The 228656-nt window shown below is 54.6% G+C and carries 207 protein-coding genes, 5 tRNA genes and 2 pseudogenes (1 of these 214 only partly in view); 92 read left to right on the top strand and 122 right to left on the bottom strand.

All coding sequences use genetic code 11. The features are described from left to right. Positions 1-2 precede the first annotated feature (2 nt). The 5 genes from AUP42_RS13785 to AUP42_RS13765 all read right to left on the bottom strand — a co-directional run bounded on the left by AUP42_RS13785 (position 3) and on the right by AUP42_RS13765 (position 5315). A tRNA-Lys gene (locus AUP42_RS13785) sits at positions 3-75 on the bottom strand. Between the two features lie 152 nt (positions 76-227). Then, on the bottom strand, positions 228-758 hold the full coding sequence (locus tag AUP42_RS13780; RefSeq protein WP_062952168.1) for a peptidylprolyl isomerase: 531 nt from the start codon (positions 756-758) through the stop codon (positions 228-230). Positions 759-819: 61 nt separating this feature from the next. Continuing rightward, positions 820-1347, bottom strand: coding sequence for a pantetheine-phosphate adenylyltransferase (gene coaD / locus AUP42_RS13775; protein ID WP_062952167.1), 528 nt, complete (start codon positions 1345-1347; stop codon positions 820-822). A 12-nt stretch (positions 1348-1359) separates the two neighbouring features. Further along, complete coding sequence (gyrA, locus tag AUP42_RS13770; protein ID WP_062952166.1) at positions 1360-4161, bottom strand: DNA gyrase subunit A; 2802 nt, start codon at positions 4159-4161, stop codon at positions 1360-1362. A gap of 191 nt (positions 4162-4352) precedes the next feature. Further along, positions 4353-5315 (bottom strand): DMT family transporter, encoded by a 963-nt coding sequence (locus AUP42_RS13765; protein WP_062952165.1) that lies wholly within the window; start codon positions 5313-5315, stop codon positions 4353-4355. A gap of 311 nt (positions 5316-5626) precedes the next feature. On the opposite strand from AUP42_RS13765, the gene AUP42_RS13760 reads away from it, so the two are divergent. Further along, on the top strand, positions 5627-5845 hold the full coding sequence (locus AUP42_RS13760) for a hypothetical protein (protein WP_156484620.1): 219 nt from the start codon (positions 5627-5629) through the stop codon (positions 5843-5845). An 18-nt stretch (positions 5846-5863) separates the two neighbouring features. Here AUP42_RS13760 and AUP42_RS13755 read toward each other — a convergent pair whose 3' ends face one another. Continuing rightward, a complete protein-coding gene (locus AUP42_RS13755; protein ID WP_062952163.1) occupies positions 5864-6706 on the bottom strand; it encodes a DUF547 domain-containing protein in 843 nt (280 codons plus the stop codon). A 138-nt stretch (positions 6707-6844) separates the two neighbouring features. Here AUP42_RS13755 and AUP42_RS13750 point away from each other — a divergent pair, with 138 nt between their 5' ends. After that, a complete protein-coding gene (locus AUP42_RS13750; protein WP_062952162.1) occupies positions 6845-7639 on the top strand; it encodes a putative metalloprotease CJM1_0395 family protein in 795 nt (264 codons plus the stop codon). 70 nt (positions 7640-7709) lie between these two features. Here the strand turns inward: AUP42_RS13750 and pyrC are convergent, their stop codons facing one another. Together pyrC and AUP42_RS13740 are read right to left on the bottom strand one after the other, a co-directional pair. Then, positions 7710-8765: a dihydroorotase gene (gene pyrC / locus AUP42_RS13745; protein ID WP_062952161.1), complete on the bottom strand. Its 1056-nt coding sequence runs from the start codon at positions 8763-8765 to the stop codon at positions 7710-7712. A 136-nt stretch (positions 8766-8901) separates the two neighbouring features. Beyond that, positions 8902-8978: transfer RNA gene (locus tag AUP42_RS13740), tRNA-His, on the bottom strand. Between the two features lie 318 nt (positions 8979-9296). Here AUP42_RS13740 and AUP42_RS13735 point away from each other — a divergent pair. Next, positions 9297-10298: a Gfo/Idh/MocA family protein gene (locus AUP42_RS13735; protein ID WP_062952160.1), complete on the top strand. Its 1002-nt coding sequence runs from the start codon at positions 9297-9299 to the stop codon at positions 10296-10298. 81 nt (positions 10299-10379) lie between these two features. Here AUP42_RS13735 and AUP42_RS13730 read toward each other — a convergent pair whose 3' ends face one another. After that, positions 10380-10616, bottom strand: a complete 237-nt coding sequence (locus AUP42_RS13730) for a tautomerase family protein (protein WP_062952159.1) — start codon at positions 10614-10616, stop codon at positions 10380-10382. 52 nt (positions 10617-10668) lie between these two features. Next, a complete protein-coding gene (locus AUP42_RS13725; RefSeq protein WP_062952158.1) occupies positions 10669-11382 on the bottom strand; it encodes an SDR family NAD(P)-dependent oxidoreductase in 714 nt (237 codons plus the stop codon). A 170-nt stretch (positions 11383-11552) separates the two neighbouring features. Here AUP42_RS13725 and AUP42_RS13720 point away from each other — a divergent pair, with 170 nt between their 5' ends. Next, a complete protein-coding gene (locus tag AUP42_RS13720) occupies positions 11553-12479 on the top strand; it encodes a LysR family transcriptional regulator (RefSeq protein WP_062952157.1) in 927 nt (308 codons plus the stop codon). 12 nt (positions 12480-12491) lie between these two features. On the opposite strand, the gene AUP42_RS13715 is transcribed toward AUP42_RS13720, so the two are convergent. Next, positions 12492-13358, bottom strand: a complete 867-nt coding sequence (locus AUP42_RS13715) for a LysR family transcriptional regulator (RefSeq protein WP_062952156.1) — start codon at positions 13356-13358, stop codon at positions 12492-12494. 116 nt (positions 13359-13474) lie between these two features. Between AUP42_RS13715 and AUP42_RS13710 the strand changes: the two genes are divergently transcribed. Next, complete coding sequence (locus AUP42_RS13710) at positions 13475-13813, top strand: rhodanese-like domain-containing protein (protein ID WP_062952155.1); 339 nt, start codon at positions 13475-13477, stop codon at positions 13811-13813. A gap of 80 nt (positions 13814-13893) precedes the next feature. On the opposite strand, the gene AUP42_RS13705 is transcribed toward AUP42_RS13710, so the two are convergent. After that, a complete protein-coding gene (locus AUP42_RS13705) occupies positions 13894-15066 on the bottom strand; it encodes an aminotransferase (RefSeq protein ID WP_062952154.1) in 1173 nt (390 codons plus the stop codon). Positions 15067-15491: 425 nt separating this feature from the next. Here AUP42_RS13705 and AUP42_RS13700 point away from each other — a divergent pair, with 425 nt between their 5' ends. The 3 genes from AUP42_RS13700 to AUP42_RS13690 all read left to right on the top strand — a co-directional run bounded on the left by AUP42_RS13700 (position 15492) and on the right by AUP42_RS13690 (position 19228). Continuing rightward, the gene (locus AUP42_RS13700; RefSeq protein WP_007091888.1) at positions 15492-15830 is read left to right on the top strand and encodes a P-II family nitrogen regulator; all 339 of its coding nucleotides are present in this window, start codon (positions 15492-15494) and stop codon (positions 15828-15830) included. Positions 15831-15894: 64 nt separating this feature from the next. Further along, entirely contained in the window at positions 15895-17304 is a 1410-nt protein-coding gene (gene glnA, locus AUP42_RS13695; protein ID WP_062952153.1) for a type I glutamate--ammonia ligase, read from the top strand. A 136-nt stretch (positions 17305-17440) separates the two neighbouring features. Further along, positions 17441-19228, top strand: a complete 1788-nt coding sequence (locus AUP42_RS13690) for a tetratricopeptide repeat-containing sulfotransferase family protein (protein WP_062952152.1) — start codon at positions 17441-17443, stop codon at positions 19226-19228. Between the two features lie 45 nt (positions 19229-19273). Here AUP42_RS13690 and AUP42_RS13685 read toward each other — a convergent pair whose 3' ends face one another. Together AUP42_RS13685 and AUP42_RS13680 are read right to left on the bottom strand one after the other, a co-directional pair. Then, entirely contained in the window at positions 19274-20941 is a 1668-nt protein-coding gene (locus AUP42_RS13685) for a bifunctional diguanylate cyclase/phosphodiesterase (protein WP_062952151.1), read from the bottom strand. Positions 20942-21108: 167 nt separating this feature from the next. Beyond that, positions 21109-21450: a hypothetical protein gene (locus AUP42_RS13680; RefSeq protein WP_062952150.1), complete on the bottom strand. Its 342-nt coding sequence runs from the start codon at positions 21448-21450 to the stop codon at positions 21109-21111. 197 nt (positions 21451-21647) lie between these two features. On the opposite strand from AUP42_RS13680, the gene AUP42_RS13675 reads away from it, so the two are divergent. The 3 genes from AUP42_RS13675 to AUP42_RS13665 all read left to right on the top strand — a co-directional run bounded on the left by AUP42_RS13675 (position 21648) and on the right by AUP42_RS13665 (position 24480). Then, positions 21648-22052, top strand: coding sequence for an OsmC family protein (locus AUP42_RS13675; protein WP_062952149.1), 405 nt, complete (start codon positions 21648-21650; stop codon positions 22050-22052). Between the two features lie 131 nt (positions 22053-22183). Beyond that, positions 22184-23488 (top strand): alpha/beta hydrolase, encoded by a 1305-nt coding sequence (locus AUP42_RS13670; RefSeq protein ID WP_062952148.1) that lies wholly within the window; start codon positions 22184-22186, stop codon positions 23486-23488. Positions 23489-23538: 50 nt separating this feature from the next. Then, positions 23539-24480: an alpha/beta fold hydrolase gene (locus AUP42_RS13665; RefSeq protein ID WP_062952147.1), complete on the top strand. Its 942-nt coding sequence runs from the start codon at positions 23539-23541 to the stop codon at positions 24478-24480. Between the two features lie 16 nt (positions 24481-24496). Here the strand turns inward: AUP42_RS13665 and AUP42_RS13660 are convergent, their stop codons facing one another. Next, entirely contained in the window at positions 24497-25435 is a 939-nt protein-coding gene (locus tag AUP42_RS13660; RefSeq protein WP_062952146.1) for a helix-turn-helix domain-containing protein, read from the bottom strand. Between the two features lie 141 nt (positions 25436-25576). Between AUP42_RS13660 and AUP42_RS13655 the strand changes: the two genes are divergently transcribed. Then, positions 25577-26560 (top strand): phytanoyl-CoA dioxygenase family protein, encoded by a 984-nt coding sequence (locus AUP42_RS13655; protein ID WP_062952145.1) that lies wholly within the window; start codon positions 25577-25579, stop codon positions 26558-26560. Between the two features lie 39 nt (positions 26561-26599). Here AUP42_RS13655 and AUP42_RS13650 read toward each other — a convergent pair whose 3' ends face one another. The 6 genes from AUP42_RS13650 to AUP42_RS13625 all read right to left on the bottom strand — a co-directional run bounded on the left by AUP42_RS13650 (position 26600) and on the right by AUP42_RS13625 (position 33165). Continuing rightward, complete coding sequence (locus AUP42_RS13650) at positions 26600-27583, bottom strand: adenosine deaminase (RefSeq protein ID WP_062952144.1); 984 nt, start codon at positions 27581-27583, stop codon at positions 26600-26602. A 66-nt stretch (positions 27584-27649) separates the two neighbouring features. Further along, positions 27650-28543 (bottom strand): DMT family transporter, encoded by an 894-nt coding sequence (locus AUP42_RS13645; protein ID WP_062952143.1) that lies wholly within the window; start codon positions 28541-28543, stop codon positions 27650-27652. Positions 28544-28652: 109 nt separating this feature from the next. After that, the gene (locus tag AUP42_RS13640) at positions 28653-28958 is read right to left on the bottom strand and encodes a hypothetical protein (RefSeq protein ID WP_309471127.1); all 306 of its coding nucleotides are present in this window, start codon (positions 28956-28958) and stop codon (positions 28653-28655) included. Next, positions 28958-30298: an acyclic terpene utilization AtuA family protein gene (locus AUP42_RS13635; protein ID WP_062952142.1), complete on the bottom strand. Its 1341-nt coding sequence runs from the start codon at positions 30296-30298 to the stop codon at positions 28958-28960. Before AUP42_RS13635 ends, AUP42_RS13640 begins: the two co-directional genes overlap by 1 nt. Then, on the bottom strand, positions 30295-32160 hold the full coding sequence (locus tag AUP42_RS13630) for a TRAP transporter permease (protein WP_062952141.1): 1866 nt from the start codon (positions 32158-32160) through the stop codon (positions 30295-30297). Before AUP42_RS13630 ends, AUP42_RS13635 begins: the two co-directional genes overlap by 4 nt. Before the next feature lie 36 nt (positions 32161-32196). Beyond that, positions 32197-33165, bottom strand: coding sequence for a TAXI family TRAP transporter solute-binding subunit (locus tag AUP42_RS13625; RefSeq protein ID WP_062952140.1), 969 nt, complete (start codon positions 33163-33165; stop codon positions 32197-32199). A gap of 132 nt (positions 33166-33297) precedes the next feature. Between AUP42_RS13625 and AUP42_RS13620 the strand changes: the two genes are divergently transcribed. Further along, a complete protein-coding gene (locus tag AUP42_RS13620; protein WP_082824771.1) occupies positions 33298-34227 on the top strand; it encodes a LysR family transcriptional regulator in 930 nt (309 codons plus the stop codon). Here the strand turns inward: AUP42_RS13620 and AUP42_RS13615 are convergent. The 5 genes from AUP42_RS13615 to AUP42_RS13595 form a co-directional block, all read right to left on the bottom strand. Continuing rightward, positions 34215-35114 carry a helix-turn-helix domain-containing protein gene (locus AUP42_RS13615; protein ID WP_062952138.1) on the bottom strand — a complete coding sequence of 300 codons (900 nt, stop codon included), beginning with the start codon at positions 35112-35114 and terminating at the stop codon, positions 34215-34217. The genes AUP42_RS13620 and AUP42_RS13615 overlap by 13 nt on opposite strands. A gap of 154 nt (positions 35115-35268) precedes the next feature. After that, positions 35269-35985: a GntR family transcriptional regulator gene (locus AUP42_RS13610; RefSeq protein WP_062952137.1), complete on the bottom strand. Its 717-nt coding sequence runs from the start codon at positions 35983-35985 to the stop codon at positions 35269-35271. Between the two features lie 53 nt (positions 35986-36038). Then, positions 36039-37319, bottom strand: coding sequence for a TRAP transporter large permease (locus AUP42_RS13605; RefSeq protein WP_082824770.1), 1281 nt, complete (start codon positions 37317-37319; stop codon positions 36039-36041). Continuing rightward, a complete protein-coding gene (locus AUP42_RS13600; protein ID WP_062952197.1) occupies positions 37319-37771 on the bottom strand; it encodes a TRAP transporter small permease in 453 nt (150 codons plus the stop codon). Before AUP42_RS13600 ends, AUP42_RS13605 begins: the two co-directional genes overlap by 1 nt. Before the next feature lie 89 nt (positions 37772-37860). Beyond that, positions 37861-38841, bottom strand: coding sequence for a C4-dicarboxylate TRAP transporter substrate-binding protein (locus AUP42_RS13595; protein ID WP_062952136.1), 981 nt, complete (start codon positions 38839-38841; stop codon positions 37861-37863). A 363-nt stretch (positions 38842-39204) separates the two neighbouring features. Here AUP42_RS13595 and AUP42_RS13590 point away from each other — a divergent pair, with 363 nt between their 5' ends. Further along, a complete protein-coding gene (locus tag AUP42_RS13590) occupies positions 39205-40803 on the top strand; it encodes an adenylate/guanylate cyclase domain-containing protein (RefSeq protein ID WP_062952135.1) in 1599 nt (532 codons plus the stop codon). A 159-nt stretch (positions 40804-40962) separates the two neighbouring features. Further along, positions 40963-42030, top strand: a complete 1068-nt coding sequence (locus tag AUP42_RS13585) for an EAL domain-containing protein (RefSeq protein ID WP_231858290.1) — start codon at positions 40963-40965, stop codon at positions 42028-42030. A gap of 66 nt (positions 42031-42096) precedes the next feature. Here the strand turns inward: AUP42_RS13585 and AUP42_RS13580 are convergent, their stop codons facing one another. After that, a complete protein-coding gene (locus AUP42_RS13580; RefSeq protein WP_231858289.1) occupies positions 42097-43020 on the bottom strand; it encodes a helix-turn-helix domain-containing protein in 924 nt (307 codons plus the stop codon). Between the two features lie 198 nt (positions 43021-43218). Between AUP42_RS13580 and AUP42_RS13575 the strand changes: the two genes are divergently transcribed. Further along, positions 43219-44139 carry a DMT family transporter gene (locus AUP42_RS13575; protein WP_062952133.1) on the top strand — a complete coding sequence of 307 codons (921 nt, stop codon included), beginning with the start codon at positions 43219-43221 and terminating at the stop codon, positions 44137-44139. 63 nt (positions 44140-44202) lie between these two features. Here the strand turns inward: AUP42_RS13575 and AUP42_RS13570 are convergent, their stop codons facing one another. Together AUP42_RS13570 and AUP42_RS13565 are read right to left on the bottom strand one after the other, a co-directional pair. Then, positions 44203-45198 (bottom strand): D-2-hydroxyacid dehydrogenase family protein, encoded by a 996-nt coding sequence (locus AUP42_RS13570; protein WP_062952132.1) that lies wholly within the window; start codon positions 45196-45198, stop codon positions 44203-44205. 118 nt (positions 45199-45316) lie between these two features. Beyond that, on the bottom strand, positions 45317-45649 hold the full coding sequence (locus AUP42_RS13565) for a hypothetical protein (RefSeq protein WP_062952131.1): 333 nt from the start codon (positions 45647-45649) through the stop codon (positions 45317-45319). Between the two features lie 124 nt (positions 45650-45773). Between AUP42_RS13565 and AUP42_RS13560 the strand changes: the two genes are divergently transcribed. From AUP42_RS13560 to AUP42_RS13550, 3 genes are all read left to right on the top strand, one after another. Further along, complete coding sequence (locus AUP42_RS13560; protein ID WP_062952130.1) at positions 45774-46673, top strand: LysR family transcriptional regulator; 900 nt, start codon at positions 45774-45776, stop codon at positions 46671-46673. A 103-nt stretch (positions 46674-46776) separates the two neighbouring features. Further along, positions 46777-47838 carry a DMT family transporter gene (locus AUP42_RS13555; protein ID WP_156484619.1) on the top strand — a complete coding sequence of 354 codons (1062 nt, stop codon included), beginning with the start codon at positions 46777-46779 and terminating at the stop codon, positions 47836-47838. 1012 nt (positions 47839-48850) lie between these two features. Further along, positions 48851-49324, top strand: coding sequence for a hypothetical protein (locus AUP42_RS13550; RefSeq protein ID WP_062952129.1), 474 nt, complete (start codon positions 48851-48853; stop codon positions 49322-49324). A gap of 60 nt (positions 49325-49384) precedes the next feature. Here AUP42_RS13550 and AUP42_RS13545 read toward each other — a convergent pair whose 3' ends face one another. Beyond that, positions 49385-50281, bottom strand: coding sequence for an SDR family oxidoreductase (locus AUP42_RS13545; protein ID WP_062952128.1), 897 nt, complete (start codon positions 50279-50281; stop codon positions 49385-49387). A gap of 125 nt (positions 50282-50406) precedes the next feature. Here AUP42_RS13545 and AUP42_RS13540 point away from each other — a divergent pair, with 125 nt between their 5' ends. Then, on the top strand, positions 50407-51402 hold the full coding sequence (locus AUP42_RS13540) for an AraC family transcriptional regulator (RefSeq protein WP_062952127.1): 996 nt from the start codon (positions 50407-50409) through the stop codon (positions 51400-51402). Here the strand turns inward: AUP42_RS13540 and AUP42_RS13535 are convergent. Further along, positions 51390-52382, bottom strand: a complete 993-nt coding sequence (locus tag AUP42_RS13535; protein ID WP_156484618.1) for a hypothetical protein — start codon at positions 52380-52382, stop codon at positions 51390-51392. The genes AUP42_RS13540 and AUP42_RS13535 overlap by 13 nt on opposite strands. Positions 52383-52652: 270 nt before the next feature. Between AUP42_RS13535 and AUP42_RS13530 the strand changes: the two genes are divergently transcribed. Beyond that, positions 52653-53546, top strand: a complete 894-nt coding sequence (locus tag AUP42_RS13530) for a hypothetical protein (protein ID WP_062952125.1) — start codon at positions 52653-52655, stop codon at positions 53544-53546. Between the two features lie 585 nt (positions 53547-54131). Here AUP42_RS13530 and AUP42_RS13525 read toward each other — a convergent pair. The 13 genes from AUP42_RS13525 to cysE all read right to left on the bottom strand — a co-directional run bounded on the left by AUP42_RS13525 (position 54132) and on the right by cysE (position 64579). Beyond that, positions 54132-54208, bottom strand: a tRNA-Met gene (locus AUP42_RS13525). A gap of 182 nt (positions 54209-54390) precedes the next feature. After that, entirely contained in the window at positions 54391-55539 is a 1149-nt protein-coding gene (mnmA, locus tag AUP42_RS13520) for a tRNA 2-thiouridine(34) synthase MnmA (protein WP_062952124.1), read from the bottom strand. Positions 55540-55656: 117 nt separating this feature from the next. Further along, positions 55657-56355 (bottom strand): thiaminase II, encoded by a 699-nt coding sequence (tenA, locus tag AUP42_RS13515; protein WP_062952123.1) that lies wholly within the window; start codon positions 56353-56355, stop codon positions 55657-55659. 151 nt (positions 56356-56506) lie between these two features. Further along, positions 56507-56704, bottom strand: a complete 198-nt coding sequence (iscX, locus tag AUP42_RS13510; RefSeq protein ID WP_007091921.1) for a Fe-S cluster assembly protein IscX — start codon at positions 56702-56704, stop codon at positions 56507-56509. Between the two features lie 37 nt (positions 56705-56741). After that, entirely contained in the window at positions 56742-57077 is a 336-nt protein-coding gene (locus tag AUP42_RS13505) for a ferredoxin family 2Fe-2S iron-sulfur cluster binding protein (RefSeq protein ID WP_062952122.1), read from the bottom strand. Positions 57078-57190: 113 nt separating this feature from the next. Beyond that, positions 57191-59092, bottom strand: coding sequence for a Fe-S protein assembly chaperone HscA (gene hscA, locus AUP42_RS13500; protein WP_062952121.1), 1902 nt, complete (start codon positions 59090-59092; stop codon positions 57191-57193). Between the two features lie 26 nt (positions 59093-59118). Then, entirely contained in the window at positions 59119-59763 is a 645-nt protein-coding gene (hscB, locus tag AUP42_RS13495; RefSeq protein WP_062952120.1) for a Fe-S protein assembly co-chaperone HscB, read from the bottom strand. Positions 59764-59942: 179 nt separating this feature from the next. Next, entirely contained in the window at positions 59943-60284 is a 342-nt protein-coding gene (locus AUP42_RS13490) for a HesB/IscA family protein (protein ID WP_062952119.1), read from the bottom strand. Positions 60285-60328: 44 nt separating this feature from the next. Next, positions 60329-60733: a Fe-S cluster assembly scaffold IscU gene (gene iscU, locus AUP42_RS13485; protein ID WP_007091926.1), complete on the bottom strand. Its 405-nt coding sequence runs from the start codon at positions 60731-60733 to the stop codon at positions 60329-60331. A 59-nt stretch (positions 60734-60792) separates the two neighbouring features. Continuing rightward, positions 60793-62016 (bottom strand): IscS subfamily cysteine desulfurase, encoded by a 1224-nt coding sequence (locus tag AUP42_RS13480; protein ID WP_062952118.1) that lies wholly within the window; start codon positions 62014-62016, stop codon positions 60793-60795. Positions 62017-62043: 27 nt separating this feature from the next. Continuing rightward, entirely contained in the window at positions 62044-63174 is a 1131-nt protein-coding gene (locus AUP42_RS13475; protein ID WP_062952117.1) for a cysteine desulfurase family protein, read from the bottom strand. A 58-nt stretch (positions 63175-63232) separates the two neighbouring features. Then, positions 63233-63715 (bottom strand): Rrf2 family transcriptional regulator, encoded by a 483-nt coding sequence (locus AUP42_RS13470; protein ID WP_062952116.1) that lies wholly within the window; start codon positions 63713-63715, stop codon positions 63233-63235. A 135-nt stretch (positions 63716-63850) separates the two neighbouring features. After that, a complete protein-coding gene (cysE, locus tag AUP42_RS13465) occupies positions 63851-64579 on the bottom strand; it encodes a serine O-acetyltransferase (RefSeq protein ID WP_082824769.1) in 729 nt (242 codons plus the stop codon). 245 nt (positions 64580-64824) lie between these two features. Between cysE and AUP42_RS13460 the strand changes: the two genes are divergently transcribed. Beyond that, positions 64825-65463 carry an alpha/beta hydrolase gene (locus AUP42_RS13460; RefSeq protein WP_062952114.1) on the top strand — a complete coding sequence of 213 codons (639 nt, stop codon included), beginning with the start codon at positions 64825-64827 and terminating at the stop codon, positions 65461-65463. Positions 65464-65501: 38 nt separating this feature from the next. On the opposite strand, the gene AUP42_RS13455 is transcribed toward AUP42_RS13460, so the two are convergent. Further along, entirely contained in the window at positions 65502-66626 is a 1125-nt protein-coding gene (locus tag AUP42_RS13455) for an anhydro-N-acetylmuramic acid kinase (RefSeq protein WP_269451395.1), read from the bottom strand. A gap of 115 nt (positions 66627-66741) precedes the next feature. Between AUP42_RS13455 and AUP42_RS21205 the strand changes: the two genes are divergently transcribed. The 3 genes from AUP42_RS21205 to tyrS all read left to right on the top strand — a co-directional run bounded on the left by AUP42_RS21205 (position 66742) and on the right by tyrS (position 68759). Beyond that, positions 66742-67032 carry a BrnT family toxin gene (locus tag AUP42_RS21205; protein WP_082824768.1) on the top strand — a complete coding sequence of 97 codons (291 nt, stop codon included), beginning with the start codon at positions 66742-66744 and terminating at the stop codon, positions 67030-67032. After that, positions 66992-67378 (top strand): helix-turn-helix domain-containing protein, encoded by a 387-nt coding sequence (locus tag AUP42_RS13445; RefSeq protein WP_231858288.1) that lies wholly within the window; start codon positions 66992-66994, stop codon positions 67376-67378. Before AUP42_RS21205 ends, AUP42_RS13445 begins: the two co-directional genes overlap by 41 nt. A 127-nt stretch (positions 67379-67505) precedes the next feature. After that, positions 67506-68759 (top strand): tyrosine--tRNA ligase, encoded by a 1254-nt coding sequence (gene tyrS, locus AUP42_RS13440; protein WP_062952111.1) that lies wholly within the window; start codon positions 67506-67508, stop codon positions 68757-68759. Positions 68760-68846: 87 nt separating this feature from the next. On the opposite strand, the gene AUP42_RS13435 is transcribed toward tyrS, so the two are convergent. Next, complete coding sequence (locus AUP42_RS13435; RefSeq protein ID WP_062952110.1) at positions 68847-72422, bottom strand: AsmA-like C-terminal domain-containing protein; 3576 nt, start codon at positions 72420-72422, stop codon at positions 68847-68849. Between the two features lie 288 nt (positions 72423-72710). On the opposite strand from AUP42_RS13435, the gene AUP42_RS13430 reads away from it, so the two are divergent. From AUP42_RS13430 to adhP, 5 genes are all read left to right on the top strand, one after another. After that, positions 72711-75680 carry a bifunctional [glutamine synthetase] adenylyltransferase/[glutamine synthetase]-adenylyl-L-tyrosine phosphorylase gene (locus tag AUP42_RS13430; RefSeq protein WP_062952109.1) on the top strand — a complete coding sequence of 990 codons (2970 nt, stop codon included), beginning with the start codon at positions 72711-72713 and terminating at the stop codon, positions 75678-75680. A gap of 130 nt (positions 75681-75810) precedes the next feature. Continuing rightward, positions 75811-76275 carry a thioredoxin-dependent thiol peroxidase gene (gene bcp, locus AUP42_RS13425; protein ID WP_062952108.1) on the top strand — a complete coding sequence of 155 codons (465 nt, stop codon included), beginning with the start codon at positions 75811-75813 and terminating at the stop codon, positions 76273-76275. Positions 76276-76515: 240 nt separating this feature from the next. After that, positions 76516-77286: a hypothetical protein gene (locus tag AUP42_RS13420; protein WP_062952107.1), complete on the top strand. Its 771-nt coding sequence runs from the start codon at positions 76516-76518 to the stop codon at positions 77284-77286. A 139-nt stretch (positions 77287-77425) separates the two neighbouring features. Then, positions 77426-78244, top strand: a complete 819-nt coding sequence (locus AUP42_RS13415) for a ferritin-like domain-containing protein (RefSeq protein WP_062952106.1) — start codon at positions 77426-77428, stop codon at positions 78242-78244. 126 nt (positions 78245-78370) lie between these two features. Beyond that, complete coding sequence (gene adhP, locus AUP42_RS13410) at positions 78371-79393, top strand: alcohol dehydrogenase AdhP (RefSeq protein ID WP_062952105.1); 1023 nt, start codon at positions 78371-78373, stop codon at positions 79391-79393. A gap of 84 nt (positions 79394-79477) precedes the next feature. Here the strand turns inward: adhP and AUP42_RS13405 are convergent, their stop codons facing one another. The 10 genes from AUP42_RS13405 to AUP42_RS13360 all read right to left on the bottom strand — a co-directional run bounded on the left by AUP42_RS13405 (position 79478) and on the right by AUP42_RS13360 (position 92113). Then, positions 79478-80131, bottom strand: a complete 654-nt coding sequence (locus tag AUP42_RS13405; RefSeq protein ID WP_156484617.1) for a glutathione S-transferase family protein — start codon at positions 80129-80131, stop codon at positions 79478-79480. Positions 80132-80210: 79 nt separating this feature from the next. Continuing rightward, positions 80211-80732 (bottom strand): methylated-DNA--[protein]-cysteine S-methyltransferase, encoded by a 522-nt coding sequence (locus AUP42_RS13400; RefSeq protein ID WP_231858287.1) that lies wholly within the window; start codon positions 80730-80732, stop codon positions 80211-80213. A gap of 2 nt (positions 80733-80734) precedes the next feature. Then, the gene (locus AUP42_RS13395; RefSeq protein ID WP_062952102.1) at positions 80735-82261 is read right to left on the bottom strand and encodes a DNA-3-methyladenine glycosylase 2 family protein; all 1527 of its coding nucleotides are present in this window, start codon (positions 82259-82261) and stop codon (positions 80735-80737) included. Positions 82262-82343: 82 nt separating this feature from the next. Further along, complete coding sequence (locus tag AUP42_RS13390) at positions 82344-82946, bottom strand: nucleoside deaminase (protein ID WP_062952101.1); 603 nt, start codon at positions 82944-82946, stop codon at positions 82344-82346. Between the two features lie 155 nt (positions 82947-83101). Next, positions 83102-83353, bottom strand: coding sequence for a hypothetical protein (locus AUP42_RS13385; RefSeq protein ID WP_062952100.1), 252 nt, complete (start codon positions 83351-83353; stop codon positions 83102-83104). Between the two features lie 216 nt (positions 83354-83569). After that, the gene (locus tag AUP42_RS13380; RefSeq protein WP_156484616.1) at positions 83570-84910 is read right to left on the bottom strand and encodes a hypothetical protein; all 1341 of its coding nucleotides are present in this window, start codon (positions 84908-84910) and stop codon (positions 83570-83572) included. Positions 84911-85049: 139 nt separating this feature from the next. Further along, positions 85050-86178, bottom strand: a protein-coding gene (gene prfB / locus AUP42_RS13375; protein ID WP_114110669.1) for a peptide chain release factor 2 whose coding sequence is annotated in 2 segments (ribosomal slippage) — positions 85050-86108 and positions 86110-86178 — 1128 coding nt in all. Because the reading frame shifts where the segments join, the coding sequence is not laid out codon by codon here. A gap of 171 nt (positions 86179-86349) precedes the next feature. Then, a complete protein-coding gene (locus tag AUP42_RS13370) occupies positions 86350-87921 on the bottom strand; it encodes an alkaline phosphatase D family protein (protein WP_062952097.1) in 1572 nt (523 codons plus the stop codon). Positions 87922-88134: 213 nt separating this feature from the next. Next, on the bottom strand, positions 88135-90564 hold the full coding sequence (locus AUP42_RS13365) for a penicillin-binding protein 1A (RefSeq protein ID WP_062952193.1): 2430 nt from the start codon (positions 90562-90564) through the stop codon (positions 88135-88137). Positions 90565-90829: 265 nt separating this feature from the next. Beyond that, positions 90830-92113: an N-acetylmuramoyl-L-alanine amidase gene (locus AUP42_RS13360; RefSeq protein WP_062952096.1), complete on the bottom strand. Its 1284-nt coding sequence runs from the start codon at positions 92111-92113 to the stop codon at positions 90830-90832. 645 nt (positions 92114-92758) lie between these two features. Between AUP42_RS13360 and AUP42_RS13350 the strand changes: the two genes are divergently transcribed. Then, positions 92759-95737 (top strand): Rne/Rng family ribonuclease, encoded by a 2979-nt coding sequence (locus AUP42_RS13350; protein ID WP_062952094.1) that lies wholly within the window; start codon positions 92759-92761, stop codon positions 95735-95737. Between the two features lie 85 nt (positions 95738-95822). Here AUP42_RS13350 and AUP42_RS13345 read toward each other — a convergent pair whose 3' ends face one another. Both AUP42_RS13345 and AUP42_RS13340 read right to left on the bottom strand, forming a co-directional pair. Next, positions 95823-96974 carry a pyridoxal phosphate-dependent aminotransferase gene (locus tag AUP42_RS13345; RefSeq protein WP_062952093.1) on the bottom strand — a complete coding sequence of 384 codons (1152 nt, stop codon included), beginning with the start codon at positions 96972-96974 and terminating at the stop codon, positions 95823-95825. 75 nt (positions 96975-97049) lie between these two features. Continuing rightward, on the bottom strand, positions 97050-98339 hold the full coding sequence (locus AUP42_RS13340; protein ID WP_231858286.1) for a gamma-glutamyltransferase: 1290 nt from the start codon (positions 98337-98339) through the stop codon (positions 97050-97052). Between the two features lie 13 nt (positions 98340-98352). Between AUP42_RS13340 and AUP42_RS13335 the strand changes: the two genes are divergently transcribed. From AUP42_RS13335 to AUP42_RS13325, 3 genes are all read left to right on the top strand, one after another. Beyond that, the gene (locus AUP42_RS13335) at positions 98353-99786 is read left to right on the top strand and encodes a M48 family metalloprotease (RefSeq protein ID WP_231858285.1); all 1434 of its coding nucleotides are present in this window, start codon (positions 98353-98355) and stop codon (positions 99784-99786) included. Continuing rightward, positions 99783-100472 carry a hypothetical protein gene (locus AUP42_RS13330; protein WP_231858284.1) on the top strand — a complete coding sequence of 230 codons (690 nt, stop codon included), beginning with the start codon at positions 99783-99785 and terminating at the stop codon, positions 100470-100472. The genes AUP42_RS13335 and AUP42_RS13330 overlap by 4 nt, the downstream gene beginning before the upstream one ends. Before the next feature lie 98 nt (positions 100473-100570). Then, positions 100571-101320, top strand: a complete 750-nt coding sequence (locus AUP42_RS13325; protein ID WP_231858283.1) for a DsbA family protein — start codon at positions 100571-100573, stop codon at positions 101318-101320. A 112-nt stretch (positions 101321-101432) separates the two neighbouring features. On the opposite strand, the gene AUP42_RS13320 is transcribed toward AUP42_RS13325, so the two are convergent. Beyond that, entirely contained in the window at positions 101433-102242 is an 810-nt protein-coding gene (locus AUP42_RS13320; protein ID WP_258547385.1) for a bifunctional sulfur carrier protein/thiazole synthase protein, read from the bottom strand. Further along, positions 102243-102428, bottom strand: a pseudogene (gene thiS / locus AUP42_RS22060) (sulfur carrier protein ThiS); the annotation flags it as partial. A 244-nt stretch (positions 102429-102672) separates the two neighbouring features. Here thiS and aroQ point away from each other — a divergent pair. The 5 genes from aroQ (at position 102673) to AUP42_RS13295 (ending at position 106425) form a co-directional block, all read left to right on the top strand. Beyond that, positions 102673-103119 (top strand): type II 3-dehydroquinate dehydratase, encoded by a 447-nt coding sequence (gene aroQ / locus AUP42_RS13315; RefSeq protein ID WP_062952191.1) that lies wholly within the window; start codon positions 102673-102675, stop codon positions 103117-103119. 11 nt (positions 103120-103130) lie between these two features. Beyond that, positions 103131-103580: an acetyl-CoA carboxylase biotin carboxyl carrier protein gene (gene accB, locus AUP42_RS13310; protein ID WP_062952088.1), complete on the top strand. Its 450-nt coding sequence runs from the start codon at positions 103131-103133 to the stop codon at positions 103578-103580. Between the two features lie 16 nt (positions 103581-103596). Then, positions 103597-104940 carry an acetyl-CoA carboxylase biotin carboxylase subunit gene (gene accC, locus AUP42_RS13305; protein ID WP_062952087.1) on the top strand — a complete coding sequence of 448 codons (1344 nt, stop codon included), beginning with the start codon at positions 103597-103599 and terminating at the stop codon, positions 104938-104940. A 300-nt stretch (positions 104941-105240) separates the two neighbouring features. Beyond that, on the top strand, positions 105241-105888 hold the full coding sequence (aat, locus tag AUP42_RS13300; RefSeq protein WP_062952086.1) for a leucyl/phenylalanyl-tRNA--protein transferase: 648 nt from the start codon (positions 105241-105243) through the stop codon (positions 105886-105888). Positions 105889-105942: 54 nt separating this feature from the next. Next, complete coding sequence (locus AUP42_RS13295; RefSeq protein ID WP_062952085.1) at positions 105943-106425, top strand: GNAT family N-acetyltransferase; 483 nt, start codon at positions 105943-105945, stop codon at positions 106423-106425. 82 nt (positions 106426-106507) lie between these two features. Here AUP42_RS13295 and AUP42_RS13290 read toward each other — a convergent pair whose 3' ends face one another. After that, positions 106508-107569, bottom strand: a complete 1062-nt coding sequence (locus tag AUP42_RS13290; protein ID WP_197468288.1) for an ElyC/SanA/YdcF family protein — start codon at positions 107567-107569, stop codon at positions 106508-106510. A 223-nt stretch (positions 107570-107792) separates the two neighbouring features. Beyond that, a complete protein-coding gene (gene serA, locus AUP42_RS13285) occupies positions 107793-109073 on the bottom strand; it encodes a phosphoglycerate dehydrogenase (RefSeq protein ID WP_197467382.1) in 1281 nt (426 codons plus the stop codon). Positions 109074-109262: 189 nt separating this feature from the next. Here serA and AUP42_RS13280 point away from each other — a divergent pair, with 189 nt between their 5' ends. Next, positions 109263-110411 (top strand): GNAT family N-acetyltransferase, encoded by a 1149-nt coding sequence (locus AUP42_RS13280; protein ID WP_062952083.1) that lies wholly within the window; start codon positions 109263-109265, stop codon positions 110409-110411. A gap of 79 nt (positions 110412-110490) precedes the next feature. Here the strand turns inward: AUP42_RS13280 and AUP42_RS13275 are convergent, their stop codons facing one another. The 6 genes from AUP42_RS13275 to AUP42_RS21790 form a co-directional block, all read right to left on the bottom strand. Continuing rightward, complete coding sequence (locus tag AUP42_RS13275) at positions 110491-112173, bottom strand: methyl-accepting chemotaxis protein (RefSeq protein WP_062952082.1); 1683 nt, start codon at positions 112171-112173, stop codon at positions 110491-110493. 12 nt (positions 112174-112185) lie between these two features. After that, positions 112186-112803: a hypothetical protein gene (locus tag AUP42_RS13270; protein WP_097052370.1), complete on the bottom strand. Its 618-nt coding sequence runs from the start codon at positions 112801-112803 to the stop codon at positions 112186-112188. 498 nt (positions 112804-113301) lie between these two features. Further along, positions 113302-113856, bottom strand: a complete 555-nt coding sequence (locus tag AUP42_RS13265) for a hypothetical protein (protein WP_062952081.1) — start codon at positions 113854-113856, stop codon at positions 113302-113304. Between the two features lie 102 nt (positions 113857-113958). Then, positions 113959-116280 carry an ATP-dependent Clp protease ATP-binding subunit ClpA gene (gene clpA, locus AUP42_RS13260; RefSeq protein ID WP_062952080.1) on the bottom strand — a complete coding sequence of 774 codons (2322 nt, stop codon included), beginning with the start codon at positions 116278-116280 and terminating at the stop codon, positions 113959-113961. A gap of 3 nt (positions 116281-116283) precedes the next feature. Further along, positions 116284-116610: an ATP-dependent Clp protease adapter ClpS gene (clpS, locus tag AUP42_RS13255; RefSeq protein ID WP_062952188.1), complete on the bottom strand. Its 327-nt coding sequence runs from the start codon at positions 116608-116610 to the stop codon at positions 116284-116286. A gap of 264 nt (positions 116611-116874) precedes the next feature. Then, positions 116875-117546, bottom strand: a complete 672-nt coding sequence (locus AUP42_RS21790) for a phasin family protein (RefSeq protein ID WP_197468287.1) — start codon at positions 117544-117546, stop codon at positions 116875-116877. A gap of 55 nt (positions 117547-117601) precedes the next feature. On the opposite strand from AUP42_RS21790, the gene AUP42_RS21785 reads away from it, so the two are divergent. Beyond that, positions 117602-118015, top strand: coding sequence for a hypothetical protein (locus AUP42_RS21785; RefSeq protein ID WP_197468286.1), 414 nt, complete (start codon positions 117602-117604; stop codon positions 118013-118015). Between the two features lie 530 nt (positions 118016-118545). Here AUP42_RS21785 and AUP42_RS13245 read toward each other — a convergent pair. Further along, the gene (locus AUP42_RS13245; protein ID WP_231858282.1) at positions 118546-119211 is read right to left on the bottom strand and encodes a hypothetical protein; all 666 of its coding nucleotides are present in this window, start codon (positions 119209-119211) and stop codon (positions 118546-118548) included. Positions 119212-119470: 259 nt separating this feature from the next. On the opposite strand from AUP42_RS13245, the gene AUP42_RS13240 reads away from it, so the two are divergent. Further along, positions 119471-120781 (top strand): D-alanyl-D-alanine carboxypeptidase, encoded by a 1311-nt coding sequence (locus tag AUP42_RS13240; RefSeq protein WP_231858281.1) that lies wholly within the window; start codon positions 119471-119473, stop codon positions 120779-120781. A gap of 76 nt (positions 120782-120857) precedes the next feature. On the opposite strand, the gene pgmG is transcribed toward AUP42_RS13240, so the two are convergent. From pgmG to AUP42_RS13210, 6 genes are all read right to left on the bottom strand, one after another. Next, the gene (pgmG, locus tag AUP42_RS13235) at positions 120858-122273 is read right to left on the bottom strand and encodes a phosphoglucomutase/phosphomannomutase PgmG (protein WP_062952078.1); all 1416 of its coding nucleotides are present in this window, start codon (positions 122271-122273) and stop codon (positions 120858-120860) included. A gap of 8 nt (positions 122274-122281) precedes the next feature. Beyond that, the gene (locus AUP42_RS13230) at positions 122282-123598 is read right to left on the bottom strand and encodes a UDP-glucose dehydrogenase family protein (RefSeq protein WP_062952077.1); all 1317 of its coding nucleotides are present in this window, start codon (positions 123596-123598) and stop codon (positions 122282-122284) included. 78 nt (positions 123599-123676) lie between these two features. Further along, the gene (gene galU, locus AUP42_RS13225; protein WP_062952076.1) at positions 123677-124564 is read right to left on the bottom strand and encodes a UTP--glucose-1-phosphate uridylyltransferase GalU; all 888 of its coding nucleotides are present in this window, start codon (positions 124562-124564) and stop codon (positions 123677-123679) included. 114 nt (positions 124565-124678) lie between these two features. Next, positions 124679-125494, bottom strand: a complete 816-nt coding sequence (locus tag AUP42_RS13220; protein ID WP_231858280.1) for a molecular chaperone DnaJ — start codon at positions 125492-125494, stop codon at positions 124679-124681. Continuing rightward, positions 125494-126255 (bottom strand): VWA domain-containing protein, encoded by a 762-nt coding sequence (locus AUP42_RS13215; protein ID WP_231858279.1) that lies wholly within the window; start codon positions 126253-126255, stop codon positions 125494-125496. The genes AUP42_RS13220 and AUP42_RS13215 overlap by 1 nt, the downstream gene beginning before the upstream one ends. 62 nt (positions 126256-126317) lie before the next feature. Further along, the gene (locus AUP42_RS13210) at positions 126318-127217 is read right to left on the bottom strand and encodes a division plane positioning ATPase MipZ (protein WP_062952075.1); all 900 of its coding nucleotides are present in this window, start codon (positions 127215-127217) and stop codon (positions 126318-126320) included. Positions 127218-127279: 62 nt separating this feature from the next. Here AUP42_RS13210 and AUP42_RS13205 point away from each other — a divergent pair, with 62 nt between their 5' ends. The 4 genes from AUP42_RS13205 (at position 127280) to AUP42_RS13190 (ending at position 131513) form a co-directional block, all read left to right on the top strand. Beyond that, entirely contained in the window at positions 127280-128464 is a 1185-nt protein-coding gene (locus AUP42_RS13205; protein ID WP_231858278.1) for a hypothetical protein, read from the top strand. 21 nt (positions 128465-128485) lie between these two features. Further along, positions 128486-129619, top strand: a complete 1134-nt coding sequence (locus AUP42_RS13200) for an NAD(P)/FAD-dependent oxidoreductase (protein WP_062952073.1) — start codon at positions 128486-128488, stop codon at positions 129617-129619. Further along, positions 129619-130794, top strand: a complete 1176-nt coding sequence (locus AUP42_RS13195) for a hypothetical protein (RefSeq protein ID WP_062952072.1) — start codon at positions 129619-129621, stop codon at positions 130792-130794. Before AUP42_RS13200 ends, AUP42_RS13195 begins: the two co-directional genes overlap by 1 nt. A gap of 125 nt (positions 130795-130919) precedes the next feature. Further along, the gene (locus AUP42_RS13190; RefSeq protein ID WP_062952071.1) at positions 130920-131513 is read left to right on the top strand and encodes a 2-hydroxychromene-2-carboxylate isomerase; all 594 of its coding nucleotides are present in this window, start codon (positions 130920-130922) and stop codon (positions 131511-131513) included. A gap of 88 nt (positions 131514-131601) precedes the next feature. On the opposite strand, the gene AUP42_RS13185 is transcribed toward AUP42_RS13190, so the two are convergent. Further along, positions 131602-131835, bottom strand: coding sequence for a hypothetical protein (locus AUP42_RS13185; protein ID WP_007090314.1), 234 nt, complete (start codon positions 131833-131835; stop codon positions 131602-131604). A 574-nt stretch (positions 131836-132409) separates the two neighbouring features. Here AUP42_RS13185 and AUP42_RS13175 point away from each other — a divergent pair. Further along, entirely contained in the window at positions 132410-133456 is a 1047-nt protein-coding gene (locus tag AUP42_RS13175) for a Glu/Leu/Phe/Val dehydrogenase dimerization domain-containing protein (RefSeq protein ID WP_062952069.1), read from the top strand. A 57-nt stretch (positions 133457-133513) separates the two neighbouring features. On the opposite strand, the gene AUP42_RS13170 is transcribed toward AUP42_RS13175, so the two are convergent. Both AUP42_RS13170 and AUP42_RS13165 read right to left on the bottom strand, forming a co-directional pair. Beyond that, a complete protein-coding gene (locus AUP42_RS13170; RefSeq protein ID WP_062952068.1) occupies positions 133514-134464 on the bottom strand; it encodes an anti-sigma factor family protein in 951 nt (316 codons plus the stop codon). Continuing rightward, a complete protein-coding gene (locus tag AUP42_RS13165; RefSeq protein WP_062952067.1) occupies positions 134461-134979 on the bottom strand; it encodes an RNA polymerase sigma factor in 519 nt (172 codons plus the stop codon). Before AUP42_RS13165 ends, AUP42_RS13170 begins: the two co-directional genes overlap by 4 nt. Before the next feature lie 146 nt (positions 134980-135125). Here AUP42_RS13165 and AUP42_RS13160 point away from each other — a divergent pair, with 146 nt between their 5' ends. After that, positions 135126-135506: a DUF4168 domain-containing protein gene (locus tag AUP42_RS13160; RefSeq protein WP_062952066.1), complete on the top strand. Its 381-nt coding sequence runs from the start codon at positions 135126-135128 to the stop codon at positions 135504-135506. A 608-nt stretch (positions 135507-136114) separates the two neighbouring features. Here AUP42_RS13160 and AUP42_RS21975 read toward each other — a convergent pair. From AUP42_RS21975 to putA, 3 genes and pseudogenes are all read right to left on the bottom strand, one after another. Beyond that, positions 136115-136240, bottom strand: a pseudogene (locus AUP42_RS21975) ((2Fe-2S)-binding protein); the annotation flags it as partial. Between the two features lie 156 nt (positions 136241-136396). Further along, on the bottom strand, positions 136397-137026 hold the full coding sequence (locus AUP42_RS13150) for a BON domain-containing protein (protein WP_062952064.1): 630 nt from the start codon (positions 137024-137026) through the stop codon (positions 136397-136399). A gap of 313 nt (positions 137027-137339) precedes the next feature. After that, on the bottom strand, positions 137340-141176 hold the full coding sequence (gene putA, locus AUP42_RS13145) for a bifunctional proline dehydrogenase/L-glutamate gamma-semialdehyde dehydrogenase PutA (protein ID WP_231858277.1): 3837 nt from the start codon (positions 141174-141176) through the stop codon (positions 137340-137342). A gap of 159 nt (positions 141177-141335) precedes the next feature. Here putA and AUP42_RS13140 point away from each other — a divergent pair, with 159 nt between their 5' ends. The 7 genes from AUP42_RS13140 to AUP42_RS13110 all read left to right on the top strand — a co-directional run bounded on the left by AUP42_RS13140 (position 141336) and on the right by AUP42_RS13110 (position 148683). After that, on the top strand, positions 141336-141809 hold the full coding sequence (locus AUP42_RS13140) for an Lrp/AsnC ligand binding domain-containing protein (protein WP_007090318.1): 474 nt from the start codon (positions 141336-141338) through the stop codon (positions 141807-141809). Positions 141810-141935: 126 nt separating this feature from the next. After that, positions 141936-142544, top strand: a complete 609-nt coding sequence (locus tag AUP42_RS13135) for a 2-hydroxychromene-2-carboxylate isomerase (RefSeq protein WP_062952063.1) — start codon at positions 141936-141938, stop codon at positions 142542-142544. Positions 142545-142806: 262 nt separating this feature from the next. Next, positions 142807-144417, top strand: a complete 1611-nt coding sequence (locus tag AUP42_RS13130; RefSeq protein WP_062952062.1) for a carboxyl transferase domain-containing protein — start codon at positions 142807-142809, stop codon at positions 144415-144417. Positions 144418-144424: 7 nt separating this feature from the next. Then, on the top strand, positions 144425-145246 hold the full coding sequence (locus AUP42_RS13125) for an enoyl-CoA hydratase/isomerase family protein (RefSeq protein ID WP_062952061.1): 822 nt from the start codon (positions 144425-144427) through the stop codon (positions 145244-145246). Positions 145247-145248: 2 nt separating this feature from the next. Beyond that, complete coding sequence (locus AUP42_RS13120; protein WP_062952060.1) at positions 145249-147252, top strand: acetyl/propionyl/methylcrotonyl-CoA carboxylase subunit alpha; 2004 nt, start codon at positions 145249-145251, stop codon at positions 147250-147252. Position 147253: 1 nt separating this feature from the next. Next, positions 147254-148183 (top strand): hydroxymethylglutaryl-CoA lyase, encoded by a 930-nt coding sequence (locus tag AUP42_RS13115; protein ID WP_062952059.1) that lies wholly within the window; start codon positions 147254-147256, stop codon positions 148181-148183. A gap of 5 nt (positions 148184-148188) precedes the next feature. Continuing rightward, positions 148189-148683, top strand: a complete 495-nt coding sequence (locus tag AUP42_RS13110; RefSeq protein ID WP_062952058.1) for a GNAT family N-acetyltransferase — start codon at positions 148189-148191, stop codon at positions 148681-148683. A 5-nt stretch (positions 148684-148688) separates the two neighbouring features. Here AUP42_RS13110 and AUP42_RS13105 read toward each other — a convergent pair whose 3' ends face one another. The 6 genes from AUP42_RS13105 to AUP42_RS13080 all read right to left on the bottom strand — a co-directional run bounded on the left by AUP42_RS13105 (position 148689) and on the right by AUP42_RS13080 (position 156170). Then, the gene (locus AUP42_RS13105; protein WP_062952057.1) at positions 148689-150359 is read right to left on the bottom strand and encodes a methyl-accepting chemotaxis protein; all 1671 of its coding nucleotides are present in this window, start codon (positions 150357-150359) and stop codon (positions 148689-148691) included. A 140-nt stretch (positions 150360-150499) separates the two neighbouring features. Beyond that, positions 150500-151801 (bottom strand): MATE family efflux transporter, encoded by a 1302-nt coding sequence (locus tag AUP42_RS13100; protein WP_231858275.1) that lies wholly within the window; start codon positions 151799-151801, stop codon positions 150500-150502. Between the two features lie 91 nt (positions 151802-151892). Beyond that, on the bottom strand, positions 151893-153242 hold the full coding sequence (locus AUP42_RS13095) for a hypothetical protein (RefSeq protein WP_062952055.1): 1350 nt from the start codon (positions 153240-153242) through the stop codon (positions 151893-151895). Between the two features lie 455 nt (positions 153243-153697). Further along, positions 153698-154222 (bottom strand): DUF934 domain-containing protein, encoded by a 525-nt coding sequence (locus AUP42_RS13090; protein WP_062952054.1) that lies wholly within the window; start codon positions 154220-154222, stop codon positions 153698-153700. Then, positions 154209-155864, bottom strand: coding sequence for a nitrite/sulfite reductase (locus tag AUP42_RS13085; protein WP_062952053.1), 1656 nt, complete (start codon positions 155862-155864; stop codon positions 154209-154211). Before AUP42_RS13085 ends, AUP42_RS13090 begins: the two co-directional genes overlap by 14 nt. Positions 155865-155876: 12 nt before the next feature. Continuing rightward, positions 155877-156170, bottom strand: a complete 294-nt coding sequence (locus AUP42_RS13080) for a DUF2849 domain-containing protein (protein ID WP_062952052.1) — start codon at positions 156168-156170, stop codon at positions 155877-155879. 218 nt (positions 156171-156388) lie between these two features. Here AUP42_RS13080 and AUP42_RS13075 point away from each other — a divergent pair, with 218 nt between their 5' ends. Beyond that, complete coding sequence (locus AUP42_RS13075) at positions 156389-156805, top strand: DUF1489 family protein (protein ID WP_062952051.1); 417 nt, start codon at positions 156389-156391, stop codon at positions 156803-156805. Positions 156806-156807: 2 nt separating this feature from the next. Here AUP42_RS13075 and AUP42_RS13070 read toward each other — a convergent pair whose 3' ends face one another. Beyond that, the gene (locus AUP42_RS13070) at positions 156808-157770 is read right to left on the bottom strand and encodes a transcriptional regulator GcvA (protein WP_062952050.1); all 963 of its coding nucleotides are present in this window, start codon (positions 157768-157770) and stop codon (positions 156808-156810) included. 143 nt (positions 157771-157913) lie between these two features. On the opposite strand from AUP42_RS13070, the gene AUP42_RS13065 reads away from it, so the two are divergent. From AUP42_RS13065 to AUP42_RS13055, 3 genes are all read left to right on the top strand, one after another. After that, positions 157914-158162, top strand: a complete 249-nt coding sequence (locus AUP42_RS13065) for a DUF1127 domain-containing protein (RefSeq protein WP_062952049.1) — start codon at positions 157914-157916, stop codon at positions 158160-158162. Between the two features lie 141 nt (positions 158163-158303). Further along, a complete protein-coding gene (gene ppk2, locus AUP42_RS13060) occupies positions 158304-159341 on the top strand; it encodes a polyphosphate kinase 2 (RefSeq protein WP_062952048.1) in 1038 nt (345 codons plus the stop codon). Positions 159342-159402: 61 nt separating this feature from the next. Further along, positions 159403-160329: an NAD(P)-dependent oxidoreductase gene (locus AUP42_RS13055; RefSeq protein WP_269451393.1), complete on the top strand. Its 927-nt coding sequence runs from the start codon at positions 159403-159405 to the stop codon at positions 160327-160329. A 108-nt stretch (positions 160330-160437) separates the two neighbouring features. Here AUP42_RS13055 and AUP42_RS13050 read toward each other — a convergent pair whose 3' ends face one another. The 5 genes from AUP42_RS13050 to fliN all read right to left on the bottom strand — a co-directional run bounded on the left by AUP42_RS13050 (position 160438) and on the right by fliN (position 166695). Further along, a complete protein-coding gene (locus AUP42_RS13050) occupies positions 160438-161466 on the bottom strand; it encodes a ribonucleotide-diphosphate reductase subunit beta (protein ID WP_170954151.1) in 1029 nt (342 codons plus the stop codon). A gap of 41 nt (positions 161467-161507) precedes the next feature. Next, positions 161508-163382 carry a ribonucleoside-diphosphate reductase subunit alpha gene (locus tag AUP42_RS13045; RefSeq protein ID WP_062952182.1) on the bottom strand — a complete coding sequence of 625 codons (1875 nt, stop codon included), beginning with the start codon at positions 163380-163382 and terminating at the stop codon, positions 161508-161510. A gap of 72 nt (positions 163383-163454) precedes the next feature. Next, complete coding sequence (locus AUP42_RS13040) at positions 163455-163748, bottom strand: hypothetical protein (RefSeq protein WP_062952045.1); 294 nt, start codon at positions 163746-163748, stop codon at positions 163455-163457. A 103-nt stretch (positions 163749-163851) separates the two neighbouring features. After that, a complete protein-coding gene (locus tag AUP42_RS13035) occupies positions 163852-166188 on the bottom strand; it encodes a glucose/quinate/shikimate family membrane-bound PQQ-dependent dehydrogenase (RefSeq protein WP_062952181.1) in 2337 nt (778 codons plus the stop codon). Between the two features lie 204 nt (positions 166189-166392). Next, the gene (gene fliN / locus AUP42_RS13030) at positions 166393-166695 is read right to left on the bottom strand and encodes a flagellar motor switch protein FliN (RefSeq protein WP_062952044.1); all 303 of its coding nucleotides are present in this window, start codon (positions 166693-166695) and stop codon (positions 166393-166395) included. A gap of 184 nt (positions 166696-166879) precedes the next feature. Between fliN and AUP42_RS13025 the strand changes: the two genes are divergently transcribed. Further along, complete coding sequence (locus tag AUP42_RS13025) at positions 166880-167983, top strand: PLP-dependent cysteine synthase family protein (RefSeq protein ID WP_062952043.1); 1104 nt, start codon at positions 166880-166882, stop codon at positions 167981-167983. 81 nt (positions 167984-168064) lie between these two features. Here the strand turns inward: AUP42_RS13025 and AUP42_RS13020 are convergent, their stop codons facing one another. After that, positions 168065-168568 (bottom strand): Hsp20/alpha crystallin family protein, encoded by a 504-nt coding sequence (locus AUP42_RS13020; RefSeq protein ID WP_062952042.1) that lies wholly within the window; start codon positions 168566-168568, stop codon positions 168065-168067. 309 nt (positions 168569-168877) lie between these two features. Between AUP42_RS13020 and AUP42_RS13015 the strand changes: the two genes are divergently transcribed. Next, a complete protein-coding gene (locus tag AUP42_RS13015) occupies positions 168878-169972 on the top strand; it encodes an NADH:flavin oxidoreductase/NADH oxidase (protein ID WP_062952041.1) in 1095 nt (364 codons plus the stop codon). A gap of 121 nt (positions 169973-170093) precedes the next feature. Here AUP42_RS13015 and groL read toward each other — a convergent pair whose 3' ends face one another. Then, positions 170094-171749, bottom strand: coding sequence for a chaperonin GroEL (gene groL, locus AUP42_RS13010; RefSeq protein WP_062952040.1), 1656 nt, complete (start codon positions 171747-171749; stop codon positions 170094-170096). A gap of 59 nt (positions 171750-171808) precedes the next feature. Then, on the bottom strand, positions 171809-172096 hold the full coding sequence (gene groES / locus AUP42_RS13005; protein ID WP_007090384.1) for a co-chaperone GroES: 288 nt from the start codon (positions 172094-172096) through the stop codon (positions 171809-171811). A gap of 455 nt (positions 172097-172551) precedes the next feature. Between groES and rfbC the strand changes: the two genes are divergently transcribed. Continuing rightward, positions 172552-173103 (top strand): dTDP-4-dehydrorhamnose 3,5-epimerase, encoded by a 552-nt coding sequence (gene rfbC / locus AUP42_RS13000; protein WP_062952038.1) that lies wholly within the window; start codon positions 172552-172554, stop codon positions 173101-173103. Between the two features lie 20 nt (positions 173104-173123). On the opposite strand, the gene rfbA is transcribed toward rfbC, so the two are convergent. The 5 genes from rfbA to glmU form a co-directional block, all read right to left on the bottom strand. Beyond that, entirely contained in the window at positions 173124-174005 is an 882-nt protein-coding gene (gene rfbA, locus AUP42_RS12995) for a glucose-1-phosphate thymidylyltransferase RfbA (RefSeq protein WP_062952037.1), read from the bottom strand. A 3-nt stretch (positions 174006-174008) separates the two neighbouring features. Then, the gene (gene rfbD, locus AUP42_RS12990) at positions 174009-174911 is read right to left on the bottom strand and encodes a dTDP-4-dehydrorhamnose reductase (protein ID WP_062952036.1); all 903 of its coding nucleotides are present in this window, start codon (positions 174909-174911) and stop codon (positions 174009-174011) included. 2 nt (positions 174912-174913) lie between these two features. After that, positions 174914-175969: a dTDP-glucose 4,6-dehydratase gene (gene rfbB / locus AUP42_RS12985; protein WP_062952035.1), complete on the bottom strand. Its 1056-nt coding sequence runs from the start codon at positions 175967-175969 to the stop codon at positions 174914-174916. A 42-nt stretch (positions 175970-176011) separates the two neighbouring features. Next, positions 176012-177835, bottom strand: coding sequence for a glutamine--fructose-6-phosphate transaminase (isomerizing) (gene glmS / locus AUP42_RS12980; RefSeq protein WP_062952034.1), 1824 nt, complete (start codon positions 177833-177835; stop codon positions 176012-176014). Positions 177836-177896: 61 nt separating this feature from the next. Next, positions 177897-179240, bottom strand: coding sequence for a bifunctional UDP-N-acetylglucosamine diphosphorylase/glucosamine-1-phosphate N-acetyltransferase GlmU (gene glmU, locus AUP42_RS12975; protein ID WP_062952033.1), 1344 nt, complete (start codon positions 179238-179240; stop codon positions 177897-177899). 242 nt (positions 179241-179482) lie between these two features. Between glmU and AUP42_RS12970 the strand changes: the two genes are divergently transcribed. Together AUP42_RS12970 and AUP42_RS12965 are read left to right on the top strand one after the other, a co-directional pair. Next, entirely contained in the window at positions 179483-180166 is a 684-nt protein-coding gene (locus AUP42_RS12970; RefSeq protein ID WP_062952032.1) for an HAD hydrolase-like protein, read from the top strand. Positions 180167-180245: 79 nt separating this feature from the next. Then, positions 180246-180322, top strand: a tRNA-Val gene (locus AUP42_RS12965). A 161-nt stretch (positions 180323-180483) separates the two neighbouring features. Here AUP42_RS12965 and araD read toward each other — a convergent pair. The 4 genes from araD to chvE all read right to left on the bottom strand — a co-directional run bounded on the left by araD (position 180484) and on the right by chvE (position 186338). Continuing rightward, positions 180484-182232, bottom strand: coding sequence for an L-arabinonate dehydratase (araD, locus tag AUP42_RS12960; protein WP_062952031.1), 1749 nt, complete (start codon positions 182230-182232; stop codon positions 180484-180486). A gap of 154 nt (positions 182233-182386) precedes the next feature. Beyond that, positions 182387-183574 carry a multiple monosaccharide ABC transporter permease gene (gene mmsB, locus AUP42_RS12955; protein ID WP_062952030.1) on the bottom strand — a complete coding sequence of 396 codons (1188 nt, stop codon included), beginning with the start codon at positions 183572-183574 and terminating at the stop codon, positions 182387-182389. Positions 183575-183585: 11 nt separating this feature from the next. Further along, on the bottom strand, positions 183586-185109 hold the full coding sequence (gene mmsA, locus AUP42_RS12950) for a multiple monosaccharide ABC transporter ATP-binding protein (protein ID WP_062952029.1): 1524 nt from the start codon (positions 185107-185109) through the stop codon (positions 183586-183588). A gap of 149 nt (positions 185110-185258) precedes the next feature. Then, a complete protein-coding gene (gene chvE, locus AUP42_RS12945; RefSeq protein ID WP_062952028.1) occupies positions 185259-186338 on the bottom strand; it encodes a multiple monosaccharide ABC transporter substrate-binding protein in 1080 nt (359 codons plus the stop codon). A gap of 224 nt (positions 186339-186562) precedes the next feature. Between chvE and AUP42_RS12940 the strand changes: the two genes are divergently transcribed. From AUP42_RS12940 to msrB, 5 genes are all read left to right on the top strand, one after another. Next, the gene (locus tag AUP42_RS12940) at positions 186563-187549 is read left to right on the top strand and encodes a LysR family transcriptional regulator (protein WP_062952027.1); all 987 of its coding nucleotides are present in this window, start codon (positions 186563-186565) and stop codon (positions 187547-187549) included. A gap of 101 nt (positions 187550-187650) precedes the next feature. Next, on the top strand, positions 187651-188697 hold the full coding sequence (locus AUP42_RS12935) for a hypothetical protein (RefSeq protein ID WP_062952026.1): 1047 nt from the start codon (positions 187651-187653) through the stop codon (positions 188695-188697). 158 nt (positions 188698-188855) lie between these two features. Continuing rightward, positions 188856-189410 (top strand): AAA family ATPase, encoded by a 555-nt coding sequence (locus AUP42_RS12930; RefSeq protein ID WP_062952025.1) that lies wholly within the window; start codon positions 188856-188858, stop codon positions 189408-189410. A gap of 31 nt (positions 189411-189441) precedes the next feature. Beyond that, the gene (locus AUP42_RS12925) at positions 189442-189897 is read left to right on the top strand and encodes a thermonuclease family protein (RefSeq protein ID WP_082824763.1); all 456 of its coding nucleotides are present in this window, start codon (positions 189442-189444) and stop codon (positions 189895-189897) included. 102 nt (positions 189898-189999) lie between these two features. Continuing rightward, positions 190000-190440, top strand: a complete 441-nt coding sequence (gene msrB, locus AUP42_RS12920; RefSeq protein WP_062952024.1) for a peptide-methionine (R)-S-oxide reductase MsrB — start codon at positions 190000-190002, stop codon at positions 190438-190440. 8 nt (positions 190441-190448) lie between these two features. Here the strand turns inward: msrB and AUP42_RS12915 are convergent, their stop codons facing one another. From AUP42_RS12915 to AUP42_RS12885, 7 genes are all read right to left on the bottom strand, one after another. After that, on the bottom strand, positions 190449-190724 hold the full coding sequence (locus AUP42_RS12915) for a hypothetical protein (RefSeq protein ID WP_156484615.1): 276 nt from the start codon (positions 190722-190724) through the stop codon (positions 190449-190451). Between the two features lie 104 nt (positions 190725-190828). Further along, the gene (locus AUP42_RS12910; protein ID WP_082824762.1) at positions 190829-191323 is read right to left on the bottom strand and encodes an HAD family acid phosphatase; all 495 of its coding nucleotides are present in this window, start codon (positions 191321-191323) and stop codon (positions 190829-190831) included. Next, positions 191320-191910: a histidine phosphatase family protein gene (locus AUP42_RS12905; protein WP_062952022.1), complete on the bottom strand. Its 591-nt coding sequence runs from the start codon at positions 191908-191910 to the stop codon at positions 191320-191322. Before AUP42_RS12905 ends, AUP42_RS12910 begins: the two co-directional genes overlap by 4 nt. 17 nt (positions 191911-191927) lie before the next feature. Then, entirely contained in the window at positions 191928-193016 is a 1089-nt protein-coding gene (locus tag AUP42_RS12900; protein WP_062952021.1) for an MBL fold metallo-hydrolase, read from the bottom strand. Further along, a complete protein-coding gene (locus AUP42_RS12895; protein ID WP_062952020.1) occupies positions 193016-194098 on the bottom strand; it encodes an ABC transporter ATP-binding protein in 1083 nt (360 codons plus the stop codon). The genes AUP42_RS12900 and AUP42_RS12895 overlap by 1 nt, the downstream gene beginning before the upstream one ends. After that, a complete protein-coding gene (locus AUP42_RS12890; protein ID WP_062952019.1) occupies positions 194086-195822 on the bottom strand; it encodes an ABC transporter permease in 1737 nt (578 codons plus the stop codon). Before AUP42_RS12890 ends, AUP42_RS12895 begins: the two co-directional genes overlap by 13 nt. Then, on the bottom strand, positions 195822-196805 hold the full coding sequence (locus tag AUP42_RS12885) for an ABC transporter substrate-binding protein (RefSeq protein ID WP_231858274.1): 984 nt from the start codon (positions 196803-196805) through the stop codon (positions 195822-195824). The genes AUP42_RS12890 and AUP42_RS12885 overlap by 1 nt, the downstream gene beginning before the upstream one ends. A 229-nt stretch (positions 196806-197034) precedes the next feature. Here AUP42_RS12885 and AUP42_RS12880 point away from each other — a divergent pair, with 229 nt between their 5' ends. Beyond that, positions 197035-197808 carry a DeoR/GlpR family DNA-binding transcription regulator gene (locus AUP42_RS12880; RefSeq protein WP_062952018.1) on the top strand — a complete coding sequence of 258 codons (774 nt, stop codon included), beginning with the start codon at positions 197035-197037 and terminating at the stop codon, positions 197806-197808. Between the two features lie 2 nt (positions 197809-197810). Here the strand turns inward: AUP42_RS12880 and AUP42_RS12875 are convergent, their stop codons facing one another. Then, entirely contained in the window at positions 197811-198605 is a 795-nt protein-coding gene (locus AUP42_RS12875; protein ID WP_062952017.1) for a class II glutamine amidotransferase, read from the bottom strand. A 220-nt stretch (positions 198606-198825) separates the two neighbouring features. Here AUP42_RS12875 and AUP42_RS12870 point away from each other — a divergent pair. The 12 genes from AUP42_RS12870 to AUP42_RS21905 all read left to right on the top strand — a co-directional run bounded on the left by AUP42_RS12870 (position 198826) and on the right by AUP42_RS21905 (position 206509). Further along, positions 198826-198901, top strand: a tRNA-Thr gene (locus AUP42_RS12870). 197 nt (positions 198902-199098) lie between these two features. Further along, a complete protein-coding gene (locus AUP42_RS12865; protein WP_062952016.1) occupies positions 199099-200895 on the top strand; it encodes a hypothetical protein in 1797 nt (598 codons plus the stop codon). Then, positions 200895-201461 carry a hypothetical protein gene (locus AUP42_RS12860; RefSeq protein WP_062952015.1) on the top strand — a complete coding sequence of 189 codons (567 nt, stop codon included), beginning with the start codon at positions 200895-200897 and terminating at the stop codon, positions 201459-201461. The genes AUP42_RS12865 and AUP42_RS12860 overlap by 1 nt, the downstream gene beginning before the upstream one ends. Positions 201462-201721: 260 nt before the next feature. Beyond that, the gene (locus AUP42_RS12855) at positions 201722-202870 is read left to right on the top strand and encodes an RNA polymerase sigma factor (protein ID WP_062952014.1); all 1149 of its coding nucleotides are present in this window, start codon (positions 201722-201724) and stop codon (positions 202868-202870) included. A gap of 226 nt (positions 202871-203096) precedes the next feature. After that, positions 203097-203420 (top strand): RebB family R body protein, encoded by a 324-nt coding sequence (locus AUP42_RS12850; RefSeq protein WP_062952013.1) that lies wholly within the window; start codon positions 203097-203099, stop codon positions 203418-203420. 202 nt (positions 203421-203622) lie between these two features. Further along, positions 203623-203958: a RebB family R body protein gene (locus AUP42_RS12845; RefSeq protein ID WP_062952012.1), complete on the top strand. Its 336-nt coding sequence runs from the start codon at positions 203623-203625 to the stop codon at positions 203956-203958. A 126-nt stretch (positions 203959-204084) separates the two neighbouring features. Beyond that, the gene (locus tag AUP42_RS12840) at positions 204085-204384 is read left to right on the top strand and encodes a RebB family R body protein (RefSeq protein ID WP_062952011.1); all 300 of its coding nucleotides are present in this window, start codon (positions 204085-204087) and stop codon (positions 204382-204384) included. 11 nt (positions 204385-204395) lie between these two features. Then, positions 204396-204641: a RebB family R body protein gene (locus tag AUP42_RS12835; protein ID WP_062952010.1), complete on the top strand. Its 246-nt coding sequence runs from the start codon at positions 204396-204398 to the stop codon at positions 204639-204641. Between the two features lie 237 nt (positions 204642-204878). Then, on the top strand, positions 204879-205106 hold the full coding sequence (locus AUP42_RS12825) for a RebB family R body protein (RefSeq protein ID WP_062952008.1): 228 nt from the start codon (positions 204879-204881) through the stop codon (positions 205104-205106). 90 nt (positions 205107-205196) lie between these two features. Then, positions 205197-205520, top strand: a complete 324-nt coding sequence (locus AUP42_RS12820; RefSeq protein ID WP_062952177.1) for a RebB family R body protein — start codon at positions 205197-205199, stop codon at positions 205518-205520. A gap of 59 nt (positions 205521-205579) precedes the next feature. Beyond that, positions 205580-205837 (top strand): RebB family R body protein, encoded by a 258-nt coding sequence (locus tag AUP42_RS12815; protein ID WP_062952007.1) that lies wholly within the window; start codon positions 205580-205582, stop codon positions 205835-205837. An 87-nt stretch (positions 205838-205924) separates the two neighbouring features. Continuing rightward, positions 205925-206509, top strand: a complete 585-nt coding sequence (locus tag AUP42_RS21905) for a hypothetical protein (RefSeq protein WP_231858273.1) — start codon at positions 205925-205927, stop codon at positions 206507-206509. A gap of 24 nt (positions 206510-206533) precedes the next feature. Here the strand turns inward: AUP42_RS21905 and AUP42_RS12805 are convergent, their stop codons facing one another. The 3 genes from AUP42_RS12805 to AUP42_RS12795 form a co-directional block, all read right to left on the bottom strand. Then, complete coding sequence (locus AUP42_RS12805; protein ID WP_062952006.1) at positions 206534-207838, bottom strand: adenylate/guanylate cyclase domain-containing protein; 1305 nt, start codon at positions 207836-207838, stop codon at positions 206534-206536. A gap of 156 nt (positions 207839-207994) precedes the next feature. Then, positions 207995-209569, bottom strand: a complete 1575-nt coding sequence (locus tag AUP42_RS12800) for an ATP-binding protein (RefSeq protein WP_062952005.1) — start codon at positions 209567-209569, stop codon at positions 207995-207997. After that, entirely contained in the window at positions 209566-210291 is a 726-nt protein-coding gene (locus AUP42_RS12795) for a response regulator (protein ID WP_062952004.1), read from the bottom strand. The genes AUP42_RS12800 and AUP42_RS12795 overlap by 4 nt, the downstream gene beginning before the upstream one ends. Positions 210292-210501: 210 nt before the next feature. Between AUP42_RS12795 and AUP42_RS12790 the strand changes: the two genes are divergently transcribed. Beyond that, positions 210502-211152, top strand: coding sequence for a hypothetical protein (locus tag AUP42_RS12790; protein WP_062952003.1), 651 nt, complete (start codon positions 210502-210504; stop codon positions 211150-211152). A 325-nt stretch (positions 211153-211477) separates the two neighbouring features. Further along, entirely contained in the window at positions 211478-211930 is a 453-nt protein-coding gene (locus AUP42_RS12785) for a GNAT family acetyltransferase (RefSeq protein ID WP_062952002.1), read from the top strand. A gap of 16 nt (positions 211931-211946) precedes the next feature. Here AUP42_RS12785 and AUP42_RS12780 read toward each other — a convergent pair whose 3' ends face one another. The 3 genes from AUP42_RS12780 to asnB form a co-directional block, all read right to left on the bottom strand. Beyond that, the gene (locus AUP42_RS12780; protein WP_231858272.1) at positions 211947-213758 is read right to left on the bottom strand and encodes a Na/Pi cotransporter family protein; all 1812 of its coding nucleotides are present in this window, start codon (positions 213756-213758) and stop codon (positions 211947-211949) included. 212 nt (positions 213759-213970) lie between these two features. Continuing rightward, positions 213971-215509 (bottom strand): glycerol-3-phosphate dehydrogenase, encoded by a 1539-nt coding sequence (gene glpD / locus AUP42_RS12775; protein WP_062952000.1) that lies wholly within the window; start codon positions 215507-215509, stop codon positions 213971-213973. 256 nt (positions 215510-215765) lie between these two features. Continuing rightward, on the bottom strand, positions 215766-217706 hold the full coding sequence (asnB, locus tag AUP42_RS12770) for an asparagine synthase (glutamine-hydrolyzing) (RefSeq protein WP_062951999.1): 1941 nt from the start codon (positions 217704-217706) through the stop codon (positions 215766-215768). A gap of 169 nt (positions 217707-217875) precedes the next feature. On the opposite strand from asnB, the gene AUP42_RS12765 reads away from it, so the two are divergent. Next, a complete protein-coding gene (locus tag AUP42_RS12765; RefSeq protein WP_062951998.1) occupies positions 217876-218382 on the top strand; it encodes an Lrp/AsnC family transcriptional regulator in 507 nt (168 codons plus the stop codon). Here AUP42_RS12765 and AUP42_RS12760 read toward each other — a convergent pair. Continuing rightward, positions 218379-220301 (bottom strand): sigma-54-dependent Fis family transcriptional regulator, encoded by a 1923-nt coding sequence (locus AUP42_RS12760; RefSeq protein ID WP_062951997.1) that lies wholly within the window; start codon positions 220299-220301, stop codon positions 218379-218381. The genes AUP42_RS12765 and AUP42_RS12760 overlap by 4 nt on opposite strands. A 385-nt stretch (positions 220302-220686) precedes the next feature. Here AUP42_RS12760 and adh point away from each other — a divergent pair, with 385 nt between their 5' ends. From adh to AUP42_RS12745, 3 genes are all read left to right on the top strand, one after another. Further along, positions 220687-222207 carry an aldehyde dehydrogenase gene (gene adh, locus AUP42_RS12755; protein WP_062951996.1) on the top strand — a complete coding sequence of 507 codons (1521 nt, stop codon included), beginning with the start codon at positions 220687-220689 and terminating at the stop codon, positions 222205-222207. Between the two features lie 62 nt (positions 222208-222269). Beyond that, the gene (locus tag AUP42_RS12750) at positions 222270-222683 is read left to right on the top strand and encodes a DUF779 domain-containing protein (RefSeq protein ID WP_062951995.1); all 414 of its coding nucleotides are present in this window, start codon (positions 222270-222272) and stop codon (positions 222681-222683) included. Positions 222684-222962: 279 nt separating this feature from the next. Further along, positions 222963-223661: a NirD/YgiW/YdeI family stress tolerance protein gene (locus AUP42_RS12745; protein WP_147253491.1), complete on the top strand. Its 699-nt coding sequence runs from the start codon at positions 222963-222965 to the stop codon at positions 223659-223661. Positions 223662-223739: 78 nt separating this feature from the next. On the opposite strand, the gene AUP42_RS12740 is transcribed toward AUP42_RS12745, so the two are convergent. Further along, entirely contained in the window at positions 223740-224744 is a 1005-nt protein-coding gene (locus AUP42_RS12740) for a YeiH family protein (protein WP_062951993.1), read from the bottom strand. Positions 224745-224856: 112 nt separating this feature from the next. Here AUP42_RS12740 and AUP42_RS12735 point away from each other — a divergent pair, with 112 nt between their 5' ends. The 4 genes from AUP42_RS12735 (at position 224857) to AUP42_RS21395 (ending at position 228448) form a co-directional block, all read left to right on the top strand. Further along, on the top strand, positions 224857-225750 hold the full coding sequence (locus tag AUP42_RS12735; protein ID WP_156484614.1) for a LysR substrate-binding domain-containing protein: 894 nt from the start codon (positions 224857-224859) through the stop codon (positions 225748-225750). 192 nt (positions 225751-225942) lie between these two features. Next, positions 225943-227328 (top strand): cytochrome ubiquinol oxidase subunit I, encoded by a 1386-nt coding sequence (locus tag AUP42_RS12730; RefSeq protein WP_062951992.1) that lies wholly within the window; start codon positions 225943-225945, stop codon positions 227326-227328. Continuing rightward, positions 227325-228323, top strand: a complete 999-nt coding sequence (gene cydB / locus AUP42_RS12725) for a cytochrome d ubiquinol oxidase subunit II (RefSeq protein ID WP_062951991.1) — start codon at positions 227325-227327, stop codon at positions 228321-228323. Before AUP42_RS12730 ends, cydB begins: the two co-directional genes overlap by 4 nt. Continuing rightward, positions 228323-228448, top strand: coding sequence for a DUF2474 family protein (locus AUP42_RS21395; protein ID WP_156484613.1), 126 nt, complete (start codon positions 228323-228325; stop codon positions 228446-228448). Before cydB ends, AUP42_RS21395 begins: the two co-directional genes overlap by 1 nt. A gap of 115 nt (positions 228449-228563) precedes the next feature. On the opposite strand, the gene AUP42_RS12720 is transcribed toward AUP42_RS21395, so the two are convergent. Continuing rightward, a protein-coding gene (locus tag AUP42_RS12720; protein WP_062951990.1) for a cupin domain-containing protein crosses the window boundary here: on the bottom strand, positions 228564-228656 show its 3' portion. The gene runs 306 nt beyond the window's last position; 93 of the gene's 399 nt are visible here — the last part of the coding sequence; its start codon lies off the right edge, out of view; its stop codon occupies positions 228564-228566.

Raw genomic sequence — 228656 nt, 5'->3', positions numbered from 1 at the left:
GGTGAGCCCGACAGGATTCGAACCTGTGGCCAACTGATTAAAAGTCAGTTGCTCTACCAACTGAGCTACGGGCCCTCAACGTTGGTGAAGCGCGTTTTAATGGGACTGGCGGCTGCGGTCAACACCTGTTTTCCATATTTTCCGGGTTTTTATGCTTTCTGGCCCCAAAACGCGAAAGCCGCCCTGATCAAGGACGGCTTTCGGTTGCATTATGAGGACCAAAACGCTTATTGCGCGTCAGCCGCGACCTGCATTTTTACAATATGGTCCGGATCGGCAACCCGGCCATTGGCCCACGGTGCGCCGCGCTTCAGACCATCAACATATTCCATGCCCGATACGACCTGCCCCCAGATGGTATATTGTCCATCAAGATGCGGCGCGTCGGCAAAGACGATGAAGAATTGCGAGTCAGCACTGTTCGGATTGGTAGAACGCGCCATCGAAACAGTGCCGCGCACGTGATGTTCGTTTGAAAACTCCGCCGGAAGCTTCTGGCCAGATCCGCCGGTACCGTCCCCTTTGGGATCACCGCCCTGCGCCATGAAACCTTCGATCACACGATGGAAGGTCAGGCCATCATAGAAACCATCTCGGGTCAGTTCCTTGATACGCTCGACATGCTTGGGCGCCAGATCCGGGCGCAGCTTGATCACAACGCGACCTGCTTCAAGATCCAGATACAGGGTATTTTCCAGATCCTGCGATGCATCGGCCGACTGGGCCTGAGCACCGCCGCCGATTCCACCGTTCGACATGGTCACTATTCCTAATACGAGTATAAAAAGAGATGCGAGACGAATAAGACGCATGGGTGCGCTATTCCTTTTCTTCGGCCAGCTTTTCGTGCAGTCGCTTCAGCACGTTTGCCGGCACAAATTCGGTAACATTACCGCCTAGACGGGCGATTTCCTTCACAAAGCGTGAGGACACGAATTGCTGTTTATCCGACGCCATCAAAAAGACCGTCTCGACCTTGGGGGCAAGACGGGCATTCATTCCGGCCATCTGGAATTCATATTCGAAATCCGAAACGGCCCTCAGACCACGAATGATGATGCTTGACCCATTTTCCTGAGCAAACTGCATGAGAAGCGATCCGAACGGCTTCACGATGGTACGGGCAGCAACTTCGCCACCCGCAGCCTTAAGAGCCTCTTCGACCAGTGCGCAACGTTCTTCGACCCCAAACATAGGGCCCTTTCCCGCATTAACCGCAACGCCGACAATAAGCTTGTCAACGATGCGGGTCGCGCGACGAATAATGTCCATATGCCCCTGGGTTACCGGGTCAAACGTGCCCGGATAAATCCCGATACGTGAGGCTTTTGAAGACTGTTCGTTCATTGATCTTCCGTTTTATTCGTCGATGTCGTCAGAACCGGTTTCCACTGCCTCGCTGCTATCATCAGCAACGATCGGTGCATCTTCGCCTGCTGCGATTTCGATGCCTTCTGCACCTTCTTCGCCTTCAAGCTCCTCATCACCATTATCGCCCAGATTTGACAGACGTTCGACAGCAACAACCTGTTCATCTTCGGCCGTACGGAACAGGGTAACCCCCTGTGTCTTGCGACCGGCGATGCGGATATCGTGTGTCGGCATACGGATGACCTTGCCACCATTGGTGACCATCATCAGCTCGTCGCCTTCTTCAATTACGAAGGACGCCGCGACATTGCCGTTACGTTCCGACATCTCGATATTGGCAAAGCCCTGACCACCACGGCCCGTAACACGGTATTCATAGGCAGACGTACGTTTGCCATAACCGTTTTCGGTAACCGAAAGGATCAGCTGATCGCCCGCCAGAAGTTCGTCGTAACGTTCCTGCGAAAGGATTTCCAAAGGCAAAGCATCATCAGCCGAGATTTCCTCGCGACGCAGCTTGCTTGCAATCGAAAGATACTCGTCACGTTCTTCCATAGAGGCATGGTTACCAAACAGGACGGACATCGCGATGACCGCGTCCTCGTCGGCCAGACGAATACCGCGGACACCGACCGAGTTACGGCCGGTAAAGACACGAACGTCCCCAACACGGAAACGAATGCATTTACCCAGACGGGTCGTCAGCAGAATATCGTCATCATCGGTACAGGTCTGAACCGCAATCAGTTTGTCACCACGATCTTCTTCAAGTTTCATGGCGATCTTGCCGTTTGATTTCACATTCACGAAATCGGCAAGGCTGTTACGGCGGACGTTACCGGTCGAAGTCGCAAACATCACATGCAGGTTTGGCCATTCTTCCTCGTCGGGAAGCGGCAGAACCGTTGTGATATATTCGCCTTCGGACAGCGGCAGCAGGTTCACAAGCGCCTTGCCGCGCGATTGCGGCGTGCCCAGCGGCAGACGCCAGACTTTCATCTTGTAAACCATCCCCTCGGAACTGAAGAACAGAACCGGGGTGTGGGTGTTAGCCACGAACAGTTTGGATACGAAATCCTCTTCGCGCGTTGCCATACCCGAACGGCCTTTGCCACCGCGACGCTGTGCGCGATAGGTCGACAGCGGAACACGCTGGATATAACCGCTGTGCGAAACGGTCACGACCATTTCTTCGCGGGCAATCAGGTCTTCGATGTCGTGTTCGAATTCGGCTTCCTGAATTTCACTGCGACGTTCATTGGCAAACTCGTTGCGCATTTCCGTCAGTTCATCCTTCAGGATGATCATCTTGCGTTCGCGCGAACCAAGAATATCAAGGAAGTCTTTGATCTTCTCACCCAATTCGGTCAATTCGGACGCGATTTTATCACGCTCCAGACCGGTCAGGCGATGCAGACGCAGCTCAAGGATTGCGCGCGCCTGCGCTTCGGACAGGCGATAATTGCCATCGTCCGAACCAACCTGGTTCGGATCGGCGATCAGCTCGATCAACGGAACAATATCGCCCGCCGGCCAACTGCGTTCCATCAGCTGTTCACGTGCAATCTGCGGGTCTGCTGCGGCACGAATCAAACGAATGACTTCGTCGATATTGGCAACAGCAATGCCAAGCCCCACAACCAAGTGGGCACGTTCACGCGCCTTTTTCAGCAGGTGAATGGTCCGGCGTGTAATGACCTCTTCGCGGAACTCGACGAATGCCTGAATGATGTCTTTCAGGTTCATCAATTCCGGCTTGCCACGGTTCAGCGCCAGCATATTGACGCCAAACGAGGTCTGAAGCGCAGTAAAGCGGAACAGCTGGTTCAGAACCACATCGGCAACCGCATCACGCTTGATCTCGATAACCATGCGAACGCCCGAACGGTCAGACTCGTCACGTAGATCGGAAATGCCTTCGATCTTTTTGTCGCGAACCAGTTCCGCGATTTTTTCCATCAGCGTCGCCTTGTTCACCTGATAGGGAACTTCGGTGACGATAATGGCCTCGCGATTGGCGCGGATTTCCTCGACATGGGTACGTGCCCGCATAACGACAGAACCACGACCGGTCTTAAAGGCCGAATGAATACCCGAACGGCCAAGGATCAGCGCACCAGTCGGAAAATCCGGACCATGCACGAATTCCATCAGGCCTTCGACGGTAATGGCCGGATTATCGACATAGGCCATGCAACCATCAATAACTTCGCCAAGGTTGTGCGGCGGAATATTGGTGGCCATACCAACTGCGATACCGCCCGCACCATTGACCAGCATGTTCGGAAAGCGTGCCGGCAGAACCGATGGTTCCTTGGTGGTTTCGTCGTAGTTATCGCGGAAATCGATGGTTTCCTTATCGATATCGTCGAGCAGAAAGTGGGCTGATTTGGCCATGCGGGCTTCGGTGTAACGCATGGCGGCGGCCTTGTCGCCGTCCATCGAACCGAAGTTCCCCTGCCCGTCAATCAGCGGCAAGCGCATGGAGAACCCCTGCGCCATACGAACCATTGCGTCGTAAATCGCGCTATCGCCGTGCGGGTGATATTTACCCATAACGTCCCCGACCACACGGGCCGACTTGCGGAACGGTTTGTTCCATTCAAAGCCGTTCTCATGCATCGCATACAGAATGCGGCGGTGAACCGGTTTCAAACCGTCACGGACGTCTGGAAGCGCACGGCTGACGATCACGCTCATCGCGTAATCGAGGTAGCTGCGGCGCATTTCTTGTTCGATGGATACCGGGAAAATATCGCGGCTATCTGGGTTGGTCTCTTTGGTGGACAAAAGCCGTGACCTCTTAAACGCTTGATCAGAAATGCTTCAATCGGCGTGACATATGGACATATGCCTGACCAGTGAGCCGGAAAGTATCAGGTTTGTCCTGCACAAACAATATTGACAAATCTGCCTGTCCCGGCATTAGGCACAAACGACCGAAATAATCGTATTTTAAGCAAAATTGCCCGGCCTGAAGGCTACTTTTTACCATCGGGTGCGGTCATGATCGGTGCTACCGGGTCACATTCAATCTCGGCAACATCCTTATCCCTGACAGTCTTTCGCCCGAAACGTATCTGCGAAACGGCAATCCCGGCCAGAATAACGCCAAGCGCGATCACGCTGGTGGGCTGAGGCAGTTCCTGAAGCACAAGAAAACCGACCATCACACCGACAGCTGGCACGAGGTAATTGTTAAACACCACAAAGCTCGCCCCGGCACGCGCAATCAGATACAGAATCAGGAACATGGCAATGCCGGTCGGGAAAATCCCCAGATACAGGATCGATAGCGCCCCATCAACGTCCCATCCCATATTCCAGGGCTGATCAACAAACAGCGCAAAGGGTGCGAGCATCAATGCGGCAAAAGTCAGAATCACCGCCGCAGATCCGACGCGGGGCTGATCGCGCAGATTGCGCGCAACCAGCGATGAAATCGCGTAACACACCGCCGCGATCAAAACAGCCAGCTGAAAAACAAGCTGTCCGCCAAGCCCGGTCAGGGTTTCCGGCCCGACCAGAACAATCACGCCAATGGTGCCAAGAGCCACGCCAAGCGCCTTGCCCGTCGAAAGTTTTTCATCATGCGTCACGAAATGCGCCAGCGCCACCGTTGTCAGCGGCACGACAGACATCAGGATTGCCGCCAGTCCTGCATCGATTTCCGTTTCGCCATAACTGATTAGGAAAAAGGGAATAGCATTTCCCAGCAGCGCGACAAAGAAGGTAGACCACCACGCACGCCGCCCCTTTGGGAGGTCACTTTTCCGGATAAAAGCAAAGGCCCAAAGCACGAGTGCGGCAACGCTAAGCCGCCCCGCTGCGACCACCAACGGCGAATAGGCATGCACACCGATCTTGATGAAGGTGAACGAACTACCCCACATCAGCGCCAGCAAAAACAGCAACGCAAATTCACGAATTCCCGGACGTGTCATCTTCCCAGCCTATTCTTGCCACAGTTTTTGGGCTTTATCGAACATCGAAAGCCAACTGACAGCGTTAGAGCCAGAAAACACGAGAATCAAGCGAATAGCTGAAAATCAGCCGCCCCATAATGCGGCCTGCAATCGGCACCACCTAAGAAAAAGCCCCATCTTGTCTAGCGTGAAATCTCCTGTCGGGCTTTGACGCAGCACAACGCTTTTGCAGCGAAAAGATGAAAAAAGACAATGGACACAACTTAATTGTTGCGAATGATTTTCAATCGCTTTATCGTAAGCGCAATAATATGAATGGGATGCGAGTAATGAAATATGTGGATCAGGAACTGACCATTGAGGAAATGCTGGCCGATCCGATCGTCCAGACATTAATGCGCTACGATGGTATTTCTGCCAGTGACGTTCGTCACACGATTGATCAGGTTCTGCAAAATCGCCTGCCACTGCGCCCTGTCCGGGTTCGCAGCAGCGGTGCAGTCCCCCATGACTGGCGTATGACCGGCCTGCGTCCGGATGCGGCCTGAGGCCTGAATGACCGCGACTCACGGACCGCTATCGTTCAATGACCAGTCATAATGATAGCCGCTGATTGGCAAGTCATCCCCGTGGACGCTCAGCCATGTTGCGAATTCCAATCCGGCATAGCGCGCCAGATGATCGGAAAATGCGGCATCGCTTTTGCCAAAATCGGATCGATACCAGTCAAAAAGCGATGAAAACTCCACCTCTGATCCATCTTCTGCCACTCGCACCGCGCGCTCATCCCGAATGAACGCCAAAGCAGCCTTATCAAGTTGCTCTTCTATACGGCTGCCGTCATAGGCCGTTGCCATCAGTGCCGGACAGCCAATCGACGCACAGTTAAGCGCATAATGAATGCGGGGATCCTGCCAGATCGGACGCAGGATGCGATGTTCAACATCATTCAGACTCAGTGACCGTCCCTCGACCAGCAGAAGTTTTTTGTCCCACGGCCCCACCGAGAACCAGCCAGGCGAAATATTGATGTCGCGAATACTGTCGACCGGATAATGATCCAAGACCACCGCAACTGTTTGCGCATTATAAAGATTGATCCAGAATGCCATTTGCTGTTCGCGGCTGTATCCATCGATTTCAACGGATTGCATTGCAGCAAGGTAGCCTGAAATTTGTGTACGGCTTGACGATTTGGCCCCGGCATAATCGAACTTGGTGACACCCGACGAAACCACAATCAGGTGATGATCAAGAATCGTTTGCCAGGGAGAATGATCAATTTCTGCTTCGTTTGAATCGTCATGGGTCTGCCGGTCCGGCCAAAGATCAGCATCCGGTGCGGCGAATGCAACCACCGGCAACATTGCCCAAAGCACGGTCACGACCGACATCCATAAACGTTTCAAAATGTCATTTCCCCGGCACCACCCATCCGCGATCCTGCATTCTATGGTCGACGGGCCGTTCAAGGTCACATCAAACTGCCGTGATGGCAGCACCGCCAATTATATACACCTAACCACAAGTTGATATATAATGATCCCATGACACAGGCCGGTGCAATTCAGCTTATCCCCGGCAGTGGCGGGCAATTGGGACAAGTCATTGCAACCCGAGCCCTCCTCGGTGCCGGACACCAATCGGCAGATTCTGGTTCTGCCGGTAATGGTTCTGCTGGGCCACAATTAAGGTCTGCCGCCGTTTCGATCCGTCCGATCAACGAAGCCATCTCTGTCACACCGCCACCCGATATAACGGCAAACGCGCCTTCCGCGCCGGTCAACAGCACAGCATCAATTGTAACCATCATTCAGCAGCTTGATCCTCGCACCCTGCCGGGGGCAGCAGCACCCGACACCCAAAGTCCTGCCAAGCAACAACGCGAAGCGCGCGAGGAAACACCTGAAAGTGCGCGCCCACCAACAAGCAACCCGGCCCTTCTGACCGACCGCGAACGCGAGATTGTACGTGAATTGCAGGCACGGGACGCCAATGTCCGGACCGAAGAAGAAAGCCATCAGACCCTTGCCGGTGCGAATGCCGGAATGATCAGTTACAGCTACACCGCCGGTCCCGACGGGCGGCTTTATGCCACGGGCGGCAAGGTTAGCATTCACCCGCTTCAGGGCCTTGACGGGATTGCGGCGATTGCCAATCAGGCCGCCATATCGCGCGCCGCCTCCATGCCCGGAACATCATCGGCCGACTTCAATGTTGCGCAGGGTGCCTCACGTAATATCAGTGCGATGATCGCAACACAGGCGATTGCGGCCGCAGAAAGCTATCGCATGACCCTGGGGCTGCACGCGGCCCCGGCCAATATTGACATCACGGGTTGACCTTCCATCGTAGAAGCCAAAGAAAAGGGGCCTGCTTGGCAAGCCCCTTTTGAACATGATTTGCGCAAGCCTAATCGGCATAGTGCCAGTAAATCGGGAAGCCCGGATCAAACACCGTGACGGGCCCCTCACCGGTTTCAATTCTGGCCGGGAAAGTTGCCGCCGCATCGCGTTTTTCCAGCGTGATCTTGTCGCCATTCAGCGGCAGACCATAGAATTGCGGACCATTGACCGAGGCAAAGCCCTCAAGCTTGTCCAAGGCTCCTTCTTGCTCGAACACATGCGCCAGAAGCTGGACCGTGTTATTGGCGGTAAAGATACCGGCACAACCGCATGCGCTTTCCTTGCGATCATCGGTATGCGGCGCTGAGTCAGTCCCCAGAAAGAATCGTACATCGCCACTTGTCGCCGCCTTGCGTAGCGCCAGACGATGTTTTTCACGCTTGGCCACCGGCAGGCAATAGAAATGCGGATGAATACCCCCGACCAGAATGGCATTGCGGTTGATGATCAGGTGATGGGTGGTGATCGTCGCAACAAGGTTCTTGTCATTGGCTTTGACGTATTCAACGCCGTCTTCGGTGGTGATATGTTCCATGATCACGCGAAGTTCCGGCAAACGCTTGCGCAGCGGATCAAGAACGCGGTCGATAAACACCGCCTCGCGGTCGAAAATATCAATCTCGGGATCGGTGACTTCGCCGTGCACGCAAAGCGGAATGCCAAGACTTGCCATACGTTCCAGCACAGGCATCGCCTTGTCGAAATCGCGTACACCACTTGCCGAATTCGTCGTCGCCCCGGCCGGATACAGCTTCAACGCCGTAATCACGCCATTTCGATATCCTTCTTCGACATCGTCGGGATTGGTGCCTTCGGTCAGGTAAAGCGTCATCAGCGGCGTAAAATCATGCCCCTGCGGGATGACCGCGTTAATCCGGTCGCGATAAGCAATCGCATCCTCGGTCTTGACCACCGGCGGCACAAGGTTTGGCATAATGATCGCACGCGCGAAATGTTCGCTGGTTTCACCAATGATCCCTTCAAGCATCGCGCCATCGCGCAGATGCAAATGCCAGTCATCGGGACGGCGAAGGATAATGCGATTTACTGAATTTGCGGACATGGGGGCGACCTCCTCGGAACCGGAACAAAAGAATGGGCGCGAGCGCAAAGGCTAACTAGCAGATCAGTCCCGGTTTTGGAATTGGAAAGCGGCCAGAAAGACAAAAGGCCAGGCATTTCTGCCTGACCTTTTCACATGGGGCGAGTGATGGGACTTGAACCCACGGCCCCCAGAGCCACAATCTGGTGCTCTAACCACCTGAGCTACACCCGCCGTCGTGTGGCGCGGTTTTTATCGCCGGGAGCCCCGGACGTCAAGCGCATATTTTTACTTTTTTGCCCTGTTTTCCCCGGAACTTCGCAAAGTCGCACAATCCGGGGGACTGCGGGTTTTAACATCGGGTATATCATTGCATCCAATCCAACCGAACAGGCATCCCATCCGTTTGAACATCTTGCGTGATCGCGCAAGTGGCCTAATTAAATCAATTCAATATCTTGAACACGCCCGCCATTCCGGGCGAAATTAACACGGCGCACCGGCCTGAACCGTCATGTGCGCCACAAAGAGAAAACAATACGGAGTATCGGAATGAAGTGGGGCGTCATCAGCACGGCAAAGATCGGTACGGAAAAGGTCATTCCGGCCATGCAGGAAAGCGACAAACTTGAAATTCTTGCCATTGCCGGACGTGATCTTGAAAAAACGCGCGAAACCGCCCAAAGCCTGCGCATTCCGCGCGCCTATGGTTCCTACGAAGAACTGTTGGCCGATCCGTCAATCGAGGCAATCTATAATCCCCTGCCCAACCATCTTCATGTGGAATGGACGATCAAGGCGCTGGAAGCAGGAAAACACGTACTGTGCGAAAAACCGATCGGACTGGACACCGAAGATGCCAAGCGCCTGATCGCGGCGCGCGACAAAAGCGGCAAGCATGTACTTGAGGCCTTCATGGTCCGTCATCATCCGCAATGGCAGGAAGCACGTCGGCTCGTTGAAAGCGGTCAGATCGGCACAATCACCACGGTGCAAAGCATCTTTACCTATTTCAATGCTGATCCGAACAATGTGCGTAACAAAAAGGATATCGGCGGCGGCGGTTTGCTTGATATCGGCTGTTACTGCATCGTCGGTCCGCGCTACATCACGGGCAAGGAACCGGTGCGTGTGGTTTCCCTGATGGACAAGGATCCGAAATTCGGCACCGACCGGCTTGTTTCGGGCATGCTCGATTTCGGAAGCGGCATTCAGGCAAGCTTTGTTTGCGGCACACAGTCGGCAGCCGTGCAACGCGTTCATATCCTTGGCACCGAAGGCCGCGTCGAAATCATTATGCCGTTCAACCCGATCCCTGAAAATCCGGCACTGATACGTGTCGGCACGCAAAAACAGCCCGGTTTTGACGAAGCACGCGAAATCAAATTCCCGATCTGCAACCACTATACCCTGCAGGGAGAGAATGCGACGGCGATCTTTAATGGCGAAAGCCCGGTCGATTATCCAATCGAGGACGCCATCGCCAATATGCAGATCCTCGATGCTCTGAGCCGCTCTGCACGTACCGGAAGCTGGGAAATGGTCAGCTCCTGATACCTACCGAAAATAAGACGAAGAAAAGGGCGCAGCTATTCGGCTGCGCCCTTTGTACTTGTATTTGGCTTGAAACCGATTTCAACCGGCCTTTGCCGCAGCCTGTTTTCGATGCTCGGTAACCGGAATACCGCCGACGCCCCAGTTATCTGTCTCGACTTCGTCGATGACAACGAAGGTGCTGTTATGCGGTTTGCCCAGAACCTCGAACAAAAGGTCGCTAACCCCCTTTATCAGGGCCTGCTTTTCCTTGACCGTGGTGCTGGTTTCTCCCTTGGTGGTTCCCTCACGGGTGATCTTGATATTTACATAAGGCATCTTGTTCTCCTTGGGCATTGGCCCGGCTTGACAATTAGGATTAACATCGGAATTACCAGCGACCGGCGTGCTGACCACCATCGACATTCAGGGTTTCACCGGTAACGAAGTTGGCCAGTTCAAGATAGCGAACAGCATCAGCAATGTTTTCAACCTCGCCCATTCGTCCCATCGGATGAAGGCCGTCGAAGAATTCGAAATGTTCGGGTGCATGCATCGGTGTTTTGATGATGCCCGGCGCAATGGCGTTCACACGAATACCCTGCTTGGCATACTCAATCGCAAGCCCACGGGTTACCGAGTCCAACCCGCCCTTTGTAAGGGTTGCCAAACCGGATGGAACACCGGCCAGAGCCTGATGAACCAAACCAGTTGTAATCTGGACGATATGACCGCGCCCCTGCCGCAGCATCAGGGGAATGACACGCTGCGTGATATGGAAGAACCCGGCAACATTCACCCGCAGAACATTCTCGAAATCTTCGGCAGAATATTCATGAAACGGCTTGCTGATAAAAATGCCCGCGTTATTGATCAGGGTATCAATCCGCCCAAAACGGTCTTCCGCAGTTTCAACAATCTTTGTCGCAATCACCGGGTCGCTGATATCACCGGCAACAGTCACGACTTCGTTATCTTCGCTAGCCGCGATATTGCGTGAGTTGGCAACCACCGCATATCCCAGTTCACGATAGGTTTTGACAACACCGGCGCCAATGCCCTGGGAAGCACCGGTTATAATGGCAACTTTCCGTTCGTTACTCATGACTTCATTCCCTAAAAAACTGAACGATGCAGGCATCACGACCATACTTTCCGTTCAGGAAATTTGAATTCGCCCATTGGGCAACAGCGTTACCAATGGTTTAATTAATTGCGCCATTCGAAGGAATTAGCGAAAAATGCAATTCAGTCTTTCGATTTGAGGAACGAACAATGGACCGCATTGATGCAATGAAGGTTTTCATCACCGCCCTGGATGAAGGCAGTCTTGCCGCGGCGGCACGAAAGCTTGGCCGGTCCCCGGCTGCAGTCACGCGGGCTTTGACATTTCTGGAAAATCATATCGGTGTGCAATTACTGCACCGTTCCACACGTGCACTTCGTCTTAGCGAGGCGGGTGAACGCTATGCCTCTGCATGCCGTCGCATCCTCATTGATATCGAAGAAGCCGACCTTCTGGCAGAAAGCGAGACAAAGGCACCACGCGGTCTGTTGACCGTAACCGCCCCTATCACCAGCGGGGCTGGCATCCTGCGCCCGATACTTGATGATTATCTTGACCTGCATCCGACGGTACGGGCGAAGCTTCTGTTGCTTGACCGGATTGTCAGTCTTGTTGACGAAGGCATTGATGTGGCATTGCGTATCGCCCATCTGAATGACTCCAGCATGATAGCCATCCGCGTCGGCGAGGTCCGGCGCCTGCTGTGTGCTTCGCCGTTCTATCTGGATAACAATCCACCGATCCGCGAGATCGTGGATTTGGCTGGCCATCAATGCATTGCCAATTCCCAGTTAGGCGAAACCGGATGGTCCTTTCCCTCCAGAACAGCCGACCGTGCTCCTCGGGTCGTGCGTTTTACACCCCGCCTGATCACCAACGGCATTGCTGGCACCCTGCCCTCTGCCGTGGAAGGCAAAGGGGTTACGCGGGCATATTCCTATCAGATTGCCGAACATGTCGAACGGGGCGAATTGCGAATATTACTGCCAGATGACGAAGAACCGCCCATCCCGGTTCATCTTGTCATTCCCGAGGGACGGCTATCCACGCCGCGTGTGCGCACCTTTGTCGATTATGTGGTTCCCCGCCTGAAGGCAGAATTCAGCCGCAGGAATGCTATTTGCGCCAGAAGATAACGAGCTGTTTGTTCATGCCCCACCGGCAAACAGTGCTGATTTGGCCTTTAATCTTGCAAACATGAATTCATTGAATACCCGAATACGCGGCACGGCCTGCAAATCATGATGGATCAAAACCCACAGATCATTATCCAGTCCGTTGATCGGTTTACCTAGTGCCCGGATATTGGCGAAAGCATGCGCCAGAAAATACGGTAAAACAGCCACGCCCGCGCCGCTATCAACAAGACGCGCAACGTTCAAAAGTGAATTGCTGCGCAAAGCCACCCGGCCATCAGCGAAGTTTTTATCACGCCATCGGGCGGCAGCGATATGCGCGAGGCTTTCATCGCAGGTGATCCAGGGTGCGTTTTCGCAATCATCAAAAACATCCGATCCACAAACCACCGATGTGATCGCACCGATTCTGCGTCCGACAAGGCTGCCGTCCGGTGCGTTCGCCGGGCGGATGGCAATATCGGCGTCATGCCGGTTCAAATCATAAAAACGGTTATCGGTGACAACCTGCAACGTGATTTCAGGAAAAGCCACCCCAAACGCCGCAAGATCGGGGGCCAGAACCGCATGAAGCAGTGTATCGGTTGTGGTCAGCCTGACTGTACCGCTCGGGCGGATATCTGTCCCGGCCAGCTTGCGCGACAAAATTGACAATTCACCTTCCAGCTTTTCGGCGGCCTCGATCGCCACCTGCCCGGCATTGGTTGGCTGATAGTCGCCCTGATTACGCTCGAACAGTTTATTGCCCAATCGCCCTTCGATATCTGCAAGACGCCGAAACAGGGTTGAATGATGAAGTCCGGTTTGACGCGCAGCCTGCGTCACACTGCGTGCCCGCGCCACAGACAGAACCAGTCGCAGATCATCCCATTCCAGCATCCAAATCACCGTTCGCTTTTGTGCACACAATATGTGGTTTATCACAAATTTACTTCGCAAAACAGCGCATCAATAATCAAGGTATCAAACACTACGTCACATAAAGGAGACGGCAGATGGCTGTTAAAATCACCCGCGACGAACTGAAAACCGCCCTTACCGGGCCAAACGCCCCGACTCTGATCGAAGCACTTCCGGCAAAATATTATGTCGATGCCCATTTACCGGGTGCGATCAACATCCCCCATGACCTGATCGCCGAAAAAGTCACGCAGGTCCTGCCCGACAAAACAGCCCCCATCGTGGTCTATTGCGCGAATGGGCCGTGCCGAAATTCCGGGCTTGCAGCCGATACCCTGTCCGATCTTGGTTACAGCAATGTCCGCGATTACCACGAAGGCAAACAGGATTGGCGGGATGCAGGTCTTCCTCTGCAAGGTCAGGGCACGCTGTAGCAGATCCCTGTTCACCCCCTCCTAAAACGCAAACAGGCCGACAATGGTCGGCCTGTTTCATAATGTGCCAAGGCATTTCGCTACTTCGCAAAAGCCTTTTTTATCCGCTCGATGGCTTCGGTCATTTTTTCTTCGTGCTTGCAGAAGCAGAACCGCACAAAGTTCCGCACCCCGCCATCTTTACCCTGATAGAAGGCTGAAACCGGGATCGCGACAACACCGGCTTCCTTGATCATTATCTGGCAAAACTCGACATCGTCGCAATCATATCCGAGCGGACGGAAATCGCAGGTAATGAAATAAGTACCCTGAGAGTCCAGAACACCAAAACCGACTTCCTTCAAACCTTTCATCAGGAAATCGCGCTTTGCCTGCATTTCGGCCGTAAAGCCCTCAAAATAATCATCACCCTTGTTAAGCCCGTAGGCAACACCATGCTGCAGCCCCGGCGGGACAGTGAAAACAAGGAACTGATGTGCCTTTTTGATCGGCTCCATCAGTTTGGCACATGCCGTGATGTACCCGATCTTCCATCCTGTCAGCGAGAATGTCTTTCCTGCCGACCCGATCCGCACAGTGCGGTCGCGCATACCGGGGAAAGTCATCAGCGGTTTGTGTTTGCGCCCATCAAAAACCAGATGTTCATACACCTCGTCACAGAGCGCGATGACGTCATGCTTGATGCAAAGATCGGCAATGAACTGCAATTCATCATCGCCATAGACCTTTGAACACGGGTTCTGTGGCGAGTTGATCAGGATCAGCTTGGTTTTCTCGGAAAATGCTGCGGCAAGCTCTTCGCGCGGCAATTCCCAATGCGGCGGGGTAACACGCACCAGCTTGGGAATACCCCCTGCCAGCTTCACCATAGGAAGGTAGCTGTCATAAAGCGGTTCGATCAGGATCACCTCATCGCCAGGTGCGACCAGACCAAGGATCACATCTGCCAGCCCCTCGGTCGCGCCCACAGCAACAAGGACTTCTTTTTTCGGATCAACCTCTATGCCATAAAAACGCTTGTTATGGCCGGCAACCGCCTGAAGCAGTTCTGGCACCCCGGCAAGTGGCGGATACTGGTTTGACATTTCCATCGTTGCACGCGCGGCAGCTTGACGGATATCTGCCGGGCCGTCGGTATCTGGTGCACCCTGCCCCAGATTGATGGCATTATGTTTATGGGCCAGTTCATTCATCACTTCAAAAATCGTGATGCCGCCCGAAGCGAAAAGAGGATTGCCGACAAATTCAGTCATGAGGCGTCCTTATCTGTGTATCGATACCGGTCGGTGGCAACCGGCCTTTTATTTAAGATGTCTGATGGCAGAGATCATATTTCTGGCAGACAGATTATATGATCGATCCCCAACCGTCATAGTCCGTGTTTTCTGTATTTTCTGTCGCATGATGCAGGCTGATCAAGCAAGCACGGATAGATGGAAACCACATTGAACACGACGCACGCAGACCATTTGCATAAATTTTGAACATTATGCCTAAAAGTCGACCAGATGCATTCAAGAAAATCTTAAAAATTTCATGGGTTTTGCTGGGTTTTCGCGCAGAGACTCCTTAGAATGATCGTGCGGGCCAAAACTGGCACGGCCCGTGCAATTGACGCGGCAAAGCAATTGAGCTTTCCGAGTTCTACGCAACTCTCGCAAAAAGCAGAGGGCGCTTAATGAAAAAGATTGAAGCCATCATCAAGCCATTCAAGCTTGACGAGGTCAAAGAGGCCCTTCAGGAGATTGGCCTCAAAGGGATTACCGTTACCGAAGCCAAAGGCTTCGGCCGACAGAAAGGCCATACGGAGCTGTATCGCGGCGCCGAATATGTTGTGGACTTCCTGCCGAAGGTAAAGTTGGAAATCGTCGTTGAGGACACGCTTGTCGAGCGTGCGATTGAGGCAATCCAGCAAGCCGCTCATACCGGTCGTATCGGTGACGGTAAAATCTTCGTTTCCTCGCTTGAGGACGCGATCCGCATTCGTACCGGTGAACGGGGCAACGACGCGATCTAATCGGTCTGTTACCTGACATTGAACATCGTACGGTCACTAATTTTGAGTTTTAAAGGGTTGCATCATGTCTGACGCTGCTTCTGTACTTAAGCTTATCAAAGAAAAAGGCATCCAGTTTGTCGATCTGCGCTTTACCGATACCAAAGGTAAATGGCAGCACACCGCGCAGGACATCTGCACGATCGACGAAGACGTTTTTGTTGACGGCATCATGTTCGACGGTTCGTCGATCGCCGGCTGGAAAGAAATCAACGAATCCGACATGATCCTGATGCCGGATCCGTCAACCGCAGTTGTTGATCCGTTCACCGCACAGCCGACCCTGATCATCGTTTGTGACGTTATCGAACCGGCCACTGGCCAGGGTTACGAGCGTTGCCCGCGTTCGACCGCGAAACGCGCACTCGCATACATGAAATCCGCTGGTATCGGAGACACTGCATATTTCGGCGCAGAGCCGGAATTCTTCATGTTTGACGACGTTCGCTGGACCACCGCTGGCGAAGGCATGGGCTATCAGCTGGACTCCGAAGAAGGCCCCTACAACACCGGCACCGAATTCGAAGGCGGCAACCGTGGCCACCGTCCGGGTCCGAAGGGCGGCTACTTCCCGGTACAGCCTGTTGACTCGGCCAACGACATCCGTGCCGAAATGGTCAACTATATCAACGAAATGGGCGTGCGTTGCGAAAAGCACCACCACGAGGTTGCACCGTCGCAGCACGAACTGGGTATCGCATTCGGCACCCTGATCGAACATGCCGACGCCGTTCAGATCTACAAATACTGCATCCACATGGTTGCACACCAGTATGGCAAAACCGCAACCTTCATGCCGAAGCCGGTCTTCGGTGACAACGGTTCGGGCATGCATACCCACCAGTCGATCTGGCACGAAGGCAAGCCGCTGTTCGCAGGTAACGGTTATGCTGACCTGTCTGACACCGCCCTGTACTATATCGGCGGCATCATCAAGCACGCCAAAGCACTGAATGCTTTCACCAACCCGACGACCAACTCCTACAAGCGTCTGGTCCCGGGCTTCGAAGCACCGGTTCTTCTGGCTTACTCGGCTCGTAACCGTTCGGCTTCCTGCCGTATCCCGTACACCGCTTCGCCGAAGGGCAAGCGCGTCGAGATTCGCTTCCCTGATCCGCTTGCCAACCCGTATCTCGCATTCACCGCAATGCTGATGGCTGGCCTTGACGGTATCGAGAACAAGATCCACCCGGGCGATGCAATGGACAAAAACCTCTATGACCTTCCGCCGGAAGAGCTCAAAGAAGTCCCGACCGTTTGCCGTTCGCTCCATGAAGCACTTGACAGCCTCGACGCAGACCGCGACTTCCTGAAAAAAGGCGATGTGATGAGCGACGACCTGATCGACGCATACATCGCTCTGAAAATGGAAGAAGTTATCCGCTTCGAACAGTCGCCGCACCCGGTCGAATTCGACATGTACTACAGCGGCTGATCCTTTCACCAGAAAGGACCATCGAACACGAAACGCCCGGCCATGTGCCGGGCGTTTTTCTTTTATCCCGGCCGCCAGTTTTTCTGCCAGCAAGCGTGTTTACATACAGCACCAGCCCAAAAGCCCGGAAGAACTGATGTCAAATCAGATAGCAGAACGTCACCAAACGAAAACAACGATCAAGGCCATCGCCGAAATCAGAAACCAGTGGACCAATGGACATCGCCGGAAGGCCCGCAAACTGTGTTATCGTTTGCTGAAAGAGAAGCCTGACCTGCCCGACGCCCTGCATATCAGAGCCCTGATGCATCATCAGGATGGCAATGCCCTTGATGCGATTCGTGATCTTGAAATGGCATGCAACAGTTTTGATCCACAAACGGTTTACTTTACCGATCTATCCGCCATTCTAAGCGCATCTGGCTATCCGGCGCAGGCAAAAACCGTTCTGACCCAGGCTCTAAAACGCAAACCGCTTGATCCGAAGCTGTTGCTGCAAATGGGCATTTTCCTCACCGGGAATAACGAGGCACGACAGGCAGTGCCATTTCTGAAACGTGCGATTGCACTTGCGCCGTCCGAATGGCTTGCATGGAATGCAATGGGGGCGGTCAGCCTCGCCCATGATGATCTTGATGCCGCTATCGGTCATTTCCGCACCGCGGGGAAATATGCCCGGGAATCCGGTCATATGGACGGTTATATCGACACCCTCATTAGCGAAGGCGAATGCCTTAAAGAACTGGGACAGATCGATACGGCCCGCGCGATATTCAAAGATGTCCTTGCACGGCATTCCGGCCATATCCGCGCATGGCATTGCCTGACCCTGATCGATAAGGTTTCGGCAGACCATCCGTCCCAGCAGGTAATGATCAACAAGACCAGATCACGATCCTTTGAAAGCATTCCCGACGGACAAAAGGAACTATTGCTGTTTGGTCTGGCCAAAAATCATATGGAACACGGCGAAATTGATGCCGCAATGAAAGCATTGAATGACGGCAACCGCATCAAGCGTCGCAACATTCAATATTCCCCGCAAACCATCGAAAACGTCCTTGGCATTACTAAGGCGGCCTTTCCGGCAGAACGATTTTCCGATCTGCAAACCCCGGATGAAAAGGGTGATCAGCCACAACATGTTTTCATCGTCGGCATGCCGCGATCCGGAACGACACTGGTCGAACAAATTCTGGCATCTCACCCGGAAATGTACGGAGCAGGTGAACTTGACACACTTGGTTATCATCAGGATGCCCTGATCGAGCATCAGGTTAAACAAGGTCAGCCTCGTGACGAGGTTCTTAAATTCAGCGACGCGTTTATTCAGACACTCGGCACCATCTATTGCAAAGAAGCGCGGGCAAGGGTCAAAGCTGATTCTGGCAGCATGAAAAGCATGCCCGTCAAACGCATTATCGACAAGATGCCTGCCAATTTCACTCGGGCGGGTCTGATTGCGCTGATGCATCCGGACACCCGGATTATCCATTGCCGCCGTGATGCGATGGACACCTGTTTTTCCTGTTACAGTCGACGCTTCGGAAGTGCCCAGAATTTCAGCTACGACCAAATGGAACTCGGCGCATTTTACAACAACTACCTGAAATTCATGGACCACTGGCGAAACATTTTACCTGCTCATCGCTTTATCGAGGTCGATTACGAAGACATCGTCAATAACCTTGAAGGACAAGCCCGCCGCCTTATCTCTTTCACGGGATTACCGTGGGATGAAGCCTGCCTGACATTCTATGAAAACAGACGCCAAGTTCGTACACACAGCACCTTGCAGGTCAGGCAACCGATCTATCTCAGCAGCATCGGTGCTTGGCACCCCTACGCCCGATATCTTGGTCCGCTTATGGATACGCTGGGCGTTGATCCGGCGACCGGGCAACAAAGGAAAGAGGCGGGATGAATAAGTCACCCCACCCCAAACAGAAGTTTATCACCTACATCCGCGTTAGGTGGTCTCATCCCTATGCAGGTCAGGTTCAAGTTCCGGTCGATAAAAGCATGCCTGTCCCTTGCCCGCGGCCTTGGCCTCGTACATGGCCTTGTCCGCACGGCGCAATTGTTCGCTCATGTCGCAATAACCGGCATCAAAAACGGTAAAACCGATGGATGCACCGATATCGCACGCATTTCCTTCCCATACATAGGGCTTGGAAATCTCGGTAATGATCTCATCAGCCAGAGTGGCCATTTCATTTTCATCACCCTTGTTAATAAAGAACAGGGTGAACTCGTCCCCGCCCAAGCGGGCCACTTCTTCGGCGCGACGTGCAACCCGTTTAAGACGCTTCGCTGTCTCGACAAGAACCCAGTCACCTGCCGCATGCCCCAAAGTATCGTTGACCGCCTTAAAGCCATCCAGATCAAGCAGAAAGATCGACGCCGCAGTATTTGTACCTCGCAGAACCGTCTCGCACTGCGAAAGTTTCTGCATATAGCGCGCACGGTTGGCCAGACCTGTCAGTTCGTCGTTATTCGCCTTGTTCTGTAATTCACGCGCGGCGAGTTTCTGCTTGGTGATGTCACTTAGCCACCAAAGAACGGATTCCTGTCCTTCGAATGTGAGCGGCTCCATGGATGTTTTAAGCCATCTTGCGTCGGAATCCGCCGGGCGACGAATACGAAGCTCGACATCCTGCAATTCGCCGAGCATATCCATATCCTGCAGGCTTTTTTCGCGGTAACGTTCCGAAAGAAGGACCGTATCGGTTGGCATCGTCTCGTCACTGTTCAGTGCCAGAAGATTGCCGAACATTTTGTTGAAGAACCGGAATTCACCACCATCCCGGCTGGATATGCCAACACCAATAGGGGCTTTTTCAAGCAATCCGGTCAAACGTTGCGCCGCCGCAGCAACTTCGGCCTGTGCACGTTTCAACGATGTGACATCAATCAGCGAACCGATGGTCCCGGCAATCGAACCACTTGGACCTTTCAGACTTGCAACAGCAAACAATGCTGATTTTTCAACACCACCCATTTCGAAATCGATTTCGTGCCGCACATGCCCTTCGGATATCAGTAGTGGTGCTTCATAATCGGTAATCTGCGTGACCAATGGCTTAGAGGCGACATCGGCAAGTTTGCTACCGATCACCTTTTTGGGTTCATGGCCGATCAACTCTGCAAACGCGTCATTGCAACGGTTAATCACACCATCCAGATTTTTAAGGTAAACCGGGATCGGCAGAACATCGATTAAATGCTGGATGAAAATCTTGTGATCGGACAAAGCCTTGGCAAGTTCCTCGGCCTTGCCCGCTTCGCGAAAGACCAGCGCAGTCAGACCTTCGGGACCTTCGGCCTTGCGCCAGGTGACTTTTTTACCGCCCGTCTGAAACGCGGGCAAGTCCGCCTTGGCTGTTTCACCGGAAATCAGGCCAAGCGTCTCGCGCACGGCTCCAACACCATCACCCGAGGCGAATTCAGCATTTTTCGCCAGAAATGCAAGAAACTGTTTGATTTCGCTGCCGTCACGCAAAGCCGATTTCGATGCGTTAAAAAGATTAACCGCAACCGGGTTGGCATGAACGATTTTAAGATCGGACGAACCGATAAATATAATGCCGTCACGCGCCAGTGCTGCTGTGGCGACGACGTCCGGAGCAATTGACAATACACGTACGCGCCGCTTTGCGACGCACTCCCTTTCCCGTGTTATCTATAATGCCCCAAAACCATTGGATCTTTTGTAAATCCAGACCCCTTGAAAGGCCTTTTACAAGGCTCATATTGCATACGTAAGTATATGGCAAGACTGCTCTTGCGGCCAGCGCCAATCCGTCAGGATTTTTTATCTCCAACTGGCAGATCAATATATCCCCGATCGATGCAATGTTCGAGTTCCCGGGCTGCTGCCAGCATCTCCTGATAGCTTTCGCGCAGATGCTTAAGCTTCGCCAGTTCTTCGGCCGTCGGGTGATTATCCTTGCGGTCCGCACTGAGCTTGAAAGCATATTTGAGATAATCGGCACGAAGCTTGGCGACGTTGATAATCAGCGGCAAAGCCGTATCGACGCTCATATCGGGGATCGCAGGACTGATGACTTCATGGTTCACTTCACGCAAAACATGTTCCATGGCCATCATGAAACGGCTTTTGCTGCGTCCGGCATCCTGCGTCATGACTTACCCTCCTTGGCGATAACGGTCTGGAATGACATACATTATCTCCTGTTAAGGTAAAAACTCCTATAACAGTTTTACACCCCTGCATTTGATGTTTTTCAACCTGTAACTGCCTGTTGCGATCACGGCTTGCACGATCCGGTCAGGCAGGCTAGACGATGAAGCATGGAATTCTCGAGACAAGGAACCCGATCATGGAAGCACGCGTAAAGTGGCTTGAAAATCTGACCTTCACCGGCACCAGTGGATCTGGCCACGGAGTGGTCATGGATGGCAACAGGGACACCGGCTTTGGCCCGAGCCCGATGGAAATGCTGCTTCTGGGGCTGGCAGGATGTTCATCGATTGACGTCGTGCATATCCTCCAGAAAGGCCGCGAGAAGGTTATTGACGTTCAGACAGATGTCAAAGCCGAACGTGCTGAAACCGATCCCAAGGTGTTCACGAAAATCCATCTGCATTTCAAGGCAAAGGGTGAAAACCTCAACGAAGCCAAACTGGCCCGTGCGGTTGAACTGTCAGCCGAAAAATATTGTTCGGCCTCGATCATGCTTTCAAAGGCTGCCGAAATCACACATAGCTGGGAAATCATGGAATAAGTGCCTGATTTGCCAGCCTGCTTTAAAGCGGTCCGTTTCGGGCCGCTTTTTTGTTAGTCGCGTCATAATCCAGCCTGAGTTAGAGTTTATCGGACACGCCTGCAAACAGAAATGATGGAAGGAAGCATCCCATGTCCGTAAACGGCTTTGTGCGTTCGACACTTGTCGCGGTTACGCTTCCGGCGACCCTCGCACTTTCGGGATGCTTTTTTGAAGATCCGCAACATGATCCATCCGGTCTTGCCATCGCCGCACCAGCGACGAACGAACCGTTTGACGATTACGTCAAAAAAACCAGCGAACAGCTTCGCTCGGCCCTGAAATCCAAACGCTTTGATCAGGAAGCCGCCCCATTTGGTCAATACAACCTCGATCAGGTGGTCGCAATGCGAGCCCCCTTTGCCACCGGTCCGGATAAGGCTGCCTGCGATGCCGCCGGAAACGATACGGCACACGGCAGGGATGTTGGGTTCCTGATGGTGCACGGCCTGACAGACAGTCCGTTTCTAATGACCGATATCCGCGATACGCTAAAATCCAAATTCCCCTGCGCAACCTTCCATGGCGTCCTGCTTCCGGGGCATGGCACCGTGCCGGGTGATCTTTTGGACGTAACCTACGAGGAATGGATCGAAACGGTTCGCTACGGCATGGATGGCTTCACCGATGGTACCGATCACATCATCACCATCGGCTATTCGATGGGGGCAGCCTTGGTCGGACGGGAATTTGATGCTCGCCGCCGCGATCCGCGCATGACGGCAATGGTTTTGCTATCTCCCGGTTTTTCGGCCAAAAGCGATCAGGCTTGGCTGACACCCTATGCCCGTTATGTCCAAAGCTGGGTTGGACAGGGTGAAAATAGCGATGCCGCCAAATACGGCTCGATGGCAATGAATGCAGCCGCCGAATTCCACCTCCTGACAGAACCCTATCGCAATGGCACCATGGATGCGTTCGATATTCCCGTCTTCATGGTCGTCAGTTCAGATGACCGAACAGTTGATCCCTTGCTGGCCGCAAATTTCTTCTGCAGCAAGGTGACAAACAACAACAAACGCCTGATCTGGTATCAGGGTGAAGAACACCTGATTGACGAACATCCGCTGTGCGACGGTGTCGACATTGTCAAATCTGCCGATCCGGACTGGCGTACCCTGAACCACGCCCATACCGCGATTACCATGCGCCCTGAAAATCCACATTACGGCATGGATGGCGTCATCCGTCGTTGCGATCATTACGACGAGCAAAGCCCCAACAGCAAATGCCAGACCAGCAGCGATGCCGTTTACGGCGAACTCAATCTGGCGGAATCCGCATCACCGGGCAGCCTGCGACGCGGCACCTTCAACCCGGACTTCGTTAGCATGCTTGATAAGATGACCCATTTCATTGAAGTGTCACTGGAAGTCCCCGGAAAGACCGCAAATTGATGAATAGTGCTGATCGCCCTCCGACCACCGGATAAGAAGCTCGCGAAGACATGACATTTGCCATTGATCGTTTTACCGGACAAAGCGGCCTGACATTGCGTTATGCCCTTTACTCGCCCGAAAATGCCCTTGGTCATGTCCTGATCCTTCAGGGACGCGGTGAATTTATCGAACGATATGATGAAACTGCGCGCGAACTTGCCGAACGTGGGCTTGGATGCGTCACATTTGATTTTCGCGGTCAGGGCGGATCGACCCGCGAAGTGACGGAAAGCCATATGGGTTATGTTGGCGATGTCGGACATTATGTCGAAGACACCCATGATGTGCTCCGGCATCTGGCCAATCAGCACAATACCAGCTGTGATCTGCTTCTAACTCATTCGACCGGTGGGTTGGTCGGTATGCATATGTTGCTTGAAAACCCGGACCTGTTTGGCAGTGCCGTCATGATTGCCCCGTTCTTCGGGCTTGGCGGTCCGGACTGGATTGCGCTTGCTGCACAGTTTTTGTCAGCCGGCCTTTGCCGATACGGGTTCAATAAACAGTTCCTGCCGGGGCAAAAGCTGCTTTCGCCATTACAACCCTTTGCCGATGACAATCTGCTGACATCGGATCGTGCGCGCTATGAACGCAACGTCACCTGTTTGCAGGACAATCCCGATCTGGTGGTTGGCGGGGTATCAGCAGGTTGGCTTGATGCCTGCTTCCGGGCTCAGGCGGAATTGTCACGTCGCGTGGTGCCTGACAATGATTTTGCGGCTGCCCCCCTGCCCCCGATTACAATGGTCCTATCAGGAAACGATCAGGTGGTCAGCAACCGCGCCACACAGGAACTGTTTGGTGATCATCCATCCGTCACCATGGTCGAAATCCCTGAATCCCGCCACGAAATCCTTCAGGAAAGCGATCATTTCCGCGCCCTTTTCTGGCAGGCGTTCGACCAGCATCTGGCAAATCACCACCACAACTGGATCCTGCCCGGTTTCTGATGGGTAATGTTCGTCCTCATACCGCCTGCAATATCCCCTTTTCAAACCGGTCCCGCCGAAACCGGCTCGGCGGCATGCCACGATGACGGGAAAATTGCCGATTAAAATGCGACAGGTTCTGGAATCCGGCTTCCTCCGCCACCCGATAGATCGGAAGGTCCGAAGACAGCAGCAGCGATACCGCCCGCCCGAGCCGCAATCCCATCAGATAATCCTGAACGCTTGATCCCGTATGGCGTTTGAAAAACCGACGCAGTGTCCGTTCGCTCATGCCGGTCTGATGGGCTATTTCGGCGCTGCCAATCTGCTCGACATAGTGCGAATGCAAAATATCCAGAACCCGGCCAAGCCGGGTTGCCTCGTGATAATCGGGCACCGTTGCATCAAACCGCTCGGACGCCAGCGGTATCCGTTCCCGTGCATCCAGCAAAACCCGTAATACCTCTATCAGCAACAATAAGCGGTCGGCCGGATCGCCGGCATCAAACCGGGGCGTAAAGGCTGCAACCTTTCGCGCGGTCAGGGCATCGAACTTCACCCCCCGCCTCGCATCTGTCAGGGCAGGTCGCAAACGCGCAAATTCCGGCATGGTTGCACAAACATTATTGATCCAATCGGCCGTAAACCAGAACACAAAGGCCTGATGTGGCCGTTCGCCCGGCTTTGCCTGCAAATCAAGATCATAGGCCCCCATGTCGATTTTCCCGGCTGCGGGCGGGACGGCATTGTCCGAATGCCATGTATGGGGCAGGTTCGGGCCCAACAACACCAGATCATCGTTACCATAATAGCCGATATGATCTCCGACATACCGTTGCCCCTCACTTCCGAGCGTCAGGGTCAGTTCATATTCCGGATGAAAATGCCACTCGAACGGGATCGCACGCAGGTTCCGGTGCAGGCCGCGCCATGACCGGTCCGGTGCAATTTTCACATGTTCGAACAGAAGCTTCATTCAAATGCCCGCTTATACGGCTATTATAGTCGATTAAATTGGCTGAATAGTATCATATTATGTCCGCCCTGTCAGTGGGCTTAATCATTGCCGGCCCCTAGAATGGTTCCAACATCATGAACCATGCGGGAGGAAACAATCATGAGCATGCTGGCAAACGCGACCATGGCGACAATGGCCCCAACCGGCCCGAATGCGAACAGACCTGGCAATGCCTCGGTCAAGGAAGTCACCGGTACGCAATTGCGCGACCTGGAAAAAACGCTACCGCTGCGTGTGCTGTCGGATGCAGATTTCAAACACTGGCAGACCTATGGCTATGTTGTCGTGAAAAATGCCGTCCCGCAGGAACAGGTCAAGGCCACCGTCGATTTCCTTTGGGAATTTCAGGAAATGAACCCGAATGATCCAGCAAGCTGGTCCCGCCCGCAAATGCGCGACCATGCCATGACCGAATTGAACAATTCCGGCATGGTCGAAGCCTATCACCATCAATCAATGTGGGATAACCGCCAGACCCCGCGGGTTTATGATGCCTTTGTCGATATCTGGGATCGCACTGATCTTTGGGTATCGATCGATCGCGCCAACCTTAATACCCCCAATGTTGGCGCGCGTGCCTTTGACGGCTTCATTCACTGGGACGCAGACACCAGTCAAGACCCGTTGCCAATCAATGTGCAGGGGGTTTTATCGCTGGTCGATACCAATGATGATATGGGCGGTTTCCAGTGCGTGCCCGACCTGTTTGCCAATTTTGCCGACTGGCTTGTCACCGCGCCAAAGGATCGCGATCCGTTCCGTCCGGACATTGCCAATATTCCGTATGAACCCAAACGCATCCCGATGCAGGCCGGTGATCTTTTGATTTTCAACAGTCTGCTTGCACATGGCATCCGTGCCAACCGGTCTAACCAGACACGCATTGCGCAGTATATTTCGATGGCTCCGGCAACCCCCGAAGAACAGGAACTTGTCGATTGGCGCACCCAAAGCTGGTCCGAACGCCTGCCAGCCGGCGGCCACGCCTTCCCCGGCGACCCGCGCAATTGGGAACAGACGCGCTATGATCGCGCAAAACTGACCCCGCTTGGGGAAAAGCTTCTTGGCAAAACGCCTTGGTAACAGAACAAAAAACGCCCCGGATATCCGGGGCGTTTTGCATCAGTTGGCGTCAAGTTTCGCGATCAGTTTGGCTTTTGTTTCCGCATCGACAAACGCGGCTTCAAGGGCCGTACGTGTCAGCCCGCGAAGCTCTTCCGCGCTGAAGCCGAACACGTCTTTGGCCCGCTGATATTCTTCGGCCAGTGTTGTATCGAAAAATGGCGGATCGTCGGAACCCAACGTCACCTTGACCCCGGCATCGTAAAGCCTGCGCAACGGATGGGACGCGTAATCGGGATAAACCGACAGGGAAATGTTCGAACCCGGGCACACTTCCAAAACGATGCCGCGCTTCACCAGTTGTTCGACCAGTTTTGGATCTTCAATGGATCGCACGCCATGTCCTATACGGGTAACCGGCAATTTGTCGATCGCGTCCCAGACACTTTGCGGACCTTCGACCTCGCCTGCGTGGGTCGTACAGCCAAGCCCGGCGTCGGCGGCAATTTTAAAGGCCGGATAAAACGCTTCCTGCGAAAACATGCTTTCATTCCCGCCCATGCCAAACCCGACAATATAGGGATGACCGCAGGCAACGCTCTCAGTCGCCACACCGACTGCCTTTTCAGGGCCGATATGGCGCACGCAGGTCATGATGATCCGGCCAATAATCCCGGTTTCCTTCTCGGCTCTGTCGATGCCCTCGGCAACGCCGTTCAAATGATCTTCAAATGAAATCCCGCATTCCAGCGCATGCGACGGCGAACAGAAAATCTCGACATAGAGTGCACCGGCTTTGGCCTGTTCTGTAAGGTACCAGTGGGTCAGATCGGCGTAATCCTTGCCAGTGCGAATGGCCGCACTCGCCTTGTCAAAACTCATCAGGAATTCAGGAAAATTCGACCAGATATATCGATCCTGATCGTCATAAATCCCGTCCGGGAGGGTGATTGCATTCCTGGTGGCAAATTTCCGCACCAGTGCCGGCGTCAACGCGCCTTCCATATGCAGATGCAATTCGGCTTTGGGGATATGCTGTGTCATTTATGGGCGCTCCGGATCTTTTTATTTTCTTTGCTAATCCAGTTCTAGCGCCAACAAGGCCCTGGGTCACGCAACAACCGTTTTCCGTCGCAGCATTTTTATCGAAGCCAAAAGCGCGCCACCAACAATCAAAAGGCACCCCGCGATCACGGTCGGGCTTGCTTCGGCTTTGCCAAAACCGATCAGCAGGATCGTGCTGAGTAACGGTGCACCATAAGACGCGACACCCAGAACCTGAATATCGCCATGCTTGGTGCCATAATCCCAGACAAAGAAAGCAACCCCGACCGGGCCAAGCCCAAGTACGACAATCGCAAGCCACTGCCCGGTATCAGGCATGACCCAGATTTCAGTCACGCCATGCGTTATGAACCCCAGCACCGCCGCCCCGGCGCAAAAACCGCAAACGGCTTCGACCGGAACATTGCGATAACGCCGGTTAAGCACCGAATAGCCCGACCACAGGATGGAACAAATCATCGCCGCACCATAGCCAACGCCATAGGCCGGATCAAAATCAAAGCCCTGCCCTCTGGTTACCAGAACCGCAGCCCCGCAAAGTCCCAGAACAGCACCGGCAGTGTGATACCAGCGCAATCGTTCGCCGGGCAGAAGTGCTGAAAACAGGACAATAAAAAGTGGCCACAGATAGGCAATCAGACTGGCATCAACCGCGGGCGCATTGGCCAAGGCTACGAAATAGAAAAAGTGATAGCCAAACAATCCGCCAACCCCAAGCACCCAGGCACCAACCGGTTGCCTCCATGCCTGAAATGCCGCCAACCCGCCGCGCGCGATCCAGATAAAGCTGAAAATGGCCGCAACGGAAAAACAAAGACTGACCAGTTGAAAAGGAGGGATGGAGCCGGCTTCTGTTGTGAACAAAGCCAGCAATGACCAAAGCACAATCGCAATGCCCCCAATCATGGTGGCCTTCGTACGTTGATCAAGCAAAGTCATGGACGCCATCCCGGAGTTCAACTAATTGCGGGGGAATGAAAGCACCCCATTGGGAAAACGTCTTTGCTCAAACTCCGGATTTATTGGTCACAGGAAGGGAATGCTACCCTTATTCAACGGACAAGGTCAGCATCAGGGAACTAAGGCATTTGCCATGCGGATCAAGTGACAGGGACCTTGTAACGCCACCGCCAAGGGCATCATGCATGACAAAGTTCAGCGCCTGAATAGCGGGCAACTCATAGCGGATCACCTCGCCCGCAACCAGCCCGGCAAAGTGCTGTTTGACGCGATCTGCGGTGACTTTTTCCAATATCCGGTCCCAATGTGCCGGGTCATAGGCAATAACGGAAATGTTGGAAATATTGCCTTTGTCACCTGTTCGGGAATGGGCGATATCGCGTAACAACATCATCAGGCCTCCAATATCTCGACAGTGGTTTTGACCGCTTTTTCGGGCAGAAGACCGGAAACGATTGCAATGATTTCACGCGCCGATTTAGTCACCCCACCGCCCGCAGCCGGACCGTTCAGATAAAGACTCTCGACTTCTTCACCAATACGCGCGGCATCGGAAATATTGTTGGTACGCCCGACAAAACGTACGCGCACTTCGGGCACACAACCAGACTGGTCGACAGCACCACTGCCCAGCACCGCATCAACGCCAATAAGTTCCCCTCGCAATTCCTGGCAGTCGATACCCGCAAGACCAATGCGTTCTTTCAGGATATCAAGCGCCAAATGTCCGCGTTCATGCGCACCTGGTCCAGCATATGAAATCTGCCCTTCACCGATACAGGAATCGACATACCCGATTGAAACCTTAAGCTTCCCGGTTCTTGGCTTGCCGTCACCGCCCGCAATCGCGACACGATCCGGACCTATTTCCGAAACTGTCACACCGGAAAAATCGGCAATGACATCAGGCTGAAGATAGGCGGCGGGATCGTGAACCTCGTACAGCAGCTGCTCCTTACAGGTTGCAGCAGTAACGAATCCACCGGTTCCTTTAACCTTGGTAATGACCGCCTGACCGTTTGCATCAATTTCCGCTAACGGAAAACCAAGCCGAGCCAGATCCGGAACATCCTTGAAGCCCGGATCGGCAAAGTATCCGCCGGTAATCTGCCCCCCGCATTCCAGTAAATGTCCAACCAGCGTCCCGCGTCCAAGCCTCGTCCAGTCATCCATTTCCCAGCCGAACTCGTAAATCTGGGGTGCCAGAAACATCGCAGGATCGGCCGCACGCCCGGTCAGGATAACATCCGCCCCGCTTGCCAGTGCCTCCACAATAGGTCCGGCACCAAGATAGGCATTGGCAGAAACCAGTTTCCGATCAAACGCCCCCAACAAGCAGCCTGCATCGTCGATATGGAATGTTTCCGGATCAAGTACGGACAAAACATCATCCCCGGTCACGGCCGCCACACGCAGCCCCGAAAGACCAAGTTCGCGCGCCACCACCAAGGTCTTTTGTGCCGCGGCATACGGGTTTGCCGCCCCCATGTTGGAAATGATGCGAACACCCTTTTCCCGGCAAATCGGCAATACCGCCCTCATGCGCCGTTCCAGCAACGGGTCATATCCGGCATCCGGATTACCCATTCTTGCCTGCTGTGCAAGGGCGATGGTGCGTTCTGCCAGGCATTCAAATACGAGGTAATCGAGATCCCCGTCCCTGACCAGTTCGACCGCAGGTTCTATCCTGTCCCCGGCAAAACCGGCACCTGTTCCGATCCGCAAGGTTTTCATTGCGGTGCCTCCGGAACAGAAGGCTGTTTTTTGCCAAAATAAAACCCGGTGGCAAGCACACCTGCAGCAATAAATGGGGCTAGGGCAAAGGGCCAAAGGGCGAGAACGATGACCACAACCAGCATACCGCGATCAAGCCATAGCTGCCCCCAAAAACGCTGCCCACCCAACAAAGCCGGGATCGCAAACACAAGAACCAGTCCGGACAAAAGGGCATTAAGCACCGATAATGCACCACCACCGCCGGTCATGCCCGGATACATCAGCAACATGAAGGGCACGACATAGGTCATCGCGCCAAGTCGCACGGCCTCCATCGCCGCGGGCAGCCAGTTTGTCCCGGCAATTCCCGCCCCGACAAATACCGCAACGCAAACCGGCGGCGTAATTACTGAAGTCGTCGCAAAATAGAACACAAACAAATGTGCGGTCAGCGGCTCAACCCCGACAGCAGTCATCGCAGGTGCAAGAACCGCCGCCACCAGCACGTAGGCTGCTGTCGTCGGCAATCCCATCCCCATCACCATGCAGACAAGACCGACGACAATCGCCACCAGAACGGTCGAATCCCCCGCAAAAGAGACAATTAGCGAGCTTAGCGTCACTCCGATACCGGTCAGATTGATCATGGAAACAAGAATTTGCGCCCCCGCAAGCAACACGCCAATGATCACCATCCCTTTTCCCGCGTCAGCAATCCCGGCCAGAACGCGATGAGCCATGGTTTTCACCGAAAGGGCTCCATAGGATGTGGCAACAAATGCCACAAGCAATCCGCCAATTCCGTAAAAGGCAGACGTCGCAACCGACCGGCCCATGAATATCCCGATCCCAAGGCCCAAAAGGGCGGCAACAATCGGCAAAACACGGCGCAATTGCAAAATTTCGGACCATGACGGTAATTCATCTTCCGGCACGAGGCGCAGGTTGCGCCGAACCGAAACAATATGCACGGTGACAAAAACAGAAAGATAAAACAGCAAAGCCGGAATGACCGCAGCAACCATCACATCGACATACGAAATGCCAAGAATTTCCGCCATCACAAAGGCCGCCGCCCCCATGATCGGCGGTGCAATCTGTCCGCCCGTCGACGCCACGGCTTCGACGGCTGCTGCAAACGGTGCCGGATAACCAAGGCGACGCATCATCGGAATGGTAAAGTTGCCAGTCGTGGCAACATTGGCAACAGCCGATCCGGAAATCATCCCGAACAGACCGCTGGCAATGGTTGCGATTTTCGCAGCACCGCCCGCCTGTCGACCGCCCAACCGCATAGCTAGGTCCATAAAACTTTGGCCGCCGCCGGTATGCAACAAAAGCGCCCCGAACAGCACAAAGGCAGCAATAACAGTTGCCGCAACCCCAGTCAGCATGCCCCATACACCAAGATCGCCAAGGAAAATGGTTTCGGTGACAAAGGCCATGTCAAAGCCGCGATGACCAAGGCTGCCTGGAAGGTTATCGCCCAATAGTGCATAAGCCAGGCCGATCACGACCAGTGCCGGGAAAATGATACCCACGGCACGGCGACCGACTTCCAGAACCGCGAGAACAAGTCCTGCTGTCAAAACCATGTCCAGCGTCGTCGCCCACGGCAAGGAAGTCATGATTTCATCGTAATTCACAACGATATAGCTGCATGCGCAAAGGGTAATCGCGGCAATCAGCACATCGATGCAAATGCCCAGTTTGCGCCAGGGCCGTTCGTGCCCCAACGGATAGATGGCAAGTCCCAGACAAACCACCAGCGCAAGAAAAATCGCCCGCTGGATAAGACTTTCAAATGGTCCTGTCGCTGCCGTATAGAAAACAAAGGCACCAACCAGCAGTGCAAGCCCGCTTTGAACGCGATCCAACATGACGATTTTCCCTGATATTCTTTTTATATAGGCGACTTATTGCTTCGCCGGATCAAGCCGTGCCGGGATTTCGATCCCCTGTTCACGGAACCATTTCGCAGCACCCGGATGCAACGGAATTGTCGCGTATTGCAAGGTCAGTTTTGCAAGATCAACGCCCTTGACACTGGCCATCGCGGCCCCCTGTACTTCCTTGTCTTCCATCGCCGCCTTAACGATCTGATAAGCGGTTTCTTCGGACAGATTGGGACCGGCACCGACACCTACGCCAAAGCTCCAGGTCGTGTAGGCAGGAACACCATCCGCCGCACCAGCCGGAACATCAACCACGGAAACATCCGGCATCTTTTCAATCAGGGTTGCCTTCTGATCATCCGTCAGGCCAAGCACGCGAATGGGGGTAAAGGTCGCGATATCAATCGTTGAACTGTCAAGCTTTTCACCGGCACCGGATTTTACGTAACCCGCCACACGGTTGTCCTTGATCATGTCGACAACATCCGTTGTCGACCCACGCACGTAATCCGCGCTCAGACCAAGAGCATTGAAAACCGCCTCGGTTGTGCTTTCTGTTGCCGATCCCTTGATCCCCGGATTGAAGCGGACATCGGCAAGACCCGCAAGATTTTCGACACCAGCATCATCGCGCACGATCACGTTTTGTGGTGCACCGGTATAAACCCACAAAAGCCCCAGATCCATTGCATGGCCGTCAAACTTGTTGGTTCCGGCAACGGCATGCTGGGCAACGTTTGTCGTCACAAGCCCAAGGTCAATCTGTTTGCGTTCGATACGACGCAAATTATCCATTGTGGCACCGGTCTCAACAACCGATGCCTCGATATCGGCAACATTGTCATTGATCAGTTTTGCCACAGCAACGAAGTAGCCATAGTGGCTTGACGATGCCGAGGTCGAACCAATCAGCAGCTTTTGCTGGGCGAAAGCCGGAAACGAAAGGCCAATAGCCATCGCTCCGGCAAGAACGATCTTCATCATTTTCATAGGATATTCCTCCCTAAGCCCCGTGGGGCATTTTGTACTGCGGATATTTTTCAGTTTGTTTTCCGTCAGCCAGACCAAAGCTTGCCCTATAACTTTTGTTGCCTGAAGTGATTAAAATGACATAATTAATGCATGAAACGCATTAATATTGACATGGATGAAATCCGGGCCTTCATTCTTTTGTCCGAAAGCGGAAGTTTTCGGGCAACGGCAGACAAACTTGGCCTTTCGGGATCAGCACTAAGCCGGCAAATCAGCCGACTTGAACAACGCACCGGCACGCGCCTGTTTGACCGCGATACGCGCAATGTCGCCCTGACCCAACAGGGCAGCGTTTTTCGTCATCTCGCCGAACGGATGCTTGGTACAGCCGAAAATGCGCTGTCTGAATTTGATTCCTATCTTGCCGCACGACGCGGACGCCTGACAATTGCCGGTCTTCCATCCGTTACGGCCGGCTTGCTCCCGCCACTGATTTCCAGTTTCATGGACGCTCATCCCGATATTGATGTGCAGATCAACGATGTTCTTTCGGACGGTGTGATCCGCGAAGTCGAAATGGGTCAGGCCGATCTTGGTTTTACCGCAGGGGTGGTTCAGGCAACCGATAATCTGTCCTTTCAAAAACTGCTGACGGACCGGTTCATTGCGGTTGGTGCGCCCGGCGGCATCCTTGATGAAAAACGTCCCTACACATGGGAAGAACTGATTGCCGAGCCGATTGTCGCCATGGCATCGGGCACAAGTGTCCGCACATTGATTGATGCAGCCTGCGCACAAAACAACATTCCCTTCCGCCCCCGGTTCGAGGTGTCCCATCTTGCCACGGCCGGGGCCTTCGTTTCACAAGGTTTGGGCGTGACAGCCCTGCCCGCGCTGACCCTTCCGGTTTTGGGGCGGGAACCGTTGATATTCCGGCCATTGGAAAAGCCGGAATTACTGCGACATATTGGATTGATCTGGCGATCCGGGCGCACCCTTTCCCCGGCGGCGATGGCCTTCCTTGAGCTGGTGCGACGAAGCGATCTGAAATCGAATATTCCCGATGATTACGACTGGTAGGATGAACCATCACTTGCCGTGGCCGACCCGCGCCGAAGCGCAATCGGTGCATGTCCGAACCGCCGAGAAAAGGCACGTGAAAAGGCGCTTTGATCGGTGAAGCCGACCTCTCGTGCGATATTGCCAAGTGTCATGGTATTTTTCGGATCGCCAAGCATCGCATGGGCGCGCTGCAATCTTTGTTCACCAAGCCATCGCATCGGCGTTGTCCCCAGATGGCGCTGGAAGGTGGCAAATAGCGCGCTTTCCGATTGCGCTGTAATCATTGCCATTTCAGAAATCCCAATCGGTGCGGACAGGCGCAGTTCAATCCAGGCAAGCAACCGTTGCAACCGCATCGGAATGCCCTGACCGGAATCAGTATCGCGGCCCTGCGCGGCTGCCGAATGGCCAAGCACCTCACGCAAGGTTTGGCAAATGAAGGCATCATCGGCAAAGGCACTTTCGCAGGTCGCAATCCCCGCCATATGCAGCAATGACAGATTTTCCGGCTGAAGGTTTCCCTGCCCGTCAGGGGCGATGCGCCGTATCCGCGATATCACCCGCTTTTGTTCAAGCCCCTGCAAAAGACCGGTCAAATGTCCCGCATATCCCGCCACGACTTCAAGATAGGGCGATGCCCCCGCCTGATGCCAAAGCCTTTCAAGGCCAGTCTGCGCCGCGACTTCGGTATCGACATCAAGCACAAGGAACCGGTTCATCCCCACCGCCCGATAGGCATGGGTATCGCCCGCCGGAACAAAGGCCAGTCTGCGACCGGAAACACATCCGCCACGCCCCTCTATCTCAAGCTCAAGCATGCCAAGGTCGGCAATGATGATCTGGTGAAAATCATCATGGCTGTGACTGGCAGCTTCAGACCGGTACTGGCGAAAACTTGTTTGCATTTCTGTTCCTTTTCAGGAGCCACACGATATGCGATTGCAGCAGTTCCGCAAAGCCCCTCGGCCCCCGAAATCCGGACAAACAAAAATCCGGCGAGGCGTTTACCACGAACGCCTCGCCGGATTGCACCGGTCGCCCGGGAGGAAGGCCAAAACCTTATGAAAACAGTTCCCTGTTTTCTTCGACGATCTGCGGCAAACGTTCCATCGTCCCTGAAAGGTGCTTGCGCATTTCAGAACTGGCCAGATTTCCGTCACCAGACTGGATCGCTGCAATAACCGCCTTGTGCCCCTCAAGCACCGAAAGCATTTTGCCTGCACGCGGCAGATCAAGCATGCGAACGCGTGCCAGGTGGCCGCTTCGCGCCGTTACCTGCACATGTAGGTTGGACTGGTTCACACCGGTAAACAGGGCGGCATGAAACGTCTCGTCAAGCTGCTTGAACAGATCGATCTGTTCGATATCGCCTGCAAGTGCTTCCTGCATTTTGATAATGCCCTTGGCTTTGACAACCGCGCCGGTTTCGCCCATTTCCGCCAATTGCCGAACAACTTCGCATTCCGCAGCAACGCGCAAAAAATGTTCTTCGCGAATGCGGGCAACATCTATCTTGGTCACAATGGTGCGCGACTGGGGATAGGATGCAACCAGCCCGTCCTGTTCCAGACGCATGATGGCTTCACGCACCGGGGATTGACTGACTTTGAAGCTTTCGGCCAGTTCCGCCCGAACCAGTGTTGTTTCAGGCGGAAGTGCCAGCGAAATGATCCGGCTTCTGATTTCCTCATACACAAGTGCCGAGGCCGGAACATGCGCATTGGCTTTTATCCCGCCATCCTGAACAGGCATGAAACCGCCCATAAATGTGTTCATCTTCACTCAACTCCCCGGCAATTGCGCAATGCCTGCATCCTTTGGGTCCCTAATTACATCAAGGCGTTGGGCAATAACAACGTCAAGCTTGGCACTGCCGCCATCAGAATGAAAAATACCGCCATCGCAATGAAGAACGGGATCGATGCCCGGGTATAAGCACCGGTTTTGACATCAAGAATGCCGCAAACCGTAAACATGATGACCCCGACCGGCGGCGTCAGACCGCCAAAGTTGATCAGCGTCACGATCAAAATCCCCATATGGACCGAGTCATATCCGGCATTGACGAGAACCGGCATGACAATCGGCGTAACCAGAAGGATATTTGCCGCCCCTTCAAGGAACATGCCACTGATGACAAGGACCGCAACAACAAGGGTCAGGATCAGAACCGGGTTTTCGGTAAGCGTTGTGACAAATTCGGTAATCTGCTGGGGTGCACGTTCGATGGTCATGGCATAGCCAAGAACGGCAGCCATAATGATCAGCAACATCACCATTCCAAGATCGGAAACAGAACCGGTCACTGCCTCGTAAAGCTTTTTCCAGTCCAGTTCCCGATAAACGAAAAACCCGACACAAAGCGCATAGAAAACCAGGAAAGCCCCTGCCTCGGTCGCAGTAAACAGGCCGAACCGGAAACCGACGATCAGAATGACCGGAAATGCCAGTGCCCAGATACTTTCCGAAAAGCTCGACCAAAGTTCTTTTGCACTCGGCACCGTTGGCAGATCGGGTTTGTAGCCGTTTTTATGCGCCACAAACCAGGACGTGATCATCAGAACAATCGTCAGGAAAATGCCGGGCAAAATACCCGCGAGGAACAGACGACCGATCGAAACCTCATTCACAAACCCGAACAGGATCAAACCAATGCTTGGCGGAATGGTCGCGGTGATAACCGACCCGAAGGCCAGAACAGCAGCGGTCGATGCCTTGGAATAGCCCTGCTTGATCATGCTGGGCCCCAGAAGGCGCGCCTCCATCGAGGCATCGGCAACAGCCGAGCCTGAAATCCCGCCCATCATGAAGCTTAAAACGATGGAAACCTGCGCCAGCCCCCCGGCCATCCAGCCGGTCAGCAGACGGGCAAATTTGACCAGGCGGAATGTAATCCCCGTCACATTCATCAGGTTGCCGGCAAGGATAAAGAACGGTACGGCCAAAAGCGGGAAGCTTTGTGTTGCCGTTACCATTTTCTGGATCACCACGGTTGGCGGCATGGCCCCGGTCAGAATGAAGACCGGCACCGAAGCAAGTGCCAGGGCAAAGGCGACAGGCATTCCGATGACCAGAAAAACCGTAAACAGTACCGCAATCAGTATCAGCATCAGAACAGCCCCCTGCTTCGAATTCGTTCGACAAGTTTAAACACCATGGTCCGCATCAAAAGGATCAGACCGACTACCATCGAAGCATGGATGTAAGAGGCATGAATCTGCGTTGCGCCGACAAGACGAGGATGCATCAAAATCATGTTGCCCCACGCGTAATACAGCAGAAACGCAAGGAAGCTGATGATCACGACGATGTTGAACAGCTCGACCAGATCGCGTGCTTTGGGGGATATGTTGTCTTGCAGGATCTGAAGACCGAAATGCCGGTTTTCCTGCATGCCAATGTCAGCAGCCAGCATGCAAAGCCAGACAAAAATCAGCTGGGCCATTTCAATCGACCAGATAATCGGTGATCCCATGGCCCTGGCAATTGACGCAACACCGACAAGAATGACGACCGCAACCAGCAGAATCCCGGCGCAGGCAAACTCAATTTGCTTGAGCATGTATTCCATTCCATCTTGAAGTTTGAAGTGCGTTGCCCCGCATCCGGAACAACGCACATTCGAAAGGCACGTTAACTGTCACCGGGAAATCAGCGGCCAAGAACTTTATTAACGATGGCGGCTTCCGCTTCGAGATCAAGCTGCTTGTAAACCGGCTTTACAGCTTCCTTGAACGGTGCAAGATCGACTTCGCTGACCTCAACCCCGCTTGCGGCAACATCTTCAAGGGCCTTTTCGCCAAGTTCTATGGTCAGTTGCGATGCATAGCGGCCATCCTCGACCGCAAGATCACGGACGATTTTCTGGTTTTCAGGGGAAATATCGTCCCATGCATCGGCACCGACGACCAATGCGGTAACAAGCTGAATATGGCCGGTCTTGGTCACATTCTTGATCACTTCATACAGTTTGGCATTCCAGATTGCGGTCGGCTGGGCTTCGGCACCGTCAATCGTGCCAAGCTGCAAGGCAGTGTAAACTTCGCCCCAGGCAATCGGGGTCGGCTCGGCCCCCATCGCGCGGATGGTTTCGATCCAGACTGGCGCACCGATTGTCCGCATCCGGACACCGGCAAGATCAGCAGGGCTTGAAACCGGGTGCTGCGTCAAGGCATGGCGCGCGCCCTGATACCAGTTCGATGCAATCATCACGAGGCCGGACTTCTCGCGGAGCTCGTCACCCCAGGCGATATATTCATCCGAAAGGGCAAATTTGTCGGCCTGCTCGTAATTATCAAACAGGAACGGTGCCGACATGATCGCCAGCGACGGAACGAAACTTGAAAGACGGGCAACATCGGTGACCGTTCCAATTGCGGCACCGGCACGGGCCTGATCGATCATCTCGGTGGTGTCGCCAAGCTGCGAATTGTGGAAAACCTCGATAACCACTTCACCATTGGTGGCTTTTTCCACATCAAGCTTGAACTTCTCAAGCCCCTGCCCCATCGGGTCATTCGGTGCGAGAACAGTCCCGATGCGAAGCGTCGTTGCAGCCGTCGCAGGCATGCCTGCGGCAAGCGCCCCAGCAAGCACGGCACAGATTCCAAGTGTTTTCACAGTAAAGTTCATTATGGAAGTCCTCCCGTTGGATTGGCGTTTTTGCCATTAATTGATATTTTAGTTTGTTTGAAATTTTAGATATGCGAGATCAATCTTGTCAACTGATTTCTCAACTTGTTAAAATTCATTAAAATCAATTACTTAAATAGACTTATCAATTCTTCAGGCCGAGACTTGTAATAAACTTGGAAATGATTAGCCCCCCGCTCCAAACACGAAAACGGCGATCCGGAGCTGCCATATTCTGTACAAAGCCCCATCACATTTACCGGTCATCTTCGACAGACACGAAATAATCCGCATCACACGGAACCGTGACTGAACCCTGCGGCAACGCGACGCGTAAAACGTGCAAAACAACAGGATCACACCGTGACAACGGATACCGGGCACGCGCACACCTCCTCGCCCATTGTCGGGCACCCCGTATCGGACAGCACCATTGCGCCCGGTCACGCCATGCTTGTCCGTTACATTCTGTCGATGGCGGGCATGGCTTTCATCGATGTGTGTTTTTCCGGCGCTTATGTTCTCATCTCGGGCAACTTTTCGGTCATCTGGCGGGCGGCCATCATTAATGCCGTTATTCTGGTTGCCCTCAATACCGCCGGGGCAATTTTGATTTTCCAACCGATTTTGCGGATGATCAATGCACTAGCGCACCAGCAGCCCATCAAACGCAGTACCGGCCTACGGCGCCTGCGCAAGCTTCATGTTCTTTCCGCAATATGGGCCTTCATGGTCGGGCTTGCCTATTGCCTCGCCGCATTCGGTCTTGGCACCTTCAACGTCAATCAGGCCGACCTGCCAGAGGTTGATCTGGCAACCAAAATCTACGCCGCGTCATGGTTCAGCTTTGCTTATGCCGCACATTTTGCGATCTATGCGTTTTTCGCCTCGGCCGACTGTGCTGAAATCATTCGCAAACAGACACATGATCTTTGGGGAATTGAATATCATCCCGGACGCGGGCGCATCGGATTACGCTTGGCTATTGTGATCCTGGCCCTGACCATGATTTCATCGGTAGCCATTCTGCTTGATATTACGCTGTTTCGCGATATCCGTGCAGCACAGGGACTAAGCGTTGAGCAAGCCGTGATCCTTGATGTGATTGCAACGGAAACTGCTGCCGTTTTGTGTCTGTTTTTCATCAGCCGCACCCTTACCCGTCCGATCGGACAATTGACCGAAGCCGTGCGTGAAATCGGCGCAGGACAAACCACAACCCGTATCGCCGTCACCAGCGACGATGAAGTCAGCCGACTGGCATTCGAATTTAATCGAATGGCTGCGGGGCTGGAGGAAAAAGACCGAATGCGCCGTGCGTTCGAACGCTATGTCAGTCAGGATGTTGTCGAACTGGCTATGAAACGTGAACAAAGCGGCGATCCCCGCGCGGCCGGCGAGCTTCGCTTTGCCACGGTAATGTTTACTGATATCAGCGGCTTTACGCGCCTGTCGGAGGATATGGAACCGGCTGATGTCATTGCCCTGCTGAACGAATATTTCGATCTGGTCAATGCACCGATCCGCAATCACCGCGGTGTGGTTCTGAACTATGTCGGCGATGCGCTTCATGCCGTGTTCAATGTCCTGCACGAAGATCCTGATCACGCTGCCAACGCAGTACGGGCGGCCATCACCATGCAAAACATTACCCGCCATCATAAATTCGCGGGCACCATGAATGTCCAAACACGGATCGGTATTCATTCCGGGCCGGTGGTTGCCGGCCCTGTCGGATCGGGAGACCGGATCGATTTCACCATTCAGGGCGATACGGCCAATCTTGCATCGCGCCTTGAAGCCATGAACAAGGAAACCGGCACCGAAATTCTGATCAGTGCCGCAACCCGAGAACTGGTCGATGCCGCCACCGGCGGAACAATTGCCTTTAAAGCCTTGGGTTCCTTTGCCATTCGCGGTCGCCAGCAACCGGTTGACCTGTTCACCATCTCCGATGAGTAAAGCGGTTTTTCCGATATGCCAGTCCGCAGCTAAATGCGCCGCTCGAAATTTAGCCTTTTTTGCCAAACCCCAATCCCATATGTTTTAATGAAAGAATTCATCATCTTGCAAGATGACGGGCCTTCGGGTAAGCGGGCAAACCTAAAAGCGGAGACGATTTTGACCTTCTGCGAAAAGTGCGATCAGATACCGGAAATTGCGCCAAGCGAAGGCCGCCTTTACCTTTGGCCACCCGTTGCACATACAACCGGTAAAATTCTCGCCAATATCAAAAAGCTTGGGCATTCGGCAGAAAAAAGCGCATCGGTTGCAACGCTTTATCTTGATTATGTTCGTCCGGGTCTGCGCCCGCTGATTGATGCAATTTCCGAAAACCTGCTGCCCGAGGAAATCGCCGATACCAAGGCGTTGATTATGGCTGGCAGCATGGAACCGCAACTTGACGACATTGCGCGCGTCACATCGCTTGATGCCATTCGCGCACAGATCGGCGCCGAATGGTTGGGCGACATGCTGCGGGACAATCGCCTGAAATCCGTTTTTCAACCGATTTTTGCGGCTGAGAACATCACCAAGCCCTATGCGCACGAATGCCTGATCCGCGGGACCGATAAAACCGGCAATGTCATCACTCCGGATAAGTTGTTTGGCGCGGCTCAATCAGCCGATTTATTGTTCCAGCTTGACCGGGCGGCCCGTGCGGCAAATGTTCGCAACGCGCACGAAGCTGGCATTTCGGGCAATCTGTTTATCAACTTTACGCCAAGCTCGATCTACGATCCGGATTCCTGCCTGCGTACAACGATTGACGTCGTTTCGGAATGCGGGTTGGATCGCAACAAGGTTATCTTTGAAGTGATCGAAACCGAAAAAGTGCGGAGTATCGAGCATCTTGGCGCGATTTTGAAATCCTATCGCGATTCAGGTTTTCGGGTTGCACTGGACGATGTCGGATCGGGCTATTCGACCCTGAACATGCTGCCGCAATTGCAACCCGACATCATTAAAATCGACCGGGATCTGATCGACCATGTTGATCAGGATAAATATAAACAGGCCATCGTCAGCAAGCTGATCGACCTAGCCAAACAGCTCGACATCGATGTCGTTGCCGAAGGAATTGAACGCCAGGGCGAACTTGATTTCCTGACCGGTTATGGCGTGGACTATGTGCAAGGGTATCTGCTTGGAAGGCCAAATGCCGTGCCCTTTGCGGGCGGTGCATAAAGCCCAATCCAATTATTCTGTGACGCCATCTCTTGTCTACAGGCACAAGACATGTACGCCCCGCAGTTACCGGGCGACGCTTCGGAATTTTGCCGGGGTCAGTCCGGTAAAGCCACTGAACCTTGTGGTCAGATGGGCCTGGCTTGAAAAGCCGGTGGCATGCGCGATATCGGCAACCGACCGTGCCGGATCACGCAACATCTGCTTTGCGGCCTCGATCCGGCGGCGCAGAACATATTTATGCGGTGCCTCGCCCACCGACTGGCGGAACATGCGCGCAAAGTGATAGGGCGAAAGCCCCGCCTCGGCCGAAATCTGTTCGAGTGACAACGGCTGATCCAAATTGGCCTCGATAAAATCAAACACCCGGCGTCTGATTTGCGGCGACAGGCCGCCGCGCACCCGGAATTCCAGATCGCGTTTCGACGAATAGCTGCGCAACATATGCCCCATCAGCATCTGCCCCGCACTCGACATTGCCATACGATCAGCCGGAGCATCCCAGTCCAGCGGCAACATGGCATGGCGGATTGTCTGCTCGATCAGGGGATCAAGGAAAAAGGTCTTTTCGGGGACTTCGACGGCGTTGGGTTCGATGTCGAACGCCTCGACCACCGCGCGTTCCCATGCAGAATGCGGGATATAAAGGTGGAAAAGCTCCACCTCGCCATTCACCACCCAATCCGACGTCAGATGTGCCGGCATCAGACAACAGCGCCCCGGCCCGCCACCGGTTAGCGGATCAGGTCCGATCTGGCGTTTAATGCCGGTGCCACCGTTGACATAGAGGCTGATGGTGTGATGGTCGGGATCGGTATAGCGGGTCATGACATCCGCGTTGCGCCGCCAGTGTGCCGCCGAAATGCTGTCGCCAAAATCGCCCGCATTCAGCAGTTCGGCATCACCGATCAGCTGATTATAGACTTCAAAATTCTGGTATCGACCATTGGGCACAAACATCGGCACGTCCTGTTTCTGAGGTCTGATCATCGCATTGCGGCACCATATTGCAAAGCCCGTCGTGCGAATGGCTGCATTGATTTGCGCAAGATTGTGAAAAACACCGCAAGTTCGTGAAAGCCTGATCACCCCCAAACGGTCTATAAACAGCCAAATGATATGCCCCACATATCGACCTTATCCTGCTTTTCGCCCTGCCCCTCTCGTCACCGGAGTTGCCCCGTTATCATGACCGCCCTGCTTTTTCTGATCGTCACGGCCTGCTGGGGATTTACCTGGTATGCGATCAAGCTTCAGATCGGGCCGATCCCGATTGAAATGTCGATCTTCTACCGCTTCCTGCTAGCCGCCGTGGTGCTGTGCGGCTTTCTGATCCTGTCACGCAAATGGCGACCGGTTCCGTGGCGGGCTCATCCTTGGATCGTGCTTTTGGGCTGCGGGCTGTTTGGCATCAACTTTATCCTGATGTATTCGGCAACCGGTTATATCGCATCGGGGATTGTTGCGGTGATCTTTACCACCTCGACCATTTTCAATGCGCTTGGCAACTGGGCCTTTTATGGACAGCGGCCGGGTCTTCGCTTTGTCTTTGGGGCGGCATTCGGCCTTGGCGGTATTGCCTGTCTGTTTGCCAATCAGATTTATGCCCTGTCGCATAATCCGCATGCCATCACCGGCCTTTTGTTCGCCCTTGGCGGAACGGCGGTGTTTAGCATGGGTAACATGGTGTCGGTCAAACTGAACGCCATGGGTATTCCCAACCGCGATGCGGTGGCGCGTGGCATGGCCTATGGTGCGGTATTGCTGTTCATCTTTGCCCTGTTGCGCGGTCAGACGCCGGTCATGCCGACCGATCCGGTCTATATCGGCGGTCTTCTGTATCTGGCCATTCCGGGCTCGGTCGTTGCCTTCATTGCCTATCTGGCGCTGGTCCATCGTGTGGGTGCTGGACGTGCGGCCTATGTCACCGTGCTCTTCCCGGTTGTGGCCCTTACGGTTTCCACCTTCCTTGAAGGCTACGTCTGGACCCCGATTGGGGCGACGGGGCTTGTCATGATCTTCCTTGGCAATATCACGATATTTGCCCGCCTGCCCGGCGCAAAAGCCAGAGCGGCCAAATCGGCAGCAGCCAAATCAGCAAAGGCATAAATGAAAACGGCCGCCGGGGACCTTCCGGCGGCCGTTTTCATTGCGAGCTTACTGTTGCCGCCCCTATGCCGGTTTGGCTTTGCGACCATGCCAGACTTCGGGGTTGATCATATGGATCGGATCGCCATTGGCATAGGCGACCACCTGATCGAAAATATCGCCAAACTGCATATCCAGTTCATCCTCGGTCACGAAGCCGACATGCGGGGTTGCCAGAACATTGGGATGGTTGGCAAACCGGTCATGCGGGTCGGTCAGGGGTTCGGTATCGAGCACATCCACCGCCGCCTTCCCCGGACGCCCGGCATCAAGGGCCGCCAGAAGCGCCCCCGGCACCACCAACCCGGCCCGCGATGTGTTGACAAACAGGCTTGCGGGTCGCATCCGTGCGAGATCATCGGCCGTAATCGTGCCACGGGTTTCCGGGGTCAGGCGCATATGCACCGTGATGATATCGGGTGCTGCAAAGAACGCCTCGCGTGACGCGGCAACATCAAGGCCATCATCCGTAGCAGCCTTGCGCGATGCCTCGGACGCCCAGACCAGCACATTCATCCCGAACGCCTTGGCATAGCCCGCGACCACGCGCGAAATCTTGCCATATCCGAGGATACCGATTGTTCGCCCGCGCAGTGTTTTGCCAACCCCCATCTGCCACTGTCCGGCTTTAAGCGACGCGTTCTGTTCCACGATCTGGCGGGCGGATGCCATGATCAGCGCCCATGTCATTTCCGCCGCCGCATAGGATGGTGCCTTGCCCGCCCCCTGTTTCGAACACAGCAACACGCCGCGTTTCGTGCAGGCATCGACATCAATATGGGGATAAGCACTGCGCTGGCTGATCAGTTTTACATTTGGCAAATGTGCCAGCAATTCATCAGTGATCCTGGTGCGTTCGCGAAAAAGAACGACCGCCTCGGCATCGCCAATCGCGCGCGCCAGTTCTGCCGGATCATCATATTTCTGTCGAAGGATCGTTACGTCATGCCCGGCCAGCTTTTCATAACAGGGCAAATGAAAAATGCTGTCGAGATAGTCGTCAAGAATTGCGATCTTCATTCCAAATCCCGCCATGTTTTACCGTATGTAACGGCATTTATTCGCCGTGATCACGACACTTTGGGCGATACTCGCACCGAGAGAATGGTGGTGCAATACAGATCGTTCATGTCCAATTTTATCGCCCTTTCCACCTTTGCTTTTCCTTCCGGTTTGCCTCTATGCGATCCTGTAAAAACAGTGAAAGCCGCCAACCGGGATTGTGCCGATTGGCCATAAGGCTGCGCTTGGCTGCGATCACATCACCATGCCCTACACCATAGACGTCTTGCAGCATCCAGTCTTCCATCGCCAGCATAGCGTCAACCTCGCGCAGGTTCCGCCGATACGCTTCGCGACGCACGCGCCATTTGGCCCAAAAACCCGTCATTCTGGCCCACACCCCATCGGACCTGCTGGTCACGTCGGTTTTGGCGGCTACCGTCGGCTCGCATGAAATTTGCGCTGCCATGGCCATCATCCTTTTCAAGTTTTCCCAATCACTGATAGCGAGATGATGAGGATTTCTTATTGATGAGACAAACGAGAAGATTTAACATCTTTGATTGGAAAAACTCATAAATTGGCAATCACACATGTCCTCTTTGCCCGGAAACCTGCCAAATCTTGACCTTGATCTGGCGCGGACCTTTGTCACGATTTGTGAAACCGGCAACTTTTCGCGCGCGGCAGAACGGGTCAATCGCAGTGCCTCTGCCATCAGTCTTCAGGTCAAGAAGCTTGAGGAAATTGTCGGATGCAGCCTGTTTGAACGCGAACCCCGCCGGGTGCGACTGACCCCGGATGGCGAGGTTTTATTGGGTTTTGCACGACGTCTTTTGCAGCTCAATGATGAGGTCATGTCACGCTTCCGCACTCCGGATTTTGCAGGGAAAGTGCAGCTTGGCGTGCCCAACGACAATGGGATCATCGCCATTCCCGAAATCATGCGCCGTTTTGCCATCAGCCACCCGCATGTCGAGGTCGATGTCTTTCTTGGTCCGACCGCAAGGCTGCGCCAGCGCATTGCCGACGGCACCACCGATATCGCCGTTTTCAGCTATGACCCCGAACTTGATCCGCAACCGCCAATCCATAGTGAACCGCTTGTCTGGCTTGGTGCTCGCAACGGAATGGCGATTGAAAAACGCCCGCTTCCGGTCGCACTGGCCGAACCGGGATGTTATTGGCGGGCGATGGCATTGCGGGCGCTTGACGAAGCGGGGATCAATTACCGCGTTGCCTATACCAGCGAGTTTTGTCAGGCCCAGATTGCCGCGACCGAGGCTGACCTTGCGATCTGTCCGGTCCCGATCAGCGTGATTTCCGATCGACTGATCCATCTTGATGCCCGCCACGGCCTGCCCGAGCTTGGCGAATACCGCATAACCCTGGCCAAGCGGCCCGGCACCGGCCCGGCAGAGGATGCCCTGGCGGAGCATGTCGTGAGCAGTTTTAAAATGGCGGCAGAGCGCGGCATGCGGCTTTTTGCCTGAGCATTTTGATAGCTGGCGTTGATGTCCGAATCTGGCCAGCCAGCAACGCCAGCACGCTTTAATATCCATTCCGTCACCACCACATTTCAGACGGATCATGGATATGAGCACGGATACATGGATTGCCCTTTACCCGGAACAGGAGCGCAACCGCACACTTGCAAGGCGTATTCCGGCAGGCCCGAAAGCACCCCGGCCAGAACCGGAAAAAATCAGCCAGAGCAATGATCCGTCCCCGCGCATGGATGGGCGGAGCTGGTTAATGCTGATTGTGCTTTCGGTGCTGTGGGGCGGGTCGTTTTTCTTTACCGAAATCGCGCTTGTCGATTTGCCGCCCTTTACCCTTGTTCTGGGGCGGGTGGCGATTGCCGCGATGATCCTGTGGTGGGTGGTCCTGTTGCGCCATATCGCGATCCCGCATGACCCGAAAATATGGCTGGGTTTTCTTGTCATGGGGGCGCTTAACAATCTGATCCCCTTTTGCCTTATCGTCTGGGGACAGACCCATATCGCAAGCGGTCTGGCGGCAATCCTGAATGCGACGACACCGCTTTTCACCCTGATCATCGCCCATCTGGCGACCAAAAATGAAAAGCTGTCACGCCGCAAGGTGATTGGCGTTCTGACCGGTTTTGTTGGCGTTATCATCGTCATCGGCCTGCCCGGTGCCGTGGAAGCCAGCATAAGCAATGTGACAAACATCGCCGCACTTGCGCCATTTGCGGTGCTTCTGGCCGCAGTCTCTTATGGGTGTGCGGGCGTGTTTGGCCGGCGCTTCAAAAACAGCCCGCCGATCCTCACGGCCGCAGGCCAAACCAGCGCATCAAGCCTGATGCTGATCCCGCTTTGTATCCTTATCGATACACCCTGGAACTTACCGTTTCCCAAAACCGAAACCATCCTTGCCGTTCTGGGTATCGCGGCGTTTAGCACGGCACTGGCCTATATCCTGTATTTCCAGCTTCTGAACCGTGCGGGGGCCAGCAACCTTCTGCTCGTCACCTTCCTGATCCCGGTCAGTGCGATCCTGCTGGGTGTTATGTTCCTTGGCGAAACACTGGCACTGCGCCAGATTGGCGGGATGGTGGTGATCGGATTGGGGCTTGCCGTGATTGACGGGCGGTTGATCGGGCGCAAAGGGAACCCGCGAAAGTTTTCGGCTTAGCCTAGCCGCCTATAAAGCTTCCCGAAAAAAGTTCTTGATTTGTTCTTTTAACTATGGCATAAAATAAAAGTCAACGGGAGAAATGCACCCGGACCGAAACCCGCAAGGCCTTGTGCCTCGCGGGTTTTTGCGTTTGGGGCGGATGAAAGAGGGAATCGGGATGCAGGGACAAAGACGCAGAGCGGGTGGCGGGGCGACCCGCAGGATGTTGATTGGCGGATGGCGGAGCCATTACGGCGGCGTTCTGCCCTAGGATGAAGGGGGCTAACCCGGTCATTTGTCATGACGGGAGAGGTGCGTCTTTTTGGCAAGGGAGCGTTAAATCCGCCGGGAGCGGCGGCAATGACAGCATGAGCAGCAGCGAGCAGCAGTGAGTTGCGGCCCGCCGACGATGGACAGGTGGGGGCCATGCGCCCGAAGTCCGTCTGCGGGCCAAACTGACGGAGGCCCGAGATGTGTCCGGGCTTCACCGGTTACAGGAAGTGTCGCCGGGGGCAGCAGCAGCAAGCCATGGCCCATCGAAGATGGACGAGGCTGACAAGTGTGAGGACCATGTGCCCGAAAACCGTTTGTGGGTGAGTTTGGCGCGAGCCTGAGGTTTGTCTGAACGCCGGAGAGGCAGGTTGCCGCCACCGCCCGAAAGTGAGCGACGTAGCCGAGAACCCGATAGCCGTCCGTCGGCGAGGTTGGCAATGGCCCAAGGTCTGTTCGGGCGTCGGTGGTTGCGGCAAGTCGGGTTGGGGGCCGGTTTTGCGCGGCGCGCCCTACCCCTTCGGGGTCGCTGGCCGATCTGGGATGGTGACCCTGCCGACGAATGGGCGCATCGAAAATGATCAGCACGAAGCCAGCCTGTGCGGGCCGTCGAACCGATGATGCCGGAAGCAGGCAACCCCGGCCGGGTGGCTTTCTGGTACTGTTCGGCAACCTCCTGCCCCACCCGACCTTAATCACAAGCCAGTTTCAACACCGTCTTTGCAGATCAGCATAAATACCATCGGCAAAGAGGTAACCAATGAAATTCAGAACAGATGACGACAAACATAGCTTTGTCATTACTCAGAGCAACGGGTTGATTGGAATATACGATAACGACGACAAACAGCAATCGACGCTTGAATTCACCAATACCCTGCCAACAAGCGACGGTGAATTCAGCAAAGTTCCCAGCGGATGGATTGCACAGGACGGCTATATGACAACCAACCCCAAACAACAGGGACTTGGTTATATGATGTCATTTGCCGGCGCGACCATGGCCGCACAAGGCGGTATCGAAAATGTGTTTGTGTCTTCCGGTAGTGTGGACGGCGGAGGACAGGCCGTTATCGCAGCACTGGGCGGTGCAAAATACGACCTTTCCGTCACCATGCAGGACGGCAAGACTGAAATCTTTGGCGGTTATGCGATCCCGGTTGCCAGCATGCTGGAAAAATCCACAGCAGGCTGGAAGGCAAAGGGCTGGGTGATTACGGACGACACACTTTAATCGACCGATCCCAGATATTTCAGCCCCGGGCAGCTCAAGCTGACCGGGGCGACATCATTCTTACTGGTCGAAATAACACTCCTGATCGATATCGGCGAGCAATCCGGCCTCTGTCGGAGACCAGTCCAACTGCCGACGCGTGATGTCGCTTGCCGCCGGGCAATCGAGTTTGGCGAAATGGGTGAACCAGCCGAAATGATCGGCGGCCTCGGCGGGGGTTTTGGATACGGTCGGCACACCCAGCCGTTTGCCGATCACCCCGGCAATCTCGCGAAAGGCGATGCCGGTTTCGGCGACCGGGTGATAGACGGCACCCGGCATGGCGACCTCGACCGCGCGAACATAGGCGCGTGCGGCGTCAAAGCGATGCACGGCGGGCCAGGCATTGTTGCCATCGCCGATATAGGCCGAAACACCGGTTTCACGGGCCTTGGCAATCAGGATCGGCACAAAGCCATGATCGCCCTTTCCATGCACCGACGGCGGCAGGCGCATGAGCGAAACGTTAAGCCCCTGCCCGACAAGATCGGCAACGGCGCGTTCGGTCGCGACACGCGGCATGGCGTTTGGTCCGAAATCGGGTACGTCCTGCTCCGTCACATGCATCCCACCGGCCAGAAGCCCGAGGCCCGAGGTCACGACAAGCGGCTTTTGCGTGCCCGCAATCGCATCGCCAAGGGCGGCAATGACCTCCGCATCCTCGGCACAGCTTTGGCCGTAGCGTGAAAAGTCGTGATTGAACGCGGTGTGGATGATCCCGTCGGTCGCACGCGCCCCGGCGCGCAGGCTTTGGCGATCATCAAGATCACCGCGATGCACCGCCGCCCCGGCCGCCAGAAGCGCATTTGCCGACGCATCCGACCGCGCCAGCCCCAAAACCTCATGCCCGGCCGCAATCAGCTTTTCCACCACAGCCGATCCGACAAAGCCACTCGCCCCGGTTACAAAAATACGCAATTCCGTTCTCCACTTCACATTGCACATGATCAATGGCCGGAACGATATGCGATGGTGATTGGACGATCCATGCGCTATGATCCATATTACTTTCGCAATCGTCCAGAAGAAGGCATCCCCACCCCATGGATCCGCTTTCCGATATCCTGTCGCTGCTTAAGCCGCGCAATTACATGTCGGCCGGGTTTGATGCCGCCGGTCCCTGGGCGATCCGCTTTGCCGATCAGGCCAATACCATCAAATGCGGCACCATCGTTTCCGGGCAATGTTATGTCAGCGTCGAAGACCTTGCAGGGCCCGTGCTGTTGACGTCGGGAAGTTCCTTTGTCCTGCCGCGCGGGCGGACCTTCTTTCTGGCAAGCGATCCTGATTGCCCGCCGGTTGATGCGCCACTGGTCTTTGCCAAGGCCCAAAGCGGCGGGATCGTTCAGCATAATGGCGGCGGCGAATGCTTTATCGTCAGCAGCCGCTTTGCCCTTTCGGGGCCACATGCCGACATGCTGATGGCTTCCCTGCCCCCGATTGTGCGGATTGAAAATGATCAGGATGAGTCCAGCCTGCGCTGGTCGGTCGAACGGATGATGCAGGAATTAAGCAACCCCCAGCCGGGCGGTTTTCTGGTGCTGCAACATCTGGCGCATACAGTGCTGGTGCAGGCCCTTCGGCTACATCTGAGCAATGCGCGTACCAACGGTCAAAGTGATCGGACCGCCCCAACCAGCCCAACCAGCCCAAATACCCCCAATGGCCCCGACATCCCCGACTGGTTCGCGGCGCTATCGGATAAACAGATCGCAACCGCGATTGCCTGCATTCATGGGGACCCCGCCCATCCCTGGACGCTCAAGGAACTGGCCCGCCATGCGGGCATGTCGCGCTCGGCCTTTGCCGCCCGGTTCCGCGATGTCGTTGCCGTCCCGCCGATGGCCTATCTGACCCGCTGGCGGATGCTGCTTGCGGGGGATCGCCTGACCCATTCAGGATTGCCGGTTTCGGAAATTGCCCTGTCGGTGGGGTATGAGTCTGAAAGTGCGTTCAGTACGGCTTTCAAGCGGGTGATGGGGTGTGCGCCGAGGCGATATTCGAACATATCAGCCACTCTTGAGGATCAATCTTTATAGACTTCCCTATAGTCAATAAAGGTATTTTGTCTCGCTTGTTCATCGACTTTGTCAGAGTATTTATCCCATAAATTACTCAGCTCTTTAATACCGCCTTTGTCAGCCCACGGCGTATTAAAAAATTCAAAAACATCAAACTGGGGTGTAGGAAACGTTCCAAAATGTGCAATTTGCAGAATTTCGTTTCCGAGAGCATTTGCTACTCGGATAAGGATTTCGTGACAGTCTTCAATCTCATTGATTGCGAAATATTGAGGCTCTTCATCAGAAGATGACCTTGAAAATTCATCGGCGGCATGAGCAATGAGTTTATTTGTACTTTCCCTTAATTTTACAAGAACGTCAGAACTCATCAGGTTCGTCAGCTTGCTGAAAACATCAGCACTTATCAAATCTGTGCGACAACGGTTTGCTGCCTCTACGCCAGACATTTGATCAAATAAAATATGTTTAGCACGGGCAGTTTCCCATGCATCCGGCCCAGTTGCGCTAACCCAAGTCGCTATTCCGTCTGAATGCCGTAACTGCTCATAATGTTTATCACGCACAGGCTCCCAGTCGTAAGGGAGGCCTTCCAATGCGAGATAATTTTCACGTGTGATCAGTTCTCGTTTTTTTTCAACATCTTCTAACAAACGTTGAAGACTAATCACTTGATGCTTTGGAGTGCGAGCGCCTCTTTCTATCTGGCGACGAACAGCAGTTGCCTGAAAGGAGACATAAGACTGATCAATAAATTCAGCCAAAAATCGATTTTGAGACAAGAAATCTTTTTGAAAATTTACTCGCCTAGATTCATTTACAATCCGAAACACAGCATGATTCCAGATCATTGAATGTAGATGAGGAATAATAGCGTGCGTATCATCGCCCGAAAGCCATTCGGACCATTCATCAACTTTAGAACGGAATTTTATGTGTGTTTCCGTGTCTGAAACATCGGTTTCTTCAATTGGAAACATAAATTTCGATGACGACATAACCACCCCGAAGAAACTCTCAACAAATAACATCTATTCGTACTTTTAGATGGCTGGAAGATGCGTTGGCTTTGTTGGGGCGGAGGATTTCGGTGGTGGTGAAGGCGGCTTAGTGGTGGGTGATGTTTAGAGAAATAAATCAGTCCCCTTTTTTACAAAATTTTGGATAGGATCAATCAGCACAACCAATAATAGCAAATAAATTCTCGACACCCATGTCAATAAGCAGCAAATTATATAAGATAGCGGTTTGATCGGAAGTTACTTCGAATGGTAAAATCTAGCACATCAACAGCAAGCTTGCACGAACTGGTAAGAGGCCAACTTCCTGATGGTTCAGTTATTGTCAGAGAAGTCGACCATCCTTACCTGATTCTAACTCCCGACATGTTAGTTGGGAATTCAGGCGATTTGGTTGCAATATTTTTCATCAGAGCAAGCGAAGCTAGAGATAAGTCCAATCTACTGGCCCGACTGTCAGCCTGCCGCCTTGGTTTACCCAATCATACTAGGTGCTTACTTCTCGTAGAGGATTCACTCGAGAATAGTTTACATGGCTCTGAACACCACTTCCATGAAGTACTAAGTGAAAAAGATCACAAATCGATTATTCATTTCCTAAAAGATAAAAATGCGCGCGGAATAATAAAAGAAATCCCAACAGGTATTCGACGCCAAACCCACAACGCATACGGAGTATCTCTCTCCTACTTTAAAATACAAGAAAAAGAGTCAAAAATAACAAATGAAGAAAAAACAAATAAACAAGATTATCTTGAAACAATAGAAAAAATAAAAACAAAAATAGAAACAAAAAATATTTATAAAAAAACAAAAAAAATACAACAAGAAAATTATAGAGGATTTCCAATACACCTCATAAGCCCCAACATAACCAGCAATGCTATGTTAACCATATACAATTTATGCAATAAATATTTCAAACATCACTTCACCCTTGATACAGGGATCCCGTACCCAAGTGAACGGATGCAACCACAATTTTTCGTTGTTGATCAATTTCCGCTAACAGTCACCGACCCATTTAAACCTATTCGATGCGCTGCATTCTCGAACTGGTGCACAGTTGACGCTAATAACTTAGCCCAACTTGACCAGTTCGTGGAGCGTTTCTCAACAGCATTTTTCAAGAGGGTAAAATGAGTTTTGGTGTCAATCGTGTCGACACAATACGAGCCCTTATAGCGGGGTCTGTTATATCCAATTCGCAAACATATCAGAAAATCGCAAGCGAGTGGGATGAGGTAAAGACCGCATCATCAACCAAACCAAAACCGCGGGCCCGCCTACTCTGTGTTATTCATGCAACACGTGCTTTAGACGGAACCCTAAAGAACTTCGTTAAAGAGTCAGGCATTCAATGCTCAGGACATTCTATGGGCGCCTACCTTCATGCCCTTATGAATCATAACGTGCAAAACTTGAACCAACTTACAACAAGTCAAAGAACTTCATTCCAGAACAATATAGTATCACACCGCAATCGCTATATGCATGAACCCGGTGAATTTCCCGCCAGCGATCATGAAGTACGGACAATCATCTCAAACATCCATACATGCGTTACTGTCGTATTAGCCCTAAGATAAACAATTTGTGCAATACACTTACTCCCCCCATGTATTTCACACGCTGGAGCAGCAGGAAATAGATGCGGGGGCGGGGCAAACCCTCTCCGAGGGTGCCAATTAAAAACCCCGCCAGGCTTTGCCTGACGGGGTTTTTAATTGGTAGCCGAGGAGGGACTTGAACCCCCGACACGCGGATTATGATTCCGCTGCTCTAACCAGCTGAGCTACTCGGCCACAGAGTAGGAATAGCGTATGTATTCCGTGGGTTCCGTAAGCGCCGGAACGGGGCGGTTTTTACGTCAGGGAACCGCCCCCGTCAAGCGCCTTTTTGGTGTTTTGCGGAAAAAAGATATCCGCAAAACCGGCAGGTGAGCAAATGCCCCGCCTGCCCGCCTTATTGATGATCGAGCCGCCGATCAGGCCGCCGTTGGTGCGTGTGCCGCCAGAAGTTCCTGACGGGTGATCCAGCCGCCGCCCATTACCCGGTCGCCGGCATAGAAAACGCCCGCCTGCCCCGGTGCGATGCCAAACTGCGGGTCGTGCAGTTCGATGCGGGCAGCACCCGGCCCTTCGGGGTAGATGGTGGCCGGGGCCGGTGCCATGGCAGAACGCAGTTTGACTTCGACCTCGACCCCGTTCGGGTCAATCGCGTCACCATCAAGCCAGTTCAGTTCCTTGACATAGACCATCTGGATCGCAAGGGCCGATTTCGGGCCGACCACGACCTGCCGGGTTTCGGGCAGGAGTTTGACGACATAAAGCGGTTCGGCCGTGCCACCGATGTTCAGACCGCGCCGCTGGCCGATGGTGTAATGGATCAGGCCGCGATGATCGCCCAGCACATTGCCATCAAGATCAACGATCTGGCCCGGTTCACCGGCTTCGGGGCGAAGCTTTTCGACCAGACGGGCATATTTGCCATCCGGGACAAAGCAGATGTCCTGACTGTCGGGCTTGTCGGCGACTTCAAGGCCGAATTTGGCGGCAAGCGCACGGGTTTCGGCCTTGCTCATCAAATGGCCCAGCGGGAAGCGCAGGAAATCGAGCTGTTCCTGTGTCGTGGTGAACAGGAAATAGCTTTGATCGCGATTGGGATCGGCGGCACGGTGCAGTTCGGCATGGCCGTTGGCACCGAGTTTGCGCTGCACGTAATGGCCGGTCGCCATGCAATCGGCGCCAAGGTCATGTGCGGTTTCGAGCAGATCGCGGAATTTGACCGTCTGATTGCATTTCACGCACGGGATCGGGGTTTCGCCGCGCATATAGCTGTCGGCGAAATCATCGATCACTTCTTCGCGGAAGCGTGATTCGTAATCGAGCACGTAATAGGGAATGTCGATATCCTCGGCCACCTTGCGCGCATCATAGATATCGCGCCCGGCACAGCAGGATTTGGCACGTGACGGCGCATTGGCCCCCATATCGTAAAGCTGAAGGGTAATGCCGACCACGTCATAGCCTTCGGACTTCAGAAGGGCCGCAACGGCGGAGCTATCGACCCCGCCCGACATGGCAACAACCACGCGGGTATCTTTTGGGGCTTTGTCAAAGCCAAGAGAGTTCATTTTTCCCACCCATCCGCGGGTCAAGGCCGCGGCGACAAGAAGTTGATGTAAAATAGCGATGGGTGGCGTTCAAACCACCCGTGAATTCATGTTGGGGCACATATAAGGCATCTGCGCCTATTTTGCCAGATCAAGCCCCATCTGCCAGAAATCGGCTTCAAGGCGGCTTGCCCTGGCGAAGATTTCCGTGAGGCCTGCGATCCTTGCATCCCCCCCGCGGGTTTGCGCGGTATGTTCCAGAAGATCGATTTCGGCCTTTGCCACGTCCTGGAATTCGGTCGAGGCATACATCTCGATCCAGGGGCGGTACGGATTTCCATCCAGCCTTGTATCAGAACTTGCCATCAGGCGGTTTGCGATTTCGGCATAGCCAACCATACAGGGCATCAGGGCGACCTGAAGATCAACCACATCGCCCCGTGCCCCGCAATCGAGCACATAGCGGGTATAGGTGATGCAGGCGCGGGATTCTGGCTCTGCCACGATATCGGCCTCGGACAGGCCCCAGCCTTTGCAGAAATCGAGATGCAAACTCATTTCCATATCAAGGATCGCATGGACGGTGCCGGAAAACTGGCGCATGGCACGGAGATCATCGGCCTTGTAGGTCGCAAGCGCATAGGCACGCGCGAACTGGATCAGGAACAGGTAATCCTGAATGAGGTAGTGCTTAAAGGCGGCTTCGGGCAGGGTTCCGTTGCCAAGCTGTTTGACGAAATCGTGGCAGACATAGCTTTGCCATGCATCGGGGGCGTTGGCGCGCAGTCGGCCAAACAGGCTTTGGGCCGGGATGATATCGGTGAAGGTGTCGGTCATGGTTGTCAAAGCCCCTGCCCGTGGTGATGCCAAAATACGGATAAAACAAAGCCAGCCTGCGGAAGGATCCGGGCTGGCTTTTATCGATGCGGGTTCTGCTGTCTGGATTCCCGCCTTCGCGGGAATGACGTGTTAGCAGATGACCCAGGTCCTAATCGTCGCGTTCATCGATCCATGCCATCTGGATGGCTTCGAGGATCTTCTCGTTCGATTTCGCGGGATCGTCGTCAAAGCCGTCAAGTTCACAGATCCATTTATGCAGATCGGTGTAACGCAGATTGACGTTATCCTTGTCGGGATGGGCTTCTTCGAGCTCGATCGCGATATCCTGAATATCTGTCCAGCGCATGGGTGTCCCCCTTTTGGCTTGGGCGGAAATTTCGGTGTTACTTGTCGACCATCATGTTGCGCGTGGCAGACGGCAGCATGACGCGAAGCCCGTCGAGCTCGTCGCTCATGATGATCTGGCAGCCAAGGCGCGAGGTTTCGGTCAGGCCGAATGCGAGGTCAAGCATGTCTTCCTCGTCTTCGCTTGGCTCGTCAAGTTTGTCAAACCAGCTATCGTCAACAACGACATGGCAGGTCGAGCAAGCGAGTGATCCTTCGCAGGCACCTTCAAGGTCGATGCCATTCTTGTGGGCAGCTTCCAGAACGGACAGACCGTCGGCAACGTCAAATTCCTTTTCGGTGCCATCGGGTTCAACAAAAACGATCTTAGGCATCTGTGCCTTTCTCCTCGGTAATACTTTTTCGTTCGATCTCTGGTCCGACCTGACCTTGGCGGTTGCACGGGACAATCGCCGCAGTTGGCCGGTTTGTCAATTATGTCTGGCCCCTAATTCACCTGATCGACATTGCGACCGGCAAGGGCCTGACGGATACGGGCGTCCATACGGGCCTCGGCAAAGGGCCGCGATGCGTCTTCAAGCGCCTCGGCCTGTTCGTTGATAAGGTCGCGATCCTCGCCCGACATGGCGGCTTCGAGTTTGGCAATCGCGCCTGCGATATTGTCTTCGTCCTCCGGCGTCAGAAGCGCACGGTCAGCATTCATCGCGGCCTGCACGGCAAGCACATTGCGGCGTGCCTCCACCCGGGCTTCGGTCAGGAGGCGCATTTCCATATCCTCGCGGGCATGGACCATGCTTTCGCGCAGCATGTTGGCCATATCAAGCTCGTTAATCCCATAGGTCGGCTTGACGGCGACTTCCTGTTCGGTGCCGGTGGTTTCTTCACGTGCCGATACGGTCAGAAGGCCGTCGGCATCGACATTGAAGGTTACCTTGATGCGTGCAGCACCAGCCGCCATTGACGGAATGCCGGTCAGGGCAAAGCGCGCAAGCGAGCGGCATTGATCAACCATTTCGCGTTCACCCTGCACCACATGGATCATCATGGCCGACTGGCCATCCTGATAGGTGGTGAATTCCTGTGCCTTGGCCACCGGGATCGGGGTATTGCGGTCAATGACCTTTTCGACAATCCCGCCCATGGTTTCAAGACCGAGCGACAGCGGGGTGACATCAAGCAGAAGGTTGTCGGAGCCACCTGTCAAAGCCTCTGCCTGAAGGGCAGCGCCAAGGGCGACGACTTCGTCCGGGTCGATATCGGAAAGCGGGTCCTGTTCGAACAGATCGGCCACGGCCTTGCGTACGGCGGGCACACGGGTCGAACCACCGACCAGCACCACGCCCTTGACGTCATCGGCCAGAATATCGGCGTCATCAAGGACCTGTTCGGTGATCGCAATCGTGCGTGATACCAGCTTGGCGATCATGGCATCGAATGCGGCACGGGTGACCGTATGGGTCGTGTCCGAACCGCCAAGCGAGACGGTGACGCTGGTTTCATCGGCATCGGTGAGCGCCTCTTTGACCTTGCGCGCGGTTTTAAGCAGGCGTTTGGCATCCGACGCATCAAGATCATCGGTGGTGCCGCCGCTTTTACGTTCGGCCAGAAGATGTTCGGCAATGGCGTGATCGAAATCATCACCGCCAAGGGCGGCATCACCGCCGGTTGCCTTCACCTGGAAGACGCCCTTTTGCATTTTAAGCAGGGAAATATCGAACGTGCCGCCGCCAAGGTCATAGACGGCATAAAGGCCCTCTGCGCCGTTATCAAGGCCATAGGCAAGGGCGGCCGCGGTTGGCTCGTTCACCAGACGCAGGACTTCGATCCCGGCCAGACGGGCGGCATCCTTGGTTGCGGTGCGCGCACCATCATCGAAATAGGCCGGAACGGTGATGACCGCCTTTTCAACCGGTTTGCCAAGGCTTTCCTCGGCCCGCGCGCGCAGGGCACGCAGGATATCAGCCGATACTTCCACCGGGGTCAGGACGCGGTCACCGACATTGAGCCGCACCATCATCGGTTCACCCGATTTTGCCGCGTCCTCGGCCGGGACTTCGACATGATAGGGCAGCGTGCCGGCAATCGATTTGACATCGGCAATGCCGCGCCCCATCAGGCGTTTGACCGACGATACGACGCGATCGGCATTATCGTTGATCTGATCACGGGCCGCCTCGCCCACCACCGGATCGGCATCCGCGCCATAATAGACGACGGACGGCACGATGGCATTGCCACCGGATGTATCGCGGAGCACTTCGGGTTTTTCATCGTTCGAGATCGCGACGACGGAATTCGTCGTGCCCAGATCGATACCAACGGCAAGCTGGCGTTCATCTTCGTGGGGCAGCGGCGTCTGGCCCGGTTCGTGGATCTTTAGCAAAGCCATGAATTCTATCCGTTCTTTTTAAATGATCAGGCGGCGGCAAGACGCGATTTCTTCGCGCGCGCTTCCTCGGTCATTTTCATCAGGTATCTAAGCCGGGTTGTCAGTTTTTTGGCCCGGTCATATGCGTTCTGTTCAAGCGCCTCGGCGACGTCCTTTTCACACGCGCGGGCGGCCTTGCGGGTATCCTTGATCATGGCGTCGACCGCATTGCGATCATCGGCATCATGCAGGGCCTCGCGCATTTCCATGGCTTCCATCAGAAGCTCCGGATCGTTGACCGTGTGCCCCTCGCCGCCTTCGGGTTCGTGACCCGCCAGACGCATAAGATATTCCGCACGCGCCACAGGATTTTTGAGGGTTTCGAACGCACCATTCAGCGTTGCGGCCTGCTGTGACGACAGGGCCTGCTCGCGGGCGGATTTCGATGCGAAGCGGTCGGGATGCAGCAGTTGCTGCTGCTTAAGGTACGTTGCCTCGATCGCGTCAACATCGATCAAGAAGGTGCGTTCCAGGCCAAAGCGCGTGAAATGGTCAAGCTGGCCGGGGGGCTGGATGGCATTGCAGGTGTCGCAAAACAGGGCTGATGCCTCGACCGGGCCCTTGCAGGACCAGCAGACTTTATGCTGCGGCTGTTCTGCGGTGCGCGTTTCTGAGGTACCGGTGTTGCTCACGCTATGCACTTTCGAGATTTAAAAACAAACGACAAAACGAATAAAGACGGACGTCAGATGCCGGAAAATAAGGCCAACAATAACGGCGACCGCCCTTTTGTCAGTCGATGGCCCCGACGATATCGGTCGATATCACCGGGGCCATGACAGTCAGAAAGCAGGGAAAACCCGGCGGGCCGTCAGACGTGGAAGGATTCCCCGCAGCCGCAACGCCCCTTTTCATTGGGGTTACGGAACACGAAACCTTCTTCCATCTTGTTGACCTCGTAATCCATCTCGGTGCCAAGCACGAACATGATGGCTTTTGGGTCAATCAGAAGCTTCACGCCATCCTCCAGCTCGACGACTTCTTCGAAGCCCGATGCATCATCTGCATATTCAAGCGTGTAGGACAGACCCGAGCACCCTTTGCTGCGCACGCCAAGGCGGATGCCTTCGGACGGTTTGCCGCGGCTATCAAGCAACGCCTTGATATGAACAAGCGCCTCCGGGGTGACACTGATCGGGGACGGTAATGCCATAGTCTTCTCCTGAATTCCCGAAAACGACGGGGTCGTGAAGCTGCTTATTCAGCAGCTTCGACTTCGCCCTGACCGTTTTTGGTTTTGTAGTCGGCGATCGCTGCCTTGATGGCATCTTCTGCCAGGATCGAGCAGTGAATCTTCACCGGCGGCAAAGCCAGTTCTTCGGCGATCTGCGAGTTCTTGATCGAACCGGCTTCGTCAAGCGACTTGCCCTTGACCCATTCGGTGATCAGCGAGCTTGACGCAATGGCCGAACCGCAACCGAACGTCTTGAACTTTGCATCTTCGATGATCCCGTCTGCGGTCACCTTGATCTGCAATTTCATGACGTCGCCACAGGCCGGTGCACCGACCAGACCGGTACCGACAGACGTTTCGTTCTTGTCCATCGAACCGACATTGCGCGGGTTTTCGTAATGGTCGATCAGCTTTTCACTATAAGCCATGGTAAAAGTCCTCCTAAAAGTCCTGTTTCTCTCTCACGAGAAGGAATAGTTCGTTACGCTTAGTGTTCGGCCCACTCGATCGACTTGATGTCGATGCCTTCCTGGGCCATTTCCCAAAGCGGGCTCATTTCACGCAGGCGTTCGACAGCGACACAGATCGAGTCAATCGCCTGATCAAGCTCTTCGCGGGTGGTATAGCGACCGATGCCGATACGAAGCGAGGTATGGGCGAGTTCTTCGTCAACACCCAGCGCACGCAGAACGTATGACGGCTCCAGCGACGCCGAGGTACATGCCGAACCCGACGAGACCGCAATGTTCTTGATGTCCATCAGAAGGCTTTCGCCTTCGACATAGGCAAAGGAAACATTGAGGTTGCCGGCAACGCGCTGCGTTTCATCACCGTTCAGGTAAATGTCGGCAAGGCGGTCACGGAAACGCTTCATGGTGTAGTCACGCAGTTCCATGATGCGGGCATTTTCTTCGGCCATTTCGTTCATGGCGATGTCGCAGGCCTTGCCCAGACCAACGATCAGCGGGGTCGGCAGCGTACCGGAACGCATGCCGCGTTCCTGACCACCACCGGTGATCTGTGCGATGACGCGAACGCGCGGACGACGACGGACATAAAGCGCACCAATGCCTTTCGGGCCATAAATCTTGTGGCCGGAAATCGACATCAGGTCGATTTTCATCTCGTCAACATCGAGCGGAATCTTGCCAACTGCCTGCGCACAATCGGTATGGAAGAACACACCACGTTCGCGGCAGATTTCGCCGATTTCCTTCAGCGGCTGGATCACGCCGATTTCGTTGTTGACCGCCATGACGGACACAATCGCGGTTTCGTCGGTGATCGCGGCTTTCAGCTGCTCAAGATCGATCAGGCCGTTATCCTTGACGCCAAGATAGGTAACTTTGAAACCTTCCTGTTCAAGGTGACGGGCACTGTCGAGCACGCATTTATGCTCGGTCACGACCGTGATCAGGTGCGGCTTTTTCTTGCCGTAAAACTTCATCACGCCTTTGAGCGCAAGGTTGTTCGACTCAGTCGCACCCGAGGTGAAAATGATCTCTTTGGACGAGGCGCCAATGATCTTGGCGACCTGGTCACGTGCGACCTCGACCGCATCTTCCGCTTCCCAGCCAAAGCTGTGGTTGCGCGAATGCGGGTTACCGAACTTCTCGGTGAAGTACGGCAGCATGGTTTCCACCACGCGCGGATCGGTCGGCGTCGTTGCCTGGTAATCCAGATAGATCGGCTTTGCTTTAAGCTCGTTCATAGTTAAGGCTTCCTCACTCACTCTTTGTCAGGCAGCGTGGCGCGCACTTTTCTTACGCACTGCATTGCCCCGCATCCGGCTCCAAACGCGGATAAATGTATCAATCTCGTCATTGGTGGTTTCCAGTCCCAGACTGACCCTTATGGCCGATCCGGCATCGGTAACCCCCATTTCCTTCAATACGTGGCTTTCACGTACCTTGCCTGATGAACAGGCTGATCCCGAACTGATCGCAATCCCTGCAAGATCCATGGCCATCACCTGGGTTTCCCCCGGCATGCCCGGCAGGATCAGGCAACTGGTATTGACCAGTCGATCCGTTCCTTTTCCGGCAATCAGAAGTTCGGGGGCTTCTGATACCAAAACCGTTTCCAGACGATCACGCAAATCGCGAATATCGTCCATTTTCGACCGGGTGGTTTCGCACCGTTCGGCCGCAGCGCCAAAGCCTGCGATCCCGATGGTATTTTCCGTACCACCCCGTCGGTATTTTTCCTGCCCGCCGCCGCGGATTTGCGGCACCAGCATCACACCGGGCGCAATCGCCAGCGCACCAACCCCTTTGGGGCCGCCGATCTTATGGGCCGAAATCGACACCATATCGACCAGAAGCTGGCCCATATCGACCGGCATGCGGCCCAATGCCTGAACGGCATCGCAATGGACCTTTGCACCATATTCACGCGCCAGAAGGCCGACTTTGGCCACCGGCTGAATGACGCCGGTTTCATTGTTGGCCAACATCACCGAAACCAGAACCTTTTGCCCCGCATCGGATGCGGCGCGCAGCATGGTTTCAAGAGCGGCCAGATCAATGACGCCATTGGCATCAACCGGAATGCGTTTCGCATCAGACCGTGCCTCGATCACCGAGGGATGTTCGACCGCACTGGTAAATACGGTGACATCCTCAAGCCCGTTCAGGGCCAGATTGTTGGCCTCGGTACCGCCGCTTGTGAAAATCACGCGTTCGGCGTCACCACCAACCAGATCGGCGATCCGGCGACGGGCATGATCGACAATCTTGCGCGCCGCACGGCCGGATGCATGGACCGATGACGGGTTACCCGCGACTTCCATCGCCGCATGCATTGCCTGCCGTGCTTCGTGGCACAGCGGCGCGCTTGCGTTGTAATCAAGGTAAACCGGGTTGATCATCAGTTTAAAATCATCCTTATTCGCATTCTCTTATTCTGCCCTCGATATAGAGGACAAGTTACTGGGCTGCAACCTGGCTCGGCTCTTTGATTTTCGTGGTCCGCGGCTCGAACATCCGGGTCGATCCGGAAACACGGCGATCCACAACGTCGGCCAGGCTGACAGAGGCCAGATAAAGATAAATCTGGTTGCCAAGTTCTTCCCATAATTCATGGGTCAGACAACGGCCCTGATTGGATTTGCAGCCCTTTGGCGATCCCGATTTGCACCGGGTTGCGCGGATCGGCTCGTCCACGGCGAGGATCACATCGGCAATCCGGGTATCCTCGGCGGTGCGGGCCAGCAGATAACCGCCACCCGGACCACGCACGGAACGGACAAGCCCGCCTTTGCGCAATTTGCCAAAAAGCTGTTCCAGATAGGACAGGGATATTTCCTGACGGTCCGCAATATCGGCAAGCGCGACCGGTCGGTCCCTGCTGCTATCAGCGAGATCGACCATCGCCATCACGGCATAGCGGCCTTTTGTACTCAGCTTCACGGTTCGTCCTCCTACCTGTCGATCAAGACCCGAACTGTCGGGAAATGATCACAAGCTCTGTATTTCCTTTATGGGCGATCAACATGTCGATTTGATGCCCCTGTCTGTACCCGCCCGATTTCGGCCGGGCCAAAATCATTCGGATGCCGCGACAATCCGCGGCTTTGCCGGTTTATCCGCACCGGCAGCAGCGCCTGCCCTGTCGGCTTCGAGGGCGGCAACCTGATTGCGCAGCGTCTGGACTTCGCGGCCCAATTCTTCAAGAGCGCGGGCAACCGGATCGGGCAGATCGCCCAGCGGCGTGCCATAGGCACAGAAACGATCATCTTTTTCCCGACGCACGATGCGGGCGGGGATACCGACCACGGTCGCACCTTCGGGGACTTCGGACAGCACGACGGCGTTGCCACCAACACGCGCATTCTTGCGGACAATGAACGGACCAAGGATCTGCGCGCCAGAACCGACAATCACACCATCCTCAAGCGTCGGGTGACGTTTCAGCCCACGCTGGCCGTCGCTATTGACACTGGGCGATGTCCCGCCAAGGGTTACCCCCTGATACAGGGTGACATCATCGCCAATCTCGGCGGTTTCACCAATCACGACACCCATGCCGTGGTCGATGAAGAACCGTTTGCCGATGGTCGCACCGGGGTGAATTTCGATCCCGGTCAGCCAGCGCAAAATCTGTGACAGGAAGCGTGCAGTTAAACGAAAACCGCGCTTCCACAGCCAGTTTGTGCCACGATATCCCATGATTGCATGAAACGCCGGATAGCTGATCACGACTTCCCAGCGGGAACGCGCCGCAGGATCACGGGCGATCATCGCGTCTATTTCCTGACGAATTAGCTTGAACATCGGGCTGTCCACTGTGTAATTAGTAGCTTCGATTCCCGGCAGCCGACATCGTTGCCCGCTTGCGCGAACCGCGCAAAACGGACAGCAATGATGCCATCGGGTTAGCCGGAATATAGGATAACCGAGTAACCTGGTCAAGTATTTGCCCAAAGCAATTTATGCACAAAAACGAAAAAACCTACAAAAATACTCGGATATATTCTTCACTCACCCCATTCCATTCGTGGACAGGAGCAGTCTGATCCATGCCTGAGGTCATTTTTAACGGCCCCGAAGGCCGCCTTGAAGGTCGCTATCACCACAATGGCGCAGACGATTCGCCCATTGCGCTTATTCTTCATCCGCACCCCCAGCAAGGCGGAACGATGAACAACAAGCTGTGCTTTAACATGTTCAACATGTTCAAGGATCGCGGCTATTCGGTCATGCGTTTCAATTTCCGCGGTGTCGGACGCTCGCAGGGCGTTTATGACCAGGGGATCGGCGAATTGTCGGATGCGGCATCCGCACTCGACTGGATGCAGACCTATAACGCCAATGCCCGCGCAACCTGGGTTGCCGGTTATTCGTTCGGTTCGTGGATCGGCATGCAGCTTTTGATGCGCCGCCCGGAAATCGACGGCTTTATTTCGGTCGCAGCCCCGGCCAGTGAATATGACTTCACCTTCCTGGCCCCCTGCCCGTCATCCGGGATCATGATCCACGGGTCGCACGATACCAACATTCCACTGTCATCGGTCAACAAGCTTGCCGACAAGCTGAATGCCCAGAAAGGCATCGAAGTTGATATGTGCACCATCGAAGGTGCCGATCATTACTTTGCCAAGCAGCAGGACGAAGTGATCAAGAAAACGGTCGCCTATCTGGACAAGCGCAACGCGTAATCGCGCAACGCCAGCCCAAAAGACCAAAGGCCGCCTGATCAGGCGGCCTTTTTGCTGTGATAAAGCTTTCCACCCCGGCACGGTTCCGGCACACCGGTTGTCCCCGGAAAGCTTAGCGGCAGATCGCACAGGTGGCGCACCGCCAGATAGCCAAAACATTCGGCTTCTACCGCATCGCCATCCCAATCAAGTTCATCGACAGATCGCACCGGCACGCCGAGCCGGTTGTTTAATTGCGCCATCAGATAGTCATTGTGCCGCCCGCCCCCGCAGACAAACCATTGCAAAGGGGCTTCGGGCAGATGATTAACGCCTGCGACGATTGCTGCCACCGTGCATTGCGCCAGTGTTGCCGCCCCATCGGCAACGCCAAGCTTTGCCTCGGCCACCAATCCATCAATGCGAAGTGCCATATCCTCGCGATCAAGCGATTTGGGCGGGATACGGTCGAAATACGGGTCTTCGAGAAATCTGACCTCGATCATCGGGTCCGGCAGGCCGGATGCGGCGGTTGCACCATTCAGGTCAACCGGTGTGCCGGTATGGCGCAGCATCCAGTCATCAATCCGCGCATTGCCGGGGCCGCAATCAAAGGCCAGCAGTTCTTCGTCCGGGCCGATCCATGTCACATTGGATACCCCACCGATATTCAGAACCGCAACCGGCATATCAACACCGGCACTTTTCATCAGTGCCGCATGATAAACCGGCGCCAGCGGCGCGCCTTCACCCCCGGCGGCAACATCGGCCAACCTGAAATCGGCAACAACCGGAATGCCGGTTTTTTCGGCCAGCATATCGGGTGTGCCGATCTGGCGCGTGATCCCCGATGCCGGTTCATGAAACACGGTCTGACCATGAAACCCAATCACACCGATTTCAGATGCGGAAATCGCCGCACGATCCAGCAACATATTAACGGCATCAACATGCACAAGCGTCAGATCGTCGGCCACGACATGTTCGGTATTGGTGGCACTGCGATTGCCAAAGCAGGCGCGCATGCGTTCGCGCAATTCGGGGCTGTAAGGCACGAAAACGGCATGACCGGTGCGCCGGACGTCGACGCCATCGGTTTCAATCAATGCCGCATCCACCCCGTCAAGGGATGTGCCGCTCATCATGCCGATGGCCTTGATCCAGTTCTTTTGCGCGTTTACCACCGCCATCATACTCGCTTTAATTGCAATTCTAAATTATCGTCTATCAGGCAGCATAAAGAATAGCGCGCCCACAGCGTCAAATCCACATCTGTACAAACTACGGAATTCCCGTATAATGAACTTTGAATGGGACACAGAGAAAGACGCCCGCAACCGCCAGAAACATGGCATAGGCTTTGATTATGCCTGCCATATTTTTGCTGATCCCAATCGTCTGGAACACGCGCAGTCCCGCAATGGCGAAGACAGATGGCAAATACTGGGGCAGATCGAAAATGGCGTATTCGTCGTCATTACGCATGACAGAGTGACACGCGAAGGCATTGAAGTCATCCGGATCATCTCGGCACGCAAGGCAACCAGCTATGAACGACAATATTACTTCAAAAACCGTTCTCAATTTTGAAAACCCGCCGAAACTGTCGCGTGATGACAGAGCGCGCCTTGATGCCATGGACGATAACGCCATCGCGCAGGCAGCAAGTGATGATCCCGACAATCCTGTGCTGACATATGACGAGTTACAGGAATTTCGCCCCGTCTCGGACGCCAGAGAAGTAAGGCTGAAGCTAAAACTGACGCAGGAAGCGTTTGCAAAACGTTTTCACATTCCGGTCGGAACGCTGCGTGACTGGGAACAGCATCGAACAGAACCCGACACAACAGCACGCAGTTTGATCAAACTGATAAGCGTTGCACCGGACCTTGTTGAAAGCGTCCTTGCGCAGGATAAATCCCCTCAGAACACATAACCCAACGTCGCCACGGGTTTCATGGATCGAGCGCGTTGCCCTGCCGGGGAAGAATGTGCTAGATCATCGCGTCCGCCCTTTGGGGTGCTCGTATTTTTACACTCACAACCAACATAGCGCAAAAACCATGACTGAACTGAAGTCTGATTTTCTCCGCGTCATGAATGACCGCGGTTACATCCACCAATGTACTGATCTTGAAGGGCTTGATGCCTATGCGTCAGAAAAAAAGGTGGTGTGCTATGTGGGCTATGATTGCACTGCAGACAGCCTGCATGTCGGGTCGCTTGTTTCGATCATGATGCTGCGCTGGTTGCAAAAAACCGGCCATAAGCCGATTGTCCTGATGGGCGGCGGTACGACCCGCGTTGGCGATCCGACCGGCCGCGATGATGCCCGTCCGGTTCTGACCGATGAAATCATTGCCGCCAACATGGCCGGGATCAAAAAGGTCTTTCAGCAGTTCCTGACCTTTGGCGATGGCCCGACCGATGCGGTCATGGTCAACAATGCCGACTGGCTGGACAAGATCAATTACATCGAATTCCTGCGTGATTTCGGGCGTCACTTCTCGGTCAACCGGATGCTGAGCTTTGATTCCGTCAAGCTGCGTCTGGAACGTGAACAGTCGCTGAGCTTCCTTGAATTCAACTACATGATTCTGCAGGCCTATGACTTTGTCGAACTGCAGCGCAAATATGGCTGTGTTCTGCAGATGGGCGGTTCGGACCAGTGGGGCAATATCGTCAATGGCGTCGAGCTTGGCCGTCGCGTTGATGACAGTGCGCTGTTTGGCCTGACCACGCCGCTTATGACCACCGCATCGGGTGCGAAGATGGGCAAGACGGCATCGGGTGCGGTGTGGCTGAACGAGGAACGCCTGTCGGCCTATGACTATTACCAGTTCTGGCGTAACAGCGAAGATGCCGACGTCATCAAGTTCATGCGCCTGTTTACCGAGCTGTCGCTTGAACAGATCGAAGAATACGCAAAGCTTGAAGGTTCGGATATCAACGAAGCCAAGAAGATTCTGGCATTCGAAGCCGTCAAGCTGTGCCGCGGTGAAGAAGCCGCCCTTGCGGCAGCGGAAACCGCGCGCAAGACGTTTGAGGAAGGCGTTCTGGCCGACGATCTGCCGACTGTCGAAGTTCCGAAATCGGAAATCGAGGCCGGTATTCCGGCATTTGATCTGTTCCGTCGGGCCGACCTTGTCAAATCGGGCGGTGAAGCGCGTCGCCTGATCAAGGGTGGCGGGGCCAAGATCAATGACGAGAAAGTCGATGATGAAAACATCACCATTGGCGGTGATGCCATCAATGCCGATGGCGTCATCAAGCTTTCGGCGGGCAAGAAGCGCCACGTTCTGATCAAGCCGGTCTAAGCAGGTCACGTTCAAACACGTGCTAGAATACAAAAGGCCCCGGACATTTCCGGGGCCTTTTTTGATGGGACCAGTTGCTTGCCAACCTTAACCGGGTTCAGCCCCGGTGATCAGATTGCGGAACACGCCGGGCACAAAGGTCGATAGCGGATTGACCGTGACTTCGGGGTCATCAAGCGCACCTTCGATGGTATAGGTCGGGGCGAAAATACCCCCGCCTTCCTCGCCCACCAGCAAATCGCCCAGAAGCGGGATCGCGCCAAGGGCAGAGTTCAGCGAATAGATCGGCACGATTGATCCCGCCAGCCGGATTTCGGATTTGGCCAGATCAATCGACCCATTGCTGGTGACGCCAACCGCCGATCCGTTGGCGGCGAATTTGCTAAGCGAGAGCACATCATTGGCATAGGTGAAATCGCCGTTCAGTTCGGAAAACGCAATCCCATTCCCGCCCAGCACATCGGCAAGCCCGGTAAGCGACGCAGCACCAAGCACGCGGGCGGCAAGCGGTGCGTTCACCGCACGGAAGGCGGTAATATTGACCTTGCCGGTGAAGGGTTGCGACCATGTGCTGTCATCGACCGTGCCCTCGATGGTCAGTGCCCCGCCCAGCAGGTTTTCATAAAGATCGACTGCACGCAGGAACTTGCCCGCATCGTCGCTGGTCAGGCGAACGTTACGCGTTTTCGGGTCCTTGCGTTCGACCTGGGCAAAGACATTCGCCCGATCCCCCATCGTTCCGTTCAGGACCAGACCATCCCATTCGTCACCAACAACGTGAATGGAACCGTCAATTTCATCGATCAATTCACCATTGGCCATGATCAGCTGATCGATGGACAGGAAGATATCGGTCCGCCCGCCGGTCCGGGATGCATTTTGGCCGATGCCACCGCTATTGGGGCTTTCGGCGGGGCCGGGTTCGCGCGGGGCATCGTCATCACCGACAAGCCATGGCTGGGCATCGGCCTGCCGGGCGTTGATTTCAATTTCACGGTTTTCGCCCGTCTGATGCAAAAGGATCGATCCATCGCGCAGAACCGGACGTTCGCCCTTGATCAGGAAGTCGGCTGCTTCGAGGCGGATATCCATCGCCTCGAAATCCCCTGCCGGGTTTGCCGTTTTTTCCGAACCGTCCGTTGGCTTATCTTCGACAAACGGACGCAGATCAAACTGCTTGCCCTTCAGGTCGACCAGAAGTTTGCCGCCCTGATCAACCGTAATGGCGCCTGTAATCGCAAGGTTTTCGCGGAAGCGCGTATCGGTCAGATTAACCGTGAATTTATCCGCAATCGGGCTGTCACCGCGCCAGCGCCCCTTGGCCTTGGCGACCAGTTCGGGTGCCATCAGATCAAAAGACCGGACTTCGCCCGCGCCATTGGCCTTGACGGTCAGATCAAACGCAAGGCTGGCATCCTGCCCCGGCGTTTTATGATAATCGACCATATCAAGCGCAATATCAGCCGCAGACAGGCTGGTCTGCGCCTTGATGGCGACCTCGTTGCTGCGCAGATGTTCGATGGTGACCTTGCCGGTCGCGACACCGCTCAGATAGGGATCGGCGGCAAAACCGACCTGCTCCAGCGCGGCGAGATCAAGATCGCCTTCAAGGTCATAGTGGCTGATGACGGGGGTATCGTCGGCAAAGCTTTCGACCCATTTGATGTTGGTTCGTCCCTTGCCAATCGCGGCCTCGCCCGACAGTTCGAGACCCTTGGTATTGACCTGCAATTCAAAGGTGCCATCGGAAATATCAAGGTCGCGGAACGCATCGGTAATTGCGGCATTTTCGATGCGTGAAGCGGCTGCGACCTCGACATCGTCAAACGACAGATCCTTTAACAACGGGAAATGCAGCTTCACACGGGTTGCCTGCTCCCCTTCGATCTGTGCCGGATCGATACCGAGCTGTGTGGCAAAACCAAGCGGTTCTTCATCGATCATTTCAAGCGCATTGCGCGCACCACCATGGGCGACGATTTCGAAATCGGCCATTTCGCTGTCGGTATCGAGCTGCGAGAAAACAAGCGTTGCCTCGTCAACGACGATCCCGTCGGCTTCGCCCTCATTAACAAAGATGCTGAAGCTTGACTGATCAAACTCCGCCCGGCCGCCTGCGCCCAGAACCGATGGCATATCGCCAAGGTAATGCACGGTAACGCCGGTCATGTTCATTTCGCCGTCCAGATGATCGACGATGATATTTCCGGTTTCGTCCTGATGCAGTCTGGTGCGCAGTTCGGCCTGATGAACGATGCCCTCGGTCAGGTTTTCAACCACCCATGTCCGCGCATTGTCGCCAACGGTTTCGGGCCACAATTGCGGCAGGTCGTTGGTCCGGACGTCGGTTGCCGTTGCGGTAATATCGATGGCCCACTGGCCAAGCGGATTTATTGCCTGCCCTTTGAGCACGGCGGCGGTTTCACCGGCTTCGATCCGGACATCGTCAAAGCTTAGCCGACCGGGCACGAAGCTTAAGCCCACCTTGCCACCTGTGACGTGATAGGCCGCGACCATTGGGGCGGGAAGATCGACCCGGCCCACACCAAAGTCAAGATCGGTGCCAAGCTCGATGACACTGCCATCCGCGCCAAGCTTTGCCGTAAGCCTGCCGGATACCGGGACATCAACCCCGGCCAGATCAATAAACGTATCCGATATGCTGGTCAGGTTTGACGGGATGACTTCGCCAATATCGGCCACCATGTCGATTTCCTCGACCCGGCTGTCATATTCGGCCGTGACATTGACATCGGTTGATACCAGTCCGGCATTGACCTTCATCGTTGCTTCGGCGTGAATGCCCATCGGTTTGCGTGACAGACGGATATCGGCAGATGGTGCCGCCCAGACGAGATCAAGGGCCTCGTCCCATACTTGAAGATCCGCGCCAGATACGCCGAAGCTTTCGAAATAGGCGGCGGCGGGAAAATCGGCCATCTCGCCCGACAGGATCGCGACAATTTCGCGCATCGCCGCACTGCCATCGCGAATACCGCGTTGCGCATCGCTAAGCGATTGATCAGGTTCGGTCCCGGTGCCTTCCGAGGGCGACGGCAGGGGCATATTCACGCCCGGCTGTTCGGCATTGTTGCCGCTGGCATCACCGGATGCCGGGGCACCCGGATTGTTTTGTGCCGGTTCTGGCGCTGTTTCGGGTTCAGGTTCTTTTTTGGGATCTGTTTTGAAATCGGGGACTGGCAGGGATTGCGGCGGGGTTTCGGCTTCGGCCTGCCCTTCGGGGTTATAGCCGATATCGATCTGGCCGTTGGCGTGCCGGACCAGCCGCAATTTCGGTGCGATCAGGTTCAGTTCCCGCAGGGCCAGAACCCCGTCAAAAAGCGCCTTGCTGGAAAACACCACGTCGGCCTCTGGCACATGGAGCATTTCACTTCCTGCCCCGTCGCGCACCGACACATCCTGAAGACGGATATCAAACCGTTCTTCCCATCCGCGCCAGAACAGGACCATGTCGCCGACTTCGAATTTTGTGTCACCGCTGCTTTCATTCAGTTCGGCAACGACATAAGGCACGAGACGATGCAGGGAAACCGGGCCCTGCGCGATGCGCCAGACCAGAACACCGGCGAAAACGCCGACAAACAGGATCACGGCCGCAAGAAACAGCCCACACCAGCCAGTAAAGATTTTGATGCGACGCACCTGCCTAAAGATCCCGAATTTGCGATGCCATGAATGACATTTCCAATCAATGTAACAACGCCGTCAAGCCAATGATGTTTCCCGGCCTGCGAAAAACCCAATAAATGTAAACTGATACTGTTTCCCTGTCCCCTTTTTGGTATCGTCGGGGGCATAAGGAAACCTTTCCGTGTCATGTCGCGTGCGTGGCCGGATGCCGGAGATATCCTGCGTTGCGTCACGAAGCCAAGGGATAGCCCGGTTTTACGTCCAAGAGCAATAACAAGAGCAACACAAGGAAAGCAAAAAGTGTCTCTTTCCTGGATTACGCCAGATTTGCCGAAACCCTTCGATACCGATCGTTGCAATAACGGTTTCGAAAGATGGTCTGCGCTTGCCGATCGCCCCGCTTTCGAGCATCTCGCACAACAGATTGGCGATATTGCGGCCAACAAACCAAAACGCGACGTTTTGGCCGCGATGTTTGGCAACAGCCCCTATCTTGGCAATCTGTGTCTGCGCGATCCCGATATCATCTGTCTGGTGTTTGATCAGGGGCTTGACGTTGCCTTTGACGCGGCCCTTGATCCGGTGCGCAAAAGTTCCGATGCAGCACAGACCGATCAGGCGACAACCATGATGATGGTACGCAAGGCAAAACGCCGGGCGGCCCTTGTGATTGCGATGGCCGATATCTGCAAGGCGTGGTCGCTTGATAAAATCACGAGCGCGATTAGCACCACGGCCGAAGTGACCCTTGAATTTGCATTGGCCCATTGCCTTTCGGCGACGGCAAAGCAGCGCAAATTCGACCTGCCCCATCCCGACGATCCGCTGCGCGATTGCGGGATTTTTGCGATTGGCATGGGCAAGCTTGGCGCCAAGGAGCTTAACTATTCATCCGATATCGACCTGATTTTCCTCTATGACCATGAGGTCGTCACCTATATCGACCATGATCGCCTGCAACAGGACCTTGTGCGCATGGTGCGCGATGTCACCCGCATCATGGAAGAACGCACCGGCGACGGGTATGTTTTCCGAACCGATCTGCGCCTGCGCCCCGATCCGGCATCCACCCCGCCGATCCTGTCGATGCTGGCGGCGGAAACCTATTACGAGACGGTCGGGCAGAACTGGGAACGCGCGGCAATGATCAAATCACGGATCGTTGCAGGCGATAAAAAATCAGGGGATATATTCCTTGAAATATTGCGCCCATATGTCTGGCGCAAGCATCTCGATTTCCTTGCGATCCAGGATATTCATTCAATCAAGCGCCAGATCAACGCCCATAAAGGCGGCAGCAAGGTCGTTATTCCCGGTCATAACATCAAGCTTGGCCGCGGCGGCATTCGCGAGATTGAATTTTTCGCCCAGACCCAGCAACTGATCTGGGGCGGGCGGGCCGTTGCGCTGCGTTGCAAGGCGACCTGTGATGCGTTGCGCGAACTGACCAAATTCGGGCAGGTGTCCGAACAGGTGCGCGATGAAATGCTGGCGGCCTATGAGTTTCTGCGCACGGTCGAACATCGTTTGCAGATGACAAACGACCATCAGACCCAGACCCTGCCTGAAACCGAGGAAGGGTTGCATGCGCTTTCGACCTTCCTTGGCTATGACACGCTTGATGGTTTCAAGGCCGATCTTTTGCATCACCTGCGCAAGGTCGAAAGCAATTATGCCGAATTGTTCGAAGACGATATTCCGCTTGCGGCAGCAGATGGAAACCTTGTCTTTACCGGCACGGAGGATGATCCTGAAACACTTGAAAATTTGCGCCATATGGGGTTCGAGAACCCGACCAATGTTTCGGTCACGGTGCGGGGTTGGCATCACGGGCGGTATCGCGCCACCCGGTCGCGGCGTGCGCGTGAAATCCTGACCGAACTGATGCCGACCCTTTTGAAGGCATTGTCGCAAACCACCAATCCGGACATGGCATTTCGGGCGTTTGACGAATTCCTGAAAGGTCTGCCTGCGGGGGTTCAGCTTTTCTCACTGGTGACGGCAAATCCGGAATTGCTGGAGCTTCTGGCACAGATCGCGGGCACAGCCCCGCGCATGGCCAAATATCTTGGGCGCAATGCCGGGGTGCTTGATTATGTTCTGATGTCGGGTTTCCACGACGAACTGCCCGATGCCGACACGATGCTCGATGAACTTAACACCCGGCTTGCGCGCGAGGATATGGTCGAAGACTGGCTTGATACCGCACGGCGCTGGGCGAATGATCAGAAATTCCGCATCGATGTCCAGACCATCCAGAACCGCCATACCCCGCATCAGGCAGGCCGGGCGCTTGCCGATGTGGCCGATGTGGCCATTCGGGCACTTTTCCCGCGGATTGCCGATGATTTTGCGCAAAAGCATGGCAAATTTGATGACGGCGGGCTTGCCGTCTTTGCGCTTGGCAAGCATGGCGGGCAGGAACTTTCGCCCGGTTCCGATCTTGATATGATCTTTGTCTATGAGGTGCCAGAGGATGCCGAGGAATCAAATGGCGAAAAGCCGCTTAGTCCCGGCCATTATTACATCCGGTTAAGCCAGCGTTACATCAACGCCCTTTCGGCACCGACAGCAGAAGGTGTGCTGTTTGAAACCGACCTTCGCCTGCGCCCCAGCGGCAACAAAGGTCCGCTTGCCACCCATTTCAAAAGTTTCGAGGCCTATCAGCTTAACGAAGCCTGGACGTGGGAGCATATGGCGCTAACGCGCCTTCGTGCGGTTTATGGCCCGCAAGCCCTGTGTGACAGGGTTATGGAAACCACCAATGCGGTCCTGCAAAAAAAGCGCAATCCCGATGATCTGCTGCGCGATGTTTATGACATGCGCAACCGCATGGATGCGGGCAAAGGCGATAGTCATCCCTGGGCGATCAAGATGCGGCGCGGCGGGCTGGTTGATCTGGAATTCATTGCGCAATATCTGCAACTGGCACATGCGCACACCCATCCCGAAATCCTGTCGCCGACCACGCGCGAGGTGTTCAAAAACCTTGGTGCTGCGGGCATTCTGGATGCCGAGGAAGCCACATTCCTTGCCAATGCCGGGTCGTTCTGGCTGGCACTGCAGGCGATCCTGCGCCTGACGACCGAGGGGCCGTTTGAGCCGAAAAATGCCAGCACCGATTTGCGGCGCATGCTGGCGCGCGCCGGGCAGTGCGATGATTTTGAGGCGCTTCAGATCAAACTTGATGAAACGGCAACACGGATCAAGGCCGTCTATGACCGGCTGATCACCGAACCGGCAGAAAAACTTCCGCCGCGTTCGGAATGACCAGAGTGATCCGGATGAATTGGCAATGCTTATAAGGCTTTGTAATTTGGTACGCAGATTTTGGCGAAACTTCCTGACATGGCTTTCCGAAGCCGGTCAGGGACGCGACACTTTGAACAAGGATAAAGAAATGACGCTTGATGTTGGTGACAAGGCCCCCGATTTCGACCTGCCGACCGATGGTGGTGGTTCGGTAAAATTATCGGACCTTAAAGGCAAACCGGTGGTGATCTATTTTTATCCCAAGGACATGACGCCGGGCTGCACCACGGAATCCTGCGAGTTTCGTGATGCAGAACCCGATTTCAGTGCGGTCAATGCACAGATCATCGGCATTTCAAAGGACAGTGCGGATCGCCATGACAAGTTCAAGGCCAAGCATGATCTGAACTTTATCCTCGCATCGGATGAAAACAGCACGACCTGCGAGGATTACGGCACCTGGACCGAAAAAAGCATGTATGGCAAAAAATTCATGGGAATCGAGCGCAGCACCTTTGTCATTGATGGTGATGGCGTGATCCGCAATGTGTGGCGCAAGGTAAAGGTCAAGAACCACGTCGCCGAGGTTCTTGCCGCCGTCAAGGCGTTGTAATTTCCAGCCCTGCCCTTACGAACAGGACCGGTCGGACCAAAATCCGGCCGGTTTTGCATTTTTTGTAACGGTTAAAAGAAGATAGTTTTCAAGCACCTAATAAACCACAGGCTTATTCAATATATTGCCTTGCCTTGTTTGTCGGGCTAAGAATCCGGATATGGGAGTTATGGGTGTAGCGATTTTGCACTTCCTGGCGTATGGCGAATGACCGGGCAACCGGCAAGGCAGGATATAATAATGAGCAAGAATGTTATCGATCTCGACGATCAGATGCTCGCCGATTTCCGTGATGAAGCGAACGACATCGTCAACAGCATTGGCGTGCATCTTCAGAATGCGCGCAGCAAGGCCGATCCGGCGATCTTGACCGCGATCCAGCGCGAGATTTTCAATCTTCGTTACAAGGGCAAGTCGGTCAATGCGCCGCTGGTCAATCTGACAAGCCACCGTCTTGCGGATTACGCCACGACATGCCGCGAACTGACCGAAGAGGCGATTGCCGATATTCAGGCCTTTGTCGACAAGATCGAAGGGCTGCTGGATGGTGACATGTCCGGTGGCGGTGCCGATTCAGCCGAATTCGTGCGTGAACTGCCGTCAAAACGTGCGCCTGACATTGACCCGAACTGGCTAAAAAAAACCAATGTCGAAGCCCTTCTGGTTATTCCGCAGCGTTCCATGTCGGCCATTGTCGAACGCGAACTGGCGGCCTGCGGCTATCGCAGTTCGGTCACGCAAAGCTCGTTCGAGGCGATTGAACTTGCCGTGCGCACCCGCCCGGATTTCATCATTGTTGCCAAAACCATCGATGAACTTGGCGGTGTCGATGTTGCCAATGCGTTGCAGGCCATGCCGAAAACCCGCAACATCCCGACTGCGGTTCTGACATCGGATGCGCCGAACCACCCGTCCCTTCAGGACCTGCCCTGCCGGACCGCCATCATCCGCAAAGGCCCGGCCTTTGGCGAGGATCTGGCCGAGGCACTGGCGCGCTTTAACATTACCTGATCGACAGACCATACCGTTTTGACAGGGCGACCGTGATTTTCCGGTCGCCCTTTTTTGTGTCATCAGTATGCCGGGATTGACCCGCCTTGGCGCACATGGCACAGAAAGCCGGTAATTCTTCATGTTCCGGAAACAGCCCATGTCCCGCCTTACCCTTGCCGAAGCCGCCAAACGTGCCCTTATGACGGCGGACGCCACAGAAAAAGCCGATGTCACCGCCGAAATGGCGGCGATGTGGCGTAATGGTGAGATTACCGAGGTTGGATCAACCGATCTTCCAGACCGCCCGGGCCGCCCGGCAAAGCCCGAACTGCTGCCGCCCAACAAAATGCCCAAGCGTAAAAAGGGCAGCGTTCAGGGGCGCATCGGGCTTTTGCATGCGCTGGCGCATATCGAACTTAATGCCATTGATCTGGCGTGGGACCTTTGCGTGCGCTTTCCCGAAGCCGACATGCCCAAGCATTTTCATGATGCCTGGGTTCAGGTCGCCGATGACGAGGCGCGCCATTTCAAGATGATCAACAAACGTCTGGGCGAAATGGATGCGGCTTATGGTGATTTGCCGGCCCATGATGGCCTGTGGCAGACATCGATGGATACGGCCTATGACATTCTGCCGCGTCTTGCCGTGGTGCCGATGGTGTTCGAGGCGCGCGGTCTTGATGCCACACCGCCGACTATTGAACGGCTGCTGTCGCATGGTGATACCGAGAGTGCGCGCATCCTTAAAATCATCGCCCATGATGAAATCGCCCATGTCGCGGCGGGGCGTAAATATTATGAATATGTCTGTGATCAGCGCGGCCTGCCCTATTACACGACATGGCATGACATGCTGCGCAAACATTTCCGTGGGCCGCTTAAACCGCCGTTTAACGACGAAGCCCGATATGAGGCCGGAATGCCGCCCGACTATTATCAGGACTATGTTCTGGAGCTTCCGGGCGAGGATGACTAGTCGGCTTTTATCGCGTTCCTTGATACAGCGCAAAGTTTAGAACCCCAACAACCTATACCCTTCCTGCGCGTTTAATGCGTGCCCGGATTTTCGGGCACAAAGTCATTCCGCAAGGAGGATACGAGCATGCCTGCTACCATGAAGGCCGCCGTCGTGCGGGAATTCGGCAAGCCATTGTCGATCGAGGAAGTCACCGTTCCCAAAGTCACGCCCGGTAAAATCCTTGTCAAGATCGAGGCATCCGGTGTTTGCCATACCGACCTGCACGCCGCCGAAGGCGATTGGCCGGTCAAGCCGAACCCGCCCTTTATCCCCGGCCATGAAGGTGTCGGCATTGTTGCCGAAGTCGGCGAAGGTGTTACATCGGTCAAGGAAGGCGACCGGGTTGGGGTGCCGTGGCTGCATTCGGCCTGCGGGCATTGCCATCATTGCATTACCGGTTGGGAAACACTTTGCGGCGAACAGCTTAATACCGGCTATTCGGTCAATGGCGGCTTTGCCGAATATGTTCTTGCCGATCCGAACTATGTCGGCCACCTGCCCGATCCGCTTGAATTTGGCAATGCCGCACCGGTGCTTTGCGCCGGGGTTACGGTTTACAAGGGGCTTAAGGAAACCGAATGCAAACCGGGTGAAACCGTTGTCATTTCCGGCGTCGGCGGGCTTGGCCACATGGCCGTGCAATATGCCAAGGCCATGGGTATGAAGGTGATTGCGGTTGATATCAGTCCGGAAAAACTGAAACTTGCCAAGGACCTTGGTGCCGATTGGGTTTTGAATGCCAAGGAAACCGACGTGGTTGCCGAAGTGCAAAACCAGATGGGTGGTGCGAACGGGGTTCTGGTAACGGCCGTTTCCAAATCCGCCTTTGCGCAGGGTGTCGGCATGCTGGGCCGTCATGGTACCATGGCATTGTGCGGCCTGCCGCCCGGCAAGTTCGAGCTTGATATCTTTGATACCGTCCTGTCGCGCAAAACCATTCGCGGATCCATCGTCGGCACGCGTGCCGACCTTCAGGAAGCATTGGAATTTGCGGGCGATGGCAAGGTGCATTCGCACTTCACCACCGAACCGATGGAAAACATCAATTCGATCTTTGACCGCATGCGGGCCGGTACCATTGATGGCCGTATCGTGATGTCGATCTGATCGATCACAATCGCGGCCCATAGCGGCACGAAAAAAGCAAAAGGGTCGCCCGATGGGGCGACCCATTCTGTTTTATGGCGATGATTACAAATCCTGATCGCTGAGCGGGTCTTCGCTGTAATAGCGGACCGGCACCGTGCCCCCGACAATCGCGCCAATCCGTTTGATCCAGCGATTGATCCCGTCATAGGGGGTCATATCCAGATCGGCCTCATGTGCCAGATGGGTGTAGGCATAGACCGCGATATCCGCGACCGAATAGCCGGAATTTGCAAGAAAATCATGATCGCGCAAATGCCGGTCAAGCATGCCTAAAACCTGTGTCGCCTTGGCCCGGCGCAACGGCAGTTGCCCGGCATTCCGGTCATTCTTCCCCGTCAGGTTCCAGTATCGAAGGCAGGCTATGGTTGCCTGTATATAATCGGTTTCAAAAAACAGCCACTGGCAGACCTTGGCGCGTTCATAGGCGTCCGAGGGCAAATAATCCGTTCCGTCCGCCAGATAAAGCAGAATGGCGTTTGATTCAGCAATACAGCGCCCATCATCAAGTTCCAGTACCGGAACCGCCCCCGCCGGGTTCATTTCATAGAACGCATCGGTATGGCTTTCGCCGGTAAAAATCGAAACCCACTGTGTCTGGTATTCACGGCCAAGATGGGCGCAAAGCTGGCGTATCTTCCACGCGTTTTGTGATCCGGCGTAATCATGAAGCTTCATCAGATGAAACCTTTCAGACAAGGAAATAGCGTTCCGGCGCCTAATCCGCCGGTTGGCATACGCTATAATTCGGGATTATCGGGAATCAGAACCTAAAGGATCAGGCGGCTTTCGTGGCCATCGACGCCTCGTGATCGAGCAGCCAGCGTTTGCGATCAAGCCCGCCAGCATAGCCGGTCAGAGTACCGTCCGATCCAATCACCCGATGGCACGGCACGATGATCGATACCGGGTTCAGCGCATTGGCGCGTGCCACCGCCCGCACCGCTTTGGGATTGCCAAGGATATCGGCCTGCCCGGCATAAGACCGGCTTTCACCGCTGGGGATCATGATCAGGGCATCCCACACAGATTTCTGAAAATCGGTGCCGATCATCCGGATATACGCCATCGGCAAGGGCATGAGGCGACCGGCAAAATAACCATCCAGCCAGTCCGTGACCGATTTCGGAGCAGTGCCGCCTTCGTGCCAGTCGATATTCTTGAAACGTCGCGTCTGGATCGTGTGCAGGCGGTCATCGTTGTTTTCGAAATCCAGATGCACCAGTTTGCCATCCACCATCGCAAGGCTGAGTTTGCCAATCGGGCTGTGATAGCGGGCAATGTCGATGCGGGTTGTCATGATCATTTCCCTTTCTTTGTTTTCGGCTGGGGTTTGGGCGCATGTTCCTGTTCAAGTGCCGACCATAGATATTGCGCGGCATAAGCCCGCCACGGGCGCCAGCGTTCTGCATGCTGTTCCAGTGGCTTGGGCTTTGCCGGCCCCCCACCGATTTCAGATGCCTTCAGGATGCCAAGGTCCGCCGCCGGGAACGCATCCGGGTCGCCAAGCCCGCGCAGGCCGAAATAATTCAACGTCCACGGGCCAATCCCCTTGGTCGCGGCCATTTCGGCCAATATGACATCGCCCGATTTGCGGTCACTGTCGGGATCGGCAAACAGATCGATGATATCGGCAAGTGTCTGGGTGCGTCGGGTCGTAAGCCCGATCGAGATCAGATCCTGTTGTTGCAGGGCGTCGGGTTTCGGGAACAGATGGGTGATACCCGTTCCGGCAATCAGGTTTTCAGGCAGAGCTTCGCCAAAGCGTGCCACCAGTCGCCCGGCCAAGGTACGGGCAGCGGCAACCGACACCTGTTGGCCCAATACCGCCCGGATCGCCAGTTCAAACCGGTCCCAGCATCCCGGCACACGCAGGCCGGGGCGTTTATCGACCAAGGGACGCAGCAATTCATCATCAGCAAACAGGGCCGTGATCGAGGGCACATCGGCATCCAGATCAAACAACCGCCTAACCCGGCCCCCGATTTCAAGCACGGCATCGCGCGCCGGACCGCGCAGGATGACTTCCACACCGCCCTGATCGACGGCAAACCGGCATATCATCAGACCGACGGCATCATGGATGCGAAAACCGCGCGCATAGGTGCGATCCCCCACCGCCTCCAGCCCGGGAATGGCGCGTGCCCGGAAGAATGTCAGAAGGTAGTTGGCATCAAAGGGTTGCCGCGCACGCAGGCGCAGGATGAGATCGTCGCTTTTGGGGGCAAAGGGATCATTATCGTTTTTATCTGATACCGGTTCTGGCTTTATGCCGCGCCGGAACGCGGTCGGGGCGTGGCCGTAGGCCGTTTTCATCGCATCGTTAAACCGGCGCAAGCTGCCGAACCCGGCAATATCGGCGATTTCCGTCATCGACAGGTTGCTGTCGACAATAAGCTGGCGCGCGCGCAGCAGTCGGCGTGCCTTGGCATGGTCCTGCGGGGTGACGCCGGTATGTTCCTTGAAAATACGGCGCAGATGCCGATCCCCGATGCCAAGCCGCCCGGCAAGCTGTTCGACCGATCCGGTTTCAAGTGCGCCTTCCTCGATCAGCCTTACCGCACGGGCAACGGTGGCGTGAACCCCGGCACTGGCCGGGGATCCGGGGGCGGCTTCGGGGCGGCAGCGCAGGCATGGGCGGAACCCGTGGGCAATTGCCGCCTCCGCACTGGGATAAAATTGCACATTCACGCGCTTTGGCGTGACGGCGGGGCATATCGGACGGCAGAAAATCCCGGTGGTCAGAACGGCGGTGTAAAACCGGCCGTCAAACCGGCGATCCCGGGCCTTTAATGCGTGATAGCAGATATCATCATTGAGCTGTTCCATGCCCGGCAGTCTAGCAGATCACGCAGATAAAACTCGCCAGATTCGGACTCAAACGTGAAAGTACCAGATCGCGCCCGCAATCCTAGTTCAGCGGAATATCGTTTGCGCCCTTGCCGTCCTGATACTGATCGGAAAGCGCGTCATATTGCGCGGCAATCGATTTTGCCTTTTCAAGCCATGGCGCGCGGTCGGCTTCGGGCAGGTCGGCAATCATGGCCATCATGGAATGGCTTTGCCAGAATGCGTTGGATTTGTTGTATTCCCCGGCATCAAGGGTGAAGACCTCTTTGAGGATTTTAAGGTCATGGGGGATTTCAAACGCATCGCGGGAATCCTCATGGCTGAAGAAATAATAGAAATTATCAAACCCCGCCCAGGTGATCGCCGACAGGCACATCGAACAGGGTTCATGTGTTGACAGAAAAATCAGATCCGACGTTGCGGGGCGCGCATCAGAAGGCATTTCGTAAAACCGTTTCAGGCAATGGACTTCGCCATGCCAAAGCGGGTTTTCCGTTTCGTTGTTGGTTTCGGCCAGCACCAGCGAATGATCTGATTTGCGCAACAGGGCCGCCCCGAAAATCTTGTTTCCAGCCGCGACGCCCACACGGGTTTTGGGCAGGATGTCGTTTTCAAGTGTGGCAAACAGGCTGGCAAGAAGGGCGTTTCTGTCTTCGCGTGGCATATAGGCGGTCCCCGATGAAATGTTTGATGCGTTTTGATGGCGTCCATTTCATCGTCATTGAACCGCCCTGCCAACAGAATTTATTGCAGGTTTTGTGAGCGGACGGGAAAAACACTATGTACGGCATCTTGATAACGGCGGAAACGAAGGGTTTCCTAGCCGCGCAGGATACCGTCATTGTAATCTTCGTAACGCTGATCGGCGGGCACCGGGCGATAAAACTCCGGGTCCAGCAGCGTCGTTACCGCGATAAGCGTCGGCGATTTTCGATCCCGAACCTTGGTGATCAGGGCATGATCGACCGGTCTCATTTCACGGATTTTGATAACTTCGAAAACAGGGCCATTCGGGGTGGCAAGTTTGAACTGGTCGCCAACAGCGACCTGGCCATGGGACTGACGCGGCATTTTTGGACTTCACCTGACTGATAGACGTTTGCTCAAGATGCAAAACCCGTCGAGGCCCTATTTTTCAACGACTTGGCCCTTTCGTTTTTCAACGGATTTTGCGTATGGGCAATATACTGCCAGACATATCAGGCGAGACTATGACAGAAACACGTTTTTTACGCGCTCACCGTCAAAAACCATATCATCCTAATCAACAGATAACTTATACGACAGTCACTTATTTAGGCATAAAACCAAAAACTGACTCAAATTATCAAACATCGAATTCAAATGTAAGTCAGATGGGAAGAAATTTTCGCTATGAACGTAAGCATTTAATGTATTAACAGAAACAATGCTTTCTGATTTTTCGAATTTTTTTATATTTTGGGCCTCCTTTTTACTTAAATCACCATTTTCAAACATGTGATCAACAACTTTGACAAACCTACTAGACAGCTTATCTTTGTCATAAACAACCACACCACACTTTTGTATGTAGTTATTTATCGCATTCTCTATTAAAACGCGAAATAGCACAGAAATTGCATTATTGTGCTTATCGAAATATAGATGATACTGCAATTCCTGCCATATATCGTAGCATCTAGCAGTATGCGGTTGCTGGATTATTCCGTAATCAATGTCCGTCCTAATTAGTGTTCGGCGAATGTGAGGCTTCGGTGCGCCTCCCACCTGATAATTAGTGCTCTCCCGGTTTTCTCCAGAATTTTCGGTTTCTTTTTTGGGCTTACTTTTCAGTGGCTTTTCTTGCTCTAGAGAATCCTTAGCTGAAGGCAATATTCCATCATTTTCAAGAATATCTAAGTATTTTCTTTTTCCTTTATTATCCCATATCCCTTCCAAAACCACATTCTTCTCAATTAGATCGCTGCAAATTCGCAATAAAGCACCCATAACCTTTTCTTCATTATGAGTAATTTTTAGCTTATTCTTTTCAACAGAAATGCCAACGCGACTTCTCAGAGCGTCCGAAGATAAAAGTCGGTTTAGGTTTGACCTAGGGACCTTTACATCGTCGGCAAGCAAATTCGCTTCACGTAATTTGGTTTCAATCTCTTCAGCAACATTTACCTTGGTATGCTTACCTGTTCGTTTAACAAAATTTGATTTCGCTTCGGGATCCCAAGGGCTTTGACCAACCCCACCTTGACCACCTGTATGACGACGATAGAGAATTTCGTCTATTCGTTCTCTATCTTCTTCAACTTGACATGAAATCTGATTTGGAAAACTACCGTTCCATCTCGATCTCTCAACAGAAAAGAACTCACGCCAACTCTCATTTGGCGCGGACTGAGGATCAGATAAAAACTTTAAACATGTAGTGCGACGATTACCGTCATAAACGATGTATTTTCCGTTTTCTTTGAGGACTAAAGGCGCTTCATAAATCTCACCTGAGGAAACTATATCTTTTGTCAATTTACGCATGTGAGCAGCTCGATGCTCTAGAAGCCAAGACATCCCCAACTCAGGTGAAGACAGTTCACCATGTCGATCATTCGCATTATTAACTACTAATTCGGAAAGCTTAATCTCTTGAACTTTCAAAATACCCACCCTCAATATGCGAAATACACGCCCCTATACTAAACCTTAGATATTAAACACTACATGAGACAAGTATAAAATAAAAAACCCCGTCGAAAAGACGGGGCTTTTATTTTTTGGAACCAGGCAAGAGTATCTATCAATCGATGTCTTCGACCTCACCGGCGGAACCGGTGACCTTGGCGGCCAGGGCGGCGGCCATGAAGTCATCAAGATCGCCGTTCAGAACGCCCTGGGTATCGGATGTTTCAACACCGGTGCGCAGGTCCTTGATCATCTGATAGGGCTGCAACACGTAGGAGCGGATCTGATGGCCCCAGCCAATATCGGATTTGGTATCCTCAAGCGCCTGGGCCTCGGCTTCGCGTTTCTGAAGTTCGGCTTCGTACAGGCGGGCTTTAAGCATCTTCATCGCGGTATCGCGGTTTTTGTGCTGTGAACGGTCGTTCTGGCACTGCGCGACGATACCGGTCGGAATATGCGTGATACGCACGGCCGAGTCCGTTCTGTTGACGTGCTGACCACCGGCACCCGATGCACGGTAGGTATCAATCCGAAGGTCCTTGTCGAGCACTTCGATATTGATATCGTCATCAATCACCGGATAGACCCAGCAGGACGAGAAGCTGGTATGGCGGCGCGCGGCACTGTCATAGGGCGAAATACGCACCAGACGATGCACGCCGACCTCGTTTTTAAGCCAGCCATAGGCATTGTGACCGGTGACTTTATAGGTCACCGATTTGATGCCGGCTTCCTCGCCATCGCTTTCTTCGAGCATTTCAAGCTTGTAGCCCTTGGACTCAGCCCAGCGCACATACATGCGGGCCAGCATGCTGGCCCAATCCTGTGCCTCGGTTCCGCCGGCACCGGCATGGATTTCGAGATAGGCGTCATTGGCATCGGCCTCGCCCGAAAGCAGGCTTTCAAGTTCACGCTTGGCCGCGATTTCGCGAATATTGCGCAGGCCCTGCTCGGCCTCGGCAACGGTTTCGTCATCGCCTTCGGCTTCGCCAAGTTCGATCAGACCGATATTGTCTTCGAGTTCCTGGGCAAGCGCCTTGTAGCCATTGATGGCATCATCAAGCCGGGTGCGTTCCTGCATGACTTTCTGCGCGTTTTCCGGCTTGTCCCACAAGGTGGGATCTTCGGCCAGCGCGTTCAGTTCGTCGAGGCGTCTAAGAGCGTTATCCCAGTCAAAGATGCCTCCTCAGCAGTGCCATCGACTGCTTGATTTCATCGACCAATGCCTGTGCTTCGGCGCGCATTGATGTCTCCGTTATTCATATGAAATTCTGTAAGGCCGCGAAGAATCGCAGCAACTTCGGCGGCGCTTATAGCAGTTTTTGCCCCGATTGAAACCCCCGCGGGGATATACTACAGGCATGGAAAAACCCGGCACATCAAATGCGCCGGGTTTAAAGGTGGTATCGCGCGGCCTAGCTGTAAACCGGATCGAGCGTCACGGTATAAAGTTCTTCGTCGGCCACATCGCGAAGCGACACGCGGAACTGTTCGTTTTCAGCATCGATATCCACAAGACCAAAGAACTGCAAACCAAAGGATGGCGGCAGGTTTATGCCCTGTTCCTTGGTCGGGTGTTTGGTAAACATCACCTGCGGGCCAAAGGTATTGTCCATGGCATTTGGCCCGAATGTTCCAGCATGCAGCGGACCTGAAACAAATTCCCAGAACGGTTCGAAATCCTGGAACTGGGCCTTGTTCGGGTCATAGTAATGGGCCGCGGTGTAATGCACATCGGCCGTCAGCCAGACGGTATTGAGAATACGGGCCGATTTGATGAAACGCAGCAATTCGACAATGTCAAATTCGCGTCCGGCCGGGGCACCATCCCCATTGGCAAGGTTTTCGAAATTGTCGCCATCGCCAACCACCATGCCAATCGGCATATCGGATGCGATGACCTTCCATGTGGCGTTGGAATTCAGAAGGCTGCGTTTAAGCCATTCGATCTGTTCCCGGCCAAGGAAGACGGTCTTGTCATTTGGTTCCGGACTGTTATTGGCATCGTTCGCACCACGATAGGTGCGCATATCAAGGAAAAAGATATCAAGTGACGGGCCGTAGGACACCTTGCGATAAACCCGGCCCGGTTCGGTCGCATGTTCGGTGATCGGCAGCATTTCACGAAACGCCCGGTTGGCACGTGCGGCCAGAAGGGATACCGATTTCTCGGTGTAACGGTCATCCCCGGTCAGCATTTCACCCGGATACCAGTTATTGGTCACTTCGTGGTCGTCCCACTGGTAATAAACCGGGATCAGGCGGTTGAATTCGCGAACGTTTTTATCAAGCATGTTGTATTTATAATTGCCGCGAAACTCGGCAATGGTTTCGGCGACCTTGCCGGTATCCTCGGTCGTGATGTTTTTCCAGATATCGCCATCGGGCATTTTTGCCTCTGCGGCGAACGGGCCATCGGCATAGATGGTATCGCCGGAATGGATGAAGAAGTCCGGGTTATGCTTGGTGATCGTGGCATAGGTTTTCATGCCGCCGCGATCCTCGTCAATGCCCCAGCCCTGCCCGGCGGTATCACCTGACCAGCCAAAACGGATATTGCGCTTTGCCGCCGGTGCCGTACGGAAATGACCGATCACCGGTTCCGACGATGCCCGGCCATCATCGAGATTTTCGAAATGGATTTTGTAAAACACGTCCTGCCCGGCAGGCAGATCATTCAGGGCAAGCTTGCCAGCGAAATCACGTTGCGGCAGGACATCGACATGCGGAATTTTGACCGAACGTGCGAAATTTTCCGTTGTGGCAATCTCCGTGATCATGCGCGACGCACGATCCGCACGCCCCCAGATGCAGGCGGAATTGGCGGTGACATCGCCACTTTGGACGCCATGGGTGATCAGCGGACGATCAGCCGCGCGTGAAATTGACGGCATGAAAAAGCCACCCATGGCAGATGCCGCACCGGCCGTAGCCGTTACAGTGGCGGTCGCGGTCAGGAATTTTCGGCGGGAAACACGAAAAGACATTGAAAGAACCCCTTCAAAATTTGAAGTAACACCTTGAAGAGTATGGCAAATTCAAATGACAGGACGGTTGCGGCCCGTTGATGGTTTTATCAACATTTGATGACAAAGGCGCGCGCAATACGACACCCGCGTCCCTGCCCGCTTTTCAAATGAAAAAGGCCGGATGCAATTTGCACCCGGCCCGTAACTATCGGCGCAAGATCGCACCAAAGATCAGTAGATACCACCCGGGCTTGAAACCCCGCCGGTATTGCCTTCGGCACCGACACCGCTATAGCCGGCATCGCCACCATCAATAACATTGTCGTTCGACGACGGAATGGTACCGGCTTTGAAGGCTTCCCAGATCACGTTCTGATCACCCGGACGGGCCGGAAGGCCGGAACGGGCCTCGACACGAACCATGCGGATGCCGGGCGGCGTTCTGAACGGTACGGCCTTGGTACCTTTAAGCGCATCGCCCATGAACTGCTTGAAGATCGGGGCAGCAGCACTGGCACCCTGTTCCTGATCGCCAAGCGAGCGGTTATCGTCAAAGCCGACATACACCCCAACCGCAAGGTCGGGCGAGAAGCCAACAAACCATGCATCGCGACTGTCGTTCGTGGTGCCGGTTTTCCCGGCCAGCGGATAGCCGAGTTCACGAATGCGACGCCCGGTACCGCGTTCAACCACGCCTTCAAGCATCGATACCATCTGGAACGCACTTGCCGGATCGGCAAGCTGTTCGCGATTGTCCGGAAGTTCCGGTGGCATCTGATTGCGGAATTCAACATCCTGACATTCCGCACACTGGCGTTCGTCACGACGGTAAATCACTTCGCCGCGGCGGTTCTGAATACGGTCGATCAGGGTCGGAGTGATTTTCTTGCCACCATTGACCAGTTCGGCATAGGCCGCCGTCAGGCGCATCGCCGTGGTTTCAGCAGCCCCCAGCGACATCGACAGAACCTGTGGCAGGTCATCGACGATCCCGAAACGTTCGGCATAATCGGCAACCTTGTCCATACCGATTGTCTGCGCCAGACGCACCGTCATCAGGTTACGCGAAAGTTCGATGCCCAGACGCATGGTCGAAGGACCATAGAACTTGCCGCTATAGTTGCCCGGCTTCCATTTGCCAAGTCCCGGCCCCTGATCGATCACGAACGGCGCATCAAGCACCATGGTCGAGGGGGTAAAGCCCTGATCAAGGGCCGCCAGATACACAAACGGCTTGAAGGCAGAGCCCGGCTGACGGCGGGCCTGTGTCGCGCGGTTGAATTTCGACATATCATGCGAAAAACCACCCGACATCGCCAGAACACGCCCGGTATGCGGGTCCATGGCGACAAGGGCACCATTGACCTCGGGAATCTGGCGCAGGCCATAGGTGTTTGGCGGCAGTTCCTCACCATCGAGTTCGGTGAAATGCTTTACATAGATCACGTCACCGGCTGACAGCACATCGGACGGGCTGTTGACGGCCGGACCAAGTGTCTGGCCTTCTTTCCATGCGCGCGCCCATGTCAGGAAACGCAGCGGAATGCGCCCCTGCTTGCCCGACAGAAGGCCCAGCGTGACTTCATCGCTGCCAACGCGCATGACAACGGCCTTGTCCCACGGCACATCGTTTGGCGTTTCGACTTCGCGCAATTTCTGCTGCCAGTCATCGGCCAAATCAATATTGGTGATCGGGCCGCGCCAGCCATGACGACGATCATATTCGACCAGCCCTTCGACCAGCGCCTGATCGGCAATGGTCTGCAAGCGCGGATCGACCGTCGCACGCACCGAAAGCCCCCCGTCATACAGCATGTTTTCGCCGTAACGGTCGACAAGCTGACGGCGGACTTCCTCGGCGAAATAATCGGCGCGATATGTATCGACCGACTGGCGTTCCTTGGCGATCAGCGGGCTTGCCCATGCGGTCTGGGCTTCGGTTTCGGTGATGAATTTTTCTTCAAGCATCCGGCCGATCACCCAGTTGCGGCGCGCCTTGGCCTCGTCATGGTTGCGGACCGGATGATAGTTCGACGGTGCCTTTGGCAGGGCGGCAAGATAAGCCGCTTCCTCGATATTGATTTCATCAAGAGATTTATCGAAATAACGCAGGGCCGCGGCGGCAACGCCATAGCTGCCATTGCCGAGATAAATCTCGTTCAGATAAAGTTCGAGGATGTGTTCCTTGGTAAAGGCACGTTCGATACGGAATGAAAGGATCGCTTCCTTGACCTTGCGTTCATAGGAAACTTCGCTGGTCAGAAGGAAGTTTTTGGCGACCTGCTGGGTAATGGTCGACGCCCCGACCGGACGTTTGCCCGAGCCCATATTGGCAACGTTGGTCACGGCCGCACGCAGCACGGATGCGAAATCAATGCCCGGATGGCTGAAAAAGTTTTTATCCTCGGCCGCGACAAACGCATCAACAACAACATGCGGGATCGAGGTGATCGGCACGAAAACACGTTTTTCACGCGCATATTCGGCGATCAACGCCCCGTCACCGGCATGAACGCGCGTCATGACTTCGGGTTCGTAGGTTTCAAGCTGGGTGTAATCGGGCAGGTCCTGACCGAAATGCCAGAAGATCGCCAGAACGCCAATCCCCCCGGCAACCGCCATGAGGAAGAGCACACCGAAAATACTTAGTAAAATACGCATAAACAGGTCTTTATCATTTTGCTGTTTTGGCCTGATCCGGCTGGCGCGCACCAAAGCGCATATTCCGGAGAATTGCAATCAGCCCTATCATAGCGGCAAAAAAGTGACAGCGTTGTGATAGCGCGCACGATTACCGCAAATTTCCTTACAGACCGGAGAATAACTATACTCCCGCCACCCCGTCAAAGCGAGGACTGGCTTTTCCACCTTGCGGAAAATCGCGCAAACCACCCATGCGAATTTTCCGATTCCGGAATTCAGGATTCTAGAATTTGTGCTTCTCGAAATAGATATCAATCGCGCGTAGCACGGCTTCGGCAACCTTGCGCCGATGTGCCGGGCTTTGCAGAAGCTTGGCATCCGTCGGGTTGGACAAATATCCCATTTCAAACAGGGCCGATGGAATATCCGGCGCCTTAAGCACGGCGAAGCCCGCGAAACGATGTGTACGGCGTTGCAGTTCAATGCTTTTGCCGAGTTCGGAAACCATGTTGGCCGCAAGGGTCGCCGACAAGTTCATGGTTTCACGCTGTGCCAGATCGATCAGGATGCTCTGCACCAGCGAATTTTCCTCTGACAGGTCAATACCGGCGATAACATCGGCCTTGTTTTCCTTTGATGCCAGTGCGGCGGCTTCCTTGTCCGATGCGTTTTCAGACAGGGTATAGACCGACGCACCGCGATGCTTGGAATTGCCAATCGAGTCCGCATGCAGGGAAATGAACAGGTCGGCACCGTTTTTACGCGCGATTTCGGTTCGCTGGCGCAATTTCAGAAACACGTCCTTGTCACGGGTCAGAAGCACGCGATATCGACCGGAATCAGTCAGAACCTTTTCAACTTCGCGGGCCGCGGCAAGCGTCAGGTCCTTTTCATAAACCCCGCCCACCCCGATCGCCCCGGGATCAACACCACCATGACCGGCATCAATCGCAATCAGCGGCTTTTCCGAACCGCCACGACCGGATTCCACGGCCACATCGGCACTTTGTTCGGTGGCACTGGTGTCGTTGCGGCTGCGGGCGGAATAGGCTTCCATACTTTCACGCGACGCCGTCATAAAGGCGTCCCGCTTGGCCGGGGACAAATCGACGACAAGACGATGCGGTTTGCCTTCTGACGCCGGTAGCGTGAATATTTTTGACACCAGTGCCGGTTCGGCAACATCGAGAACCACGCGGAAGGTACCCGGTTTAAACAGGCCGTAACGCAACCCGGAAATCAGACCACCGCCGGATGTCACCTTGCCCGGGGGGGCGCTCCATTCGATTTCGGGCATGTCGATGATAACGCGGTACGGATCGGGCAGCAGAAAATAGCTGAATTCGACATCATGGTCGAGATCGATGACAAAACGGGTATAGTCGGGATAAACGCCAAGGCGCGCACCAAGAACCTTGGTTTCCTGCGCGTTTGCGGTGGCAAAAAAGCCAATGCAGACCATCAGCGACAGACATAGTGCGGCGATCATCCGGACGGATTTTTGTCCGACCAAGGACAGCTTTTCTGTCGTCGCATTTGCCTGCGAACCCGTTTTAACTGATACCATCGCCCTGCTGCGTTAATCGTGGTGATGCGGATTACCCGTTTGCGCTTATAGCAACGCGTTGGTTAACGGGCAATTGACCGCCCATGAAACACACGACGCGAACAGCATTCCCGGTTCTGGTATTCCCGACATCAATGTAAACGGTAAAAACATTGCAGGATCATAGATTTGGCAGAAGGCATCCGTGATTGGCGCATTCGGGCGAAAAACTTTGCCATTTTCAATTCAACCGCAATAAAGTCATCGGACAACGTAACAAAACTGTTTGTCGCGCGACTTCAAAAGGGATATGTTGCACCCGAGATTCCTATGTCTTGCGGTGTGAACCTTATTAATCCGCCAGACTGAGGACGCGACGAGGCCAGTTCTCGGGTCGGTGTCTCGGTGACGCGGCAATTCCCGCTCCCGATAGAGCCCTCCCATTCAAGGCTGTCTTGGCGCGCTCGAGATTACGCAACCAATTTTTGTTTCAACACCAAAACCAGGTCCGAACCGGAAGAGCAGCCGAAACGCGATGAACCAGATATATACAGGACATATCGCGACCTTGATGGACGGCGCCTCCGGATACGCCGGTTTGTTTGCATACCAGCGCAACATCGCTTTACGCAGGAAACTGGCGGGACCTTCAGGAACAGGTTCCGAATGGTCAAACGCATGCTTATCGATGCAACGCACGCGGAAGAAAGCCGTGTCGTTGTTATTAATGGAAATCGCCTAGAAGAATACGACGTCGAAACTTCGACCAAGAAGCAGATAAAAGGAAATATCTATCTCGCGAAAGTGACGCGTGTAGAACCGTCCCTGCAGGCGGCCTTCGTCGATTACGGCGGAAACCGCCATGGTTTCCTCGCCTTCAGCGAAATCCATTCCGACTATTACCAGATCCCGGTCGCAGATCGCGAAGCACTTTCGCGTAGCCACAGTGACGTCAAGGATGCCGACATCGTCGAAGACAATATCGGCGACGCATCCGAGGGCAACGATACCCCGAAAAAAGAAAAGAAACCGGCCCGCACCCGTAATCGCCGCAAACCGCGTGCGAAGGCATCGGACGAAACCGCGGTTGAAACCGATGCAGAAGCACCGGCAACCGACGAAAATGCCGATAGTGCGGCAACTGTTGCGGCAGACGCCCCGGCAAGTGACGATGCAGGCGATGAGGATGCAAAACCGCGCCGTCGTCGCACACGCAACCGTCGTAAAAAATCCGATGATGTCGAGGCATCAGGTGATGACAGCGCGGATGCATCGTCGAATGACGGCGATGATACCGACGGATCGGGCGGCGGTAATGCTGCCATGTCGGCCGAAATTGCCGAACTGACCGTCGATATCGAAACCGAACCGGCCGGTGCGGCCGAAGGCGAAGAAGAAATCGACGATCTGGGTGGCGATGACGGGGATGAATTCTCCGACAGTCATCGTCCGCAGATGCAGAAACGCTATAAAATTCAGGAAGTGATCAAGCGCCGCCAGATTCTGCTGGTGCAGGTCGTCAAGGAAGAACGTGGCAACAAGGGTGCCGCCCTTTCGACCTTCCTGTCGCTGGCGGGTCGTTATTGCGTACTGATGCCAAACACTCCGCGTGGTGGCGGCATTTCGCGCAAGATCACCAATGCACAGGACCGCAAACGCCTGAAATCCATTCTGGCCGAGCTGGAAATTCCGGACGGCATGGCCGTTATCGTGCGTACCGCCGGTTCGGAACGCACCAAGGCCGAGATTAAACGCGACTTCGATTATCTGATGCGTTTGTGGGATCGTATCCGCGAAACCACCCTTCAGAGCCAGGCACCGTGCCTGATTTATGAAGAAGCCGATCTGATCAAACGTTCCATCCGTGACCTTTATGCACGCGATGTTGATGAAGTTCTGGTTGAAGGTGACGAAGGTTACCGGATCGCCAAAGACTTCATGAAGATGTTGATGCCGTCACATGCGAAGCGTGTGCAGCCCTACAAGGATCAGGGCGTGCCGCTGTTCCACCGCTTCCAGGTGGAAAGCCAGCTTGACGCGATGCTCAATCCGGTCGTTCAGCTTAAATCGGGTGGTTATATCGTTATCAACCCGACCGAGGCACTGGTCGCGATTGACGTTAACTCGGGCCGTTCGACCCGTGAACGCAACATCGAAGAAACCGCATATAAGACCAACCTTGAAGCCGCCGAAGAACTGGCCCGCCAGTTGCGCCTGCGCGACCTTGCCGGTCTGATCGTCGTCGACTTCATCGATATGGAAGATCACCGCAACCAGGCATCGGTTGAACGCAAGCTTAAGGAAGCGATGCGCAATGACCGTGCCCGCCTGCAGATAGGCCGTATCAGCCCGTTCGGTCTTTTGGAAATGTCGCGTCAGCGCCTGCGTCCGTCGCTTGTTGAAAGCGCGTTCGAGGTTTGCGCCCATTGCCGTGGTGTCGGCCTTGTCCGTTCGATCGAAAGTGCCGCCCTTCACCTTCTGCGCGTGCTTGAAGAAGAAGGCATGCGTCGTCGTTCCGGTGCACTTACCGTGCATGTCGCAAGCGAGGTCGCGCTTTATATCCTGAACCGCAAACGCGATACGCTGGCTGAAATCGAACAGCGTTACGGCTTCACCGTCATGATCTTTGGCGATGACAGCCTGATTTCGCCAGATCACCGCATCGAACGCACACGTGCGAAAAAAGGTGACGAGGAAGAAGCCCTGCCGGTTCTGAACACCGACAGCGTTTCGCTGACGGCGATTGAAAGCCCGGTTGAAGCGGACGAAGACGACGAAGAAGATGATGTCGCCGAAGCCCGTGACACCCGTGATCAGCGCGATGACGATGATCAGGGCAACAAACGCCGCCGTCGCCGCCGTCGTCGTCGTGGCCGCAATGATGACCGTGATGATCGCAATGATCAGAATGACGCCGATGCATCCGATGATGTCGCCGGTGCATCGGATCGTTCCGATCAGGACGATAACGAAGATGATGATGACGACGAAGCACAGCGTAAACGCCGTCGTCGCGGCAAACGTGGTGGTCGCCGTCGTTCGCGCCGTCAGGAATTTGAAAACGCACCGCGTGTCAAATCGCCTGCCGATGATGCACAGGCAACCGCCCTTCGCCGGGATCGTGATCACAGCGCACCGGAAGGCCATGCTGAAGATCAGGTTGTTGATGCCGACAGCGAAGGTCAGGACGCAGACAGCTTTGATCAGGAAGGTGTCCGCGCCGGTCGCCAGCGCAGCACGACCGCCCCGGCACCGGCACGGCCGCGCCGCGAACGCCGTGATCGCAATGACAATCGCCGCAATCGTCGGGATCGCAATGACCGTAACGACCGGGCGGATGTGAAAAACATCCCGATCCAGAGCGGCCCTGCCCCGGAAACAGCGGAAGAAATCGCCAAGGAAGCGGTTTCGGCACCGGCACAAAGCCCGGCGGAAACCGTGGTGGAAAAACCGGCAAGCCCGGCCCCTGCCCCCGCGGCAGCACCGGCAGCGGAAAAATCCGAACCGAAGGCAGAGCCGAAAAAACCGGCACCGAAAGCCGAAAAGCCCGCCGAGCCGGTGGCAAGTGAACCGGTTGCAACTGAGCCGGCAAAAGACGAAAAACCGAAGCCGAAGAAACGCGGCTGGTGGAGCCTTGGTCGTTAAGATCAGGGTCCGACAAAATCAAAAAGGGCTGCCGAATATTCGGCAGCCCTTTTTCTTTGCGACGTGATCAGAAATGCAAAGGCGCTTATCGCTTCCAGTTCTTTAATGCCGCAACCGCACCCAGCATGGTGGCCTCGCTGTGCGCGAACGAGAAGCGGACATAATGTTTGCCGCGCAGGCGATCAAAATCGGTGCCCGGCGTGGTGGCAACACCGGTTTCATCCAGCATGCGACGGCAGAAAGCCTCGCTATCAGATGTCAGATCGCGAACGTCGGCATACAGATAAAACGCCCCATCCGCCGGGGCGAATTTTGTGAAGCCCGCAGCGGGCAGTTCATTTAGCAGAATTTCGCGATTGCGCGCATAGGCCGCGACGTTCGCCTGCAATTCGTCCTCGCAATCAAACGCCGCGACGGCGGCGATCTGCGACAATGCCGGGGCCGAAATAAACAGGTTCTGTTGCAGGCATTCCACCGCACGCATCAGATCAGGCGGCACCACCGCCCAGCCCAGACGCCAGCCCGTCATCGAGAAATATTTCGAGAAGCTGTTGATGATGATCGCCTCATCACCGAATTCAAGGGCGGTGCATTCCCGGACATCGCCAAATGAAATGCCCTGATAAATCTCGTCACTGATCAGGCGAATGCCGTTTTCCCGGCAATAGGTCGCCAGTTCACGGTAGGTTTCGACATCGATCATGCTGCCCGCCGGGTTGGACGGGCTTGCAACGATCAGGCCATCAATCGGATCATCAAGATCGCGCAGCATGGCGACCGTCGGCTGATAATGGCTTTCGGGGCCAGCCGGCAGATTGACGGTTTCAATGCCAAGTGCGGTCAGGATGTTGTGATAGGCCGGATAGCCCGGTGCCGCCATTGCGACACGATCACCGGCATCAAAGGCCGCCAGAAACGCCAGCACGAAGATCGAGGACGAACCACTGGCAACGCAGATGCGTGACGGATCGACCGACGTGTTGAATTTGCGCTGATAATGACCGGCAATGGCTTCGCGCAGGGGATCAATTCCCATCGCATTGGTATAGCCGATCAGATCGTTATCAAGGGCACGTGCCGCGGCCTCCCGGACCTTGCGCGGGGCCGGTGTACCGGGCTGCCCGACTTCAAGGTGAAAGACGGCCTTGCCATCGGTTTCGCGCGCATTGGCGGCACGCATGACATCCATGACGATAAAGGGCGAAATAGCGCCGCGACGCGATTGTTTCAAAGCCATTTGCGGGGTCCTGACTTGCAGCTGAAAAATCGGGGCAGGAAAACCTGCCCCGATGAAATGTCCGTAAAGGGTGGCTTACTGCGTGCCGGCCATGCCGCCGCCCGCAGGGTCGGCGATGAACTGGCAGCTTTCGGGATGTGGCGGGATCCCTTCAAGGCAGCGCACGATATTGACCGCCGGTTTGCCATCCGAATTCATCGGAACATTGGCAGCCGCCCCCTTTTCGATCAGGTCCTCGGCCATGGTCGCAATCTGTTTGGTTGCCCCGGCCGGGGTGCCGGTACCGGCGATGCCATAATAATATTCAAAGACGAACGGGTTCACCATAAGGGCCGGGCCCATCAGCGGGGTCTGGGCATAGCCCGCATCCCCGGCGGCAAGGTTAAGACCGAACGCATCGGCCCCCAGTCCCGCGCCAAACGGCTTGTTCATCGTGGTCATGCAGGCAACTGCATTGGCCGCACGGTCCAGCACGACAAAGCCGCTGCGGCCTGTATTGGACTGAACGTTACTGTCGGCAGCATCGATATCGGCCAGATAGCGGTTCAGGACCGCACCAAGTTCGGTGCTGGCATCAATGACCGCACGTCCGGACTCCGCACGCGGCGGATAGGCCAGATACAGTGTTTCGTTACCCACCTTGACCTCGGTCGCGGATTTCCATTGCGGTTTGTAATCGCGCATGTCTTCGGCGGTCAGTGTCCCACCGGCATTCTGTACGGCTGTTGCGATTTGGGCGCCAAGGGCACCGTTATAAAATTCACCCGGTCCCTTGACCCGAAGAGATGTCAGAAGCGCACCGAGATTGACCGAGCGAATCCGGTCGCCGACCTGCAAGGTATTGCCATCAGGCATGAAAACATCACGCAGAATCGGGCTTGCCTCGATCCGGTCGCGATTGGCTTCGATGTCATCCACCATCGAACGCGATACCGGCACACCCAGGCGCGCATATTGTTCAGCCGCCGACAAAAGCTGCGGCCATTGCAGGCGACCGTAACGCGCACTAAGCGCATAAAGCCCGCGCGGGACGCCCGGAATGGTGGTTGCAGTCTGGCTGTCGGCAGTGCGAGTCCCCGGACGCGGCCAGAAATCAAGCACTTCGACCTTTTTCGACTGGCGATCATGAACAACGCACACCCCGCCGCCGCCGATACCGGCGACCGAGGATTTGGTCACCGTCATGGTCGCGTAAAGCGCAACAGCCGCATCTGCCGCCGTACCGCCCGCCGAAAGAACGTCGCGTGCGATGCGAACCGCGCGGGGTTCGTCGGCGACCACGCCACCAAGGAAACCACTGACGGCCCCTATTTGGCCAAGATTTTCAGTATTATCGCTACTGCAGGCAGCAAGACCGGCAGTCATTGCGATTGCCGTCATGATCCGCCATGATGGCTTGCGCGTCGGCAACCTGTCCGCACTGGTCGGGTCGACATCGGATGAACGAGAACACGGAACGCACAATTTGCTCAGACGCATTATTACTCTCACTGCCATTTTCCTTGTTGCCCTGCCCAGCACAGTTTTTGCGCAGGGTCGTTCTTTTATCCGGGATACCGAGATTGAGGAAACCCTTCATCTCTATGCGACCCCGATATTCAAGGCTGCCGGGCTCGATCCGCGCGGCGTTACTGTCTATATCGTCTCAGACCCCAGCCTGAACGCATTCGTTGCAGGTGGCCAAAAGCTTTTTATCAATACTGGCCTCTTGTTGAAAGCCCAGACTCCCGAACAGGTTATGGGCGTGATGGCCCACGAAACCGGCCACATTGCGGGCGGGCACCTTTCGCGTATTCATGATCAGCTTCGAAATGCCTCGGCGATATCGATTCTGTCAACCATCGTCGGTGTTGCCGCCGGTGTTGCCGCCGGTCGTGCAGATGTCGGTACAGCCGCCGTTCTTGGCGGACAGAACGTGGCAGAACGCAATTTCCTGGCTTATTCGCGGACACAGGAAAGCAGTGCCGATCAGGCCGGTGTCAACTTCCTGACCGATGCGGGGATTTCATCGCGCGGTCTGATGGAATTCATGGAAACGCTTGAAGGTCAGGAATTGCTGAGTACTGCACGTCAGGACCCGTATCTGCGCAGTCACCCGCTGACGACCGAACGTGTCGAGTTCCTTGAAAACTATACTGCGAATTCACCGTTAAGGGACGCCAAGGTTGATCCGGTTCTGTATGAACGCCATGCCCGTATGCGTGCCAAGCTGTATGCCTTTACCAACCATATCCAGCATACGTTGCGCACCTATCCCGAAACCGACACCAGCATTTCGGGGCGTTATGCACGCGCGATTGCCTATTACCGGGACTCGCAACTCGATCCGGCGATGAAGCTTATTGACGAGCTGATCGCCGAAGAACCGGAAAATCCGTATTTCGAAGAACTTAAAGGTCAGGTCCTGCTGGAATTCGGCAAAGCCAAGGAAGCCACCGACCCGCTTCGCAAAGCAGTCGAACTGTCCAACGGTGCACCTTTGATCCGACTGCTTCTGGCGCATGCGCTGATTGAAAGCGGCGACAGCAGTGTCCTGCCGGAAGCCAAGGAAAATCTTTTGGGGGTTCTTTCGGTTGAACGCAGCAATGCCTCGGCATGGCGGTTCCGGGCGATCATCGAAAACCGTCTGGGCAACGAAGGCGAAGCGTCGCTTTCGCAGGCGGAATACAGCCTTTTGACCGGGGATCGGGAAGCCGCGAAATATCACGCGGTTCAGGCCGACCGGAAGCTTGAAAAAGGCACGGCGACCTGGCAGCGCGCGCAAGACATCATTCGCGCGACCGATCCGGAAGGCAAGGACAACCGGAATTGACCGCAATCGCCCCAAAATGGGCGGCGATGCGGTTACCGGCCCCTCGCCGTATCGGCCTTGCCTTTGCGGTGTTTTATCTGTTGACCGGATGCAGCCTGCCCGATGCCGGGGTGAGCGTCGAGGGGGACCTGAAGCTTCTTTATGCCCCTTTCCCGCTGAATAACCCACCCCGGTACTGGCATTATGCCGAACGTCCGGCAAAGCTTGATACGGGTGAACAGTCAAAGGCCAACAGCCTTTACTGGGAAGATATCGACGGGCGTATCGCGCTTGCCATGCGCCCGGCAATTGGCACATTTGAACTTGGCCGTCGTACCAATATTGCGGTTCTGGCATCCCCCTATCTGTCATTCGATTGGTTGATGAACGCATCGGCACAGCCCGGCGATACCGAGCTTGTCCTTGGTTTCCGGGCGCAATCGCATGGCGATTGGGGCGAAAGCGATCTGGGGGCAGGCAAACCGCCCGTCGATCATGTGATCCGGCTTCCGATTGGCGGGGACATGACCGGTATCAAGGAATGGCAACGCGATTATTTCGATCTTTCAGCCCTGCATCGCCGATACTGGCCCGACACAGATACCATCGATGTCCGTCTGGTATGGATCGGGATTGCCGCATCTGGTGATCAGGGGGCAGATGTGGCCGGTGTCACATATCTCTCGCATATTTTACTTTCCCGTTAGGGTGCGTGTCTCGTATCAATGATTTAAAGAAATCAGGTCCGCGCGATGCCCGACACATCCGGGACAAAGACAACAAGGGATTTTCGATGAATTCGCACATGATCAAACGCCTTCTTGGCGGTGCCGCCATCATGCTTTCGCTGGGTTTTGCCATGGGCGCACCGGCACAGGCGGAAGAACTAAGCGATGCGCAGAAGGCCGAGATCGAAGGCGTGATTGAACAGTATCTTCTGGAAAACCCGGATGTTCTGCTGCGTGCGATCCAGAATGTTCAGGTCTGGCAGACAACCGAACAGGCCCGCCAGCAGGCCGAAGCCATCGAGCCGGTTTGGGATGCGCTGGTAGCCGACAGTTCGGTGCCATCGGTCGGCCCGCTTGATGCGCCGGTGACCGTGATCGAATTTTTTGATTATCACTGCGGTTATTGCAAACGCGCCTTTGACGGCGTGAAGGAACTTGCGGAAAATTCCGATGGCAAAATCCGCACCATGTTTGTTGAATTCCCGATCCTGCGCGAAGAAAGTGCCGATGCGGCGCGTGCGGCACTGGCCGCTGCCAAGCAGGGCAAATACATGGAAATCCACGCGGCCTTCATGGAAAACCGCGGTATCCTTGACGAGGCACAGATCAACACATTGGCCAAAGACGCAGGTGTCGACGTTGATCAGATGCGCAAGGACATGCAGTCCCCGGAAATCAACGGCATGTTACAGCAATATGCCGCCATGGCGCGCAGCATCGGGGTCAATGGCACCCCGGCCTTCCTGATCAATGGTCAGATGGTCTCCGGTGCGGATATGGAACGCGTCAATGCGCTGGTCAAAGCCGGACTTGAACAGGCGTCCTGATTTTACGCCAAACCGCTACTACGGATGCAGTCAATCCGTTACGCAGCCTGAATAAAACAAAAGCCCCCGTTTCGATACCGAAACGGGGGCTTTTTATCGGACATCTATGCGATCAGATCAAACCGGCCAGCGGCGAGGACGGATCGGCATATTTTTTCTTGGGCATGCGACCGGCAAGGAAGGATTCACGACCAGCGATGATCGCGTGTTTCATTGCGCGCGCCATGCGGATCGGATCCCTGGCACCGGCGATTGCGGTATTCATCAGAACGCCGTCACAGCCCAGTTCCATGGCAAATGCCGCATCGGATGCGGTGCCGACACCGGCATCGACGATCACCGGCACATTGGCGTTTTCCTTGATCAGCGCGATATTGACCGGGTTGAGAATCCCCATGCCCGAACCGATCAGCGATCCCAGCGGCATGATCGCGACACAGCCCATATCTTCAAGCATCTTGGCCTGAATGGGATCGTCGCTGCAGTAAACCATCACGTCGAAACCATCCTTGATCAGGGCCTCGGCGGCCTTGAGGGTTTCGGGCATATTGGGATAAAGCGTTTTCTGATCGCCCAGAACTTCAAGCTTCACCAGATTCCAGCCACCGGCCTCGCGGGCCAGACGCAGGGTCCGGACCGAGTCATCAGCCGTAAAGCAACCCGCCGTATTCGGCAGATAAACGTATTTTTTCGGATCGACATAATCGACCAGCATCGGCTGTGACGGGTCGGTCAGATTGACGCGACGCACGGCAACCGTGACCATTTCCGCGCCCGAGGCATCAATCGCAATGCGGGTTTCTTCGAAATCCTTGTATTTGCCGGTACCGACGATCAGACGCGATTTGAATTTGTGGCCCGCGACAACGAAACCCTCGTCATTGGCGGACGCAAGATCGGCATCCGAGGAACCGCCACCAATAAAATGAACGATTTCAAGCTTGTCGCCATCGGCAAGTGCAGTATCGCCATAAGCCGTTTTCGGCACGATTTCGAGATTGCGTTCCACCGCGACCTTGGTCGCGGTAATCCCGAGTTCGCCGAGAAGATCGGCAACGGTTGCTGCGGTTTCGATGGTGCGGTCTTCACCGTTGATGGTCAGGCGCATCTGTTCGTCTTGTCCTTGTGGTATCAAAATATTCACCTATTGGCGCGCAGTATGCGCAGCTGCCGGGCGAGAGGCAAGCTGTGATCGGCGGATTCTGCCATGCGGGGCACACAAAGCTGCACCGATGGCGATGATGCCAACATGATCGTGTGGTTACAGTCACATGCCTCGTCCGAATGCAACGTTGCGTCAGACTTTGGTCGTGTTATAAACGCATCACTATATGTTGGGCATGTGGGAACGGATGACAAAACCCGTCTACATTCTGAATGGGCCGAATTTGAACCTGCTGGGACAGCGTCAGCCGGAAATTTACGGTGCGACCACCTTGCAGGATATCGACAACATGTGTTCTGCACATGCGTCGAAGATTGGCCTGTCCGTCGTCTTTCGCCAAAGCAATCACGAAGGCGAGCTGGTTGACTGGATTCAGGAAGCCCGGCAAGAAGCTGCTGGCATTATTATCAATGCTGGGGCATATACGCACACATCGGTTGCGATCCTTGACGCGTTGCTGGCATCCGATTTGCCGGTCGTCGAGGTGCATCTGTCAAATATTCATCAGCGGGACGCATTCAGACATCATTCTTACGTCTCGAAAGCTGCAAAAGGCATGATCTGTGGTTTTGGCGCGCAGGGTTACATTCTTGGCCTTGATGCCATCAGATCACTGATCCACACACCATCATAAAAGATATCGAAATGAGCAAGTTCAACATCGACAACGATACCATTCGCCAGCTCGCAGAGCTGCTGGACGAGACCAACCTGACCGAGATCGAAGTTGCCGCAGGCGACAATCGCATCCGCGTCGCCCGTCAGGGCACCATGGTTGCAGCCGCTCCGGCAGCTGCACCGGTTGCCGCTGCTCCTGCTGTGGCCCCTGCTCCGGCGGCTCCTGCCGATGCGGGTTCGCATCCAGGTGCTGTTAAGTCGCCGATGGTTGGTGTCGTCTATTTCGCGCCGGAACCCGGTGCCGCACCGTTCATTTCGGTCGGTTCCAGCGTTTCCGAAGGCCAGACCCTGATGCTGATCGAAGCGATGAAAACCTTTAACCCGATCCGTGCACCGAAGTCCGGCAAGGTTACCCAGATCATCGCAACCGACGGCCATCCGGTCGAGTATGACGAGCCGCTGGTCATTATTGAATAAGCCGGGGTAACACCGCATGTTCGACAAACTCCTGATTGCCAACCGTGGCGAAATCGCGCTTCGTATTCAGCGCGCCTGCCGCGAAATGGGCATCAAAACTGTCGCGGTGCATTCCACCGCCGATGCCGATGCCATGCATGTCCGCCTGGCAGACGAAGCCGTCTGCATCGGCCCGGCCGCATCGAAAGACAGCTATCTGAATATTCCGGCGATCCTGTCGGCTGCCGAAATCACCGGGGCGGAAGCCATCCATCCGGGTTACGGCTTCCTGTCGGAAAATGCCGACTTTGCCGCCATGGTCGAAGAACACGGCTTTGCCTTTGTCGGTCCGTCGGCGGAACATATCCGCATGATGGGTGACAAGATCACAGCCAAACTGACCGCAGCAAAACTGGGCATTCCGGTTGTTCCGGGGTCGGACGGGGAAATCACCACCGTTGCCGAAGCCCAGAAATGCGCCAAGGAAATCGGCTATCCGGTCCTGATCAAGGCATCGGGTGGTGGTGGCGGCCGCGGCATGAAAGTGGTCGAGCGCGACGAAGACCTTGCCGAAGCCTTTTCCATGACCCGCAAGGAAGCATTGCAGAACTTTGGCAATGCCGCGGTTTATATGGAAAAATACCTTGGCAAACCGCGCCATATCGAACTTCAGGTTATCGGCGATTCCCATGGAAATGCCGTCCATCTGTTCGAACGCGACTGTTCGTTGCAGCGCCGCCATCAGAAAGTGCTTGAAGAAGCCCCTTCGCCGACGCTGACACCGGAAGAACGCGAACGCATCGGATCGACCGTTGCCAACGCCATGCGTGGCATGGGCTATCGCAATGCCGGGACGATCGAATTCCTGTATGAAAATGGCGAGTTCTATTTCATCGAAATGAACACCCGTCTGCAGGTCGAACATCCGGTAACCGAAGCCATTTCAGGCGTTGACCTTGTGCGTGAACAGATCCGCGTTGCGGCTGGACTTGAACTGTCCTTTACGCAGCAAGATCTGGAAATTCACGGCCATGCGATTGAATGCCGCATTAATGCCGAAGATCCGGAAACCTTCGTGCCGTCACCGGGCAAGATCAAGGAATATCATGCACCGGGCGGTTTGGGCGTGCGTGTCGATAGCGGTATCTATACCGGCTATTCGATCCCACCCTATTACGACAGCATGATCGCAAAACTGATCGTGCATGGCCGTGACCGCGAAGAATGCATGATGCGCCTGCGCCGTGCATTGGCCGAATATGCGATTGGCGGGATCAAAACCACCATTCCGCTGCATCAGAAGCTTCTGGCACAGCCCGATATCCAGAAAGGTGATTACGATATTCACTGGCTGGAGAAATTCATGGGCATGAAGAAGTAATTTTCTTTATCCCGACGCGAAAAAGCGGGGCTTCCTTTCGGGAGCCCCGCTTTTGTTTGGGAATTTCCGTTAACCCAGCACGATGCATCAGGCGCGAGGCGATGGCGGCCCCGGCAAAACAAGCAGCGAAGAAATTTCGAGCATTTTACCGATCCCGGTACGAAGAATTAATCATCCATTTCGATTATCATGCCAAAGATAGCTGACGGACCGAAAGCTGCTATCTTGTCAGACCAGTGCGCGTTCACATATGTAAACAGACGACTTGCAAACAGGACCGAAACCATTATCACCGCGATCATGTCGAACCAACTGACCCCTGATCTGTTGATCCGTGCCTATTCGGTCGGCCTGTTTCCCATGGCCGAAAGCCATGATGACCCGACCCTTTACTGGATTGACCCGGAATGGCGTGGCGTATTGCCACTGGATGGCTTTCATGTACCCAGAAGCCTGCGCAAAGCCGTGCGCAAGGGGACATTCAAGGTCCATGTGAACAAAGCCTTTCCCGATGTCATTCGTGCCTGTGCGGAACCCACCGCCAGCCGGGACGATACCTGGATCAATGACAATATTCTTGATGCCTATTGCGCGCTTCACAAGATGGGCTGTGCGCATTCGATCGAGGCATGGCTTGATGGCAGGCTGGTAGGCGGGCTTTATGGCGTCAGCCTTGGTCAGGCGTTTTTTGGCGAAAGCATGTTTTCGCGCGCGACCAATGCATCAAAGGTGGCGCTGGTGCATCTTGTCGCCCTTTTGCGGCAGGGCGGTTACACACTGCTTGATACCCAATTCGTCAATGATCACTTAAAACAGTTCGGGGTGGTCGAAATCCCGCGGGAACGCTATCGTTCCGATCTTGCCCGTGCGCTTGCCGGACGGGCAAGCCTTCCGTTTGAAGCCGATCCCGAATTTATCGAACAGGTATTGCAGCAAGGTGATCATTGACGCCATCGCCCCTGCCCGACCCCGCATCCCTTCCAGAAAAGACTGAACATCCCGATGCAGATACGGCCTGCCACACAGAATGACATCCCGAAAATCCTTGAAATCGTTGCCCCGGTCCTGCGTGCTGGTGAAACCTATGTCATGCCGACCAACATGACCGATGACGAAGTGCGTGCCTATTGGATGGGGCCGGACAAGGAAACCCTTGTTGCCGAGGAAGACGGGCAGATTGTCGGCACCTATTACCTGAAGGCCAATCAGCCGGGCAATGGCGCGCATGTCGCCAATTGCGGCTATATGACCGCCGCGGATGCAGGCGGACGCGGAATTGCGCGGCGGATGTGCGAAGACTCGCTGATCCGTGCAAAGGATCGCGGCTTTAGGGCCATGCAGTTCAATTTCGTCATCGCCAGTAACAAGGCCGCCGTGCATCTTTGGCCGCAGCTTGGCTTTGAAATTGTCGGACGGTTGCCCGGTGCCTATTTGCACCCGATACATGGCGAAACCGACGCGCTGATCATGTATCGCAAACTTTAATCCTTCTGCTGCGCCCCTAAACGAAAACTGACGCCACATGGGCGTCAGTTCACTGTTTGATCGGCGATTTCGAATTGCCTGACTATTGCTGCAGGCCGGGGAATGCCCAGATGCCTGATACGCGCAGCATATCGCGATAGACGACAAGCTTTTCGCTGTCGCTGACTTTCGATGCTTCTTCGATGTTGTCGAAATCCAGTGCGATCAGGGGATGAACCGGTGCATCCAGACCATACTGATCCAGCGCATCCTGAAGCACGGTTTTGGCGCGACGCATATGGCTGGCACTGGTGACCAGAATGACATCATCGGTGGTGTGCCGGTTCAGAAGGTTTGCGATATTCAGCATGTTGCCAACGGTGTCTTTTGACTTGTCCTCAACCATGATCCGGTCGCGATCAATGCCCTGCTCGACCAGCCAGCGCATCATCATGTCGCCTTCGGTCACACCCGATTGCGGCTGCCCCCCCGTTACCATGACACGCGCGGTCGGGTTTTCTTTTGCCGCCTTCAGGCCGATTTCAAGGCGCTGCATCAGCGGTTCGCGCATGGTGCCATCTTCGGCAAGCGCATAACCCAGAATGACGATGGTGGATTTTTCGCCCAGTACCGGGACGTCCTGATTGGGGGCCTCGGCCATGTTGGCATCCGCGCGCAGGAAGCGTTTGCGATAGGCATCCGCACTGTCGCGGTCAATGCCGGCCATCGCATCCATATAATTGCGATACTGATCGTCATCACCGCGAATATGGGCCAGTGCCGCCAGCCATGTATAGGCATCGAAGGCATGCGGATCGACGCGGGTAATCCCGATATAGGTTTCGGCCGCCTCGTCGAGTTTCTTTTGCAGAATACGGGCCGATGCGATCCCGTATCGCAGATCAATCCGTTCGGGTGCCAGTTTCGACGCCTCGGCAAAGGCCTGTTCAACGACATCGTATCGACCATGCAGGGTGATGCCCTTGAATACTTCGGCCTCGGCCTTTTTGATGTCGCCACCCGACCAGTAATAATGCATTCCCGTGTCGACCAGTTCGCGAATACGCGCCCCGTCCGTGGCATCTGCCGCCAGTGCCGTGCCAAAAACCGCGCCCGCCAGCATCAGCGAAACACCACAACCAACAGCCAATTTCTTTATTGTCATTGTTCTTGTCCTACTGTGAAGTCAACCAAACTCAGCAGGGCAATCCAATCATGAACGATACCTTTTGAGTACCACAATGTTCAGGGCAGCCGGTAATGATCATAATTCCGTAAAACTGGTATTTATTGGTATTACATTTTCAATACCAGTCTTACGCCACGACCAATAAAAAAGCGGCGATGCAAATTGCACCGCCGCCTTTGTGACTCGATTTCCGGTCCGATCAGAACAGGAAGCGGACCCGAAGCGTACCGTCGATGGCTTCGAGTTCCTTGCGGATACCAAGACCCGGCTGGATTTCCTCGTCGACCTCGACAACCACGTAACCCACGCCGCCTTCGGAACGCAGATACTGGCCGCTGATATTCATGCCGCGGGTGGCAAACACGTCGTTGATTTTCGACAGAACGCCTGGAACGTTGCGGTGAATATGCATGAAACGGGTGTGTTTGCGGTCCTTCACCGGCAGGGAAACTTCCGGGAAGTTAACCGCACCAAGCGTCGATCCGTTATCGGAATAGGTGATCAGCTTGTCGGCAACTTCGACACCGATATTTTCCTGTGCTTCCTGAGTGGAACCGCCGATATGCGGGGTCAGGATCACGTTCGGCATGCCACGAAGCGGGCTTTGGAATTCTTCATCCTTGCCCGCAGGCTCGACCGGGAAAACGTCGAGTGCTGCACCGGCCAGATGGCCGCGTTCAAGGGCAGCCGCCAGATCGTCAATCACGATGACATTGCCGCGTGCCGCGTTGATCAGATGCGCGCCCGGCTTCATCTTGGCGATTTCAGCCGCGGTGATCATGTTTTTGGTCTGTTCGTTGGCCGGAACATGCAGCGAAACAACATCCGACCGTGCCAACAATTCATCCATCGAGCTGCACGAGGTGGCATTGCCCATGGCAAGCTTGTTGATCACGTCATAATAAATGACGTTCATGCCAAGCGATTCAGCCAGAACCGACAGCTGCGACCCGATATGGCCGTAGCCGATGATGCCCAGGGTCTTGCCGCGTGCCTCGTAGGAGCCCTTGGCGTTTTTAAGCCAGCCACCGGCGTGGGCAGCCTTGTCACGCTGCGGGATACCGCGCATCAGCATGATGATCTGGCCCAGAACCAGTTCGGCGACCGAACGGGTATTGGAATAGGGTGCGTTGAAGACCGGGATACCGCGCATCGCGGCAGCCTTCAGGTCAACCTGATTGGTGCCGATGCAGAAACAGCCGATAGAGGTTAGCTTGGAGCCGGCATCGATAACGTCTTCGGTCAGTTTGGTGCGGGAACGGATGCCCAGAAAATGCGCTTCGGAGACGACGGATTTCAATTCATCCGCATCAAGAGCAGCAGGGTAGTGGTCGACATTAGAGTAGCCGGCCTCTTTGAACATCTTTACAGCGTTTTCATGGATACCTTCGAGCAGGACGATCTTGATCTTGTCCTTCTCCAACGAAAGCTTGCTGTTCACGGCGCACCATCCTTTTCTTTGCGAGGGCGACACGGGCATTTCCCGAGCCGTAGGGCCGTAACGTTACGCGCCCTTGGCCCAATGAAATAGGGCTTAAGGCGGCTTGCGTCAAAGGCTTTCCCTTGCGCAAACACGCAATACGCCTATCTTCTGAACGCATATACCGGCTATTGCGTATAGAATGCAGGTCCGGGCGGCGACCAAGGATTGAATACAGGGGACCCCATCTTGCCTGCCGAGATAAGAACCGTTACCGATATCCATAAAATTGGCCAAACCGACTGGGACAGATGCGCTGGCGCAGACAACCCGTTTGTCAGCTTTGCCTTTCTTTCGGCGATGGAAGATAGCGGGTCTGCCTGTGCCGATACCGGCTGGCAACCCTTTCATCTGCTGGTGACAGATGACGACGACACGGTTGCCGGTATTGTGCCGCTTTATGTCAAATCCCACTCATACGGCGAATATGTTTTCGACTGGAGCTGGGCAGAGGCATATGAGCGCGCGGGCGGGCGTTATTATCCGAAATTGCAGGCCGCCGTGCCGTTTTCCCCCGTACCCGGCCCGCGGCTTTTGATCAGGTCCGATCATCCGGCACCGGAACGCATCCGCAAGCTCCTGATCAGCGGGCTTTGCGCCCTGCCCGAACGGCTTGGCATTGCCAGCCTGCATGTAACATTTTGCAGCGGTGATGAAAGCCGGGCGATGGAAGATGCCGGGTTTCTGCCCCGAACCGGCATTCAATATCATTGGTACAATCGCGGTTACGCCGGCTTTGACGACTTCCTTGGCGCGCTTAATTCGCGCAAGCGCAAAAACCTGCGCAAAGAACGTAAACAGGTGCGCGATGCGGGATACAGTTTCGAAGTGCTATCGGGTGATGACCTTAAAGCAACGCATTGGGACCGGTTTTATGCCTTTTACCATGACACATCGGACCGCAAATGGGGTCAGGCCTATCTGACGCGGGAATTTTTCGAACTTTTGCATGAAAGATTACGTGACCGGACCGTTCTGGTGGCGGCCTTTCGGGATGGCGACATGGTTGCCGGGGCGCTTAACCTGATCGGATCGGATACGTTGTACGGGCGCAACTGGGGCACCATTGACCGGGCACCACTTTTGCATTTCGAAACCTGTTATTATCAGGCGATTGATATCGCGATTGAACGCGGTCTTAAAACGGTCGAAGCCGGGGCACAGGGTGAACACAAGATCCAGCGCGGCTATGAACCTGTTCTGACCCATTCGGCACATCTGATTGCAGATGAGGGCCTTCGCAATGCTGTCGCCCGTTTTCTTGATCAGGAACGCAGCCACATCGCGCAGGACCGCGAATTCATCATGGCCGAGCACAGCCCGTTCAGGCAGGAATGAAACGGCAGAACGGTCAAGCAAAAAGGGCGCGATGCATGACCACCGCGCCCCTTCCGGTTCCCCCGACCAAGCGGGAATTCTAGACAGCCCTGACGTCGTTCAGGAAGCCGTTCACATGGGATCTGAGCTCGTCATTGGCGGCTGCGAGACGGCCAACGCAGTCAAGCTGGCCATGCGAAAGGTCACCGCTTTCGGTTGTTGCCTCGGCCACGTTTTTCACCGCGTTCGAAATGGCGACGTTACCATTGGCAGCCCCTTCGACGCTGCGTGAAATTTCCTCGGTTGCAGCCCCCTGCTCTTCGACGGCACTGGCAACAACCGACATCAGTTCGTCGATTTTATGGATCGTTTCGGCAAAACCGCGAACAGCGTCGGCGGCAGCACCGGTTTCACCCTGCATTTCGGTGATTTTCGCCGTGATCTGTTCGGTTGCCTTCACCGTCTGGGCGGCAAGGTTTTTGACCTCGCCCGCCACAACCGCGAAGCCCTTGCCGGCATCACCGGCACGTGCCGATTCAATCGTCGCATTTAGTGCCAGCATGTTGGTCTGATCAGCGATATCACTGATCAGGCTAACGACTTCCCCGACACTTTGTGCGGCATCATCAAGCAGCGCAACACGCTGATTGGTCCGTTCGGTTTCTTCCACCGCAAGCTGGGTGATTTCGGTAACACGTGCAATCTGCGAGGCGATTTCGGCGATTGATGCCGAAAGCTGTGCTGTTGCCGATGCAACCGTTTCGATGTTGCTTGACGATTCCTGTGCCTGCTCTGCCACATTTTTCGCATCCTGATTGGCGCGAACCGAATGTGACGAGAGGGTTTCCGACGCACTGCGCACTTCATCAAGTGCGACATTCACTGCCGAAAGAACTTCCTGGATCTTGTGATCGAACCCGGCGGTCAGTGTTCCCATACGTTTGCTGCGTTCGATCTGGCGTTCGGCCTCGATCCGTTCCTGTTCTGCCATGCGGGCACGTTCCCGGGCGTTTTCGCGGAACACCTCAAGCGACTTGGCCATCGCGCCGACTTCATCGGCACGCTTCATATCAAGGATTTCGATATCAAGGTTGCCTGATGCCAGACTTCCCATGGCATCCGTCATCTTGCGGATCGGGGTTGCGATCATCCGCGACAGGGTTCCGCCAAACAGTGCCGCCATCGCGATCAGCAAAGCAACACCAATACCCAGCGTCGTCTGGAAGAGCATCATGGCCCGTTCAACACGGTTTTCGACTTCAAGGCTCATCTGGTCAATGTTGTTTGCAAGTTCCAGGGCAATCCGTGACACGCTGTCAGACAATTCGCGCGGTTCTCCGGATGCCTCGATGGCACGGGCGTGGTTGACCGTCAGATAGTGACGCATCAGCTTGGCCTGTTGACTTGCAATTTCTTCCCAGCGGTCAATGGCACTGTCCATTTCCTCGATCAGACCGGCAATAGTCGGGTTGATCGTCGCATAGGTTTTCAGAACATCCGTGCGGGCATCGATCTCGGTCAGCGATTTCTCGTAGCTTTCAAGCCCGATCCGGTCACCGGTTGTCAGGAAATAGACGAGTTCCTGGCGTGCCATCAGATAGGCACGGTCAAGATTGCGATAATCGCGTTCGAAATCAGCGAGATAGTCACGTTGCTCATTTGCGGATTTGACCTGGAATGTTGCGAACATCCCGGCGCCGGCAACCATCAGAATGACCACAATCATCACAGCAAAGCAGGTTGTCAGCTTGGCCGGTATGGAAAGGTTTTTGAAGAAGTTCATTTTCCATCTCCCCTAGAGCTGTTGACGGCGTGCGAGTTCATTAAGGTTGACCTCGATCGTAACAGCGCCGATCGGCGTCCCCTGCGCATCCGACATCGTCATATTGAGCTGCGAGCGCCAGGTATCGGTTTCTTCATTATATTCGGCCTCATCAATGAAGACCGCATTGGCACCTTTGGGGAAGGTATTCTTGAATTTTGCTTCATCCCCCTGCCAAAAGTCGGACGTAATCGAACTTTGCCCGACATTCAGCCCCATCTGGTCCATCACAAATATCTCGGCCAGCAAGCCACCGGACCGGGCCTGTATCTGGGTCAGGTAACTCGAAAGAGGGTTTGTCAGGATGGCGGCAACAAGCGGCTGATCTTCCGCCTCACGCTCTGCCACCCACTGTTTGTCGGCAGAATCAATCTGATCCTGCGTCATTCCAACGCGCAAACGGTTTTGCGAAGTGATGGAAAGCTCGACGACGGGATTGGCCAACCATTCACGAACGTCGCGGATCATGTCGTCCGAGATCATGGTACCGGGTTCGCCTGGAAGTTCGGATTTTGCATCTGCTGCTAACGGTATGAAGCCGATCATTCCGGCAACCCCCAGGGCAGTGCAAGCGCGCAAAAAGGTTCTCATAGTTTCCTCTCCGGCGTAGCGCAGATTATTTGTTTGTTTCGGTATGACGCTACGCCACCAAACAGACCTATCCAAAAGGGCAGAAGCCCTAATGCCTATGTGAATCCTCACACGCATGCTTTCAAGTAGAGGATGTAAAATCATCTACATGAAAAACATGGGGAATTCGGAGAAGACAAGAAAAAAGCGGCGGGAAAACCGCCGCTGAGTTTGGTTGGGACACGAGCAAACTGCAGAAGATTACGTTGTTCCAGGCGCAAGATGCGCCCCTGCAAAGAACAACTGTCCGACACCACCTATGCATAGGGTGTGCCAGTTTTTGGAAGCGCGTAAAAATCCCTGAATTGCGCCGATTGTCGGGCAAGAAAATATTGAAAAGACAATTACTTCAAAATTTATTCGCATATTGCGACAAATAAAATTGCAAAATGCGAACACAAATCTTTGCATTTTGCAAAATGCGATTCAAGGCCATGATCCCGACCTGATCATTGCCGATTACCCAGCGTTACGACTTGGCCCTTTCCGTTTTTTGCGCTTGCTGAAATTCAGCAAAGCTGGAGCATTTTCAATAATTTCCTGGAGAATTTCCTTGGCGACCTCAAGGTCATCCTTGGCAGACTCGTCAAGATGACTGACATATCGCGGATGAGAGATCATGCGTTCGGCTTCATAAAGAGTCCGAAGCTCGCTTTGGAACATTTCGCGCGCCCCGAGCGGCAGAACCGGTTTGGCACTCATCACAAAGAAAAACTTGAGACTTGTTTTAATCACAATCCGAAGCATCAGGATCTGAAGCTTGTGAAACTGCTCTTCGAGCTCGTCTTTTTTGGGGTGCTTTTCAAGTTTGGCAAGACGGTCCGTAATCACCAGTGAAAGCGCTTTGAAGTTATCGACTTCTTCGCGAAACGGCCTGTAACCGGTCACCTCGGTTGTATCTACCGTCTTTTCAATCACATCTGCCAGCGCGACAAGCTTACGCGCCTGCGTCTCAAGCCTCGACAAAAACGTCTCGACCTCATCCCGGTATTTCCGCTGTGTCACCTGGTTCATTATTTTTTATGCGCCATCAAAAGCAATTGCCCGAAACAACTGTTCCGGGCAATTACAATAACCTGCCAAAACTTAATGACAAGGTAATCGATCACGAGACAATCAGTTTGCCATCTCCGGATCTTTTTCCTTTTTCGATCCGCCACCATTTTCTTCCGGATAGCGGAAGATAACGGCATCGTCTTCGATATCGACCAGAACCGCCCCGCCCTTTTCGAGCTTGCCAAACAGCAATTCTTCGGCCAGCGGCTTTTTGACGTGCTCCTGAATGACACGCCCCAACGGACGCGCCCCAAATGCAACATCGTAACCCCGCTCGGCAAGCCAGGTACGTGCAGCTTCGGTCAGTTCAATCGAGACATTCCGATCCGCAAGCTGGACTTCAAGCTGCAGGATGAACTTGTCTACCACCATCTTGACGACATCAGGCTGCAGGTTGGCAAACGGGATGACCGCATCCAGACGGTTCCGGAATTCCGGAGAGAAGGTCCGCTTGATCGCTTCTTCGTCCTCGCCGGTACGCATTTCGCGTTTGAAACCGATTGGCGGTTTTGCCATATCCGATGCGCCCGCGTTGGTGGTCATCACCAGCACAACATTGCGGAAATCAACGGTCTTGCCGTTATTATCCGTCAGCTTGCCATGGTCCATGACCTGCAAAAGGATATTGAACAGGTCCGGATGGGCTTTTTCGATCTCGTCAAGCAGGACAACCGCATGCGGATGCTGATCAACGGAATCGGTCAGAAGCCCGCCCTGATCAAACCCGACATAACCGGGCGGCGCACCAATCAGTCGTGAAACGCTGTGGCGTTCCATATATTCCGACATGTCAAAACGGATGAACTCAATCCCCATGACATGCGCCAGCTGTTTGGTAACCTCGGTTTTGCCAACACCTGTCGGGCCGGAAAACAGATAACTGCCAATCGGCTTTTCCGGTTCGCGCAGACCGGCACGTGCCAGCTTGATTGCACTGGCGACGGCCTCAATCGCCTTGTCCTGACCAAAGACAACAGTCTTGAGATCACGTTCAAGGTTGGCCAACGCCTTGCGATCATCGGTCGATACCGATTTTGGTGGTATGCGGGCGATCTTGGCGACGATTTCCTCGACATCGCGTTTGGAAATCGTGCGTTTGCGCTTGCTTGGAGCCACCAGCATCCGGGATGCCCCGACCTCGTCGATCACATCAATCGCGCTATCGGGACGCTTGCGGTCGTTGATATAGCGTGATGCAAGTTCAACTGCGGACCGAATGGCTTCGTTGGTGTATTTGACGTGGTGATGTTCCTCGTAATAGGGCTTGAGCCCCTTGAGGATTTTGATCGTGTCTTCGGGAGAAGGTTCCTCGACATCGATTTTCTGGAAACGACGCACCAGGGCACGGTCCTTTTCAAAATGGCCGCGGAACTCCTTGTAAGTCGTTGAACCGATGCAGCGAAGCGAACCGCTGGCAAGAGCCGGTTTCAACAGGTTCGAGGCATCCATTGCCCCGCCCGAAGTCGCACCTGCGCCGATGACGGTGTGAATTTCATCAATGAACAGAACCGCGCCGTCGAACTCTTCAAGCTCTTTGACGACAGCCTTGAGGCGTTCCTCGAAATCACCACGATAGCGGGTACCTGCCAGGAGGGCGCCCATATCAAGGGCAAAGATCGTGGCATCGGCCAGAACTTCGGGGACATCGCCATCAACAATCCGGCGCGCCAGACCTTCGGCGATGGCAGTTTTGCCAACCCCGGGATCACCGACATAAAGCGGATTGTTTTTGGTGCGGCGGCACAGGACCTGAATGGTGCGCTCGATCTCGCTCTGGCGACCGATCAACGGATCGATCTTGCCCTTCTGCGCCTTGACATTGAGGTTCACGCAATAGGCCTTGAGGGCCTCACCTTCACCGGCCGCTGCCCCTTCCTCAGTATCGGCAGTTGCCCCGGGCGCAACTTCTTCCTCGGCGCCGCGTGGAATGCGGCGTTCGTTCAGTTCCGGCGCCTTGGCAATACCATGCGAAATGTAATTGACCGCATCCAGACGGGTCATGTCCTGCAATTGCAGATAATAAACCGCGTGCGATTCACGTTCCGAAAACAGCGCGACCAGCACATTCGCCCCGGTGACTTCTTCACGTCCGGAGGATTGAACATGAATGGCTGCGCGCTGTATCACGCGCTGGAACCCGGCCGTTGGCTTGGGATCGACCAGACGCGCACTGATCAGCCCGGAAAGTTCGCTATCGGCGAATTCCAGCAAATCCGAACGCAGACGGTCAACATCGACCCGGCAGGCCTTCAGCACCGACAACGCATCCTGATCTTCGGTCAGTGACAACAGAAGATGTTCCAGCGTTGCGTATTCATGACGCCGTTCAGACGCATAAGCCAGCGCACGATGTAAGCTTTCTTCAAGGTTACGTGAGAGCATGTTTCACTCCTTCTCTAACGTGCACTGCAGCGGGTGCTGGTTTTGCCGCGCCAGATCCATGACCTGGTTGACCTTGGTTTCCGCAATTTCATAGGTAAAGACACCACATACCCCGACCCCCTTGCGGTGAACCTGAAGCATAATCGCGGTCGCCTCTTCCCGGCCTTTTTCAAAGAACCGTTCAAGCACATGGACAACGAATTCCATGGGGGTGTAGTCGTCATTCAGCAACAGCACCTTGTACATGGACGGCTTCTTCGTCTTTGGCCGTGTCTTCGTTACGATCCCCGTGTTCGGGAGACCACCACCGTCATTGTCCTGTTCACTCATAATCTGCTTACCGGAACCCTTTTGTTCTGCATTGTCTCCATGATAGGTCATTGAACATCTGTTTCAAAGTCCGCAGCGACAAAACGCTTATTAACCTCATCCCAAATTCATGTAGGCCGAGATTGACGCGGTGCAAGATCATCAGCAAAACTTCATCGGTTTTGCCGTAAATATCAGTGCAAAAACAAAAAAACGGACATGATCCGCCGACCATGTCCGTTCCGGTACGTTAATGCAGCAAACCTTGCCCTGCGTCAGGTGCGCTTATTTAAGCGGCACTCCTACGGCTTTGCTCATTGCGGCAAACCCGTCGGAAAAGGCTGAAAACATCATTTTCTGAATTTTCTCGCCCTCCGACATGCCGGATTCGACATAGCGTTTAAAGATACGCTCGTTCAGTTCCTGCAGTTCAGAGAGGCTTTCAACCTTTGCAAGCGCTTCGAGGTCAGCCTGCGAAGCATCCATTTCGCGTTGCGCCCAGGAAACCAGTTCAGCCCCGAATGAACCGCTTTTTTCCATCAGGTCGGTCGACATCTGCCAAACGCCATCGAGACTTTTCTGCTGCGTTTCGATCAGTTCTTCGTATCTGGCCATCATATGCGTACCTGCATCGGAAAACATATCTGCCTGTTCGGTGAACTTTTCGGCCATCTGGGCGATAACATCATTGGCAGCGGTCATGCTGCCTTCGAAAGCATCCTGGGTCGCGGCAACCATGGCATCGACTTCGGGTGCCTTCCAGAGCTCCGCGAACGGCTCAAGCGTCATCATGCCAAATGCAGTCACATCAGGGGCATCGACCTTGGCAGCGGCAACTGCCGGCTTTGCCGTGACCTTGACCTCGGCAGTGGCTTTCTCGGTTGGGTTATCCTTCGGCGCGGCCTTCGCCACCGTAGCCGATTTAACAGTGGCAGCCGGTTTCTGTTCCTCTGTCACGATCGTAGCCTTCTTTACAGGTTGAGCCGTTTGGGCAGCGGCAGCAGGCGCCTTATTGCCAGAAACGGACGATTTGGATGCGCCTGCTGTTTTTGAAGTCGAAACAGCGGGCTTTTTCGACTTGGCAATGACCTTGGGGCGGCTGGCAGGCTTGGGACTTGTCGAAACTTCTCCCTTGGCCTTTGCCGACGTGGACCCGGTGGATATGCGCCCCTTTGACGGGGAACTTTTGGCATCAATGTCGGTCGCGGCTGCCTTTGCCTGCGAATCGTTTGCCGGTTCAGGCTTTGCTTGCGGTTTCGCCTCAGCCTTGTTTTCTGTCTCAGCGGGTTTTACCGGCTCCTCGGCCTTCGCCGGGACCGCGGTATTCTGCGACACGGCAGAGGATGCTTCCTTTGCCTCCGGCTTCACATCATCGGGTTTCGATGTCTTGGCCACAGCCTTTGGCGGTTCTTCCACGGGGGTCTGACGCAAGGCTTCTGTTTCCAGCGCACTAGAAGTTGTGACCACACGCTTTGGCCGCGCCGCCGGGCTTTCGGTAATTTCGACTGCCGCGGCCTTTGCCGGGGCTGCAGCCGACTTTTTGCTGACACCGGAAGGCGTTTTCTGTGCTGTCTTTGCACGAGGTGAGGTTTTGGTTTTGGTTCGGGTTGTTTTAGCTGAACCGGGCGCAGTTTTTTTGCGAGGAGTCACCATGTGTCGACCTCCTAGGACTGGGCTTGGCATTCAAATTAATGCTGCATCGCAACATAACCCTAGATGGAACAACCGCACCCCGTCAAGGTAGCTTTGGTGACATTTTTATTTGAAGGATCACGTTAATCAGTGCCGATGAACCTGACGATCTGTAACCACGAAAATCGATTTTCAAAAACCGGATTTCGTTCAATCGCTTAGGTAGAAAGTTACGCTAATCCTTATGTTCAGCAGTCATGAAAACCAAAAATGGCACGTGATATCACGTGCCATTTTTGTTGGTGTTATTTGCCCTGAAAATTCTTATCGCAGCTGATTTCCGCGAACCGTGCGATAGAAATAGCGAGACTCGGCCTGCTTGTCATTCTTGCTGTAAAACGGATCAGGCTGCTTTGGCGTGCCGAATGCTGGCGGCTGGGGCAATGGTTTTTCCAACCCCGAAAGATTTTCCAGCACATTCGGGAAAGTCAAAGCGCGCAAATCGTCCTTGGCAGACGTCCAGGCTGCCAGCGTGATGTTTTGTGACGAACATCCGATCGCAACCCAGTAATAGTCGTCGGAATGCAGGCGCAATCCGTCACGGCTTTGATATCCGAAACCGTCGGACTGAAGCGCGTCGGTTAGGGCAAGATATTGCCCGCGCGACAGGTTTTCCCGCGATTCTGTACCACCGAAAGCACCAAGAGGAGCTGTTACCTCGACATTCACCTCGCTGACGTCAAGCGGACCAAATATCCGTGACACCATTTCAAACTGCTCTGCGCCGTTCTTGGGAACAAGATCGTAGCTGCGCGTTTCCTTATAATAATCAGCATTGTAGACAAGGCGAATCCGTCCTTCTGCGTCCCCGGCAGAACAGGCGGTTCGAATGTCATCCGCATTGATAAACGAGAACCAGGTTCCCTTGCGTACCAGGGGATTTTCGATATCGCTTGTACCGGTAAAACTGCATGCTGAAAGAGCAATCAATCCGGCTGCAGAAAGGGCACTTCCTCTTAAAATTGATGATTTTGTTCTTATCTTACTGACAACAGACATTATTTTTTTACGCATTCGATCCTCGATTTTTAACCTTTTGCCGGATATAAATTGAGACTGACGAAAAAATGAGACCGCAACAAGGCGGCAAATCAGTTTATCGGGACACGTGTTAAGCATTTTTTTAATGCCGCGATGAGATACTGATCATATTTCGTCTTGGGGATCACCGTAAAGCCGAGCCCGTCAAATGCGTTTTAAGACCCGTCTTGGGCCAAAAGCGATGGCCACCGTTAGAAATGATGAAAGTCAATCGATGTGGCAATTGCAAGGTCGCAGGATTTATTGTGCCCTGTCCGTGATGATGCTGATCATTGCTGCTGTTGTGTTTACAACGCCGGCTGCGATGGCGCGTACCTATACCGCCATGGTTATCGATGCCGAAACCGGCGATGTTCTGCATGAATATCGCGCCGATCATAAAGTTTATCCGGCATCACTGACCAAAATCATGACGCTTTACATGCTGTTTGATGCACTTGATTCCGGCAAGGTATCGCTTTCGACCCGCATGGAAGTTTCCAAACGTGCTTGGGGCCAGGCGCCTTCGAAACTTGGTCTTCAGCCCGGTGAAAAAATTTCGGTCGAAGATGCCATTCTGGCGCTCGTGACCAAATCGGCAAATGACATTGCCGTTGTCGTCGCTGAACATCTTGGCGGGACCGAGATAAAGTTTGCCCAGATGATGACAGCCAAGGCGCGTCAGATCGGCATGAAAAACACCACCTTCCGCAATGCATCGGGTCTCCCGAATCGCGGCCAGCTGACCACGGCGCGCGATATGATCCGCCTTGCCGTGTCGCTGCGGAAGGATTACGGCAACTATTACCATTATTTCAGCACCCAGAAGTTCAGCTATGGCAAGCGTACTTATGGCAACCATAACAACCTTCTGGCGTCCTACTACGGAACCGACGGGATCAAGACCGGCTATATCAATGCGTCGGGCTTTAACCTTGTAGCCTCGGTCAATCGCAATGGCCGCCGGTTGATTGGTGTTGTCTTTGGTGGCCGGACGGCCCGGTCGCGCGATGACCAGATGAAGAAGCTTCTTGATCAGGCTTATCTTGACCTCAAGAAAGATGGCGAGATCATCGCGCCGCGCCCTCGCATCAGCCCGGATGGCAAAATTCTTCCGGCTGATACCCAGCTTTTGATGGCCAAACAGAACAATGCGAACGAGGTCGAACAGCCCGGTCGCATCGACACTGAAACGGTTGTTGCCCGCCTTTCGCCTGAAACTGGCGGCTGGGGCATTCAGGTTGGTGCATTTAGCGATCAGCGACGCGCACAGGAAGCCGTCCTTGCCGCGGCACGCACAGCCCCCGATGTTCTGCGCCTGACCCGCGCAGCGGTTGAACAGCAAAGCAACGGATCCGGTATTGTTTACCGCGCCCGTCTGCTTGGATTTGGTGGCGAACAGGAAGCACGTAGTGCCTGTGCTGCCCTTCGTAAGGAAAAGGTCGCATGCATCCCGGTTAACGCCGGTGACGCGGGATAATATTCCGGACATACACAACAAAAAACCCGCTGAATTGCTTCAGCGGGCTTTTTTTTATCGTCCTGATCAGAACAGCCTAGTGGCCACCACCCGATGCAAAGAAATCATCCGAGGACAGACCGCTTTTTTGAAGCTGTGCGGTGACTTGCGTTTTCAGCCGCTTCAGACCGTTTTCATCGGCAGCCTCGCAACGGGCGACGATTGCAGGCTGGGTGTTGGATGCACGCAGCAGCCACCAGCCGTCATCGGTGCTGACGCGAACGCCGTCAATGCCGCTGACTTCGGCACCGGCTTCGGACAAGCGACCACGCACCTCTTCGATCAGAGCGAACTTGCGATCATCCGGGCAGTCGATACGGGTTTCCGGGGTATTGACCGCCACGGGCATGGCATCGCGCCAATCATCAAGGCTTTTGCCGCTCTGGACCAGAATGCGATACAGCCGCACAGCAGCATACATCGCATCATCATAGCCATAGTAACGCTCGGCAAAGAAGATATGGCCGCTCATTTCACCGGCAATCGGCGCCTTGGATTCAACCATTTTGGTTTTGATCAGTGAATGGCCAGTCTTCCACATGATGGCGTTGCCGCCAAGACGGGTAACCTCGTCAAACAGTGTCTGGCTGGCTTTGACATCGGCAATGATCGATGCGCCCGGCAGGCGCCCGAGAACGTCGGCGGCATAAATCTGCAGCAGCTGATCGCCCCACAAAACACGGCCCTGCCCGTCAACAACACCGATACGGTCACCGTCACCATCAAAGGCAACGCCCCAGTCCGCATTCAGCGATGCCACCTTGGCCTTCAGATCAACGAGGTTGGCTTCAACCGTCGGGTCCGGATGGTGATTGGGGAAAGTGCCATCGATCTCGTCAAACAGCAGATGGTGGTTGCCCGGAAGCTTTGCGGTCAGTTTGCGAACCACATCGCCCGCAGCACCATTGCCACAGTCCCAGACAATTGTCATCGGCTTGGCAACATCGCAATCCAGTTCGGCCAGCAAACGTTCGACATAACGATCTTCGATGTCGATGTCACTGATTGCGCCATTTCCGGTTTCGAAATCACCCGAGGCGGCAATCCGGCCCAGTTCCTGAATGGCTTCGCCAAACACCGATTTCCCGGCATTGAGCATCTTGAAACCGTTGTAATTTGACGGATTATGCGAACCGGTCACCATGATGCCGGCGTCGGTTTTCTGATCATAAACCGTAAAATACAGCATCGGGGTTGGTCCACGCCCGATCCGGACCACATCGCAGCCCGTCGACGCAATCCCCTCGACAAGGGCGCTTGCCAGTTCGGGCGAACTCAGACGTCCATCCCGGCCAACGGCAACACGTTTTCCGCCAGACTGGCGCACCTTGGTACCGAATGCCTTGCCAAGAGCAAGCGCATCGGCCGCGTGCAGGGTTTCGCCCACGACACCGCGCACATCATATTCGCGCAGTACGGAAGGATCAAAATTGTGTCCGGCAGAGATGGTCATATTCTAACTTAGCCTCCGATTGATGCTCGCCCGATGCAGGAATAGCTGAAACCCTGTTCTGCCATTTCAGCGGGGTCATATACATTTCGCAAATCCACCACGATCGGGTGTTTCAAGGTTGATTTGATGCGATCCAGATCCATGCCGCGGAACTCGTTCCACTCGGTCAGGACCACCATCGCGTCGGCACCTTCAAGCGCTTCATAGGCGCTTTCACAGTAAACAATGTCTTCAAGAAGCCTTCTGGATTCCTCCATGGCTTCCGGGTCGAATGCCCGAACCGTTGCACCGGCAGCAATCAGGGCAGGAACAATATCAAGGCTTGGCGCATCGCGCATATCATCGGTGTTTGGCTTGAAGGCCAGACCAAGGATGCCGATGGTTTTGCCCGAAACCGAACCACCGCAAGCCAAAATGATGCGGTCAGCCATGGCCTTTTTACGCCGGGCATTCACATCGACCACAGTTTCAATAATGCGCAACGGGCTATTATGTTCCTGCGCGGTGCGAACCAATGCCAGGGTATCTTTCGGGAAGCATGACCCGCCGTAACCCGGCCCCGGATGCAGGAATTTCTTTCCGATGCGGCCATCAAGGCCAATCCCACGCGCCACATCATGGACATCGGCGCCAACTTTCTCGCAAAGGTCGGCAATTTCATTGATGAACGTGATTTTGGCGGCCAGGAAGGTATTGGCTGCGTATTTGATCATTTCCGACGTTTCACGCGTGGTGAACACAATCGGCGTTTCGATCAGATAAAGCGGACGATACAAGTCACGCATGACGTCGCGTGCGCGTTCATCACTTGTCCCGATGACCACGCGGTCCGGGCGCATGAAATCACCGATTGCCGATCCTTCGCGCAGGAATTCAGGGTTGGAAACCACTGCGAATTCCGCATCCGGACGGCGTTCACGAATAATACGTTCGACTTCACGACCCGTGCCCACAGGTACGGTCGATTTCGTCACAATGACGGTGAAGCCTTCGATAGCGTCGGCAATTTCCTCGGCAGCAGCATAAACGTAGCTGAGATCGGCGTGACCATCACCACGGCGGGTCGGTGTTCCCACTGCAATGAAGATTGCCTCGGCACCTTTCACCCCTTCCTTAAGATCGGTGGTGAATTTCAGGCGCCCGGCTTTCACGTTGTTTTCGACAAGAACATCCAGCCCCGGTTCGTAGATCGGCATGATGCCGTCTTCGAGACGGGCTATCTTGTTTTCGTCCTTGTCCACACAAATGACTTCTGTGCCGAACTCCGAGAAACAGGCACCGGAAACGAGCCCCACATATCCGGTACCGATCATTGCTACGCGCATGAATTTTTACCCTGGTAGTGATGATAGCTGGCAGGAGTCTGTCCCGGCTCCTGCCAGCATATTTGAAATTGATATCTGTTATTCTGCGGCTTCGCCTTCGGCGAACTCGTGAATGAGATTGCGAACGTCGTCGCGCATGTCTTCGCGTGCGAGCGCAAATGACATGGTCGCCTTGAGGAAGCCGATCTTGTTGCCGCAATCGAAACGACGGCCTTCGAAACGATAGCCATAGAACGGTACTTTTCCGATCATGGCGGCCAGTGCGTCGGTCAACTGGATTTCGTTACCAGCCCCGCGCGGAATATTTTCAAGGGTGTCAAAGATGCCCGGATCAAGAATATAGCGGCCAATGGCCGACAGGGTTGATGGTGCGTCTTCGGGTTTCGGTTTTTCGACCATGCCACATGCGCTGACCAGACGACCGTTGGTACCTTCGACTTCAAGCACACCGTAACGCTGGGTTTCCTCGCGCGGGACGTCCATAACGGCAACCATGTTGCCACCCGTGCGGCCATAGCTTTCGACCATTTGCTTCATGCAGGGCACGTTTGACTGGATAAGGTCATCTGCCAGCAAGACGACGAAAGGCTCGTCACCGACAAGAGATTTCGCACACAGAACGGCGTGACCAAGCCCCAGCGGATTGCCCTGACGGGTATAGGTCACACGACCGTTTTCCGGGATCATCGCAAGCGAGGTTTCCAGCGCATCATGCTTGCCGCGCTCCATCAGGATTGCTTCAAGTTCTGCGGAACGGTCAAAATGGTCTTCAATCGCGGTTTTGCCGCGACCGGTTACGAAAATGAATTCTTCGATGCCTGCCGCGATCGCCTCTTCAACGGCATACTGAATCAGCGGCTTGTCCACCACCGGCAACATTTCCTTGGGCATTGCCTTGGTTGCTGGCAAAAAACGGGTCCCCATACCCGCCACGGGGAATACAGCCTTCTTGATTCGCTTCGACATGCCTTTTTTCCTCTGTTTTGACCGCGTCATATCCGCCTCATCCGCATTCGGCCAATCTTATGCTTCTGCCACATTTCAAGAACGCGGATCAAGCGAACGCGCTGTTTGTTCAGTTCAATCTTTACAAAGCTGTAACAGGAGGCTTCGGGCTGCATTGATTTTGGATGCAAGATAATCTGATCCGCCATGATCCGGGTGGACCGCCTTGATCAATACCTGATAAGCCCGATTGATATCCTCGCGGGTTGCTTCTTCCGAAACACCCAGGATTTTTCGGGCCTCGCCTGCATTCATTTCTCCGCTGCTAAATCCGCTGCCAGCTTGCTCGCTATCGTTTCCGGCCCTGCCGTTTCCATTATCGTTCGCATCCCGGGATGCCTGCCAGTTCTGCCATCCCGAACAATCCGGACGACGTTCCAGATAGGTTTCAAGAACTGTCTGACTTTGATCTTGTGCGCCGCAGCAGTCACCATAAAGTGCCTGCAGCTCGTCAAGCCCGAGTGTATCCAGATCACGCCCGGCCATTGTGCCCTGCACCACCGTGCCGCCCAACTGGCCACTATCATGATCAAGATACATATGCAGATAATCCGTTTTTATTTCAGATACCCGGCCCGAACCGGCAGACGAGTGTCCTGATCGACCTCCACTGCCGCCCCATGACCGGGCAAAACCGAACATCCTGCGCAATAATGGCCACATTAAGCCGATTTTGAGGATTCTAACGAGGAAGGGTATGGCAGCAACAAGGGCGGCAACCATGGCGGCGAGCTTTCCGGTCAGAAGCAACCATGCTGCCAGCCCGCCCAGCAGCAGGACAACGACCCACAACCCGATCTTTCTGACGTCCTTTGGCTCGGCTGACGATAACCATCTGATGATAAATCCGGCAGCGACGAAAAGCCCTATCCCCAACAAGAACCATTGCATTATCGGGATTTCCGTAACTGAGAACCCAGCAGTTTGACGTCCTGCGATGATGTTTTATTGCCATATTCTTCAAGCGCATTAATGCCGCCAACCGCGTAACTCGCAACGGCGCCAAGCAGATCTCGTAAACGATCCGCCGCACTGGTATCAAAACGGGCAAACGCACCACCGGTGATCCGGGCAATCTCGCGGAAGGCTCTCTCGGCCGTGGGGTCATAGCCTTCCTGAAACATGAATGCCTTGATGCCTTTCAACGCCAGTTGTCCTGCCAAACCGGCAAGATTATCGATATCTTCCTCAAGACAATCACCGACATAAATCAAGGCATTGATCTTTTTATCGCGCGCCTGCCCTTCGACATGACCAAGCACACGCGCAAGCTGCGTATGCCCGGCCCGGCAGGTAACTTTTGTCATGGAGTCACGCAACCGTGCCGCATCCCGATACCAGGCACTGGCCTTGCATTCCGAAATACCGCGGAAAAAAACAAGCTGAATGTCCAGCGTGCTGCCAATTCCAGCAACGGTATCGAACATTTCAGCCTGCAGAACCGCAGCACTGTCCCAGCTCGGTTGACGGCTGGCCGTTGCATCCATAGCAAAGATCAACCGTCCCTGTGCCGGACCGGAAGCCGGGGCAACCGTCGCCAATGTTCGGGCCTGCCTCACAAAGGCGGTTACGTCCGTATGGCTTGACGCATCAGACGCAACACGGCTTTGCTGCTTGGCTTGGGTTTCGGGTGTTGCTTTGTTTTCAGGCACGGGCACCAACCAGTTTTCAGGGTACGCAAGTGTACGATCGTCCTGATATAGGGGCGCTTATATCAGATCGGCAACTCTTCGCCATCCGCCGGTGTGAAGCCGATTATTTCCAGCAGGGCACGGACTTCCTGCCGGGCTGCCATATGCGACATGCTAAGCGGAATACCAACCCCCTTCTCGCGAAGGTCCAGCAACGTCAGACCTTTCAGGAACAATTCCCTGTAGATCACGCGTTCACCAAAGCCCGGCGCAACACGGAAGCGTATGCGGGCCGCCAGCTTGTCGACGATTTCGGCGATATCACGTTTGTTACGCGCATCAAGATGCGACAGACGATTGCGCATAACGATCCAGTCAATTGTGCCGCCATCGACTGCGGCACGACGTTTACGGGCATCCCAAACCATTTCGGCATAGATGCTGGGTCCCTTGATATCAAGGGTATCGGGATCAATACGCGCCAGCATATCAAGATCAATGTAACTGTCATTGATCGGGGTGACCAGCGTATCGGCACAGGAATGCGCAAGACGCGACAGGTAGTTGTCACTGCCAGGGCAATCCATGACCACGAAATTGCAGCTCATGACCAATTCGCCCAGCGCCCTGGTAAAGCGGTCACGCTCATCAAGCTTGGCGGCATTGCCGTCTTCAAGTTCGCTACGGTAAATCGGACGATGATCCGGAACGGGCAGCTTCAGCTTTTTCTGCGCATTAAATGAGATGCGGTTTTCAACATAGCGGGTCAGCGTTCCCTGACGGGCATCGATATCAAGCGATCCAACGGAAAAACCCATTTTCATCAGCGATACAATCAAGTGCATCGCCGTGGTCGACTTTCCTGATCCGCCCTTTTCGTTGCCAATCACGATCACATGGGCGCGCTTCGCACCTGGCTGTTTGGCGGTAGCGGTTTGTTGGCCTGCGCTTTCCCCGGTTGCGCCGGTCTCTTGCACCGTCATTGCAGTTTGCTCCGTTATTCAGGCAATTTTCTGTCCCCAGGGTCACAAAAACCCTCACCCCAATGACCGTCTTTGCCCGTAAAAATCAAGAACAAAGAATTTCATCGACAGCGAGTTGTCTACTGGACCCTAGCCAATCTATCACCGTACAGGTAAAGATAGGAGTAGGGAAAAGTGATTTCCCCAGCAATAACATGAAGGAAGGACGCAAAGTGACCAATCGGGGGGCCCTGTTGGGCGGCGTAGTGGCCGGCACTTTGATGATGATTGGTATGGTGCCTGCAAATGCGCAGGATACCGGCGGATTCGAACAAATCCCAGCCGACCAAAGTCCACTTTCATTTAAATCGGACATGCCGGTTAACTCCGTCTTTCTGAGACAATATCGTGAAAATAGTACCGTATTCGTTGGTCGCTGGCTGTCCCCGGCGGCAGAAGGCAGCCTGAAAGGTGCTGCTGGTGATCTGTTTCTCGAAAGCGTTTTTTCGACATCTGCCCCGGGTTTTGCATTCAACAATGAAATGCCGTCGGAGCAGCTTTTGGAAATGTTCGACGGGTTACGTGGTCGCAGCACTGCCAACGGTGACAATTTCACACAGGATACCCGATACGGCCCAATTGCAATGACGCCGTTTATTCGCGAAGGATCACAGTGTGTATCGTTTGTTGGGCAATGGAATCCCGATACGCCGACAACACGCGGCAGTCGCCTGCTTGGATATTATTGTGACCCATTGTCGCGCCAGACCATGACAGACTTTACACCACCGCCCCAGAAACTTGATGCGGTAGACGCCCAGCTTTATGGTGCCAACTTCTTTGTCCGGTTTGATATACAGCTTCCGGAGGGGGTTGCGCGTCCTCCCGTGCAGGCTGTCCCAGAAATTGTGGAAACCCCGTCCGCAACGCCTCTTCCCGACAGCAATGCCGTAAACACCCCGCCCGAAGGTCTGCCGATCAGCAGCAACTGGCAAGGGTCGCGCGGTCAGGGGATGCTTAAATTTGATCAGCCTTCGGGCGAAGGCACGATGATTATTGACAGCGACCTTCGCCATTGTGAAGGCATCTGGCGTCATGATGGCGGGGCCTATCAAAGCGGCACGTTGCCATTTGGCAGCTGGTATGTGTTCTGCGATGACGGGGCCTCCGCGCGTGGCCATTATACCAGCGAAGATCCAGGTAGCGTTACCGGCGAAGGTCAGGACAATCAGGGCCAGGCCGTTTATTTCCGTCAACTCAACTCATAAGTCCCGGACAGTTTTTCCAATATGACCACCGATATTCAAACCGTCATCATCGGCGCTGGCGTTGTTGGCCTTGCCTGTGCGCGTGCCTTGACCAAAGCCGGCCGGGAAGTTCTGATCATTGAACGCCACGATGCAATCGGAACCGAAACCAGTGCACGTAACAGCGAAGTCATTCATGCGGGCATCTACTATCCGAAAGACAGTCTGAAGGCGAAATTCTGCGTTGCCGGGCGGGATATGCTGTATCGTTATTGCGCAGAAAACGGCATTGATCACAAACGCACCGGCAAACTGATTGTTGCCACCCACAAGGATCAAATCCCCGCCTTGCGTGATATCGAGAAACGGGCACGCGAAAACGGGGTGAATGACCTTGTGTGGCTGGACGGGGATGAGGCAACAAGGCGCGAACCGGCACTCCATTGTGTGGCCGCACTTGAAAGCCCGTCGACCGGAATTGTCGATTCCCATCAGCTGATGGTCACCCTGCTGGGGGAAGCCGAAGCAAGCGGGGCGACATTAGCACTTAATACCGATGTCGTGGCCGCGAAATTTGAAAACGGCATTTTCACAATCGACACGCGTGATCGCGACGGTCAGGAAATGAGCCTGACCTGTGCAGAACTTCTGATCGCGGGGGGCCTGCACAGCCAGACGCTGGCACATAATTTTTCCGGCCTGCCAGAACCAAGTATTCCGCCACAGCATTACGCACGCGGATGCTATTTCACGCTTTCGGGCAAGGCGCCCTTCTCCACCCTGATTTATCCGGCCCCCGAACAGGCCGGGCTTGGAATTCATCTGACCCTTGATCTAGGCGGACAGGCACGTTTTGGCCCGGACGTTACCTGGGTTGAAGAACCGGACTATGACGTGCCCGAAGAAAAACGCGCCGGGTTTGCAGCAGCCATTCGTAAATATTATCCGGCACTAGACGAAAATGCCCTGCAAACCGGCTATGCCGGTGTCCGACCAAAAATTCAGGCACCGGGCGAAGCCGCACGCGATTTTCTGATTTCTGATCGCGATAAACACGGCATTGATGGCTTGGTAATACTCTATGGCATTGAATCACCGGGATTGACGGCATGCCTTGCAATAGCAGACCATGTTGAGGGCATCCTGTCACGACAGCAGGTAAAGGCAAGGTCATAATGGCAGAAGCAGGCTGGCGAAAAGTGTGGAATCCGATCAGGGATGATCGTTCCAGAGAGCCCAAGAGATTACTGTTCGGCTCTCGTTGGAAATTCGTCCTTGCGACCTGCTCCGTCCTGTTTGCCAGCGCCATGCCGATTGCAAACAGCGCCAGTGCCCAGCAGCTTGAGCCCTTTGTACCGCCCCCGAATAGCCTGAGTGCACCGGGCAACCGGAATGAGGCAACCGGAACCGAAAAGCCAGATGTTCAGTTCGCCGATGAAATGCGCAATCTTGTCATCCAGCTCAGCCGATGGGCAAAGTCCTATCGCAGTGACTTTTCAATCATTGCGTTAAACGGACTGGAGCTGACGGAATATCTCGAAACCACATTGTTTGCATCGCGCGGTACTGCTGAACCGGCGCGCAACTATTTGCGCGCGCTTGACGGCATCATGATCGAAGCACCATTTTATGGTTACGACACATATGGTGAACCCACCGATAGCGAGGAAACCAAATATATACTAGGCTATCTGGAACGTCTGAAGACGGCAGGGCTTGAATATTTTGCGCTCGACTATACCGATAAAAGCGAGGCACAACAGGCGGCGCGCCAAAAGTTAAGCGGTCTGGATGCCCTTTATTACGCAGCCCCACCACCTGATAAGCAGCTTTCAACATTGGCAAAGGTGCCGCGCACGCCAATCGGCGCCAATCCGCATGTCATTGACAATATTCGTGATGCGAAGAATTACGGGATTGTGCTCGACAGTTCGCCGTACGGAACCAAGGAAGCATTTATCAACGCGATGATCGACACTAATTACGATGTCTTGATCATTGACCCGTTCCATCGCGGTACGATCCCGCTGACTTACGAAGACATGAAACGGCTGCGCTACAAAAAGGTTGGTACGCCGCGCACCATTCTGGCCTATTTGAATATCGGAACGGCAGAAACCTATCGCTATTACTGGCAGAACAACTGGCGTGCAGGCAGCCCCGAATTTATTGGCGAGGGCAACCTTGATGCGCGCTGGGGTCAGGAACACCATGTCTATTACTGGTCACAGGCGTGGCAGAACATTCTGTTCGGCAGCGAGAACAGTTATCTTGGCGGTATCATGAAACTTGGATTTGACGGGGTTGTTCTGGGTGGATTGGGTGAATACAGCTGGTGGCTGGATTATTAATCCGCGGCTTCATCACAAATCCGGGATGTGCCGTCTGATCATTTGACGGTGACAGAGCAGATCGGGCACTCTGGCATTGTTGTAAAAACAATGTGCTGCGGATTTGCAGTCCCCGGAGGCTTTGAATGTCGACCCCGATCATCCACTATTTCTTTGTTCAGTCGCCCTGGTCGTTTTTCGGTTTTGGTCGCGTTGTCGAAATCGCGCGCAAACATAACACCCCGATAATCCACAAACCCTGCCGGGCTGCGGATGTATGGCAGCATGGCGGCGGTGTTCCGCTGGCACAGCGTCCAAAACCGCGTCAGGAATATCGCATGGTCGAGATGAAGCGCTGGGCGGACTTTCTGAATATTCCGATCAATTTGCAGCCCGCCTCGTTCCCCGTGGATGAAACGTTGGCGGCCCGCACCATTATCGCAGTTCAGGACGAAGGCAAGGACCCGACGGGACTGATTGAAACGCTGATGGGGGATATCTGGCTTAGGGATCGCAATATTGCAGAGCCACAAGTCGTTCGCGAGGCCCTGATCAAGAATGGTCTATCCGGCGAATATCTTGAACATGCCGATTATCCATCCGTCGCCAAAATCTATGACGCCAATTGCGAGGCGGCAAAGGCCGACAATATCTTTGGCGTTCCGACATATTTTGCCAATGGCGAGATGTTCTGGGGACAGGACCGGCTTGATTTCCTTGATCGGGCACTTGCCAGATAAGACCTGACTTCATCGTATCAAACAACAAGGGCGGGGAAAAACCCGCCCTTGTTGTTTTGGCCGCTGGCCGGAAATCCCGTTGTGCCGGTTAGTCACGGCGTTTGACGTGATCGACAACAAAACCGTCACACGACGGATAGGTGTTTTCGATCATGGCAAGTGCCTTGTATTCGTCCTTGGCAGCAACTTCGTGGGTCTGCACATCCGCCCAGCGATCGTCAAAAACCTCGTGGGAACGATTTTCTTTGACGCATTCACGAACGGCCTGGTTGTGCAATTCAACCTGATAAACGGTCTGGCGTGGGTCTGTAAAAGCAGACATGTCCGCCCGGTCTCCTTACTTTTGCCTGCGACGTCCGCCCAGACGTCGCTTTGTCCTGAACCGGGAATTTCATAAAAATGAAATGCCCAACCACGAGTGTGGAACAAGTGGCTTAACGAGCCGTAAATCGTCCGGCTGGATTCCATATTTAATTGAATTGATCCGGATTGAAGTGTGCCGGTTTTGCATGGCAGGGGCCAAAACCGCGCAATTCTGCGATGCAGCATGGATTTTTGCGGCAGTGCAATTTTACCGATTTCGCGGCATTTCTTATCAGGAATGCAGGTTTTTCGGGTGCCGTTCATATCAATAAAAGGGCACCCGACGCGAAACAGTCGACAGATGAAATGGTGATTACCCTTAAATTCGCATTTCCGTACGCGAAAGATTATTTCAAAGCACCGTCCCCACGATCACAAAATTCCATCTTTTGTCGCCCGTTTTATGGAAACGGTCTTTTTTAACCCAGACGCGATTTTGAAATTGATCAAATGGCCGCGGCGTCAAACATAAAGGGATAACAAGGGACCCACCCTTGCAGAATAACGAGCTTGCGCCAGGAGGCGACACCAGGATGAACGTTTTTTCCGACACTGCATTTGACGGCCATGAACAGGTTGTTTTTGCCAGTGATCCCGACACCGGTCTGAAAACCATTATTGCCGTGCACAATACCAATCTTGGCCCGTCGCTGGGCGGATGTCGCATGTGGCCTTATGCATCGGAACAGGAAGCCATTCACGATGTGCTGCGACTGTCACGTGGCATGACCTATAAGTCAGCCCTTGCCAACCTGCCGCTTGGCGGCGGGAAGTCGGTCATCATAGGTGACCCGCGCAGCCAAAAAACTCCGGAACTGTTTCGTGCCATGGGCCGTGCCGTGGAACGGGTCGGTGGGCGATACATCGTCGCCGAAGATGTCGGCACCAGCCCCGCAGACATGGAACAGATCGCAAGCCAGACCCAGCATGTCGGAGGGATCAATGACGGCAAAGACCCGGCGCGAACTGGCGATCCGTCACCCTTTACCGCCTATGGCGTGTTCATCGGCCTGAAGGAAGCAGTCCGGTTCAAAAACGGTCATGAAGATCTGGCGGGTCTGCGCGTTGCGGTTCAAGGACTTGGCAATGTCGGATATCACCTTTGCCGGATGCTGCATGCGGCGGGCGCGCGTCTGGTCGTTTCAGACCTGAATACGGACAGCGTTAACAGGGCGGTTGACGAATTCGGTGCCACCACCGTTTCCGTTGACGAAATCCTTTATACCGATGCGGATGTTCTGGCCCCTTGCGCGCTGGGCGGGGTCGTCAATGATCGCAGCATTGATAAAATCCGCGCCCGTATCATCGCCGGAGCAGCCAATAATCAGCTTGAAGCAGATCGCCACGGCGAGATGCTGCGCGAGGCAGGCATTCTTTATGCACCGGATTATGTGATCAATGCCGGGGGCGTGGTTGAAGTTTACTATTGCCGCGAAGGCAAGCCCGTAGCCGAAACCAACAAGCATATCGAAGGCATCGCCGACACCGTGCGGGAAATCTTTGAACGTGCAGACAGTCAAAACCTGTCGACCGGCTTTGTCGCGGATCGGCTGGCCGAAGAACGGTTCGGGAAGTCCTGATTGTCACCCTGCCCGCCTGTTACGACAGGCGGGCAGGAATGATACACCCCATGCAAGTCAGTTTTGACGGAATACAGGTGCCTCGATCACGCCGCCTGATATTTCGGAACCGATAACCGGATCGCTTTGGGCGACCTCGGGTTCTGATGCCTGTCTGGGGGCCTGTATATCGGGCAAGCGCGCAGGATCCGAAAATTCGACAGACTGCGTTGATTTTCGGATAAACGTGGCCAGCTCATAAGCCTGCCCCGCCTTGATGCTCGAAGCCAGTCCGAACGTGATCGGCCCATCGGCCCAGGTCGCAACGGAAAAGCCATCACGTTCATCGACCCGAAGATCGTAAACGCCCGTGTTCCAGCGTGGCTGAAGCAGCAGGACAAGTTTATCCCCCGTGTCGTTGACATAACCGATTTGCACAGCATTTCCGCCGTCTGTGTCGATTTCGCGGTTTTCCTGCAAGTGATATCCTTGCGCTGAAAGATCCGGCACCCGCATTTGCAACATGATGTGGCCTGCCATTGACGATATGGTATTTGACCATTCCGGCCCCGATGCGTGAGCGGTCGCAACAGGTGCCTGCGATGACGAAATTTTGGTATCCGACAAAGCAATGCCGTTGCGATAACCGTCAAGTGCGCTTGCGGCGATACTATCGCGTTGCGGCAAGTCGTCTGACGGGATCGTCCGGCCAAGATACCAACCCCCGGAGGCCGCAAGCAGAATGCTGGCTGCGAACCCGGTTCGCATAAGCATCTGTGCATAACGGCCTGGTTGCGGCTGTTCAAGGACGGCACGCAACCTGTCGGGAACCGGTTCATCAAGTACAGGGTCGTACAAACGATGAATGTCGTCATCCTGATGCATGAAGGCGATGATGCGTTCGGCCTGTTCCGGATGTTGTTTCAGATATTCTTCGACCTCTGCACGGCGCGCGGGATCGCCATCAAGTGTCCCGTCGGCATAGGCAAGAAGATCTATTTCATTTACCGGCTCATGTGGCTTGATCATTTCACCCTCCTGAGCTTCACGTTTGTTTTCCCGGAATAAAGGCTGCGCAAACTGTCGCGCCCCCGGGATAGTCTGGATCGGACCGTGCCAACCGATATATCGAGCACCTCGGCTGCTTCGTCATAGGTGACGCCTTCAAGAGCGATCAAAAGGATGACGGCTTTCTGATTGGGCGGCAGTTTCTCGAGGGCCTGTCCGATATCCATGCAGACCATGCGCTTTTCCTGACGCGCAGGTACGGAGAGTTCCGGCACCGCGTCATCCATCGGGATTTCGGCCATCTTTTTCCGGTACTGATTTACGAACACATTATAGAGAATTTTAAACAGCCAGCTTCGAACGGAACCCGTTCGGCGCCAAAGATGGTGTTTGCGAATTGCCCGTTCCAGACAGTCCTGCACAAGATCATCCGCACGATCCCGGTCAGAGACCAGAGAACGCGCAAACCTGCGTAAATGAGGTATTTCACGCGAAATACGCCATTTGATATCGGTTGCGTCGTTTGCTTTTGTCATGACGCCTCAACAACAGTCTGTTGCGACATTAGGTTCCGGAAAAGTGCATTTTTTATGGAACCATTTGCCTTCAAGCGATGTCCGTCACATGAAAGTCGGCGTCAAGCCCGGCATCGAAATGCATGAACCGGCAAAGAGGTATTCCCATGAAGCGCAAATTACTGGCCTCTGTCGCATTTGCCTTGTGGACAGCCAGCCCCGCGATCGGAATTTCGGCAGTTCAGGCCCAAAGTACGCAGCCACAGCAGAGCGAACAAACGGCACCGGCAACAAGTTACAGCGATACACAACTGGAAGAGTATGCCGCGGCGGCTGTCGAGGTACGCGATCTGAACGTCAAATGGCAAAAGCGCGCCCAGAAAAGCACCAACCCCGCCGAGGTCCAGAAAATCCGTCAGCAGGCCAGTGCCGAAATGGTTCAAGCCATTCGGGATGAAGGATTGTCTATCAAGGAATATAACGAAATCACCCAGGCTGCCCTTCAGAACCCGGAACTAAGCGAACGCATCAACAGCTTTGTCGAATAGCTTCGGAGCCTCCCTCAGAGTTTCCTCCCTGAACCGAAGCTCTTGACCCTCTCCCTTTTGGGCGAGGGTTCTTTTTTGCGCTCTTCCTCAAAGAAAAAGAAAAGCCGAAACAAGGTTCGGCTTTTCAGGTATCCGGTGCAACATCGGGGCAAAGGTAGGACATGTAATGTTGCGCCGGGGTGTGGGATCAGACGGATCAGTCTGTTCGCAACCCGAAGAATTTTGCATTGGCCATCACATGCTGATGTCCAAAGGGGCAGCATAAACAGTCGGTGCAAGCGCAGATCATGACCACTTGACGACTATTTGAACAAGTTGGCCTGCATCCTGATCACGCCACTAAAACAACAAGCCAACCGAAGTAACCTTAGGGTGAGGGCTATGAGCGCTACTTCGTAAAAAAACAACATCACGGCACCGCGAATAGTTCCATCACCGCAAAACAAAAAAGCCCCCGTTTACGGAGGCTTTTATCAGACTGATGAAATTGCTGTGCCTGCCTATTCGGCAGCAATCGGTGCGGCATTTGCGGTGACAGCGGCTGCATCATCGCAATCGCAATTGCCGCAGGTTTTCGCCTGAAGCAATTCAGCACGCATATGGCAGGCGCATTTCCCGCATTGCGGGGCACAACCATGAAAACGGAAAACATCTGCGGGACGGGTGGCACCACCTTCTTCGGCGGCACGGCGTACGTCACGTTCTTTTATCGCGTTACAAATGCAAACATACATCAGCGTAATTGCAATCAGTTATTAATTACGGCACCTCACCTATAATCTACATGCGAATAGTTTTCAAACACTTTTGCAACAGAGCTTGAAAAAAAATCCCGCACAAACCAGCAGATTTGTGCGGGATTTTGAAAAAGTCATTTAATCACAAGGTGATCAGACCTTCGCGATGTGACTCACTACGCGTTTGACACCCTTGATGCGGCGAACGATCGACAACACCTTGTCGAGTTCCTCACTGCTTTGGGCATCCCCCATGATGTAGACGATGCTGTTTACAGACTGCCAGCGGTAGTTCACCGAACTCACCCCTTTTTCAGCCAATAACAAGGCCTTGATCTGACTTTCGATCCACACGTCTGAGCCGGTCTGAGTGGCCGAATCCGCGGGTACGGCATTTTTGCCATATTCGTCTTCAGCCTTGTGATATGCCTCGATGGTTGCAGCATCGGCAACTTCGAGATGGTCATAGACAGTCTTGATGCGGCTGTCCTGTTTGACCAGCGACATCACATCATAATATTTGCCTTTGGAATCGACCATGCCAGTGACCATCACCTGCTGCTTCCAGATATCGACATTCACATCGATAAGGTAGGTATGGTCGACCTTGGAGAATTCGCCAAGGATGCCGGACTTGATCTGGGTATCAAGCCACTGGTCATTCCCCGTCCGGTCTTCCAGCGGCATCTGTAACGGTCCACAGGCCGCAAGCGGTGTCGCCAGCAAGGCACATACCGAAACAGCCTTCATCGCGTTGCGCCAGCCTCGGGAAATCGTGATCATCTTTGTGCTCCTTCTCATGCCGGTGGATCGGCATATTCCAATTCTTCTGAACCACTAATACAGCAGATCGCAATAAAGCTTTAACGCCCTGAACTGCCAGTGGTTCCGGCACATCTTGTCGCAGGCGATTATGACAAAAAAAAGCCCGAACACGATTGCATCAGCCTGTTTCACCCAAGAAGCAATTCACACCACGGCCAGAAAAGAAAAAGACCGGGGCTATTCACCCCGGTCGCAAGTGGCGGATATGGCTATCCGCTGGCTCATCATCCGGCTTGCCGGACGCCTGATAATCCGGTTTCCATAAACCGGATCAATTTTCTTCCATAGACATCAACGATGCGTTACCGCCCGCAGCCGTCGTATTGATCGTGACGGTTTTCTCGGTCGCAAAACGATGCAGGAAAGCCTCATCAGGCAGCGCCCCGTCATCGTCTGCCCCGCTATCGGAAATCAGCGACAGGATCGCACCGTCACGCTTCGCCAGAAGCTGTTTGAAGGCGGTAACGCGATCAAGCGGTGCGACACAGGAAACACCAGCCACATCGCCGTCATACATCACGGCAATACCGACCTTGGACGCCACGACACGGATCAGCCCTGCCGGCAGTCCGGCATCGGTGGCAAGGCTTGCAAATTCAACCAGCCATTTTTGATCCCCGGCAACGATCATCGCATTGCCCGCAGCAAGTGCCGCAGCGATGTGGCGGATGACACGTGCTGCTTCGGCATCCTTTTCTGCCTGAACCAGATAAACACCACGGCCGAGCATATAAAGGTCGTTAGTTTCACCGGTCGGCCCGGGCATCCGGGTCGGAGCCACAAAGCCGTTTTCCGAAATCGCGGCAAAGTTTGCGATCAGTTCGGCGTTTGCCGAAAGATCACCTTTCGACGATCCAGCCAGCTTGGCCGCAAGATTTTCCAGAACACGGACGCGTTCATTGCCGTCTGTCGCCTGCCATTTGACCTGTGCGGCCTGCAGGGCACGATATTCATCATCCGTCAGCGACGCCTTGATCACGATTGGCGAACGATCATCGGCAATCGCGGCACTGCCTGCTGCCTTTTTTCCGGCCTCGGTCGCAGGTTTCGCAAAACGTTCGACATAGTGCGGGCCGCCTGCTTTCGGGCCGGTGCCAGATTTGCCCTGCCCACCGAATGGCTGCACGCCGACAACGGCCCCAATCATGTTCCGGTTCACATAGCAGTTGCCGACACGCAGCTTTTGCGAAATCTGGCGCACGGTGCTGTCGATACGCGAATGGATGCCCATCGTCAGGCCATAACCCGACGCATTGATCTGATCAAGAACCTTGTCCAGATCACGTGCCTTGTAACGCACCACGTGGACAACCGGCCCAAATACTTCGCGTTCCAGAACATCCAGCGACGGAATTTCAAAGCAATGCGGGGCAAAGAACGTCCCGTTTTCACATTCCGGCAGGATATCACAGGCATGAAGCAGCTTTGCTTCCTTGGTCATGCGTTCTGCATGGGCGACAAGGGTTTTGCGAGATTTTTCGTCAATCACCGGTCCCACATCGATATCAAGGAATTTCGGGTCACCGACACGCAGTTCCTTCATCGCGCCGACGAGCATGTGGCACAGCTTGTCTGCGATATCTTCCTGAACGAACAGAACACGCAGGGCCGAACAACGCTGCCCGGCGGACTGGAAGCCGGAAATGATTGCATCCTGTACCACCTGTTCGGGCAGTGCAGTTGAATCGACAATCATCGCGTTCTGGCCACCGGTTTCGGCAATCAGCGGCAGCGGAACACCCGGGCGTTTTGCCAGCGCCTGATTGATGACCTGTGCGGTTTCTGTTGAACCGGTGAAGGCAACCCCGCCAATGCGCGGATCGTTGATCAGGATATTGCCGATCACGCGCCCCGGCCCCGGCAGCAGCGTAAATGCAGCCCCCGGCACGCCTGCAGCAAGGATAAGTTCGGCCGCCTTGGCCGCAACAAGCGACGTCTGTTCGGCCGGTTTGGCGATAACGGCGTTACCAGCCGCCAGTGCCGCGCTAACCTGGCCTAAGAAAATCGCAAGCGGGAAGTTCCACGGGCTGATGCAGACGAAAATGCCGCGCCCTTCAAGGATACTACCCTCGCGGAAGCTTTCTTCTGCCCGGTTCGCGTAATAACGGCAGAAATCGACAGCTTCGCGCACTTCGGCAACGCCATCGGAATACAGTTTGCCTGCTTCGCGTTGGCAAAGAGCAATGAACTCGTCCATGTTGTCTTCAAGAAGATCACCGAGGCGGCGCAGGCACGCGGCACGTTCCGCAGCCGGGGTCTTGTTCCAGATTTCATAGCCTTTGGCGGCGGCAACAATCGCGGCCTCGACATCTGCTGCACCGGCCTGAACCAGTTCGCCGACTTTCTCATTGCGGTTTGACGGGTTTAAAACATCTATCGCCTCGCCCGAAACAGGCTGGCCATCAATCAGCGGCGCAGCATGCCAGATTTTCCCCTGTATCGATGCCAGCTTTTCGGCCAACGGCAGAAGCTTGGTCGTATCGGTCAGATCAATGCCCTTGGAATTGACGCGACCAGCACCATAAAGATCAACCGGTGCCGGAATTTTCGGATGGGCCTTGCGTGGCAGGGCAGCCATCTTTTCCACCGGATCGGCGATCATTTCCTCGATCGGTAGCTGCTCGTCCTGAATACGGTTCACAAAGCTGGTATTCGCCCCGTTTTCAAGCAGACGTCGGACAAGATAGGCCAGCAAATCCTCGTGGGTGCCAACAGGTGCATAAACACGGCACGGCACGTTTTCTCCATTTTTATCGACAATCTGTTCATACAGGGCTTCGCCCATGCCATGAAGACGCTGGAATTCAAACGTCCGGTCATTGCCAGCCATTTCCAGAACCGATGCCACGGTGTGGGCATTGTGGCTGGCGAACTGGCAATAGAATGCGTCGCGACGCGACAGCATGAAACGTGCACACGCCAGATAGGAAACATCGGTTGCGGCCTTGCGGGTGAAGACCGGATAACCTTCAAACCCGTTTTCCTGACTGTTCTTGACCTCGGTATCCCAGTAGGCCCCTTTGACAAGGCGCACCATCATTTTGCGCCCGACCTTGACCGACAGGTCGGCAAGCCATTCCAGCACGTGATAGGCCCGTTTCTGATAGGCCTGCACCGCAAGACCATATCCTTCCCACCCCTCAAGATCGGGATCGGCAAAGACTGCTCCGATCACATCAAGCGACAGATCCAGACGGTTGGCTTCCTCGGCATCAACGGTAAAACCGATGTCATATTTCTTGGCCAGCAGCGCAAGCTGTTTGAGGCGCGGCACAAGTTCATTCATGACGCGATCATAATTGGCGAAATCATAACGCGGATGGATCGCCGAAAGCTTTACCGAGATGCCAGGGCTGTTGATCGGGCCGCGATTATTCGCGACCTTGCCGATATCGTTGATCGCATCGACATAGGATTTGAAATAGCGATCCGCGTCTTCCATGGTACGCGCGGCCTCACCCAGCATGTCATAGGAATAGCGATAGCCTTTTTCCTCGTTCGTCTTCGCCCGTTCGGCGGCCTCCGCAATCGTGCGGCCCATTACGAACTGACGCCCCATAATGCGCATGGCATGGTTGAATGCCTTACGGATAACCGGCTCGCCCGAGCGTGCGATCATGCGTTTAAGCAACGCGCCCGGATCGGCCTTTTCCGCCTTGCCGAACTTGATCACCTTCCCCGTTAGCATCAGTCCCCAGGTCGATGCATTAACAAAGAAGCTGTCGGAATGGCCAAGGTGGCTTTGCCAGTTGGCGTCAAACAGCTTGTCCTGGATCAGCCTGTCGGCGGTGACCGCATCGGGAACGCGCAAAAGTGCCTCAGCAAGGCACATCAGGATGACGCCTTCCTTGCTTGAAAGCTCATACTCATGAAGCAGCGCATCGATGCCGCTTTTGCCATTATCGGCTTTGCGAACCCGCGCTACAAGCTGATAAGCCCGATCCTGAACGCGCGCCGATTGTTCGGGAGCCAGTCGGGCAGCCTCAATCATGCGTTCAACAACAACTTCTTCGTCAGTCCGATATGTTTCGCGGATTTTTGCGCGGATTTCGTTGGCTTGGGGCATATCGATGCGGAACATGGCGATGGCTTCTCCCTGCAAATACAATTCTCCGGTTCCTTATGGGGAACGCAGAGTTTTCTCCTCATATGGCCACAGACAATATATATGCACTCAAAAAATGTGCTGCCATTTTCCCCAAAAATACGATATATCATCCATTGAAAAACTTTTAGTGCAGTTATAAACACTGGTTATTAGATTAAAATGCAGAAGAATCATAAAAGCCTGGACAAGATTGACAAACAGATCCTGCGCGAACTTCAAAACGATGGACGCATGTCGAACGTTGAACTGTCACGTCGCGTCAATCTTAGCCCGACACCGTGCCTCGAACGTGTTCGCCGCCTTGAACAACACGGCTTCATCACCGGTTATATGGCGCTACTTGACCCCCGCAAACTCAATCAGTCGCTGGTGGTTTTTGTCGAAATAACGCTGGATCGGACGACCCCGGACGTATTTGACGTGTTTGCCACAGCGATCCGCAAACTGCCGGAAATCGAAGAATGTCACATGGTCGCAGGCGGCTTTGATTACCTGATGAAACTTCGGGTTGCCGATATGTATGCCTATCGCGAATTCCTTGAACGCCTGTCCTCTGTTCAGGGTGTCAGCCAGACTCATACATATGTCGTGATGGAAGAAGTAAAAGTACGCCCCGGCATCACGATCCCGTAAATTCGATCAATTTTGTTGCAATACAATTGCTTAGTAGCGCACTATCACCAAGCCATCTTTCCGATGGCTTTGCCGGTATCGCCACATGGCACTCTGTTTTGCGTCATTAATTACGGGCCCCACAGCATGTCGGAAGTCTCTTTTTATTTCGATTTCTCGTCACCTTACGGTTATCTCGCGGCTGAACGCATTGATGCCTTTGAGGCCAGAACCGGCGTTACGGTCAACTGGTACCCGTTCATGATCGGTGCGGCCTTCAAACAGACCGGACAAAGCCCGTTATTGAGCCAACCCATTCGCGGCGATTATTTCAAACGCGACATGGAACGCTGCGCAAAAATGCAAAATACGCCGTTCCAGGTCCCGGAAAAATTCCCCTATTCCGCACTGGTACCGACCCGCGCCTATTACTGGATTGCGTCAACAAAACCGGCATTGGCGATCAAGTTTGCAAAGGACGTCTATCGCGGATATTTCGCAGACGGACTGGATATGTCCGACCCGGAAGTTGTCTTTGCCACAGCCACCCGACATTCCATTGATGCCGGGGAAATCCGCGCGGCTGTCGAAAACCCGAAATGGAAGCAGCACGTCCGCGAAGTTACTGACGACGCCATTGCACGTGGTGCCTTCGGGTCACCGTTCTTCTTCTATGAAGAAGAAGCCTTTTTCGGCAATGACCGGCTTGAACATCTTGAACGCTGGATCAAGCTGCGCAAACAGATCAGCGACTGATTGCACCAGAAAACCATCGCAATCACAGCAATCTAGTCAATTGAAAAATCTACGACTTTTTCGATAAAATCACATATTCGGAATACCGTCTGCCGCCCCGAATTCACGCTGTTTTTTTGATATAAGTAAATTCGGTACTGGATTACCTATTTAATCTTGACGTTTACGTAAACTTCCACCATAACAGCAGTCATAAACGCCATTCACTTCGGGATCGATTCCTTATGAAATCGATCCCTGCAACAGACGGTGTCGATTGACGATGACGGTTCTGAAATCTGCGGTAAATTCCCGCTCGGAAGATTTCCGCAACAATGCCCAACAGATGGAACAACTGGTTGCCGATCTTCGTAATCAGATCACGCAGATCAAGCTTGGTGGCGGCGAGCGCGCACGTGATCGCCACACTGGCCGCGGCAAACTTTTGCCCCGCGAACGTATCCGTCAATTGCTCGATATCGGGTCCCCGTTCCTTGAGCTTTCCCAGCTTGCCGCCTATGGCATGTATGACGATGAAGACGTTCCTGCGGCGGGCATCATCACCGGCATTGGTAGGGTTTCCGGCGTTGAATGCGTCATCGTTGCCAATGATGCGACGGTCAAGGGCGGTTCCTATTACCCGATGACGGTCAAAAAGCATCTGCGAGCACAGGAAATCGCACTCGAAAACAATCTGCCCTGCATTTATCTGGTGGATAGTGGCGGGGCGAACCTGCCCCGTCAGGACGATGTTTTCCCGGATCGCGATCATTTTGGCCGCATCTTTTTCAATCAGGCAACCATGTCATCCAAAGGCATTCCGCAGATCGCGGTTGTCATGGGGTCCTGTACGGCGGGCGGTGCCTATGTCCCCGCCATGTCGGATGAGAGCATTATCGTCCGCAAACAGGGCACGATCTTTCTGGGGGGACCGCCCTTGGTGAAGGCCGCAACCGGCGAAGTTGTCTCGGCCGAAGACCTTGGCGGTGCGGATGTTCACTGTAAAACATCCGGCGTCACCGATCATTATGCACAGGATGACGCGCATGCATTGTCCATCGCACGTGATATCGTCAAGAACCTTAACTGGACGAAAAATCCCGGCCTGACCCTGACTGCGCCGCGCGACCCGGCATATGACCCGCGCGAGATTTATGGCGTCATTCCAAGCGATTCCAAGAAACCCTATGACGTGCGTGAAGTCATTGCCCGCATCGTTGACGGATCGGACTTTGACGAGTTCAAGGCCCAGTATGGCACGACACTGGTTACCGGCTTTGCCCGCATTTTCGGCTATCCGGTCGGGATCATTGCCAATAACGGCATCCTGTTTTCAGAAAGTGCGCTTAAAGGCGCGCATTTCATCGAACTTTGCTGCCAGCGCGGTATTCCATTGGTGTTCCTGCAGAACATCACCGGATTCATGATTGGCCGCAAATATGAAAGCGGCGGAATTGCCAAGGATGGCGCGAAGCTGGTCACCGCCGTTGCAACAGCCAAGGTTCCCAAATTCACGGTCCTGATCGGTGGATCATTTGGCGCAGGCAACTATGGCATGTGTGGTCGCGCCTATAGCCCCCGCTTCCTGTGGATGTGGCCCAACGCCCGCATTTCAGTCATGGGCGGGGAACAGGCGGCAAATGTTTTGACCCAAATCCGCGCCGATGCACAGGAAAAGCGCGGTGAAACATGGCCGATCGAAGAACAGGAAGCCTTCAAAGGCCCGATCCGCGACCAGTATGAAGAACAGGGGCACCCCTATTACGCGTCTGCGCGACTTTGGGATGACGGGGTAATTGACCCGGCCGATACCCGCATGGTTCTTGGTCTTGGCCTTTCGGCAGCACTCAACAAACCGGTCGAGGAAACACGCTTTGGCGTGTTCAGGATGTGAGGCTGGCATGAGAAATGTAAACACCGATAACACCGATCCATCTACCGATGCCGTGATATGCCAGATCAGCGCATCGGGTGTTGCCCGCATTACGTTGAACCGTCCGGAAATCCACAACGCGTTTGACGATGTCCTGATCGGCGATCTGACAGCCAAGCTGGATGCGCTGGATGCCGATCCGGCGGTGCGCGTGGTGATCCTGACAGGTGCAGGCAAAAGCTTTTCTGCAGGTGCCGACCTTAACTGGATGAAACGCATGGCCGGTTACAGCCATGCGGAAAACCTTGCCGATTCACGTGCATTGGCGCGGTTGATGAAGACGCTTAATTTCTGCAGCAAACCGACCATCGGGCTTATCAACGGGGCCGCATTTGGCGGCGGGGTTGGGTTGGCCGCGTGCTGTGACATCGTGATTGCATCTGATCGGGCCAGTTTCTGCCTGTCAGAGGTCAAGCTGGGCCTGATTCCGGCGGTTATTTCGCCCTATGTGGTCGAGGCCATCGGCGTATCGCAGGCCCGGCGCTATTTTCTGACGGCGGAACGTTTTGATGCCGCGACCGCCCATGCCATCGGATTGGTACATGAAATTGTTTCAGGTGACGATCTGACCGCACGGGGTGATGCCATGGCAAAGCTGTTGCTGGCCAATGGGCCGGGTGCCATGAATGCAGCAAAATCGCTGATTTATGCGGTTGCCAACAAACCGATTGACGATGATGTCATTGACGATACCGCACGACGCATTGCCGATCAGCGCGCAAGTGCCGAAGGTCGCGAAGGTGTCAGTGCATTTCTTGAAAAACGCCCCGCGAAGTGGAGTGAGAATTAATCATGCCGCGCAAAATACTGATCGCCAACCGTGGTGAAATTGCCTGCCGCGTGATTGAAACCGCACGCCGCATGGGCATCCAGACCGTCGCAGTTTATTCCGACGCGGATGCCAATGCCCTGCATGTCAAACGTGCCGACGAAGCCTATCACATCGGCGGTCCGGCCCCGAAAGACAGCTATCTGCGCGTTGATCGTTTACTTGAAGTCATTGCGCAATCGGGTGCCGATGCGGTTCATCCTGGTTATGGCTTCCTGTCGGAAAATGCCGTTTTTGCCGATGCGTTGGAAAAAGCCGGCTGCGTCTTTGTCGGCCCACCGGCAAGTGCGATCCGTGCGATGGGTTCAAAATCCGAAGCCAAGAAAATCATGGGCAAGGCCGGTGTTCCGCTGGTTCCCGGTTATCACGGCGAAGATCAGGCCCCGGACCTTTTGGCGGCCGAGGCGGACAAGATCGGTTATCCGGTTCTGATCAAGGCGTCGGCAGGTGGCGGCGGCAAAGGCATGCGCGCGGTTGAAAAACCCGCCGATTTCAGGGACGCGCTGATCAGTTGCAAGCGCGAGGCTGCAAGCAGCTTTGGTGATGATCATTGCCTGATTGAAAAGCTGATTGTCAAACCGCGCCATGTTGAAATTCAGGTCTTTGCCGACAGCCATGGCAATGCGGTTTATCTGTTTGAACGCGACTGTTCCCTACAACGCCGCCATCAGAAAGTTATTGAGGAAGCCCCTGCCCCGAATATGCCCGAAGATATTCGCGCCGAGATGGGCAAAGCGGCCGTCGATGCCGCCAAGGCGATTGGCTATCAGGGGGCTGGCACGGTTGAATTCCTGCTTGATGCGTCGGGTGCGTTCTATTTCATGGAAATGAACACGCGCCTGCAGGTCGAACATCCGGTGACCGAGATGATCACCGGCGAGGATCTTGTCGAATGGCAATTGCGTGTTGCTGACGGTGAAAAGCTGCCCAAGGCACAGGAAGAACTGACCATTAACGGGCATGCCTTCGAAGTCCGCCTGTATGCCGAAGACCCGCATAATGATTTCCTGCCCGCTACGGGCAGGCTTGTGCATATGCGTATGCCTGCGGCCAATGATCACGTGCGGATCGATACGGGCGTTTACGAAGGTGGCGAGGTATCCATTCATTATGACCCGATGATCGCAAAGCTGATCACCTGGGATACGGATCGCACATCGGCACTGCGCCGGATGGCAACGGCCCTTAATGATGTGCAGATTGTCGGCGTAACGACCAATACCGGCTTCCTTGCCAATATTGCCCGCCACCCGGCCTTCGTGCGCGGTGAGGTCGAAACCGGTTTCATCGGTCAGTATCTGGACGATCTGATCCCCGCCCCGGCGGCACCTGACAATGATGCGCTTGCCTTTGCCGCACTTGATATCCTGATGCTTCGTGATGCCGAGGCCAAAAGCCATGCCGCACAAAGCAGCGATCCCTATTCCCCATGGCACAGCACATCGGGATGGCGTCTGAACGATGATAATCACCATGACCTGATCCTGCGTCATGACGGGGCGGACCTGAAGATCAAGGTGCATTATCGCGCAGCCGGTTATGTGATTGATATGCCCGACGGCAGTTCGATCACAGCCCACGCCGAGATTGCCGTTGATGGCACCATTCAAGCTACCTTTGACAAGGTCCGAAAACGCGCCAGCGTCCTTCGTGATGGTAACCGCCTGACGATTTTCCGCGACGGGCGTTCTGACCGGCTTGAGATTTTTGATCCGGTTGCCGCCGCGGGCGGCCATGAAGGCACCGGCGGCGGATTAACCGCACCGATGCCCGGTAAAATCATTGCCGTGCTGGCCGAACCGGGGCAATCTGTTGTGGCAGGCGACAAGCTTGTTGTGATGGAAGCAATGAAAATGGAACACACCATTTCAGCACCGGTTTCGGGCACGGTTCGCGAGATATTCTTTGCTGTTGGCGATCAGGTTGATGACGGCGCCGAGTTGATCGCCATCGAGGAGGCAGAGTAGTATGCCCCGCCTTTCCGGTCTGCCAGAACAGGTCAAGATCGTCGAAGTCGGTCCGCGTGACGGATTGCAGAACGAAAAGAACATGGTATCGACCGACATCAAGGTCGAACTGATCCATCGCCTTTGCGATGCAGGTCTTTCGGTCATCGAAGCCACCGCCTTCGTCAGCCCGAAATGGGTCCCGCAAATGGCCGACGCATCGGACGTCATGGCCCGCATCTCGCGCAAACCGGGCGTCACCTATCCGGTTCTGGCCCCCAATTTGAAAGGGCTTGAAGCCGCGATTGAGGCGGGTGCAACCGAAGTCGCGATTTTTGGGGCGGCATCGGAGAGCTTTTCGCAGAAGAACATCAATTGTTCCATTGCCGAAAGCCTTGATCGGTTCCGTCCGGTTGTGAGCGCCGCACGCGATGCCAACATCGCCGTGCGCGGGTATGTTTCCTGCGTTCTTGGCTGCCCGTACGAGGGCGAGATTGCCCCGCAAAAGGTCGCCGATGTCGCAAAGGCCCTGTTTGACATGGGGGCATATGAAATCAGCCTTGGCGATACCATCGGCACCGGCACACCGGGCAAGGCGCAGGCGATGATCGAAGCCGTCGCAACCCATGTCGCCATCGAAAACCTCGCCGCTCATTTCCACGATACCTATGGTCAGGCACTGGCAAACCTGCTGGCCGTTCTGCATATGGGGGTTGCAACGATTGACAGCTCGGTCGCTGGGCTTGGTGGATGCCCCTATGCCAAGGGTGCAAGCGGCAATGTCGCCACTGAAGATGTCGTCTATATGCTGAATGGCTTGGGCATCGACACCGGTATCGATCTTGAAAATCTTGCCAAAACCGGGAGCTGGATCACCGGGAAAATCGGTCGTCAGTCTGGATCGAAGGCTAACTTGGCGCTAGCCGCCAAACGCGACACTGTCGGGGTCTGATCGCTATGGCCAGCGCCGAGACATATCGTTTCCGGCGGGCCCTCCCCAGTGATTTACCCATGATACGGCGCTGGCTGCGTGTGCCGGAAGTCGCGCGTTGGTGGGGGGACCCTGCTGAGCAAATCGAACTAATCACCGAAGACATCGAACTGCCGGAAATGGCGACACTTATCGTATCCTATCGCAATCGCCCCTTTGCCTTTGCACAGCATTATGATGCGCATCAATGGCCCCAACCCCATTTATCCCATTTGCCCAAAGGCACGCGCTGCATCGACGCATTCATTGGCGCCCCCGACATGATGGGATGCGGTCATGGGAAGATGTTCCTGCGATTGTTGGCGCAAATGCTGATTGATCGCGGTGCACCGTTGGTTGCGATTGATCCCGACCCGGAAAATGTACGAGCCCGCAAAAGCTATGAGGCCGCCGGTTTCATTGGTGACACCGAATATGAAACCGGCGATGGCCCCTGTGTTTTGATGCAGTTCAAGCCATAGACAGACTAGGCCGCCTTGACTGCAGTCAGGAAAGTTTCAACCTTTAACCGCAGGGTTTCAGCCTGTTCGGACAGCTCACCCGACGCATTCAAGACTTGCTCAGCAGCGGCACCGGTTGATGTTGCAGCTTCATTAACACCGTGAATATTTTCAGTTACCTCGCTTGTTCCGGCTGATGCCTGCTGAACATTTCGAGTGATCTCCTCGGTCGCAGCCCCCTGCTGCTCGACCGCGCTTGCAATCGTTGCTGCAATCTCGCTGATTTCAGCGATCGTACTGCCGATGGAATCAATCGCAACCACCGCCCCTTCTGTTTCTGTCTGAATTCCGGTAATCTGGGCGGTAATTTGCTCAGTTGCCTTTGATGTCGCATTGGCAAGATTCTTGACCTCGGCCGCAACCACAGCAAAACCTTTGCCCGCCTCGCCTGCCCGCGCGGCTTCAATCGTCGCATTCAACGCCAGAAGGTTGGTTTGTGCGGCAATGTCGCTGATCAATCCAACCACATCACCGATCTTCTGGGCAGCTTCTGCAAGCCCGCGTACCTGCGCGTTGGTATTCTCCGCCTCGGACACAGCCTTGCTTGCCACTTGTGCAGATTGATTGACCTGATGACTGATTTCGGAAATCGAGGCGCTGAGCTCCTCGGACGCACTGGCAACGGTTTGAACGTTGTTTGACGCCTGCTCGGCTGCAGCCGAAACTACCGTCGCCTGTCGGCTGGTTTCCTCAGCCGTCGCCGTCATTGACGTTGCTGTCGCCTGCATTTCTGTCGCGGCCGAAGAAACACTACTCAGTACAGCAGAAACATCCGCATCAAAATCGTTGGTCAGCTTCTCAATTGTTTTTGCACGGGCTTCCCGCTGTCTCTGAGCTTCTGCTTCCTGCCCTGCAAGCTGTTCTGCCCGGATCATGTTTTCTTTAAAGACCAGAACTGCTTTTGCCATATCACCAATCTCGTCACGGTGATCCTGACCGGGAATGCCTATTGTTTTGTCACCACTTGCCAACTTATTCATTGCATCCGTGATGGCACGCACAGGTCTTGAAATGCCAGCACCAATGAGCCACGCTGCGAGTATCCCGATCAAGACAGCAATTGCCGCGAGAACTTCGGCTGTAATAACAGCATCCTCAAGAGCCTTGGCAGCATTAGGACCAAGCTGGTCCTGTTCCGCCTTGATCTCGAGCTTGAGCTTTTCCAGATTTTGGGCAATGACAGGCCCGATACGGTCAAGCGCACCAGACACAAGAGCATCACGCCCAGCATCCGATGCGTCCATGGCGGCGACTTTGTTAAAGGTTTCAAGATATTCTTTTAAAGCAACATCTGCTGAAACCGCAACTTCGCGGCGGGCAGGTTCGTCAATCATGGTTGCAAGTTCGTTATTCAAATCAATTGCCGACTGCAACCGGCTCGATACCGTGTCTTTTGACGCTTGCTTTCCGCTAAGCAGAAAATCTTTCACCGCCACACGTGCTTCCAGCAAATTGGCCTGAACCCGCCCGGCTTGATTGGATTGCAGCGCTGTCGCCCGATAACGCGTAAAATCGTCATCTGCACTGCTTAAGGATGCGACCGCCAACACCGACATCAATACAAGTAAAAGGAGAACAATACCAAATCCACCAAAGACCTTCGGTGCAATTTTAAATCGTTTTAGAATGTTTGTCATTTCCCGTACCCCATAATGTTTCGCCACCCTTCGCGTTATATGGGATACAGAAAAATGATTTCATTGTGAATAATGTGACCTTATTCACATCAAACAAATCCGGACATCTCACCAGAAATCCGTTTCAAACTTCACTTACCTTAAGTTGATCCGGAAAGATTATACGCCTCAGCCGACCACCTCCCGCACGCGAGACGATAACTGACAACAGCTGTGATCGTACCGAACAAGACAATGCCCGCAGCCTGCCCCGCCAGAACTCCGGGGGCGCCCATATAGTAGCTCCCCAGCCAGACCAGGGGGATTACCCCCAAAAGTTCCTTTGCAAGATCAAATGTCATTGCAAGATTGGGCCGCCCGGTGACGTTAAAGAAAGTATGCGATGAAAACTGCAGGCCAAGGAACACATAAAAGGGAGCCGTAGAACTGCAAAAGATCGCAAGATACGCCGCGGTTTGATCGGTTGCGCTGAAAAGCGCTGCAATCTGACCCTGAAACAGGAACAGGGCAGTGCAGACTATCGCCCCGTAAACCACCACCAGCCCCCATACATTGTGCCAGATTCTGCGTACCCGCCCGGCCTTTGCTGCGGCAAAGTTCTGGCCAATGATCGGGCCGATTGCCTGGGGCAACGCCATGTAACCAACAAATACGAACGGCCCGATACGTTCAATGATCGCCATAGCCGCCACCGCATCGGGCCCAAACTTTGCCATGCTGGACATGATAAAGGCGCTGGCGATTGGCGGGCCGATCTTTGCCAATCCGACCGGTACGGTTACACGCGCAATATCACGGATGTCCTTCCGAAACAGCGTCGCATCAAACCGGCCAAGCATGTGATGAACGTTACGAACACCATAAAAGGCCACCGCCATGATCGCGATCCGTGACACGACGGTTGCCCATGCCGCCCCTTCGACACCCCAATCAAAACCAAAGATGAAAATGGGATCGAGGACTGCATTGACTGCGGCACCGGTCATTTTCGACCACATGGCACGTTGCTTCGCCCCGATCGCACGCAACAATGCCCCTGATGACATGCTCAGGACCAAAACCGGCAAACACAGGATCACGATCTGCACATATGTGACACCAACGTCGCGCGCCTTGCCGACCGCCCCGAACAATTCAAGCATCCAAGGTGCCGACAGCCACAAAACAGCTGTCATCACACCCGATAGCACAAGACCGAATACCAGAATATGCGTGGCATAAATTTTTGCCCGGTTCCGATTACCAAGCCCCTCGGCACGGGAAACAAGTGCCGTCATCGCGGTCGAGATACCCAACGAAACCGCAAGGGTAAAAAAGATAATCGGCCACGCAAAGCCAAGACCGGCGATGATTTCAACATCGCCCAGAAGGCTCAGGAAAAACAGATCAAGCGCATCAACCAGCACCATCGCCACAAGCGCAAGCATGCTGGTATGCGCCATTGAAAATATGTGACGCAGGATTGAACCTGACACAAAATATTGCGACTGCATAACCATCGGATTTCACACAGGAGAGAACGGAACGGCAGGATCAACCATCGTTATTTGGTCGCAGGATAAATTCGAATTCGCGTTCTTCGGTTGTTGCACAATCATCCCCGGAAAGTAGCGGCATGCGCGACAGGCCATCCCGGTTGACAGGCGATGCAGATATGCGGGTGGCATCCGGGCCGATTTTCCATTTGGCAGCGATGACACTGGGGTTCTCGGCATCAAATTCGTCCAGCTTGCGCCAGATACGAGATTGCAGAACCGGCGCATAGGGGAATTTCTGCTGGGTCCAGAAACGTTTCGAAGGTTGAAAATATCCGACTTCATCCAGGAACGAGACACCGAAATAGTAGCATGACTCCAGCGAGTTATAGAAATGACTGTCCGGAACAAAGCTGCCATCGCGTCTGAGCGAATGACCGACACACCAGTCCAGCATTTCGGCAATCTGTTCGCGCGCTAAAGCACGTTCTGCCGACTGCATATGCGGCCACCCATAGCGAAAGATTTTCGCAACGTCATAGTTGTTATGATTGTTGAATTCACCGCGGCTGAGCCATCCTTGCGGATATTCCAATTGCCGGCTTTCAAGCGTGGTGCGGATGATATCGGACCAATGCCCGACCCGCCCCTTTCGATAGGATACGATATGGAATGTATAGCTAAGATCATCGTAACGATGCGTCTTGCCATCCGACACATACCATGGGCCCCAATAACCGGTTTCGGGGTTCTGGATTTCATCAAGGAATTCACGGAACGCATCGACATAGCTTTGGTCAAGATCAATGCCGCGCACATGTTCCTGCGCATAGCGCCGCAAGGACGGTTTGAAGCAAAGCTGTGCCAGACAGCAGATCACACTGCCAAATTCATCCCGCTGATTACGCCCGGTCGCTGCGATATCGGAAACCAGTAGCTTTTCCAGATAACCGCGCATCGCCGATGCGGTTGCGATCGGTTCAAGAAAGTGCAGCGGATAACGCGGCGCGCGGCCCTCACTGGCCAATTCATGCAAACGCACGATGGTCGCATCAAATTTGTGGTGGAATTCGTTATATTGCCAGCCCCACGAGCCATCGACGGCAGACTGACTTGCGACATAGCTTTGATCGACTTCATCAAAGCTGTTTTCCAGTCTGTCGACAAGTTGGTCAAGTTCGGGCCAGTATGCCGTGTATCGCGCCAGCCATTTGGCATAGATATACAATTGCTGGGACGCCAACATTGTCCGGCTGTATTCGGAAAATTTACGCAGCGCGAGCGATAAAGCCCCCAGATAATCGATATATTTGAGCGCCTTGTCCTGATAGCCGTGATCGTAACGCGTAAAATCCCGCGTAATCACACAACTGTCTCCAATTCCTGTAAGGCTTTGCTCAATCGACATTGGTTGCCTTTTCCTGCTAGTCCCAGAAATGCGAACCTGCTTCCTTGCATCGGAGCGTTACCGATGCCAACTGTCAGGCAATGCGTGAATTCCCCAATCCGCTTGGCAGGATGCATCCTGCTGTTGGGATTAATGTTTTCAGGCTCTCCTTTTGGGCCCAAAGTGACAACCCATTGTTTTATAATGGTTGCCACATAGTGCCATTTAAACAGCTAATAAGTGTATAGCTTGAAACCGGTCAAAACACCACCCTAAAGGGGAATTCTTGTCGGATTTTCATATACAAAAGAATAACCTTTACCCAACTAATATCCATACTCCGCCCAAGAATGAAAACCGGGGCAGCGCAATCCCTGACAGAAAATGCCGGCATTATAAGGGCAAAAGAAAAGGCGCCCGAAACGGGCGCCTCCAAGGCAGAGCTATTCAAAGCTCGATCTGACGAAAAAGATAAATCAGGACGCAGATTTGAGAGCCGCCCGACGCCGTTCACGAAGCGATGCGGCCGTGGCACGCCCGTCTCCTGTCGGCTGGTAGTAAACTGTCATTTCCTTCAATGCTGCGCGAACTTTTGTCAGTGAAACATCATCATCATTTTTCAGCTCATACGCATCGAAACCGCAACGATGCATATACAGAATCTGGTCACGCAGCACGTCACCGATTGCGCGAAGTTCGCCCTTGAAACCCAGACGTTCGCGCAAAACACGGGCGTAGGAATATCCGCGCCCGTCCGTATAGGCCGGGAAATTGACCGTGATGATCGAAAGACGATCAAGATCATTAGCCAGATCTTCGGGGGTGTCGCCCGGATTGAGCTGGACACCAAGTCCGCCATTACGCCCGATCAGCGTTTCGCGTTCTTCCTTAAAACGCGCAAGTGGCACAATGATGTTTTCCTCGCCCGACGGCAGGTCCGCTTCGGCATCAAGCGTGACCCATTCCTGATCGATCACACTGTCATTCTTAACGATCGCCATAAAGCACCTCCTTGAACGGGTCCATGCCGACACGGCGATAAGTATCGATAAAGCGTTCGCCAGTTTCACGTATGCCAAGATATTTGGTCACCAGACTTTCAATGGCATCGACAACTTCGGCTTCGGAGAAACCGGCACCGGCGATTTTACCGATTTCGGCATTCTCGCTGGCATCACCGCCAAGGGTAATCTGATAGAATTCCTTGCCACGTTTATCGAGACCCAAAATGCCGATATGACCGACATGATGATGCCCGCAGGCATTGATACAGCCGGAAATCTTGATCTTGAGTTCGCCGATATCATGCTGACGATCCAGATCGGAAAAACGTTCCGAAATGCGCTGTGAAAGCGGGATCGACCGCGCAGTTGCCAGTGCGCAGTAATCCAGCCCTGGGCAGGAAATGATGTCGGTAACATAGCCAAGGTTTGCCGTCGCCAGATTGGCATTCTTCAGTTCCGCCCAAAGCGAGAACAGATCAGCCTTTTTCACGTGCGGCAAAACCAGGTTCTGTTCGTGGGTCACACGAACATCGCCAAAGCTGTATTGCTCGGACAGATCAGCAACCAGCTCCATCTGGGTATCAGTTGCGTCACCCGGAATACCGCCAATCGGTTTTAGCGATACGTTGGCAATGGCATAGCCCGGCTGCTTGTGTGCGATCACGTTCGAACGCACCCAGTTGGAAAATTCCCGGTTTTCGGCCTTGCGGCGTGCAAACTCGGAATCATCGTCGGAAAGGGTTTCAAATGCTGGCGGCGAGAACTGTTCAATGTAATGCGCAATTTCGGCATCATCGACGCGCAGTGATCCGTCCTTGATCTGCGCCCATTCTTCTTCGACCAGACGCTGCATTTCCTCGACCCCGATTTCATGGACGAGGATTTTGATGCGCGCCTTGTACTTGTTGTCGCGACGGCCAAACCGGTTGTAAACGCGCAGGATCGCCTCAAGATACGAGAACAGATCGTTCTTGCCGATAAAGTCACGCACGGTCTTGCCAACGAACGGCGTGCGGCCAAGTCCACCACCGACGATGACTTCAAACCCAACCTCGCCCGCATCGTTCTGATGCATCCGAAGCCCGATATCATGCACCTTGACCGCAGCACGGTCGTTTGGCGATCCGGTCACCGCGATCTTGAACTTGCGCGGCAGATAGGTGAATTCCGGATGGAAGGTCGACCACTGCCGGATCAGTTCGCAATAAGGACGCGGATCTTCGATCTCGTCGGCGGCGGCGCCGGCATACTGATCGGTGGTCGTGTTGCGAATACAGTTGCCTGATGTCTGAATGGCGTGCATTTCAACCTTGGCAAGGTCAAGCAGCGCATCGGGAATTTCGGCAAGCTTCGGCCAGTTATATTGGATATTCTGTCGGGTCGTGAAATGGCCATAACCCTTGTCATAGCGGCGCGCGATATAGCCAAGCTGGCGCAACTGATCAGCGCGCAGCGTACCATAAGGAACGGCGACACGCAGCATGTAGGCGTGAAGCTGAAGATAAACACCGTTCATCAGACGAAGCGGGCGGAATTGATCCTCGGTAATGTCGCCGGACAGGCGACGTTTGACCTGCTCGCGGAATTGCTCGGTACGTTCCAGCACCAGCTGGCGGTCGAAATCATCATAGCGATACATGGTGTATCCTCCTTACCCGGCCTGATAGCCGAGATCCTGCCGCACGCTGGGACCCTTGGTGCGCAAGACTTCACGGTATTTCGTCGGAACCAGTCCGTCGTCCTGTTGCTCGACCTCGATCAGATACGGGCCGACGATGACAGTATCGAGCTCGGGTACACTGGCCTCGGCCAGCAAGGCGTCACCCGCCTCTTTTCCATCGGCTATACGCGACTGGTCGATATTTTCACTCCAACCGCCATCTGCGGTCAGGAAAACGACCAACCCGTCATCAAGACGGTTTGCCGTGACAACTTGCAGGGACATTCGGTTCTCTCAGCCTGTAAATCTCTCTGGGTGATGCCCTGTCTGTGGACATTTTCTGCATCAGAATTTGGATGATTACGCACTATTGGTCAAGTTTTTTTGTGAAATACATATAATTACAATTATTATTTGTAATTATTAATCCCCCCTTGACCAAACCACGCATGACTTCTAGGTCAGATAACACCCTGTCTCGCCCGAAAGAATACGAACAAACCATGCCCCTTCACCTGATCAAACTCAGCGTCGGTACAGAAAGCCCTGAAACCCTGCGTCAATGGCAGGCCTATTTTGGCGGGCTTCACGGCCGGATTTACCACACCACACGAATGACTCCGAAACGCAAGACGGAGATTCTGGAGGGTGGTTCAATCTATTGGGTGATCAAGGGGGCCATTCGTGCCCGCCAGCGCGTTGTCGATCTGGAAGAATTCATTGACGAGGAAGGCATCAAACATTGCCGCATCGTCCTTGATCCCGAACTGGTCGAAACCCGCACATGGCCCCACCGCGCATTTCAGGGCTGGCGATACCTTACCGAAGACAAATGCCCACCGGATGAAAAGCAGGCCGGTGGCGCAGAAGCACTTCCCGAAGACATGGCAGACGAATTGCGCGAACTTGGCCTGATCTGAATTCAGGCATCGGGATTGGGCGTAATGATTGTCAATGCCGGCTGACTTTCCTCGATATCCGTAAGCGTTGCGGCAACTTCATCCTTTAACCAGCGGATAAAGGCCTGCACACGCGGCCGGTTCAGGTTTTCCTCGGGACAGGTCAGATAATAGGCATAGCTTGACGCGACGGTTTGCGGGAACGGCCGGACAAGCAAACCGGCCTTCAGGTCCTGCGCAGCCAGACTGGTGCGTGCCATACCAACACCATGCCCCATCAGGGCCGCCTGAATAACCATGTCGCCGGAATTGAAGCGTAGCCCGCGACGCAGATCAATACCCTTGACGCCAACCCCTTCCAACCAGAACTGCCAATCCGCAGCACGGGGCTGTTCTATATGTGAAGTCGCATCATGCAACAGTTGGTGCCCTGCTATGTCGGCCGGTTTATTCAAAGGAGGACTTGATGCCAGATAATCCGGACTGCAAACCGGGAAAACCTCGTCACGCATCAACAGTTCGGTATAGAGATTGGGATAACGCCCTCGCCCAAAGCGTACCGCCAGATCAATGCCTTCGTTACGGAAATCAACCAGACGGTCATCAGCGTGAATGCGTACATCGATATCAGGATGTGCCTCGCGAAAATGCCCCAGACGCGGCACCAGCCATTTGACGGCAAAGGATTGCAATACGCTGACCGTGACGACCCCGGCCTCCTCCACCGCCCGGAGACTTTCGATTTCCCCGGCAATGCGTGAAAAGCCTTCATACGTTGCCCGCGCCAGACGGTCACCTTCGTCAGTCAATTGCAATCGCCTCGGCAACCGAAAGAACAGCCGAAAACCCAAATATTCCTCGAGCTGGCGGATCTGCTGGCTAATAGCCCCCTGGGTCACAAAAAGTTCCTCGGCTGCACGGGTAAAATTAAGATGCCGGGCAGCCGCATCAAACGCACGCAGGGACTGTAACGGGGGTAAACGCATTTTTTGCCTCAAGCCAGCCAATCATTAGGTCAACTAATACTTAACCCCAGAAATACTCGTTTGTCACGCAAGACGTTTGGCGTGAATATGGGTCTCAACCATAGAAACCTCTCATTAGAGGAACTTAATTCAGGAGAACGAACATGGCACATTCAATCTGCCAGACGACTTCTGGCCAGCACACGACACGCCACAACCATATCAGCGGCTTTCAGCAATTTTCCGGAAACCTGCAGCAGGGACTAAACACGGCACTGAACATTATTGCCGCCACCATGGCCAAAAGGTCGCAACGCCGTGCCCTTATGCGGTTGAGCGACAGCCAGCTTGCCGATATCGGCCTGTCACGCACCGATGCCGAAGCCGAATATCGGAAATCCTATCCGATCTGATCAGACGAGACCACCGACTGCGCCATGATCGAAAACCCGATCCGCCCCCACGGATTTGACATACCTCCTTGCGCCCCCTTTCGATCATGGCGCATTTATGCCACTGTAATTTCCCATCAAGGTTGCAGAGGCATCAGCAGAATGGCCGCGAAAAAGCAAGGCACCCCGACAAAGAAGACAGGAAGCAGCGACAATACGATCCGCAATGCAGTGAAACATACTGCACGCAGCCGCAAGGCCTCAAAACAGCATCCCGATCTTTCCAGTCTTGATAGCGAAGCCCGCGACCGTTTTTTGCTGGATGCCGAAAACATGACGATGGATCGCCTTGATGACCTTCCTTCAAGAAAACACAGTGCTTCTGAAAGAACACCTTCCGGCGACGATCTTCCTCCGGATGTTGATCTTGATCCCAATTCACATGCCAAAAAGATGCATGGCAAACAGTATCTTGAGCTGATTGCGCCCCTGCATATCGAACTTCTCAAACTGCAAAACTGGATCAAATCCGAAAATATCAAATCCCTGGTCATCTTCGAAGGCCGCGATGCAGCAGGCAAAGGCGGCACGATCAAACGCTTTACCGAACATCTTAATCCGCGCGGTGCACGTGTCGTCGCACTGGGCAAACCGAACGACCGGGAAGTGACCCAATGGTATTTCCAGCGTTATGTCGAACATCTGCCGTCCGGCGGGGAAATCGTCCTGTTTGACCGGTCCTGGTATAACAGGGCGATGGTTGAACGGGTCATGGGCTTCTGCAACATGTTCGAAGTCAGCGAGTTCCTGCAATCGGTTCCAGCTTTGGAACGCATGCTGATCCGTTCCGAAATCCACATGACCAAATTCTATTTTTCGGTCAGCAAAAAAGAACAGGCACGCCGGTTTGACCAGCGCAAGCAGGATCCGCTCAAACAATGGAAGCTGAGCCCGGTTGATCTGGCATCCCAGAATCTTTGGGATGCCTATACCGAAGCGAAGACTGAGATGTTCTTCCATACCTCGACTGCCGACAGCCCGTGGATCATTGTCAAATCCGATGACAAGAAACGTGCCCGTGTGAATGCGATCCGATATTATTTGTCACAGTTCGAATATCCGGGAAAACGCACCGAACTTCTAACTTATGATCGCAGAGTTATTCATACCGTCAGCGAAGAACTCTCACTAGAAGACTGACCGTTCCGCTTTGGATGTATTCCGGATCGTGGAAACATTGTACCCGTGACATTCCCCTGCATTGACATTCCGAAGGCTGCCTCCTTTACTGGTACGACCAATTCACGGGAGGCACGAAATGGCAAAATGTGCATTTATCGGGCTGGGAGTCATGGGATATCCTATGGCCGGCCACCTGCAAAAGGCAGGTCACGACGTTACCGTTTTCAACCGCACCGCCGCAAAGGCAGATAAATGGGCGGGTGAATACGGCGGAAAATCCGCCCCTACCCCGGCTGACGCCGCAAAGGGGGCAGAGTTTGTTTTCATCTGCGTTGGCAATGACGAAGACCTGCGCAGTGTTGTCCTGGGCGATACCGGGGCACTGGCCGGCACGGAAAAGGGTGTTGTTGTCATCGACAATACGACCGCCTCGGCCGATGTTGCGCGCGAACTTTATACTGCGGCCAAAGCGGCGGGTGTTTCCTTTATCGACGCCCCGGTTTCCGGTGGGCAGGCAGGGGCCGAAAACGGCGTTCTTACCGTCATGTGCGGTGGTGATCAGGCAGCGTTTGATCGCGCGGCCCCGGTAATTGATGCTTTTGCCCGCTCCTGCCAATTGATGGGTGAAAGCGGATCCGGTCAATTGACCAAGATGGTGAACCAGATTTGCATTGCCGGTCTGGTTCAGGGGCTTTCCGAAGGTGTCAATTTCGGGCGCAAGGCCGGACTTGATATGGCAAAGGTCCTTGACGTGATTTCCAAGGGTGCCGCTGGTAGCTGGCAAATGGAAAACCGCGGCAAGACCATGGTCGAAAACAAGTTTGATTTCGGGTTTGCGGTTGACTGGATGCGCAAGGATCTTGGCATCTGCCTTGAAGAATCCAAGCGTAATGGTGCCCGCCTTCCGGTGACAGCACTCGTTGACCAGTTCTATGCCCAGGTACAGGAACGTGGTGGCAATCGCTGGGATACCTCCAGCCTGATTGATCTTCTGGCACGTGGATAACTTTAATATCCACTAGCATAAAAAGCGAAAAACCCGTCAGATTTTGACGGGTTTTTTTACCTCTAATAGCCCACAAAAAAGAATTCTTCACACAAATACAATCCAAAACTAGCAAAATGCCTCATCCCAGGTACCGCGTGTTGCGGCCTTGGAATACTCGGTCGCACGATTTTCAAAGAAGTTGGTGTGCTCGACCGCATTCAGCATCGCGTCCATCCACGGCAACGGGTTCTGTTCGATCCCGTATTGCTCTTCAAGTCCAAGCTGGCTAAGGCGACGATCTGCGATATAGCGGATGTACTTCTTGATATCTTCCGCCGTCAGGCCCTGCACGGCACCTGCTTCGAACGACAGATCAATAAACGCATCTTCGTGGCTGACGATGGTTTTGCAGGCCTCGATCAGGTCGCTGCGCATTTCGTCATCCCAGATTTCCGGGTTTTCTTTGCAGAATGTCCGAAACAGCCGAATGATACTCTCGCAATGCAGGCTTTCGTCGCGCACCGACCATGTCACGATTTGCCCCATGCCCTTCATCTTGTTGAAGCGCGGGAAGTTCATCAGCATCGCGAATGATGCAAACAGCTGCAGACCTTCGGTAAATGCGCCAAATACCGCAAGCGTTTTGGCGATGTTGCGTTTGCCCTGTGCCGTCAGGCGCAAATCACCATGTTCATCAGTATATTCATCTTCCGGGCCGATGCCCCAAATCTGCATGTAATCGTATTTATCCTTCATCTCCTTGTATTGGAGGAAGGCCTCATACTCGGCTTCGGGCATACCGATGGTATCGAGAAGATGCGAATAAGCCGCGACATGGATGGTTTCCATGTTCGAAAACGCCGCCAGCATCATCTGGACTTCGGTCGGTTTGAACACGCGCGTGTAATGACGCATGTAGCAATTATTCACCTCGATATCCGACTGGGTGAAAAAGCGGAAAATCTGCGTCAGGAGGTTACGCTCGGCATCGGAAATCGTGTGGTTCCAATCCTTGACATCATCAGCCAGCGGCACTTCTTCGGGCAGCCAGTGAATTTGCTGCTGGGTCAGCCATGCCTCATAGGCCCAAGGATAACGGAACGGCTTGTAGACCGGGTTTTCCGTCAGAAGATCAATTACTTTATCGTCAGACATATCGTCACTTCTCGCAAAAATTTCCATGCACTCAAGCCGCCTTACTGGCAGGCGAGGCATTCATCATAATCAGGTTCACTCGCAGCCTGTGCGGTGGCAGCCGCAACCAGTGCCGGTATTTCAAACGAGCTTTCCGGGCTTGGCATATCGTCGTCATTGGACTTTGCCCGCCCCGGAATATTCGCAACCACCTCGGCCCGCTGGATCGATTTCGACCGGCAGTAATAAAGGCTTTTGACACCCTTCTTCCATGCCTGAAAATGGATCTGATGCAGATCGCGCTTATGAACGTTCGATGCCAGGAAGATGTTCAATGACTGTGCCTGATCGATCATCGGGGTGCGATCACCGGCCAGTTCGATCAGCCAGCGCTGATCAAGCTCGAACGCGGTCTTGAAGATGTCTTTTTCCAGATCGGACAGGAAATCCAGATGCTGAACCGATCCTTCATGCACAGTGATCGAAGTCCAGACTTCCTCGTTATTCCGGCCTTTTTCCTCAAGTACCTCGGCAAGATACTTGTTGCGCACGTTAAACGAGCCTGAAAGCGTCTTGTGGGTATAGGAATTTGCCGCCATCGGCTCTATCCCCGGCGAAGCACCACCACAAATGATCGAGATCGAGGCTGTCGGCGCAATTGCCGTCTTGTTCGAAAAACGTGCTTCGATACCGTATTCTGCCGCATCCGGGCAGGAACCACGTTCTTCGGCCAGCTTCTCGGATGCCGCATCGGCATGTTTTTTGACGTGATCGAAAATCTGCTTGTTCCAGACCTTGCTCATTACCCCTTCAAGCGGCACTTTTTGCGCCTGCAGGAAGGAATGGAAGCCCATCACGCCAAGACCAACCGAACGTTCGCGCATCGCGGAATATTTCGCGCGCGCCATCGTATCGGGCGCATGATCGATAAAGTCCTGAAGCACGTTATCAAGGAAACGCAGAATATCTTCGATGAACTGCGTGTCATCCTTCCAGGTCAGATAATGTTCAAGGTTCAGCGACGACAGGCAGCAAACAGCAGTACGATCCCCGCCCAGATGATCCTTACCGGTCGGCAACGTGATTTCCGAACACAGGTTGGACGTCTTGACGCTAAGCCCTGCCAGTTTGTGATGTTCCGGCACGGCACGGTTCACGGTATCGATGAACAGCATATAGGGCTCGCCGGTCTCAACGCGCGACGTCAGCAAACGTATCCACAATGAACGCGCGCTGATTTTGCGGACAACATGCCCGTCTTTCGGCGATGTCAGCGCCCATTCCTCGTCATTTTCAACCGCACGCATAAAGGCATCCGAAATCGCAACGCCTTGATGCAGGTTGGGTGTCTTGCGGTTCGGGTCACCACCGGTCGGACGACGCATTTCGGAAAATTCTTCGATCTCGGGATGGCTGACCGGCATGTAAACCGCAGCCGATCCGCGGCGCAAGGACCCTTGGCTGATCGCCAGTGTCAGACTGTCCATCACACGGATAAACGGCACCACGCCCGATGTCTTGCCGTTCTTTCCGACCTTTTCGCCGATCGAACGCAGATTGCCCCAATACGAACCGATCCCGCCGCCACGCGCGGCAAGCCAGACATTCTCGGTCCAGATATCGACAATGCCGCCAAGGTTGTCGTCCGCCTCGTTCAAAAAGCAGGAAATAGGCAAGCCGCGGGTCGTTCCGCCATTCGACAGGATCGGGGTTGCCGGCATGAACCAAAGCTTTGAAATATAGTCATAAAGACGCTGCGCATGCGCTTCGTTATCACCATAGTAACTGGCGACGCGCGCAAACAAATCCTGATAGCTTTCGCCCGGCATCAGATAGCGGTCATTCAAAACCGCCTTGCCAAAATCGGTCAGCAATGCATCGCGCGAACGATCAACAATGACGCGCGCACCTTTTTCGTGCTGCACCACATCCAGCATCTTCATGCTTGTAGTCCCCTTACCTGAACGGTCGCCCGTTGGCGGCGATCCGCTTCCTGTTTGTTATCTTCATCAAACGGCACTTGCCTGATCCTGCCCCGATTGACGGTCTGCCAGATCACCAAAACCGCCGTTTCCAATGCCCGTTTGAAAATGGTTATGCCTGCTCAGGACCGGATTGAAAACACAATATGTAGTGGGAATGGATAAAAAACCGTCAATCGATTGTATCAGTTCCGTTACAATCCCGGATATCCAATGATTCGCGACAAAGGCGCTTCTGGCGCGCCCTGCGGTCAAGCAAAAGATCAGCAAAATTTTTGCGAACTGCTTGATCCCAAAGGTTGTGTTTGGGGTGATCGGCATCCCTCAAATTCGCAAAATACCAGTCGCGATTCCCGATTTGAATTGCCCCAAACAAAAAGCGCCCGGACAAACCGGGCGCTTTTTGCAGATACTCAAAACATGCTTAGGGCAGCTTGTAGGCCATCACGTAATCACCGGCCTTGGTCCCGATGGAACCATGCCCACCAGCAACGATCAGCACATATTGCGTACCGTCATCTGTGGTGTAGGTCATCGGTGTTGACTGCCCGCCAGCGGGCAGTCGCGTTTCCCAAAGCTGCTTGCCCGTAGTGACGTCATAGGCACGAAAGTAGTTATCAACCGCCGCACCAAGAAACGCCACACCACCCTTGGTGATGATCGGGCCCCCGATGCCTGGCACACCAAGCTTGAACGGCAATGGCAGGGGCGTCATATCCTCGACCGTACCGTTTTTATGCTTGTAAACAACCTCGCCAGTGCGAAGGTCCGCGCCCGCGACATAGCCCCATGGCGGAGCTTGGCACGGTACGCCAACTGGTGACAGGAACGGTCCCATACTGACTGCATAAGGCGCACCTTCATTGCGGTTGATTCCCATCTCGCTGGCCTTTTCCGTACCGCGCGGCGGCACTTCGTCGCGCGGGATCAGTTGCGATGTGAAAGCAAGATATGTTGGCATGCCGAACATGATCTGTTTTTCCGGATCAATCGCCACACTGCCCCAATTGAATGTGCCGAAGTTGCCGGGATAAACCAGCGTCCCTTCCAAAGAAGGCGGGGTGTAACGGCCTTCATATTTCAACTGATGGAACTGAATGCGACATGCCAGCTGATCAAACAGCGTAATGCCCCACATATCCTTTTCCGTCAGCGGTTCAGGCATGAAGGTAAGATCCGAAACCGACTGTGTCGGCGCGGTGAAATCTTCCGGAATGGCGCCCCCCGGGGCCGGAACCTCTTTCACCGGAATGATCGGCTCACCCGTCCGGCGATCAAGGACATAGATATCCCCCTGCTTGGTCGGCCCGACAAGTGCCGGGACATTTTCACCATCGTCTGTGGTGATATCAAGCAACGCGGGCTGCGCCGGAACATCCATATCCCAAAGGTCATGATGCACCGTCTGGCGTACCCACTGAACCTGCCCGGTTTCAAGGCTAAGCGCAACGATCGAGGATGAATAGGTTTCTACTTCTTCGCTGCGCCCCATGCCCAGTTGATCGGGCACTTTGTTGCCAAGCGGCACATAGATCATGCCGAGGTCCTCGTCAGCACTCGACACCGACCAGCTATTGGGCGAATTGGCGGTATAGGTCTGACCTTCGGGAATTGGTTCAGTTTGTTCCGGATTGCCGGAATCCCAATTCCAGATCAATTCCCCACTATCAACGTCATAAGCACGAATGACACCAGACTGCGATTTGGTCGAATAATTGTCATTCACCGCCCCGCCAATAATGATCTTGCCGTCGGCAATAACCGGCGGCGAGGTCGAATAATAATATCCGGCCGGGTTATAAGGCATACCTTCTTCCAGATGCACGGTCCCCTGATCACCAAAGTCCGGGCAAACCTCGCCGTTATTGGCATCAAGGGCAATCAGACGCGCATCCGATGTCGGCAGATATACCCGTGATGCACAGGGCGCATCCGCAGCCAGCGCGCTATCCTGATAATAAGTTACTCCTCGACATGTTTGATGCTGTCGGTCCGTATTGTCGGGGACCTCTGGATTGAACCGCCATTTTTCCTGCCCGGTTTTAGCATCAATCGCTATTGCCCAGCTATGCGGTGTGCAAAGATAAAGCGTGTCTTTGATCTTAAGTGGCGTCACCTGATAGGTTGTTTCAGGCACATCCTCGGACCGCCTTACATCGCCGGTCTGAAAGACCCAGGCCTGTTCAAGGGTCGCAACGTTATCGGCATTGATCTGATCAAGTGGCGAATAACGTTGCCCATAAGGCGTACGTCCATATTGATGCCAATCGCCTGCCGGAACATCGCCGCCCAGATCCGGGTTACTGACGACCGGGGTGTTATTAAGCTGGCCTTCGATCGCGTTGGGATTATTCATCATTGAATACACAGCAACGACAATTGCCAGGACAACACTGCCTTCCAGAACGAATGATCGTGCCGGCTTCACTTCCGGCACCGGCTGTCCGACCGAAAGTGTCTTGCGATAGACCGGCATTGCCAGCCACACACCGATCAGGACGGTCAAACCACCACGCGGCCCCAATTGCCACCAGTCAAACCCGACTTCCCAAACAGCCCAGCCAAGGCTTGCAAGCATGAAGAGGGCGTAAAACGGTAAAACGACAGGGCGCTTTGCAAATGATAGGGCTGCGGCAATCAGAAACGCCAATCCGGCCAGCGCATAATACCAGCTACCGCCCAGCAAAATCAGCCAGACGCCACCTGCACCAAGCGCCAATCCGATCAAAGCCATCAACCCGGATGTCAGAATATTGATCATGAGATTGTCCTCGTTGCACAAAAAGCGGGACATACCAACACAGCCTTTGGCCACAAGATGGCAGGCTAAAGGCAATATTGGCACTCATTCGGAAACGTGCAAACGCGCATCCCGGTTCCAACAAGCGTTTGGAAAAAAATAAAAAACCACCGGTTTGAATAAATCCGGTGGTCAGCAGCCATTTGGAATTTATCCGGAAATGGCCTAGTGATGGGTCTCGATAATAGTGCCGGACTTGACAACTTCGGTGATCGTTACGCCAAGGTTTTCATCAACAACGACAAGTTCGCCGCGCGCCACCAGCCTGTTATTGACGTAAATATCAACCGGTTCCCCGACCTTGCGATCCAGTTCAAGTACAGCACCACGGGTCAGGCGCATCAATTGCGCGACCTGTATCTGGCTTTTGCCGATCACCGTCGATACGCGTACCGGCACATCATACGCCGCCCCGATTTCAGATGCGGCATGACGTTTGGCAAAGGGATCGTCGTCGTTATTGGCCATGGTAACCAGATCACCCGGATAAAATGGAAGAATCGCTAAACTCTATTCTAGAGGTTAGCTTTGAAAAAAGTGTTAGCAAGCTTATTCGTAAAATTTACGGTAGTTTTCTGTATAATAATCGCCTACATCAAGAAACCTTCAATGATCCGCGTCACCAGCGCCAAACAGAAATACAGGACTTTTCATGAGCTACGATCGCCAATGGGTGGCTGATGCCATCAACATCATCGAAGCGGACTTCAACCGGTCTGCCGACACCCATCTGATCCGTCTTGATCTGCCGTCACTTGATGGCATAGGGCTTTACCTGAAGGATGAATCGACCCATCCTTCCGGCAGCCTGAAACACCGTCTGGCGCGCTCGTTGTTCCTGTATGGCCTTTGCAATGGCTGGATATCCAAAGACACCCCGATCATCGAGGCATCAAGCGGCTCCACTGCCGTGTCCGAAGCCTATTTTGCCCGCCTTCTGGGGCTGCGCTTCATTGCCGTGATGCCTAAATCAACGTCGCAGCAGAAAATCGATCAGATCGCCTTTTATGGTGGCGAAAGCCACTTGGTCGATTACAGCGGTCAGATTTATGCCGAATCACAGCGCCTCGCGCGCGAGCTGGGCGGCCATTACATGGATCAGTTCACCTATGCCGAACGCGCAACCGATTGGCGAGGCAACAACAATATCGCCGAAAGTATCTTTGATCAGCTCAAACGCGAACCCCATCCGGTTCCGCGCTGGATCGTGGTCGGTGCCGGTACGGGCGGGACATCTTCGACCATCGGCCGCTATATCCGTTACGGACAGATCCTTGGCATGGGATGCGAACTTTGCGTCGCCGACCCGGAAAACTCGGTTTTCTATGATGCTTACGAAACCGGTAAATGCGATATCACCGGGGAAAAAGCATCGCGCGTCGAAGGCATCGGCCGCCCCCGGGTCGAACCCAGTTTCAACCCGACTGTGGTTGATCACATGATCCGGGTGCCTGATGCCGGCAGTTTTGCCGCCCTGCAATATCTCGAAAGACACATGGGCCGTCGTTGTGGCGGGTCGACCGGCACTAACCTGATCGCCACCCTGTCACTGATCAGTCAGATGAAAAAGGCCGGTGAGACCGGATCGGTCGTGACCCTGCTGTGTGATGGCGGTGACCGCTATCGCGACACCTATTACAACCCGGACTGGATCGCCAGACAGGGTATCGACCTTGCACCTTGGTATGCGGCCCTCGAAGCCTTTGATAAAACCGGTGTGTTTGAAATGCCGATGGATTGCTGCACGGCTCACTGACCATCGCCATGTGACTGGAAACAAAAAAGACGGGCGGATTTCTCCGCCCGTTCAGGTGCTTCATCAAGGTTGAGGCAAAACTTAGCCCGAAATCGCGATCTTGCGCGGCTCCGGCTTCACTTCCGCTACTTTAGGGAGAGTTAGTGTTAGGACACCGTTCTTGAACGATGCCGCAATCTTGTCTGCATCGACGCTATCGGGCAGACGGAATGAACGTTTGAAGCTGCCATAGGTGCGTTCGACAACGCGGGCACCATCATTGCTTTCACGGGTTGATTTCTTTTCACCCGTAATCGTCAGGACACCTTCAAGCACCGAGACATCAACATCGCGCTGTTCAACACCCGGGAGTTCGGCGGAAAGTTCGATATTGTCATCGGTCTCATGGACATCGATACGCGGGGTCAAAAGCTTTTGCGGCGCTTCATTGCCATTTGTATCGGCAGAATTCACAAGCCCGTCACGTCCAAAGATCGAGCCGATCATACGATCAAAATCACGTCCGAAAACACCAAACGGATCACCATATGCCGGACGCGAAGCCAAACGACGAGCAGTACCATTTACAGTCTGAAGACCAGTCATAATTACCCTCCTAAACAGACAGGTAGTTCTTGCGTCGCAGGTCCAGTCATGCTGCAACCCTGACGCGTACAAGGCCACCATGGCCCTTCAATTCAACAAATAGATCAGGGCGATTTTTCCGCAAGTAGGCGCGCGCATTTTTTTGAAAAAATTTTTGCACCTTACTTCACCATCCTCCCTGCCATTATCTGCCCGATCATTCCACAAGACGGAAAACCCTTGGGTCCCTATGGCGCGATCAGCAATTTCCAACTAGCTTCATGCCATTGTCGGCAGAAACCCCTGCCCCCACTGATACAGGACACCTCCATGAGCCACCTTTTTACGCCGCTCTCCATTGGCAAGCTTGAACTGGAAAACCGCATTGTCATCGCACCGATGTGCCAGTATTCCGCCGAGAACGGAAAGTTTACCGCATGGCATGACATGCATCTGGGCAATTTGGCCCAATCAGGCGCCGGCCTTCTGATTATAGAAGCCACCGCAATCGAACCGGAAGGTCGCATTACCTATGGTGATGTTGGATTGTGGGATGATGAAACCGAAGCAGCTCTTGGCAAAACCATTACCGCTGTGCGCAGCCATTCCGACATGCCGATTGCCATTCAACTGGCCCATGCCGGACGCAAGGCATCCTGCGAAAAGCCCTGGGATGGCGGCGGCGCCATCGCGCCAGATCACAAAAATGGCTGGCAGGTTGTTGCACCGTCTACAGTTCCGTTCCGTGCAGGTGATCCAGAACCCGAAGCACTAAGCACGTCACGCATTCGAGAAATCGTTCAGAGCTTCACGGACGCTACAAAGCGTGCGGATCGCCTTGGTATTGACGCGATCGAGGTCCATGCGGCACATGGCTATTTGCTGCATCAATTCCTGTCGCCGCATTCCAACAAACGCCAGGATGACTATGGCGGGTCGCTTGAAAACCGCATGCGGATCGTGATCGAGGTTTATGATGCAGTTCGCGCCGCGTTCGATCCTTCCAAACCGGTCGGCATTCGCATTTCGGCATCCGACTGGGTCGAGGGCGGCTGGGATATTGACCAAAGCGTCCAACTGGCACGCGTCCTCAAGGAACGCGGCTGCGATTTTATCGATGTATCATCCGGCGGTCTTCACATTGACCAGAAAATCCCCCTTGGTCCGAACTATCAGGTTCCCTTTGCGGAACGCATCAAATCGGAAACCGGCATGATCACCATCGCGGTTGGCCTGATCACGGAACCAGAACAGGCAGAAGCCATCGTCTTCACCGGTCAGGCCGATGCCATAGCGCTTGCGCGCGGCATACTCTATGACCCACGCTGGCCCTGGCATGCTGCCGCAGCACTTGGTGCCGAGGTCAAGGCTGCCAATCAGTATCTGCGCTGTCAGCCAAGAACGCTGAAAAAACTGTTCGGTTAATCCGGAAAACCCCTGCCATCCTATCTGCTTGCGGGGATTTTATCTCAATCGATACCGAAACAAAAAGGGCCTCGCAGTGCGAGGCCCTTTCCGTAGTGAGAAGGTCGGTTGGTGGTAAAGCTTAGAAGCCCATACCGCCCATGCCGCCCATACCACCCATGCCGCCCATGTCAGGCGCGCCACCGGAGGATTTGTCTTCCGGCTTTTCAGCGATCATGCATTCGGTGGTAATCAGCAGACCTGCGACCGATGCTGCGTCCTGCAGGGCAGTACGAACAACTTTGGCCGGATCGATGATGCCAGCTTTGACCAGATTGGTGTATTCACCTTTCTGGGCGTCGAAGCCGAATTCAACATCATCCTGCTCAAGCAGCTTACCAGCGACAACCGCGCCATCAACACCTGCGTTCTGAGCGATCTGACGGACCGGAGCCTGCAGCGCACGACGAACGATGTCGACACCGATGGTCTGGTCGTGGTTTGCACCTTCAAGACCGTCAAGAGCACGGGTTGCGTACAGCAGGGCCGTACCACCACCAGCGACAATGCCTTCTTCGACAGCAGCGCGGGTTGCGTGCAGGGCATCATCAACGCGGTCTTTGCGTTCTTTCACTTCGATTTCCGAAGCACCACCGATTTTGATCACGGCAACACCGCCAGCGAGTTTCGCCAGACGTTCCTGCAGTTTTTCACGGTCGTAATCCGAAGAGGTTTCTTCGATCTGTGCACGGATCTGGCCAACGCGGGCTTCGATCTGGGCTTTCTCACCGGCACCATCAACAATGGTGGTTTCTTCTTTGGTGATGGTGATCGACTTCGCGGTACCAAGCATATCGAGCGTAACGCTCTCAAGCTTGATGCCGAGATCTTCGGAGACAACCTGACCACCGGTAAGGATGGCGATGTCTTCGAGCATTGCTTTGCGACGGTCGCCGAAGCCCGGTGCTTTGACAGCAGCGATTTTCAGACCACCACGCAGCTTGTTGACGACCAGCGTTGCAAGAGCTTCGCCTTCGACGTCTTCAGCAATGATAAGAAGCGGCTTGCCCGACTGAACGGCAGCTTCCAGAAGCGGCAGCAGCGGCTGCAGCGAGGAAACTTTTTTGTCGAACAGAAGAACATACGGGTTGTCGAGTTCCGCGACCATCTTTTCCGGATTGGTTACGAAGTACGGCGACAGGTAACCACGGTCGAACTGCATGCCTTCGACAACGTCGAGTTCAGTGTGCAGGCCTTTGGCTTCCTCGACGGTGATAACGCCTTCGTTGCCAACCTTTTCCATGGCTTCAGCGATCATGTCGCCGACTTCCCGGTCACCGTTAGCCGAAATGTTACCGACCTGAGCAATCTCATCCTTGCCCGACACCTTACGTGCACGGCCCTGGATGGCTTCGATTACTTTGGTGGTCGCAAGATCAATACCGCGTTTCAGGTCCATCGGGTTCATGCCGGCAGCAACGGATTTGTTGCCTTCACGAACGATTGCCTGTGCGAGAACGGTTGCAGTGGTGGTGCCGTCACCAGCCAGATCGGCGGTTTTGGAAGCCACTTCGCGCAGCATCTGTGCGCCCATGTTTTCGAACTTGTCAGAAAGTTCGATTTCCTTGGCGACCGAAACACCATCCTTGGTCACGCGCGGCGCGCCAAAGGATTTTTCGATGACAACGTTACGGCCTTTCGGGCCAAGCGTCACTTTAACGGCATCAGCAAGGATGTCGACACCGCGCAGCATTTTCGCGCGTGCGTCGGTGGAGAATTTTACTTCTTTAGCAGCCATAATATTCTTTCCTCTCTATGAGACGGATGAACGTGGATTTAAGTCACCAGAGGGCTGACTTATTCCATGATGCCCATAATGTCAGACTCTTTCATGATCAGCAGCTCTTCGCCATCGACCTTGACTTCGGTGCCCGACCATTTGCCGAACAGAACCTTGTCACCAGCCTTGACGTCAAGCGCGACAAGCGAGCCGTCTTCTTTGCGAACACCGGAACCGACAGCGATGATCTCGCCTTCCTGCGGTTTTTCTTTCGCGGTATCCGGGATAATGATGCCACCGGCAGTCTTGGTGTCGGATTCGACACGACGCACCAGCACACGATCATGTAACGGACGGAACTTCATGTTAGACAACTCCGTGTTTAAATATGGCTCGATTAAGTACAAAACTAACCGGGATGAGCCCGTATTAGCACTCACCCCCGGCGAGTGCTAACAGCATGTATTGAACCTATCGGATTTTGTCAACAGAAGAGAGCAAAAGGACGCAAAAATGTCATGATTTCAGGGATTTTCTCGCACTTGCGAGAATTAAATCGGCGCACTTCGCCCGCGCACCGCAGCATGATCATTTCGGTGAAATATCCCTATCACGCGCGCAGTCTCATGACAAAGGGCAATATTGTGACGTCATTCCTCATATCTGTCATCCCCCCTGGTAGATGCTTTCCGGGATTTTGTTTCAACCAAGGTCCCAAGCATCTTTATAAGTTATGTTAAGTGAGATATTCGTATTGTTGAACATTGGCCCGACCGGAACGCTGGCCTATGGTTTGCCCCCCTTCCAAAAAGGTGATTCTATGAAGCTTGAATCTCTGGAAATCCCCGAGGTAAAATTGCTGTTCCCGAAAAAATTCGAAGACGAGCGGGGCTTCTTTTCTGAAACCTATAATCAGGAAGTGTTTGCAAAAGCCGGGATTACCCAAGGCTTCGTCCAAGACAATCATTCGCTGTCAAAAACCGCTGGTGTTTTGCGTGGCCTGCATTTTCAGCGCGAACCATTTGCCCAGGATAAACTCGTTCGGGTTTTGCGTGGCCGCATCCTTGATGTCGCGGTCGACATTCGCCCCAATTCGCCTACACTTGGCAAATCGGTTATTGCCGAAATCAACGCAGATGACTGGAACCAGATTTTTGTTCCGCGCGGCTTTGCCCACGGTTTTCTGACGCTCGCCCCCGATACGGAAGTTGTCTACAAGGTAAGCTGCCCTTACACCCCATCGGCGGAGCAGGCCATTCTCTGGAACGATCCTGATCTTGCGATTGATTGGCCGATGGATGAAAGCCGGTTGGTACTTTCGGCCAAAGATGCCAATGCCATGTCGTTCAAGGACTACCTCAAAATGGTCTGAGACCGAAGCTAAACCCGGGATTACATCCGATGCAGGCTGCGCAAAACGGATCGCAGATAGTCGCGATACGAACTGGCACCAAAAGCATCAATCAGCTTTTCAAATTGCCCCTCATCAATTAGGCCTGTGCGTAATGCTATTTCTTCGGGGCAAGCAATTTTAAGGCTTTGCCGCTTTTCTACTGTTTCAACAAAGTTTGCGGCATCAAGCATCGCACCATGGGTTCCTGTATCAAGCCAGGCATATCCGCGCCCCATCTTTTCTACATGCAACTGCCCACGTTCCAGATACGCATTGTTGACATCGGTAATTTCAAGCTCACCACGCGCCGATGGTTTTATGGATCTTGCGATTTCAACGACCTGCGCGTCATAGAAATACATCCCGGTCACGGCATAATTCGATTTCGGCTCTTTCGGCTTTTCTTCAATTCCCTTTGCCATTCCCTTGTTATCGAATTCGACGACACCGTAACGTTCAGGGTCCTGCACATAATAGGCAAAAACCGTTGCGCCGGTGGTCTGCTTCATCGCGTTGACCAGAAGCTCGGTCAGGCCATGCCCGAAAAATATGTTATCCCCCAGAACCAGACAGCACGGGTCATCGCCGATAAATGCAGCCCCGACCCGAAACGCATCGGCAAGACCGCGGGGCTCTTCCTGAACGGCATATTCGATCTGAAGCCCCCACCTCTGACCATCACCCAACAGCTCACGAAATAACGGTAAATCGCGCGGCGTACTGATCAAAAGGATTTCCCTGATCCCGGCCAACATCAATGTCGTCAGCGGGTAATAGACCATTGGCTTGTCGTAAACCGGCAACAGCTGCTTTGACACAACCATTGTCGACGGATGCAACCGCGATCCGGTTCCGCCCGCAAGAATGATGCCTTTACGCATTTTCTATCTGCCCGCTTGAAGGTTGTTCAAACATGTCGGAAGGCTTTCCGAAATATCAGGCAGCCCATAACCGAAAGTATCGGTAAATTTCTGTGTCGACATTATGGAATAGGCTGGACGCTTGGCAATCGTTGGAAAGGCATCCGAGTTTACCGGATCAATCCTGCAATTTTTCCCAGTCCAATTTGCCCCAAACTGCGCAATCGCAGCATCCTGAATACGTTTGGCGAAATCAAACCATGTCATCTGATTATCGGACACAAGATGATAGGTCCCAAATCCGTAAAAATTCGGATCAAGTATCACCGGTAATAATCGCAAGGTCGCATTCGCCAGATCAATTGCCGATGTCGGACATCCATGCTGATCATTCACAATCGTCAGAACATCACGTTGCGCCATTAATCCCAGCATCGTTTTCACGAAATTCTTGCCAAACGGACTGTAAACCCAGGCTGTGCGCAAAATAAGGTGGCGCTTAGCCGCAGCCCTCACCGCGCATTCGCCTGCCAGTTTGCTGGCACCGTAAACGCCAAGTGGCGCGACCGGATCATCTTCGCAGTATGGGCGCTGTGACGCGCCATCAAAAACATAATCGGTTGAAAAATGGATCAGCGGAATATCAAGATCGTAGGCAGCACGGGCCATCATATCAACGGCATCGCGATTGACCCGATAGGCGCTATCACGATCATTTTCAGCAAGATCAACAGCCGTATACGCAGCCGCATTGATGATCACCTGCGGATCATTGTTGCGAATCACGGCGGCAATAGACGACAGATCGGATAAATCGCACTTGCTTCGATCCAAGAGTGTCAAACGGACTTGCGGGAAAGTCGCGTCACATAGCGCCAGACTTCTTCCCAATTGGCCGTTTGCGCCAAAGACAAGTGCATTAATCATCACTATTTCACCATTCCGAGCCGCTCACCTGCATATTTATCTTTCAGGATGGGCTCCCACCACGCCCGATTTGCCAGATACCATTTCACTGTCTGCTCCAGACCGCTTTCAAAGCTATGTTTTGGTTCCCAGCCAAGCTCGTCGCGTATCTTCGATGGATCAATAGCATACCGCCAGTCATGCCCCGGGCGGTCGGTCACGAACCGAATCTGCGCCTCAAAGTCACCTGTCACAGCATCGGGCTGAAACCGCGACACAACATCAAAGATGCTGCGCACGACGTCAATATTTGCAACTTCGTTGCAACCACCGACATTGTATTTCTCGCCAATTCGTCCCTCGGTCAAAATGGTAAAAAGCGCGTCTGCATGGTCTTCAACATGAAGCCAGTCCCGCGTGTTTTTGCCATCGCCATAAACCGGCAACGCCTTGCCATGCAAGACATTTAGGATCATCAGGGGGATCAGCTTCTCGGGGAATTGATAGGGCCCGTAATTGTTCGAACAATTACTGATAATCACCGGCAACCCATACGTATGATTCCAGGCGCGCACCAAGTGATCCGATCCCGCCTTGCTTGCAGAATATGGCGAATTGGGCGCATAGGGGGTTTCTTCTGTAAAAAGCCCCTCGTCCCCAAGCGAACCATACACCTCGTCAGTCGAAATATGATGAAACCGGAAAGTCGACCGTCGTTCAGCAGATAAGCCGTTGAAATAATCCCGTGCTGCTTCCAGCAAGGTGAATGTACCAACAAGATTCGTCTGAATAAATTCAGACGGCCCGTCAATCGAACGGTCTACATGGCTTTCTGCCGCCAGATGCATCACAGCATCGGGTTGAAAATCTTCAAAGATCCGGTCAAGTTCCACCCGATTGCAGATATCCTGTTTCACGAAACGATAGTTGGGTAATGAAGAAACGCTTTCAACGGTGCGCAAATCGGCCGCATAGGTCAGCTTGTCGAGGTTCAATACCTCGATCTTTTTTTGCCCTGCCAAAAGCCGACAAACCGCCGACCCGATAAAACCCGCACCACCCGTAACAATCACCTTCATGTATTCAACTACCTGTGCAACCTGTCGCCTGAAATATCGACCTTATTCCACCGTAACCGATTTGGCGAGGTTACGTGGCTGATCGACATCCGTGCCCTTGTGAACCGCCACATGATAGGCCAGCATCTGAACCGGAATCGTATAAAGGATCGGTGTGACGAAGTCCGCAACCTTTGGCAGTTCGACCGTGGCGGATGCCATATCGCCAAGCTTCGCAAGCCCCTCTGCATCAGACAGGAAAATTACCCGTCCGCCGCGTGCGGCCGCTTCCTGCATGTTCGATGCGGTTTTTTCAAAAAGTTCGTCGGACGGTGCAATCACGATGATCGGAACCGACTGATCAATCAGGGCAATCGGGCCATGCTTCATCTCGCCCGCCGCATAGCCTTCGGCGTGGATATAGGAAATTTCCTTGAGCTTTAGCGCCCCTTCCATCGCAATCGGATAGCCAAGGCCACGGCCGATATAAAGCACATCGCGCGCATCAGCGATATTGATCGCAAGTTCACGGATTTCATCGTCATGATGAAGGACTTCGGCCGCATGTTTTGGCACTTCGGTCAGCGCGTTGACGATGGCGGCTTCCTCATTCTTGTCCAGCGTGCCGTTATCGCGCCCGATCGTCACGGCAAGACAGGCCAGAACAGTTAACTGCGTCGTAAAGGCCTTGGTCGATGCGACACCGATTTCCGGCCCGGCATAGGTCAGCAAGACCACATCGCTTTCGCGTGCAATCGTGCTTTCGGCCACATTGACGATGGAAACAATTTTCTGCCCCTTGGACTTCGCATAACGAAGGGCAGCCAAGGTATCAAGCGTCTCGCCCGACTGCGAAAGGAATAGCGCAACGCCGCCTTTGGGAAGCGGCGGGCAGCGATAGCGGAATTCAGACGCAATATCGATATCAACACCCAGTCCGGCGTAGCGTTCGATCCAGTGCTTTGCCACCATACCGGCATAGTAGGATGTGCCACACGCGACAATCGTCAACCGGCTGACATCATTAAACGAAAACGGCATATCAGGCAGTTTGATCGTCCGCGTCGCCGGATTGATAAAGGCATGGAGCGTATCGCCAATTACCGCAGGCTGTTCAAAAATTTCCTTCTGCATGAAATGGTTATAGTTACCCTTGCCCATCATGGCCCCGGAAACAGCCGACAGCTTGGTTTCGCGGGTAACGTCATTGTCATGCTCGTCACGGACCTGAACGCCATCGCGGGTCACTTCGACCCAATCACCTTCTTCAAGGTAAATCAGCCGGTTCGTCAGGTGCGACAGTGCCATCGCGTCCGATCCAAGATACATCTCGCCCTCGCCCAGACCAACCGCAAGCGGCGTACCACGGCGCGCACCAAAAATCACGTCATGCTGCCCCGCAATCATGATCACAAGTGCAAAGGCACCCTCGATGCGATGCAAGGTGGCAGCAACCGCGTCACGCGGCGATTTGCCCTGATCAAGGAATTCCGACACAAGATGAACGATAACCTCGGTATCGGTATCCGTGGCAAAAACCCGGCCCTTGCCGGAAAGCTCCGCCTTGATTTCCTGATAATTTTCAATGATGCCGTTATGAACCACAGCAACCTTGCCGTCGGTGTGCGGATGAGCATTGTTTTCGGTTGGTACGCCATGAGTCGCCCAACGGGTGTGACCAATCCCGACGTCGCCCGACAACGGTTGTTCAACAAGACGGTTGGCAAGATTGATCAGCTTGCCCTCGGCACGGCGACGGTCGATATGACCATTCACAAGCGTTGCAATCCCGGCACTGTCATAGCCACGATATTCAAGCCGCTTGAGCCCCTCAAGAATACGGTCGCTGACGCTGTTCTTGCCGATAATGCCGATAATACCGCACATATTACTGTCTTCCCCGTCGAAATTTTGCCCGTCGCGCGCAAATGTGGCGCGTCAACTACCGTTACTTGCCCAGAAGGGCCTTCATCTTTTCGCGAAATAGCTTGGCCCAACCCGGCTTATCAAGCCTTTGCGCACGCTCGATCACCAGGGCATCGGCCTCGACCGTGCCGGTAATCGTGCTGCCCGCACCAATAATGGCACCCTCACCTATTGTTACGGGGGCAACCAATGCCGAATTGGAACCGATAAATGCACCAGCCCCGATATCGGTATGCTGTTTGCGGTAACCGTCGTAATTGCACGTGATGGTCCCGGCCCCGATATTGGCCTTTGCCCCGACCCGGGCATCACCGATATAGCTCAGGTGATTGACTTTCGCGCCGTCTTCAACAACGGCCTTTTTGATCTCGACAAAGTTGCCAACCCGGGCACCGGCACCAATTTCCGCCCCCGGCCGCAACCGGGCATAAGGACCAATATCGGCCTTGTCACCCACGACACAGCTTTCAAGATGGCTAAAGGCCTTGATCGTCACGTCATCGCCAACCGTAACACCCGGGCCAAAAACCACATTTGGTTCGATAATCACATCCCGGCCCACTTTAGTGTCGCACGCCAGATAAACCGATCCCGGATCAATCAGGGTCGCACCATTGGCCATCGCCGCCTCGCGCAAGCGTTCCTGCATCAGGGCTTCAGCCACAGCAAGCTGGCTTCTGGAATTCACCCCAAGTGTTTCTTCCTCGGCGACCTCGACTGCAACGCAACTGTTTCCGTTGGCACGCGCCACCTCGACCGCGTCGGTCAGGTAATATTCGCCCTTGGCATTGGCATTACCAATTGCTTCAAGGGTTTCAATCATGCTTTCCGCCCTGAAGCACATCACACCGGAATTGCAAAAATTGATCGCACGTTGCGTTTCGTCACATTCCTTGTCTTCAACAATCGCCAGCAACTCGCCATTTCCCGGGTCGGTAACAAGGCGCCCGTAACCCGTCGAATCTTCCGGGCGAAAGCCCAGAACCGCAACCGCGTGATCGCCATCCTCACGCGCGGCAACAAGGCGCGACAAGGTTTCAGCGGTAAAGAGCGGACTGTCGGCATAAAGCACAAGGACATTACCTGTAAGCCCCCGAAGGGCCTCTTTGGCGGCAAGTACCGCATGTGCGGTTCCAAGACGATCAGTTTGTTCGAATGTCGGATGAGGAGAAACGGCTTCAATCAGCTTGGGCATATCAGGGCCGACAACAACCATGGTTTTGGCTGCGTTCAGATGGGCCGCCGTATCAATCACATGATTGACCATCGGCTTGCCTGCAATCTTGTGCATGACCTTCGGAAGCGCGCTTTTCATTCGCGTTCCCATACCCGCAGCCAGAACCACCACACTTAATTCACGCGACATGCTTTAACCCTGTAGTGCCATGCGTTGCACGGCGTCCCTTTGCTTCGATCCAGTCACAATATGCAGTCCGGACCCGCCACAACCGATTTGAAGCAACTCCTAACCTATAATCCCCAAGGGCAAAAGCCCCGAAAGAATCACGTTTTGTTACTTCGTGTTAGCAGATGTTACCGTTTGTTAATGGCACCATTTCGGTTAAGGTCCGATAAACTGGTATTCGTTTTCAAAGGCAGCATCGCAAAATGGCAAAATTCATCCTGTTCGATCTTGACGGCACCCTGATTGACGGGGTGGATGATCTGCTGTTTGCGATGAACGAAACCCTTGCCGCCCACGACCTTGCGCCACTCGCCCGTCCCGAACTCGAAGCCATGCTGGGCGATGGCACCAAAATGCTGACCAAACGGGCGTTTGATGCACGTGGGCTCATGATTGATGATCAACAACTTGATGACTACGAAGCCGATTTCACCACGCGTTATATCAGCACCGACTATGCCCATACCCGGCTGTTTGAAAATGCCGAGGCAACCCTTCGCAATCTGGCGTCCGATGGCTGGATCATCGGTCTGGCATCAAACAAGCCCACAGCCCCCTGCAAACGCATTCTTGAAAGGCTGGGTGTGTCCGATCTGTTTGCCGTGATTGCGGGGGGTGATGCAACGGACGTTAAAAAGCCCGATGGCGGCCATTTGACATTCGCCCTTGATCAAGCCAGATATGATCGGGCACGGGGTGATATTGCCATCATGGTTGGCGATCACGCCAATGATGTGAATGCTGCGCGCGATTTTGGCATTCCGGCCATTGCGGTTGCCTTTGAAGTCGATGATACACATGCAAAAAATCTGGGCGCGGACGGGGTTGTTACTGCATTTGAAACTCTGCCGGACGTGATCGGAAAAATCGTCAAACAGGCTGCTTGACACCCCCTGACCACCCCCTTATAACCCCGCGCTACCGACGGAAAACAAGCCACCCAACCGGGCCGCGATTTCCGTTTTCGGGCGTATAGCTCAGTTGGTTAGAGCGTTCCCTTCACACGGGAGAGGTCACAAGTTCGAATCTTGTTACGCCCACCATTTCCCCAAAAAATCGATCCTTTCACATTATTGCCCGCGCGATCCCCCGCAGGGAAACTGACCGTCTTTATTGTGGTGAAGAACAAAAAACCGGTCAGCAGTTTCCTGCCGACCGGTCGGAGTGCGCAATCAACGCTATCGCGTCTTGCGGGAGATTTAGTCTAATGGCTGTCTTTCGGAATTTCCTTGCCGCGATGACCGACGAGGAAGTCGAAATCGGCCCCCTTGTCCGCGCCAATAACGCTTTTGTAATACAGCGACGCATAGCCACTTTCGGGTACCGGCACCGTCGATTTCCAATTATCAAGGCGCTTTTTAAGCTCCTCGTCACTGATATCGAGGTGCAGTTTGCGGTTTGGTACATCAAGTTCGATCATGTCGCCATTCTGCACCACCGCCAGCGGCCCACCAGCAGCAGCTTCGGGGGATGTATGCAGAACCACCGTGCCATATGCCGTGCCGCTCATACGGGCATCGGAAATACGCACCATGTCGGTAATGCCCTTGCGTAGCACCTTGGGCGGCAAGCCCATATTGCCGACCTCGGCCATGCCCGGATAGCCTTTGGGGCCGCAGTTTTTCAGGACCATGATGCAGTTTTCATCGATATCAAGGTTCTCGTCATAGATCTTGCCCTTGTAATCATCGATGTCTTCAAACACCACCGCACGACCGCGATGGGTCAGGAGCGCCGGTGTTGCCGCAGACGGTTTCAAAACCGCACCATTGGGCGCAAGGTTGCCTTTGACAACCGCGATGCCGCCGCTTTGGGTCAGGGCCTTTTCGAACGGCCGAATGACATCGTCATTCCAGTTCTGAACATCCTTGACCTGATCCCACATGGTGTCGCCCGATACTGTCAGTGCATCGTTATGCAGCTTGCCAGCCTCGCCCAGCGCCTTGATCACGACGGGCAAACCACCAGCATAGAAGAATTCCTCCATCAGGTATTTGCCCGATGGCTGCAGATTCACAATCGTTGGAATATCACGACCCAGACGGTCCCAGTCATCAAGTGTCAGATCGATGCCAACACGCCCGGCAATGGCGAGCAAATGGATCACGGCATTGGTTGAACCACCAATCGCACCATTGACCCGGATCGCGTTTTCAAACGCTTCCTTGGTCATGACGTCCGATGGTTTCAGATCATCCTTGACCATCTGCACGATCCGGCGGCCGGTCACATGCGCCATCACGCGGCGGCGGCTATCCACGGCCGGGATCGCGGCATTGCCCGAAAGCGCCATGCCCAATGCCTCGGCCATGCTGGCCATGGTGGATGCGGTGCCCATCGTGTTGCACGAACCGGGCGAACGCGACATGGCGATTTCGGCTTCAAGGAAATCTTCGGTGCTGATCTTGCCAGCCTTGCGGTCTTCGGAAAGCTGCCAAAGCGACGTGCCCGAACCGATATCCTGCCCGCGCCATTTACCGTTCAGCATCGGCCCCCCGGTAACCACGATCGCCGGGATATCAACGCTGGCAGCCCCCATCAGAAGTGCCGGGGTGGTTTTGTCACAGCCCACCATCAGAACCACACCGTCAAGCGGCGTTCCGCGCAGCGCTTCTTCAACATCCATGGCCGCAAGGTTGCGGAACATCATGGCGGTCGGGCGCAATGTGCTTTCACCCGCCGAGAAAACCGGGAATTCAAGCGGCAAGCCACCAGCTTCGTAAATACCGTGCTTGACACGCTCCGCCAGATCGCGCAAATGCGCGTTGCAGGGGGTCAATTGCGACCAGGTATTGCAAATCCCGATCACCGGACGACCGTCAAACAAATCGGACGGCAGGCCCTGATTCTTCATCCAGCTACGGTGATAGATATTGTCCTTGCTGGTTCCACCGAACCAGCCTTCCTGCGAGCGCAGGACACGCGGCCATGCCGCCGGTTTGAACTTCGTCATGCCCGTTCTCCTTTATGAGTTTTTATCGAGACGGGTCCGATCCCATATGGATGTGGCATTCCATATGGGGGACTTTGAACGGCACGGCTTTGCAATTACCTGACCCCAGACAATTGATCCTGACCGAACCGTGCCGTTCCTCGTCTGCATGTTGTTACGCTTTGTTCTTGTTATAAACGTCAAAGATCACGGCAGCGAGCAGCACCAGGCCCTTGATAACCTGCTGCCAGTCGATACCGACGCCGATGATCGACATACCGTTATTCATGACACCCATGATCAGCGCGCCAACCACGGCACCGATCACCTTGCCAACCCCGCCAGACATCGACGCACCACCGATAAACACGGCCGCAATCACATCAAGCTCGAACGCAAGACCGGCTTTCGGTGTTGCTGTGTTCAAGCGCGCGGCAAACACCAGCCCGGCGAGTGCGGCAAGCATGCCCATATTGGCAAAGGTCAGGAAGGTCAGGCGCTTGGTATTGATGCCCGAAAGCTTGGCCGCCTTTTCATTCCCGCCCAGCGCATAAATACGGCGCCCAAGAGTCGTGCTGTTGGTGATGAAGGTAAAGATCGCAATCAGAAGCGCCATCACGATCAGAACGTTCGGCAAACCGCGATAGGTCGACAGAAGATAGGTGACATAAAGGATCGCAAGACCCGCAATCGCATGTTTGGCGGCAAAGAATGCCATCGGCTCTTCGACTTCGGCAAACTTCGCCTGTTTGGCACGGGCCCGCAGACCAAGAACCGGCAGGATCACGGCAATCGCAACACCAAGAACCATCGAAAAGACGTTAAACCGGCCTTCAATCAAACCGGCAAAGAAGTCCGGAAGGAAGCCAGACGACATCGCCTGGAAGCTGTCCGGGAACGGCCCGACAGATGCCCCACCCAGAAGGGCCAGCGTCAGCCCCTTGAACACCAGCATGCCCGCAAGGGTCACGATAAAGGACGGAATACGCCAATAGGCCACCCAGTATCCCTGTGCGGCACCGATCACCGCACCGACGATCAGACAGGCCGGGATCACAATAACCGTCGGCAAGTCCCAATGGACAATCATCACCGCAGCAAGCGCGCCGATAAAGCCAACGACCGAGCCGACCGAAAGATCGATATGGCCACCGACAATCACCAGCAGCATGCCTACTGCCATGATGATGATATAGCTGTTCTGAAGGAACAGGTTGGTCAGGTTGACCGGTTTGAGCATCACGCCATCGGTCATAACCTGGAAGAAGGCCAGAATCGCGATCAGCGCGATCACCATGCCGTATTCGCGCATGTGCGTGCGCAGGTAATAACCCATTGATTTGCTGCTAGAAGTATCCGTCATTGTCTGCTTCCTCACGCTTTCAGGATCATGCGCATGATTTTTTCCTGGCTGGCATCGTTTGCCGCCAGTTGCCCTTTGATCTCACCCTCATTCATCACGTAGATGCGATCGCACATGCCCAGAAGCTCCGGCATTTCCGACGAGATCATGATGACCCCCTTACCGTCGGCTGCCAGCTGGTTGATAATCGTATAAATCTCGTATTTCGCACCCACATCGATACCACGCGTGGGCTCGTCCAGAATAAGGACCTCCGGCCCGGCAAACAGCCATTTCGCCAGAACGACTTTCTGCTGGTTACCACCCGAAAGATTGACCGCCTTTTGCGCGACATTCGGGGTGCGGATATTGATTTTGCTGCGGTATTCCTCTGCCACCTGACGTTCGGCACCTTCATTGATGACACCACGTTCGGCAACACCATCAAGATTGGCGAGCGTAATATTGGTCGTGATGCTTTCTTCAAGCACCAGCCCCATTTCCTTGCGATCCTCGGTGACATAGGCAAGACCCGACGCAATCGCCTTTTCGACGGTCGTTACATCCGCAGGCTTGCCATTGATCAGGACTTCGCCGCTGATGTCCGCGCCATAGGCACGGCCAAAGATGCTCATGGCAAGTTCGGTCCGCCCGGCCCCCATCAGACCGGCAATGCCAACAACCTCGCCCGCCGCAACATCGATATTGACGTTTTTGACGACCTTGCGTTCAGGATGCAGTGGATGGGTCACATTCCAGTTGCGGACTTCCATCAGCTTCGCCGTACCGATATTGGGCGTACGATCCGGATAGCGGTGCGCCATATCGCGCCCGACCATATCCTTGACGATATCGTCCTCGGTAATTTTGCCGCCGCGCGCATCTAGGGTCGAAATCGCCTTGCCATCGCGAATGATCGTGATGCGGTCCGCAACGCGATTGATCTCGTTCAGTTTGTGCGAAATCAGGATCGACGTAATGCCCTGCGCCTTGAATTCCAGCAACAGGTCCAGAAGCTTCTGGCTATCATTTTCCTGCAAGCTTGCCGTGGGCTCGTCAAGGATCAGAAGTTTGACCTTTTTCGAAAGCGCCTTGGCAATTTCAACAAGCTGCTGCTTGCCGACACCAATATTCGTAATCAGTTCGCTGGGTGTTTCGCGAAGGCCGACCTTTTTCAAAAGCTCGCCGGTGCGCGCAAAGGTCGCGGGCCAGTTGATCACACCATTTTCACAAATCTCGTTGCCCAGAAAGATGTTTTCGGCAATCGACAGCAACGGTACAAGTGCCAGTTCCTGGTGAATGATGATGATGCCGCGCTCTTCGCTGTCGCGGATATCCTTGAATTCCTGCACATCCCCGTCATAAAGGATGTCACCTTCATAGCTACCGATCGGGTAAACGCCGCTCAGTACCTTCATCAGGGTCGATTTACCGGCCCCGTTTTCGCCGCAAAGGGCGTGGATTTCACCACGTTCCACCTTCAGGCTGACATCGTCCAGCGCCTTCACCCCCGGAAAGGTTTTGGTGATGTTGCGCATTTCCAGGATGGTATCCATCCGGTCCTCCCACTGCCGATGCTATTGCAACGGCCATATTCTCGGTCGCAGTCTTGTTTACCTGCAACTGTCCATTTTCGGCAGCACAGGAAAAAGGCGGGCCAGCATTCAAGAGCGAGCCCGCCCTTTGTCACGTTCAGATCAGCAAATTACTGAACCTGATCCTTTTCGTAGTAGCCCGAACCGACCAGGATTTCTTCCCAGTTGGATTTGTCGACCATGACCGGTTCCAGCAGATAGGACGGCACAACCTTGACACCGTTGTCATAGGTTTTGGTGTCGTTGATGGTCGGTTCTTTACCGGCAAGAACGGCATCAACCATCGAAACGGTGACACGTGCAAGTTCACGGGTGTCCTTGAAGATCGTGGAATACTGTTCACCGGCAAGGATCGACTTGACCGACGGCAGTTCCGCATCCTGACCGGTTACAACCGGCATTTTCATGTCGCCAGAACCATAGCCAACGCCCTTAAGCGACGACAGGATACCGATCGAAAGACCGTCATAGGGCGACAGGACACCATCTACCTGATCGTCAGTGTAATAAGCCGACAGCAGGTTATCCATACGGGCCTGTGCAACCGCACCGTCCCAGCGAAGGGTACCGACCTTGTCCATGCCCATCTGGCCGGATTTGATCACAACCGTGCCCTCATCGATCAACGGCTGCAGAACCGACATTGCGCCGTTATAGAAGAAGTAAGCGTTGTTATCGTCCGGCGATCCACCGAAGAGTTCAACGTTGAACGGCGGTTCGCCCTGCGCCAGAAGACCGTCAACAAGCGAGGTTGCCTGCTGCACGCCGACCTGGAAGTTATCAAAGGTCGAATAATAATCGACATTGGCACTTTCGCGGATCAGGCGGTCATAGGCAAAAACCTTGATCCCGGCGGCCTTGGCATTTTCAAGTGCATTCGAAAGCGTGGTGCCGTCGATTGCAGCAATCACAAGGACATCGACGCCCTTGACGATCATGTTTTCAATCTGGGAAAGCTGGTTGGGAATATCGTCTTCTGCATATTGCAGATCGGTTTTGTAACCGGCGTCTTCGAACTGCTTAACCATGGACTCGCCGTCCGAAATCCAGCGTGCCGAGGATTTGGTGGGCATCGCGATCCCGACATATCCTTTTTCATCGGCATGTGCATAACTGCCAGAAATCATCGGGCTCATCATTGCGGCCGCGCCAAAGGCGACCCCTGCCATTACGGCACTGAGACGTTTCATATCTTTCCTCCCTAAAAGACACGGCCTTTACAGCCTTTTGCCCGACTTTCCAGGCAAAGCTGCCTGTATGCGCCGCGTCTTTGTTTTTCGCTTGGTAATGCATCCCGTTTTCCCGCGAGATGCGGCGCCATTATTCCGGGGCCAGACATAACAATCAAATAAGGAATTTCGAAACTTGCATATCAAAAATGATATATTAAACTTGCCCGGCAAGGAGAACCATCATGACCGAACCTGCCAAGACGCTGCCGCTCAGTTCCGCGAAATCCCTGCTGTTTCGATCCGGAAATCTGTTTCAACGTGGCCTGAAGCTTAGCCATCTGCGCATGATCGTCGCGATGGAAGAAACCGGGCAGATCAGCCAGGCCGCAGACATGTTGCAAACATCGCAGCCCGCGGCATCGCGTCTGTTATCGGAAATGGAAACCATTCTTGAAGCCCGACTGTGCGTGCGAGGATCACGCGGTATTGAAATGACCAATGCCGGTCGCGCCCTTGCCCGGCGTGCGCGCAGCATGCTGATTGAAATCCGCGAGGCCGAACGCGAGATCGAGGATATCAAACATGGCGGCGGCACGGTTTTTATCGGTGCGGTGACCGCCGCGGCAGTCGATCTGGTCGTGCCCGCGATCCGAACCGTACAGTCGATCAATGCCCTGCTTGAAGCCCATGTTTCGGTCGGGCCATCGCATTTGCTGATCAAGGATCTGCTGGCGGGCGATCATGATTTTGTCATTGGCCGCGTGCCCGAGGACATGGACCCGCGCCAGTTCAATATCCGCGAAATCCGAAGCGAGAAAATCCGCCTGATGGTCCGCGCCGGGCACCCGTTGCTTGCCGAAAACAAAGCGGTATCCCTTGCCCGTCTTGCCAAGTTCGAATGGATTTTACCGCCACCGGGCAACCTGATGCGCCGTACGATCGAAGATGTCTTCATCTCGCGCCATTTGCCTTTGCCGCATTCCAGCCTGAATTCCGCGTCACTTCTGGTCACTCTTTCCACCTTGTCGGGCACCGATGCCATTGCCCCGATGGCCGAAGAAGTCACATCGCTTCTGAGTATCGGGGGCATGATTGCCGAACTGCCATTTGACGATGCGATTGAAATCAAGCCTTACAGCCTGATTACCGCGCGCGGGCATCGTCTGTCGCCATCGGCACAACTTGTTTCGGACCATATTCTGGCCCGTATCGAAAAGCCCGATCCATAATTTGTGCCACTGCCCCGGCCCCTACCAAATGCGAGTGGCGCAATGGCATATGTTTCGCATAAGATTTTGACACAAATACAGAACATTTCACCGGACACGTAATGCGACCTGTAACACTTGCAGTTTTGACAGTTTTGACAACCGGACTGGCTCATTTTCCCGCCACAGGCTTTGCGCAGGAAAATGCTGCCGAGATGCCGGTGGCCGATCCTTATGTCCTGTTTGACCTGCGCGACGATTTTGTCTGGAACCTGACGCATTACCAGATCCTCAACCCCGACGAGGATGTTGTAAGAACCCTGATCGCCGAAGCCGATCAGGGTCAGATGATTTTTGACATGGTCCTGCGTGATACAGTCCCGCCCTATTGTGAATTGCGGTTTGATCCGACGATTTGTGATGATCGTGGCACCCCGGTCGACTGGTATAGCGACCTTCCACAGACGATCTGCATGGATATTCCGGCCAATGTTACCTTTGACCATGCCGACCGGTTAAAGGGGGCAAAGTACCTGTGCCTTGAACCACGTGAACGACTTCTGTTGCCCGAAAGCTGGCAAAACAGACCATCCGGTGCGCAAACCTATCTGTCGCAGCGGATCGAACCTGGGGCTGTTACGGTCCGCGATGATATCGCCACCATCGATATCCTTGTCCTTGATGCCATAAACACCCCGCTTTCGACATTGACACCCGAAGGATATGGTGACGCCAGAACTGGCATGACCGAGGATGAAGTTCGTGCTGCCATGATCGAACCGATGACATCAACCCGCGAAGGGACCGAGGATGCCGAATGCTATCACCTGCAATCGGCTGGCGGCCCGACGGGGCTTGGCTTTATGATGGTCGATAGCAAACTGGCCCGCATTTCGGTCTATGCCGACGAATATGACATCGCCACCAGCCTGATCCGAACTGGCCGCGCCATTCAGGTCGGCGATACCATTGATGACGTGCGCGCCGCCTATGGCGATGGCCTGATCGAGGAAGAACACGAATATGACGGCCCCGATGGCCGTTATCTGACATGGTGGGCAAATGATGCCAAAACATCGGGCATCCGCTTTGAAACCGGGCGGGACGGCACCGTAACCGCCATCCATGCCGGGACCGGCTCTATCGCCCGCTCCGAAAGCTGCTACTAGGCGTCCATCTCTGTATTGACAGCCTGTCGCCAGCGGATTAATGCCCTGCGTCTCCCTGCCTTGCGGGCGTCCTGCCCCAAAGGTCCAAACAATCATTTTTACGCCATCAGCTTGCCGCAAAGCGCTTTCATATCGTGCGCCTTGTGCAGGGAATACGAATGCAATCGCCTTATCCATCCAATCTTGTTGTCATCACCGGCGGGCCCGGTGCAGGCAAGACCACATTGATCAATTATCTTCATGAACGTGGCTATGAAATCAGCCGCGAAGTCGCGCGTGCCGTGATCGAGGAACAGCAGGAACGCGGCGGCAATGCCCTGCCCTGGGGCGATAACGAAGCCTATGCCGGGTTAATGACGCGCGGTTCGATCCGCGCCTGGCAACATGGCATGGGTCAGGACCCGCAAACGGTTTTCTTTGATCGCGGCCTGCCCGATACGCTCGCGCACCGTGAACTTTCCGGCCTGCCCGATGATCCCGGGCTTAAACGCGCCATTGAAACCTATCGCTATCGCAGAACGGTTTTCATCCTGCCGCCATGGTCGGAAATCTACAAAAACGACAATGCGCGAACACAAAGCTTCTCTGAGGCCGTCAGAACATATGTCGTTCTGTATCGCACCTATCTGCAATGCGGTTATGAGCCGGTTGAAATCCGTAAAGGTCCCGTCGAACAACGCGCCGCCCAGATTCTTGCCCGCCTGAAACTTTAATCCGCCTTAGACAAGTCAAAAGAACACGCCCATGCCCCGCCGGTTCGTCCATCACACGATCATGACTTCGCTCCTCGTTACTCTCCTCGCCCCTATCGCTGCCAACGCCACCTGCTATGACTGGCCGCTTCGTGAACGTCAGGGCGAATATGCCTATGACGGCGACACCATCTATGTGAATATCCCCGGCCTTCCCGGCGAAATTGCCGAAATGTCGGTACGTGTGCGTGGGGTGGATACGCCCGAAATCCGTGGCAAATGCGAAACCGAAAAATCCCTTGCCGGCAAAGCCCGCGATTTCGCGCGTCAAAGCCTGAAATCGGCCAAACGCGTTGAATTCTGCGAACCTGAATGGGGGCGTTATGGTGGGCGTGTCGTTGCATCGGTGCGCATTGACGGCAAGGCACTTGATCAGGAACTGATCAATCAGGGTTTCGCCCGCCCTTATGACGGCAAAACAAAGCGCCAGCCGTGGTGCCAAGGGTGAACAAGCCACCAAAATCCATAACTTTGCCGTGAAGGCACTGGACATTGCGGCCAATCCGACCATCTTCGGAAGCATGACCAAATCACGCCTGCCGGAGTAACCATGACGAAATACACCAAGAACCCGGACGCAATCAAAGCCCTTGACGCCAACCAGTATCACATCACGCAAAACAGCGGCACCGAACCGCCGTTTCGCAATGAATTCTGGGATCACAAGGAAGATGGGCTTTATGTCGATATCGTCTCGGGCGAGCCATTATTCACATCCCGCGACAAGTTTGATTCCGGCTGCGGCTGGCCAAGCTTCACCCGCCCGGTCGAAACCGATCATGTCGTCGCCCGCGAAGACAATACGCACGGCATGCGCCGGATTGAAGTCCGCTCCAAACATGGCGACAGCCATCTGGGCCATGTCTTCCCCGACGGCCCCAAAGAAGCCGGTGGCCTGCGTTACTGCATCAATTCCGCATCGCTTCGCTTCATCCCGGTCGGCGACCTTGAGGCCGAGGGATACGATATGTATCGAGAGCTTTTTGAATAGCTTCAGCGCTAGGTGCTGATAGATACAGATACAAGTATTCCTATCATCGAAATGACCATACTTGCAGCCGAAATGCCGATCGCCCAGCTCGCTAGGCGACCAGCATTTCGGCTATTCTTTTCTGAAATCGCCATCATTAAATAGGAATTGACCTCGCTAGCAGAGAGATTAACGCCATACATTTGGGACCGAAGGGTTCGCAAGTAAGCAACATACTCGTCCAATTCCGTCAAACTCATGTCGCCAACAGCTTTCCCCCAAACAGTAATTCTATCCGCCTTCATGATTGCTCCGATCAACATAAACCGAGATGTTTCTAGTGATTTAAACTAGACTCAATTCATTAGTCACAGAATGCAAATGTACCGAGCGGGTATACGAAAGGGTCTTAAAAATCCCCCGGTGCGCATTGCAGACAGGTCAGCCCCATATCACGCCATTTGTCCACCACCCGCTTGCGATCATCGACCACCAGCCATGGGTTAAAACCATCCGCCCGGATTTGTGCCAGAAGGTCTTCCTTGACTTCCTCGTCCGAGCGGTGATCTGCATCTTCTGGGCGCAGATACATGCCGTCAAACGGAATGCCATGCGCACGAAGCCATGCTTCGGAGCGGTGCTGCCACCCGGCCGGGCGGCCCGAACAGATCACAATCGCCTGCCCGGATTGATGCAGAACCCGCAAAAGCCGTTCGATATTTGCAATCGGGGCGGCCTTGTCCATTTCATCGAAAAACGCATCCCAATGCTTTTCCACCCCATGCACCAGATGCCCCAATTCATCGGCATCGAAATGGGCCAATGTGCCATCCATATCAAACACCACCGCATCACGAACGGACGATATGTTTACCCCTGCAGTACTGGTTGTGGGTTGGCTCACGCGGAAATCTCCCTGATCAAATCTTCGGTCAAATTTTCATATTCCCATCCCATTGCCGTCGGACGAAACAGGATCGGTGTTGCATTGGCAATGCGCGGGCCTTCGGCATCAAAGCCGGTCATATAAAGAATGCAGCGCCCGACACCCGAATGGGCTACCACCACGGTCAGGCGATCACTGACCCCGGCCAGCGCGGTCTGCATGGCAAACGACACGCGCTGGCACATGGCATCAAATCCCTCGCCATTGGGCGGGGTATCGAACCGCGAACACACTTCGGAAATCGGGCGCCCTTCAAGGTCACCCCAATGGCGCTCGCGCAACCCGTCAAGAATGTGCAATTCATAATCGGGCAAAACCAGTTCGGCTGTTTTGCGCGCCCTGTCCTGCGGGCTGACATAGACCGCCTGCCATTTTCCCATCGCCATCAATGGTGCAATCGCACGCGCCTGTTCGCGGCCCGCATTGTTCAATGGCGGCTCGCTTGACCCGGCGATGATTTCGGCCTTGTTGGCATCGGTTTCCCCGTGCCGGATAAACACAAACGGCGCTTTCGGAAAATCGAACGTCTTTGCAGGATAAATCATGTCTGGTTTTCGCCCATTTACAGATAAAACCGATCCGAAAGCTGTAACCGCCCGTCAAAGCCATCGACAAGGGCAAAGTCCTCGGGACGGCCATTAAACAGCGGCACGATCTGCATTGCGTGGCAGTCATTGGCCATCGCAACCACATCGTCAAATAGCGGATGCACGTTCCAGCGCCGGAAATGCGCATGGCCCTTTTCAACCATCCGGCGCGCCTCGACCGGCATGAAGCCGGTAAAGATCACATGCGCATCACGGCCAAGCCGACCTTCCTGTCCCCATTTTTCAATCAGTTCGCCCGCCGTGCCATATGTCCCGCATGGGGCGTGACACAAAAGCAATCTGGCATCCGGGTTAAAATCGCGCGCCTTATCCTTAAGACCGCGCAATTTACGGATCGCATCAAACGACACATAGTCCGATCCCCCGTCGCCCAGAACCTGTTTAACGCGCCCATAGCACCGAGCATCCATCGACCAGTTGGCCATGCCGTGTTTTTCAAACAGCAACGCCATTTCAGCCGCCCGCCCGCTCGGCGGTACAGGAAACAGGATCTGGCCATCAAGTTTGGACATCTTGGTCAAAAGCCCGTCGATCCGCACCTGCTGTGTCAGGCGCTCCATACCATAGGACGCGTCCATCAAAACCGTCGCCGCGTCGGGCGGCGTGTCATACAGGAAGTAATCAGACTCCTTGCAGAAATCGCCGGTGTAAAGAACCCCACCACCCAGTTCAAAATGCAGCCATACTCCGCCAAAGGCATGCCCGGTCCTCCCGGTCGTAACCGTCACACCGTCAACCTGGATTTCCCCATAAGGTGGCAGGATGATCACATTCGCACCGGCGGGTAATGACCGTGCCGTGACTTCGGTACAATAAATCGGCAGGCCTGCCGCAATAACTTCGGCCGCGGCCCCGATATGATCGACATGATCATGGGTAATGAAAACAGCGTTAACTTTATTGAGCCATGCCGGGTCAAAACCGCTGTCATTTTCCGGACCGACCCCGCAATCAAGCAGCCAGCGTCGGTTGAAAAACTCCAGCCGCAGACAGGCCGGGCCCTTTTCACCAAGTCCCGATAAAACACGCATCCGGGCAGACATCAGGCGGCCTCACCTTCTGAACGGTCAAAGACCCAGCCGTCGGAAATCACAAGCCCGACCGTCTCACCAATCCGTGCCCGTCTGGTTGCGTAAACCGGCAGGATCTGATTGGCACCGACCCTCACCTGAAGCCGGAACCGACCGCCCAGATAAACGCAATCCTCGACCGAACCGCGCAATGTCCCGGCTTCATCGACCCAGACATCTTCGGGCCGCAGGCAAAGACCAAGGTCCTGCCCGTCGCTGTTATTTGCCGCCTTCTGGCAAATCCGCGCATGGATCGCTGCCTCGCCCAACCGAACAGAACACCGCCCGGTTCCCCGCATGGAAACATCGCCAATCGGCAACACTGCCCCGGCCCCGACAAAGCCTGCGACCATATGATCGGCCGGTTCCCGGTAAAGGGTTTCCGGGGCCGCCATCTGACGAATACGGCCCTTGTCCATCACGGCAATTCTGTCGGCCATTGCCATGGCTTCGGCCTGATCGTGGGTGACGTAAATCATCGTCGCCCCGGTCCGGCGATGAAAATCCAGAAACGCCTGCTGCATGGTTTCGCGCAAGTGAACGTCAAGGTTCGCAAGCGGCTCATCAAGCAACACCGCACGCGGCTCCATCACCAGACAGCGCGCCAGTGCCACCCGCTGTCGCTGCCCACCCGAAAGTTCCGTCGGGCTGCGATCGGCATAGGGGTCAAGAGCGACAATCGACAATGCCTCGGCAATTTTCGCATCGCGTTCCGCCCGACCAAGCCCGCGGACCTCCAGCGGGTAACCAACATTTCGCGCGACCGACATATGCGGCCAAAGCGCATAGGACTGAAACACGATGCCAAGGTTGCGTGCTTCGGGATTGACCATCACCCCGTTGGCCGGATCGGCAACCGCCTGCCCGCCCAACGATATGGCGCCGTCATCGGGCTCCTCGAACCCGGCCAGAAGACGCAGCAATGTCGTCTTGCCACACCCTGATGGTCCCAAAAGGGCAACAAATTCGCCATCCTTGATATCAAGCGACACCTGATTGACCGCACGGTAATCGCCAAACGATTTGGTAATCCGCGAAAGATTTATGTCTGCCATGGCACAACTCCCTTGGGCAAACGGCGTGATGCCAGTTGAAAACAGGACATCAACGCAATAACGACCAGCACAACCAAAACCGCCACGGCCGAGGCCAGAACGGTGTCTCCACTGTCATCGAGATTGAAGATCAAAACCCCCAGCGTCTCGTTCCCGGCCGACCACAAAAGGGCAGAAACCGTCAATTCGTTAAACGCTGTCAAAAACACAAGTAACGCGCCGGCTGCCGCCGACGGCGCCGCCAATGGCAGCAGGATATCGCGCAACCGGCGACCAAGCCCGGCACCACATGCCTGTGCGGCTTCTTCCAATGCCGGGTCAAGCTGGGAAAAACTGTTCATCACCGGGCGCAGTGCAATCACCAGAAACCGCGCCAGATAGGCGACAAAAATGATCGCAAGCGTGCCATAGAGACTGACATCAATCACCGGAATGCGGATGAACAGAAGAATGCAGGCAATCGCCAAAACCACACCGGGCAAGGCATAGGGCACCTCGACCAGAAGATTGACCATATGGGTCAACCGGGTTGGTCGCCGGACAATCACATAAGCCAACGGCAAACAGATCGCAACCAGCGTCACCGCCGCCCCAACCGACAACATGAAACTGTTATGGAACGCGCGGATGGTCGATGGTTGAACAAACAGCACTTCGTAAAACGCATCGAAACTGTAATTGGCAAGGCTCAGCTTCACCCCGAATGCCGGAACCAATGCGGTCGCAATAAGTGCCATCAACGGGATCACCAGAATGGCCATCAAAACCGCCCAAAGCACCGCTTCAACCAATGTCCGCCGTTGGCCCAACCGGATGTCAAGCGGTCGACCAACCATCCCCATCAGACGATAATCGCGCTTGCCCAGTAACCGGTGATGCAACGCCACACCGCAAATCGCAATCGCCCCGATCAGCATCGCCAAGACCGATACCTCGCCCAGAACCGACGGGCCAAACCCGGCCAGTTTCTGATAAATCAGGGTCGGCAATGTCGAATAATTGGCCGGTATCCCCAGCATTGCCGGAATACCGAAATTGCCAAGGGCTGTGACAAATGCCATCGCCGTTCCGGCAATCAGGCCGGGGCTGGTCAGCGGCAGGATGATCTGCCACCACAACCGACCGCCACGCGCCCCCGCCAGACGGGCGGCTTCGATCTGTTCGCGCGGCAGCAGGCGCAAATTGGCCCGAAGGGTCAGAAACACGATCGATGCATGCTGAATACCCAGCAACAGCGCAATCCCCTCTGCCGAATAGAACGGCTGGGGCGATCCCATCGTCGGCGCCATGCCCAGCGCATTCAAAAGAGCACTGCTCGGCCCGGTCAATTGCACCCATGCCAATGCCGTAATCTGCGGCGGAATCATCATCGGGATCATGAAACAGAAAACCAGAACCGCCTTGGCGCGGATATCTGTCAATGCGACCAGAAAGGCAAACGCCCCCCCGATCAAAAGCGAGATAATCGTGCCAAGCCCTGCGGTATAAAGACTGTTGGCGGTCGCCCGCCAGGTCGTCGAACTGCCCAGAACATCGCGGATATAATCCGCACTTGGTACACCACCGATAAACACACCCTCAATCGCAAGGCGCACAATCGGTAAAATCGAAATCACGAACACCGGCAATAAAAGCCATGGCAGCAACCGGTCCGAAGACCGGTTGCCAACCGTCGGGCTTGCAAAGCCGGGCATGAAGCCGCGAAGGCGACTTGCAGCCTGCATTATTCAGCCCCGAAAATGTCCGCGAACTTTTTCTTGTTCGCTTCTGCCTGTTCGAGTGCCACTGCCGGATTGAAATCCATCAGCTTGATGTCACTGCGTGCCGGGAAACCTTCCGGAAGCGCCATATCGCCGCGTGCCGGGACATAACCCATATCCAGAACCAGTTCCTGCCCCTTGCTCGACAGAACAAAATCAACAAACTTGTGCGCCGCATCGACGTTCTTGGCGTCTTTCATGATCGCAACCGGCTCGGTCACATAGGTAACACCCTCGGTCGGGAAGACGAAATCAACCGGCGAACCTTCAGCCTTGCCACGGATCGCAAGGAAGTCGACAACCACGCCATACGGCTTTTCGCCAGACGCCACAGCCTTGAACACGCCGCCATTACCGCCCTGTGCGCGTGCTTCGTTGGCGGCCAGTGCCTGGTAATAATCCCAACCCAGCTCCTTGTTTTCCGTCAGGGTCGACAGGTGAATAAGCGCTGCACCGGAATAAAGCGGGCTTGGCATCACGACCTGATTTTTCATCGCCGGATCGGAAAGGTCCTTCCAGCTTTTCGGGGCTTTTTCAACACCGGTATTATAAACGATACCGGTCGTGATCAGCTTGGTGGAATAGTAATAGCCATCCGCATCATAAAGGGCGGCTTCATAAGCCGAGGCTTCGGGCGATTTATACGCCTGCAGAAGACCTTCGCCTTTCATGCCTTCCAGTGTCACGGTATCGGCAATCAGCAAAACATCCGGGCGCGGATCGCCAGCGGCGATCTCGGCGCGCAGTTTTGCCATCAGCTTGGTGGTGCCGTCACGCACCCATTCGACTTCAACATCCGGATAGGCGGCCTTGAAGGCATCGACGGTGGTCTGGGCATCCTGATTTGGCTGGCTGGTATAAAGAACCAGTTTCTCGGCAGACTGACCAACAACCGGCAGCATCATCGCAGCAGTTGCCACGGCAGCAAGAAGAACGTTACGCATCATCCACATCCCTTGATTGCGTGGGGCGTACCGTTTGCGGCCACCCCGAAGGTTTCGTTCGAAAACAATCCGACGGGGACGCTATATGGATTTCGATTTCAGTTGTGTGACAAAGCAAAGAATTAAATGTTTCAACAAGTCTGCCGGGCTTTTCAGGCATAGATAACCCTGTTTATACTTCCTGATATTGCGAAACACATACTTTCGAACGAAAGAATATCAAAGGAAACCAATGTCTGATCCAGTGCCTCTTGACCGCCGTCGCGACCGGATTGTCGCCCTTGTCAAATCCTGCGGCTTCATGGCGGTCGAGGAACTGGCACGCCGCTTTAACGTCTCGGTTCAGACAATCCGGACCGATCTGCGCGACTTGCAGGAACAGGGCCGGATTTTCCGCCGTCACGGGCTTGCTGGGCCCGCCCCCGATCCGGATAACTCGGCCTATGAAAAGCGTGAAGTCTGGAACCGTAGCGGCAAACGCGCCCTTGCCACAAAAATCGCCGACATCATCCCCGAAGGATGCACAATCGCCATTGGCACCGGCACCACCGCCGAACTGGCCGCCCAAAGCTTGTCTTCACACCGCAATCTTACGGTACTGACCAATAATATCCATGTCGTGCTGACATTGCAGAACGCACCCAACGTCACGCTGCGCCTGGCAGGCGGGACCATTCGCACCCGCGATCTTGATATTATCGGGGCCGACAGCGCGGAATTCTTTGGCTCCTACCGCGCAGATTTCGGGATTGTCAGTGTCGGGGGGATGTCGGAAACCGGCGACCTTATGGACTTCAACATGGACGAAGTCCGTGCGCGGCGTGCCCTTGTCGCCTGCTGCGATCACCCGATCCTTCTGGTCGATGAAAAAAAAGTCGGGCGCAAGGCCCTTTGCCGGGATGGCCATGCATCAGATTTCAAAACCGTGCTGCTCAACACCGCCCCGGGCGATATCCTGCAGCAGCAACTGGTTCGAGGTCGATCACAGGTGATCGTCGCGAACTAGGGTTACGCAGCGCCCAAACACCCCGTCGCCGACAATGTCGGCTCTTCGCAGACATTCAGATCGCGGCAAACATGCAGGGTATGGTTCGGTGCCACCGCGATCCAGCTATCACTTTCGGTATCAAGCGGCTCGGACACGACAATCACATGATCCCCGCGCTTGCGCCAGTAAAGCGATGGCGGCTTGTCATCGCTGGCATGACGGATGGCACAAACGCTTTCACCATTTGACAGGCAGGCGGTAAAGCGGAAGGGGGCGGTTGCCCCGCGGTCTTTCATTTCACGTTCGACAACCTCAATGGTTTTCCGGATCGCGCGATGCGGATCAGTGCGCAAACCGAATGTCAGCATCAGACAGAAAATAAGCTCGCTATCGGTCGTGCCATGGCGGGTTGCGTAAAATTCGTCATCAATCATCGCTTCGAGCACACGCCGCACCATCGGATAATCGCCGATCTGACCGTTATGCATGAAAAGGTAATTTTCATGCGCAAACGGGTGGCAGTTCGTGCGGCTGGTTTCAGTTCCCGTCGATGCCCGGACATGGGCGAAAAACATGCCCGATCGGATATGATGCGCAAGCGACCGAAGGTTCGGATCGTTCCAGGCTGGCAGGATTTCACGATAAAGGCCGGGTGTTTTGCGTTCGTCATACCAGCCGATGCCAAACCCATCGCCATTAGTCGGCGTCTTGGCCTGTTCGGCATGCAGGCTTTGCTCAACAAGGGAATGGCGTGGCTCGAACACCAGTTTTTCAAGATAAACCGGATCTCCGATATAGCTTAGCCAGCGGCACATATGACTTCCCTTGATTGACGTTACGGCATGAAGCAGCGCGACGCGTTATCTATGCCGGGGAACTACATTACGGTCAATGTGATATTTACGGTTTTGGTCGATCTTCCTGACACCCTGCACAATCTTCCGGATACAGTTGGGGATGGATGATAAAAAGAACAATAAAGCACTTGCCAACCGGGGGGATTATCCGTATTTTCCGCGCCACAAAATGAATCGTGCTGATGTAGCTCAGCTGGTAGAGCGGCGCATTCGTAATGCGTAGGTCGTAGGTTCAAATCCTATCATCAGCACCACTATAACCCCGTCGGGCGAACAGCCCTGCGGGGTTTTTTGTTGTCTTTCCCTGCACGCGATTTGATGTTTTTTGTCACAACCTCCGGTGCTCCCCGTCCTTCTGGCATGTGAACCGTCGCAATCCTTGTGAAATCCGGTTCGGCGCAGGCATGCACCTTCCGCAGCGTTTCGCAAGTGCAACCAGGGGATTGTCAGCATGACCGACAAAGACCAACAGCCCAACAGCACTGCAAATGGCACCGCCAGCACCGATACCGGCAATAGTAATCCCCCCAAAAGCCCCGCCGTCGATAACTGGCCATGGGCGCATGTGCTGGGTTTCGACACGGCAAAGGAATGGGGGCTTGATGCCGTTATTCCCCGCCCGTCTCCGGCATCCCCAACCCCTGATCCATCCAACATTGCGGCTGGCAGCGACAATCTCGGTCCGCTCGACGGGCTGTCAGGCCATACGCCATTGGCGGGGCAAAACCTGATTGAGTACGCCATGCAGAAAATTGAACAGGCCTTGGGGCAGCCGATGCAGGCAGTCCCGCCTCTCTCATCCTATGGCTATGACGAATATGGCAACCTGACCACGACTGCGGGGTCGGCTTTACCGGCATCTGCACCTACGACGCCCCCCGCGACAGAAAATGCGGCACCGAACACACCAACTGCCACACCAACGGACGAAGCTCCAACGGACACAGATGGCAGCATCAATGATCTGGCGAATGAAGAATTACCACATGGTTTTGTGGCCCCCGAAGATACGACCGTCACACCTGCCTCCTCGACCCGCGGGATGTCCAGCACCTCCGGCCCGCAATCCTATCGCGTCGATCTGATCCGCGAAGACGGTCGCACAACGCGGCTTGAAGGCATTGTAACTTATGGGGATCTGTATCGTCCGCTTTTGCCCGAACTTTCCGGTAATGCGCAGAATGCCGACATATCCGACTGGTCGATCACGCTTGATCAATTACCCAATCCCGGCCCCAGCGGCAGCGACACGGATGCCATCGTCACAGCCCGGCTTGATGCCGCCGAAATTCCGGCCGACATCCGGCAATGGTCTTTGTCCGTCGGGCCACAAAATATCAATACCGCGCGGCTGGCACTCGATATCCCCGCCACCCTGCCGTCACTGACGCGTGCCAGCATCATTGGCGGATTACCGTCCAGCGAATGGCACATGGTCGCTGCAACACTTGCCGCGGGCGCTGCAAGTACGGACACCAGCACCCCGATCCGGGAAAGTACCGAACCCGTCGCCCCGGCAAGCCTTGGCATGGATCAGCAGCTTGGCAGCCCTGACAGCACGCAGGAACCCTACATCGCCACCCTGCGCATCACATCAGCGATCACCAGCACCCCGGCGTCGATCCCGGTCCAACTGCAATATACCGGCACCCTGCCAAGCCCGATCCTGCAGGGCGATGTGCCCCTCACGACGGAAACCAGCCTGTCGCTTCGTATGCAGGTCATCGCACCGACCGATGGCAAATCGGGTGCAACCCTTGTTGCACTGATCCTGCGCGGGGCTGCGTCGGGCTTTTCAGTCACGGCACAATTGCGCGGTGATCAGAAAATCTCAACCCCGACCGCGATGCTCGGTTGTATTGATCCGGGGCAGGATACCGAATGCCGTGCCGAAAGCATGATCGCCAATGCGACCTCCAGCCTGCAAACCAGCCTGATCAGCATCACCGATGCCCCCGATGATGACGGGCTCGCCGCTTATGGCTTCGTCCTGCCCGCCCCGTCAGGCGACGACGACACCGACAACACAGTCCAAGCAGCTAAAGTCGCCAAAGCGGATGATCCGGCGCCGACACCCCCGGCCAAAACGCCCCCGGCAAAAGGCAAGAGCAAGGCCGCGTCCCCAGACACCACCAACGCCACAGACGACACAGACGGTGCCAAGAATGCTGACGATGCTGCAGGTTCCAGTGACACCAGCGGCACCACCGACAACAACACTGGAAAACCGGATAAGGGAGCCTCCTGATGACAAGCGGCCCGAACTTTCCCGGCGTCGAAACGGCAAGCAGCAAAAAGGATGCGGTGAAAAAGGCCTTCAATCAGGAATATCAGGCTACCATGAAGGCAATGGCAAATGCCGCTGATCGCGCCCGCACCCAAATTCTTGATCAGAAGCTTGCCGCGGCCAGCCATTCCAGGTCAACACAGGATGCCAAGGCTGCAGTCGCGCAATCACCATCATCCGGTCAAAGCCCCGCCCAATCAGGCGGCGCAACAGGCAGCATGCCCCCGTCCGATCCCGGCGCGATGGTTATGATCGAAATCGCCAATGAACTGCGTCGAATCATCGTCGCGGAAATCGACATGCGCATGAACCATCTCGCCAAACAGGTCGAAGAGGCAATTGCAAGCTCGCTTTCCGCCGCGCCAGAGGATGCGACATCGTCGCCGATCAAAACCGATGATCAGGCCCCGACCGGCACCGCCGCAGACACCTCGGCGAAGCCTGATACCTCAGCCACACCCCCGGCTCAAACGGAACCAGCATTGCCCGAAAGCTCCCCGGATCCCCAACCACCGGAAAAGGAATGATTCGACATTTTGCCAGAAGTTGCAAAACACCTCTCCGACACGCCATCAGAAGAAGGGGCACACTACTCCAACGGGAATGCAGATAAAACGAATAAAAAACAATAACTTGAAAGAAAAATAATGCGGTTTTCCGCCTCGAGAATATGACAACTTTAAATTGCATTTTTCTTTTTATTCACAATTCAAACTGCACACCGTCATAATAGTCGCGAGAGACCTAAACAGCCTTTGGTTGTAATCTTTCTGAGGAGGGGTCCGAAGTGCAGTACGAAAAAAATAGCGAACCGGGACGATCGGAATTATCGGAGAACGAAATCACGTTCGCCAAATCACTAGACGATGCCTTGGAAAGGGCATTAGGGACAGGAGACAATGTAACATCCATCTGGTCGCATCTCAAAGACGAGCAACGCGCCAGACTGGCTGCGGACTACCTGGCCGCCCTTGACAATAACTCACGTAAAAGTTGCAATTTCGAGAATACGACCCAACCAGATCCTACCCCGCAGGAACCGCAGGCCGCCACAGAGCTCCCCGCCATTCCCCGCGGATATCCGGCAAATTTCAATCCTTTGGCCGGATTACCAGGGCTGGAGCCATCATCCAACGGACCGAGCCCGACCGATATCATTGCAGGCAGTCTCGGCAACTTTGGCGGCATGCCCGGCATGAATGGATTTGCCGGATTAAACGGTCTGGCTGCCCCCGGAAACCCGATGAACCAGATGCAGCGATCCTTGCAGGATGCAATGTCGCTGCTGGGCGATCTCGGTTTCGAACAACCCGCCCCCTGCCAACCACTTGGCACACCGCAATCTTCCCCCGCCCATGCAAGATCATGGCAATCCGATCCATTCGAAAACGCAGACGCCTCCGGCATAGAACCGGCTGCCCCGAATTTCTGGCCGCTCTGGATGGATCAGCAGGACAGCCTTCTGAAACAATGTCTGAAACTGATGTCGGGCAATATGGACGACGCGCAGGATGCGTTGTCTGAAGCCATGCTCAAGGCATCGGTCAAGTTCGAAGATTCCATGGACGAAATCCGCAATCACCGCGCCTGGCTTTCCCGGATCGTACATAATGCCTGCATCGATCTGCACCGCCAGAACCGACGCAAGGCGGAATACAAGGAAGAAAACCACGGCACCGCGGATGCCGCCCTCCCGCCGATTTCCGGTCGCAACGAACCCAGCCCCGAGGAATCCTTCCTCGCGACCGAAATGTTCGACCACCTTGAACGCGCCTTGCGCGCCCTTCCCGAAAAATTGCGCAAGCCACTTCTGATGCGATGTGTCGAAGACCGCAGCTATGACGATATCGCAGACAATCTCGGACTAAGCAACTGCGCCGTTCGTAAACGCGTCCAGCTTGCCCGCGATCATCTGCGCGGTGCCGGTATTCAGTAACCGCGCCCTGATCCGCAACCCGGGCAGAAGGGCAAATGCCGTTCTGCCCGTTTTAAGACCGGCCTGAAAATGTCAGGCCTCCAAAAAACTTATCAAAGCCTTTTGCTGGCAAAAAAATTCATCCGTCCCGTCACAAGCCCGAATTGCCAGCGTCGATAGGATGAATTCGGGACGGAGAAACCCCGTCAGGATTTCCACCGCAAGCAGCATACGAAGGAGTTTTGAAATGGCGATTCCGACCCCGGTAAACGGTCAAATCACCGATGCCGTCACCCAGGCAAACGTCAAGGTGCTCGGTGATGCCCCTGCTATGGCCATGGGCTCTATCTTCCAGTCTCTGGCACATTCCACGGGCATTCTCTATGAAAATGCCGTCAGCGCCCAGCAGCAGCTTGGTATTGCATCCCAGGCCGCCACCAACCAGGGCGTCATCCAGATCTATTCGGTCGACACCATGGCCGATGCCGTCGCGACCTCGAAAATCGCGCAAAGCGATGTCCCCGACAACATGCTTTCGCTTCTGACCACCCTTCAGGCCGTCAAAAGCTAAGCCGCTTCCTCGAAGACCTCCCCGATTGGGCGGCCCGTTTTCCGACCGGCCGCCCAATATCGTTTCCCGGTAATTTTGCCCGCAGTTTTTGGCGGTTTGGCGTCACAAAGGCCCATCGTCCCCGTCAAATGACTGATCGCCGCGCACCACGCGGAACGGGCCGGTTTCCGGCATATTTTTCCAGGCAACCAGGAGACAGATTATGGCTGATAATACCCCGGTCAATGGCATGATTACCGATGCAGTGACCCAGGCCAATGTCAAAGTACTGGGCGATGCACCGGCCATGGCCATGGGCTCGCTGTTTCAGTCGCTGGCACATTCCCACGGCATTCTCTATGAAAATGCCGTCAGCACCCAGCAGCAGGTCGGCATCTCGTCGCAGGCTGCAACCAACCAGGGCGTCATTCAGGTCTATTCCGTCGACACCATGGCTGGTGCCGTCGCAACGCAGAAAATCGCCACCAGCGATGTTCCGGACAACATGCTTGCATTGCTGTCCGCCCTGAAGGCAACCACCGGCACCGCAGTGTCGTAATCCTTCATTGGTTTCGCCGCCCGAACCGGCCCGGCATGCAAAAGCTTGCCGGGCTTTTTTTGCGTCACAAATTTCGTCCTTCACCGTCATTGCGGTGTAATCCACGCGCCAGCCAAGGAGACCGTGATGGCACCGGCAAAAACCGACCCGTCCGACACCAATCCCGACGCAACCAAAATCGCCGACGCGATGATCAACCTGCAGGATGAGGTATCCCACCAGATCAGTGATGCTGTCAGTCTGGTCAACGTTGGCACCATCGGCATCGGCCCGGCTTACGCCACCCTGCAGGCCATGCTGGCCCAGTCACAGGCGCAGGGTGTTCTGATGGCCAATATGGTTTCCGGTCAACGGCAGCTCTCGATGACTGGCATGGCGACCCTGACCAAAAGCATCGAACAGATGATGTCGCGTCCTAACCGATAAGGATCAAAACGATGAGCTCTCCGCGCGAAGTCGACGAACAGATCACCGATGGCGTGACCCAGACCAACACTACCGTCATTGGCACCGCGCCGGCCATGGGAACCATGCAGACCTACCTGTCGCAGGCACAGGCACAGGGCGTACTGTTTGCCAACATGGTCAACGAACAGCAACAGCTTGCGGTGGCCAGCCTGGCAACCACCATGGAATGCGCCCGCAATACGCTGGCCATCGGAGACAAGGGCCCAAAGTCCTAAGGGGGGATCACAGCGGGACAGCAAAGCGCCCCCCCACCCTCAAGAGCGCACCGCCCCCCGCCCCCGTACCACCACCGGAAGATCCCGACAAACATGTCGAGCTGACCGACGAGGAACTCAAACGTCAGCAGGAAGAATACGAAAAACAGAGACAGGCCCAGCAATAGGAACATTTTAACCGGCGCGCCGGTTCTGATCGTGCCTGCGGGCACCCATCCAAGGCAAAGGCATGATGTCATGAGCGATATCGTCAATCCGCAAATCACCGATGCCGTGACACAGACCAACGTCAAGGTGCTGGGCGAAAGTCCTGCACAGGCGGTATCGATCGCCCTGCAATCGCATTCCCATGCAACGGGTCTGGCCATGGAAAACGCCACCCTGACACAGGGAAACATGCAACAGGTCGCCAATACCGCAACTTCGAAGCTGGTGGCAATGATCACCGCCCAGGCCGGTGGCTAAGGAACGCCCCGTTCGGGAATTTTGTCACAAAGATCAATCATCTGCGTCAAAACGGGTACGGTCATCGTGACCGCCAAATCGGAGGAAGAAATGGCTATTCCAACCCCAGTGAACGGTCAGATCACAGATGCGGTGACCCAGACATCGGTCAGCGTTCTCGGCTCGGCCCCGGCGAACGCCATGGGCATGATCTATCAAAGTGCCGCCCACTCGACATCGATCCTGTTCCAGAATGCCATTCAGGCCCAGCAACAGGCTTCCATGTGCTCGCAGGCTGCCACCAATATGGGTGTCATGCAGCTTTATTCGGTCAATACCATGGCCGGGGCACAGGCAACCGCCAAGATGTCGCGATCGGACAACAGCAATACACTTCTGACCCTTTTGGTCATTTTGGCAGCAACTCGCCGTTAGGCAGAATTCGGATGTCACGCGCCGTGCGTGTTATCCGAACATTTCAGTGAGGGCGTGACATGGCAGACAACACCCCGGTTAATTCCCAGATTACGGACGCGGTCACACAGACCAACGTCAAGGTTCTGGGCGAAGCTCCGGCACAGGCAATGGGGCTCGTGTATCAGACGATGGCACATTCCATCAGTCTTTCGATGCAGAACGCCATGCAAACCCAGGGCGGCCTGCAACAGATTGGCAACGCCGTAACTTCCAGCGCGTGTCGCATGATCCTCGACAGCACCGGTGGCGGCATGGGTGGTGGCGGCAAAACCTGACGCTGCCAACATACGCACCACGCCCGAATACCCGGAAAGTTTACGCCCTGAATCTGAAAACGCCCCGTTAAAGCAATGAGGCCCGTCATGGCAGATGATACCGATCCCAACGCATCCAATACGGCTGATAGCAGCACCCCGCCCGCCGCCGGGGCGGACAGTTCGACGGATACCTCCACAGACGGCTCACCGGGCAGTTCGGCAGCAAGCCCCTCTTCGGATGGGGCGTCGAGCCCGGAATCCTCTGGGGCATCTGGTGAATCTTCCGACAGCCCGTCCGCGACCAACAATCCCCCGTCGGGTGGTGGCGGCACCAATTCACCCCCACTTAGCACCGCCCTTAATCCGCAAATCGTCCAGGCGGTCGGCACGACAAATCATGCCGTACTGAACGGTGCTGGTCCGGGCGCAAACGGGATTGCCTATCAAAAGGTCGCACAGGCCGCCGCCTATGCCGTACAGGACAGCACCGATTACATGCGCAACATCATGTCGATGGCATCCGCCACAACCGGTGTGGCCCTGCAAAAAATGCTGGTGGAAAAAAAGACCGATCCCTACGCCGATATCATCAAGGCAGCGACACAGGCCGTCACCGACGCCCAGCAGACATTTACCAGCGTCGGCACCGCTTCAAGCAGCGTGGTCAAGGATTTCGACAGTATGGCGTAAGCTTTGGCTTACGCCCAAAGGAAATCACCCGGCCTGCATCAACTGAATGCGTTCGCAGGCTTCCTTAAAGTCGGGCGCAAACAGTTTCAGACTCAAACCTGTTCCCTGAAGCTCGAAAGCACCCATTTCCTCCGTCGGACAGGAAATGAATTTTGCCACCTGATGGCTGACCAGAACCCGCTTGTTAAGCTGCTTGGTCAGTTGCTCGATCCGGGCGGCCTCGTTGGCCGCCTGCCCGATCACGGTAAAGTCGACACGATCAGGCACGCCGACATTGCCGTAAATCACATCACCGACATGCATGCCAAGGCCATAGTCAAAGGCGGGTAAACCGCTTTCTTCGCGCTGACTGTTCAATTGATCAATATTGATCTGTGCTTCGGCCGCGGCATAAACCGCCGCCGTACAGGCCTGCTCCAGATCCTGTTCATCCTCGCGGATCGGGAAAATCGCCAATGTCGCATCCCCGATATAACGCAAAACCTGCCCACCATGTTTCAGGACCGCACCAGCAGTCGCGGCAAAGAAATCGTTCATTTCGCCGAGGAATGCGTCATCGCCGACGCTGGCGGCAACCGATGTCGAATTTCGCATATCCGAAAACCAGATCACCGCACGCGTCTTCGTACTGTCGCCCAGTTTGATCTGCCCATCACGCACCCGCTGCCCGGCATCCGATCCCAGATAGGTCTGAAGAATGGTTTTGGTTTCTTCATGCATGATCCGCATCTTGCACGACACGGCAAAACGGCGCTGGATCGCCGACAGGATTGCCAGATCCTCGTCGGTAAAGCCACTCGGACGTCGCGTCATATAGGTCATGAAGATACGGTTCGTACCAAGCGTGCTGTCACGATCCGTAGTGAACGGCGTCATCAGCGCCAGATAATCCGTCCCGCCGGTTTTGCGGAAAGTCTGCAAAACATTGAAATCAAGGATCGCACCGGGCCCGATCAGATGTCGGCGCATGAATGTGACATCGTTGTCCGACATCCACTTCATCGGACTTTCAAGCCAGTCGGGGTTCTTTTCGCGCACATCAAGATGTAGCGACCGCTCGACCCGCCCCTGATCCTTTGACCAGATATAGGAAACCCCTTCATACAGCGGATGCAGGGTCTTGAACCCGACCATGACGCGTTCGATCGGAATACCCGCCGCGACAAGTCGTGACACCATGCCTTCAACAATCGCGTCAATATCGGTATCTTCCAACGCGCGTTCCATCAGCCAGTCATTGACCGCCCGCACAAAACCGCCGCCTGACAGGGCACTGTTCGTCCCCGGCAGCGATGTAACATTGTTCGTGGGTTTCGCGTTTTCCGACATGACGGGCTCCGTCCAATTCTTACGCTAATATGACACCGCATAAATGGGACAGGCTTGCGATTTCGCAATCGCAAAATCGCAAAAACTGCTCTGACCGGTATTATTCCTGACAAAATCGGGGCAAGCCAGCGAAACCTTGTTACCTGCGACAAAGGATTAATGGGCAATCGGCGGCAGATAAATCCGGGCCAAAAGCCCACCAGACGGCGCATCTTCAAGATAAATTTCGCCGCCATGGGCCCGGATGGCGGTGCGGGCAATCGCAAGTCCAAGCCCGATACCGCCTGTTTCACGATTGCGCGAGGATTCAAGCCGGAAGAACGGCTCGAACACCTGATCGCGCTGATCGGACGGGATACCCGGCCCGTCGTCGCTGACTTCAATCCATATGCCACCATCATCGGCGGGCTTTAGCAACACTTCGACCTGATCGCCAAATGTCAGGGCATTTGAAATCAGATTGCCAAGGGCGCGCTTGATCGAAAGCGGACGGCACGGATAAACCCGCGGCTCGCCATCACCAAGAAACCGGATCGGGCGACCGGTTTCAGCCAGATCCTCGACCGCCGCCTCTATCAGGGCGGCGATATCAATCTTGCGGGTCGCTTCGTTGGCCGTTTCCTCGCGGGCAAAGGTCATTGCCGCTTCGACCATCTGTTCCATTTCGTTTAACGTTTCGATGATCCGCGACCGGTTTTCGGCATCCTCGACAAATTCCGCCCGCAGGCGCAGGGACGTGATCGGCGTGCGCAAATCGTGCGAAATCGCCGCCAACATCCGGGTGCGATCCTCGACAAAGCGCTTCAGCCTTGCGGTCATACGGTTAAATGCCTTTGCCGCACGGCGGATTTCAATCGGGCCGTTTTCCGGAACCGGTTCGGGATAATCGCCGCGCCCTACCCGGTCGGCTGCCTGCGCCAGAACCGCCCAGGACCGCGTCATGCGGCGCGCCAGGAAGAACGCGATAAATCCGATCAGGATCGCGGAAATCGTAATCCGCAAGATATTTTGCAATACTACGCGCGGCGGCGGGGCCACTCCGTTAATTCGAGCCTCCAGCCAGACAACAGGTTGCGCCGCGCCGGATACCGATGCTGCCGTCCCTGCACCGTCTGCACCACCATCTGCCGTCACCCCCACCGGGAAAATCGGAACGCTGATCTGCATTAACGGTGCGGCGACACAATCCAGATGATCAAAGAAGCGCGGGCCGACATGACCTTGGCGATAATATCCATTTTCCTTGCGCCAATCCTTGCCGCGATCCCTTTCCTTGCCACCATCGTCGTCATCATGATGTTTCTTGCGGTTCTTTTTCTCGCGCTCCTCGACCGCGTGACAGTCATCCTCCGACAGGATATGAACACGCGCCGGCACCGCCGGCCCGTCAAGCGCCTGATTAAGCCGCTCGCTCAACGTATAACTGATATCTGACATCGGCAGACTGTTATCGGGATTATCAACCAGACGCATGATGCTTTGCGGCGACTGGCCGACTTTCAAGACATCGCGCCAGTTCTCCGATGGCGTTGCCGCCAGAATGCGCGAAATCGCTGCCACCCGCGCCAATGCCCCGCCGCGCCGTTCGCTCAGCAATGCGTCGCGGCGCTCTTCCGCCAAAAGCAGTCCCAGCACAACATGGGTAAGGATCACGGCACCAAGGATCAGCAAAACCAGTTGCCCGACCAGTGTCTGCGGCCACAAACGGGAGATGAAACTGCGCCGCTTCATTTCTTCACCACATCGCAGGTAAACATATATCCTCCGCCCCAGACGGTTTTGATCAGGGTCGGGTTTTTCGGGTCTGGTTCGATCTTCTTGCGCAGGCGGCTGACCTGGTTATCGATGCTGCGGTCAAACGGAATGGCCTCACGCCCCTTGGTCAGATCCAGCAACTGGTCGCGGTTAAGCACCATATTGTGGTGATCGACAAAGGCGCATAGCAGGGCAAACTCACCGGCACTAAGCGGCACCACAACATCGTTCTCGTCACGCAATTCATACCGCGTACGATCCAGTATCCAGCGATCAAAACTGATTTCACCCCCGGCCTTCTGGCCGCGCCGCCCGCTTGGCAAACTTTGCGCCCGCCGAAGAACCGCCTTGATCCGTGCGAGCAATTCACGCGGGTTGAACGGCTTTGCCAGATAATCATCAGCCCCCATTTCAAGGCCGATGATACGGTCGGTTTCCTCGCCAAGAGCGGTCAGCATCACGACCGGCACATCATAATTCTCGCGCAGCCACCGGCAGAGGCTCAACCCGTCTTCGCCAGGCATCATCAGATCCAGAACGATCAGATCGGGCAAAACATTTTCGCCCATCAGCTTGCGCAGTTCACGCCCGTCGGACGCCAGCGTCACGCGATATTCGTGCTGGCGCAAATAACGCCCCAGCAGATCGCGAATATCGCGGTGGTCATCAACGACAAGAATATGGGCCGGATCACTCATTAAGCTGTGCCTGTGTTTTCGATAATCTCTGATCTCAGCTTATCGCGCCGGATGTCCCATCAAAAACAGCAATTTGTATCAGATTGTCGCAAAAACCCGTTTTGGTAGACATTGCGACCATTTCCCCGGTTTACCGGGATCATTTCGCGACAAATCAGCGTCATAAAGGCCTCAGCCAAACAAAACGTCCCCCAACGAAAAGAGGCCCCTATGACCCGTAACAGCAAACTTAAAATCGCATCCCTTCTGATCGCGACCAGCATTGTCGCAACCCCGTTTGCAACCGCCCTTGCATCGGGCGGCGATTATCGCCCCTGGCAGATGAGTGACGATGACCGCGGCGATGGTCCGAAATTCGGTAAACATGACGGCGACCATCACAAGGGCATGCACGGTAAACACGGCATGCGCCGCACCAGCCCGCTGACCATTGACGAGGCCCGTATTCTGGTCGATGCGATGCTTCTGCGTCGTGGCGCCACCGATCTTAAAACCGGCGATGTCGAACTGGTCGATGACGGCAAGGAAATCGAAATTACCCTGCTGAATACCAATGGCGATGTCGTCGATACCGTAACCTTCGATGCCAAATCGGGTCGCCCGAATCGTGGCGAGATGCGTGACATGCACCGCATGATGCCCAAACCCGACCGTGAAGACCGCTTTGACCGTCGCTTCACCACCGAACAGATGACCCTTCTTGCCAGTGCCATGGTGATCCGGTTTGGCGGCGGCGAACTGACACTGGGCGAAATCAAGGAAACACCACGCGGCACTTATATGGCGACCGTCACCAACAAAGCTGGCGATATCGTGCGCGAAATGGAACTCAGCCGCGTAACCGGCCGTCCGATCAGCTAACCGCGACCGGCCCGAACGGTCCGAACTGTTCCCTGGAATTCCTTCGACCCAACTCCCTTTGTCCGGGTTCTTTCCCCCACCCAACCGATAGCCCGGACAACACTGGCGCCCCCAACATTCCCCCGGGGGCGCCACTTTTTTGGGCCTACCTGTCGATCTCCCGACCGGCCATACCCATTCCTTCCCCGGATTCACTGCCCCGATCAATCGACACTCTGATTTGATGCCTCAAACATCTCCGATACCGCCATTTCACATCAATTTTGGTTTGACGCGCTTCAGATCCCTGATCATTCTGCGTTTTTAGAAACCAAGAAGCTGCGTCATGACCGCCACCAACCTTTTGCCCACCCCACGTACCGCCCTTGAAACCGACATTCCCGCGATCACAAAACTTTGGCAGGAAACCGGGCTTTATCGCCCCTATAATCCGCCGGAATGGGATGTGCGTTTTGCACTTTCGGATCGCAATTCGACCCTGATGGTATGGGATGATATCAACAATGCTATCATCGCCACCGTGATGGTCGGCCATGACGGGCATCGCGGCTGGATTTATTATCTGGCCGTCGCGCCGAGCCATCAGAAAAAAGGGCTTGGCAAAAAGCTGGTTGCCATCGGCGAGGACTGGCTGCGTAACCGTGGGGTCTGGCGGATGCAGTTGATGGTGCGATCAGAAAACAGCGCGATGCAGGATTTCTATCGCCATCTTGGCTATCGCGCACTTGATGTCACCGTCATGCAAAAAGACATCGATATCCCGCCCGCTGACCGCTGAGAAAAAGAAACAGTTGTTAAGGTGCCACCGGCTGCCCGTGCGGCGTTCGTTCCGGGCTGTTGCTGTTGTCGCTTCGATCATCGCGCGTAATCGCCAGCGACGCCCGCGCAATGCGGCGTGCACGTTCATATAAGCGGTTGATACGCTCGACCAGCGCAACTTCTGTGCGGTAACGGCGGATATCGGCATCTCTTGGGCCGATCTCGTCGCTGATGCGGCGCAGGGTAACATCCATTTTTTCGATGAACTCGCCCTTGCGGGCCAACACACGATTGGCGGCTTCGACATCATCACTGGCAAAGGCCGTCAGTGCCTGCTTGAGGCATTCTTCAGAAAAAGTGAATAATTCGGACATTTTTTCACGGCTATCTAATAATGGCAGATTGCGTTCGGCTAACAATCTGCCAACCAGTTCGGTCATTTCCTCGCTGATAATATCGCCGATAGCCTCCAGATGATTGCTGATCGCAAGCTTGTTTAACAGCCGGTTCTGATCCGATGGCAGCAATTCCGAATGGCGCAGTTTTCCGGCAAACCGCGCAATCGCATCCTGAAGGCTATCAACCCCGTCATCAAGCTCGGCAATCTTTTCAAGTTTCTCAAGTGTCGGGTTTTGCATGGTTTCACGCCCACGCCTTACAACATCGCACACGATATCGCCCATATGCATGACCTCGTTACGCAGCAGCATCAGCGCGGCAGACGGGGTATCGGCAATGTCATCGACCAGAAATTTTGGCGCAGGATCAAGCGGGGGTTCAAACACATCGTGCACTGGCACGCATTTTTCGATCAACCGTGCAATCCATGGCACGAAACCGATCATGATTACCACATTGGCAATGTTGAAAATGCTGTGCGCATTGGCAATTTCACGCGCAATATCAACCTGCCCACCGTTTTCACCCAGCGATATGACACGCACGATATCGGCCAGTTGCGGAATAAACGGCAACCAGATCAACACCCCGACCACGTTAAAGAACACATGCCCAAGGGCGGTACGCATCGCATCGCGGTTCTTGCCGATTGTCACCAGAAGCGCTGTGACACAGGTACCGATATTCGCCCCGAAGATCAGGGCAATTCCGCCTTCCAGCGGCACCAGCCCCTGCCCGGCCAGCACAATGACAATCCCGGTTGTTGCCGCGCTTGATTGCACCAGTGCGGTAAAGAGCGCGGCAATCAAAATCCCGATCAGCGGATTGGTCATTTGCGCCATCAGATCAATGAAGGGCGCATAGGTGCGAAGCGGTTCCATCGCATCGCTCATCATGCCCATGCCAAAGAACAAAAGCCCCGTTCCCAGCAACGCCCGCCCGGCAAGCGACCAACCACGATGGGGAACGAAGCTCATGACGCCAAAACCGACCGCAATCATCAGCGGTGCGATTGCATCAATCCGAAAGGCAATAATCTGTGCGGTCAGCGTACTGCCGACATTCGCCCCCATGATCACCGCAATCGATTGCCCGAACCCCATCAACCCGGCCGATACAAAACCGACCACCAGAACGGTGGTAACACTGGAAGACTGGACAAGTCCGGTAATCGTCGCACCGGAAAGGGCCGCCATAAACCGGTTTCGCGTCATTTTCGCAAGGATCGCGCGCAACCGTCCCCCGGCCAGCGTTTTAAGCGCGGTCGCCAGATGATCCATGCCATACAGGAAAAGGGCAAGCCCGCCCAAAAGACCAATCGCCATCCAGCCCGGATGCAATTCCGACACCGCGGGATCATTGGCTGCCGCAAGAATGCCGCGCATCGGAAGAACGGCCAGCAGAACTGTCAGAACGGATAAAAAGGCAGATAAGCGAAGGAATGACATCGGCACGGAACCTGCCATAAACTATTGATATGCCATCATAGCACACAGCAACCCCGCGTATAGATCAGACTGGATTACCCCGATGTGCCCGCCCCGAACTGGCACGAAAGGATGCGCATATCGGCACGACATTACCCCATCGCGCAAACAGGAATTCCGCGATTTACTGGCGCAGTTACGCAGTGAAATCGCGGAACGATAATTCCTGCAGATTATTGGGCCGCAATCCGATCCGATTTTACCGATGCCAGACGTTTGCGCAGCACGGCAATCTGATCTTCTGTCAGGCGCAAACCAAGTTTCGAACGACGCCAGACAAGGTCTTCTACGCCACGCACCCATTCCTGATCAATCAGGTAACGGACTTCGGCTTCATACAAATCATGACCATAACAAACGCCAAGGTCAGCGATGCTGTTGCAACCATCAAGCAGCTTTTCGATCCGGCTGCCATAGGCGCGAACCAATCGTTTCAGGGTTGCGGCTGGCAACCAGTCATAACGGATACCATAGGATTGCAGGGCCTTTTCAAAGGATCTATCGGGCAAATCACCACCGGGCAGAACCTCGCCCGAAGTCCAGGGACGATCGGCCACGCCAAGCTGTTTTGAAATCAGTTGCAAGGCATGTTCGGCCAGTTTGCGATAGGTGGTGATTTTACCGCCGAACACATGCAGCGCCGGGGCTTTGCCCCGCCCGGATTCAAGTTTCAGCGTATAATCGCGCGAGACTTTCGAGGCGTTGGTAACTTCGCCATCTCCCGCATACAGCGGGCGCACACCGGAATAGGACCAGACAACATCCATCGCCGAAATCGGCGTTTCGAAATAATCACCAGCCAGCTTACATAGGTAATCGACTTCGTCAGCACTGATTTCAACCTTGGCCGGGTCGCCGGTAAAATCGACATCGGTGGTACCGATCAGGCTAAAATCATCCTGATAGGGAATGGCGAAAACGATGCGACCATCCGGGTTCTGGAAAATGTAGCAATGATCATGATCGAACAGTTTCGGAACCACGATATGGCTCCCCTTGACCAGACGGATGTTCGCCTTGGTTTCGGCCTTAACCACACCGTTTTCAGGATCGATCAGCGAAGCACACCACGGCCCGGCGGCATTGATCAGCATCTTACCACCAACAATGCGCTCGGCACCGCTATCGCGATCATGCAGGATCACCTGCCATTTGCCATCCTGCTGGGTTGCACCGACACATCGGGTGCGTGTCAGGATTTCGGCACCGCATTCGCGGGCATCCATGGCGTTCAGGACCACAAGCCGCGCATCATCGACCCAGCAATCGGAATAGACAAATGCCTTTTCCATCCCGGCCTTGAGCGGCTGCCCCGCAACGTGCTTGCGCAGGGAGATACCTTCGCTTCCCGGCAGTTTTTTACGGCCACCAAGATGATCATACAAAAACAGGCCAAGGCGGATCATCCATGCCGGGCGCAGGCCAGGAACATGGGGCAGAACAAACCGCAGCGGCCAGATGATATGCGGCGCATTGCCCAAAAGGACTTCGCGTTCGCTCAGCGCCTCGCGAACCAGACGGAATTCATAATGTTCAAGATAACGCAGGCCGCCATGGATCAGCTTGGTACTGGCCGAAGACGTGGCACTTGCCAGATCGTTCATTTCGCACAGCAGGACCTTCAGCCCGCGACCGGCCGCATCACGGGCGATCCCCGCCCCGTTGATTCCGCCTCCGACGATGATCAGGTCATATTCCGAATGGTTCTGCATGGCATGAATTCCGCGTTTTAGTTTCGATATTGACCATAAAATATTTCATTTTCGAAAATTTTCAAGCGCTGAATTGTGACAATTTGTAGTCACATGATACCTGACACCACACTTACTCCTCTTAAACATCGGGAGAATTTATGCAAAAATTTCGATTTTGAAAAATATGAACAGATTTATTTGCGGCACATACGAAAACACCCCGCCAGAGGACGGGGTGTTGGGATGCTTCAGAAGCCGGAATATGAAGACGGAATCAGGCAAGCCAGCGACGCTGCCAGTCAGACAGCATGGCAATCGCCCAAAGCTGATGCGCCCAATTGCGCCGCCCTGAAACGTGCTCGTTAAAGCGCTTGTCGATTTCCGCACGGTTCAGGCCAAGATCAGAATATAGCGCATCGCGTGCCAGAAGGTCCCCCCCCCATTCCTTAAGCGGCCCGCGCAACCATTCGGCCAGTGGAACGCCAAAACCGGTTTTGGGACGGTCGATCAGTTCGCGCGGAACATATTTGTAAAGGATTTTGCGAAGGGCGACCTTGCCGACCGCCCCATCCAGCTTAAGGTGGGTCGGCATACGCCAGCCAAATTCGATGACGCGATGATCAATCAAAGGCACACGAACTTCAAGCGAGCTTGCCATTGATGCCCGGTCGACCTTGGTCAGAACATCATCCACCATATACATCATCGTATCCATGACCTGCATCGAGGACACATAATCAAGATTGCGGTTACGGCAGAACTTTTCGCCCGGAACGCGGAATTTCTTATGAGCATTACCCGGTCGATCAGCCATCAGGACATCGGGGTCCCAAAGCGACAGCAACGCCTGATAACGATCCAGATCATCGCGGATCGACAGAAGTGGTGCGACCTTGTGAATCTTGTCGCCCAATGCCGCCGTCCCGCGCTTGCCGGGCAAAAGACCGATCAGCGCATCCCATTGCCCAGGCGACAGCGCCATAAGCCCATTGGACACCAGCGACGACCCAAATGGGATATTTTTGGCGACGTTGCTGATCTGGCGCGCCCACAGATACCGATTATAACCACCAAAGGTTTCATCCCCGCCATCCCCCGAAAGGGCAACCGTAACTTCCTTGCGGGTCAGGGTCGAAATCAGGCTGGTCGGGATGGATGAACTGTCAAAGAACGGCTCATCATAGATTTCCGAAAGGCGCGGCACCAGATCAAGCGCATCCTGCGCAGTGACGTAAAGTTCGGTATGGTCGGTACCAAGATGCTTGGCGACTTCACCGGCAAAAGCCGCCTCGTTATAGGCATCATGATCGAAACCGATGGAATATGTTTTGACCGGCCGGTCTGAAATCGATTGCATTAGGGCAACGATTGTCGAGGAGTCGATACCGCCCGAAAGAAACGCCCCCAGGGGCACATCGGCAATCATGCGCCGTTCAACGGCATCGCGCAGCAAATCTTCAAGCGCGTCAATCGCACTTTGATCATCACCACTCCAATGATGGTTCTGACCGCTTAGAACCGCATCTTCGACCGACCAATATGCAAATTCCGACGCATGTCCTTCATCCGCAATTTCAAGGATGTGTCCCGGCTGCAACATTTTGGCATGGGCATAGATCGAATGCCCTGATGGCACATAGCCAAACCGCAAATAGGCATCAAGGGCCGTCCGATTGACTTCGCGCGAAATGACATTTCCGCCAATCAGGCCCTTAAGCTCTGACGCAAAAGCGATATTGCCGTCAAAACGCGACCAGTAAAGCGGCTTGATCCCCAAACGGTCACGCACCAGCGTCAGCTTGCCGGTCTTTTTATCCCAAAGGGCGATGGCGAACATGCCAATCAAGCGCTTGACCGTATCGCGCACGCCCCAGCGCGCCATGCATTCAAGGATCACTTCACTGTCGGAATGGCCACGCCACGCGATATTTTCACCGGCCAGTTTGGCACGCAGGTCTTCGGCGTTATAGACCTCGCCATTATAGACCATGACATAACGGCCATCGGCCGAATGCATTGGCTGTTTTCCGGCATCGGAAAGATCAATGATTGCAAGGCGACGCTGCCCCAGTGCCAGTCCGGCATCGCTATCGCACCAGACATCGCCGCCATCGGGCCCGCGATGAAGCAATGCATCGGTCATGCGCGTAATGGTGTCGCACAATTTATCGCCGTCGCTATTGCGACCGAGCCACAGACCGGTGATGCCGCACATGAAAATATCCCTTTATTATTTGCCCCTACTTAAAAACGATCCGGACGCGTTCGACAATCAAAATCATGGGCTTGCCGACACGGATTTGCAGTTTGTTTCGGGGATTTTGGTCGCATGCAATGGCAAGCGGTGATAAACAGGCAGCATTGCCCATCAAGCTGGAATGACCATGCTGAAACTGGATCGACTGTTCATCAAAATCCTGCAGGCTTTGCAAACCAATGGCCGGATTTCGAACCTTGATCTTTCAGAAGAGGTCAATCTGTCGCCATCACCCTGTCTGGAGCGGGTGCGCAAGCTTGAGGAAGCCGGGCTGATCACGCAGTATCTGGCGGAAATCGACCTTGATAAAATCGGCGCCAACCTGCACATCATGGCAGAAATCACGCTGGGCAATCATCTGGTCGATGATTTCAAACGGTTCGAAGCCGCGATCACCGATGTGCCCGAAGTCATATCATGCTACAAAATCGCCGGGCCGTTCGATTACACGATGGATATGATCTGCCGAGATATCGCGCATTTCAATCAGCTGAAAGAAAAGCTTCTGGCCGCCAAAATCGGGATCGAACATTTCCGCGGCCATGTGGTGATGGAACGCACCAAAACATTTTCGGGCTATCCGCTCGAAAGCCTGACCGCGCCCTCGCCACTTGACGGCGTGCTTAAGGGCTAGGCTTCACGCCTTATATCGAACCGATCCATCTTGCGATAAAGCGTATTGCGACTGATGCCGAGCGCCTTGGCGGTTTTGCTGATATGCCAGCGGTGATCATCAAGCACCTGACGCAATGCATCGGCTTCAGCCCGTTTCAGGATTGATCCGGCAGGGGCCGGGTCGCGCGTGACGGTTTCGTGGAAATCATCGGGCAGGTGCGACCTCAGGATCAAACCACCCTCGGCAAAGACGCAGGCATATTGCAGGACATTGACCAGTTCGCGGATATTGCCCGGCCAGTCATGGCGTGACAGCAATTCAAGAACATCGTCCGAACAACGAACATCCCCCGCCATATCGCCAGAAATACCGCGAAGAAGCCGGGCGATGAGATCGGGCAGATCGGACCGTTCGCGAAGCGCTGGCAGGGAAAGCCGCGCCCCTTTGATCCGGTAAAGCAGATCTTCGCGGAATTTGCCATCCGCCACCGCACGGGTCAGATCGACATTGCTGGCACAAATCAGACGGAAATTGACCGGCACGGACTTGGTACTGCCCAGCGGTTCAACCGTACGCTGTTCAAGCACCCGCAAAAGCCGTCCCTGTGCCGATAGTGGCATATCGCCGATTTCATCCAGAAACAGCGTCCCGCCATCAGCCTGCTTGATCCGCCCGCCAAAGCCATCGCGTGCCGCCCCGGTGAAGGCACCACCGGCATGACCAAACAATTCGCTTTCGATCAGGCTTTCGGGAAGGGCCGCGCAATTGATCGCGACAAAGGGTTTGCGCGCGCCAACCGCTGCCGCATGGATGGCACGCGCCATATGTTCCTTGCCGCTGCCGGTTTCGCCCGACATCAGAACATTGATACGGTTGGTCAGAAGTTTGCTGCCTACCTTGTAAAGACGACGGATTGCCGGGTCCTGATCAGGTATGTCACCGGTTTCGTTCGCTCCCAAACGTGTGGACGGACGCGATACTGGTGCGGGCCGCATCGAAATGAATTTGCGCCGCTGCTTTTCGGGCAATGTTACCCGCCCGAACAAAAGCCCCCCGCCATTGACCGGCAGGGCCTTGGCCGATCCCGAGATCGAAGTCTCCTCACCCACACCAAGGGTGGTGATCAGACCATCAAGATCAAAACCGAACATCGATTGCACATCGCGCGCATTATCCGCCGCTGCCAGCAAACGGCGCGCGGTCGAGGTCGCACCGCGGATATTGCCATCCGGGCCGATGGAAATCAGGGCATCACGGGTCGATCCGACATGCTGGGCATCGGGATGCAGGTGCAGGATCAGATCGGATGCACATTCATCAAAGAACAGAATGCGTTCAAGCGCATCGGCATAATCGGCAATCAGGCTTCGGACCCGCAAACAATCCGTACGTTTGATGTCGTCGCGCACGGCAGAAACATCAAGGACCGAACAAACCTGCCCTTCAGGGTCAAACACCGGTGCCGCCGTACAGGTCAGCACCGCATGTTGCGCCAGAAAATGTTCGTCCTTGTGGATGGTGATCGGACGACCTTCGACGATACAGGTGCCAATACCATTGGTCCCCTCGCGTTCCTCGCTCCAGACGGCACCGGGCAAAAGGCCGTTGGTGCGAAACGACGGCAGCAGCGTGTGGGCCGCCACACTGTCAAGGATCACACCGTCATTATCGGTCAGGAAAACCGCATAGCCCGATGCATCAATCTTGCGATAAAGGGTGCGCACCAGATCATGGGCATGATGATAAAGCCGCCCGCTGCGGTCACGACGCTGCCGGGTTTGGCTTTCGGGCATGACTTCCGGACGGCGTAGCGTGTCATGGGCAAGGCCAAAGCGCTGTTCGCAACGTTGCCAGCTTTCGAGGACGGCGCGATTTTGGGCGACGCCACTTAACTGCAATGCAGCTTCGATCCGTCCACCATGATGGTTTCCAGACATAAGACGTTATCTCCCTTGTGCCGGTGTTTTATCGGGAATGCGTTCTGGCATCGCCCGGCTTGCGGATTTGTCCGCGTCCGATCACAGGCAGGATCGTAACACACCAAAGCCCCGAAACGCCAAAAGGTTTCACAGCAAATCCGCGGCATAATCGGGTGTGTCACGAATATGGGACAGTTTGTATCACCTGTGCCACCGCCGGGAACGGAATGACACAATCGCTCCTGATCACCGCCCTCCTCCAACCGGTTGTTAAAAGACGAAAAAACGGATCATTCGATCATCTGGCACGGGATTTTACGAACTGGCACGGGCTTTGCGGAAATGTCAGGGCCAAAACCAAAAACAGGTGGCAAAGCCGCCTTCCGATCATGGAGGATCCAAGATGATTTACAAGAATCCGGGCGACGCGGGCAGCGTCGTTGCATTCAAATCCCGTTACGACAACTATATCGGCGGCGAATGGACCGCACCGGTCAAGGGACAGTATTTCGAAAATGTCTCGCCGGTGAATGGCAAACCGTTCTGCGAAATCGCAAGATCCAGTTCGGAAGATATCGAAAAGGCACTTGATGCCGCACACGCTGCAGCAGAAGCATGGGGCAAGACATCGGTCACCGAACGCGCCAATATCCTCAATAAAATCGCCGACCGCATGGAACAGAACCTTGAAATACTGGCGGTTGCCGAAACGTGGGATAATGGCAAGGCGGTGCGTGAAACGCTGGCCGCCGATATTCCGCTGGCGATTGACCATTTCCGGTATTTTGCCGGTGCCATCCGTGCACAGGAAGGATCCCTTGGCGAGATTGACGACAATACGGTCGCCTATCATTTCCACGAACCGCTTGGCGTTGTCGGGCAGATCATCCCATGGAACTTCCCGATCCTGATGGCCGTCTGGAAACTCGCCCCGGCACTGGCGGCTGGCAACTGCGTTGTCCTGAAACCGGCCGAACAGACCCCGGCATCAATTTGCGTGCTGCTGGAACTGGTTGGTAATCTTCTTCCGGCTGGCGTGCTGAACGTTGTGCAGGGCTTCGGGGTCGAAGCAGGCAAACCATTGGCGCAAAGCAACCGGGTCGCCAAGGTCGCCTTTACCGGTGAGACCACCACCGGCCGCCTGATCATGCAATATGCCAGCGAAAACATCATTCCGGTCACGCTGGAACTGGGTGGCAAATCGCCGAACATCTTCTTTGATGACGTGATGGCACAGGATGACGATTTCCGTGAGAAAGCCGCCGAAGGCCTGACCATGTTCGCGCTCAACCAGGGCGAGGTCTGCACCTGCCCGTCGCGCGCACTTATTCAGGAAAATATCTATGACAAGTTCATGGATAGCGTGCTTTCACGCGTGGCCCACATCAAGCAGGGCAACCCGCTTGATAGTGAAACCATGATCGGCGCGCAGGCGTCGACCGAACAGATGGAAAAAATCCTGTCCTATCTTGATATCGGCAAGCAGGAGGGTGCCGAAGTCCTTTGCGGCGGTGGCAAGGCGGAACTGGGCGGTGATCTTTCGACCGGGTTCTATATCCAGCCAACCATCTTCAAGGGCCATAACCGGATGCGGATTTTCCAGGAGGAAATCTTTGGCCCGGTGGTTTCCGCCACGACCTTCAAGGACGAGGCCGAGGCGCTTAAAATCGCCAATGACACGCTTTACGGTCTTGGCGCCGGGGTCTGGACCCGTGATGGCACACGCGCCTACCGGTTTGGCCGCAATATCAAGGCCGGTCGTGTCTGGACCAATTGCTATCACCTTTATCCGGCACATGCGGCCTTTGGCGGCTACAAGCAATCGGGCATCGGACGTGAAAACCACAAGATGATGCTAAACCATTATCAGCAGACCAAGAACCTGCTGGTTTCCTATGATCCGAAACCGATGGGCTTCTTCTGATCGGAATGTTCTGGCCGGGGTCCTGTTCGTCCCCGGCCCTTCCCGATACAGAGGAGGTTGTCATGACAACAGACCAAATTCCGGCACGGGTCACAGCCACCGATGCGGCCATAGCCCTAATCCGGAAGCTCAAGGACATTCACGGGCCGCTGATGTTTCATCAGTCAGGTGGATGCTGCGACGGCAGTGCACCGATGTGCTTTCCGAATGGGGAATTCAAAACCGGCGATCAGGATGTGTTACTGGGCGAAATTGAAGGCAGCCCGTTTTATATCGGACGCGCGCAATTCGAATATTGGCGTCACACACAGCTGATTATTGACGTCGTGGATGGACGCGGCGGGATGTTTTCGCTTGAGGGACCCGAAGGCAAACGCTTTCTGACCCGATCACGCATCTTCACCGATGACGAATGGAATGCACTGAAACACGCCAAACAAGGAAACGAGCAATCTAAAAAAGAAGCAAGAACGTAAAGAAGATTACCAACGCAGATCTACCCGTGACATTGCGCGATCCCTGCCTCCCAAAGAGTCTGCTCCGCAATGTCTGAAGATGCCGGACGCATCTTCCCCTTGCCCGTCGCCATCCCCCCGAACAGGCGACGGGCTTTTTTTTATCCCTATCGAAGCCATTAAAATTATTGCGAAAAAATCTGGAACAACGTCCCTACTGCATGTGTTCTGCAATTGGAAAGCGACACCGGGACGCAAAGCGCCCGGAACTGAATTCCAACACAAAAGGAGCATCACATTATGCGACGCTCAATGATTACACTGACCGCCCTTTCCGCTATTGCTCTGGGGACAGCCCCCGCGATGGCAGCAGGGCAGCAGAAAGAAAATCCGCAACTTCCCGAAACGACGCAGCAGTCAACGCAGAAAAATCCTGCAACCCTTAACGAAGCGGAATCGGTGCATCTTTCGGGGACGGTAAAAGAAATTACCGATAACCAGTTCACAATGAACTATGGCAATGGCGAAATTGCCGTCGACATGACCGATTACACCTGGTTCGACCAAGGCTTCATCAAAGCTGGCGACAAGGTCCGCGTTAATGGTGAAGTTTCCGAAGGGTTCTTCACCGACAAGATGGTTGTCGCGACGTCGATCTTCCTCCCGGAACGCGGTGCCTATTACACCAATGGCGAGGATCGCACCGGCTTTGTGAACAATAGCGGCCTCGCAACAGGCGACGAATGGGTGACATTCACCGGCGAGGTCACGGAAATCCGCGAAGATGAAATTGCCCTGAATACCGGCAACACATCAATCACTGTCGATACCAGTGATGTGCCGGAAAACAGTGCCGATGGACAGGCCTATCAGAAAATCAAAACCGGGGATCGGGTTTCGGTCGCCGGGGAGATGGATGCAGCCGGCCTGTTTACCGACCGGGAGCTTGTTGCATCGTCGATTGTCGTCATGAATGACAGCGACACCTACATGCAGTAACCCGTTAAAGATAACCGTTACCTGAAGATATAAAAATGGCCGACGCCGGGAAACTGGCGTCGGCTTTTCTGTTCAGGATCAGGCCAAAATCACCAGAGCCAGAAATCCCAGCGCGCACAGCACCAGAAGCGATAGAAGGGCCGCGGCAATCACCCGCCCTCCAACATGCATGACGCTTCGGATATCGACACTTAACCCCAGTGCCGCCATGGCAAGGATGGTCAGGAAGGATGAAATTGTGCGCATCGGTTCCAGCGCGATTTCGGGGATCAGGCTAAACGAACGGGCTGCCATCATGGCCACAAACCCGACAATGAACCACGGCACCATCTGGGTCAGAGGCAGGCGAACCTCGCGTTTGCGCCCGCCCATCAGGGCAAGCGTAAAGATCACCGGGCCAAGCATCAGAACGCGGATCAGCTTGACCAGGGTGCCGACCTGCACGGCCAAGGCTCCTGCCGGGGCGGTCGCGGCCAGAACCTGCGGAACGGCATAAACCGTCAGCCCGGAAAAGATGCCATATTGCGCGGCACTCAGATCCAGACCGACATGCACCAGCGGCAGGGCAAAAACAAACAGAACCCCCAGAACAGCGGTAAAGGCGATGGATGCCGCAACATCATCGGATTTTGCCGAAATCACCGGGGCGGTGGCGGCAATCGCCGAGTTGCCGCAGATCGAATTGCCGCACGCCACCAGCATCGACAAATGCTTCGAAAGGCCAAGTGCCCGCCCGATATGGAAGCTTAAAAACAGGCTGGCACAAACCACCAGAACGATGGCCGCAATCAGGCCAAGACCCGCCTGCCCCAAGGCCTGCCCACTGATTGACGCACCCAGTAAAACAATCGCAATTTCAAGCACCGTCTTGCCACAAAACCGCACACCGTCATGAAACGGCTTGGCAAGGCCGAACACGGATCGCACCACTACCCCCAGAAGGATCGCAAAAACCAGACTTTCGATCCAGCCATGCCCCAGAAGGCTACGCTCCGCCTGCTCGACCAGCTTCGCGATCAACGCAATCGCCGTGGTCAGGAACAGACCGGGCAAAAGAGATTTCAGGTGCGCTTTAAAAAACATGATTTGCCTGTGAAATGTGACAGGCAGAAAATCACACGATCAATCATTTACATCCATCGAATAAAAATTGATATTTCATTCGACATTTTCGAATGATTTATGGATAGACGCCATGATGACGCTTGAGCAACTCGCCATCTTTGTTGCCGTGGCCGAACGCGAACATCTGACAAAGGCCGCCGATGCAATCGGCCTGACCCCCTCCGCGGTCAGTTCGGCGATCAAGAACCTTGAAGGGTTTTATGGCGTTGCATTGTTCCATCGGGTCGGACGGCGGATAGAGCTTAGCGAAACCGGGCGGCTGTTTTTAAACGAGGCCAAGGCGACACTGGCACGCGCACGCGCCGCCGAACTGACACTGGCCGAACTTGGCGGATTGCTGCGTGGTGAACTTAACGTCTATGCCAGCCAGACAATCGCCAGTTATTGGCTGCCACCCTTCTTGATGCAGTTTCATGATCAGTATCCCGGTATTGCCATTAATCTGACGATTGGCAACACCAAGACCGTCTCCGACGCCGTCCGTGGTGGTGCCGCCGATATCGGCTTTATCGAAGGCGACGTAAATGAACCCGTCCTCGCCATGCGCGAAGTCGCCGAAGACGCCCTGGTGATCGTGGTCGGGCCCAAGCATCCATGGGCCGATGGAAGGCCGCTAAGCGCGCAGGACCTGACAACCCAAAGCAGTTGGGTGCTCCGCGAAACCGGTTCCGGCACAAGGTCGGAATTTGAAAATGCCCTGCGCCAGTCGGGCGTTGATCCGCAAAAACTTAAAATTGCCCTGACATTACCGGCAAACGAGGCGGTGATTACCGCGGTTGAAACCGGCATCAGCGCCACCGCCGTTTCAAGCTTTGCCGTCAGTTCCCTGATCGCGCAGGGGCGGCTTTTCCGGGCAGCATTTCACATCCGCCCGCGCAAATTCATGATGCTGCGCCACAAGGAACGCCGCCAGACGCAAAGTTCGCTGGCGCTGGAAAAGCTTTGCCTTTCCACAAACGCATGATCGAATTTTTCCAGATCAAAATTGCGAATACGCAATGCACAATGCATGCGGGAACTTTATCTAATTGTTCTTATGAACACGGCCCCTGATCCTTTGTTTTCATGGGATCAGGTCATGCAATGAGCGATTTCGCATTGCAGCGAAAAACGCGGCCGTACAGGAGGGCTTTGCCTGACAAAAGGACCAACGCCAATGTTTGATCCCGATATATTGGCCCGCATACAATTCGCCTTTACCATCTCGTTCCACATCATTTTTCCATCTTTTACCATTGGATTGGCCAGTTTCCTTTTCGTGCTCGAAGCGCTTTGGCTGCGCACGCGCGATGATGCCTATCTGGCGCTATATAAATTCTGGCTGAAAATCTTTGCGCTGGCCTTTGGCATGGGCGTGGTTTCCGGCATTGTGATGTCCTATCAGTTCGGAACGAACTGGGGACCGTTTTCGGAATTTACCGGCGGGGTTCTGGGGCCGCTTATGGCCTATGAAGTGCTAAGCGCCTTTTTCCTCGAAGCCGGTTTCCTTGGCATCATGCTGTTTGGCCTTAACCGTGTCGGACCGAAATTGCATTTCACCGCGACCACCATGGTTGCGATCGGCACCCTGTTTTCGGCCTTCTGGATTTTGTCGGCCAATAGCTGGATGCAACCCCCCACCGGCCATATCATCGAAAATGGCCGGGCGGTTGTCGAAAGCTGGTGGGATGTGGTGTTCAATCCAAGCTTCCCGTACCGGCTTGTCCATATGGTTCTGGCGGCATTTCTGACCACCGCACTAGTTGTCGGTGCCGTCGGTGCGTGGCATTTGCTGCGTGATCGGGAAAACCGCGCGGCACGGATCATGTTTTCCATGGCAATGTGGATGGCGGCCATCGTCGCCCCGATCCAGATCGTGGCGGGTGATATGCACGGGCTTAATACCCTTGAACATCAACCGGCCAAGGTCGCCGCGATGGAAGGCCATTTTGAGACGCAGAATGGTGCCCCGCTGATCCTGTTTGGCTGGCCCGACATGGCAGCAGAGGAAACAAAATACGCCGTCGAAATCCCAAAACTGGGATCGATGATCCTGACACATGACTGGGATGGGAGGATCACCGGATTAAAGGATTTCGCCCCCGAAGACCGCCCGAATTCGACCATCGTATTCTGGACATTCCGCATCATGGTCGGGCTGGGCGTTTTGATGGCGTTGCTGGGCATTGCCAGCCTGTTCGCCCGGTGGCGCAAATCGCTTTATAGCTGTACGTGGCTGCATCGCTTTGCCCTGATCATGGGGCCAAGCGGCTTTATCGCCATTCTGGCCGGGTGGTTCACCACCGAAATCGGGCGTCAGCCATGGGTGGTTTACGGATTGATGCGCACATCCGAAGCCGGATCACCCGTCGCCCCGGCCGCGATTGCCGGATCGCTTGCCGCATTCGTTATTGTCTATACCATCGTGTTCGGGGTTGGCACCGCCTATATCATCCGCGCGATGAACAGGGACCCGCGCTTTGCCCATTCGCCCAAGGGTGAAGTGCTGCGCGCCGGTAGCCGTCCGGTTGCCGATCCCACCTTCCCGCAGGCAGGAGAATGATCATGGATTATCAACTGATCTGGGCACTGCTGATTGCGGTTGCCGTTTTTGCCTATGTCACGCTTGATGGCTTTGATCTTGGCATCGGCATTCTGTTTCCCTTCATCAAGGACCCTGCCAAACGCGGCAGGATGATGAATACGGTTGCCCCAGTGTGGGATGGCAATGAAACCTGGCTGGTGCTGGGCGGTGGCGGGCTTTATGCCGCCTTCCCGCTGGCCTATTCATTGCTGATGACCGCGTTTTACATCCCGGTTTTCACCATGCTTCTGGCCCTTGTGTTTCGTGGTGTAGCGTTCGAATTCCGGTTCAAAAGCCGCGATCATCAAAAACACTGGGACTTTGCCTTTTCCGCCGGATCGATCATTGCTGCCGCTATGCAGGGTGCAATGCTGGGCGCCTTTATTGAAGGGATTGCGGTTGAAAATGCCAAATTCGTTGGCGGCCCGTTTGACTGGCTAAGTCCGTTTTCGGTGTTCTGCGCATCCGCCGTTGTGGTCGGCTATGCCCTGCTTGGCACCGGCTGGCTGATCATGAAGATGGAAGGCAATTTTCAGGGACGTTTGCGTGGCCTTGCCAAGCCCGCGGTCATCTGGATGGCGGCCAATCTTGGTGTCGTGTCGCTGATGACAAGCTATATCCACCCCGCTTATGCCGCGCGCTGGTTTGATGTGCCAAACCTGTTTTTCCTGGCCCCGATCCCGATTGTCACGGCCGGTCTGCTTTTCTGGCTCTGGCATGCGGTAAAGCACCGCGAAAAGACGGTATTTGGCATTACGCTTGGGATTTTCTTCCTGTGCTATGCCGGGTTCGGCATCACGCTTTATCCCAATATCGTCCCGCCGATGATTGATTTCAGGACCGCCGCCGCACCGGATAACAGCCTGTCCTTCATGCTGGTCGGTGCCGCCATCCTGATCCCGATCATCCTGGCCTATACCGCCTATGCCTATTGGGTGTTCCGGGGCAAGGTCGGTGACGAAGGATATCACTGATGTCCTTAACACCATCCCCCAAAACTCGCCGCGTGCTTTGGTTTATCGGGCTCTATGCCGGGGGCATCCTTGTGATCGGAGCTGTGTCGCTTTTGCTGCGCAGCCTGATCACCGGGATTTCCTGAGAGGATCCGGTCACAAATACCGGATTTAACCGTCTACCTGCTGACACTTGTCAGCAACTCCGGCCCGGCAGAAAGGTCCCCCACCCCTGCCGGGCTTTTTATTCGGGTCTACTGATCATTGGCCCAGATAATCGCTGTCCTCGACCTTTTCCAGCCAGTCGACCGGCGATCCGTTGACGGATTCCGCAATTGCGATATGGGTCATCGC

The sequence above is a fragment of the Thalassospira lucentensis genome (genome assembly GCF_001613805.1).
In the GTDB taxonomy this organism is placed as follows: Bacteria; Pseudomonadota; Alphaproteobacteria; order Rhodospirillales; family Thalassospiraceae; genus Thalassospira; species Thalassospira lucentensis_A.
Note: the sequence above shows the minus strand (reverse complement) of the source record. Positions and strands in the feature narration are given on the sequence as shown.

What these genes read in the sequence shown, in the direction of transcription:
- AUP42_RS12825 (WP_062952008.1), top strand. Translation starts at nt 204,879, where the DNA reads ATGAGCGATATCGTCAATCCGCAAATCACCGATGCCGTGACACAGACC.
- AUP42_RS12835 (WP_062952010.1), top strand. Translation starts at nt 204,396, where the DNA reads ATGAGCTCTCCGCGCGAAGTCGACGAACAGATCACCGATGGCGTGACC.
- AUP42_RS13295 (WP_062952085.1), top strand. Translation starts at nt 105,943, where the DNA reads ATGCAGATACGGCCTGCCACACAGAATGACATCCCGAAAATCCTTGAA.
- AUP42_RS13025 (WP_062952043.1), top strand. Translation starts at nt 166,880, where the DNA reads ATGAGCTACGATCGCCAATGGGTGGCTGATGCCATCAACATCATCGAA.
- AUP42_RS13170 (WP_062952068.1), bottom strand. Translation starts at nt 134,464, where the DNA reads ATGATCAAGCCACATGAGCCGGTAAATGAAATAGATCTTCTTGCCTAT.
- AUP42_RS13730 (WP_062952159.1), bottom strand. Translation starts at nt 10,616, where the DNA reads ATGCCTTATGTAAATATCAAGATCACCCGTGAGGGAACCACCAAGGGA.
- AUP42_RS13625 (WP_062952140.1), bottom strand. Translation starts at nt 33,165, where the DNA reads ATGAAAATGATGAAGATCGTTCTTGCCGGAGCGATGGCTATTGGCCTT.
- AUP42_RS12840 (WP_062952011.1), top strand. Translation starts at nt 204,085, where the DNA reads ATGGCACCGGCAAAAACCGACCCGTCCGACACCAATCCCGACGCAACC.
- aroQ (WP_062952191.1), top strand. Translation starts at nt 102,673, where the DNA reads ATGACAAAACCCGTCTACATTCTGAATGGGCCGAATTTGAACCTGCTG.
- asnB (WP_062951999.1), bottom strand. Translation starts at nt 217,706, where the DNA reads ATGTGCGGCATCACCGGTCTGTGGCTCGGTCGCAATAGCGACGGCGAT.
- AUP42_RS13325 (WP_231858283.1), top strand. Translation starts at nt 100,571, where the DNA reads ATGATCAAACGCCTTCTTGGCGGTGCCGCCATCATGCTTTCGCTGGGT.
- AUP42_RS13115 (WP_062952059.1), top strand. Translation starts at nt 147,254, where the DNA reads ATGCCCCGCCTTTCCGGTCTGCCAGAACAGGTCAAGATCGTCGAAGTC.
- AUP42_RS13670 (WP_062952148.1), top strand. Translation starts at nt 22,184, where the DNA reads ATGTCCGTAAACGGCTTTGTGCGTTCGACACTTGTCGCGGTTACGCTT.
- AUP42_RS13350 (WP_062952094.1), top strand. Translation starts at nt 92,759, where the DNA reads ATGGTCAAACGCATGCTTATCGATGCAACGCACGCGGAAGAAAGCCGT.
- galU (WP_062952076.1), bottom strand. Translation starts at nt 124,564, where the DNA reads ATGTCGAAGCGAATCAAGAAGGCTGTATTCCCCGTGGCGGGTATGGGG.
- iscX (WP_007091921.1), bottom strand. Translation starts at nt 56,704, where the DNA reads ATGCGCTGGACAGATATTCAGGATATCGCGATCGAGCTCGAAGAAGCC.
- AUP42_RS13045 (WP_062952182.1), bottom strand. Translation starts at nt 163,382, where the DNA reads ATGCTGGATGTGGTGCAGCACGAAAAAGGTGCGCGCGTCATTGTTGAT.
- AUP42_RS12915 (WP_156484615.1), bottom strand. Translation starts at nt 190,724, where the DNA reads ATGAAGGCGGATAGAATTACTGTTTGGGGGAAAGCTGTTGGCGACATG.
- AUP42_RS13715 (WP_062952156.1), bottom strand. Translation starts at nt 13,358, where the DNA reads ATGCTGGAATGGGATGATCTGCGACTGGTTCTGTCTGTGGCGCGGGCA.
- AUP42_RS12735 (WP_156484614.1), top strand. Translation starts at nt 224,857, where the DNA reads ATGATGACGCTTGAGCAACTCGCCATCTTTGTTGCCGTGGCCGAACGC.
- AUP42_RS13015 (WP_062952041.1), top strand. Translation starts at nt 168,878, where the DNA reads ATGAGCCACCTTTTTACGCCGCTCTCCATTGGCAAGCTTGAACTGGAA.
- AUP42_RS13710 (WP_062952155.1), top strand. Translation starts at nt 13,475, where the DNA reads ATGGCTGTTAAAATCACCCGCGACGAACTGAAAACCGCCCTTACCGGG.
- AUP42_RS13120 (WP_062952060.1), top strand. Translation starts at nt 145,249, where the DNA reads ATGCCGCGCAAAATACTGATCGCCAACCGTGGTGAAATTGCCTGCCGC.
- AUP42_RS13105 (WP_062952057.1), bottom strand. Translation starts at nt 150,359, where the DNA reads ATGACAAACATTCTAAAACGATTTAAAATTGCACCGAAGGTCTTTGGT.
- AUP42_RS13210 (WP_062952075.1), bottom strand. Translation starts at nt 127,217, where the DNA reads ATGACGGTGCAAGAGACCGGCGCAACCGGGGAAAGCGCAGGCCAACAA.
- AUP42_RS12970 (WP_062952032.1), top strand. Translation starts at nt 179,483, where the DNA reads ATGGCAAAATTCATCCTGTTCGATCTTGACGGCACCCTGATTGACGGG.
- mmsB (WP_062952030.1), bottom strand. Translation starts at nt 183,574, where the DNA reads ATGACGGATACTTCTAGCAGCAAATCAATGGGTTATTACCTGCGCACG.
- AUP42_RS13135 (WP_062952063.1), top strand. Translation starts at nt 141,936, where the DNA reads ATGTCGGAAGTCTCTTTTTATTTCGATTTCTCGTCACCTTACGGTTAT.
- AUP42_RS13125 (WP_062952061.1), top strand. Translation starts at nt 144,425, where the DNA reads ATGAGAAATGTAAACACCGATAACACCGATCCATCTACCGATGCCGTG.
- aat (WP_062952086.1), top strand. Translation starts at nt 105,241, where the DNA reads ATGTCGAACCAACTGACCCCTGATCTGTTGATCCGTGCCTATTCGGTC.
- rfbB (WP_062952035.1), bottom strand. Translation starts at nt 175,969, where the DNA reads ATGAAGGTGATTGTTACGGGTGGTGCGGGTTTTATCGGGTCGGCGGTT.
- AUP42_RS21205 (WP_082824768.1), top strand. Translation starts at nt 66,742, where the DNA reads ATGAACTTTGAATGGGACACAGAGAAAGACGCCCGCAACCGCCAGAAA.
- AUP42_RS21905 (WP_231858273.1), top strand. Translation starts at nt 205,925, where the DNA reads ATGGCAGATGATACCGATCCCAACGCATCCAATACGGCTGATAGCAGC.
- AUP42_RS13195 (WP_062952072.1), top strand. Translation starts at nt 129,619, where the DNA reads ATGGCAGAAGCAGGCTGGCGAAAAGTGTGGAATCCGATCAGGGATGAT.
- AUP42_RS13420 (WP_062952107.1), top strand. Translation starts at nt 76,516, where the DNA reads ATGAGCAAGAATGTTATCGATCTCGACGATCAGATGCTCGCCGATTTC.
- AUP42_RS12805 (WP_062952006.1), bottom strand. Translation starts at nt 207,838, where the DNA reads ATGTCGGAAAACGCGAAACCCACGAACAATGTTACATCGCTGCCGGGG.
- clpS (WP_062952188.1), bottom strand. Translation starts at nt 116,610, where the DNA reads ATGAGTGAACAGGACAATGACGGTGGTGGTCTCCCGAACACGGGGATC.
- AUP42_RS13385 (WP_062952100.1), bottom strand. Translation starts at nt 83,353, where the DNA reads ATGCCGCGTCAGTCCCATGGCCAGGTCGCTGTTGGCGACCAGTTCAAA.
- AUP42_RS13560 (WP_062952130.1), top strand. Translation starts at nt 45,774, where the DNA reads ATGTCCTCTTTGCCCGGAAACCTGCCAAATCTTGACCTTGATCTGGCG.
- AUP42_RS12745 (WP_147253491.1), top strand. Translation starts at nt 222,963, where the DNA reads ATGCGACGCTCAATGATTACACTGACCGCCCTTTCCGCTATTGCTCTG.
- AUP42_RS13270 (WP_097052370.1), bottom strand. Translation starts at nt 112,803, where the DNA reads ATGAGAACCTTTTTGCGCGCTTGCACTGCCCTGGGGGTTGCCGGAATG.
- AUP42_RS13390 (WP_062952101.1), bottom strand. Translation starts at nt 82,946, where the DNA reads ATGCCACGCGAAGACAGAAACGCCCTTCTTGCCAGCCTGTTTGCCACA.
- AUP42_RS13290 (WP_197468288.1), bottom strand. Translation starts at nt 107,569, where the DNA reads ATGACAATAAAGAAATTGGCTGTTGGTTGTGGTGTTTCGCTGATGCTG.
- AUP42_RS13345 (WP_062952093.1), bottom strand. Translation starts at nt 96,974, where the DNA reads ATGGCTTTGAAACAATCGCGTCGCGGCGCTATTTCGCCCTTTATCGTC.
- hscA (WP_062952121.1), bottom strand. Translation starts at nt 59,092, where the DNA reads ATGGCTTTGCTAAAGATCCACGAACCGGGCCAGACGCCGCTGCCCCAC.
- AUP42_RS13635 (WP_062952142.1), bottom strand. Translation starts at nt 30,298, where the DNA reads ATGAAAACCTTGCGGATCGGAACAGGTGCCGGTTTTGCCGGGGACAGG.
- AUP42_RS13335 (WP_231858285.1), top strand. Translation starts at nt 98,353, where the DNA reads ATGATCCGCCATGATGGCTTGCGCGTCGGCAACCTGTCCGCACTGGTC.
- AUP42_RS13640 (WP_309471127.1), bottom strand. Translation starts at nt 28,958, where the DNA reads ATGATGTTGTTACGCGATATCGCCCATTCCCGAACAGGTGACAAAGGC.
- AUP42_RS13725 (WP_062952158.1), bottom strand. Translation starts at nt 11,382, where the DNA reads ATGAGTAACGAACGGAAAGTTGCCATTATAACCGGTGCTTCCCAGGGC.
- AUP42_RS13275 (WP_062952082.1), bottom strand. Translation starts at nt 112,173, where the DNA reads ATGAACTTCTTCAAAAACCTTTCCATACCGGCCAAGCTGACAACCTGC.
- glmU (WP_062952033.1), bottom strand. Translation starts at nt 179,240, where the DNA reads ATGTCGCGTGAATTAAGTGTGGTGGTTCTGGCTGCGGGTATGGGAACG.
- AUP42_RS13660 (WP_062952146.1), bottom strand. Translation starts at nt 25,435, where the DNA reads ATGAAGCTTCTGTTCGAACATGTGAAAATTGCACCGGACCGGTCATGG.
- groES (WP_007090384.1), bottom strand. Translation starts at nt 172,096, where the DNA reads ATGAAGTTCCGTCCGTTACATGATCGTGTGCTGGTGCGTCGTGTCGAA.
- AUP42_RS13200 (WP_062952073.1), top strand. Translation starts at nt 128,486, where the DNA reads ATGACCACCGATATTCAAACCGTCATCATCGGCGCTGGCGTTGTTGGC.
- chvE (WP_062952028.1), bottom strand. Translation starts at nt 186,338, where the DNA reads ATGAAACGTCTCAGTGCCGTAATGGCAGGGGTCGCCTTTGGCGCGGCC.
- AUP42_RS13110 (WP_062952058.1), top strand. Translation starts at nt 148,189, where the DNA reads ATGGCCAGCGCCGAGACATATCGTTTCCGGCGGGCCCTCCCCAGTGAT.
- fliN (WP_062952044.1), bottom strand. Translation starts at nt 166,695, where the DNA reads ATGGCCAATAACGACGACGATCCCTTTGCCAAACGTCATGCCGCATCT.
- tyrS (WP_062952111.1), top strand. Translation starts at nt 67,506, where the DNA reads ATGACTGAACTGAAGTCTGATTTTCTCCGCGTCATGAATGACCGCGGT.
- AUP42_RS13655 (WP_062952145.1), top strand. Translation starts at nt 25,577, where the DNA reads ATGAGCATGCTGGCAAACGCGACCATGGCGACAATGGCCCCAACCGGC.
- AUP42_RS13130 (WP_062952062.1), top strand. Translation starts at nt 142,807, where the DNA reads ATGACGGTTCTGAAATCTGCGGTAAATTCCCGCTCGGAAGATTTCCGC.
- clpA (WP_062952080.1), bottom strand. Translation starts at nt 116,280, where the DNA reads ATGCTCTCACGTAACCTTGAAGAAAGCTTACATCGTGCGCTGGCTTAT.
- accC (WP_062952087.1), top strand. Translation starts at nt 103,597, where the DNA reads ATGTTCGACAAACTCCTGATTGCCAACCGTGGCGAAATCGCGCTTCGT.
- coaD (WP_062952167.1), bottom strand. Translation starts at nt 1,347, where the DNA reads ATGAACGAACAGTCTTCAAAAGCCTCACGTATCGGGATTTATCCGGGC.
- AUP42_RS13555 (WP_156484619.1), top strand. Translation starts at nt 46,777, where the DNA reads ATGAGCACGGATACATGGATTGCCCTTTACCCGGAACAGGAGCGCAAC.
- AUP42_RS12940 (WP_062952027.1), top strand. Translation starts at nt 186,563, where the DNA reads ATGACCGAACCTGCCAAGACGCTGCCGCTCAGTTCCGCGAAATCCCTG.
- AUP42_RS13505 (WP_062952122.1), bottom strand. Translation starts at nt 57,077, where the DNA reads ATGCCTAAGATCGTTTTTGTTGAACCCGATGGCACCGAAAAGGAATTT.
- AUP42_RS13415 (WP_062952106.1), top strand. Translation starts at nt 77,426, where the DNA reads ATGTCCCGCCTTACCCTTGCCGAAGCCGCCAAACGTGCCCTTATGACG.
- AUP42_RS13370 (WP_062952097.1), bottom strand. Translation starts at nt 87,921, where the DNA reads ATGTCTTTTCGTGTTTCCCGCCGAAAATTCCTGACCGCGACCGCCACT.
- AUP42_RS12895 (WP_062952020.1), bottom strand. Translation starts at nt 194,098, where the DNA reads ATGGCAGACATAAATCTTTCGCGGATTACCAAATCGTTTGGCGATTAC.
- AUP42_RS13040 (WP_062952045.1), bottom strand. Translation starts at nt 163,748, where the DNA reads ATGCCGATCACCCCAAACACAACCTTTGGGATCAAGCAGTTCGCAAAA.
- AUP42_RS21395 (WP_156484613.1), top strand. Translation starts at nt 228,323, where the DNA reads ATGTCCTTAACACCATCCCCCAAAACTCGCCGCGTGCTTTGGTTTATC.
- AUP42_RS12875 (WP_062952017.1), bottom strand. Translation starts at nt 198,605, where the DNA reads ATGTGCCGCTGGCTAAGCTATATCGGAGATCCGGTTTATCTTGAAAAA.
- AUP42_RS12760 (WP_062951997.1), bottom strand. Translation starts at nt 220,301, where the DNA reads ATGTCTGGAAACCATCATGGTGGACGGATCGAAGCTGCATTGCAGTTA.
- AUP42_RS13530 (WP_062952125.1), top strand. Translation starts at nt 52,653, where the DNA reads ATGGTAAAATCTAGCACATCAACAGCAAGCTTGCACGAACTGGTAAGA.
- AUP42_RS13095 (WP_062952055.1), bottom strand. Translation starts at nt 153,242, where the DNA reads ATGTCGATTGAGCAAAGCCTTACAGGAATTGGAGACAGTTGTGTGATT.
- glnA (WP_062952153.1), top strand. Translation starts at nt 15,895, where the DNA reads ATGTCTGACGCTGCTTCTGTACTTAAGCTTATCAAAGAAAAAGGCATC.
- AUP42_RS12740 (WP_062951993.1), bottom strand. Translation starts at nt 224,744, where the DNA reads ATGTTTTTTAAAGCGCACCTGAAATCTCTTTTGCCCGGTCTGTTCCTG.
- AUP42_RS12925 (WP_082824763.1), top strand. Translation starts at nt 189,442, where the DNA reads ATGCCCCGCCGGTTCGTCCATCACACGATCATGACTTCGCTCCTCGTT.
- AUP42_RS13445 (WP_231858288.1), top strand. Translation starts at nt 66,992, where the DNA reads ATGAACGACAATATTACTTCAAAAACCGTTCTCAATTTTGAAAACCCG.
- AUP42_RS13665 (WP_062952147.1), top strand. Translation starts at nt 23,539, where the DNA reads ATGACATTTGCCATTGATCGTTTTACCGGACAAAGCGGCCTGACATTG.
- AUP42_RS13765 (WP_062952165.1), bottom strand. Translation starts at nt 5,315, where the DNA reads ATGACACGTCCGGGAATTCGTGAATTTGCGTTGCTGTTTTTGCTGGCG.
- AUP42_RS12930 (WP_062952025.1), top strand. Translation starts at nt 188,856, where the DNA reads ATGCAATCGCCTTATCCATCCAATCTTGTTGTCATCACCGGCGGGCCC.
- AUP42_RS13360 (WP_062952096.1), bottom strand. Translation starts at nt 92,113, where the DNA reads ATGGTATCAGTTAAAACGGGTTCGCAGGCAAATGCGACGACAGAAAAG.
- AUP42_RS13460 (WP_062952114.1), top strand. Translation starts at nt 64,825, where the DNA reads ATGCCTGAGGTCATTTTTAACGGCCCCGAAGGCCGCCTTGAAGGTCGC.
- rfbD (WP_062952036.1), bottom strand. Translation starts at nt 174,911, where the DNA reads ATGATTAATGCACTTGTCTTTGGCGCAAACGGCCAATTGGGAAGAAGT.
- AUP42_RS12765 (WP_062951998.1), top strand. Translation starts at nt 217,876, where the DNA reads ATGCTGAAACTGGATCGACTGTTCATCAAAATCCTGCAGGCTTTGCAA.
- AUP42_RS13610 (WP_062952137.1), bottom strand. Translation starts at nt 35,985, where the DNA reads ATGAACACATTTATGGGCGGTTTCATGCCTGTTCAGGATGGCGGGATA.
- araD (WP_062952031.1), bottom strand. Translation starts at nt 182,232, where the DNA reads ATGACGAAGTTCAAACCGGCGGCATGGCCGCGTGTCCTGCGCTCGCAG.
- AUP42_RS13085 (WP_062952053.1), bottom strand. Translation starts at nt 155,864, where the DNA reads ATGTATCGCTATGATGATTTCGACCGCCAGCTGGTGCTGGAACGTACC.
- AUP42_RS13595 (WP_062952136.1), bottom strand. Translation starts at nt 38,841, where the DNA reads ATGAACTTTACTGTGAAAACACTTGGAATCTGTGCCGTGCTTGCTGGG.
- AUP42_RS13475 (WP_062952117.1), bottom strand. Translation starts at nt 63,174, where the DNA reads ATGATCAACCCGGTTTACCTTGATTACAACGCAAGCGCGCCGCTGTGC.
- AUP42_RS13570 (WP_062952132.1), bottom strand. Translation starts at nt 45,198, where the DNA reads ATGAAGATCGCAATTCTTGACGACTATCTCGACAGCATTTTTCATTTG.
- AUP42_RS12880 (WP_062952018.1), top strand. Translation starts at nt 197,035, where the DNA reads ATGTCTGATCCAGTGCCTCTTGACCGCCGTCGCGACCGGATTGTCGCC.
- AUP42_RS12780 (WP_231858272.1), bottom strand. Translation starts at nt 213,758, where the DNA reads ATGTCATTCCTTCGCTTATCTGCCTTTTTATCCGTTCTGACAGTTCTG.
- AUP42_RS13705 (WP_062952154.1), bottom strand. Translation starts at nt 15,066, where the DNA reads ATGACTGAATTTGTCGGCAATCCTCTTTTCGCTTCGGGCGGCATCACG.
- accB (WP_062952088.1), top strand. Translation starts at nt 103,131, where the DNA reads ATGAGCAAGTTCAACATCGACAACGATACCATTCGCCAGCTCGCAGAG.
- AUP42_RS12820 (WP_062952177.1), top strand. Translation starts at nt 205,197, where the DNA reads ATGGCTATTCCAACCCCAGTGAACGGTCAGATCACAGATGCGGTGACC.
- AUP42_RS13690 (WP_062952152.1), top strand. Translation starts at nt 17,441, where the DNA reads ATGTCAAATCAGATAGCAGAACGTCACCAAACGAAAACAACGATCAAG.
- AUP42_RS13535 (WP_156484618.1), bottom strand. Translation starts at nt 52,382, where the DNA reads ATGTCGTCATCGAAATTTATGTTTCCAATTGAAGAAACCGATGTTTCA.
- AUP42_RS12845 (WP_062952012.1), top strand. Translation starts at nt 203,623, where the DNA reads ATGGCTGATAATACCCCGGTCAATGGCATGATTACCGATGCAGTGACC.
- AUP42_RS13100 (WP_231858275.1), bottom strand. Translation starts at nt 151,801, where the DNA reads ATGGCGCATACCAGCATGCTTGCGCTTGTGGCGATGGTGCTGGTTGAT.
- AUP42_RS13160 (WP_062952066.1), top strand. Translation starts at nt 135,126, where the DNA reads ATGAAGCGCAAATTACTGGCCTCTGTCGCATTTGCCTTGTGGACAGCC.
- AUP42_RS13185 (WP_007090314.1), bottom strand. Translation starts at nt 131,835, where the DNA reads ATGTCTGCTTTTACAGACCCACGCCAGACCGTTTATCAGGTTGAATTG.
- AUP42_RS12905 (WP_062952022.1), bottom strand. Translation starts at nt 191,910, where the DNA reads ATGATTTATCCTGCAAAGACGTTCGATTTTCCGAAAGCGCCGTTTGTG.
- AUP42_RS13365 (WP_062952193.1), bottom strand. Translation starts at nt 90,564, where the DNA reads ATGCGTATTTTACTAAGTATTTTCGGTGTGCTCTTCCTCATGGCGGTT.
- adhP (WP_062952105.1), top strand. Translation starts at nt 78,371, where the DNA reads ATGCCTGCTACCATGAAGGCCGCCGTCGTGCGGGAATTCGGCAAGCCA.
- AUP42_RS12785 (WP_062952002.1), top strand. Translation starts at nt 211,478, where the DNA reads ATGACCGCCACCAACCTTTTGCCCACCCCACGTACCGCCCTTGAAACC.
- AUP42_RS13700 (WP_007091888.1), top strand. Translation starts at nt 15,492, where the DNA reads ATGAAAAAGATTGAAGCCATCATCAAGCCATTCAAGCTTGACGAGGTC.
- pgmG (WP_062952078.1), bottom strand. Translation starts at nt 122,273, where the DNA reads ATGACCATCTCTGCCGGACACAATTTTGATCCTTCCGTACTGCGCGAA.
- AUP42_RS13750 (WP_062952162.1), top strand. Translation starts at nt 6,845, where the DNA reads ATGACACAGGCCGGTGCAATTCAGCTTATCCCCGGCAGTGGCGGGCAA.
- AUP42_RS13550 (WP_062952129.1), top strand. Translation starts at nt 48,851, where the DNA reads ATGAAATTCAGAACAGATGACGACAAACATAGCTTTGTCATTACTCAG.
- AUP42_RS12935 (WP_062952026.1), top strand. Translation starts at nt 187,651, where the DNA reads ATGCGACCTGTAACACTTGCAGTTTTGACAGTTTTGACAACCGGACTG.
- AUP42_RS13735 (WP_062952160.1), top strand. Translation starts at nt 9,297, where the DNA reads ATGAAGTGGGGCGTCATCAGCACGGCAAAGATCGGTACGGAAAAGGTC.
- mmsA (WP_062952029.1), bottom strand. Translation starts at nt 185,109, where the DNA reads ATGGATACCATCCTGGAAATGCGCAACATCACCAAAACCTTTCCGGGG.
- AUP42_RS13605 (WP_082824770.1), bottom strand. Translation starts at nt 37,319, where the DNA reads ATGCTGATACTGATTGCGGTACTGTTTACGGTTTTTCTGGTCATCGGA.
- msrB (WP_062952024.1), top strand. Translation starts at nt 190,000, where the DNA reads ATGACGAAATACACCAAGAACCCGGACGCAATCAAAGCCCTTGACGCC.
- tenA (WP_062952123.1), bottom strand. Translation starts at nt 56,355, where the DNA reads ATGACCGACACCTTCACCGATATCATCCCGGCCCAAAGCCTGTTTGGC.
- adh (WP_062951996.1), top strand. Translation starts at nt 220,687, where the DNA reads ATGATTTACAAGAATCCGGGCGACGCGGGCAGCGTCGTTGCATTCAAA.
- AUP42_RS13630 (WP_062952141.1), bottom strand. Translation starts at nt 32,160, where the DNA reads ATGTTGGATCGCGTTCAAAGCGGGCTTGCACTGCTGGTTGGTGCCTTT.
- cydB (WP_062951991.1), top strand. Translation starts at nt 227,325, where the DNA reads ATGATCATGGATTATCAACTGATCTGGGCACTGCTGATTGCGGTTGCC.
- AUP42_RS13620 (WP_082824771.1), top strand. Translation starts at nt 33,298, where the DNA reads ATGAAACGCATTAATATTGACATGGATGAAATCCGGGCCTTCATTCTT.
- AUP42_RS12865 (WP_062952016.1), top strand. Translation starts at nt 199,099, where the DNA reads ATGACCGACAAAGACCAACAGCCCAACAGCACTGCAAATGGCACCGCC.
- AUP42_RS13175 (WP_062952069.1), top strand. Translation starts at nt 132,410, where the DNA reads ATGAACGTTTTTTCCGACACTGCATTTGACGGCCATGAACAGGTTGTT.
- AUP42_RS13020 (WP_062952042.1), bottom strand. Translation starts at nt 168,568, where the DNA reads ATGACTGGTCTTCAGACTGTAAATGGTACTGCTCGTCGTTTGGCTTCG.
- pyrC (WP_062952161.1), bottom strand. Translation starts at nt 8,765, where the DNA reads ATGTCCGCAAATTCAGTAAATCGCATTATCCTTCGCCGTCCCGATGAC.
- AUP42_RS13400 (WP_231858287.1), bottom strand. Translation starts at nt 80,732, where the DNA reads ATGACAACCCGCATCGACATTGCCCGCTATCACAGCCCGATTGGCAAA.
- AUP42_RS13395 (WP_062952102.1), bottom strand. Translation starts at nt 82,261, where the DNA reads ATGGAACAGCTCAATGATGATATCTGCTATCACGCATTAAAGGCCCGG.
- AUP42_RS13650 (WP_062952144.1), bottom strand. Translation starts at nt 27,583, where the DNA reads ATGACACAGCATATCCCCAAAGCCGAATTGCATCTGCATATGGAAGGC.
- AUP42_RS13645 (WP_062952143.1), bottom strand. Translation starts at nt 28,543, where the DNA reads ATGACTTTGCTTGATCAACGTACGAAGGCCACCATGATTGGGGGCATT.
- AUP42_RS12885 (WP_231858274.1), bottom strand. Translation starts at nt 196,805, where the DNA reads ATGATGCGTAACGTTCTTCTTGCTGCCGTGGCAACTGCTGCGATGATG.
- AUP42_RS13140 (WP_007090318.1), top strand. Translation starts at nt 141,336, where the DNA reads ATGCAGAAGAATCATAAAAGCCTGGACAAGATTGACAAACAGATCCTG.
- AUP42_RS13240 (WP_231858281.1), top strand. Translation starts at nt 119,471, where the DNA reads ATGCGTTTTAAGACCCGTCTTGGGCCAAAAGCGATGGCCACCGTTAGA.
- AUP42_RS12795 (WP_062952004.1), bottom strand. Translation starts at nt 210,291, where the DNA reads ATGAGTGATCCGGCCCATATTCTTGTCGTTGATGACCACCGCGATATT.
- groL (WP_062952040.1), bottom strand. Translation starts at nt 171,749, where the DNA reads ATGGCTGCTAAAGAAGTAAAATTCTCCACCGACGCACGCGCGAAAATG.
- AUP42_RS13340 (WP_231858286.1), bottom strand. Translation starts at nt 98,339, where the DNA reads ATGACTGCCGGTCTTGCTGCCTGCAGTAGCGATAATACTGAAAATCTT.
- AUP42_RS13080 (WP_062952052.1), bottom strand. Translation starts at nt 156,170, where the DNA reads ATGTCCCTGCAAGTTGTCACGGCAAACCGTCTTGATGACGGGTTGGTC.
- serA (WP_197467382.1), bottom strand. Translation starts at nt 109,073, where the DNA reads ATGCCCGTGTCGCCCTCGCAAAGAAAAGGATGGTGCGCCGTGAACAGC.
- bcp (WP_062952108.1), top strand. Translation starts at nt 75,811, where the DNA reads ATGACGCTTGATGTTGGTGACAAGGCCCCCGATTTCGACCTGCCGACC.
- AUP42_RS13075 (WP_062952051.1), top strand. Translation starts at nt 156,389, where the DNA reads ATGCCCCTTCACCTGATCAAACTCAGCGTCGGTACAGAAAGCCCTGAA.
- rfbA (WP_062952037.1), bottom strand. Translation starts at nt 174,005, where the DNA reads ATGCGTAAAGGCATCATTCTTGCGGGCGGAACCGGATCGCGGTTGCAT.
- AUP42_RS13070 (WP_062952050.1), bottom strand. Translation starts at nt 157,770, where the DNA reads ATGCGTTTACCCCCGTTACAGTCCCTGCGTGCGTTTGATGCGGCTGCC.
- glmS (WP_062952034.1), bottom strand. Translation starts at nt 177,835, where the DNA reads ATGTGCGGTATTATCGGCATTATCGGCAAGAACAGCGTCAGCGACCGT.
- AUP42_RS13090 (WP_062952054.1), bottom strand. Translation starts at nt 154,222, where the DNA reads ATGGCGATCGTTAAGAATGACAGTGTGATCGATCAGGAATGGGTCACG.
- AUP42_RS13065 (WP_062952049.1), top strand. Translation starts at nt 157,914, where the DNA reads ATGGCACATTCAATCTGCCAGACGACTTCTGGCCAGCACACGACACGC.
- AUP42_RS12730 (WP_062951992.1), top strand. Translation starts at nt 225,943, where the DNA reads ATGTTTGATCCCGATATATTGGCCCGCATACAATTCGCCTTTACCATC.
- AUP42_RS13480 (WP_062952118.1), bottom strand. Translation starts at nt 62,016, where the DNA reads ATGAACGAGCTTAAAGCAAAGCCGATCTATCTGGATTACCAGGCAACG.
- AUP42_RS12890 (WP_062952019.1), bottom strand. Translation starts at nt 195,822, where the DNA reads ATGCAGGCTGCAAGTCGCCTTCGCGGCTTCATGCCCGGCTTTGCAAGC.
- AUP42_RS12850 (WP_062952013.1), top strand. Translation starts at nt 203,097, where the DNA reads ATGGCGATTCCGACCCCGGTAAACGGTCAAATCACCGATGCCGTCACC.
- AUP42_RS13050 (WP_170954151.1), bottom strand. Translation starts at nt 161,466, where the DNA reads ATGTCTGACGATAAAGTAATTGATCTTCTGACGGAAAACCCGGTCTAC.
- AUP42_RS13565 (WP_062952131.1), bottom strand. Translation starts at nt 45,649, where the DNA reads ATGGCAGCGCAAATTTCATGCGAGCCGACGGTAGCCGCCAAAACCGAC.
- AUP42_RS13675 (WP_062952149.1), top strand. Translation starts at nt 21,648, where the DNA reads ATGGAAGCACGCGTAAAGTGGCTTGAAAATCTGACCTTCACCGGCACC.
- AUP42_RS12900 (WP_062952021.1), bottom strand. Translation starts at nt 193,016, where the DNA reads ATGTCTGCCCGGATGCGTGTTTTATCGGGACTTGGTGAAAAGGGCCCG.
- AUP42_RS13220 (WP_231858280.1), bottom strand. Translation starts at nt 125,494, where the DNA reads ATGCAATGGTTCTTGTTGGGGATAGGGCTTTTCGTCGCTGCCGGATTT.
- cysE (WP_082824769.1), bottom strand. Translation starts at nt 64,579, where the DNA reads ATGTTCAAGCTAATTCGTCAGGAAATAGACGCGATGATCGCCCGTGAT.
- AUP42_RS13190 (WP_062952071.1), top strand. Translation starts at nt 130,920, where the DNA reads ATGTCGACCCCGATCATCCACTATTTCTTTGTTCAGTCGCCCTGGTCG.
- AUP42_RS13615 (WP_062952138.1), bottom strand. Translation starts at nt 35,114, where the DNA reads ATGCAAACAAGTTTTCGCCAGTACCGGTCTGAAGCTGCCAGTCACAGC.
- AUP42_RS13205 (WP_231858278.1), top strand. Translation starts at nt 127,280, where the DNA reads ATGACCGTCTTTGCCCGTAAAAATCAAGAACAAAGAATTTCATCGACA.
- AUP42_RS12750 (WP_062951995.1), top strand. Translation starts at nt 222,270, where the DNA reads ATGACAACAGACCAAATTCCGGCACGGGTCACAGCCACCGATGCGGCC.
- AUP42_RS13035 (WP_062952181.1), bottom strand. Translation starts at nt 166,188, where the DNA reads ATGATCAATATTCTGACATCCGGGTTGATGGCTTTGATCGGATTGGCG.
- AUP42_RS13760 (WP_156484620.1), top strand. Translation starts at nt 5,627, where the DNA reads ATGAAATATGTGGATCAGGAACTGACCATTGAGGAAATGCTGGCCGAT.
- AUP42_RS13575 (WP_062952133.1), top strand. Translation starts at nt 43,219, where the DNA reads ATGACCGCCCTGCTTTTTCTGATCGTCACGGCCTGCTGGGGATTTACC.
- glpD (WP_062952000.1), bottom strand. Translation starts at nt 215,509, where the DNA reads ATGCAGAACCATTCGGAATATGACCTGATCATCGTCGGAGGCGGAATC.
- AUP42_RS13580 (WP_231858289.1), bottom strand. Translation starts at nt 43,020, where the DNA reads ATGATCAGACCTCAGAAACAGGACGTGCCGATGTTTGTGCCCAATGGT.
- AUP42_RS12790 (WP_062952003.1), top strand. Translation starts at nt 210,502, where the DNA reads ATGACCCGTAACAGCAAACTTAAAATCGCATCCCTTCTGATCGCGACC.
- AUP42_RS13490 (WP_062952119.1), bottom strand. Translation starts at nt 60,284, where the DNA reads ATGGCATTACCGTCCCCGATCAGTGTCACCCCGGAGGCGCTTGTTCAT.
- rfbC (WP_062952038.1), top strand. Translation starts at nt 172,552, where the DNA reads ATGAAGCTTGAATCTCTGGAAATCCCCGAGGTAAAATTGCTGTTCCCG.
- AUP42_RS12860 (WP_062952015.1), top strand. Translation starts at nt 200,895, where the DNA reads ATGACAAGCGGCCCGAACTTTCCCGGCGTCGAAACGGCAAGCAGCAAA.
- iscU (WP_007091926.1), bottom strand. Translation starts at nt 60,733, where the DNA reads ATGGCTTATAGTGAAAAGCTGATCGACCATTACGAAAACCCGCGCAAT.
- AUP42_RS13720 (WP_062952157.1), top strand. Translation starts at nt 11,553, where the DNA reads ATGGACCGCATTGATGCAATGAAGGTTTTCATCACCGCCCTGGATGAA.
- AUP42_RS13540 (WP_062952127.1), top strand. Translation starts at nt 50,407, where the DNA reads ATGGATCCGCTTTCCGATATCCTGTCGCTGCTTAAGCCGCGCAATTAC.
- AUP42_RS13150 (WP_062952064.1), bottom strand. Translation starts at nt 137,026, where the DNA reads ATGATCACGATTTCCCGAGGCTGGCGCAACGCGATGAAGGCTGTTTCG.
- AUP42_RS13600 (WP_062952197.1), bottom strand. Translation starts at nt 37,771, where the DNA reads ATGCTCAAGCAAATTGAGTTTGCCTGCGCCGGGATTCTGCTGGTTGCG.
- mnmA (WP_062952124.1), bottom strand. Translation starts at nt 55,539, where the DNA reads ATGAACTCTCTTGGCTTTGACAAAGCCCCAAAAGATACCCGCGTGGTT.
- AUP42_RS12800 (WP_062952005.1), bottom strand. Translation starts at nt 209,569, where the DNA reads ATGAAGCGGCGCAGTTTCATCTCCCGTTTGTGGCCGCAGACACTGGTC.
- ppk2 (WP_062952048.1), top strand. Translation starts at nt 158,304, where the DNA reads ATGGCCGCGAAAAAGCAAGGCACCCCGACAAAGAAGACAGGAAGCAGC.
- AUP42_RS12815 (WP_062952007.1), top strand. Translation starts at nt 205,580, where the DNA reads ATGGCAGACAACACCCCGGTTAATTCCCAGATTACGGACGCGGTCACA.
- AUP42_RS13265 (WP_062952081.1), bottom strand. Translation starts at nt 113,856, where the DNA reads ATGAACCAGGTGACACAGCGGAAATACCGGGATGAGGTCGAGACGTTT.
- AUP42_RS13780 (WP_062952168.1), bottom strand. Translation starts at nt 758, where the DNA reads ATGTCGAACGGTGGAATCGGCGGCGGTGCTCAGGCCCAGTCGGCCGAT.
- AUP42_RS13230 (WP_062952077.1), bottom strand. Translation starts at nt 123,598, where the DNA reads ATGCGCGTAGCAATGATCGGTACCGGATATGTGGGGCTCGTTTCCGGT.
- AUP42_RS13165 (WP_062952067.1), bottom strand. Translation starts at nt 134,979, where the DNA reads ATGACAAAAGCAAACGACGCAACCGATATCAAATGGCGTATTTCGCGT.
- AUP42_RS13680 (WP_062952150.1), bottom strand. Translation starts at nt 21,450, where the DNA reads ATGACGCAGGATGCCGGACGCAGCAAAAGCCGTTTCATGATGGCCATG.